At 72.1% G+C, this 163,599-nt stretch carries 151 protein-coding genes and 2 pseudogenes; 79 read left to right on the top strand and 74 right to left on the bottom strand.

Features of this window, described 5'->3' with window-relative positions; all coding sequences use genetic code 11:
• Positions 1–93: 93 nt before the first annotated feature.
• On the bottom strand, positions 94–423 hold the full coding sequence (locus tag ACIBI9_RS50005; RefSeq protein WP_397234041.1) for a hypothetical protein: 330 nt from the start codon (positions 421–423) through the stop codon (positions 94–96).
• Positions 424–1,155: 732 nt separating this feature from the next.
• Here ACIBI9_RS50005 and ACIBI9_RS50000 point away from each other — a divergent pair.
• A complete protein-coding gene (locus ACIBI9_RS50000; RefSeq protein ID WP_397234039.1) occupies positions 1,156–3,315 on the top strand; it encodes a tetratricopeptide repeat protein in 2,160 nt (719 codons plus the stop codon).
• Positions 3,316–3,452: 137 nt separating this feature from the next.
• On the opposite strand, the gene ACIBI9_RS49995 is transcribed toward ACIBI9_RS50000, so the two are convergent.
• Both ACIBI9_RS49995 and ACIBI9_RS49990 read right to left on the bottom strand, forming a co-directional pair.
• Positions 3,453–3,923 (bottom strand): S26 family signal peptidase, encoded by a 471-nt coding sequence (locus ACIBI9_RS49995; RefSeq protein ID WP_397234037.1) that lies wholly within the window; start codon positions 3,921–3,923, stop codon positions 3,453–3,455.
• Positions 3,905–4,096 (bottom strand): hypothetical protein, encoded by a 192-nt coding sequence (locus ACIBI9_RS49990; RefSeq protein WP_397234035.1) that lies wholly within the window; start codon positions 4,094–4,096, stop codon positions 3,905–3,907. The genes ACIBI9_RS49995 and ACIBI9_RS49990 overlap by 19 nt, the downstream gene beginning before the upstream one ends.
• A 210-nt stretch (positions 4,097–4,306) precedes the next feature.
• Here ACIBI9_RS49990 and ACIBI9_RS49985 point away from each other — a divergent pair, with 210 nt between their 5' ends.
• On the top strand, positions 4,307–6,106 hold the full coding sequence (locus ACIBI9_RS49985; protein ID WP_397234033.1) for an ABC transporter ATP-binding protein: 1,800 nt from the start codon (positions 4,307–4,309) through the stop codon (positions 6,104–6,106).
• On the opposite strand, the gene ACIBI9_RS49980 is transcribed toward ACIBI9_RS49985, so the two are convergent.
• From ACIBI9_RS49980 to ACIBI9_RS49965, 4 genes are all read right to left on the bottom strand, one after another.
• On the bottom strand, positions 6,093–6,377 hold the full coding sequence (locus ACIBI9_RS49980; protein WP_397234029.1) for a hypothetical protein: 285 nt from the start codon (positions 6,375–6,377) through the stop codon (positions 6,093–6,095). The two genes, ACIBI9_RS49985 and ACIBI9_RS49980, sit on opposite strands and share 14 nt — an antisense overlap.
• A gap of 187 nt (positions 6,378–6,564) precedes the next feature.
• Positions 6,565–7,761, bottom strand: a complete 1,197-nt coding sequence (locus tag ACIBI9_RS49975) for a M24 family metallopeptidase (protein ID WP_397234027.1) — start codon at positions 7,759–7,761, stop codon at positions 6,565–6,567.
• Positions 7,762–7,809: 48 nt separating this feature from the next.
• Positions 7,810–9,384, bottom strand: coding sequence for a penicillin-binding transpeptidase domain-containing protein (locus ACIBI9_RS49970; RefSeq protein ID WP_397234024.1), 1,575 nt, complete (start codon positions 9,382–9,384; stop codon positions 7,810–7,812).
• 57 nt (positions 9,385–9,441) lie between these two features.
• Positions 9,442–10,053: a lysophospholipid acyltransferase family protein gene (locus tag ACIBI9_RS49965; RefSeq protein ID WP_397234046.1), complete on the bottom strand. Its 612-nt coding sequence runs from the start codon at positions 10,051–10,053 to the stop codon at positions 9,442–9,444.
• 804 nt (positions 10,054–10,857) lie between these two features.
• On the opposite strand from ACIBI9_RS49965, the gene ACIBI9_RS49960 reads away from it, so the two are divergent.
• Positions 10,858–12,537 (top strand): TROVE domain-containing protein, encoded by a 1,680-nt coding sequence (locus ACIBI9_RS49960; protein WP_397234021.1) that lies wholly within the window; start codon positions 10,858–10,860, stop codon positions 12,535–12,537.
• Positions 12,538–12,567: 30 nt separating this feature from the next.
• Here ACIBI9_RS49960 and ACIBI9_RS49955 read toward each other — a convergent pair whose 3' ends face one another.
• Genes ACIBI9_RS49955 through ACIBI9_RS49945 form a run of 3 tightly spaced genes read right to left on the bottom strand, consistent with a single transcriptional unit; the run spans position 12,568 to position 15,035 of the window.
• Positions 12,568–13,164, bottom strand: a complete 597-nt coding sequence (locus ACIBI9_RS49955; RefSeq protein WP_394496719.1) for an NUDIX hydrolase — start codon at positions 13,162–13,164, stop codon at positions 12,568–12,570.
• 48 nt (positions 13,165–13,212) lie between these two features.
• A complete protein-coding gene (locus ACIBI9_RS49950) occupies positions 13,213–14,385 on the bottom strand; it encodes a sensor histidine kinase (protein WP_397234019.1) in 1,173 nt (390 codons plus the stop codon).
• The gene (locus ACIBI9_RS49945) at positions 14,382–15,035 is read right to left on the bottom strand and encodes a response regulator transcription factor (RefSeq protein ID WP_397234017.1); all 654 of its coding nucleotides are present in this window, start codon (positions 15,033–15,035) and stop codon (positions 14,382–14,384) included. The genes ACIBI9_RS49950 and ACIBI9_RS49945 overlap by 4 nt, the downstream gene beginning before the upstream one ends.
• Before the next feature lie 152 nt (positions 15,036–15,187).
• Here ACIBI9_RS49945 and ACIBI9_RS49940 point away from each other — a divergent pair, with 152 nt between their 5' ends.
• From ACIBI9_RS49940 to ACIBI9_RS49925, 4 genes are read left to right on the top strand one after another with little or no spacing between them, the layout of a single operon-like run.
• A complete protein-coding gene (locus ACIBI9_RS49940; RefSeq protein WP_397234015.1) occupies positions 15,188–15,724 on the top strand; it encodes a hypothetical protein in 537 nt (178 codons plus the stop codon).
• Positions 15,721–16,779 (top strand): efflux RND transporter periplasmic adaptor subunit, encoded by a 1,059-nt coding sequence (locus tag ACIBI9_RS49935; RefSeq protein WP_397234013.1) that lies wholly within the window; start codon positions 15,721–15,723, stop codon positions 16,777–16,779. Before ACIBI9_RS49940 ends, ACIBI9_RS49935 begins: the two co-directional genes overlap by 4 nt.
• On the top strand, positions 16,776–17,498 hold the full coding sequence (locus ACIBI9_RS49930; protein ID WP_397234011.1) for an ABC transporter ATP-binding protein: 723 nt from the start codon (positions 16,776–16,778) through the stop codon (positions 17,496–17,498). The genes ACIBI9_RS49935 and ACIBI9_RS49930 overlap by 4 nt, the downstream gene beginning before the upstream one ends.
• The gene (locus ACIBI9_RS49925; RefSeq protein WP_397234008.1) at positions 17,495–18,709 is read left to right on the top strand and encodes an ABC transporter permease; all 1,215 of its coding nucleotides are present in this window, start codon (positions 17,495–17,497) and stop codon (positions 18,707–18,709) included. Before ACIBI9_RS49930 ends, ACIBI9_RS49925 begins: the two co-directional genes overlap by 4 nt.
• A gap of 7 nt (positions 18,710–18,716) precedes the next feature.
• Here ACIBI9_RS49925 and ACIBI9_RS49920 read toward each other — a convergent pair whose 3' ends face one another.
• From ACIBI9_RS49920 to ACIBI9_RS49905, 4 genes are all read right to left on the bottom strand, one after another.
• Entirely contained in the window at positions 18,717–19,577 is an 861-nt protein-coding gene (locus ACIBI9_RS49920) for an alpha/beta fold hydrolase (RefSeq protein WP_397234006.1), read from the bottom strand.
• Positions 19,578–19,749: 172 nt separating this feature from the next.
• The gene (locus tag ACIBI9_RS49915) at positions 19,750–20,397 is read right to left on the bottom strand and encodes a PadR family transcriptional regulator (RefSeq protein WP_397234003.1); all 648 of its coding nucleotides are present in this window, start codon (positions 20,395–20,397) and stop codon (positions 19,750–19,752) included.
• A 439-nt stretch (positions 20,398–20,836) separates the two neighbouring features.
• The gene (locus ACIBI9_RS49910; RefSeq protein ID WP_397234001.1) at positions 20,837–21,142 is read right to left on the bottom strand and encodes a hypothetical protein; all 306 of its coding nucleotides are present in this window, start codon (positions 21,140–21,142) and stop codon (positions 20,837–20,839) included.
• Positions 21,143–21,220: 78 nt separating this feature from the next.
• Positions 21,221–23,212: a HelD family protein gene (locus ACIBI9_RS49905; RefSeq protein ID WP_397233999.1), complete on the bottom strand. Its 1,992-nt coding sequence runs from the start codon at positions 23,210–23,212 to the stop codon at positions 21,221–21,223.
• 66 nt (positions 23,213–23,278) lie between these two features.
• On the opposite strand from ACIBI9_RS49905, the gene ACIBI9_RS49900 reads away from it, so the two are divergent.
• The 3 genes from ACIBI9_RS49900 (at position 23,279) to ACIBI9_RS49890 (ending at position 26,526) form a co-directional block, all read left to right on the top strand.
• Entirely contained in the window at positions 23,279–23,902 is a 624-nt protein-coding gene (locus ACIBI9_RS49900) for a TetR family transcriptional regulator (RefSeq protein ID WP_397233996.1), read from the top strand.
• A 234-nt stretch (positions 23,903–24,136) separates the two neighbouring features.
• The gene (locus ACIBI9_RS49895; RefSeq protein ID WP_397234043.1) at positions 24,137–25,759 is read left to right on the top strand and encodes a SulP family inorganic anion transporter; all 1,623 of its coding nucleotides are present in this window, start codon (positions 24,137–24,139) and stop codon (positions 25,757–25,759) included.
• A 209-nt stretch (positions 25,760–25,968) separates the two neighbouring features.
• Complete coding sequence (locus tag ACIBI9_RS49890) at positions 25,969–26,526, top strand: hypothetical protein (protein WP_397233993.1); 558 nt, start codon at positions 25,969–25,971, stop codon at positions 26,524–26,526.
• Positions 26,527–26,532: 6 nt separating this feature from the next.
• Here ACIBI9_RS49890 and ACIBI9_RS49885 read toward each other — a convergent pair whose 3' ends face one another.
• Positions 26,533–28,188 carry an acetolactate synthase large subunit gene (locus ACIBI9_RS49885; protein ID WP_397233991.1) on the bottom strand — a complete coding sequence of 552 codons (1,656 nt, stop codon included), beginning with the start codon at positions 28,186–28,188 and terminating at the stop codon, positions 26,533–26,535.
• A 140-nt stretch (positions 28,189–28,328) separates the two neighbouring features.
• On the opposite strand from ACIBI9_RS49885, the gene ACIBI9_RS49880 reads away from it, so the two are divergent.
• Positions 28,329–29,045 (top strand): BTAD domain-containing putative transcriptional regulator, encoded by a 717-nt coding sequence (locus ACIBI9_RS49880; RefSeq protein WP_397233989.1) that lies wholly within the window; start codon positions 28,329–28,331, stop codon positions 29,043–29,045.
• A gap of 89 nt (positions 29,046–29,134) precedes the next feature.
• Positions 29,135–29,449: a hypothetical protein gene (locus tag ACIBI9_RS49875; protein WP_397233987.1), complete on the top strand. Its 315-nt coding sequence runs from the start codon at positions 29,135–29,137 to the stop codon at positions 29,447–29,449.
• Between the two features lie 59 nt (positions 29,450–29,508).
• Here the strand turns inward: ACIBI9_RS49875 and ACIBI9_RS49870 are convergent, their stop codons facing one another.
• On the bottom strand, positions 29,509–30,687 hold the full coding sequence (locus ACIBI9_RS49870; RefSeq protein ID WP_397233985.1) for a cysteine desulfurase-like protein: 1,179 nt from the start codon (positions 30,685–30,687) through the stop codon (positions 29,509–29,511).
• Positions 30,688–30,696: 9 nt separating this feature from the next.
• Between ACIBI9_RS49870 and ACIBI9_RS49865 the strand changes: the two genes are divergently transcribed.
• The 5 genes and pseudogenes from ACIBI9_RS49865 (at position 30,697) to ACIBI9_RS49845 (ending at position 35,594) form a co-directional block, all read left to right on the top strand.
• Complete coding sequence (locus ACIBI9_RS49865) at positions 30,697–31,743, top strand: winged helix DNA-binding domain-containing protein (RefSeq protein ID WP_397233983.1); 1,047 nt, start codon at positions 30,697–30,699, stop codon at positions 31,741–31,743.
• 25 nt (positions 31,744–31,768) lie between these two features.
• Complete coding sequence (locus ACIBI9_RS49860) at positions 31,769–33,199, top strand: wax ester/triacylglycerol synthase family O-acyltransferase (protein ID WP_397233981.1); 1,431 nt, start codon at positions 31,769–31,771, stop codon at positions 33,197–33,199.
• 73 nt (positions 33,200–33,272) lie between these two features.
• Complete coding sequence (locus ACIBI9_RS49855) at positions 33,273–33,593, top strand: hypothetical protein (protein WP_397233979.1); 321 nt, start codon at positions 33,273–33,275, stop codon at positions 33,591–33,593.
• A 203-nt stretch (positions 33,594–33,796) separates the two neighbouring features.
• A pseudogene (locus ACIBI9_RS49850) lies at positions 33,797–34,747 on the top strand (RNA polymerase sigma factor); the annotation flags it as partial.
• An 88-nt stretch (positions 34,748–34,835) separates the two neighbouring features.
• Positions 34,836–35,594: a class I SAM-dependent methyltransferase gene (locus ACIBI9_RS49845; RefSeq protein ID WP_397233976.1), complete on the top strand. Its 759-nt coding sequence runs from the start codon at positions 34,836–34,838 to the stop codon at positions 35,592–35,594.
• Here ACIBI9_RS49845 and ACIBI9_RS49840 read toward each other — a convergent pair.
• Positions 35,591–36,331, bottom strand: a complete 741-nt coding sequence (locus tag ACIBI9_RS49840; protein WP_397233974.1) for an alpha/beta fold hydrolase — start codon at positions 36,329–36,331, stop codon at positions 35,591–35,593. The genes ACIBI9_RS49845 and ACIBI9_RS49840 overlap by 4 nt on opposite strands.
• 65 nt (positions 36,332–36,396) lie before the next feature.
• Between ACIBI9_RS49840 and add the strand changes: the two genes are divergently transcribed.
• Complete coding sequence (gene add, locus ACIBI9_RS49835) at positions 36,397–37,350, top strand: adenosine deaminase (RefSeq protein ID WP_397233972.1); 954 nt, start codon at positions 36,397–36,399, stop codon at positions 37,348–37,350.
• Between the two features lie 102 nt (positions 37,351–37,452).
• The gene (locus ACIBI9_RS49830; protein WP_397233970.1) at positions 37,453–37,710 is read left to right on the top strand and encodes a hypothetical protein; all 258 of its coding nucleotides are present in this window, start codon (positions 37,453–37,455) and stop codon (positions 37,708–37,710) included.
• On the opposite strand, the gene ACIBI9_RS49825 is transcribed toward ACIBI9_RS49830, so the two are convergent.
• Positions 37,707–38,159 (bottom strand): NUDIX hydrolase, encoded by a 453-nt coding sequence (locus ACIBI9_RS49825; protein ID WP_397233968.1) that lies wholly within the window; start codon positions 38,157–38,159, stop codon positions 37,707–37,709. The two genes, ACIBI9_RS49830 and ACIBI9_RS49825, sit on opposite strands and share 4 nt — an antisense overlap.
• On the bottom strand, positions 38,156–39,166 hold the full coding sequence (locus ACIBI9_RS49820; protein ID WP_397233966.1) for a LacI family DNA-binding transcriptional regulator: 1,011 nt from the start codon (positions 39,164–39,166) through the stop codon (positions 38,156–38,158). The genes ACIBI9_RS49825 and ACIBI9_RS49820 overlap by 4 nt, the downstream gene beginning before the upstream one ends.
• 247 nt (positions 39,167–39,413) lie before the next feature.
• Here ACIBI9_RS49820 and ACIBI9_RS49815 point away from each other — a divergent pair, with 247 nt between their 5' ends.
• From ACIBI9_RS49815 to ACIBI9_RS49800, 4 genes are all read left to right on the top strand, one after another.
• A complete protein-coding gene (locus ACIBI9_RS49815; protein ID WP_397233964.1) occupies positions 39,414–40,352 on the top strand; it encodes a PmoA family protein in 939 nt (312 codons plus the stop codon).
• Between the two features lies 1 nt (position 40,353).
• A complete protein-coding gene (locus ACIBI9_RS49810; protein WP_397233962.1) occupies positions 40,354–42,375 on the top strand; it encodes a beta-galactosidase in 2,022 nt (673 codons plus the stop codon).
• Positions 42,376–42,697: 322 nt separating this feature from the next.
• Positions 42,698–43,249 (top strand): hypothetical protein, encoded by a 552-nt coding sequence (locus ACIBI9_RS49805; protein WP_397233960.1) that lies wholly within the window; start codon positions 42,698–42,700, stop codon positions 43,247–43,249.
• 94 nt (positions 43,250–43,343) lie between these two features.
• Positions 43,344–44,252 (top strand): hypothetical protein, encoded by a 909-nt coding sequence (locus tag ACIBI9_RS49800; RefSeq protein ID WP_397233958.1) that lies wholly within the window; start codon positions 43,344–43,346, stop codon positions 44,250–44,252.
• 7 nt (positions 44,253–44,259) lie between these two features.
• On the opposite strand, the gene ACIBI9_RS49795 is transcribed toward ACIBI9_RS49800, so the two are convergent.
• The 5 genes from ACIBI9_RS49795 to ACIBI9_RS49775 form a co-directional block, all read right to left on the bottom strand.
• A complete protein-coding gene (locus ACIBI9_RS49795) occupies positions 44,260–44,553 on the bottom strand; it encodes a hypothetical protein (protein WP_397233956.1) in 294 nt (97 codons plus the stop codon).
• Between the two features lie 114 nt (positions 44,554–44,667).
• Positions 44,668–45,138: a ribonuclease E activity regulator RraA gene (gene rraA, locus ACIBI9_RS49790; protein ID WP_397233954.1), complete on the bottom strand. Its 471-nt coding sequence runs from the start codon at positions 45,136–45,138 to the stop codon at positions 44,668–44,670.
• 13 nt (positions 45,139–45,151) lie between these two features.
• The gene (locus ACIBI9_RS49785; protein WP_397233952.1) at positions 45,152–46,309 is read right to left on the bottom strand and encodes an MFS transporter; all 1,158 of its coding nucleotides are present in this window, start codon (positions 46,307–46,309) and stop codon (positions 45,152–45,154) included.
• A complete protein-coding gene (locus ACIBI9_RS49780; RefSeq protein ID WP_397233950.1) occupies positions 46,302–46,994 on the bottom strand; it encodes a GntR family transcriptional regulator in 693 nt (230 codons plus the stop codon). The genes ACIBI9_RS49785 and ACIBI9_RS49780 overlap by 8 nt, the downstream gene beginning before the upstream one ends.
• Positions 46,995–47,242: 248 nt before the next feature.
• Positions 47,243–47,434: a hypothetical protein gene (locus tag ACIBI9_RS49775; protein ID WP_397233948.1), complete on the bottom strand. Its 192-nt coding sequence runs from the start codon at positions 47,432–47,434 to the stop codon at positions 47,243–47,245.
• A gap of 152 nt (positions 47,435–47,586) precedes the next feature.
• Here ACIBI9_RS49775 and ACIBI9_RS49770 point away from each other — a divergent pair, with 152 nt between their 5' ends.
• Positions 47,587–50,394, top strand: a complete 2,808-nt coding sequence (locus tag ACIBI9_RS49770; RefSeq protein WP_397233946.1) for an ATP-binding protein — start codon at positions 47,587–47,589, stop codon at positions 50,392–50,394.
• Positions 50,395–50,427: 33 nt separating this feature from the next.
• On the opposite strand, the gene ACIBI9_RS49765 is transcribed toward ACIBI9_RS49770, so the two are convergent.
• From ACIBI9_RS49765 to ACIBI9_RS49750, 4 genes are read right to left on the bottom strand one after another with little or no spacing between them, the layout of a single operon-like run.
• Positions 50,428–50,682: a hypothetical protein gene (locus ACIBI9_RS49765; protein ID WP_397233944.1), complete on the bottom strand. Its 255-nt coding sequence runs from the start codon at positions 50,680–50,682 to the stop codon at positions 50,428–50,430.
• A 23-nt stretch (positions 50,683–50,705) separates the two neighbouring features.
• Positions 50,706–50,924, bottom strand: a complete 219-nt coding sequence (locus tag ACIBI9_RS49760) for a hypothetical protein (protein WP_397233942.1) — start codon at positions 50,922–50,924, stop codon at positions 50,706–50,708.
• 30 nt (positions 50,925–50,954) lie between these two features.
• Positions 50,955–53,117: a peptidase domain-containing ABC transporter gene (locus tag ACIBI9_RS49755; RefSeq protein ID WP_397233940.1), complete on the bottom strand. Its 2,163-nt coding sequence runs from the start codon at positions 53,115–53,117 to the stop codon at positions 50,955–50,957.
• Between the two features lie 36 nt (positions 53,118–53,153).
• Positions 53,154–56,417: a type 2 lanthipeptide synthetase LanM family protein gene (locus ACIBI9_RS49750; protein WP_397233938.1), complete on the bottom strand. Its 3,264-nt coding sequence runs from the start codon at positions 56,415–56,417 to the stop codon at positions 53,154–53,156.
• Positions 56,418–56,661: 244 nt separating this feature from the next.
• On the opposite strand from ACIBI9_RS49750, the gene ACIBI9_RS49745 reads away from it, so the two are divergent.
• Both ACIBI9_RS49745 and ACIBI9_RS49740 read left to right on the top strand, forming a co-directional pair.
• A complete protein-coding gene (locus ACIBI9_RS49745; protein ID WP_397233936.1) occupies positions 56,662–56,841 on the top strand; it encodes a hypothetical protein in 180 nt (59 codons plus the stop codon).
• A gap of 142 nt (positions 56,842–56,983) precedes the next feature.
• Entirely contained in the window at positions 56,984–58,966 is a 1,983-nt protein-coding gene (locus ACIBI9_RS49740) for a hypothetical protein (protein WP_397233934.1), read from the top strand.
• A 106-nt stretch (positions 58,967–59,072) separates the two neighbouring features.
• On the opposite strand, the gene ACIBI9_RS49735 is transcribed toward ACIBI9_RS49740, so the two are convergent.
• Positions 59,073–59,528 carry a MarR family winged helix-turn-helix transcriptional regulator gene (locus tag ACIBI9_RS49735; RefSeq protein ID WP_397233932.1) on the bottom strand — a complete coding sequence of 152 codons (456 nt, stop codon included), beginning with the start codon at positions 59,526–59,528 and terminating at the stop codon, positions 59,073–59,075.
• A gap of 111 nt (positions 59,529–59,639) precedes the next feature.
• On the opposite strand from ACIBI9_RS49735, the gene ACIBI9_RS49730 reads away from it, so the two are divergent.
• Entirely contained in the window at positions 59,640–60,494 is an 855-nt protein-coding gene (locus ACIBI9_RS49730) for an NAD(P)H-binding protein (RefSeq protein ID WP_397233930.1), read from the top strand.
• A gap of 87 nt (positions 60,495–60,581) precedes the next feature.
• On the opposite strand, the gene ACIBI9_RS49725 is transcribed toward ACIBI9_RS49730, so the two are convergent.
• Positions 60,582–60,971 (bottom strand): VOC family protein, encoded by a 390-nt coding sequence (locus ACIBI9_RS49725; RefSeq protein ID WP_397233928.1) that lies wholly within the window; start codon positions 60,969–60,971, stop codon positions 60,582–60,584.
• Positions 60,968–61,255: an ArsR/SmtB family transcription factor gene (locus ACIBI9_RS49720; protein WP_397233926.1), complete on the bottom strand. Its 288-nt coding sequence runs from the start codon at positions 61,253–61,255 to the stop codon at positions 60,968–60,970. The genes ACIBI9_RS49725 and ACIBI9_RS49720 overlap by 4 nt, the downstream gene beginning before the upstream one ends.
• 175 nt (positions 61,256–61,430) lie before the next feature.
• Between ACIBI9_RS49720 and ACIBI9_RS49715 the strand changes: the two genes are divergently transcribed.
• From ACIBI9_RS49715 to ACIBI9_RS49705, 3 genes are all read left to right on the top strand, one after another.
• The gene (locus ACIBI9_RS49715) at positions 61,431–62,069 is read left to right on the top strand and encodes a hypothetical protein (RefSeq protein ID WP_397233924.1); all 639 of its coding nucleotides are present in this window, start codon (positions 61,431–61,433) and stop codon (positions 62,067–62,069) included.
• Entirely contained in the window at positions 62,066–63,046 is a 981-nt protein-coding gene (locus ACIBI9_RS49710) for a nucleotidyl transferase AbiEii/AbiGii toxin family protein (RefSeq protein WP_397233922.1), read from the top strand. The genes ACIBI9_RS49715 and ACIBI9_RS49710 overlap by 4 nt, the downstream gene beginning before the upstream one ends.
• Before the next feature lie 159 nt (positions 63,047–63,205).
• Positions 63,206–63,391, top strand: coding sequence for a hypothetical protein (locus ACIBI9_RS49705; protein ID WP_397233920.1), 186 nt, complete (start codon positions 63,206–63,208; stop codon positions 63,389–63,391).
• Between the two features lie 25 nt (positions 63,392–63,416).
• Here the strand turns inward: ACIBI9_RS49705 and ACIBI9_RS49700 are convergent, their stop codons facing one another.
• The 3 genes from ACIBI9_RS49700 to ACIBI9_RS49690 all read right to left on the bottom strand — a co-directional run bounded on the left by ACIBI9_RS49700 (position 63,417) and on the right by ACIBI9_RS49690 (position 66,227).
• A complete protein-coding gene (locus ACIBI9_RS49700; RefSeq protein WP_397233918.1) occupies positions 63,417–64,352 on the bottom strand; it encodes a TIGR04222 domain-containing membrane protein in 936 nt (311 codons plus the stop codon).
• A 231-nt stretch (positions 64,353–64,583) separates the two neighbouring features.
• Positions 64,584–65,564 carry a hypothetical protein gene (locus ACIBI9_RS49695; RefSeq protein ID WP_397233916.1) on the bottom strand — a complete coding sequence of 327 codons (981 nt, stop codon included), beginning with the start codon at positions 65,562–65,564 and terminating at the stop codon, positions 64,584–64,586.
• Positions 65,565–65,846: 282 nt separating this feature from the next.
• The gene (locus ACIBI9_RS49690; protein ID WP_397233914.1) at positions 65,847–66,227 is read right to left on the bottom strand and encodes a peptidase inhibitor family I36 protein; all 381 of its coding nucleotides are present in this window, start codon (positions 66,225–66,227) and stop codon (positions 65,847–65,849) included.
• A 346-nt stretch (positions 66,228–66,573) separates the two neighbouring features.
• Between ACIBI9_RS49690 and ACIBI9_RS49685 the strand changes: the two genes are divergently transcribed.
• The 6 genes from ACIBI9_RS49685 to ACIBI9_RS49660 all read left to right on the top strand — a co-directional run bounded on the left by ACIBI9_RS49685 (position 66,574) and on the right by ACIBI9_RS49660 (position 72,161).
• Complete coding sequence (locus ACIBI9_RS49685; protein WP_397233912.1) at positions 66,574–67,494, top strand: DUF6282 family protein; 921 nt, start codon at positions 66,574–66,576, stop codon at positions 67,492–67,494.
• Between the two features lie 62 nt (positions 67,495–67,556).
• Entirely contained in the window at positions 67,557–68,402 is an 846-nt protein-coding gene (locus tag ACIBI9_RS49680; protein ID WP_397233910.1) for an ABC transporter ATP-binding protein, read from the top strand.
• Positions 68,399–69,214 carry an ABC transporter permease gene (locus tag ACIBI9_RS49675; RefSeq protein ID WP_397233908.1) on the top strand — a complete coding sequence of 272 codons (816 nt, stop codon included), beginning with the start codon at positions 68,399–68,401 and terminating at the stop codon, positions 69,212–69,214. The genes ACIBI9_RS49680 and ACIBI9_RS49675 overlap by 4 nt, the downstream gene beginning before the upstream one ends.
• Positions 69,211–70,224 (top strand): ABC transporter substrate-binding protein, encoded by a 1,014-nt coding sequence (locus tag ACIBI9_RS49670; protein WP_397233906.1) that lies wholly within the window; start codon positions 69,211–69,213, stop codon positions 70,222–70,224. Before ACIBI9_RS49675 ends, ACIBI9_RS49670 begins: the two co-directional genes overlap by 4 nt.
• A gap of 120 nt (positions 70,225–70,344) precedes the next feature.
• Positions 70,345–71,820 (top strand): hypothetical protein, encoded by a 1,476-nt coding sequence (locus ACIBI9_RS49665; RefSeq protein ID WP_397233904.1) that lies wholly within the window; start codon positions 70,345–70,347, stop codon positions 71,818–71,820.
• Positions 71,821–71,876: 56 nt separating this feature from the next.
• Entirely contained in the window at positions 71,877–72,161 is a 285-nt protein-coding gene (locus tag ACIBI9_RS49660) for a protealysin inhibitor emfourin (protein ID WP_397233902.1), read from the top strand.
• On the opposite strand, the gene ACIBI9_RS49655 is transcribed toward ACIBI9_RS49660, so the two are convergent.
• A complete protein-coding gene (locus ACIBI9_RS49655; RefSeq protein WP_397233900.1) occupies positions 72,089–74,431 on the bottom strand; it encodes an ATP-binding protein in 2,343 nt (780 codons plus the stop codon). The two genes, ACIBI9_RS49660 and ACIBI9_RS49655, sit on opposite strands and share 73 nt — an antisense overlap.
• 141 nt (positions 74,432–74,572) lie before the next feature.
• Between ACIBI9_RS49655 and ACIBI9_RS49650 the strand changes: the two genes are divergently transcribed.
• The 3 genes from ACIBI9_RS49650 to ACIBI9_RS49640 are packed head-to-tail and all read left to right on the top strand — an operon-like array spanning position 74,573 to position 78,000.
• On the top strand, positions 74,573–75,565 hold the full coding sequence (locus tag ACIBI9_RS49650; RefSeq protein WP_397233898.1) for an NAD(P)-dependent alcohol dehydrogenase: 993 nt from the start codon (positions 74,573–74,575) through the stop codon (positions 75,563–75,565).
• Positions 75,566–75,598: 33 nt separating this feature from the next.
• Positions 75,599–76,198 carry a TetR/AcrR family transcriptional regulator gene (locus ACIBI9_RS49645; protein WP_397233896.1) on the top strand — a complete coding sequence of 200 codons (600 nt, stop codon included), beginning with the start codon at positions 75,599–75,601 and terminating at the stop codon, positions 76,196–76,198.
• Positions 76,195–78,000 (top strand): alpha/beta fold hydrolase, encoded by a 1,806-nt coding sequence (locus tag ACIBI9_RS49640; RefSeq protein WP_397233895.1) that lies wholly within the window; start codon positions 76,195–76,197, stop codon positions 77,998–78,000. The genes ACIBI9_RS49645 and ACIBI9_RS49640 overlap by 4 nt, the downstream gene beginning before the upstream one ends.
• Positions 78,001–78,078: 78 nt before the next feature.
• Here ACIBI9_RS49640 and ACIBI9_RS49635 read toward each other — a convergent pair whose 3' ends face one another.
• From ACIBI9_RS49635 to ACIBI9_RS49615, 5 genes are all read right to left on the bottom strand, one after another.
• A complete protein-coding gene (locus tag ACIBI9_RS49635) occupies positions 78,079–80,040 on the bottom strand; it encodes a hypothetical protein (RefSeq protein WP_397233893.1) in 1,962 nt (653 codons plus the stop codon).
• Positions 80,037–83,636, bottom strand: a complete 3,600-nt coding sequence (locus ACIBI9_RS49630) for a DUF5682 family protein (protein WP_397233891.1) — start codon at positions 83,634–83,636, stop codon at positions 80,037–80,039. Before ACIBI9_RS49630 ends, ACIBI9_RS49635 begins: the two co-directional genes overlap by 4 nt.
• Positions 83,633–84,763 (bottom strand): AAA family ATPase, encoded by a 1,131-nt coding sequence (locus tag ACIBI9_RS49625; protein ID WP_397233890.1) that lies wholly within the window; start codon positions 84,761–84,763, stop codon positions 83,633–83,635. The genes ACIBI9_RS49630 and ACIBI9_RS49625 overlap by 4 nt, the downstream gene beginning before the upstream one ends.
• A 72-nt stretch (positions 84,764–84,835) precedes the next feature.
• A complete protein-coding gene (locus ACIBI9_RS49620; protein WP_397233888.1) occupies positions 84,836–89,686 on the bottom strand; it encodes a DNA-binding protein in 4,851 nt (1,616 codons plus the stop codon).
• Positions 89,683–90,495, bottom strand: coding sequence for a DUF4132 domain-containing protein (locus ACIBI9_RS49615; RefSeq protein WP_397233886.1), 813 nt, complete (start codon positions 90,493–90,495; stop codon positions 89,683–89,685). The genes ACIBI9_RS49620 and ACIBI9_RS49615 overlap by 4 nt, the downstream gene beginning before the upstream one ends.
• Positions 90,496–90,734: 239 nt before the next feature.
• Here ACIBI9_RS49615 and ACIBI9_RS49610 point away from each other — a divergent pair, with 239 nt between their 5' ends.
• Positions 90,735–91,568: an NAD(P)H-binding protein gene (locus ACIBI9_RS49610; RefSeq protein WP_397233884.1), complete on the top strand. Its 834-nt coding sequence runs from the start codon at positions 90,735–90,737 to the stop codon at positions 91,566–91,568.
• On the opposite strand, the gene ACIBI9_RS49605 is transcribed toward ACIBI9_RS49610, so the two are convergent.
• The 4 genes from ACIBI9_RS49605 to ACIBI9_RS49590 are packed head-to-tail and all read right to left on the bottom strand — an operon-like array spanning position 91,565 to position 95,736.
• The gene (locus ACIBI9_RS49605; RefSeq protein WP_397233882.1) at positions 91,565–93,256 is read right to left on the bottom strand and encodes a thiamine pyrophosphate-binding protein; all 1,692 of its coding nucleotides are present in this window, start codon (positions 93,254–93,256) and stop codon (positions 91,565–91,567) included. The genes ACIBI9_RS49610 and ACIBI9_RS49605 overlap by 4 nt on opposite strands.
• A gap of 16 nt (positions 93,257–93,272) precedes the next feature.
• A complete protein-coding gene (locus ACIBI9_RS49600) occupies positions 93,273–94,034 on the bottom strand; it encodes an amino acid ABC transporter ATP-binding protein (RefSeq protein WP_397233880.1) in 762 nt (253 codons plus the stop codon).
• On the bottom strand, positions 94,031–94,849 hold the full coding sequence (locus ACIBI9_RS49595; RefSeq protein WP_397233878.1) for an amino acid ABC transporter permease: 819 nt from the start codon (positions 94,847–94,849) through the stop codon (positions 94,031–94,033). Before ACIBI9_RS49595 ends, ACIBI9_RS49600 begins: the two co-directional genes overlap by 4 nt.
• Positions 94,846–95,736, bottom strand: a complete 891-nt coding sequence (locus tag ACIBI9_RS49590; RefSeq protein WP_397233876.1) for an ABC transporter substrate-binding protein — start codon at positions 95,734–95,736, stop codon at positions 94,846–94,848. The genes ACIBI9_RS49595 and ACIBI9_RS49590 overlap by 4 nt, the downstream gene beginning before the upstream one ends.
• A gap of 106 nt (positions 95,737–95,842) precedes the next feature.
• Here ACIBI9_RS49590 and ACIBI9_RS49585 point away from each other — a divergent pair, with 106 nt between their 5' ends.
• A complete protein-coding gene (locus tag ACIBI9_RS49585) occupies positions 95,843–97,297 on the top strand; it encodes a PucR family transcriptional regulator (protein WP_397233874.1) in 1,455 nt (484 codons plus the stop codon).
• Positions 97,298–97,522: 225 nt separating this feature from the next.
• Here the strand turns inward: ACIBI9_RS49585 and ACIBI9_RS49580 are convergent, their stop codons facing one another.
• The gene (locus ACIBI9_RS49580; RefSeq protein ID WP_397233872.1) at positions 97,523–98,995 is read right to left on the bottom strand and encodes an SDR family oxidoreductase; all 1,473 of its coding nucleotides are present in this window, start codon (positions 98,993–98,995) and stop codon (positions 97,523–97,525) included.
• A 253-nt stretch (positions 98,996–99,248) separates the two neighbouring features.
• Between ACIBI9_RS49580 and ACIBI9_RS49575 the strand changes: the two genes are divergently transcribed.
• Positions 99,249–99,431, top strand: a complete 183-nt coding sequence (locus ACIBI9_RS49575; protein ID WP_397233870.1) for a hypothetical protein — start codon at positions 99,249–99,251, stop codon at positions 99,429–99,431.
• 31 nt (positions 99,432–99,462) lie between these two features.
• Here the strand turns inward: ACIBI9_RS49575 and ACIBI9_RS49570 are convergent, their stop codons facing one another.
• Positions 99,463–99,663: a ferredoxin gene (locus ACIBI9_RS49570; protein WP_397233868.1), complete on the bottom strand. Its 201-nt coding sequence runs from the start codon at positions 99,661–99,663 to the stop codon at positions 99,463–99,465.
• 13 nt (positions 99,664–99,676) lie between these two features.
• Positions 99,677–100,891: a cytochrome P450 gene (locus tag ACIBI9_RS49565; protein WP_397233866.1), complete on the bottom strand. Its 1,215-nt coding sequence runs from the start codon at positions 100,889–100,891 to the stop codon at positions 99,677–99,679.
• A gap of 200 nt (positions 100,892–101,091) precedes the next feature.
• Here ACIBI9_RS49565 and ACIBI9_RS49560 point away from each other — a divergent pair, with 200 nt between their 5' ends.
• The gene (locus ACIBI9_RS49560; protein WP_397233864.1) at positions 101,092–101,640 is read left to right on the top strand and encodes a TetR family transcriptional regulator; all 549 of its coding nucleotides are present in this window, start codon (positions 101,092–101,094) and stop codon (positions 101,638–101,640) included.
• A gap of 27 nt (positions 101,641–101,667) precedes the next feature.
• Here ACIBI9_RS49560 and ACIBI9_RS49555 read toward each other — a convergent pair whose 3' ends face one another.
• The 3 genes from ACIBI9_RS49555 to ACIBI9_RS49545 form a co-directional block, all read right to left on the bottom strand.
• Positions 101,668–102,834 (bottom strand): NAD-dependent formate dehydrogenase, encoded by a 1,167-nt coding sequence (locus ACIBI9_RS49555; RefSeq protein WP_397233862.1) that lies wholly within the window; start codon positions 102,832–102,834, stop codon positions 101,668–101,670.
• Between the two features lie 94 nt (positions 102,835–102,928).
• On the bottom strand, positions 102,929–103,885 hold the full coding sequence (locus ACIBI9_RS49550) for a LysR substrate-binding domain-containing protein (protein ID WP_397233860.1): 957 nt from the start codon (positions 103,883–103,885) through the stop codon (positions 102,929–102,931).
• Between the two features lie 62 nt (positions 103,886–103,947).
• The gene (locus tag ACIBI9_RS49545) at positions 103,948–104,514 is read right to left on the bottom strand and encodes a TetR/AcrR family transcriptional regulator (RefSeq protein ID WP_397233858.1); all 567 of its coding nucleotides are present in this window, start codon (positions 104,512–104,514) and stop codon (positions 103,948–103,950) included.
• A 103-nt stretch (positions 104,515–104,617) separates the two neighbouring features.
• Here ACIBI9_RS49545 and ACIBI9_RS49540 point away from each other — a divergent pair, with 103 nt between their 5' ends.
• Positions 104,618–105,472 (top strand): nuclear transport factor 2 family protein, encoded by an 855-nt coding sequence (locus ACIBI9_RS49540; protein ID WP_397233856.1) that lies wholly within the window; start codon positions 104,618–104,620, stop codon positions 105,470–105,472.
• Between the two features lie 9 nt (positions 105,473–105,481).
• Here the strand turns inward: ACIBI9_RS49540 and ACIBI9_RS49535 are convergent, their stop codons facing one another.
• The 4 genes from ACIBI9_RS49535 to ACIBI9_RS49520 all read right to left on the bottom strand — a co-directional run bounded on the left by ACIBI9_RS49535 (position 105,482) and on the right by ACIBI9_RS49520 (position 108,621).
• Complete coding sequence (locus tag ACIBI9_RS49535) at positions 105,482–106,297, bottom strand: alpha/beta fold hydrolase (RefSeq protein WP_397233854.1); 816 nt, start codon at positions 106,295–106,297, stop codon at positions 105,482–105,484.
• A gap of 108 nt (positions 106,298–106,405) precedes the next feature.
• Complete coding sequence (locus ACIBI9_RS49530) at positions 106,406–106,888, bottom strand: NUDIX domain-containing protein (protein WP_397233852.1); 483 nt, start codon at positions 106,886–106,888, stop codon at positions 106,406–106,408.
• Positions 106,889–107,189: 301 nt separating this feature from the next.
• The gene (locus ACIBI9_RS49525) at positions 107,190–107,729 is read right to left on the bottom strand and encodes a GNAT family N-acetyltransferase (protein WP_397233850.1); all 540 of its coding nucleotides are present in this window, start codon (positions 107,727–107,729) and stop codon (positions 107,190–107,192) included.
• Between the two features lie 31 nt (positions 107,730–107,760).
• A complete protein-coding gene (locus ACIBI9_RS49520) occupies positions 107,761–108,621 on the bottom strand; it encodes a class I SAM-dependent methyltransferase (protein ID WP_397233849.1) in 861 nt (286 codons plus the stop codon).
• Positions 108,622–109,698: 1,077 nt separating this feature from the next.
• Here ACIBI9_RS49520 and ACIBI9_RS49515 point away from each other — a divergent pair.
• The 3 genes from ACIBI9_RS49515 to ACIBI9_RS49505 all read left to right on the top strand — a co-directional run bounded on the left by ACIBI9_RS49515 (position 109,699) and on the right by ACIBI9_RS49505 (position 113,642).
• Entirely contained in the window at positions 109,699–110,184 is a 486-nt protein-coding gene (locus ACIBI9_RS49515) for a fasciclin domain-containing protein (protein ID WP_397233848.1), read from the top strand.
• A 391-nt stretch (positions 110,185–110,575) separates the two neighbouring features.
• The gene (locus tag ACIBI9_RS49510) at positions 110,576–111,820 is read left to right on the top strand and encodes an FAD-dependent monooxygenase (protein ID WP_397233846.1); all 1,245 of its coding nucleotides are present in this window, start codon (positions 110,576–110,578) and stop codon (positions 111,818–111,820) included.
• Entirely contained in the window at positions 111,813–113,642 is a 1,830-nt protein-coding gene (locus ACIBI9_RS49505) for a hypothetical protein (protein ID WP_397233844.1), read from the top strand. Before ACIBI9_RS49510 ends, ACIBI9_RS49505 begins: the two co-directional genes overlap by 8 nt.
• 79 nt (positions 113,643–113,721) lie before the next feature.
• On the opposite strand, the gene ACIBI9_RS49500 is transcribed toward ACIBI9_RS49505, so the two are convergent.
• On the bottom strand, positions 113,722–114,300 hold the full coding sequence (locus tag ACIBI9_RS49500; protein WP_397233842.1) for a TetR family transcriptional regulator: 579 nt from the start codon (positions 114,298–114,300) through the stop codon (positions 113,722–113,724).
• Positions 114,301–114,414: 114 nt separating this feature from the next.
• Between ACIBI9_RS49500 and ACIBI9_RS49495 the strand changes: the two genes are divergently transcribed.
• Complete coding sequence (locus ACIBI9_RS49495; protein WP_397233840.1) at positions 114,415–115,383, top strand: VOC family protein; 969 nt, start codon at positions 114,415–114,417, stop codon at positions 115,381–115,383.
• Positions 115,384–115,452: 69 nt separating this feature from the next.
• Here the strand turns inward: ACIBI9_RS49495 and ACIBI9_RS49490 are convergent, their stop codons facing one another.
• The gene (locus tag ACIBI9_RS49490; RefSeq protein ID WP_397233838.1) at positions 115,453–115,935 is read right to left on the bottom strand and encodes a MarR family winged helix-turn-helix transcriptional regulator; all 483 of its coding nucleotides are present in this window, start codon (positions 115,933–115,935) and stop codon (positions 115,453–115,455) included.
• Positions 115,936–116,004: 69 nt separating this feature from the next.
• Here ACIBI9_RS49490 and ACIBI9_RS49485 point away from each other — a divergent pair, with 69 nt between their 5' ends.
• Entirely contained in the window at positions 116,005–117,198 is a 1,194-nt protein-coding gene (locus ACIBI9_RS49485; protein ID WP_397233836.1) for an MFS transporter, read from the top strand.
• A 187-nt stretch (positions 117,199–117,385) separates the two neighbouring features.
• Here the strand turns inward: ACIBI9_RS49485 and ACIBI9_RS49480 are convergent.
• Positions 117,386–117,469: pseudogene (locus ACIBI9_RS49480) on the bottom strand (hypothetical protein); the annotation flags it as partial.
• Between the two features lie 114 nt (positions 117,470–117,583).
• On the opposite strand from ACIBI9_RS49480, the gene ACIBI9_RS49475 reads away from it, so the two are divergent.
• Complete coding sequence (locus ACIBI9_RS49475; protein ID WP_397233834.1) at positions 117,584–117,916, top strand: hypothetical protein; 333 nt, start codon at positions 117,584–117,586, stop codon at positions 117,914–117,916.
• A 365-nt stretch (positions 117,917–118,281) separates the two neighbouring features.
• Positions 118,282–118,755, top strand: a complete 474-nt coding sequence (locus ACIBI9_RS49470) for an SDR family oxidoreductase (protein ID WP_397233832.1) — start codon at positions 118,282–118,284, stop codon at positions 118,753–118,755.
• Between the two features lie 12 nt (positions 118,756–118,767).
• On the opposite strand, the gene ACIBI9_RS49465 is transcribed toward ACIBI9_RS49470, so the two are convergent.
• A complete protein-coding gene (locus ACIBI9_RS49465; RefSeq protein ID WP_397233830.1) occupies positions 118,768–119,391 on the bottom strand; it encodes a LysE family translocator in 624 nt (207 codons plus the stop codon).
• Positions 119,392–119,472: 81 nt separating this feature from the next.
• Here ACIBI9_RS49465 and ACIBI9_RS49460 point away from each other — a divergent pair, with 81 nt between their 5' ends.
• The 7 genes from ACIBI9_RS49460 (at position 119,473) to ACIBI9_RS49430 (ending at position 126,964) form a co-directional block, all read left to right on the top strand.
• A complete protein-coding gene (locus tag ACIBI9_RS49460; RefSeq protein WP_397233828.1) occupies positions 119,473–120,801 on the top strand; it encodes a PLP-dependent aminotransferase family protein in 1,329 nt (442 codons plus the stop codon).
• 136 nt (positions 120,802–120,937) lie between these two features.
• Complete coding sequence (locus tag ACIBI9_RS49455; protein ID WP_397233826.1) at positions 120,938–121,447, top strand: PadR family transcriptional regulator; 510 nt, start codon at positions 120,938–120,940, stop codon at positions 121,445–121,447.
• A complete protein-coding gene (locus ACIBI9_RS49450) occupies positions 121,444–122,136 on the top strand; it encodes an ABC transporter ATP-binding protein (RefSeq protein ID WP_397233824.1) in 693 nt (230 codons plus the stop codon). Before ACIBI9_RS49455 ends, ACIBI9_RS49450 begins: the two co-directional genes overlap by 4 nt.
• Positions 122,133–124,655, top strand: coding sequence for an FtsX-like permease family protein (locus ACIBI9_RS49445; RefSeq protein ID WP_397233822.1), 2,523 nt, complete (start codon positions 122,133–122,135; stop codon positions 124,653–124,655). The genes ACIBI9_RS49450 and ACIBI9_RS49445 overlap by 4 nt, the downstream gene beginning before the upstream one ends.
• 171 nt (positions 124,656–124,826) lie before the next feature.
• Entirely contained in the window at positions 124,827–125,279 is a 453-nt protein-coding gene (locus ACIBI9_RS49440) for an Lrp/AsnC family transcriptional regulator (protein ID WP_397233820.1), read from the top strand.
• A gap of 165 nt (positions 125,280–125,444) precedes the next feature.
• Entirely contained in the window at positions 125,445–125,717 is a 273-nt protein-coding gene (locus ACIBI9_RS49435; protein ID WP_397233818.1) for a hypothetical protein, read from the top strand.
• Positions 125,718–125,788: 71 nt separating this feature from the next.
• Complete coding sequence (locus ACIBI9_RS49430; protein ID WP_397233816.1) at positions 125,789–126,964, top strand: pyridoxal phosphate-dependent aminotransferase; 1,176 nt, start codon at positions 125,789–125,791, stop codon at positions 126,962–126,964.
• 110 nt (positions 126,965–127,074) lie between these two features.
• Here the strand turns inward: ACIBI9_RS49430 and ACIBI9_RS49425 are convergent, their stop codons facing one another.
• Both ACIBI9_RS49425 and ACIBI9_RS49420 read right to left on the bottom strand, forming a co-directional pair.
• Positions 127,075–127,443: a barstar family protein gene (locus ACIBI9_RS49425; RefSeq protein ID WP_397233813.1), complete on the bottom strand. Its 369-nt coding sequence runs from the start codon at positions 127,441–127,443 to the stop codon at positions 127,075–127,077.
• A gap of 12 nt (positions 127,444–127,455) precedes the next feature.
• Positions 127,456–127,869: a ribonuclease domain-containing protein gene (locus ACIBI9_RS49420; RefSeq protein ID WP_397233811.1), complete on the bottom strand. Its 414-nt coding sequence runs from the start codon at positions 127,867–127,869 to the stop codon at positions 127,456–127,458.
• A 166-nt stretch (positions 127,870–128,035) separates the two neighbouring features.
• Here ACIBI9_RS49420 and ACIBI9_RS49415 point away from each other — a divergent pair, with 166 nt between their 5' ends.
• Entirely contained in the window at positions 128,036–128,443 is a 408-nt protein-coding gene (locus ACIBI9_RS49415) for a cupin domain-containing protein (protein WP_397233809.1), read from the top strand.
• A 5-nt stretch (positions 128,444–128,448) separates the two neighbouring features.
• Here the strand turns inward: ACIBI9_RS49415 and ACIBI9_RS49410 are convergent, their stop codons facing one another.
• The 6 genes from ACIBI9_RS49410 to ACIBI9_RS49385 form a co-directional block, all read right to left on the bottom strand.
• Positions 128,449–129,453, bottom strand: coding sequence for an ABC transporter permease (locus tag ACIBI9_RS49410; RefSeq protein WP_397233807.1), 1,005 nt, complete (start codon positions 129,451–129,453; stop codon positions 128,449–128,451).
• A 135-nt stretch (positions 129,454–129,588) separates the two neighbouring features.
• Positions 129,589–130,533: a hypothetical protein gene (locus tag ACIBI9_RS49405; RefSeq protein WP_397233805.1), complete on the bottom strand. Its 945-nt coding sequence runs from the start codon at positions 130,531–130,533 to the stop codon at positions 129,589–129,591.
• On the bottom strand, positions 130,530–132,956 hold the full coding sequence (locus tag ACIBI9_RS49400) for an AAA family ATPase (protein ID WP_397233802.1): 2,427 nt from the start codon (positions 132,954–132,956) through the stop codon (positions 130,530–130,532). The genes ACIBI9_RS49405 and ACIBI9_RS49400 overlap by 4 nt, the downstream gene beginning before the upstream one ends.
• Positions 132,956–134,095 carry an exonuclease SbcCD subunit D gene (locus tag ACIBI9_RS49395; RefSeq protein ID WP_397233800.1) on the bottom strand — a complete coding sequence of 380 codons (1,140 nt, stop codon included), beginning with the start codon at positions 134,093–134,095 and terminating at the stop codon, positions 132,956–132,958. The genes ACIBI9_RS49400 and ACIBI9_RS49395 overlap by 1 nt, the downstream gene beginning before the upstream one ends.
• Before the next feature lie 14 nt (positions 134,096–134,109).
• On the bottom strand, positions 134,110–135,849 hold the full coding sequence (locus ACIBI9_RS49390) for an ATP-binding protein (RefSeq protein WP_397233798.1): 1,740 nt from the start codon (positions 135,847–135,849) through the stop codon (positions 134,110–134,112).
• A gap of 119 nt (positions 135,850–135,968) precedes the next feature.
• Positions 135,969–136,184 (bottom strand): hypothetical protein, encoded by a 216-nt coding sequence (locus ACIBI9_RS49385; RefSeq protein WP_397233796.1) that lies wholly within the window; start codon positions 136,182–136,184, stop codon positions 135,969–135,971.
• Positions 136,185–136,307: 123 nt separating this feature from the next.
• On the opposite strand from ACIBI9_RS49385, the gene ACIBI9_RS49380 reads away from it, so the two are divergent.
• From ACIBI9_RS49380 to ACIBI9_RS49335, 10 genes are read left to right on the top strand one after another with little or no spacing between them, the layout of a single operon-like run.
• A complete protein-coding gene (locus ACIBI9_RS49380) occupies positions 136,308–137,075 on the top strand; it encodes a GntR family transcriptional regulator (protein WP_397233794.1) in 768 nt (255 codons plus the stop codon).
• A gap of 22 nt (positions 137,076–137,097) precedes the next feature.
• Entirely contained in the window at positions 137,098–138,384 is a 1,287-nt protein-coding gene (locus ACIBI9_RS49375; protein WP_397233792.1) for an ABC transporter substrate-binding protein, read from the top strand.
• Positions 138,381–139,298, top strand: a complete 918-nt coding sequence (locus ACIBI9_RS49370) for a carbohydrate ABC transporter permease (RefSeq protein ID WP_397233790.1) — start codon at positions 138,381–138,383, stop codon at positions 139,296–139,298. Before ACIBI9_RS49375 ends, ACIBI9_RS49370 begins: the two co-directional genes overlap by 4 nt.
• Complete coding sequence (locus ACIBI9_RS49365; RefSeq protein ID WP_397233788.1) at positions 139,295–140,095, top strand: carbohydrate ABC transporter permease; 801 nt, start codon at positions 139,295–139,297, stop codon at positions 140,093–140,095. Before ACIBI9_RS49370 ends, ACIBI9_RS49365 begins: the two co-directional genes overlap by 4 nt.
• Positions 140,092–142,107 carry a GH36-type glycosyl hydrolase domain-containing protein gene (locus ACIBI9_RS49360; RefSeq protein WP_397233786.1) on the top strand — a complete coding sequence of 672 codons (2,016 nt, stop codon included), beginning with the start codon at positions 140,092–140,094 and terminating at the stop codon, positions 142,105–142,107. The genes ACIBI9_RS49365 and ACIBI9_RS49360 overlap by 4 nt, the downstream gene beginning before the upstream one ends.
• Positions 142,104–142,982: an ROK family protein gene (locus tag ACIBI9_RS49355; protein ID WP_397233784.1), complete on the top strand. Its 879-nt coding sequence runs from the start codon at positions 142,104–142,106 to the stop codon at positions 142,980–142,982. Before ACIBI9_RS49360 ends, ACIBI9_RS49355 begins: the two co-directional genes overlap by 4 nt.
• The gene (locus tag ACIBI9_RS49350; RefSeq protein ID WP_397233781.1) at positions 142,979–143,743 is read left to right on the top strand and encodes a sugar isomerase domain-containing protein; all 765 of its coding nucleotides are present in this window, start codon (positions 142,979–142,981) and stop codon (positions 143,741–143,743) included. The genes ACIBI9_RS49355 and ACIBI9_RS49350 overlap by 4 nt, the downstream gene beginning before the upstream one ends.
• Positions 143,740–144,432 carry an SDR family NAD(P)-dependent oxidoreductase gene (locus tag ACIBI9_RS49345; protein WP_397233779.1) on the top strand — a complete coding sequence of 231 codons (693 nt, stop codon included), beginning with the start codon at positions 143,740–143,742 and terminating at the stop codon, positions 144,430–144,432. Before ACIBI9_RS49350 ends, ACIBI9_RS49345 begins: the two co-directional genes overlap by 4 nt.
• On the top strand, positions 144,429–145,652 hold the full coding sequence (locus ACIBI9_RS49340) for an FAD-dependent oxidoreductase (protein WP_397233777.1): 1,224 nt from the start codon (positions 144,429–144,431) through the stop codon (positions 145,650–145,652). The genes ACIBI9_RS49345 and ACIBI9_RS49340 overlap by 4 nt, the downstream gene beginning before the upstream one ends.
• Positions 145,649–146,599, top strand: coding sequence for a phosphotriesterase (locus ACIBI9_RS49335; protein ID WP_397233775.1), 951 nt, complete (start codon positions 145,649–145,651; stop codon positions 146,597–146,599). Before ACIBI9_RS49340 ends, ACIBI9_RS49335 begins: the two co-directional genes overlap by 4 nt.
• Positions 146,600–146,642: 43 nt before the next feature.
• On the opposite strand, the gene ACIBI9_RS49330 is transcribed toward ACIBI9_RS49335, so the two are convergent.
• On the bottom strand, positions 146,643–147,656 hold the full coding sequence (locus tag ACIBI9_RS49330; RefSeq protein WP_397233773.1) for a HEAT repeat domain-containing protein: 1,014 nt from the start codon (positions 147,654–147,656) through the stop codon (positions 146,643–146,645).
• A 46-nt stretch (positions 147,657–147,702) separates the two neighbouring features.
• The gene (locus ACIBI9_RS49325) at positions 147,703–148,530 is read right to left on the bottom strand and encodes an alpha/beta hydrolase family protein (RefSeq protein WP_397233771.1); all 828 of its coding nucleotides are present in this window, start codon (positions 148,528–148,530) and stop codon (positions 147,703–147,705) included.
• A gap of 76 nt (positions 148,531–148,606) precedes the next feature.
• Between ACIBI9_RS49325 and ACIBI9_RS49320 the strand changes: the two genes are divergently transcribed.
• Together ACIBI9_RS49320 and ACIBI9_RS49315 are read left to right on the top strand one after the other, a co-directional pair.
• Entirely contained in the window at positions 148,607–149,923 is a 1,317-nt protein-coding gene (locus tag ACIBI9_RS49320) for a M28 family peptidase (RefSeq protein ID WP_397233769.1), read from the top strand.
• Positions 149,924–149,989: 66 nt separating this feature from the next.
• Positions 149,990–150,865, top strand: coding sequence for a dioxygenase (locus tag ACIBI9_RS49315; protein WP_397233767.1), 876 nt, complete (start codon positions 149,990–149,992; stop codon positions 150,863–150,865).
• Between the two features lies 1 nt (position 150,866).
• On the opposite strand, the gene ACIBI9_RS49310 is transcribed toward ACIBI9_RS49315, so the two are convergent.
• Together ACIBI9_RS49310 and ACIBI9_RS49305 are read right to left on the bottom strand one after the other, a co-directional pair.
• Positions 150,867–152,096 (bottom strand): epoxide hydrolase family protein, encoded by a 1,230-nt coding sequence (locus tag ACIBI9_RS49310; protein WP_397233765.1) that lies wholly within the window; start codon positions 152,094–152,096, stop codon positions 150,867–150,869.
• 52 nt (positions 152,097–152,148) lie between these two features.
• Positions 152,149–153,249 (bottom strand): hypothetical protein, encoded by a 1,101-nt coding sequence (locus tag ACIBI9_RS49305; RefSeq protein WP_397233763.1) that lies wholly within the window; start codon positions 153,247–153,249, stop codon positions 152,149–152,151.
• 77 nt (positions 153,250–153,326) lie between these two features.
• Between ACIBI9_RS49305 and ACIBI9_RS49300 the strand changes: the two genes are divergently transcribed.
• Positions 153,327–153,674, top strand: coding sequence for a response regulator transcription factor (locus tag ACIBI9_RS49300; RefSeq protein WP_397233761.1), 348 nt, complete (start codon positions 153,327–153,329; stop codon positions 153,672–153,674).
• Here the strand turns inward: ACIBI9_RS49300 and ACIBI9_RS49295 are convergent.
• Both ACIBI9_RS49295 and ACIBI9_RS49290 read right to left on the bottom strand, forming a co-directional pair.
• Positions 153,651–154,142, bottom strand: coding sequence for a GNAT family N-acetyltransferase (locus tag ACIBI9_RS49295; protein ID WP_397233759.1), 492 nt, complete (start codon positions 154,140–154,142; stop codon positions 153,651–153,653). The two genes, ACIBI9_RS49300 and ACIBI9_RS49295, sit on opposite strands and share 24 nt — an antisense overlap.
• 49 nt (positions 154,143–154,191) lie before the next feature.
• A complete protein-coding gene (locus tag ACIBI9_RS49290) occupies positions 154,192–154,353 on the bottom strand; it encodes a hypothetical protein (RefSeq protein WP_397233757.1) in 162 nt (53 codons plus the stop codon).
• 154 nt (positions 154,354–154,507) lie between these two features.
• On the opposite strand from ACIBI9_RS49290, the gene ACIBI9_RS49285 reads away from it, so the two are divergent.
• From ACIBI9_RS49285 to ACIBI9_RS49265, 5 genes are all read left to right on the top strand, one after another.
• On the top strand, positions 154,508–155,521 hold the full coding sequence (locus ACIBI9_RS49285) for a LacI family DNA-binding transcriptional regulator (RefSeq protein ID WP_397233755.1): 1,014 nt from the start codon (positions 154,508–154,510) through the stop codon (positions 155,519–155,521).
• A gap of 77 nt (positions 155,522–155,598) precedes the next feature.
• Positions 155,599–157,530: a DUF2264 domain-containing protein gene (locus tag ACIBI9_RS49280; protein WP_397233753.1), complete on the top strand. Its 1,932-nt coding sequence runs from the start codon at positions 155,599–155,601 to the stop codon at positions 157,528–157,530.
• A 227-nt stretch (positions 157,531–157,757) separates the two neighbouring features.
• Positions 157,758–158,231, top strand: coding sequence for a MarR family winged helix-turn-helix transcriptional regulator (locus ACIBI9_RS49275; protein WP_397233751.1), 474 nt, complete (start codon positions 157,758–157,760; stop codon positions 158,229–158,231).
• Positions 158,232–158,316: 85 nt separating this feature from the next.
• On the top strand, positions 158,317–159,414 hold the full coding sequence (locus tag ACIBI9_RS49270; RefSeq protein WP_397233749.1) for an NAD(P)/FAD-dependent oxidoreductase: 1,098 nt from the start codon (positions 158,317–158,319) through the stop codon (positions 159,412–159,414).
• 54 nt (positions 159,415–159,468) lie between these two features.
• Positions 159,469–160,377, top strand: coding sequence for an LLM class flavin-dependent oxidoreductase (locus ACIBI9_RS49265; protein WP_397233747.1), 909 nt, complete (start codon positions 159,469–159,471; stop codon positions 160,375–160,377).
• Here the strand turns inward: ACIBI9_RS49265 and ACIBI9_RS49260 are convergent.
• A complete protein-coding gene (locus ACIBI9_RS49260; protein WP_397233745.1) occupies positions 160,364–160,873 on the bottom strand; it encodes a hypothetical protein in 510 nt (169 codons plus the stop codon). The two genes, ACIBI9_RS49265 and ACIBI9_RS49260, sit on opposite strands and share 14 nt — an antisense overlap.
• 236 nt (positions 160,874–161,109) lie before the next feature.
• Here ACIBI9_RS49260 and ACIBI9_RS49255 point away from each other — a divergent pair, with 236 nt between their 5' ends.
• Complete coding sequence (locus tag ACIBI9_RS49255) at positions 161,110–161,232, top strand: hypothetical protein (protein ID WP_397233743.1); 123 nt, start codon at positions 161,110–161,112, stop codon at positions 161,230–161,232.
• 165 nt (positions 161,233–161,397) lie between these two features.
• Here ACIBI9_RS49255 and ACIBI9_RS49250 read toward each other — a convergent pair whose 3' ends face one another.
• Positions 161,398–162,003 (bottom strand): TetR/AcrR family transcriptional regulator, encoded by a 606-nt coding sequence (locus ACIBI9_RS49250; protein ID WP_397233740.1) that lies wholly within the window; start codon positions 162,001–162,003, stop codon positions 161,398–161,400.
• 88 nt (positions 162,004–162,091) lie between these two features.
• Between ACIBI9_RS49250 and ACIBI9_RS49245 the strand changes: the two genes are divergently transcribed.
• Positions 162,092–163,333: an aspartyl protease family protein gene (locus tag ACIBI9_RS49245; protein ID WP_397233738.1), complete on the top strand. Its 1,242-nt coding sequence runs from the start codon at positions 162,092–162,094 to the stop codon at positions 163,331–163,333.
• The last annotated feature ends 266 nt before the right edge of the window (positions 163,334–163,599 follow it).

The raw sequence follows: 163,599 nt of genomic DNA, 5'->3' as shown, positions 1-163,599 counted from the left end.
TACTGTCTCCAGAACCGCAAGTTGTTCGACGAGAACACGGCTTTCCCCACCGACCTCACCGCCGCCGCTTGACACGTTAGGCGCCTGAGGTGTCTAACGTGCCTTGACGACCTTCAAACGGCTGACCAGCTGGATCGCTTGACTACCCCCAGACAAGTGTTCCGTTACCTCGTCGGCGGCGGCGCCTCCACGCCCATCGGGCGCGCCCTGGCCCGTAAAATCTTCCACGGCCAAAAAGGCGAACTCCGGCAGAAATATAAAGAAGGCCAGGAGGATTAACCTGGCGCGTTGAAATTTATGATCAACGTCTGCACTCTGTGGAACATGGTCTATACGGCTCGTGCTCCGGAAGAAATGCGCGCCGAGGATAAGAGGATCTCTGCCGCCGACATCGCCCGACTCCCACCTCTGGGCTTTGAGCATTTCAAAAATGCTGGGCCGCTACAGTTTCTCCCTGCCGGAGCTGGTCCGCGACGGGCAGCTGCGGCCGTGCCCCCGCCCGCCGTTGCTCTCGGACTGACGGCCCCGGCCAGCAGCCGGCGCGCCTGCTCGTGCGAGATCCCGGCACTCGTGCCGATCTTGCGCAGGCCCCATCCCTCGCCTCGCGCGGCTGCCATCGCCGCGAACAGCGCTGCGCCGGTCACTTCTCCCAGCATCGTGCGCAGCTCCGATGGCCGGCGCAGCCGTATCACAGGCGCCAAGTCAGCGATCCCCCGGCAAAACGATCAACATCAGCGCGCAGGAACGCCACATCCTCAAACTCCGCCAGCGGGTGCGACTGGCCTGGTCAGGCCGAGAGTGTCAACAGCTGTGACACTACGCCCGGCTCGCCGTTCCACTCCTACCGGCAGGCATTACTGGGCTGGCTACGGGAGTGCGGTCGGTCGGGGCGTGAGGTGCCAGGGCGGCTTGTTCACACGTCAGCGCGTGAGATCAAGCTCCCGGTTCTCCCGCGACCGGTTCTCCCGCGACCGACCCTCACGCGACCGACCCTCCCGCGACCGGCCCTCCCACGACCGGCGCTCGTGTGACCGGCCCTCCCGCGACCAGCGCTCGCGTGATCGGCCCGCGACAAGGGGATGGCGGCGTGTGACACTCGTCGAGTACGGCCATGCGATTCATCACAGAAACCGTTCCCGCGCAGAGAGGGCTGAGATGCCGCGCTGGCTCAAGGTCGTGATCGCGGCGACGCTGCCGTCGACGGCCGGGGTTCTGGCCTGGTGGATCTGTGTGGCGCGCGGGCTCGGGCTGGACAGCACGAGCATCGTCGTGGGGCTGGTCGTCCTGCTCCCCGGAACGCCGCTCGCCATCTGGGCCGGGCAGACGGAGCCGGGCACCGGCTCGCCGCCTGCTTCGAAGCGGGACCTGCGCACGGTCGGTGACGTGCCGCGCGAGCCGAAGGCCTTCCAGCCGCGTTCGGATCTGAGTGAACGCATCGACAAGCTGTTCTCCACGCGCCGCACGGCGGCGGTGTGTGCGCTGGTCGGCGGGCGCGGGGTGGGCAAGACCCACCTGGCGGCGGCCTATGCCCGGCGTTGCATCGAGCGTGGTATCCCGGTGGCGTGGCTGCACGCCGAGACCGTCGACCAGCTTCACGCTTCGGTGGACCAACTGGCCACCGAAGCCGGGTTGCGCAGCGACGCGGACGACCCGGCGACCGTGGCCCGCAAGGTCAGAGCCTGGCTTCAGGAGCGGCGCGAGCCGTATCTGGTCGTGTTCGACAACGCGACGGAGCCCGATCTGCTCGCGCCGCTGCTCCCCTCGCACGGCCGGGCGCGCGTGCTGATCACCACCAATGATCATTCGTTCGAACGGCTCGCCACGATGGTTGCGGTGGAGCAGTTCACGGAGGGCGAGGCGGTGAGGTACCTCCGCACGCGGGTGGGCGCGGACGACGGCGGCTTCCGGTCGCTCGCCGAGGAACTGGATCGCTTGCCGCTCGCCCTGGGCATCGCCGCCGCGGCTCTGGTCGGGCCGCCACGCCTGTCCTGCGAGTCCTATCTGGGGCGGCTGCATGCCACCCCCATCGAGGTGCTGCTCGCGCGGCCGCGCGGTGAGCCGTACCCCACCGGAGTCGCGCAGGCGATCATGCTGTCGGTCGGGCAGACCGGCCCAGAGGCCGCGCGCCTGCTCGGCGAGCTGTCCGTGCTGTCGACGTCCGGCGTCGGGTTCGAGCTGCTCGGCCCGGAGGCGGAACCGGCGCTGGCCGAGCTGGGCGCCCGATCGCTGGTCACTTTCAGCCGGAGCGACACGACCGCGTTCGTCCACCGCCTCGTCCGGCGTGCGGTACGCGATCAGGCCGGACGTGACCGCACCCTGGCCGAGCTGATCGAGACAGCCGGGCAACGGCTGTGCGTGGCGGTCGAGGACGTCTCCGACCAGGACACCTGGCGGAAGTTCCCCACGATCATGGCGGTGGCCGAGCACGCGGCGGCCTTGTGGGAGGCCGTGGAGCAGGTGCCCGACGACGAGTTCGCGTACATGCGCGCGGCGGCCGAGCTCGTGCTGCGTGTCCGCCACGTCGTGGTCTCCCGCCTGGTCTATCTCAACGACGGGCTCCGTGCCCTCCCGGTCGCCGAAGCCGTCGTCAGGGGACGCGAGAGACTTCTGGGAGCCGAGCATCCGGACACCCTCAAGGCCCTGCACTCGCTGGCGCACGCCTTCGAGTACGCCGGCCAGGCGATGAAGGCCGCCGCCCTCTACCAGCGCGTCGCGGCCGATCGCTCCCGCGTCCTGGGCGACGATCATCCGGACACGTTGTGGTCACGCGCGTCGGTGGCCTTCTCGTACACGATGGGAGGCAGGGCGCCCGAGGCGGTGCCGATGATCGATCAGGTGGTGGCCGACCAGGAGAAGGCGCTCGAACCCGGCCATCCCACTCTGCTCGCGGCGCGCTATTTCCAGGCCTACACCAACGTCGAGGGCGGCCGGCCCGAGCGCGGCATCGAGCTGTTCCGGCGACTGATAGCCGATCACGAGCGGATCTTCGATCACGACTATCCCGATACCTGGGTCACCAAAGGACAGCTCGCGCGCGCCTACAAGGTGGCGGGCAGGGCCGATGAAGCCGTTCAGCTGTACGAGCACGTCGCCGGGCAACAGACGCGGCTGCTGGGCGCCGACCATCCCGACACGCTGATCACCCGGCATGGCCTGGCCATGGCGTACGAGGCAGTGGGACGGACCGCCGACGCGCTCGCCGAGTACGAATGGGTCGTGAACCGGTTCGAGGCCGTCATGGGGCCCGAGCAGACGCTGACCAAGACCGCCAGGGACGATCTGGAGCGCGCGCGCCGGAGTCTCCGGCAGAGGTGATCAGTGGGAGTGGGCCGCACGCGCCCTGTTCCGGCCGGGTGGACGCATCGCCCTTGCCACCCAGCCCCGCAATCCCGGCGCCACAGCCGAAATCATTGCCGGGGCCGCCAGGAGCGACAGGGCACCCCAGGCTGGGTTCACCCCCCATTCGAACGGAAACCCTCAGCCTTGACCGCCGGGCGCAGCTTTCGGACCACCACTCCGAGCAGCGCCTCGCCGTCGAAGTAGCCCATGTGCCGAGAGTCGAAACGAGCGGCACGGTTGTCGCTGAGCAGAACCAGGCGACCGGGCGGCACGGTCCGATGGTCCGCCGGGAGGGCGGGAAACCGATCGCGGGGCCCGGAGTCGCCGGGGACGGCCGCCACGCGCTTCACCAGCCACGGCGGATTGCCAGGGAGCCGGGGCGGCGGCATGGGAACGACCACGATCATGCCGGGGACGACCCGTCTCAGCGGTGTCCGGCGTACCAGGACGCGGTCGCCGTCGTGCAGCGTCGGCGTCATGCTGAGCCCGCTGACGTGCACGATGGCGTACCGCCGTGTCAGGACCGCCGCCGCCACGAGCAGCGAGGCCGGCACGAGGCCGGCCGTCAGCAATAGCCGATCCACACGCAGTTGATGTAATTGCAGTAACAGTTCAGCTGGCAGTTGTAGAGGCGTCTGGTGGAAAGGACGCAGACTTCGTGGAACTCGTTGCCGGTGCAGTCGCAGGCGCCGGCCTTGGCGCGGGGCACCACCCGCTCGAGGAGCCGGTCTGCCAAAGCGGTCAGAGCAGCGGTCATCGCAGCCTCCATCGGCGATCGCCGTAATTGCGTCTCGGGTCTCGAAAGAATGGCGCGGGAAAGGTTTTCGAGACTGATTCCTGAACGACGGTAACAATCTCGGCTTTCCTGGTTCTGTCGTGGAAATAGCGCCGCCCGCGCGCTCGACGATGGAAGCGCGACAGGCCGACGACATCGCCATGGCGCAATATGCGTCACGTGGAGGCACGCATGATGATCCGGTCCGCGCTGATGGGCGGGCGGCTGGTCTGGAAATCGGCGCCCGCGCTGTTGTGGGCTTACCTGGCGGTGACGCTGCTCGCGGGCGTCGTCCCGATCGTGGTGGCCTGGCTGACCAAGCTGGCTCTGGACCGGATCGTTTCCCCAGGGCCGCCGCTGGTGCTGCTCGGGCTGGCCGCCGGGCTGGCGGTCGCCGGGTTGTTCACCTCGGTCAGCCTGCAGAGCAGCCAATACCTGCGCGCGGAGGCCGGTCGCCGCAGCACGCTCGTCGCCACGGACGAGCTGTTCGCCGCGATGGAGCGGCTTGACGGGCTGGCCCGGTTCGAGGATCCGGCGTTCCTGGACCGGTTGAGGTTCGCGCAGGAGAGCGTGCGGAGCTTGCAGTTCATGGCCGACTCGTGTTTCGGGCTGGTACGTGGCGCGATCACCCTGGTGGGGTTCGTCGGCTCCCTGGCGGTGATCAGCCCGCCTTTCACGGGGATCGTGGTGGTCGCGGCGATCCCGGCACTGTGGGTGCAGTTGCGGCTGTCACGAAAGCGGGTCGGCGTGATGTGGCGGATCGGCCCGGTGGAACGGCGGGAGATGTTCTACGGCCAGCTCCTGTCCACGGTGAACGCCGCCAAGGAGATCCGGCTGCTCGGCCTCGGCCCTTTCCTGCGCGGACGCATGATCAAGGAGCTCCGCACGGCCAACGACGCCAGGCGCCGGCTGGAGCGCCGCGAGCTCCTGTACCAGTCCGGGCTCTCGCTGCTGGCGGCGGCGATCTCCGGAGGCGGGCTGATCTGGGCCGTGACCAGCGCAGGACGAGGCCTGCTGAGCGTGGGCGATGTGTCGATGTTCACCGCGGCGGCCGCCGGCGTGCAGGGCGCGATCGCCGGCCTGGTCACCACGGCCGTGGCCGCGCACCATCAGCTGCTGATGTTCGGCCACTACGTGGAGGTGGTCGAAGCGGCCCCGGACCTGCCGCCGCCCGCGCGGGCCGTCCCGCTGCCGGACCTGCGCCGCGGCATCGAATTCAAGGACGTGTGGTTCCGCTACGGCCCCGACCATCCCTGGGTGCTGCGCGGGGTGAACCTGTTCATCCCGTACGGCGAGGCGGTCGCCCTCGTCGGCCGCAACGGCAGCGGCAAGAGCACGATGGTCAAGCTGCTGTGCCGGTTCTACGATCCCACAAAGGGCGCGATCCTGTGGGACGGCGTCGATCTGCGCGACGTCGAGGTCGGCCGGCTCCGCGAGCGCATCGGGGCGGTGTTCCAGGACTTCATGTCGTACGACCTCAGCGCCGCTGACAACATCGCGGTCGGCGACCTCGCGGCACTCGGCGACCGGCGGCGCATCGAGACGGCCGGTCGGCACGCGGGCGTACACGAGCTGATCGCCGCCCTGCCCCGCGGCTACGACACGCTGCTGACCCGGATGTTCCGCCAGGACCCGGAGCAGGACGACTCCGGGAGCGGGGTGCCGCTCTCCGGCGGGCAATGGCAGCGACTGGCCCTGGCCAGGGCGTTCCTGCGACGGGAACGCGACCTGATGATCCTCGATGAGCCGAGCGCCGGGCTGGACGCGGAGGCGGAGCACGAGATCCATACGCGCCTGCGCGAGATCCGGGCGGGCAGGACCGGGATCCTGATCTCCCACCGCCTCGGCGCGGTGCGCGACGCCGGCCTCATCGCGGTCCTCGAGGACGGGGTGATCGTCGAGCAGGGCGGGCACGAGGAGCTGCTCGGCGCGGACGGCACCTACGCCCAGCTGTTCACCCTTCAGGCGACCGGATACGTCACGACCGCGTGACCCGCAGCCGGTCCAGGTGATAGTCGACCGCCGCCACGACGGCCTCGGGCGAATAATGGCCGATCAGGGCCGGATGCACCATTCCCTGCGCGAAAGCGAACAGGACGCTCGCGGCGTCCTGGTCGTCACCGCCCACCGGCACCTGGTTGAACGCGATCTGCCGCACCGCCCGCACGTGCTCGGGATGGGCGGCGATGAACGCGATGTTCGCCCTGATGAACGCCTCCAGCCGGGCGCGCGCCCCGGGGGCGGCGTCGAGCGCGGGGCGCATGAAGGCGGCCGCGTCCTCGACGACCTGGCGGACGACGGCCTCGAACAGCTGGTCCTTGCTGGAGAAGTGGTAGGAGATCAGCCGTTTGCTGCTGAGCCCGGCCTGCTCGCAGATGAAGCCGATCTCTTGCCCCGCCAGGGCGACGAGCCGGACGACGGCCAGAATTTACACAGCCGTATAACTCAGCTCAAGTGTCGAGGGTGATGACTTCGGGGCCGGAGTCGGTGACGATGACGTCCTCCTCATGGCTGGCACCCCCCACGGAATGCATCGCGATCCTGCGCTCCAGCGCCAGGCACATCCCGGCCTCGATCAGGCCGTCCGCGTCCGGCCCGCCCTCCGTGATCCACGGCGGCTCCAGCGACAGGCCGAGCCCGTGGCCCCAGAGGCCGTCCGTCTCCGACCAGGGCAGTCCGTGATGGACGGCGAACGACGACCGTTCGAACACCTCCTGGCACCGCCGCGCCACCTGGCCGAAGCGCCGGCCGGGCCGCAGCAGCTCGATCCCGGCCAGGACGCTCTCCCGCACCGCCTCCAGCAGCCGCCGCTGCTCCGTGGTCGGCTCGCCGCCGACGACCCACGTACGGGCCAGGTCGAACAGGTAGCCGCGCACGGAGCCGTACAGGTCGATCCTGATCAGGTCGCCCTCGGCCAGCCGCCGGTCGGCGGAGTAGGGCGTCGGGCCCGAGGCGGCGAACGTGTAGGACTCGGCGCCGGAGGAGATGCCCATGCCGGAGTAGGCGCCGCCCGCCCGGACGATCTCGGCGATCGCGGCCGTCGCCACGTCGGCCTCGGTGGCGCCCGGCACGGCGGCGTCGCGGGCGGCGGACACCGCGCGCACCCCGAGCGCCCCCGCGGCGCGCAGCAGGTCAAGCTCGGCGGGGCTCTTGATCCGGCGCGCCTCCCAGGCCAGGTCGTCGGCGCACACCAGCTCGTGCCCCGGCAGCACCGAACGCAGCCGGCACCACCACGGCGCGGCCATCGCCTCGTAGCCGATCAACGCGACCCGGCCCGGCCGGATCGACTCCCTGATCTCCTCGGCCAGGGCGTCCACGAGATCGGGCGTCACATGGACCCGCGCCGCGGGCCGGGGCTCCTGGAGGTCCCGGGAGTTGGTCAGCAGGACGGCGGTGGGCTCGCCGAGAGGAGGGTCGTCCACGGGCAGGACCACGGCCGCGTGGCCCCGCGCCCGCCAGTGGCCGGGGAAGTCGGGGATGAACGGCTGGTGCTGGTAGAAGCCCGTGAGGTAGTAGACGTCGGCGTAATGGTCCTGCGCCGAACCGCCTCTCGACCAGGCCACCACCCCGCGGAACCCCGCCCGCGCGGCCAGCCGCCCCATGGACGCCTGCCGCGCCGCGTACTCCTTGCCACCGATCCCCAGCACAACCGACTTCTGCCCAGGTCAGAGGCCGGTTCACCTCGCCGCGGTCGTTCAGAGCCCCTTGAGGAACGCCGCCGCCACCGGGGCCGCGACCTTGCCGCCCGCGCCGCCGCCCTCCACGACCACCGCGAAGGCCACGTCACCCTTGAAGCCCATGAACCAGGCGTGGGTGTCGAGGTCGTCGCCGGTGCCGAACTCGGCCGTGCCGGTCTTGCCGTGAGTGCCGGCGGGCAGGCCGGCCGCCTTGGCCGTGCCCTTGGACACCACGGCCGCCATCATCGAGTGCAGCTGCTCCTTGACCCCGTCGGGCAGCGGGCGCTCGGCGGCCTTCTGCTTCAACGAGGGCACCAGCGTCGGCGGCCGCCACGTGCCGTCCGCGATGGCGGCGGCCACCGAGGCCATCGTCAGCGGGCTGGCGGTGATCCTGGCCTGCCCGAACGCCTCCGCGGCCAGCTCGGCGTCGGACTGGGCCCGGGGGAAGCTGGCCTTGGTGGCCGGGACGCCGATGTTCAGGGGCTGGTTGAAGCCCACGTCCTCGGCCGTCTTCAGCAGCTTGTCGGCGCCCAGCTTCTGCTCGGCCAGCGGCGCGAACGTCGTGTTGCACGAGTGGGCGAACGAGTCGAGGAACGACAGCGACCCGAACGCCTCCTTGTCGGAGTTGCGGACCTTCAGCCCGCCGATGGTCGCGTACATCGGGCACGTCACTGTGTCCGACGGCGACATCCCGGCCGCCAGCAGGCCGATCGCCGTGACCGCCTTGAACGTCGAGCCGGGCGGGTAGCGGCCGTCCAGCGCCCGGTTGAAGCCGCCCTGGTTGTTGACCACGGCCAGGATCTCGCCCGAGGACGGCTTGATCGCCACCATCGACGTGGGCTTCTTCATGTCCTTGACCGCGCCCACCGCCGCGGCCTGCGCGCGCGGGTCGAGCGTGGTCTGGACGGGCTCGCCGTCGCTGCCCTCGATGGTCTCCAGCGTCTTGCCGCCGAGCTGGATCTCGGTGGCGGGCGTGCCCGCCAGCCGCTTCTGGAACGTCTCCTGCAGCCCGCCGCGCCCGATCGCCTGGCCGACCTTGTAGGAGGAGCCCAGCTTGGCCACGTCCTTCTTGGCGGCCTTGTCGAGGTAGCCGACGAGCTGCTGCACCGACCCGCCGACCGTGCCCGTGTCGATCCGGTCTCCCTGGGCGTCGGTGATCCCGGCGCGGTCGGGCCAGCGCGTCTTGAGCTTGAACTCCGCCCCGGCGGTCATCGACGGGTACAGGGCGGTGGGCTTCCAGTCGACCTTCCAGGTGCGGTCGGCCACCATGAGGTCGATCTGGCCCTGGTAGGACCACTTGCCGATGTTCTTGAGGGTCAGGGTGGCGGTGTAGGGGGCACGGGCCCGGTCGCCGGTCTCGGTGATCTTGCCGAGCTTGATGTCCGTCGACTCGACGGCGAGTGCGCTGCGTTGCTGGTCGTACGCGTTGAGCTGCTGTGGTTTGGCCAGCTCCGCCCCCATGGCGGCCCAGTTGCCGGCCTGCCAGGCGGTGGTGAAGCGCTGCGCCGTCTCGGCGGGCGTCCCCCTGGTGTGCAGCAGGTAGTACGCGCCACCTGCCGCGGCCCCCACCGCGAGCACGGTGGCGCCGGACACGATCGCGATGGTACGACCACGCGCCACGCTAAATCCCCCTGATCCTCGACGACATTGTCACGACACGCCGTTGGCCGCCTTGTAGCTGGCGGCGTAGGTCGGCACGTATTCCTGCCCGGACAGCTTCTGGATGGCCGCCATGATCTCGTCGGTCACCCGCCGCCGGTCGCGGGCCTTGGTGTGGTCGCCCTCGAACCGCATGGGCTCGCCGATGGCGATCCCGATCCGCGCGGGCCTGGGCACCTTGGAGCCGACCGGCAGCACCTTCTCGGTGCCGCTGAGCGCCACGGGCAGCACCGGGGCGCCCGTCTTGAGCGTCAGCCAGGCCACGCCGACCTTGCCGCGGTAGAGGCGGCCGTCCGGGGAGCGGGTGCCCTCCGGGTGGATGCCGAACAGCTCGCCGCGCTCCAGCAGGTCCGCGGCGGAGTCGAGCATGGTCTGGGCGGCGTGCGCGCTCTCCCTGTCGATCGGCAGGCTGCCGCCGAGCCGCATGAAGAAGCCGGAGACCGGGTTGCCGTCGAAGTACTCGTTCTTGGCGGTGAAGGTCACGTGCCGCGGAAGGAGAGCGGGCAGCAGGAACGAGTCCAGGATCGACAGGTGGTTGGCGGCCAGGATCGCGGGCCCGCTCCTGGGCACGTGCACCGCGCCCGAGATGTGCGGCCGGCACATCGCGTGCGTGAGCGGCGCGGCGGCGAACTTGACCACTTCGTACAGCAACGAGCTCTCCTGATCATCGGGCCGGTCGGCCACCCCACCATAAAGCAGGCGCCCCGCCGGTGGGCGGGACGCCTGGAAAAGTCGTTGAGGCCGATGTGGCGGTCGCCTCCTCGGCGAGATGCACAACACGGCTCCAGCCGAACGGTATTCCGTGAAGGCGGTAATTTGCGGCCCGGGGGACACAGACCACATCGGCAACTTGAGTTAAGCACACGGTCCGGGCATGGGGGTAATCGTGCCCCCCACATGGGCGACACGTGACCTGCGCTCGGCGATCTTCGACCGCCCCGGAGGCCGGTTCGCCCCGGTCACTCACGGTGACCTCGGGCTCGCCCGCACTCGACGCGATCGGGAAAATGATTTGAGGTCCCATTGGCATTCCGGGTTGAATTCACAACGTCAGTGAGACTCGGTGAGGGCACGGGTCGAAGTCCGTCGGTTACCACTTTTAATGGGGATGTCGCAGGTTCGAGTCCTGCCCGGGGCCAACGCTCCGGTAGCTCAGTCGGCAGAGCACCAACGCCGGTGGACGCCCCCATATCCGTGCCCTCTCCGAGCCTCGGGGGCGGGTCGAAGCAGGCCGGTTATCGCTTTGGGTGCCGGAAGCGCGGGGTTCGATTCCCCGCCGCGCGGGTGCGCCCGCGCGTCGCGTAGTGGCAGCGCGCCGTAAAAGACCGGTCGGCATTTCCACATCCGCCCCCTTTTTTTCTGCATATCCGCCGTTCGGGCGGGTCGAGACGTACGAGGTGAAAAACCATGCCGGGAAACCGTGACCCCCTCGCCGGCGTTACCGCGTTCGCCACGCCGCAGACCCGGCGGCTGCCCGGCCGCGCCGACCAGGTGCGCAACGCGGCGGGCGGCTTCGTCTTCGAGAAGGACCTGTGGCAGCGCGTCGAGGACTTCCTGATCCTCGGCACCACGGGCGGCACCTACTACGTGTCGCAGGAGCAGCTGACCGCCGGCAACGCCGCCGCGCTGTTCGAGGCCATCGCCGAGGACGGCCCGCGCGTCGTCGAGCTGCTCACCGCCATCTCGACCGCGCGGCCGCCGCGCGCTCCCAAGCAGCGCCCGGCGCTGTTCGCGCTGGCCGCCGCCTACGCCCGCGGCGACGCGGCCACCCGGCAGGCCGCCAAGCTCGCCCTGCCCAAGGTGGCCCGCACGACCGACCACCTCGCCTCCTTCTTCGGCTACTGCAAGAACCTCGGCGGCAAGCCGACCGCCCGCGGCACCGCGCCGGTCACCGGCCGGTCGCTGCGCACGGCGCTCGCCTCCTGGTTCTCCACCGGCAGCGCCGACGACGTCGCGTTCAAGGTGTGCAAGGCCCGCCAGCGCAGGACGCCGCAGGGCGAGACGTTCGACCTGCGCGACGTGCTGCGCATCGCCCACCCCAAGGCGGACGGCCCGCAGCGGGCGCGGCTGTTCGGCTGGATCGCCGGCAACGTCTCCGACGAGCAGGCGCGCGAGGCGCTGGAGTCGGTGGACCGGTTCCTGACCGCCAAGGCCGTCACCACGGCCCGCGAGGCGATCCAGGTGGTGACCGAGCGCAAGGTGCCGTGGGAGTTCCTGCCGGACGCCGTGCTGAGGGATCCGAAGGTGTGGGACGCGCTGGTCGACACGATCGGCATGACCGCGCTGCTGCGCAACCTGGCCCGCATGACCCGGATCGGCACGCTCACCCCCAAGGGCGGGGCCACTCGGCGCGCGGTCGCCCGGCTCACCGACCGCGACGCGCTGCTGCGGGCGCGCATCCACCCGATGGACGCGTTCCTGGCGCTGCGCGTGTACGGCTCGGGCCGTGCCCAGCCGAACCCGCGCGCCGACGCGCACACGTGGGCGCCGGTCCCGGCGATCCGGGACGCGCTGGAGGAGACGTACGAGCTGGCGTTCGGCGCCGTCGAGCCCACGGGCCGGCGGCTGCTGGTCGCGGTGGACTCCTCCGGGTCGATGTCGGGCGGCTGGCACGGCGGCGACGTCGTGGTCGGCGGTTCGACGATCGGCTCGCCGTACGAGGTGGGCTGCGCGATGGCCGTCATGCTGGCCCGCATCGAGAAGGGGAACGTGCACGTCATCGACGTCGACACCAGCGTCCACGCCTCGAAGGTGACCCCGCGCACCAACCTGCGCGAGATCGGCTCCTGGCGGCCGTTCGGCGGCGGCACGGACCTGTCGCTGCCGTTCCGCTGGGCGCGCCGGCAGCGGATGGCGGTGGACGGCATCGTGGTGTTCACCGACAACGAGACGTGGGCGGGGCGCGCCCACCCGTCGCAGGAGCTCGACGCCTACCGGCGCACCGTGGCCGCGGACGCGCGCGTGGTCGTCGCGGCGATGACCGCCGTGGGCTACTCGATCGGCGACCCCGGCGACGAGGGCGTGCTGAACGTGGCGGGGTTGGACGCGTCGTTGCCGCTGATCGTCAACGGGTTCGTCCGCGCGTAGGACGCGTCGGACCTGACCGGGAGCGCCCGGTCAGGTCCTCGTCCAGCGCGGCTGCTTCACGTCGAAGACCCGCTGCTCGCGGCCGCGCAGCGCCACCTCGGCGAACTGCCACAGGATCGCCCCCGTCGGCGCGTGCACCACGATGGACGGCCCCAGCGGCATCTGCAGCAGCTTCCCGCGCCAGCGCGGCACCCCCGGCGCCAGGAACCACTCCAGCGGCACGTCGTGCACCGAGGCCACCTCGCGCGGGTCGGCCACCGGCTGCTGGACGCCGCCGAACGCCACCACCGGCGTGATCACGAAGCCGGAGTCGGTGACGAAGTCGTCGAGCATCCCGGCGACCTCGACCCCGGTGACGCCCGTCTCCTCGGCCAGCTCGCGCAGCGCCGCGTCCACGGTGCGTTCGCCGTCGTCCAGGCGCCCGCCGGGCAGCGCCCACTGGCCCGGGTTGCGCCCGCGGGCGGCCCGCTTGATCAGGATCGTGTACGGGACCCGCTCGGCGTCCTCCAGGACGCACACGGTGACGGCGGCCCTGCGCACCCCGCCGGTGGGCGGGACCTGCCGGCGGTCGAAGGCGGCCAAGTGGGACCGGATCTGCTCCTGCAGTACGTCGATTGGCGACAGCACACTTCAAGGATGTCACGGGGGCCCGGACGGGGACGCTCGGGCCGGGTCTCACGACAGGCCGTACGGCAGCCGCACGGTGACGCTCAGCCCGCCTTCCGGCCGTGCGACCGCGGTGACCTGGCCGCCGTGCGCGCGCACGATGGCCCGTACGATCGACAGCCCCAGCCCCGCGCCCTTGAACGAGCGCACCCGGTCGCCGTGGAGCCGGCTGAACGGCTCGAACAGGTCGTCCACCTCGTACGGCGGCACCGCCGGCCCGGTGTTGCGCACCGTGACCACCGCGTCGCCGCCCTGCCGCCGCAGCGCGAGCCAGATCTCGCCGTCGCGCACGTTGTGCTTGATCGCGTTCTCCAGCAGGTTGAACAGGCACCGCTCCAGGAACAGCGGATCCCCCTCTACCAGCACCGGACGCAGATCCTGGTGCAGCGTGACGGGCCGCTTGCGCGACTGCAGGTCGATCTGCTCCAGCGCGGTGCGCACCACCTGCTCCAGGTCCACCGGCTTGCGCACGGTGAGCTCCTGCTCCGACTGCGCGAGCAGCAGCAGGCCCTCGATGAGCCGCTCGTAGCGGGCGTTCGTGCCGAGCAGCGCCCTGGCCAGCGCTTTGAGGTCCTCCGACGCGGCCGGCTCCTCCAGCGACACCTCCAGCACCGTACGGTTGATCGCCAGCGGCGTGCGCAGCTCGTGCGAGGCGTTGGCGATGAAGCGCCGCTGCGCGTCGAACACCCGGTGCAGCCGTTCCAGCATCGCGTCGAACGTGTCCGCCAGCCGCTTGACCTCGTCGGGCGGGCCCCGCAGCCCGATGCGTTCGTGCAGGGTGCTCTCCGACAGCCGCTGCGCCGCCTCGGTCACCTGGTCGAGCGGGCGCAGCGCCCGGTCGGCCACCACGTAGCCGAGCACGAGCGCGACCACGCCGACCACGATCATCACGAGCATGGACGAGCGCACCATCTCGCTGAGCACGTTGCCGGCCCGGTTCTCGATGTCGCCCTGGAACACGACGTCCTGGGCCATCGGGCGCGTCGCGACGATGTCCGCGGGCGGGTCCTGGAGTTTCCTGAACCCGGTGATGAACTGCTGGTTCAGCGCCTGGCCGGTGGTGAGGTAGGTGAGCCAGAGCAGGATCGACCCGGCCACGAAGAACAGGCCGCCGTACAGCAGCGTGAGCCGCAGCCGCAGCCGCCTGCTGCTCCACCACGACCGACCCCGGTCGACGATCAAAGCCGGTACCCCTTGCCGGGCACGTTCAGGATCGCCGACGGCACGCCGAGCTTCTTGCGCAACGACGTGATCGTGACCCGCAGCGCGCCCGTGCCCGAGTCGGCGTGCTCGTCCCAGACGCTCCTGCGCAGCTCGCCGGAGGTGACCAGCTCGCCGTCCGCGCCGAGCAGCACGCGCAGCACGTCGAACTCCTTGCGGTTCAGCGACACCGGCCGCCCGTCCCTGGTGACCGTGCGGCGGGACGGGTCGAGCGCGATGCCGCCGCGTTCGAGCGGGGGCGCCGCGGAGCGGGGCGAGCGCCGGGCCAGCGCCCGGACCCGGGCCACCAGCTCGGCGAACGCGAACGGCTTGACCAGGTAGTCGTCCGCGCCCAGCGACAGCCCGTCGATCTTGTCGCGGATCTGCCCCGCCGCGGTCAGCATGAGCACCCGGCCGCCCCCGCCGCCCTCGCGCAGTTGGCGGCACACGTCGTCGCCGTGCACCTCGGGCAGGTCCCGGTCGAGCACCACCACGTCGTAGTCCACGAACGCGGCCCGCTCCAGGGCGTCCTGCCCGTCGTAGGCCACGTCCACGGCGATCGCGTGCAGCCGGAGCCCGCGCGCGACCGCGTCCGCCAGCCGTTCCTCGTCCTCGACGACAAGCACCCGCATCGCCGGCCCCTTTCCTCTGGCACCCGAGCGTGACGGATCACGTGTTAGGGCCGGATAAGCGCGCCGGTCGGGCTTATCCGGTTCTAGCACCCCATGGGCTGGAGTGAGCCCGCGCCCCGGGCGAAGGACCCGGGCGCGGAGGAGCGAACGTCATGAACGTACGGCTGTTGCTGGTCGCCGTCCCCCTCACGCTGGCGCTGGCCGCGTGCGGCGGCACGGCGCCAAAGGACGACGGCGTGGCCAGCGCCGACGGCGGCACCTCGTCCGCCCGACCCACGGCCTCCCCGTCGGCGTCGATGGACCCGGAGGAGGCCCAGCTGAAGTTCGCGCAGTGCATGCGCGAGCACGGCATCGACGTGCCCGACCCGCAGAACGGACAGATCCGGGTAGAGGTCCCCAAGGGCGTGAGCCGCGACAAGATGGACAAGGCCCAGAAGGCCTGCCAGCCGATCATGGACGCCGTCGTCCGCGACCACGCGCCCAGTCAGCAGGACTACGACCAGATGGTCAAGTTCGCGCAGTGCATGCGCCGGCAGGGCGTCGACGTGCCCGACCCCAAGCCCGGCGAGGGCCTGCGCATCGAGCTCAGGAACGGCTCGAAGCAGAAGATCGAGGCCGCGCACAAGGCCTGCGAGCAGTACGCACCCGGCGACGGCAAGGACAAGAGGACCTCAGGGGAAGCGCCATGAGGAAGGGGATCCTGCTGAGCGGCGGCACCGTCCTGGCCGTCGCCGCTACGTGGACCGCGGTGGCCGTCATGAACGACGGCGTTCCCGGCGCCGCCACGCCCGCCAAGCTCCCGGTGCCCGCCACCGCGGACATCACCCGGCAGGACCTGGTGGAGACCAAGACCGTGGACGGCGCCCTCACCTACGCGGGGGAGCGGCAGATCGCCTCGGGCGCCTCCGGCACCGTGACGTGGGTGGCCGCCCAGGGCGCGGTGGTCCGCCGCGGCCGCCCGCTGCTCAAGGTGGACCGCAGGCCGCTCGTGCTCATGTACGGCAGGCTGCCGCTGTACCGGACCCTGCAGCGCGGCGTGTCCGACGGGCCGGACGTCGAGCAGTTGGAGCGCAACCTCAAGGCGCTCGGGTACGGCGACTACCTCACCGTGGACGACCACTTCAGCTACGCCACCGAGCAGGCGGTCAAGGACTGGCAGGACGACAGGGGACTGCAGGAGAGCGGGCGGGTGGACGCGGCCCAGGTCGTGTTCCAGCCCGCCGCCGTACGCGTGACCGACGCCAAGGCCGAGGTCGGCGCCAGGACCGCGCCGGGACAGCAGGCGCTCACGGTGAGCGGCATCCGCCGCCTGGTGCACGTGGACCTGGACACCGGCGACCAGTCGCTGGCCCGCAAGGGCGCCAAGGTCAACGTGACGCTCCCCGGCGGCGAGCGGGCCGGCGGCCGGATCACCTCGGTCGGGACGGTCGCGGAGTCCTCCGGGTCAGAACGGGACGCGACCACCACCATCGACGTGGACATCACCCTCGCCAAGCCGCCGAGGACGAAGCTGGACCAGGCGCCGGTCGAGGTGGAGATGGCCAGCGCGCGGCACGCGAACGTGCTGGCGGTGCCGGTCGAGGCGCTGCTGGCGCTGCGCGAGGGCGGCTTCGGGGTCGAGGTGGTGGAGGGTGCGGCGAGCCGGATCGTGGCGGTCGAGACCGGGGCGTTCGGTGGCGGGCTGGTCGAGATCAAGGGCGAGGGGCTGGCCGAGGGCATGAAGGTCGGGGTGCCGGTCCAGTGAACGGCCACCACATCGTCGAGCTGCGCGCTGTGACCAAGACGTACGCCGGGGACGTGCACGCCCTGCGCGGCGTGGACCTGACCATCGCCCGGGGCGACCTGCTGGCCATCGTCGGCCCGTCGGGATCGGGCAAGTCCACCATGCTCCACATGATCGGCACCCTCGACCGTCCCACCTCCGGCACCGTGCTCGTCGCCGGCCACGACGTCGCGACCCTGTCGGACCGGGAACTGTCCGGGCTGCGCTCGCGCACCCTGGGGTTCGTCTTCCAGCAGTTCCACCTCTCGCCCGGCGTCAGCGCGCTCGACAACGTGGCCGACGGCCTGCTCTACACCGGCACCGGCCGCCGCGTCCGCCGCGAACGAGCCGCCGCCGCGCTGGAACGGGTCGGGCTCGGCCACCGGCTCCGGCACCGGCCGTCGGAGCTGTCCGGCGGCGAGCAGCAGCGGGTGGCCGTCGCCCGGGCCGTGGCGGGCGACCCGCCGCTGCTCCTGGCCGACGAGCCGACGGGCAACCTGGACTCCCACGCGGGCGCCGACGTGCTGGCCGTCCTGGCGGACCTGCACGAGGCCGGCACCACCGTCGCCGTCATCACCCACGACGCCGAGATCGCCGGCTGGTGCTCCCGCCAGGTACGCCTGCGCGACGGGCTCGTCGTCGACGGCCACGAGCACGACCACCTGAGCCCCGTCGAGCTGCTGAGAGGAGCCGGGCGTTGACCGACCACCACCACCGGGCCGGGGCACGGCTCGCGCCCGGCCGGCTCAGCCCCGGGGACGTGCTCCGCGTCGGGGCCGCCGGGCTGCGCGCCCGGCCGACGAGGGTGATCCTGTCGGCCCTCGGCATCGCCATCGGCATCGCGACGATGATCGCCGTGATCGGGATCTCGTCCTCCTCCCGCGAGCAGCTCCTGCGCCAGCTCGACAAGCTCGGCACCAACCTCCTCACGGTGGCCCCGGGGCAGACCATGTTCGGGGAGGAGGCCAAGCTGCCGACCGGCGCGCTGGCCATGGTCCAGCGCATCCGCCCGGTCCGGACGGCCGCGGCCACCGGCGGCGTGGAGGCGACCGTACGCCGCAACAACCACATCCCCGACTCCGTCACCGGCGGCATCGCCGTCCAGGCGGCCAGCACCACTCTGCTGACCACCCTGGAGGGCTCGGTGGCCAAGGGGACCTGGCTCAACGACGCCACCGCCCGGCAGCCGGCCGTCGTGCTGGGCGCGCAGGCCGCCGAACGGCTCGGCCTGGCCAGGACCGGCGTACAGGTGTGGATGGGCGGCCGCTGGTTCACGGTCGTCGGGATCCTCGGGCCGATGCCGCTGGCACCGGAGATCGAACGCTCGGCCCTGGTCGGCTTCCCCGCGGCGCGGGAACTGCTGGGCTTCGACGGCTACCCCACCACCATCTACGAGCGCTCCTCGGACGAGGCCGTGGAGTCGGTGCGGCAGGTGCTGCCCCGCACCGTCAACCCCGAGAACCCGGAGGAGGTCACCGTCAGCAGGCCGTCGGACGCCCTGGCCGCCAAGGCGGCCGCCGCGGGCGCCTTCACCAACCTGCTGCTCGGGCTCGGCGCGGTGGCCCTGCTCGTGGGCGGGGTCGGGGTGGCCAACACCATGGTCATCTCCGTGCTGGAGCGGCGCAAGGAGATCGGCCTGCGCCGCTCGCTCGGGGCCACCCGCGGTCAGGTACGCATCCAGTTCCTCGCGGAGTCGTTGCTGCTGTCCGCCCTGGGCGGGGTGGTGGGCGCGGTCCTGGGCGCCCTGGCGACCACGGGTTACGCCCTGTCGCGGGGCTGGCCGCCGGTGGTCCCGCCGTGGGCGCTGGGCGGGGCGGTCGGGGCGACCCTCCTGATCGGGACGCTCGCGGGGCTCTACCCCGCCATGCGGGCCGCCCGCCTGTCGCCCACGGTCGCCCTGGCCACCACCTGAGGGCCTGCTATGAGAGGAAACCTCGGATCTCGGCCGCGACCTGCTCGGGGCGTCCGCGCTGGTCGGCGTTGCAGGTGGCGCTGTGGTCGAGGCCCCGCAGGTCCACGCGCCGGGCATGGGGCAGGACGCGCTCCAGCCCGGTGAGCACGGACTTCAGGTGGGCGGGGCTGCGGGTGCCGCCGAGCAGGAGCACCTCCGCCCCGATCGACCGGTAGACGTCCAGGGTGCCGGCCGTCTCCGCCACCACCTGCCCGTCGTAGTGCAGCGTGGGGGCCAGCTCCCGGAACGTCGGCTCCCCGTCGACCGCCGCCTTGTCCTGACTTTTCAGCATCATGGTCGTGAGCAGTTCCAGGACCGCCCGCGGCATGACGTTGAAGATCGGCGGCCCCAGCCGCGCCGCCCTCATCCCGGTGACCAGCGCCGCCGGGATCCGGCCGGCCGCGAGCTCCCGGTCGAAGCGCTCCAGCCAGCCGGCCGGGTAGAAGCCGCCGAGGTCCAGCGGCGGCTCGAAGATGACGGCCTTGCGCAGGTCGGGCCGCACGAGCGCGGTGCGCAGCGTGACGATGGCGCCCGAGCTCACGCCGACGACGCGGTCCGCCCCGGTCGCGGTGAGCAGCGCGTCGAGGTCCTCGACCTCGCGGTCGAGGCGGTAGTCCGGGCCGTACGGGCCGCTGCGGCCCCGGCCGCGGCGGTCGGGCACGTAGCACGTGAACTCGTCGGCGAGGGCCTGGGCCAGCTCGATGTTGCTGTGGCCGGTCTGCATGACTCCGTGCAGGAGCACCAGCCCGGGGCCGCGGCCGAGCCGGCGGTAGCTGATCGTGGTGCCGTCCTTCGACGTCACGGCGTCGAGAGTGGTCGTGGTCATCATGGCTCCCCATGGTTCGGTCCGCGAAGGGGAGCCCGGCTATTGTTGCGAGTGCCATCTCGTGTCCGGGGTCCCGCTTCGCGGGCATTTCGGTACGAAGATCTCCCGGCGGCGGTGTTCCCGCACCGCCGCCGGTCCTGCGATCGGCCACCGGCCTCTTCGCCGGTCGCCGGGGTCAATCCGCCGCGCTGCCCCTCTCCGCGATGTCCGCCACCTCGGGGGGCAGGTCGCCGGTCCGGTGGAAGGCCCGCCATCCGTCCAGGCCGGGGAACGTGCCGGAGGTCAGCTCGGCCAGCAGCGCGCGTACCCAGCCCGCCTCGGCCTCCCGCATCGCCAGCGCGTACTCGGACTCGAGCAGGAACAACCTGGGCACCTCCTCCAGATCCCGCTCCAGCGCCCGGCGCGCGTCCTGGAGCTGCTGCTCCAGGAGCTCCAGGCGCTGCCGCAGCAGCGGCACCACCTCGTCCGGACCGAGCCCGGCCAGCACCGACAACCCCGCCTCGAACGCCGACGGCTCCCGCACGGGCGTGGACAGCAGCTCGCGCGTCCAGTCGTCGGCCTCCTCCCGGCCGGCCTCGGTGACGCGGTAAACGGTCCGCTCGGGGCGGGCGCCCTGCCTGCCGCTCTCCACGGCCTCGATCAGGCCGTGCTTCTCCAGGTTGCGGACGACGGTGTAGAGGGATCCCCACTTGATCGGCATGTCCTGGTCCTTGCCGCGCGCCCGTAGCACGGAGGCCATCTCGTACGGGTGCATCGGCCGCTGCCCGGCCACCGTCAGCACGGCCAGGGCCAGCAGGTTCCCGACCCTGCGCCGCTTCGCCATCCCGCTCATCTCCTCGTGGACGAATACTCGTCTACGAGCATACGTGCGCGAGTATCTGTCGCGCAATGGCGAACTTGCGCTTACGAGCGGGCGGCAAGGGGGCGGCCCGCTGCGCGACGCGCGTCCTGATCGGAGGCGGCGTCGGGCGCCGACCCCGGCACTTGGGCGGCTCGGCGAGTGGCACGTCCTGGGATCGGAGGCGTCCGCGCGTGGGGCGTCGGACCCGGTGTCTCGCCGGTGCGGCGCGTCGAGAGGCGGCCCGCTGCGCGCCGCGTGTCCTGCGATCGGGGGCGGCGTCGGGCGCTTCGGCGGGTCCGGAGGGTGGCTCGCCGGCGCAGGCGGTGCCTGTGGGGGCCTGGGAGCGGCGGGGGAAGGAGGGAGAGCGGCGCCGCCCCGGGAGGGGGTCACGCCGGACGGGTGACGCCCGGGGCGGCTCGGGTCAGGACATGCTGCTCACGAGGATCACGCCGAGGGCGATGCCGATGATCATCCCCACGCCGGCGGCGACGGCGGCCCACTTGCCCAGCGGCTCGCCCCGCGTGTGGCCGACGATGCCCAGCACGATGCCGGCCAGGCCGAACAGGATCGGGATGAACAGCACGGCCACCACCGCGCAGACGAACCCGATGATCGACAGGACCTGATTGCTCGGCGGCTGCTTGTAAGGAGGCTGCGGATACGGGGGCGGCTGCGACCACTGGGTGTTCGGATCGTCGCTTTGGGGCGGATCCTGCGAAGAGGTCACTTGCGGGCTCCTCTCGAGACGTGAACAACATCACACACCGAAGGGGCCAGTCCTGTCGAGCCGAACGAACCAGGACATCTACCGATTTCGCGCTGCTTCTACGGGTTGAGAAAGCTGGGGCGGCAGGGGCCTGGCGTGCACGACGTCCAGCCGGGAGACGGCCCGGGTGAGGGCGACGTACAGGCGGTTCAGGCCGCGCCGCTCGGCTTCGGCGACGGCGGCGGGCTCGGCCAGGATCACGTGGTCGTACTCCAGTCCCTTGGCCAGCGAGGCGGGCAGCACGGTGAGGCGCCCGTCCACGTCCATGCCCTCGTCCCGGAGCGCGGACGTGAGCGCCTCGACGTCGGCGTCCGCCGCGATCACCCCGATCGACCCCTCGAACGCCATCGCCTCGCGTGCCGCCTCCACCACGCCCTTCTCCAGCCCGGCGACGCGGGTGACGCGCAGGCGGCCGTCGGAGCGGTACGAGCGGGTCGCGGGGACCTGCGTGCCGAGCGCCGCCAGGAGCGTGTTGGCCAGCTCCACCACGGCCGCCGGGACCCTGAAGCCGGTGGTCAGGGCGATGACCTGGCCGTCCGGCTTGCCCAGCAGCGCCATGCGCTCCGGCCAGGAGGAGGCCGCCCACGGCGTGGTGCCCTGGGCCAGGTCGCCGAGCACGGTGAGCGAGCCGTGCTCGCTGCGCCTGGCCACGGCCCTGCACTCCATGGGGGACAGATCCTGGGCCTCGTCCACGATGACGTGGCCGTAGCCGCGCGGGCGCTCGATGAGGGCGGCGATCTCGTCGAGCAGGACGAGGTCGGCCGCCGTCCACCTGGCGCTCTTGACGCTGCGGGGCGGCCTGGCCCAGGTGATCGCCTCCCATTCGGCCTCCGTCAGCGCGCCGTCCCGCGTGCCCGCCGCCGGGCCGCGCAGGACCTCGTACAGGACCTCCTCGGGCCTGGCGGCGGGCCAGACGGCGTCCAGGGAGGGGGTGACCGCGCGGGCGATCTTGCGGGTCCACGCCGCGCCGGCCGTCTGGCCGCGCGCCTCGGCCTGGCGCTGGATCGCCGCGACCATCCGGGCCCGCACCCGCTCGCGGCCCACCCCGTACGGCAGGGACTCGCGGCGCGTGCCGTCCACGATGCGGCGCAGCTCGTCCTCGGGCACCCGCCACCGGTACGAGCCGTCCGCCACCGCCACCGGCTCGACCGGCTTCGCGATCCGCCGGTACAGCGCCCCGCGCAGCACCTCGGCCATCCGTACGTCGTGCTTGACCAGCGCGGCGGCCTCGCTGTCGGTGGCGGTGACGGGAATGGAGGCCAGCAGGCGCTCCAGGGTGGTCTGCTCGACGTCCACCTCGCCGAGCGCGGGCAGCACGGCCGAGATGTAGCCGAGGAAGGCCCGGTTCGGGCCGAGGACGAGCACGCCGGAGCGTTCGAGCCGCTGCCGGTGCGCGTACAGCAGGTACGCGGCCCGGTGCAGGCCGACCGCCGTCTTGCCGGTGCCGGGCGCGCCCTGGACGCAGATCGAGGTGTCCAGCTCGGCCCGTACGAGGTCGTCCTGCTCGGGCTGGATGGTGGCGACGATGTCGCGCATGGGGCCGACGCGCGGGCGCTCGATCTCGGCGGCCAGGATGCGGGACTCGCCTTCCTCGCCCTGTTCGAGGCGTTCGTCCTCGAAGCTCGTCAGCGTCGTGCCCGACCAGCCGAAGCGGCGGCGTACCGCGACGCCCTGGGGGTCGCGGGCGCCGGCCCGGTAGAAGGCCCGCGAGACCGGCGCGCGCCAGTCGATCACCACGGGCGGGCCGCCGTGCTCGCCGGTGATGTGCCGCCGGCCGATGTGGTACGCGCGCCCGCGATGCTCGGCCGAGCCCTGGCCGAAGTCCAGGCGGCCGAAGAACGGCGGGCCCTCGGGTTCCTCGCTCAGCTCCTTGGCCAGGCTCTTGAGGTGACGCCCCAGCCGCTCGGCGCTGTAGCGGTCGCCGGCCACGGTCTCTCCGATGATCACGTTGTCGCGCGCGCCTTCGAGCATCCTGCGCAGTCCGGCCTTGCAGCGTTCGACGTACTGCCTCTCGTCGTCGAGCGTGCCCATCGCGTCCCCCAAAATGTTAACTCGGTTAAGAACTTGACCAGGTTAACACTTTGGTAGGCTGTGGTCATGACGGGACTACGGGAGATCCAGCGGCAGCGGGTCCACGAGGCCATCTCGACGGCGGCCATCGCGCTCTTCCTGGAGCGCGGCTTCGACGAGGTGCCCGTGACGGAGATCGCGGCGGCGGCGGGGGTGTCGAAGCCGACGCTGTTCAAGTACTTTCCGACCAAGGAAGACCTCGTGCTGCACCGGATCGCCGACCACCAGGGCGAGGCCGCCCGCGTCGTACGGGGGCGGGAGCCGGGGGAGCGGCCGCTGGAGGCGCTGCGCCACCACTTCCTCGACGGGCTCGCCCGGCGCGACCCGGTCACCGGGCTCAACGACCATCCGGAGGTGGTGGCGTACCACCGGATGGTGTTCTCGACGCCGAGCCTGGCGGCGCGGCTGTTCCAGCACATGTCGCAGGACGAGCAGGCCCTGGCCGAGGCGCTCGCGGAGATCACCGACGAGCTGACCGCCGGGCTGGTCGCCGGGCAGGTGCTGGCCACGCAGCGGGTGCTCGCCCGGCGCAACTGGGCGATGCTGGCCGAGGGCCGCCCGATGGCGGAGGTCGAGCGGGAGGCGATCACGGCGACCGAGCGGGCGTTCTCGTTGCTGCCCGTGTTCACGCCTCGCGAACAGCCCGTTTAGGCAGGTGGCAAGGGGTGTACTTGATACGGTGAGCCTCTTGACCAATTGCAAAAATATGCAATTTGGTGCATTGCGGGGCGCGCTTTACTCGTAAGGAGTGATGGTGACAGGACCCTTCACGCACCAAGACGGTTACATTTCCGATCCGAAAGGTAACAGCTCGTGACCGGCGGGCTGACCTTGGCCTGGGGGCGGCTGCGTGCCGTGCTGCCGCAACGCGAGTCGCTGGCCGCCATGTGCCGCCGCCCCCGCCAGGACCTGCTCGCCGGGCTCACGGTGGCGGTCGTCGCGCTGCCGCTGGCGCTCGGATTCGGCGTCTCCTCCGGGCTGGGCGCCGCGTCCGGGCTGGCCACGGCCGTCGTCGCCGGAGCGCTGGCGGCCCTGCTCGGCGGCTCCGACCTGCAGGTCTCGGGCACGAGCGGCGCCATGACGGTGATGCTCATGCCCATCGTCGACGCCCACGGCCCCACCGGCGTGCTCACGGTCGGCGTGCTGGCCGGGCTGCTGCTGGTCGCGCTGGCGCTGACCGGCGCCGGGCGCTACATGGCCGTGGTCCCCGCTCCGGTCGTGGCGGGCTTCACCGTCGGCATCGCCTGCGTGATCGGCCTGCAACAGGTGCCCCAGGCGCTCGGCGTCCCGCCCGAAAACAGCCATAAGGTCGCGATCGTGGCCTGGCACGCCGTCCTCGACTTCCTCGCCCACCCGCACTGGTGGGCCACGTCCGTGGCCGTGGCCGTGGCCGCGGTGGTGCTGGTGGCCGCACGCGTACGGCCGAGCCTGCCGTTCGCGCTGCCCGCCGTGGCCATCGCCACCGTCGCCGCCGAGACGGCCGCGCTGCCGCTGGCCAGGATCGGCGACCTGCCCGCCGGGCTGCCCGCGCCGTCGCTCGGGTTCCTGGATCCGGGCGCGCTGCCGTCCCTGATCGCCCCGGCCGTCGCGGTGGCCGCCCTGGCCGCGCTGGAGTCGCTGCTGTCAGCCAACGTCGCCGACAGCATGACCACCGGACGTCGCCACGACCCCGACAGGGAGCTGTTCGGACAGGGCGTGGCCAACCTCGTCACCCCGCTGTTCGGCGGCATGCCCGGCACGGGCGCCATCGTCCGCACCGCCGTCAACGTCCGCTCCGGCGCCCAGTCCCGGCTGGCGGCGCTGGCCCACGCGGGCATCCTGGCCGCGATCGTCTACTCCGCCGCCGGGCTCGTCGCCCGGATCCCGCTCGCCGCGCTGGCGGGGGTCCTGCTGGCCACGTCGGTGCGCATGGTGGACACCGACGCCGTCAAGGCCATGTTCAGGTCCACCCGGGCCGACGCCGTGGTCCTGGTGCTGACCGCCGTCGCCACCCTGACCCTCAACACGGTGGCGGCCGTCATCCTGGGCCTGGTGGTGGCGGGGGCGCTGGCCCTGCGCGCCATGGCGCGCAACGCCCGCCTCGACGCCGAGCCGCTCCGCCACGACCTGCAGCCCCATCACACCGAGGACGAGCACGCGCTGCTCGCCGAGCACATCGTCACCTACCGCCTGGCCGGGCCGCTGTTCTTCGCCGCGGCCCACCGCCTCCTGATGGAGCTGTCGGAGGTGACGGACGTGTCCGTGGTGGTGCTGCGCATGTCCCGCGTCACCACCATCGACGCCAGCGGCGCGCTCGTCCTGGGCGACGCGATCGAGCGGCTCGAGGGGCGGGGCATCATGGTGTACGTCTCGGGCATCCCGGACGGCCACCACCAGCCGCTGGAGGCGCTCGGGGTGCTCGCCCGGCTGGACGAGGCGGGGCAGGTGTTCGCCACCACCGACGAGGCCATCGCGGCCGCCCGCGACCACCTCCACCACACGGGCGTCCTCCCCCACCTGGCCGGCTGACCCCTCCCGCCTCCCCCACCCACCGGGGGAGGCACCTCACCCCACGGGAGAGGGGCCCAGGGTACGGGCCGTGCGTGCAGCGCCGAAGGGATGCCCGCCCTTCCCCTCCGAAGGTGGGGCGCCATGGATGAGGACCGGTTCACCAAGATTTCGGACCTGGAGCGCGCGAGACCTGTACCCCCCGTCGACCCACCGGCGACACTCGGCTCATGACACGGACTTCCGAACCTCCCCGCGCGCTGCCCGCCGTCGCGCATCGCTGGCCCACCCTGCTCGGGCTGGGCTTCGCCGCCCTCACCCTCCTGGACTTCGAGGACGGCCGGAGCTTGGGGTTCGTGGTCTTCCTGGCAGCGCTCATCTACCTCGGTACGGCGGTGCTCGGCAAGCCCGGCACCGTCTGGGCCCTGTTCATCATCAGCACCGTGGCGTGGGTGGTGCTGGACCAGCTCGGGATCGATCCCTGGCCCGCCCTGATCGGCGGTGCCATCTCCCTCATCGTCCTCGGCCTGGTGGGCGGGCTGTTACGCCGGCCGTTGCTGACGGCGGCGCAGGTCCCGGCCATGCTGGTATTCGGCGGGGCGGCATTGCTGGCGCTGACCCTGTCGCCCCAGGCCGGTGGCTTCCTGGTCGCGGCGGCGCTGATCGCCCACGCCGTGCAGGACCTGCTCGTCTGGCGGGCCAAGCAGGTCGTCGCGCGGTCGATGGCGGAGTTCTGCATGGTCCTCGACTTCCTGCTCGGCGCGGGCATCGTCGTGGTGAGCCTGTGAACCCGCTCAGAAGGGACCGGTGAGCTCCCCGAGCTTGTCGGTCAGCTCCAGGTTCGCCGAATAGTCGACCGGCACCGCGATCACCGACACCACGTCGTCCGCCAGCGCCTTGCGCAGCGTCGGCAGCAGTTCGTCCGCGTGGCTGATCCGGTAGCCGCGCGCCCCGAAGCTTTCGGCGTACTTGACGAAGTCGGGGTTGCCGAACGTGACGTTGGAGTCGCGCCCCAGCTCCAGGTCCATCTTCCACTCGATCAGCCCGTACGCGCCGTCCTCCCACACCAGCACCACGAACGGGATCCGCTCGCGCACGGCGGTCTCCAGCTCCTGCGAGTTCATCAGGAACGCCCCGTCACCCGTCGCCGCCAGCACCCGGCGGCGGGGGAAGGCCAGCTTGGCCGCCAGCGCCCCCGGCACCGAGAAGCCCATGGACGACAGCCCGTTGGAGACCAGCATCGTGTTCGGCTCGTACGTCGGATACATGCGGGCCATCCACATCTTCACCGCCCCCGTGTCCGCCAGCACGATGTCCTCGCGCCCCATCGCCGCGCGGACGTCGGCCACGATCCGGCGCGGCGACAGCGGGAACCCGTCCTCCGAACGCCCCTGCTCCAGCTCCTCCCGCACCATGCGGCGGATCCTCTCGCCGGTGCCGTTGATCTCGAAGCGCCGGTGCACGGCGTCTCCCAGCGCGTGCAGCGATCGCGAGATGTCCCCCTGGACGCCGACCGCCACCGGATAGTGGTCGTCCACCTCGGCCGGGAACTGGTGAATGTGGATGATCTTCTTGTCGCGATGCGGGTTGATCTTGACAGGGTCGAACTCCTGCAGCTCGTACCCCACGCTGATCAGCACGTCCGCCTCGTCGAACCCGAAGTTCACGTAGTCGTGCCGCATGAACCCCACCGCGCCCAGCGCGTGCCGGTGGTCGTCGGGGAAGACGCCCTTGCCGTTGAACGTGGTCGCCACCGGCAGCCCGAGCCGCTCCGAGAAGCGGATCAGCGCCTGCGAGGCGCCCGCGCGCGTGGCCCCGTGCCCGGCCAGCACGATCGGCCGGCGCGCGGTGGCCAGCACGTCGGCCGCGCGGGCGATCTGCGCGGGGGAGGGGTCTTGAGGACGTACCACGTTGACGGGGAGCGGCCGCAGGTCGTCGGGCACCGGCGCCGACTCGACGTCCTCGGGGATCGCGAGGTAGACGGCGCCGGGACGCTCGGTCTGGGCGGTCTTGAACGCCTTGCGGATCATCTCGGGCAGCGCCTGCGGCGACGGCGCGAGCTCCGACCACTTGGTGATCGGCCTGAACAGCGACACCAGGTCCACCACCTGGTGCGACTCCTTGTAGATGCGGTCGAGCCCGACCTGTGCGCTGATCGCCACCACCGGGGTGCTGTTGGTGGTGGCGTCGGCCACGCCGAGCTGCAGGTTGATCGCGCCGGGGCCGAGCGTGGCCGAGGCCACTCCCGCCCTGCCGGTCAGCCTGCCGTAGATCTCGGCCATGAACGCCGCGCCCTGCTCGTGCCGTACGAGGACGTAGCGGATGGAGGAGTCCTGGAGCGCGTCGACGAAGTGGATGTTCTCCTCGCCGGGGATGCCGAAGACGTACTCGACGCCTTCCGCCTCCAGCGCCTGCACGATGAGCCGGGCCGCGTCGGCCTGCGTGGACATGGGACACGCCTTCTTTCTTGAGCGACTTCGTCCGTGCAAGCGCCGTAAGGCCGCCGTTCATTCCGGTGTCCCGGGCCCGCGAGCGGGTATTTAACCAGCGGCTCCCCGGACTGATCTCGCACCAGGAGGGGACCGGGGGCATGGTGGAGCGACCTTTCCGTCTCGCGCTTCTGGGCGGTTTCCGGCTGCTGGCCGGCGACGAGCAGCTCACCGTCTCCAACGGCTCCGAGCGGCTGCTCGCGTACATCGCCATCAGCCGCAGGACGGTCCACAGGAACGTGATGGCGACCACCCTCTGGCCCGACGCGCCGGAGCGGCGCGCGCACGCCAACCTGCGTTCCGCGCTGAAACGCCTCGACGAGGTCGGGCGGGCGCTGCTGCACGTCGGGACGACCGAGATCGGGCTGTCCCCGGACACCGGCGTCGACTTCGACGACGCCCGGGCGCTGGCGCAGCGCCTCATCGACCCCACGGTCCAGGCCGAGGAGGCCGTGGTCTGCGCGGGGTCCGTCGAGACGCTGGCCAACGGCCTGCTGCCCGGCTGGTACGAGGAATGGGTGCTGGCCGCCGCGGACGAATGGCACCACCTGAGGCTGCACGCCCTGGAGGCCCTGTCGGCGATCTTCGTCAGGCAGCGGCGGTTCGCCGAGGCCGTGACGGCCGCGAGCGTGGCCGCGCACGCGGACCCGCTGCGGGAGAGCGCGTGCGCCGCGCTCATCGAGGCCCATCTCGCTGAGGGCAATCAGGCCGAGGCGATCCGCCATTTCCGGGTCCACGCGGAGAGTCTGCGGGCCGAGCTCGGCATTGAGCCGACCGCCAGATTGCAGGAGCTGGTCGCCAGCCTGCGCAGCCGCTGAGCGATCCCGGTCACGCTCCGGTCACGCCGACATCACGGCGCGGTGACACGACCCCCTCCACGCTGGTGGTGACAGAAGGGAGACCGGCAATGCGCATCAAGAAAAGCCTGATACTGGCTGGTCCAGCGCTTCTCACCGCTGTCACTCTCAGCCCCCTGGTCGCCTCGCCGGCCCAGGCGCTCGCGGAAACCTCCGCGGCGAGCGCGCAGACGAGCACCCACGTCGCGATCGCGCCGCCCAAGAAGAAGAAGAAGGCCACCTACAACAGGGGCCACATGGCCGGTTACGCCGACGGCCGCGACGACTGCAAGAAGAAGCAGCCCTACACCCTGAGGTACTCCGGTGGCGGCCCCTACCAGAGAGGGTTCGCCGACGGTTACAACTCGGGCTACCACAGCTGCTAGCGCCCTCGGCCACTGAGCTGGACCCCACCCGCGCCCGCGGGGTGGGGTCCACCCCTTTTTCAGCCCAGGCGGGCCACCCCGTCGAGCAGGCGGTCCACGTCGGAGCGGTCGTTGTAGTGGACCAGGCCCGCGCGCACCGCCCCGCCCGAGTCGCGGATGCCGAGCGCGCCGGTCAGCTCCCAGGCGTAGTTGTGGCCGTTCCAGACGTTCACGCCGAGCCCGGCCAGGTGCTCGGCCACCTGGCGCGGGGTGTGCCCGGCCACGTTGAAGTAGGCGGTGGCGGTGCGTCTGGCCGGCTTGCCGTACACCGTGACGTGCGGCATCGTCTCCAGCCCCTCGATCAGCACCGCGAACAGCGCCAGCTCGTGCTCCTCCGCCGCGGTCATCGAGGCCAGCAGGCGCTCGCGGCGGGTGCCCGTGCCCGGGACCATGGCGGCCAGGTGGTCCACGGCCGCCGTCACCCCGGCCAGGTCGGCGAAGGCCGCCGTACCGGTCTCGAACCGCTGCGGCACCGTGTCGGGGGAGGAGGCCAGCTTGTCCGGCCGCAGCGTCTCCAGCAGCGCCGGGTCGGCCACGACCGCGCCGATGTGCGGGCCCGACCACTTGTACGCGCTCGTGGCGTAGAAGTCGGCTCCCAGGGCGCGCATGTCCACCGGGCCGTGCGGGGTGGCGTGCACGCCGTCCACGTACACGAGCGCGCCCGCCCGGTGCGCCAGCTCGGCGATGGCGGCCACGTCGGGACGGGTGCCGAGGATGTTGCTGGCCGCCGTCACCGAGACCAGCCTGGTGCGCTCGCCGATCAGGTCCGCGTACTGCTCCACCGGCAGCTCCCCGGTGACCGGGTCCACCTCGGCCCAGCGCACGGTGGCGCCGATCTGGGTCCAGGGCCGGACGTTCGCGTCGTGGTCCAGCCTGGAGACCACGACCTCGTCGCCCGGCCCCGCGATCGCCCTGGCCAGGCGGTAGGTCAGCGTGGTCATGTTCGGGCCGAGCACCACGCCGTCCGGGTGGCCGCCGACGAGGTCCGCCACGGCGGCGCGGCAGTCCGCCACGATGGCGCCGGAGCGGTCGCTGGCGGGGAAGGCGCCGCCGACGTTGCCGATCCCGGTCCGGTAGGCGGAGGAGACGGCGTCTATCACCGGCTGCGGGGTCTGGGTGCCGGCCGCGCCGTCGAGGTAGGCGAAGCCGTCTTCCAGCGCGGGATAGGCGGAACGTACCAATTCAATAGGGAAAGGCATGATAGGTAAATGCTCACCCTCAGAGACCTCAACCGGGCCACTTTGGCCCGTCAGCACCTTCTCGCCCGGCACGAGGGTGACGTGGCCGACGTCGTGCACCGGCTGGTCGGCCTGCAGGCGCAGGAGCCGCGGCCGCCGTACCTGGGGGTGTGGTCCCGGCTGGCGGGGTTCGCGCGGGACGACCTGCACGCGGCGCTGCACGCCCGCACGCTGGTGCGGGCCACCATGTGGCGAGCCACGCTGCACCTGGTGACCGCGGCGGACTTCGCCGCGTTCCGCCCGGTGGTGCGGCCCGTGCTGGCCGCCGCCGCGCGCCGCTTCGACGATGTCGACTTCGACGCGGTCGTGGCCGCCGCCGACCGGCTGCTGGCCGCGGGGCCCATGACCTTCAACGAGCTGCGGCCCAGGCTGCAGGAGGAGTTCCCCGGCGCGTACGACCGGGCGCTCGGATACGCCGTACGCATGCTCACCCCGTTGATCATGGTGCCGACGGAGGACCGGTGGAGCTTCCCGCGCGAGTCCGCGTTCGCGCTGCCCGGCATCGCCCTGGAGCCCGCCGGCGTGGAGACGCTGATCGAGCGCTACCTCTCCGCGTTCGGCCCGGCGACCCCCGCCGACGTGCAGACCTGGTCAGGGCTGGGCGGCCTCAAGCGCGTCATGTCCGGAATGGAGATGGAAAGGCTCTCGGACTTCACGGGAAGGGAGCTGTACGACCTGCCGGGCGCGCCGCGGCCGGGCGGCGACGTGCCCGCCCCCGTGCGGTTCCTGCCCGACTTCGACACCCTGGTCCTGGGCCACGCTGACCGCACCCGCGTGCTGGCCGACGAGTTCAAGGGCCGGGTCGCCACCAAGAACCTCCGGGTGAGGGCGGTCTACCTGGTGGACGGCTTCGCGGCCGGGACATGGCAGATCAAGCGCACCGCGAAGAAGGCCACGCTGCTCATCAGCCCGTTCACCTCGACCTCTCTCGACACGCTGGAGGAGGAGGGGCTGCGGCTCCTGGCCTTCGCCGAGCCCGACGCGGTGCCGTCCCTTGAAGTGACCGACGGAGTCTGATTGGTTCAGGGCGGAGGTGTCACCTATGGCCCAGTTGACCGCCCTGGACGCGCAGTTTCTCCATTTCGAGACCGCGACGAACATCGCCAACATCGCCGGCCTGGCCATCCTCGACGGCGACCTCAACCGCGCCGACCTCCAGGCCCTGCTCGAGCGGCGGCTGCCGTACGTGCCCGCGCTGCGGCGCAAGCTGGCCCCCGTGCCGTTCGGGCTGGATCACCCGTACTGGATGCAGGAGGACGATCTCGACCTCGACTACCACGTACGCGAGATCGGCCTGCCGCCGCCGGGCGACGACCGGCAGCTCGCCGACCAGGTCTCGCGGCTGCACGCCCGGCGGCTGGACCGCAGCCGGCCGCTGTGGGAGATCTACCTGATCCACGGGCTGCCCGGCGGGCGGATGGGTCTCTACACCAAGATCCACCACGCGGCCGTGGACGGGATCGGCGGCGCCGACGTGCTGGCCGCTCTCCTGGACCTCAGCCCGACGCCCGCGCCGCCGCCCGCCGAAGAGCCCTCACGGGACGCCCCGCCTCCCGGGGCCGCGGAGATGGTGGCGCGCGGGCTGGCCCGGCTGGCCGGTAACCCCGCGCTCGCCCTGCGCTTCGCCGCCAGGGCCGTCCCGCACCTGGACGAGATCCCCGTCGTGTCCTGGATCCCGGGCAGCCAGGTCGTCTCCTCGCTCGCCCGGCGGCTGGCCGGGGCCGGGCAGGCTCCCGAACTGCCGGCGCTGCCCGCGCCGAGGACGCCGTTCAGCGGTCCCGTGTCGGCGCACCGGCGCTTCGCGTTCGTGTCGCTGCCGCTGGAGGAGATCAAGCGGGTGCGCAAGGCGTTCGGGGTCACCGTCAACGACGTGGTCATGGCGGTGTGCGCGGGCGCGCTGCGTACGTGGCTGGCCGGGCACGGCGGCGTCCCGCACCAGCCGCTGGTGGCGGGGGTGCCGTTCTCTCTGCGCGCGGCCGGGGTGGAGGGCCCCGGCAACCAGGTGGCGATCATGACGGCGCCGCTGGCCGTGCACGTCGAGGATCCCGTCGCCCGGCTGCACCACGTGCGGCACGCCATGCAGCGGATCAAGGACCGGTTCTCGCTGGCGCCCGCGCGCTGGCTGCGCGAGTTCAGCGAGTCGATGCCGGCCGCGCTCATGGGGCTGGCCGCCCGCTCGGCCTTCTCGCTGGTCGGGCAGACCGCGCCGCCGATCAACGTGGCCGTCTCCAACGTGCCCGGCCCGCAGTTCCCCCTGTACGTGTGCGGGGCGCGGCTGCTGACCCACTACCCGGTGTCGGTGATCACGGACGTGAGCGGCGGCGTGAACATCACCGCCTTCTCCTACGACGGCTCCCTCGACATCGGGGTCGTCACCGACAGGAAGATGGTGCCGGACGCCTGGGAACTGGCCGCCGACCTGCGGGCGGCCCTCGACGACCTGCTCCACGCGGAAGCGACCCTGCCGCACTAGCTCCCGGCCTTTCTCGTCTCAGGAACTGTCGGTGGCATGTGGCATCTTGAGACGGCGAGGAAGGGAGCAGCGCATGTCGACCACCCGGGAGCTCTACGACGATCTGGTCACCGAGCAGCTCGTGCGCCCCGAGGTGAGCCTGGGGCGGATGTTCCACTCCGAGGGCCTCAAGGTCAACGGCAAGGTGTTCGCGTTCTTCTCCAAGGACCAGCGGGTCGTGCTCAAGCTCCCCGCCGCGCGGGCGGCCGAGCTGGTGAGCGAGGGCACGGCCGATGAGATGGTCATGGCGGCCCGGCGGATGCGGGAGTGGGTGGCCCTGCGCACGCCGGACGAGGAGGTCTGGCGCGGCCTGCTGACGGAGGCCGCCACATACGTGGAGTCCCTGACGCGCTGACACGCCCGCCGGACGGTCGGCTGGGGCCACTGACGGTCACAGTTGGGTAGCTTGGAAGGAGGGGACCTGCCAGGTCTCCCGTCTTCGCCGTTCCCTCAGACCCGAGGTGCCGATGGTTCCAGCCCCCACGTCGTAGGTCCCCGCGTTTCAAGCGTCGTGTGTCCAAAGCGAGCGAGGAGTGTGTTTTGTCCGAAGCAGCAGAGGTTCTCGAACTCGACGACAACGTCGCCGACGGTGGCGCGGCCGTCGGCGCCGACTCGGTCAAGGCTTATCTGAAGGAGATCGGCCGCGTGCCGCTGCTCACCGCCGAGCAGGAGATCGACCTGGCCAAGCGCATCGAGGCCGGGCTGTTCGCGCAGGAGCGGCTCGAGACCGAGCCGTGCATGGCCGCCGAGCTGCGCGCCGATCTGGAGTGGATCGCCGAGGACGGCGAGGTCGCCAAGCGGCGCATGCTGGAGGCCAATCTGCGGCTGGTCGTCTCCATCGCCAAGCGCTACACCGGCCGCGGCATGCTCTTCCTCGACCTGATCCAGGAGGGCAACCTGGGCCTGATCCGGACGATCGAGAAGTTCGACTACCGGCTGGGCTACAAGTTCTCCACGTATGCCACGTGGTGGATCAAGCAGGCCATCACCCGGGCCATGGCCGACCAGGCCCGGACGATCCGCATCCCCGTGCACATGGTCGAGCTGATCAACAAGGTCGCGCGGATGGAGCGCCGCCTGCAGACCGACCTCGGCCGCGAGCCCACGCCCGAGGAGCTGGCCAAGGAGTGCGAGCTCGACGTCGACCGCGTCGTCGAGGTCCAGGGATACGGCCGCGAGCCGATCTCCCTGAGCACGCCGCTGGGCGAGGAGGGCGACAGCGAGTTCGGCGACCTCATCGAGGACACCGAGGCCGTCTCCCCGGCCGACGCGGTCTCGTTCACGCTGCTCCAGCAGCAGCTGCACGCCCTGCTCGACCAGCTCTCAGAGCGCGAGGCGGGCGTGATCAGCATGCGTTACGGCCTCAACGACGGCAAGCCGATGACCCTCGACGAGATCGGCCGCATCTACGGCGTCACCCGCGAGCGCATCCGGCAGATCGAGGCCAAGACGATGTCCAAGCTCCGCCATCCGTCCCGATCCCTGGCGCTGCGCGACTACCTGAGCTGACCCGTGACTGAAAGGCTGCGCAAACGGAGACCCAAGACTGTCGCCACGGACCTGTGAGGGGCATGCGGGCTGTCCTAGATTCCCAGGCGTGAAACGCGCCCGAACGAGCCTCGTCCACCAACTCACGTACGCGCTCAAGAACCCGGACCGGATCGTGCCGCACCTGCGGCGGCTGACCCGCGACACCTGGCTCCGGCTGCGCTCGCCCGACCACATCGCCTACTACCGGGCCGTCATGAAGTCCGACACCGCGCGGGACCCCGAGGGCGCGGTCGGCTCGCACACGCACAGACGGTGGCTGGCGCTGGGGCGCATGCAGTTCGACTACCTGGTCGAGCACGGGCTCAAGCCGGAATGCCGGATGCTGGAGATCGGGTGCGGCAACCTGCGCGCCGGACGGCTGTTCATCGACTACCTGCACACCGGAAACTACTACGGCGTCGACATCTCGCCCGACATCCTCATGGCGGCCCAGGACACGATCGTCGAGCACGGGCTCAACCACAAGCTGCCCCACCTCACGCCCGTCCGCGACCTGCGCTTCGCCTTCCTGCCCGGCGAGCACTTCGACGTCGTCCACGCGCACAGCGTGTTCTCGCACTCGCCGCTGCACGTTATCGAGGAGTGCTTCGCCCACGTGGGGCGGGTCATGAAACCGGCCGCCTGGTTCGACTTCACCTTCGACCGCACCGAGGGCAAGGAGCACCAGGTGCTGCGGGAGGACTTCTACTACCGCACCGAGACGCTGGTGGCGCTGGCCGCCAAGTACGGGCTGCGGGCCACGTTCATGGACGACTGGGAGCGCGGGCCGCACAAGCAGTCGAAGATCCGCATCACCAAGGGTTAACGGGCCGCCTCCCAGAACTCCTCCAGCCTGGCCGCGCCGCTCGCCGGATCCTGGAGCAGCCACCAGTGGCCGAGCCCCGGCAGCTCGGCCACGGTGGCGCCCGCCCTCGCCGCGCTCTCCTCCGCCACGCTCCGCACCAGGAACGCGTCGCCCTCGGGAACGATCACCAGACCCGGCCTGGGGATGTCCGCGAACGCGGGCGACCACTCCTCTCCCACGCGCACGGCCGACCGGTAGAGGGCCAGGATGCTGTCGGCCATGACCTGGTCGACGGCGGCCGCGATCTCCAGGGCGTGCTCGAACGGCACGCCGAAGCCCTCGAACCCCTTGGCCCGCTCCTCCAGGGGCGTGGCCAGCAGCTGCTCGAAGAACTCCTCGCCGGCTCCGGGCGTCTGCCACAGCCTGGCCAGGTCGTGCCACTCGAAGCTGGGATGGCCGAGGCCGGCGGCGTCCGAGGCCCACGTACGCACGAGGTCGGGACGGGTGCTGACCAGGCGCACCACCAGGCCGCCGCCCCAGTCGTGGCCGACCAGGTCGATCTCGTCGCCCGCCATCTCCTCCAGCTCACCGGCCAGCCACGCCACGTACTCCTCCTTCGTGGCGGAGAACCCGTCCGGCCGGGGGCAGCCGAAGCCGGGCATCCGGAGCGCCCGCACGTCCTGGCGGCTCAGGGCCGCGCGGAGTGGGTCCCAGACGGCGGACGTCTCAGGGACGCCGTGAACCAGCACAAGGGTCATTCCCCGACCGTACGCCGCGAATATCCGGCTGCATACGATCTGAGCCCTCCTTTAATGTGTCAGGAGTGAGAGACGTACGGGCGCTGCCCAAGGCCCACCTGCATGTTCACCTGGAGAGCACCGTACGGCCCGGGACCGTGCGCGACCTGGGCGGGAGGCCCGAGCGCAGCGAGCTGTTCGCGAGCTTCAGGGAGTTCGGCGACGAGCGGGCGCGGGTGCGGGACCTGCTGCGCACGCCCGAGCACTTCCGGCGGATCGCGGTGGAGTTCTGCGAGGACGAGGCCGCCCAGGGCACCCGCTACGTCGAGGTGACCTTCACCGCCGCCTCCCACGGGGAGCGGGTGGGGGAGCCGGAGATGCCGCTGGAGGCGGTGCTCGAAGGGCTGGACGAGGGCTCGTCCAGGTACGGGATCGAGTACAACGTGCTGCTCGACCACTCCAGGCGGCGGCCGGTGGAGCGGCTGTGGCGCACGTTCAAGCTGGCCGGCCGCTACGACCGGGTGATCGGCCTGGGGCTGGCCGGCGACGAGAGCCACCCGCTGGCGCCGTTCGCGGAGGTGTTCGACGCGGCCAGGGACGCGGGGCTGCACCTGGTGCACCACGCGGGTGAGGCCGCCGGGGCCGCCAGCATCCGCGAGGCGCTCTCCCTGGGGCACGCCGAGCGCCTCGGACACGGCATCCGGGTGCTGGACGACGCCGACCTGGTGGCCGAGGTGCGCGATCGCGGGATCCCGCTGGAGGTCTGCCCCACTTCCAACGTCATGCTCGGGCTCGTCCCCTCCCTGCCCGAGCACCCGCTGCCCCGGCTGAGGGAGGCGGGGCTGGCGGTCACGATCAACACGGACGGGGAGACGGCCCTGGCCGACGAGTACGCCCGGCTGCGGGAGGTGTTCGGGTACGGCGACGCGGACCTGGCGGACCTGGCCCGGGCCTCGATCGACGCGTCGTTCGCGCCCCAGCCCGTCAAGGCGCGGCTCCACGCGGAGGTGGACGCCTGGCTGGCCGCCGAGTGCGGCTGACCGCCCGCCTGTGCGGGTGAGAAGCTGTGAGGCATGGACTTATCGAAGGCCGGCACTCCGTCCGTGGCTTAGCGGCTGCCCGAGCGGGTGGTCGTCGCGGGGGTGGCCGGAGCGATTCTGCCGTTCCTGCATTTCGGGTGGGCGCTGCTCGCGACCGCGCTGGCGGACCCCTCCCAATGCGGGCACTTCGGGTGCATCGGGCCGTTCGTCGAGGCGTGGGAGGTGGGGCGCTGGCTCGTGCCGGTGCTGGCCTACCCGTTCGCCGCCCTGGTGACCGCGCCGGGCGCCTCCCGGCGGCAGCGCGGCCTGGGCGTGGCGCTGTTCCTCGTGTTCTGCGGCGCCCTCGTCCTGTCCGGTTAGGCCAGCCGCCCGTCGCGGGGCCGTACGCGGTGGAGCTCCAGGCCGATGTCCACCACCTCGGACCGCTCGAGGCCGGCCACCTCGCCGAGGGGCACCCAGGCGGCCCGGTCCGTGCTGCCGCCGACCTCGTGGCGGAGGGTGCCACCGGTGACGCGGCCCTCGTAGACGATGCGCAGGCCGTGGAAGTCCGCCTCGCGGCCCTCGCCCCGGGGGTAGCGGCAGTGCAGGGTGCTCATGCCCAGCAGGGTCTCGATCGCCACCGTGTAGCCGGTCTCCTCCTCCACCTCGCGGATCGCGGCGTCCACCGGGTCCTCGGCGTGCTCGATGCCGCCGCCCGGGAGCGTCCAGTGCCGCTCGCCGGAGGGGTCGACCCAGCGCGCGAGGAGGATCCGGCCGTCGTCGACGCAGATCGCGTACGCGGCCACGCGCAGCTCCCTGGTGACGATCACGAGGCGGGAGCGGTGGTGCTGCTGCGGACGACGAGGCTGGTGGCAAGCTCTATGCGCGTCCCGACCGGGCCCCTCGGATGAGTCAGCTCCTCCGAGATGAGGCGGACCGCCTCGTTGGCCATGTCGTCGAGCGGCTGGCGGACCGTGGTGAGCGGCGGCGACATCATCTCGCACCAGGTGGAGTCGTCGAAGCCGACCACGGACAGCTGGCTTGGCACCCGGATCCCGCGCTCGGTGGCCGCCTGGTAGACGCCGGCCGCCTGCATGTCGGAGCCGGCGAAGATGGCCGTGGGCCGGTCGGGGCGGTCGAGGAGGTCGGCCCCGAACTCCCTGCCGCCGGAGATCAGGAAGTCGCCGTAACGGGTCAGCCCGGGATCGGGGTCGATCCCGAACGTACGGTGCGCCGCCAGGTAACCCTCGTACCGGTCGAGCGTGCACTGCGTGTCGAGCGGCCCGCCGATGAAGCCGATCCTGGTGTGCCCCAGCTCCAGCAGGTGGGTCGTGGCCATGACGCCCCCCGACCAGTTGGTGGCGCCGACGGTGGAGATGCGCGGGTCGCGCTTGCCCACCGGGTCGAGCAGCACCAGCGGCACGTGCAGGAGCTCCTCGATGGCCGAGATCTCCTCCTGGTTGGCCCGCGACAGCACCAGCACGATGCCGTCGGTGCTGCGCTTGCGCACGATCCCGATCCAGCGCCGCAGGTCGAAGTCGGCCCGTGCGGACGAGGTCACCACGAGCGAGAATCCCCACCGCGCGGCCGCCTGCTCCGCGCCCCTGATGAGCACCTGGGCCCACGGGGAGCCGAGCCCGTCTATGAGCAGGTCGACGAGACCGGCCCGGGGAGTGCTCGGCGGGCGCGGGGCCTCGTATCCGAAGGCTCTGACCGCTTCGAGCACCTTGTCTCTGGTGGCGGTGGAGACGTGCTTCTTCCCGCTCAGGACCTTGGAGACCGTCGGCACGGACACTCCGGCAGCGGCGGCGACGTCCGCCAACGTTGCTCGAGCCACAGGACCTCCGAGTTGCAACTTTCGGAAAAACCTCAAAGTCGCAGGTTGCCCGCTGACCTGGAGCAGACTGCTACCCCATCGGCGCTGTTGACATCGCTGCAGGCCCGAGCCTACCGTAACCCTTCGGCAATGTCACGGTTATTTTTCGGAAAGTGTGCCAGAAACTTTCCGGCGGCGAGGGGTGTATGAACCGGGTCGAGGAACTGCTCGCGGACATGTCGCTCGACGAGCCAGAGAAGGGCGCCTGATGACCGAGCCGACCAGGAGCCTGCGCCTCACCGACGAGCGCGGCCGCGGCCTGACGCTCACCTACGACGGGGTGGACCTGTTCCGGTACGTCTACGGCCCGTGGGACCGGCAGTTGGAGTCCCCACGCCCGTACTTCCACCCGCTGCGCACCCTGTCAGGGCGCCTCGTGTCGCTCTACCGTCCCTGGGACCACGTCTGGCACAAGGGCATCGCCTGGTCACTGCCCAACGTCGGCGCCCAGAACTTCTGGGGCGGCGTCACGTACGTGCGCGGGCGCGGCTACGTGCAGGAGGACAACAACGGCGCCATCGTCCACACCGGCTTCGACGCGATCGACGCCGGCGAGGACCGCGTCACCGTACGCGAGTCGCTGACCTGGGTGGCCAGCACCGGCGAGCCGTGGTTCACCGAGCGCCGGACCTTCGGCGCGCTCGTCGGGGGCGACGGCTGGACGCTGGCCTACGCCACCGAGTTCACCAACGTCTCCGGCGCCACCGTCCCGATCGGCAGCCCCACGACCGAGGGGCGGCCCAACGCCGGGTACGGCGGGCTGTTCTGGCGCGGGCCCCGGTCGTTCAGCGACGGGCGCGTCTACATGGAGGGGCGCCAGGGCGGCGACGAGCTGATGGGCGAGCGCGGCCGGTGGCTCGCCTACGCCGGCGACCACGACGAGGACGACGCGGCCTCCACGCTCGTGTTCGTGGACGACTCCGGCGCCGAGCAGGTCCAGTGGTTCGTGCGCAGCGGGATGTACGCCTGCGTCTGCCCCGCCCCGTTCTTCGACGTCGTACGCCCCGTGGAGCCTGGGGCGTCGCTGGCCTTCCGGTACGCGGTCACCTTCGCCGACGGCGACACCGGCCCGGACGGCGCGGCCCGCGTGGCCGCGGCGACCGCCGGGATCACGTCGAGGATCCTCCCATCCCTACAGGAGCAGTGAAATGTCTCGCTTGGACGCTTTCAGGAACCGTATCGGGGGCTTCGCCTACGGTGGCGACTACAACCCGGAGCAATGGGACCCCGCCGTGTGGCGGGAGGACGTCCAGCTCATGCGTGAGGCCGGCGTCAACATCGTCTCCCTCGGCGTCTTCGCGTGGGCGTCCCTGGAGCCGGAGCCGGGCAAGTACGAGTTCGGCTGGCTGGACGAGATCATGGACCTCCTCCACGAGAACGGCATCAGCGTCAACCTGGCGACCCCGACGGCGGCCCCGCCCGTCTGGCTCACCCACCTGCACCCCGAGGTGTTCCCGGTCATGGCCGACGGGGAGCGGTTCGGGTTCGGCAACCGGCTGCACTACGACCCGTCGTCGCCCATCTACCGCGAGTACGCGGCGAACATCACCACCAAGCTCGCCGAGCGCTACTCCTTCCACCCGGCGCTGGCGATGTGGCACATCTCCAACGAGTACGGGCCCACGGCGTACAACGAGGCCGCCTCGGTCAACTTCCGGCGCTGGCTGCAGCGCCGCTACGGCGACCTGGAGACCCTGAACGAGGCGTGGTACACCCGCTTCTGGAGCCAGAGCTACACCGACTGGGACCAGGTCGAGGTGCCGCACATCCCGCGCACCTGGATGAACCCGGCCCGCCGGCTCGACTTCAAGCGCTTCACCTCCGACGCCCTCCTCGAGTGCTACATCGCCGAACGGGACATCGTCCGCTCCTTCCGCGACGACATCCCGGTCCTGACGAACTTCATGCGCTTCTTCAAGCACGCCGACTACTGGAAGTGGGCGCCCGAGGAGGACGCGGTCGCGCTCGACATCTACCCCAACCCCGCCGACGCCGACTCGCACGTGTCGGCGGCCTTCCAGTACGACCTGTTCCGCTCGCTCAAGGGCGGGCAGCCGTGGCTGCTCATGGAGCAGGCGGCCAGCGCGGTCAGCCAGTGGCAGCTCAACATCGTCAAGGAGCCCGGCCGGATGCGGCTCGGCTCGCTGCAGGCGGTGTCGCGGGCGGCGGACTCGGTGATGTTCTTCCAGTGGCGGGCGAGCCGCGGGGGGCAGGAGCGCTTCCACTCGGCGATGCTGCCGCACTCCGGGCCGGACTCGCGCACGTTCAGGGAGATCGTGGACCTGGGACGGGAGATGAAGCTGCTCGCTCCCGTGGCGGGGACGACCTCGCGGGCCGAGATCGCGATCCTGTTCGACTGGGACGGCTGGTGGGGGCTGGAGGAGACCGCGGGGCTGCCGCGCCAGGACCTCAGCTACCCGGACACGGTCATGCGGCACTACACGCCGCTGTGGTCGAACGACTACCCGGTGGACGTCGTGTCCGCGTCGTCCTCGCTGGACGGGTACAAGGTGCTGGTGGTGCCGAACGCGTACCTGATCGGGGACGAGGGCGTGCGGCGGATCACCGAGTTCGCCGAGAACGGCGGGACGGTCGTCATGTCGTTCTTCTCCGGCGTGGTCGACGAGTGCAACCGGGTACGGCCGGACGGCTACCCGGGCGCGTTCCGGCAGCTCATCGGGGCCAAGGTGGACGAGTACTGGCCGGCGCGGCCGCACGAGGTCTTCTCCGTGGAGTTCGCCGACGGCCGTCGGGCGACCTCCACGTGGTGGCGTGACGACCTGCACCTGGAGACCGGCACGGCCCTGGCCACCTACGGCGACGGCCTGCTGGCCGGCCGGGCCGCCGTGGTGGAGAACCGCTTCGGCGCCGGGCGCGTGGTTTACTTCGCCACCCTCCTGGAACAGGCGGCCTTCGACGCCGAACTGCTCGCGGCCGTGTCGGCGGCGGGCGTCCGGTCGCCGTTCCCGCAGGCGCCCGCCCACGTGGAGTGCGCCGTACGGGGGGACGAGGAGCACGAATACGTGTTCCTGCTCAACCACAGCGGCGAGCTGAGCGCGTCCGTCCCGTTCGAGGGGGAGGGGACGGACCTGCTCACCGGGCAGGCGGTGTCGGGCCCGGTCGAGCTGGCCCCGCTGGGGGCGGCGGTGATCCGGCGCGCCCGCGCGTAATCCCGATGTATGCCCCGGCGGACCCGCTGCCCGCCGGGGCTTTGACTTAAGGCTTAACCCCGAACGTAGATCTATGTCCGTTTCATGGGGTTATGTTTGCCTTTGTCCGTTTTGAGGGGTAGCTTGGTAGTCGTTACCGGCGAGTGACCTGGACCTTACCAACGTGGAAGGTACCACTCGACCGGAATCCCTCTGGTTGGATTCACGCTCCACGTACCGCCTCTACGGCGCCATGCCCGGCTACGTGAGTCAAGAGCGTACTGCCCTGTCGCCTAACAAAGGACTCCGCCTACTCATGTCTGCTCGCCTGCACTCTATCGCCATGCTCACCGCCTCCGTGCTGACCGCCATGGCCGTCGGCTCGCCCGCGGCGCACGCTGACGCCGAGGCCGGCAGCACGATCACCCAGAAGGCCGTGCTCCAGGGCTCGACCACCGCGTCGTACTTCTGGGACGACTCCTCCGGCCGCGCGGGTGACACCGGTCTGCCCGCCGCCGGCAAGCCCATGCAGAAGGGTCTGGCCGCCAGCCCGAGCTGGCCGCTCATGACCGAGGGCTACGTCATCTACAAGGGCAAGAAGCTCCCCTTCTTCGTCGGTGACCGCGGTCCCGGCAACCCCTCCAACAGCGGTGTCATGCTCGACCTGGACGCCAAGACGTTCGCCGAGCTGACCGGCGGCACGTTCAACCCCGACACCCTGGCCGTGGACGGCGTCGGCGGCGCCGGCCACATCAAGATCGAATACGTCGTGACCAAGTGGGGCGGCGGCGTCGGCAAGAAGAACTACCCGGTCGCCTACTCCACCGGCGCCTGGGCCGAGAAGGACACCAGCCCGGCCGTCCAGCCGGTGTCGGTGAAGCTCCCCGCGAACTGAGCTCCCCTTCCCCCCAAGGGCACCCCTGACCAGGGGTGCCCTTTTCGCGTGCCGGTATCGTTTGCGAACGATCTACCGCCCGTGGAAGGACCAGATGAGCTCCCGGCCGCTTTACCGCGACCCCGTGCACGACGGTGCCACCGACCCCACCCTGATCTGGAACCGGGCCGAGCGCGCCTGGTGGCTCGTCTACACCAGCCGCCGCGCGAGCGCCCCGGAGCTGGGGGACGTGAGCTGGGTGCACGGCACCGACCTCGGCGTCGCGTCATCGGCGGACGGGGGCGCGACCTGGCTCTACCGGGGGACGATCGAGGGTCTCGACACCGAGTGGGGGCGGCACACGTACTGGGCGCCGGAGATCGTCGACGACGGCGAGACGTACCACATGTACGTCAGCGTCATCCGCGGCGTCCCCGAGGCGTGGCCGGGGCACGAACGCCACATCCGCCACTACACCAGCCCCGACCTCGTCCGGTGGACGTTCCGCTCCACCCTCGGCCTGTCCTCCCCGTACGTGATCGACGCCTGCGTGGCCGCGCTGCCCGGCGGCGGCCACCGGCTCTGGTACAAGGACGAGGCCGACGGCTCGCACACCTGGGCCGCCGACAGCGCGGACCTGCACCATTGGCAGGTCCGCGGCCCCGCCGTGACGCTCTCCGCGCACGAGGGGCCGAACGTGTTCACGCTCGGCGGCCGGCACTGGATGATCGTCGACGAGTGGCGCGGCCAGCGCGTGCTGGTCTCGGACGACCTCGACGTCTGGGAGCCGCGGGGCCTCATCCTCGACCTTCCGGGCACGCGCCCGGAAGACGACGGGTTCGGCCACCACGCGGACGTCGTGGTGACGGGGGAGGAGGAGGCGGTGATCTTCTACTTCACCCACCCGGGCGGTGGCCGCCGCTCGTCGGTCCAGGCCGCCCGGCTGCGGGTGCGGGACGGCGAGCTGACCTGCGACCGCGACGAGCCCCTCACCGGCCCCCTCCTGCCCGTCGAGGGCCCCTGACCTCGCCTCACCTGCGGCGTTCCCACCGGTACGACCAGAAGAGCCCCAGTACGGCGATCGCGCACAACGCGACGGTGAGGATCTTCGAAGCCGCGATGGCCGCCAGGCAGAGCGCCCCCATCGACGTGCCGGCCGCTATGCCGGACCTGCGGTTCGGGGCCTCGGAGTGGCGCTCGGGGCGCCGCACCGGCGGCGGGGGGAGCGGCTCCCACAACTGGCCGCAGCCGGAGCACCTCCACGGCCGGGCATCCCCACCGTGGACGGCAGGAGCGACGCACCGGTGCGTGACCACCTTGCTCACGGACGTCTCCTGCGGCGGTACTCGTCGATGGCGGCCGCCGTCTCCGCGTCCAAGGTCATGAGGGCAAGGCTCGGCCATGGCGGCCGGCCGGCGCAAGGTCCGCCGACCGATCGATCAGCGGAGCGTGACGAGGATCCCGTCGTCGTCGCTGAACAGCTCGGCGCCCGGACGGAAGGTGGCGCCGCCGAAGGTGACGGGGACGTCGCGCTCGCCGCCGCCCTCCTTGGCGCTCTTGCGGGGGTTGGAGCCGAGGGCCTTGACGCCCAGGTCGAGCTCGCGCAGGGCGGCGACGTCGCGGACCGCGCCGTGGATGACCACGCCGGCCCAGCCGTTGGCGACCGCCATGCCCGCGATGACGTCGCCCATGAGAGCGGTGTGCAGGGAGCCGCCGCCGTCCACCACCAGGACGCGGCCCTCGCCGGGCTCGGACAGGACGGACTTGAGCAGGACATTGTCCTGGTGGCACCGGACCGTGACGACGGTGCCGCTGAAGGAGCGCCGGCCGCCGTACTGGCGGAGCTGCAGGTCGCAGGAGCCGAGCTGGTCGCCGCGCTCGTCGTACAGGTCTGCGGTGGCAACGGTCATGGTGGAACCCTTCCTATGGATCGACGGGAAGCCGCCGGGCGGCCACGCCGGCCCAGCCGAGGCTGAGCGCGGTGACGAGGAGCACGCCGCCGGCGCCGAGCCCGGCGGCCACGAGCCCGGCCGCGCCGGGGATGAACAACTGGCCGGTACGGTTGCCGACCAGGCGCAGGGACATGGCCCGGCCGCGCATCCCGGCGGGGGCGGACTCGGCCAGCCACGACATGGTCAGCGGCTGTCCCACCCCCAGCCCGAACCCTGCGACCAGCAGCAGCGCGGCCAGCGCCCACAGCGGCATGGACACGGGCGTGAGCAGCATGGCGACGGCCGCGGCGAGGGTGCTGCCGACCAGCAGCCTGCGCCGGCCGACGAGGCGGGCGAGGTGGCCGAGGAAGAAGCGCGAGGCCATGGAGGCGACGCCGCGAACGGTCAGCAGCAGGCCCACGGCGCTCGCGGTCAGGCCGTGCTCGGTGCCGAGCGCGGGCAGGTACGCCAGCGTGATGTCGACCGCGGACAGCACCACGCAACTGGTCAGCAGGGCGTGCGCGAGGCCGGGCAGGCGCAGCAGCGAGCGCAGGTCCCCGCTCTCGGCCCGGGTCCGGGCGGCCGGACCGCTCCGCGGGAGCAGCACGGACAGCGCGAGGAGGAGCACGCCGAGGCCGCACGACCAGGCGAAGATGCGTCCGGTGTCGGGGATGGAGCCGTCGCCGCCGAGCAGGCTGATCATGAGCGGGCCGGCGGCCTGGCCGAGGGACGCGGCGAAGGTGTAGTGGCCGAACGCGGTGTCGTGGCGGCCGTGCTCGGTGGTGTTGGCGACCAGGGCCTGCTGGGCGATCACGCTGCCCAGGTGGCCGGTGCCGAGCAGGATCCCGGCCGCGACCAGGCCGGGGACAGTGTGGCCGAACGCGGTGAACGCGACGGCGGAGGCGGTGAGCAGGAGCGCGCCCGCCACGGCCATGCGGCGCTCGCCGTACCGGTCGGCGGCGTGGCCGGCGGGCAGGGCCAGCAGCAGCGGCGCGATGGCGAAGCTGGCGCCGAGCACCCCGAGCCAGGCCGTGGGCACGTCGAGCTCGATCGCGCGGTACGACATGGTGGGACGCAGCACGAAGGTGATCACCTGGGTGCCGGTGGAGTGGGCGAGCAGGACCGCGTGCCGATGCCAGGCGTCAGGCATCTACCTCGTCCTGCTGGTGCTTGCGCAGGCGCCAGGCGGCCTGGGCGCCCAGGCTGGTGTCGATGTGCTCGCGCATGACGGTCGCGGCCGACTCCGCGTCGCCCGCGATCACGTACTCCAGCAGGGCCTCGTGCTCGGCGGCCTTGCGATCGCGGGCCGCCTGGCCGCGCTCCACCTCCAGGGCGAGGCGGCGGTAGCGGTCGGCCTTGTCCCACAGGCTGTCCAGGGTCTGGATGAGCAGGTCGTTGTGGGAGGCGGAGTAGAGGGCGGCGTGGAACTTGCGGTGGGCGACGAGCTGCTCGTAGGCGGGGTTGCCGGGCAGGGGTTCGAGGCCCTTGTGGGCGGCGCGCATGGCGGCGATGTCGGCCTTGGTACGGCGTTCTGCGGCCAGCGCGACGGCGAGGGGGTCGAGGGAGCGGCGTAGTTCGAGCAGGTCGCGGGCCTCCTCGGCGGCCAGCGGCGCGACGCGGGCGTCGCGGTGGGCGTCCAGCTCGACCAGCCCCTCGCTCTTGAGCCGGCGCAGCGCCTCGCGCAGGGGAGTGGTGCTGATGCCGATGTCGCGGGCCAGCTGGGCCTGGGCGATGACGGAGCCGGGGGCCAGCTGGCCGGAAAGGATCAGCTCCTTGACGCGCAGGTAGGCGTAGTCCGCCTTCGTCGTGTAGAGCTCGGCCGCCGATTCGCCCATCACTGTCCTGTCTCGTCGCTGACGGTTATAACCTACACCGTCAGCCACTCTTGTAAGCGAATACCCCCTTTGATGCTCTGGTCCTGCGCGTTATAGGTTATGCGGCCGGCTTCGCGCGTTACGACCCCATGGCCGATGACTCCGCGACGATCGACGCCGCCCGGCGGCGGCCGGGTCGGAGAAACTCATCCGCCAGCTGGACGCGTCGCTCCGGTGATCCCCGACGCCGCAGGCGGGAACAGGGAGCGTCAGTAGGTGCAGCCGAAGAACAGCGTGGGGTTGCAGCCGGGCAGGGTGCAGATGATGAACGTGGTCCCCAGCGTGGGCATCTCCTGCGTGCCGCCGTGGTCGGGGATCACGATCTCGCCCGCGGGATGGGGGACGCCGGCCTCGCGGTGGTAGGGGTCTTTCCAGGATCGGGTGAGGTCGTCGTAGGACATGAGAGCACGATGCGCCGGGCGGGGACGCCCGCGGCATCCGTCATGTTCCGGAACCGGAAACATCGGGGAAACCACGTAATCCTTGACGGGACGGCTGAGTGGGATAGAGATGGGGATGAGATCGACGATCTTCCTGGCGGGGAGGTTATGACGTGCTGGTGACCCGGCGCCCGTTGACAGGCCGTTCCGCCGAGCTCGATCACCTGGTGAGGCTGCTGGACAAGCCGCACGGGACGACGTTCGTGCTGATGACCGGGGACCCGGGGATCGGCAAGAGCCGCCTGCTGACGGCGGTCGCCGAGCTGGCGCGGGAGCGAGGGCTACCGGCGATGGCGGGGCGGGCCACCGAGTTCGAGCGCAGCGCGCCGTTCGGGATCCTGTTCGACGCCCTCGCCGACGGCGATCGTCACCTTCAGCTGGCCCCCGACCTGGAACGGATCCGCGCGCTGCTGTCCGCGGAGGCCGGCGCGCACGCCGGGGGAGCGGCCCGGGGGCTGGCGGCGCTGGACCGGCACCGGCTGTTCCGGGAGTCGCACCGCCTCGTGGAGCGCATCTCGGAGCGGGACGGCCTGGTCGTGCTGCTGGACGACGTGCAGTGGGCCGACGACGCCTCCGTCGAGGCCCTCGACTACTTCATCCGGCATCCGCCCGACAGGCGCGTGGTCGTCCTGCTCGCGGCGCGCACCGGCGGGCTGCCGGCCGGGCTGACGCGCTCGCTGGCCTCGGCCTCCGTGGTGGCACTGCCCCTCGGCCCGCTGTCGGCGGGCGACGCGGAGGCGCTGCTGGGTGAGGAGATGTCCGCGCCCCGACGGCGCCGCTTGTACGAGCGCAGCGGCGGCAATCCGCTGTTCCTGGAGATCCTGGCCGCGCTGCCGGACGGCGACGACCCCGCCGAGGCCGCGAGCCCCGTCGCGGTCAACGCCCTGGACCGGCTGATCGCCGCCGAGCTGACGGGCCTTGACCAGGTGCAGGGGCTGGTGGCGCGGGCCGCGGCGGTGGTGGGCGACGAGCTGGACGCGACGCTGGTGGCGGCGGTGTCGGAGCTGGACCTGGCCACGGTGGTGCCCGCCCTGGACGACCTCGTACGCCGGAACGTCCTGTCCTCCGGCCCCCGGACCCTGGGCTTCCGGCATCCGCTGGTGCGGGCGGCGGCGTACCGGATGGCGGGGCCCGCCTGGCGGATGGCGGCGCACCGGCGCGCGGCCGAGTACCTGCGCTCGCACGGCGCGCCGGCCGTCCGCTGTGCGGTGCACATGGAGCACGCGGTCGTGATCGGCGACGTGGACGGGGCCGAGCTGCTGGCCGAGGGGGCGAACGCGGTGGCCGCGACCGCCCCGGCGACGGCGGCGCGCTGGTTCCGCGCCGCCCTGCGGGCCCTGCCGGACGACGCGCCCGGCGGGCGGCGTGCCGGCCTGCTGCTGTCACTGGCGGCGGCACTGGGCGTGTCCGGGCAGCTGACGGAGAGCCGTACGCTGCTGCGCGAGGTCATCCAGGCGGGCGGCGACCACCGCGACCAGGCGGTGGAGCTGATGTCCATGATGGAGCGCTCGCTGGGCCGCTTCGAGGAGGCCCGGGCGATCCTGACCGCCGAGCTGCGCCACCTGGAGCAGGCCCCGGGCGGCGACTCCGGCGGGCGGTGCGCGCTGCTGGTGGAGCTGGCGGCCAACGACCTGCTGGACGGCCGCTGGGACGAGGGCCGGGAGAACGCCTCGCTCGCGCTCGGGCTGGCGGGAGCGCACACCCGGCGGGGGTTGCCGGCCACGGCCGTGACACTGCTGGCGGTCGCGGCGCTCTACCGGTGCGACTTCGGGGAGGCGTACCGGCATCTCGACCGCGCGGACGCGCTGGTCAGCGGGCTGACCGACCGCGAGCTGTGTGACGATCTCGGGCTCGTGGCCGCGCTGGCGTGGGGCGAGTTCCTGGCCGACCGCAACGCCGACGCGCTGCGGCACCTGGCCCGCGGGCTGCGGGTGGCCCGCGACCACGGACGCAACCACGTGGTGCCGCTGCTGTACGCCGCCCGCGCCACCGTCCACGCCCGGCTGGGGGACGTCGACCGGGCGCTGGGCGACGCCGAGGAGGCCGAGGAGATCGCGCGGCATCTGGGCAGCGCGGAGATGCTGGCGTTCGTCCAGGTCACGAAGTCGCGCCCGCTGCTGTGGCTGAGCGGCCCGGACGCGGCGATGCCGCTGATCGAGCCGGCGCGGCGGGGGCGGGTGCTGCGCTCGGCCTGGTGGCGGACCATCTCGGACCAGGCGGTGTCGGAGGTGCTGTTCTCGGTCGGCGAGACGGAGTCGTGCGGGCGGCTGCTGGCGGCGCGGGTGCCCGCCGACCCGGCCGGTCTCGGCCCTGGCGTGGTCGGCAGTTACGCCCTGCGCTCGGAAGTGGAGGTGACCCGGGGCGATCTCGCGGCCGGCAGGGAGTGGTACGAGCGCGCGGCCCGCGTCGTGGAGCTCGGCGCCCCGCCCGTGCAGTCGGGTTTCCTGGCGCGGGCCCGTGCCGTCCTCGCCCTCGCGCAGGGGCGGCAGGACGAGGCGGAGGAGGCGGCGCGCGAGTCCGTGGACCGGTTCGCGGCCGCCGGTCTGCCCATCGGGGAGGCATTCGGGCGGATGCTGCTGGCCGGTGTGCTGCGGCGCGACGACGACTCGCGGATCGCCAAGCAGCAGCTCGGGCAGGCCAAGGAGCTGTTCCTGTCGTGCGGCGCGCCGTGGCTGGCGGCCCAGGTGGGCGTCGAGCAGCGCCGGATGGCCGCCGGCCTGGCCCACCGGCCCGGCGCCGGGAGCTCGTTGTCGGAGCGGGAGCGCGAGATCGCCGAGCTGGTCGCGTACGGCATGACGAACCGGGAGATCGGCGAGCGGCTGTTCCTCAGCCCCAGGACGGTGGAGACGCACCTGGCCAGCGTGTTCAGGAAGCTCGGGGTGAAGACCCGAGCCGCCCTGGCGCACCGGCTCGCCGAGTGACCGGCCGCTGGCGCGCGGCCGGTCACCGGTCTGTCAGAGCAGGGTCACGAACTGGCACATGGGGATGGGGTACAGCGCGCTGATCGCGCAGCGCAGCTCGGAGGTGTAACCGCCGCAGCAGCCGATGGTGGACAGGTGCTGGGTGCCGTTCGCCGGCTCCTGCTCCACGCCGCCCGCCAGCCGCGCGGTCTCCAGGTCGAGGTCGCCGGCGGGGTGCGGCAGGCCGACGCCGTACGCGGCCCGGTTGATGGGGTCCTTCCAGGAACGGATCAGGTCGTCGTTCGTCATGGTTCGCTCTCCTCTGTCCGTGGTCAGCAGCAGCCGAGGCTGGAGAAGCGGCAGGTCCCGACCCACATGGAGCGGTCGCAGGTCTGCCAGCAGCTGAAGAAGTTGGTGTAGTCGTCGAAGCCGGGCAGCTCCTTCTCGCCGCCGCTCAGGGCGCCCAGGTTGATCTCTCCCGCGGGGTGGGCCTCGTCGCGTCCGCGGAGCTCGGGGGTTTTCCAGGATCTGATCTGGTCGTCGGCCGACATTTCTGTCTCCTTCCATGAAGAGGGGTTATTTCAGGCGCTCAGCGGATCGGGCACCGGCGGAGCGCCGAACAGGTCGCGGTAGGGGCCTGGGCTGCTCACCAGCCTTTCGTGGGTTCCGCGGCCGACGATGCGGCCCTGGTCGATGACGAGGACTTCGTGGGCGTCGCGGATCGCGCTCAGCCGGTGCGAGACGACGATCCGGGTGACCCGCAGCTCAGACAGGGCGGCGTCGACCCGGCGCTCGGTTTCGGGGTCGAGGTGGCTGGTGGCCTCGTCGAGGATGAGCAGGCGCGGCCGGTGCACGATGGCCCTGGCGAGCGCGACCCGCTGCCGCTGCCCGGCCGAGAGCGCGGCGCCGCCCTCGCCGACGTTGGTGTCGTACCCCATGGGCAGGCGTTCGACGTCGTGATGCAGCCCCGCGACGAGCGCGGCGGTCACCACGTCGTCGTCCGTGGCGTCGGGGCTGCCGAGCGTGATGTTGTCCCGGATCGAGCCGCTGAACAGCGACAGCTCCTGCAGCACGGCGCCGCATCCGCGCCGCAGCGCCGCCACGTCCAGCTCCTGGACGGGTACGCCGTCGTGCCGGATCTCGCCCGTCTCCGGCCGCAGCAGCCCGAGCACGAGCAGGGCGAGCGTGCTCTTGCCCGACCCGGTACGCCCGACGACGCCGAGCTTCGCCCCCGCGGGCACCTCGAACGACATCTCCCTCAGCACGGGCGGCGAGTCGGGCGCGTACCGGAAGGCGACGCCCTCGGCCCGGATCGCGACCGGCCGTCCGGCGGGCAGCAACCGGGCGCCGCTCGGCTCGGGGGCGGCGTCGAGCACGTCGTAGATGCGCTCGAACTGCCCGCGCAGCATGGAGAACAGCTGCACCGCCCCCACGAACGCCTGCAACGGCGCCAGCACCGACATCGCCAGAGCGTTCACCGCCAGCATGGTGCCCAGCGACATGCGGCCGCCGAGCACCAGCCACGCGCCGCACCACAGCAGCGCCAGCGGCGCGAACACGGCCACCGCCCCCTGCGCCGCCTCGAACCAGGAGCTGACGCGGGCCCGCCGCACCATGGCCGTCTGGTACGCGCCGAACAGCTCCCGCCAGCGGACCTGCGCCCGCGGCTCCACGCCGTTGGCCTTGAGCGGCAGCATCGCCTGCAACGTCTCGACCAGGTAGCTCTGCTCGCCCGCGCGGGCGCCCAGCTCGGCCTGGGACAGGGTCCGCAACCGCCGGTACGAGGCAACCATCAGCCCCGCCTGCCCGGCCGCCAGCGCGCCGACCATGAGCGCGTACCAGGGGACGAGGACGACCAGCGCGATCCCGTACGCGGACAGCAGGAGCATGTCGAGCGCGAGCGTGACGGACTGCTGCGTGACCGCCTCCCTGGTGGTGGCGATGCTGCCGACGCGCAGGAGCAGGTCACCCCGGCTGCGCTGGAGGAAGAAGCCGATCGGCAGCCGCAGCAGGTGGCCGACGAAACGGCCGGTCAGCTGCTCGTCGGCGCGGGCCCGGAGGGCGAGCAGGAGGCGGGCGCGCAGGAAGGTGAGCGAGCCGTGCAGCGCCGCCGTGCCGAACACGGCCCAGCCGAGCACCGGCAGCAGGTCGCCGCGTCCGGCCGGGACCAGCTCGTCCACCACGGACTTGGTGGCGAGCGGCAGCGCCAGCGCCAGCAGCTGGATGGCCGCCGCCAGCGCCAGCACCCCGGCCACGCGGCGCCGGCCGCCCGGCACCGCCGCGAAGTCGCGCAGGTAGCGGACCGGCGTCCAGCGCCACGGCGACGCGCGCCTCCTGACGAACCCGGGGCCGGGCGCGCACCGGATCACCACGCCGCCGTAACGCTGCGCGAACTCCTCCGGCGGCATGGTCCGGCGGCCGTTGCCGGGGTCGACGATCCGCACGCCGCGCCTGCCCAGCCCTTCGACGATCACGAAGTGGTGGGCGGAGAAGTAGGCGATGAACGGCGTCCGCGGCGGCTCGCCGAGCGGATCCGCCACGCGTTCCGCCGTGGCCGTCAGCCCGTGCTCGCGGGCCGCCGCGACCAGCCGGACGACGGACACGCCGTCCCTGCCCGGGCCCAGGAGGTCGCGGCACTCGGCCACCGAGGTGTGCCTGCCGTGGTGGCTCAGCAGCATGGCCAGGACGGCGGCCCCGCACTCGCTGGTGGCCAGTTGCAGGCGGATGGGGACGCGGCGCCGCATCACGGCAGCCCCTTTCTTTCGCGGGTACGTGGCGCTTCAGGCGGTCGGCGGGGCCAGGAGCAGGACGGACGGCACCTCGGCGGGGACGGCCAGCCGCAGGAGACCGTGTCCGATCCCCGCCAGACCGGACATCAGACCCGGCGTCGTCACGCCGCCCGGGGTGCCGCAGCGCGGGTCGTCGGCGACCTGGGCGAGCAGGACGCCGGTCCGCAGGCGCAGGGTGTCCGTCAGGTCGTGCCTGCCCGCGGCGACGGCGTGGATGAGGAGTTCCAGGTTCCCGGCCTCGCCGTGGCACAGGCTGTGGCCGACGATGCCGGGCGGGCTGCTCAGGTACGAGCGCAGCGCCACGTCCAGGTCGGCGGCGAGGTCACCGGCCGCTTCGGTGCTCAGGCCGGGACGGCGGTGGAGGAGATCGGCCCGAGCCAGGCCGATGCCGGGTGCGCCGTGGCACCACCCCTGCATGGACGGGGGCAGGCCGGAGGGGTTCGCCGAGGCGTCGGGCAGGTCCCGGAAGTCGGGCCAGTTGCCGATGCGGGCGTCGAAGCGGGAACGCTCATAGGCGAAGGCGGCCAGGCCGGTCTCCGCGTACCGTGCCTCGCCGGTCCGGGCGGCGAAGCGGAGCAGCGCCCAGCCGATCCCCGCGGTCCCGTGGGAGAACCCGGTCAAGGGCGCCGAGGCGGGGATGTGGCCGTGCCACGCCACCCCGCTGTCCTGCGGCCGTGCCGTCTCGACGAGCCGGTCGGCGCAGGCGCGGGCCACGTCCAGCGCGTTCGGCAGCCCGGTCGCCTCGTGGACGGCGAGCATCGCGGCCAGGCATCCGGCCGCGCCGCTCACGATGTCGAGTCCCTCGTCCGCGGCGGCGCCGGTCATCGCGGCGATCAGGGGTTCGACGTGGCCGAGCAGGTCGGGCTCGCCGAGGTCGCGGGCCAGGTGCGTCAGCGCGTACGCCAGCCCGACGGCGCTGTTGAACGGTCCGCACGCGAACGTCGCGGTACCCCCGGCGATGCTGTCGACGAAGGCGGGGACCCAGGACAGGGCCCGCATGGCGAGGTCGGCGTGCCGGTGCTCGCCGGTGATCCTGGCGAGCTGGCCGAGGAAGAGGGCGACGCCGGGGGTGCCGCCGTACAGGTCGCTCTTCAGCGTGCCGACCGTCCAGCGGGTCTCGCCCACGAGCTCCATGCCGAGCCAGTTGGCGGCGGAGGCGTCGCGGTGGGCGCGTTCGGCGAGTTCGTCCCCGATCGCCGCGGCCATGGCCACGAGCCGGTCCGCGAGCACGTCCGCCGGCGCGGTGGGGCCGGCGGGAGCCGCCGGGACGGTGGAGGTCCAGATGCGGTCGCGGTCGCGGCGGCTGGCCAGGGAAGCGCGGATGATCCACTGCTGCTCGGCCAGATCCCGGGGTCCCATGGCCCGGATCCTGGCGGCGGCGTCCGAGGAGGGCACGCCCGTGAGCGCGCCGGCCAGCGGCTCGTCCCGGCTGGTCCACAGGTCGGGCGTGCCGGGGCGGCCGGCGAAGAGGGGGATGTCGCCGTTCCAGACGTCGGCGAGCTCGGCGGGGACCAGGCGGCGGCGGACAGGGTCGTCGGCGCAGGCGGCCCACAGCGCGTCGAGCACGTGGTCGCGGTCCAGGGCGTCGCGCATGACGTCCGGGTGGGTCGACTCCAGCAGCAGGGTGCCGTACAGCTGCGTGGGCCTCATCACCACGCGGACCTCGTCGCCCTGGAAGGCCGCCAGGATGCCGCCGGGCGAGAGCAACTCGTCGCGGTGGGCGGCGATGACCTCGTACGCGCCGGTGAAACCCGCCAGGAAGTCCTCGACGTGGTCGGCCGGATCGGCGACGGCGTCACCGACGCCCGGGCGGTTGCTGCTGCCGGGGAAGGCCGCCCGCTCCCGGATCAGCCGCATCTCATCGGTCCCCGGGGCGGCCCAGCCCGCCGACTCGAACGGCAGCGTGCTGCCCGCGTCCCCGCCCATGCCTCCCATGTCGAGGGCGCCGCCGTCCTTGCTCCACACGACGGCCGGCAGCAGCCCCACCCGGGCGACCGAGGTGTCCAACGCGCGCACGGCCGGGTCGTCGTCCGTACGCCCGCGGCCGCCGCCCCTGGGGATCGCCGGGTGGAACAGCGCCTCCAGGTCGACCAGCACCGGCTGGTCCCCGGCGGCGATGAGGTTCTCGAAGTGGAAGTCCACGCCGTCGAGCGCGTACAGCAGGGCCAGCAGGGCGCCCTGCCGCCGGTAGAAGGCACGTACGCCGGCCTCGTCCGCGCACGGCCCGTGCTCGGCGTACTCCACCCAGCCGTGGCCCGGCCGTTCCAGCACGGTCAGCGCGCGCAGGCCGAGGCCGGGCATACGGTCGTCGAGCCAGCCGAGCGCCCGGTTGAAGTGCGTGTGCACGGCCAGCGACCGCGGCTTGTACACCACCCGCGCCCCGCTCTCGAACCGCAGCAGCCCGACCGACCGCCCGCCCCGGTGGCCGTCGCCCACGCCCATGACCACCTCTGCCAGGCGCCCCGGCTCTTTCCCGCCGAACAGCTCCGCCACGATCGCGGACCGGTCGGCGGCCAACCGCCGCAGCAGCTCCAGGTGGGCCTCCACGGCGTGGTCGGCGCATTGGGCCATCAGCCGCGCCAGCACGACGTACTCGGACAGCAGCCCTGCCAGCCCCTCCCGGGTGGCCAGCCGCGCCGTGAAGGACCGGAAACGCTCCTCGGCGCTGTCCCCGTGCAGCTCACCGCGGACCCGGGCCACGTTCAGCTCCAGGACGAGGACGCGCGAGGCGAGCGAGACGAGCTGCCTGCCGAGCTGGTCCGCGAACCCGCGCCGCAGAGCCGTCACCTCCCAGAGCCCGTCCGGCGCACCGGACGTCACCCGGTCGACGGCGTTCCGGACGAACGGCGCGACGATCCGCCCGAACCCCGCGTCCCACGTGAACGTCGCCTCGTCCGACTCCGGCGGCGCGGCCTGGACGGAGGCCGCCACGAGCGCGGCTTCGACGGTGTCCGCCCAGGCAGGCCGGGACGCGCGCGCCGCCAGCTCCTCGGGCGGCTCCGCCAGCAGCGCGAGCAGCATGCCCGCGTCGATGCCCAGGTCGGCGAGCCTGGCCTCGAACCGGCCGTCCTCGTCCATGCGGTGGGCGGCCCGCCAGCGCGCAAGCCGCCGCTCGGCCAGGCCGTCCTCGCGGGGAGCGGGCCGGGTGGTGAGCGCCAGCCGCTCGGCGAGCGTGAGCGCCCCGGCCCACCAGTACGGCGCCGGTCCCGCGTCCGTGTCTGTACGTTGTGCTGCCGTCGCGGCGATGTGTGACAAAGGTGGCATCCTCGCTGCTCGCGGGGACCACGCGCTCCGGCGGGCCCCTGGCCGTTGGCTGCCAGCAGGATGCGACCGCATCCGGCCGCCGCGGCATCCGGTGAACACCGTGAGCCGCCTGCCCCCGTCGCCCGCGGGATCAGTGAAACCACTGAGGCGCCGGATTTACGGGTCCGCGGCCGTTCTTGTAGGGGCCGATCTTGCCGAGAATGGGCGCCGGAGCCGACCCGACTGAGGAGGACTCATGAACGACAACGACAAGACCGGCATCCGGGGACTGCGGCGCATCGTCGTGGGCGCGGTGGCGCTGGCCGCCTGCGCCATGCTCGCGATCGCGGGACCCGCCGCGGCTGACAGCGACGGCGGATTCGGCGGTTTCGGCGGCGGCAGCGGCGGCGGAGGCGGCGCGACCGGCAGCTGGTGACCCGCCCTCGGCAGAGTGACTGACCGCGCTGTGGCGATCGGCCGGACCGATCGCCACAGCGCGGGCGCCGGGGCGGTTGCGAAGTCGGTGATGACCTTGGAACATCTCCTTACCGACGCGTGCGACGTTCCGGGAGTGCCCTGTGATCATCGATGATCTCTCCGAGCCGGAACTCGTTCTCTGGGAGGCGTTTCCCGCAGCGCGTCCCGTAGATCTTCCCGGCGTCTCCATCCGGGCTGAGATCATCGCGAAGCTGCTGCTCGGCGCCCTGGAACGCCTTCCGGGGCAGACGCCCGGCCTGCAGTTGTCGGGGGCCCGGATCACCGGCCGGCTGGACCTGTCCCACGCCGAGATCCAACACCCTCTGATCTTGACCGAATGCGAGTTCGAGGAAGCGCCCGTCCTCACCGGAGCCCGCACCGGCCTGGTCGACCTCGCGGCTTCCCGGTTACCCGGGCTGCGGGCCGCGGATGCCGTGATCGGTGGCGGCCTGCGCCTGGAAGGGTGCCTGGTGGACGGCCCGATCCAGCTGGGTGGGGGGCACGTGTCCGGGACGCTGGACCTCAGCGATATGGAGATCCACGCAGATCCGGCCGTCCAGGCCGACGGCCTGACCGTCAACCGGGATCTTCTGTGCGCGAACGCCGTCATCGACGGTGAGATACGTGTCGCGGGCGCCAGGATCGGCGGGACGATGACGCTCGACGGCACGCGGGTCGGGCGATCAGGCGGCTCCGGCCTCACCGCTGAGGGGATCGTCGTCGACGGCGGGCTGTTGTGCCGTCACGGCTTCGTCTCGTACGCCGAGCTGAGCGTGCAGGACGCCCGGGTGGGACGCCGATGCGTGTTCAGCGGAGCCCGGCTGTCCAACCCCGGCGGCGTCGCCCTCAACGCGGAGAGGCTCACCGTCGAGGGCGCGCTGCTCATCGACGAGGGCTTCGCCGCCGAAGGCGAAGTCCTCCTGCGCGGAGCCCAGGTGGCCGGTGCGCTGGCGTTCAGTCGGGCGACTCTGGCCAATCCGGGAGGACGCGCGCTGAACGCACCGCTGATGGAGCTCGGCAGCGGACTGCGGGCCACACCGGGCTTCGTGGCGACCGGAGAGGTCTTCCTGGACTCGACGCAGGTCCGCGGATCGCTCAACATCGACGGCGGCAGGCTCTCCAACCCGGGCGCGACGGTGCTCTCACTGCGGCGGCTCGGGGTCACCGGCAGGCTCAGCTGCAGCGAGGGCTTCAGCGCCGATGGCGAGATCGTGCTCATCAACGCCAAGGTCGAGGGCAACGTGGAGTTTCACGGCGCCACCCTCAACAATCCCGGGGGGCGGGTTCTGTCCCTGTGGCAGGTGACCGCGGGCAGTGACGTCGACTGCTGCGAAGGCTTCACGGCGACGGGAGCCCTCTCGATCAGGAACTCCCGGATCGCCACCACGCTGTGCTTCGCCGAGACCACCGTTGACGGCGACCTCCTCCTGCGTGGCGTCGAAGCGGCTTCGCTGAAGACTGGGCCGGAAACCCAGCTGCTGCGCACCGTCGACCTTCGCCACACCCGGGTCGGCCTGCTCGACGACGTTCCTGACCGGTGGCCTGCTCAACTCCTGATGAACGGCTTCACCTACGACAGCCTGGAGGTGCCTCTGCCTGTCCGGGAGCGTCTCGACTGGCTGGCCAAGGAGCCCTACCAGCCCCAGCCGTACGAGCAGTTGGCCGCCGTCTACCGCAGGAGCGGTCACGACGAGGCCGCTCGGGACGTGCTGCTGGCCAAACAGCGTCGCCGCCGGACGGGGCAACGGCTCGGGGCGCGGCTCTGGGGTTACCTGCAGGACTGGACCGTCGGGTACGGCTACCGCCCGTTTCGTGCGGCGCTCTGGCTCGCGGGCCTTCTCCTCATAGGCACGGTCGCCTTCGCCATCCAGCAGCCGCCGGCCTTCAAACCAGGCGAGGCACCCCCCTTCAACGCCTTCCTCTACACCCTGGACCTGCTCCTTCCGATCATCAGCTTCGGACAGGAGACCGCCTTCGGGCCGCGCGGCCCGCAACAGTGGCTCGCCGCCGCGTTGATCGCCGCGGGGTGGATCCTCACGACGACCATCCTGGCCGGCCTCACTCGCGTACTGTCCCGCCAATAACCCCGGCCGGCAGCGTTCACCTCGGCCCACCGCCGTTCCGCGTGCTCACCCGCCTAAGGAGCGGCGCGGTCGACGTCCCGCCTGTTCTCGCCGCGCCGGCCCGGAGTCAGGTGGTGGCCGAGTTGCGGTGGTTGACCGCGGCGTCCAGCAGGGCGTTCGCCGAGTGGTGGATCTTCCTCAGTGCGCTGAGGAGGTGTTCGCGCTCGGTCTCGGTGAGGTCGGCGGTGACCTTCTCCTCCAGCAACCGCCGTTCCTTCTCGATGGGTGCCTGCAGGGCGCGTCCGGCGTCGGTGAGCCACAGCCGTACCAGACGGTTGTCGCGGTCGTCGCGGCGTCGGGTGAGCAGGCCCGCGGCGGCCATCCGGGTGGCCGCCTTGACCACGTTGGGGGTGGTGACGTTCAGCGCGGCGGCGACCTCGCCCGGGGTGCGGCCGTCCTGTTGCCACAGCACCGCGAGCAGGTGATCTTGTCCCAGGTGCAGCCCGTGGCGCCGCACCGCCGCCTCGGCCGCCGCCCGCAGCGCCTTCGACGCCTTGCTGTGCACGTCCAGGAATTCAGGCACGTCGAGGACCTCCGGTGATGTCGCGAGCGTGGCAGGGCGCGATTGACAGCAGATCGTGTACCGGTTAACGTTCCCTTCGATCGTTAACCGGTACACGATTTGGGGGTTCTCATGATACTGGTCACCGGTGCCACCGGGAACGTGGGCCGCGAGCTCGTCCGCGAGCTGCACGAGACCGGCGTGCCGTTCCGCATCCTGGTGCGCGACCCGGCCCGCGCCGCCGCATTGCCCGAGCGGGCCGAACGGGTCGTGGCGGACCTGAACGACCCGGTGACCCTGCCGCCCGCCTTCGCCGGAGTCGACCGGCTGTTCCTGCTCACCCCCGGTATCGGCCTCGACCACACCCGGCACGCCGTCGCCGCAGCCCGGTCCGCCGGGGTGCGCCACATCGTGCACCTGTCCTCGTTCAACGTGCTCGGCGACCCCATGCCCGCCATGGGCCGCTGGCACCACGAACGCGAGCAGGCCATCCGAGCCTCCGGCATCCCGGCCACGTTCCTGCGGCCCGGCGGCTACATGACCAACGCCTTCGACTGGCTGCCCACCATCCGCGAGGCGGGTCATGTCCTGGATCCGGTCGGCCCCGGCCGGTACGCGCCGATCGACCCCGCCGACATTGCCGCCGTCGCCACCCTGGCTCTGACCGCAGACGGCCACCAGGGCCAGGAGTACGTGCTCACCGGCGAGGAACTGTTCACCATCGCCGAACAGGTCAAGATCCTCGCTGCGGCGGCCGGCCGGGAGATCGCGATCCGGGCGGTGACCACGGCGGAGGAGGCTGTCGCCTCCCGATTCCCCAACGGGGCACCCCCGGCGCTGGCCGAGGCCATCATCGAGGGCTTTCACCTCATGCGTGCCGACACCGCCGGATTCCGTACCGACACCGTGGAGCGCCTGCTTGAGCGCAGGCCCCGCACCTTTGCCGCCTGGTGCGCCCGCAACGCCGACGCCTTCCGGACCACCTGATCCGCGCCCGCCTCTGTCGCTGTTCGCAGAGGTGGCGTCCATGCCTGCGGCAGGTGGACCTTGTTAGATGATCTTGGCCAGGTACAACTAGGCCAGGGTCACCATCTGGATCAGGTTCCCGCAGGTGTCGTCGAAGACCGCCGTGGTCACCGGCCCTGCCTCCAACGGCTCCTGCGTGAACGTCACTCCCAGCCCGCGCAGCCGCTCGTACTCCGCCTGCACGTCCGGGACCTGGAACGAGGCGGCCGGAATGCCGTCGGCGACCAGCGCCTTCTTGTACGGCCCGACCGCGGGGTGCCGGTCCGGCTCCAGCAGCAGCTCCGTGCCCTCGGGGTCCTCCGGTGAGACGACCGTCAGCCACTGGGCCCCGCCGCCCAGCGGGATGGCGTGCTTCTTGATGAAGCCGAGCACGTCGGTGTAGAAGGCGAGGGCCTTCTGCTGGTCGTCCACGAACACGCTGGTGACGTAGATCTTCATGGTGTCTGTCCTTTCCTGTTGATCGGCCACCGTTCGAAGATGGCGGCCAGGGGAGTGGTGTCGAGGTGGTGGAACTTGTACCGCCCCTGCTTGAGCGTGGTGATCAGCCCGGCCTCCTCCAGCACCGCCAGATGCTGGGACACGGCCTGGCGGGTCAGGCTCAGCTGATGTCGACTCGTCAGGCGGACGCAGATCTCGAACAGGGTCTGGCCGTCGCGTTCGGTCAGTTCGTCGAGAATCGTCCGCCGGGTGGGGTCGGCGAGGGCCTTGAAGACGTCGCCCATGTGGCGATGATAGGCAAGCCGCGACTTGCCTGTCAACGCGCGCCTGGGCACGGCCGACGCCCCCGCCCTGGGACACAACCGCACCTTCCTGGTCCACCCCAGCCTGGTCGGCGAGCAGGTACACGCCGAGAAAACCGGTCGAAGCGGGCGCCACCCGATGGAACGATGTGCGGTCATGGGGAAACGATCGCCGTCCGACCTGGAGTTCGCGGGTGTCTTCGACATCCATGTGACCGTCGCGGCCGGCACCGCATTCGAGCGCCTGGCGCCCTGGGCTGCTCGCCACGGCGGAAAGCTCACCCACATCGTGCTCGCCCGCGGCGAGGTCCCTTCCCAGCCCATGCTCACCTTCACCGGCCGCGGCACCCTGACCAGTCAGCGGGCCGCCGCCGCGGTCAGCGTGGACCGGCTGCGCGAAGAGGGTTTCGACGTCGTCCGGGTCAAGATCGAGGCCGCGCCGTGGAACGACGACGTCCCCGCGACCGCGGAGGCGGCCGCGGAGCTGGCCGCGTGCTATTTCGAGCACCATGCCAAGGTGGCGCTGCGCGACGACCCGGCGGCCCTGGCCACGATCGCCGATCGCCATTCGGCGCACGTGTCGCGGAACGCCAGGCGGCTGCGTGGCGACGGCTCCCACGAGCGGTTCGTGACGCAACGCTGCAGGAATGTCGGCCTGCCCGAGGCGCGGCGGCGGTTCGACGCACTTCTGGCGGAGCTCGGCTCGACCGGCTTCGCGGTGCTCGAAGCCGAACAGGAATTCGTGGTGCACGACGACAACCCCGGCATCGACAACGGCTGGATCGAGGAACGATGACGTCGCGACGGAACCAGAAGAAGCAGCCCGTGTCCGACCGGTACGACATGCCGGCGCAGGAATCACCTGACACTCCGGTGACGTACCTGCCTCTCACCCGCGGCGACGGCGTTCGCCAGCCGCGGATCTTCGATCCGGCGCTGAAGCAGTTCACCTACGCCTTCCGTGCCGGAGAGCCGTCCTTCGAGGACGAGGAGACCGGGCGGCGCTGGCGGCGGGCGCGACGGGAGGCGATCGACCACCTGGTCGGCATCGTCGCGGACTCACCCTGGTCCGAGAACCTCGTGCTGCGCGGCAGCCTGCTGCTGGAGGCGTGGATCGGTGCGGAGGCCCGGGATCCGGGTGACCTCGACTGGGTGGTGGTGCCGCACGGCATCGAACTCGAGAGCTCGTTCACGGCTGAGATGTTCAAGGGGCTCATCGGCGCCGTGGCGGAGGGTCCGGATGCGTCCGGCACGGTGACCGTCGCAGCCACCGGCATCCGCGTCGATGACATCTGGACCTACGATCGCACTCCTGGGCAGCGCCTGGTGTTCACCTGGCACGCCGCGGGCCTGCCGTCAGGGACGGTTCAGCTCGACTTCGTCTTCAACGAGCGGCTGCCGGTCCCGCCTGTCACGGCGCTGATCCCGCGGGCGGGCGGCGGCGAGCCGACCCTCGTCCAGGCCGTCACTCCCGAGCTGTCGCTGGCCTGGAAGATCCTGTGGCTGGCCTCCGACATCTGGGCGCAGGGCAAGGACCTCTACGACGCCGTACTGCTGGCCGAACGCGTCACGCTGCCCGATGAGCTGCTCCGGCAGGTTCTGCGGGAGGCGCTGGGTGAGCGGGAGGCGGCGGAGTTCGATGTGGACGCGATTCGGCGCTGGGAAGTGGACTGGGATGAGTTCCAGGTCGAGTATCCGCAGGTCCAGGGCCAGGCGCACGCCTGGAAGAGGCGGCTGGCGCACGCGCTGACCCCGACCTTCGTCAGGCGGTGACGACGTCCTCGGGCACGGACGCCGACATCAGCAAGCCGAGCACCTCCACCGGCTGACCGACCTCGATCGCGACCGCATCAGGTCTCAACCGGACCGTTCCCTTCTGTAAGTGCCCGCCGCGATTGGTGCCGCCCAAGCCTGTAAGTCAGGATGGCCCGCATGCCTACCGTGCCCGAAGATCACGTTGAGCCCGCACATCCGTCCCGAGTCAACGACTATGACACTCTCGCCGGGGCGTACACGGCCGAAAACGAGGCCGGCATCATGAACGCCTATTGCGAGCGGCCCGCCATCCTCGCGCTCGCCGGGGAGGTCGCGGGCGTCGCCAGCACCTCTCCCAGGTAAGGAGCTACCAGCTGGCCCGGATATGTCAGCTCCCTCCGCCCCCGCAACCGCCGCCACCGCAGCCGGACCCGCCGCCGCAACCCGAGGAGCCGCTGCCGCAGCTCGACCCGCTGTGGGTCGATCCGCCGCAACTGCCGTAATAGGCGCCACTGCTGCTGCTACTGCCAGACGTCGAGCGCGGTCTGCGTCGAGGCGCGCGCCGTGGGACGTAGGTGTCCAGCGCCCTGCTCAGGTCCGAGTCACGCAGTGCCCAATGGCCATGGAGCGCGATGTACACCGGCCCGTTTCCCGAGCCCGCGGGGTGCGCTTTCCGGACCCGGCCCAGCTCCGCCGCGCCGTCGGCCGTGAGCCTGCCCCGCCTGGACTTCCTGTCACCGGCGAGCATGCTCACCGCGCCGATCCCGGTGGCCACCAGGACGAGTACGGCGAGCAGCGGAAACAGCGTCGGGCCTGCGGTGAGTGCAACCGCCCCTACGATGACCCCTGCGACCGCCAGGACGGAGATCACCCACAGCCCGCGAGCCAGCCGCGTGAGCCGGGTGAGGCGGGCGTCGGCCAGGATCAGGCCCAGCTCGGCGACACGGTGCTCCAGTTCCCTCATGGCCGGGCCACCGCTCACGGCCCGGCTCACCAGGAACCTTGACGGACCGTCGTTCGCCGCGACGGCGGTCAGAGTCTCCCGCTCGATGGGGCTGTCCGTGGCGGATGCCTTGGAGACGGTGTAGAAGCGCGGTCCCCGTGACACGCGCAGCTCTCCGTTTTCGGCCAGAAGTGTGATGGCCGTGTCGACCACTTTCTCGGATCCGCCCGCCAGATAGGCGAGCTCGTAATGGTCGAGGTCGCGAGCGCGGGACCCGGCTGCGGCCGCCCGGGTGGCGGCGTGCTCGCGTTTGATCGCGAAGGCGACGGTGACGACGATCGCCGCCAGGGCCACCGAGAGAATCAGCAGGACAAGGTCCATTAAGGCCTCCCTCCGTGCAGCCGATCAGGCTGGTTACCTGAGAGACGCGTAAGGAGGTGGTGGAGGTTTCGTTCTGCTCATTTAGATTCCCGGCAATTCAACTACTGCTGCCGTAGTTCGAGTTGAGGTCCGCTCATGCTTACGGCCGATGAGCCGCTCACATTTGCCGAATGCGAGGTACTCCAACCCGGCCCTCCTGCGCCGCTGGGCATAGAAGGCCGAACGGGTCCGTCAGTTCTTCCGGGTCTGGAGGCGGGCTGCTTTCTCTGCCTCTCTTTGCGTTGCCAGCGCTTCCTCGCGATCGGCTGGATCTTCGGTCAGATCGGCTCGGATCTCCAAGGCGGTGCTGAGGTTGGATAAGTATTTGTCCCGGTCCGGATGGTCGGGCGGAGCAGCCTGGACCGCCTGCCGGAAGACGGCGATGGCCTCGTCGAGGTCCGACTGCGTCTCGGTCTCGTCGTGTACGAACCGCATCAGCAACGCGACAGCGAGCCTGCCGAGCACCGTCAACCGGTCGGGAGAATCCTCGGGGATGACCCGCAGCGCCTCCCGCCACACGTCGATGATCTCCGAGACGTCCGAGGGCGCCTCCGTCTGGTTGATCCGCATCAGCAGGGTCTCACCGAGGTAGGTGAGATAGCCGGCCCGGTCGGGATCGTCGGCGGCGGCCGCCTCCACGGCCTGCCGGATGGCGCTGATCGCCTCGTCCAGGTCCGCCATGTCCAGGGTCGTCCCGTACCGCAGCAGGAGCGCGACACGCAGGTTGGCCAGGACCAAGGCCCGCTCCGCATATTCGTCGGAGGTGACGCTCTCGAGGCGCCGCCACGCGTCGACGACTTTGTCGGCGGGAGGGGGTTTCCGAGCCTGGGCGGATTGCCGCAGCAAATCGATGGCGAGGTCAATCGATATGGGGACGATGTCGCGCATGACTCCCGGCGGTAACGGCTTGTCGCCGTGGATCAGGCAGCGGGCGAACAACCGGAACGCGACGTCTCGATCACCACGGCCTTTCGGGCCAAGGGCGCCGAAGCGGTGCCACATGAACTGCGCCAAGATGAAGAGGGACTCGACGTCAGGCCGTTCGTCCCGTAAGGAGCCGACCAGGCGGCGGGCGTGCTCCTCCATCTCCGGGTCCAGGACGAGCGAATAGTCCCGCTCGGTGACGACGCGTTCCACGGCGCCCGCCAGTAGATCGCGCGCATTCGTCCTCACTACGTCCATCCTCCAGCCGACGCGGGTAACAGCAACCCTAATCGCCGCTCAATGGCGACGGCTTATGGCGTTGTCGGACGGCAGGTTGACGACAGCGATACGGCTACTCAACGGTCCCCGCCGTCCCGCGCATTTTCGAGGGATTTCCAAGGCGCATCGGCGATGGTGGATCGGTGAAGACGGCGTGCTGGACGTGCCTGCGGTGGGACGGCGGTGCCGAGTCGCGGGCCCCTTCGCGCCGCGTGCGCCCGGGGCCCGCCGGGTCCGACTCGGCTCAGGGCGTCAGCAGCGGGGCGCCACGGCGTCGATCTTGCCGCCGAAGTCGTCCTTGTAGACCCTGCGGTAGTCGCCGTCCCGGACGACGCGCGTCTCCTTGCGGTCGGGGACGTGGATCCAGTTGATGAAACATCCGTCGGCGTGCGCGGTGAAGGAGCCCACGTTGTCGTGCAGCGCCGGTGGGACGTCCACGTAGCCGTTGCCAGGGTTCCAGCACCACGACGCGCCGGTGTAGTCCCGCCCGCTCCACAGGCAGATGTCGCCGGCCCGGGCCGACGAGGAGACGGGCGGAGCCGCCGCCGTGGCGGGAGCGGCGCAAGCCAGGATGGCGAGGGCGACGGTGCCGGTGACCGATGCGATGCGCATGCCGCGTGTCGTCGACTTCATTACGGTTTCTCCTTGTGTCGGTGCAGCCCGGAAGGCTTCCCAAGCAGCTCCATCACAGGGTGTAACAGATCCGATACGCAGCGCGTCTACCTGGCGGATACAAGATCCGGACTCGTGGTCGGCAAGAAGTGGCGGTCGCGTCATAGCGGGAGATCGGACGCCGTACCAGCGCGCGATTTTCGCCACAAAATTGTTAACAATCCCACGCGCTCGGCCTAGGCGTGATGACATTCCGTGCCAAGTTCGTGCCGTGATCAAGGTGTTGCGAAGCAAGCTCTTGACGGTTGTCGCCGATATTGTAAACAATCTGTTTCCCAAGATGACCGACGACATTGGGGGACCACGTATGGCGGACCATCCCAAGCCCTCCGCCCGAGCTCGTGAGCTCGTCGCGGGCGCCTATGACATCCACATCCACGTGGCACCCGATGTGATGCGCAGGCGGATAGACGACCTCACCCTGGCGGGGCGCTTCGCGGAGGTGGGGCTGGCCGGGTTCGTGCTCAAGTCGCACTACGTCCCCACGACGGAGCGCGCCGCGGTGGTGCGGGCGGCGGTGCCCGGGTTCGGCGCGGTCGGTGCGATCACCTTGAACGCGTCCGTGGGCGGCATGAACCCCGTCGCCGTCGAGATCGCCGCCCGCGGCGGCGCGCAGGTCGTGTGGCTGCCCACCGTCGACAGCGCCAACCAGCGAGCCTGTACGGCCACCGACCCCGAGGGGGCCACGCCGCCCATGTGGGCCCGGTTGCAGGCCGAGCTGCGGGAGGCGGGGATGGCGGCCGATCCGGTGGACGTCGTGGGACCCGGGGGTGCGGTGCTGGAACGGACCCGGCAGGTGCTGCGGTTGATCGCCGGGCACGACATGACGCTCGCCACCGGCCACCTCAGCGCGGACGAGATCGACGCCGTGGTCGACGCGGCCGCGGAGGAGGGCGTCCGCCGGATCGTGATCACCCATCCGGAGTTCACCTCCCAGCGGGTCGCGATCGACCGGCAGCGAGCGCTCGCGGCCAAGGGCGCCCTGCTCGAACGCTGCTTCACCACGCCGCACTCCGGCAAGGTCTCCTGGGAGAGGTGGTTCGAGCACATCAGCGCCGTGGGCCCCGAGCACTCGGTGCTCTCCAGCGACCTTGGCCAGCCGTTCAACCCGCCCGTGGAGGACGGTCTCGCCCTGCTGGCCGACCGGCTGCTCGCCGAGGGCTTCACCGAGAAGGAGATCCGGACCATGGCCGTCGACAACTCCCGGCGACTGGCGGGCGCGGAATGAGCGGCCCGGTCGGCGGGGGAGGAGCGAGCGGCCCGATCGGCGGGTCCGGAAGGAGCGGTCCGGTGGTCAAGGCGGGTGGAGCGAGCGGTCCGGTGGTCAAGGCGGGTGGAGCGAGCGGTCCGGTGGTCAAGGCGGGTGGAGCGAGCGGTCCGGTGATCAAGGTGAGCGGGCTCGCCAAGCAGTTCGTCAAGGGCGACGTCGGCATCGTGGCCCTGCGGGACTTCGACCTGGAGATCGCGGAGGGCAGCTTCGTCAGCGTGCTCGGCCGCAGCGGCTGCGGCAAGTCGACGATGCTCAACCTGATGGCCGGTCTCACCACGCCGACCGCGGGCTCGGTCGCCTACCGGGGAGAGCCGGTCTCCGGCCCGCGTACACAGCTGGGCTACCTCACCCAGTCCGACACGCTCATGCCGTGGCGGGACGTCCACCGCAACGTCGAGCTCCCCCTGGAGATCGGCGGCGTGCCCGCGCGGCTGCGCAGGGAACGCGCGGCCGAGCTGATCAGGAAGGTCGGCCTGGAGGGGTTCGAGCGGCACTACCCGCGCGAGCTGTCCGGCGGGATGCGACGCCGGGTCAGCCTGGCCAGGATGCTGGCGGGCGATCCCGAGACGCTGCTGATGGACGAGCCGTTCGGCGCGCTCGACGCCCAACTGCGCGGCGACCTGCAGGCGGAGCTGCTACGGCTGTGGGAGGAGAGCGGGCAGACGGTGGTGTTCGTGACCCATGACATCGAGGAGGCGCTGTTGCTCGGCGACAGGGTCGTCGTGCTCGGCCGGGTCGGCCGCATCGTGCTCGACCGGCCGATCGACCTGCCCAGACCCAGGGACGCCGACGAGCTGCGCGTGGACCCGGACTTCGTCGCCCTGCACCGCGAGCTGACCGGGGCCCTGCGGGAGGGAGCGCGATGACCGCCGTCCACACCGTGAACCTCGACCGGAGCTGGTGGAGCAGGCACGGCGGCACCGTGACCGTGTGGTCGCTGCGGACGCTGCTGGTGGCGGCGCTGCTGGTCGTGTGGGAGCTGGCCGCCGACCGGTGGTTCGACATCACCTTCACCAGCAGGCCGAGCGACATCTGGACCCGTCTCGTCCAATGGCACCAGGACGGGACGCTGTGGTCCAACACCTGGATCACCGTCCAGGAGATCGTGTACGGCTTCGTGGTCGGCGCGGTCGCCGGCGCGGTGACCGGCTTCCTGCTCGCCTCGGCGCCCGCCGTCTACCGGGTGCTCGATCCGTTCTTCATGGCCCTGTACGCGATCCCCAAGGTCGCGCTGGCTCCGCTGTTCATCGTCTGGTTCGGCATCGGCATGCACATGAAGGTGCTGCTGGCCGCCGCGACGGTGTTCTTCCTCGTCTTCCTCAACACGGCCGCCGGCGTGCGCGAGGTGGACCGCGGCCTGATCGACGCCGTGCGCCTGATGGGCGGCGGCCGGAGAGAGATCATGATCAAGGTGGTCGTGCCGTCGTCCATGACCGGGCTGCTCACCGGGCTCAAGGTGGCCATCCCGTACGCCCTCATCGGAGCCGTGATCGGTGAGCTGGTGGCCTCCAACCGCGGGCTCGGCTATCTGATCAACGACGCGGCCGCGCAGTTCGACACCGCGGGGGTGTTCGCCACGCTGGCGGTCCTGAGCGTGATCGCGGCCCTGCTCAACCTCGTCGTCGGGCTGCTCGACCGCCGGGCCGGCCGCTGGAAGCCGATGGGGGCCGACCGGTGAGGCGCGCCGTCCTGCCGATCCTGGCCGCCCTCGTCCTGGCCGTGACCGGGTGCGCGCAACGCAGCTCGACGACGCCGCCCGGCGTGCTGAACGTCGGCCAGATCAGCAACTCGATCGCGTTCTTCCCGCTTTTCGTGGCCGAACAGAAGGGGTATTTCACGCAGGCCGGGGTCAAGCTCGGTGAGCGGCCGAGGCTCGGCACCGGCGCCAAGGTCGCGGCAGCGCTCAAGTCGGGCAGCATCGACCTGGGCGCGGGCGTGCTGACCGACGCACTCAACCTCGCCAGGATCGACGACAAGGGCCGGCTGGTGGCCAACCTGGTGGACCGCTACTACGTCGACGTGGTGGTCGGCTCCTCCTTCGCCGGCGCCGCCGCCACCGACCCGCTCGACCAGCGCATCCGCGCCCTGCGCGGCAAGAAGATCGGCATCACCGGGCCGGGCAGCGGGACCGAGGCGCTGGTCACGTACCTGTTCGCCAAGGTCGGCATGGACTCCGCCACCGACTGCGAGCTGGTCAACCTCGGCAGCACCGCCGCCTCGGCGCTCGGCGCGCTCAAGGCCGGACGGGTGGACGCCCTCGCCTTCTTCCAGCCGATCGCCCAGCAGGCGGCCGCCGCCGGCATCGGCACCCGCTACATCTCGCCCGCCGCCGGTGACGTGCCCGGCCTGGAACGGACCGCGCACGGCGTCGTGTTCACCACCCAGCGCATCATCGACAAGAAGCCCAAGGAGGTGGCCGCCTTCCAGGCCGCGCTCGAACGCGCCCAGCGCTTCATCCACCAGGCCGACCCCGCCGAGATCACGCGGTTGCTGACCGTCTATCTCAAGGGCATCGACCCGAAGGCGCTGACCGAGCTGCCGGGTCTCATGCGTACGGAGATACCGGAGAGCATCGGCTTCACGCGGGCCTCCTTCGACACGGCCATCGCCTTCCACCGCGCGACCGGCCTGGTCAAGCATCTCCCCACGTACGAGAAGATCGTGCCACCCGCGCTGTGGACGCCCTAGCAGGTTGTCCGGTCGAACCTTTGATTTCCCATGTGCACGCGATTATCTAAGCCCGGGCACGACTCGATAAGCGCGTCCCAAATTTGTCGCCGCGCCCGAGCTACGGGGAGTGAATATCAGATGATCATTCAGGAAGTCAGGGAGAAGAGCGTCCCTGAGGGCCGCCCGGTCACCGGAACGGCCGTGGCCGAGACGACGAAGCAGCTGCTCCAGCCACCCTTCACGATGGAACCGACGCCCGTTCAGCGGGCGGCCCCTGCCCCGGCCCCTGTCCCCATTCCGATCCCGCCGATCGTCGGGCCCCGGATTCTCATCTACAAGCAGGATCCCACCGTCGCCGAACTGGGCGTCAGGCCGATCTTCATCCCCAGGCCGGTGCTCAACGGGCCCGCCGACGCCCGGATCACCACCCAGCTGCCCGGCACCACGCCCGTGGCGCGCAGCGTCAACGGCGACTTCATCTTCGTCCCCAACTCGCCGGAGTTCGACTGCTCGCACACGTACGCGGTCGTCCGGGAGACCCTGACGATGTACGAGCGCCACAACGGCGGCACGCCCATCCCGTTCGCGTGGAACACCGGCGGGAACCTCGACCGGCTCACCGTCTTCCCGCGCGCCGCGGTCGGCGCCAACGCCTTCTACAGCAGGACGGCCAAGGCGCTGAAGTTCCTCTTCTTCACCCCGACCGGCACCACGCAGCAGGTCTTCACCTGCCGCTCGCTGGACATCGTCGCGCACGAGGCCGGTCACGCGATCCTCGACGGGCTCAAGCCGGGCTGGCTCGGCGCGGGGAACCCGCCGCAGACCGGCGGCCTGCACGAGTCGTTCGGCGACCTGACCGCCGTGTTCCTGACGCTGGCGCAGCCGGACCAGGCCGAGGCGCTCGTCGCGCTCACCAAGGCCAACCTGCACGCCAAGTCGTTCCTGTCGGCAATGGCCGAGCAGTTCGGGCAGGCGCTCGGCCGGCCGTTCGGCCTGCGCAACGCCGACAACGACCTCAAGCTGAGCGAGGTCAGCAACGAGGTGCACGCGATCTCGCAGGTGTTCACCGGCGGCATCTACGACGTGCTCGCCGACATCTACGCGTTCGAACGCGTCAGGCAGGGCGCGCTCAAGAGCCCCACCGTGATCCTCATGGAGGTCTCGAGCAAGCTGTGCAAGCTGCTGTTCCAGGCGATCGTGAAGGCGCCCGCGACCAAGGCCACCTACACGGACGTCGTCAACCAGATGCTGCAGATCTCGGCCGCTCAGGGCGATCCCAACATCTACCGGACCTTCATCCGCAACCGGTTCGCCTTCCGCGAGGTGGTGACGTCGCCCACGCCGTTCTCCGAGATGCTCTCCGGCGAGATGGACTTCAGCAACGCCGACTACACCGGCGACGGCAAGGCCGCGAAGGACATCACCAACGTCAAGCCCGCCGACGCGTCGTCGGCCAGCCTGCGCGCCGTGCAGGACCGCTCGGCCTGCTGCGGCACCATGCAGCTGCCGGAGTTCCAGGTGATCGACACCGAGAAGCTGACGACCAAGGGCGAGCTGCACGACGACGACATCCTCGCCTCGGAACTGAACGCACTGAAGAAGGCGTTCAAGTAACCACGAGCCCGGCGAACACCTCGCCGTATCGTGCGGTACGGCAGGGGGAGTCAGACATGCGTGTGAAGATCGAGAGAACCGGCGGCTTCGCCGGCATCAAGGAGGCCGTCGCCGAGTACGACACCGACGACCTGCCCGAGCAAGAAGCCGCCAAAGTGTACGAGGCGCTGTCCGCGATCGACGCCGCCACGGCCGAGGGCGAGTCCGGGGAGGTGGGCGCCGACCTGATGAACTACCGGATCACCGTCGGAAACGGCGCGGGACGGGTCTACACGGTGTCCGACGACCCTTCGTCGAAGGTGGCGGACCCGCTGGCCGTATTGCTGCGCCCGTCCGCCTGACCGGACGCCGCCATCCAGGCCGCGATCTGCGCCCGCGAGTTGAAGCCGAGCTTGTTCAGGATGTTGCGGACGTGGCTGTCGACGGTGTGCTCGGAGATGAACAGGCGGGCCGCGATCCGCTTGTTGCTCAGCCCGTCGGCGACGAGCCGGGCGACCTCCGCCTCCCGCTTCCCGAGCGGCCCCGCGTCGGCGGCGGGGACGCTCCGGGCGGTGGGAGCCGGCTCGCCGAGCGCCAGCCTGACCGCGGCGTCGCGGCTCAGGTGCCCGCCGGACTCGTACTCGGCCTTGAATCCGGGCACGCCGAGCGCCGCCGTCGCCGTCTCCTCGGCGCGGGTGACCAGCCGGGTGAGGAACGGCTGGATGCTCACGCCGGCGCCCGCGCGCACGGTCTCCGCCGCTCCGAGCAGCCGCGCGGCGAGCCGCGCCCGGCCGGAGCCCGCCGCGTGGCAGCCCAGGGCGTCGAGCAGGCAGTACTGCGCCACCCGGTCATCGATCCGGTGAGCGAGCCGCAACGCCTCCGTGAACAGCGGCTTCGACTCGTCGAGCTCGCCGGCCATCAGCATGGCGGAGCCGAGGTTCAGCAGCATCATGCCGAGGCTGTAGAGGTCGCCGGCCTCCCGGCTGAGCCGCACGCCCTGTGACGCCGCGGCTCTGACGGCGTCGAGATCGCCGTCGGACAGGCCGTTCAGCGCTCGGGACTGCAGCGTCATGAGCGTGGCCGGCAGGTCGTCGAGGTCCGCCGCGAGGTCGTGGGCCTCCTCGGACAGGCGCCTGGTGGAGGTGTGGTCGCCCGCCATGTTCGCGGCGATCGCGGCGAGGGAGAGCGACTGCGACAGCAGGCCGGGCAGGTCCGCCTCCCGCGCGGCCGTCACCGCCCGTTCGAGCGCCGGGCGGGCGGCGGCCGGATCCGACTGCAGCACGGCCAGGAACCCGCGCATGTAGTACCCCCGCGCCCGCGTCCGCGGGTCGCCGAGGCCGGAGGCGAGCAGCCCGTCGAGCCATCGGACGCCCTCACTCGTGGCCCGCGTCATCCAGTACCAGCCGAGGAAGTAGACGAGGTCGACACCTTCCCGGGCCGGGCAGCGCCTGAGGACCGACCGGATGTTGTCGATCTCCAGGTCCATCCACGCGAGCCACTCGACGAGCCGGAACCGGGCCTCGGCCGCGGACCGGCGGCACCTCGACCGGTAGTAGCCGGAGCAGCGCCGTTCGACGGCCTCCTCCTCGCCGGCCGCGCGCAGCCTGAGCCCGGCGTACTCGCGCATCGTCTCGTGCAGCCGGTAGCACGCCAGGCTCCCGGCGTCCTCCTTCATCACCAGGGACTTGTCGACGAGCGACGACAGCAGGTCCAGCGCCAGCTCCGCCGGCACGCCGTCCCACGCGCAGACCGACTCGACGTCTTCCAGGGCGAACCTGCCGGAGAACACGGACAGGCGCCTCAGCAGCGCCTGCTCGCCCGCCGACAGCAGGTCGTGGCTCCAGTCGATGGCGGTACGCAGCGTCTGATGGCGGGGGAGCGCGGCCCGTACCCCTCCCGTGAGCAGGCCGAACCGGTCGGACAGCCGATCGAGGATCTGCTCGGCTGACAGGACCCGCGTCCTGACGGCCGCCAGCTCGATCGCCAGCGGCAGGCCGTCGAGCCGGCGGCACAGCTCGGTCACGGCCGCCTGGTTGGCGGCGGTCAGCTCGAAGGCGCCCGAACCGGCCGCGGCCCGTTCCACGAAGAGCGCGACCGCCTCGTTCTGCCGGACCCGCTCCAGAGGCCCGGCCGCGGGCAGCTGGAGAGGCGGTACGGGGACCACGTGCTCGCCCGGCGCCGACAGCGGCTCCCTGCTGGTCGCCAGCACGCGTACGCCCGGTGCGGCCTTCATGATCTCGGTCACGAGCCGGGCGGCGGCTTCGAGCAGGTGCTCGCAGTTGTCCAGCACGATCAGCAGCCGCTTGTCGCGCAGGTGGGCGAGCAGCCGGGCCAGGGGCGCGGTCGCCGCCTGGTCGCGCAGGTCCAGGGTCGCCAGCACGGCGTCGCCGACCCGCGCCGGATCCCGGACCTCCGCCAGCTCGACCAGCCACGCGCCGCCGGGGAACCCGCGTCCGAGGTCGGCCGCCATCCGGACCGCGAGGCGGGTCTTGCCGACCCCGCCCGGCCCGACGAGGCTGACCAGCCGGGCCTCGGTGAGCTTCTTCCTGACTTCTGCCAGCTCGTGGCGGCGGCCGATGAAGCTGGTCGCATCGGCCGGCAAGTTGCCCGAGCGGCGCGGCGGTCTGGCCATCGTTGACCTGGACACTAGCCTGCCGGCCGATCAATTGGCCCCTCAATCACGAATTCTCGTGATATCGGCGCTCCGGGATGGCTTCCTACGCTGACGAGACCACGCGGCGCGTCCTGCCGGCGACTTCTCCGAGGGGGCACCATGAAGGCAATTCGCTGTGACCGGTACGGCCCGCCCGACGTCCTCGAACTCCGCGACATCGATCTGCCCGCCGTGGGCGACGACGACGTCCTGGTCAGCGTGAAGGCGGCCTCCGTCAACCCGCTCGACGTCCACGTCATGAGGGGCACGCCGTACGTAGTCCGGTCGCAGACCGGCCTGTCCCGGCCCAAACCCATCGGCCTGGGCAGCGACATGGCGGGGCGCGTCGAGGCGGTGGGCCGGAACGTCACCAGGTTCCGGCCGGGGGACGAGGTGTTCGGCGGCCGGGGCATGGCGCCGATCGCGCGCAGCGCGGGGTTCGCCGAGTACGCGAGCTTCCACCAGGACGGGATGCTCCAGAAGAAGCCGGCCAACCTGACCTTCGAGGAGGCGGCCGCCATGCCGGTGGCCGGGATCAGCGCGCTGCAGGCGCTGCGCGACAAGGCGCGCGTCCGGCCCGGGCACCGGGTGCTCGTCAACGGCGCCGGGGGAGGCGTGGGCACGTTCGCGGTCCAGCTCGCCAAGGCGTACGGGGCCGAGGTCACCGGCGTGTGCGGCACCGGGAACGTGGAGATGGTCCGCTCGATCGGCGCCGACCACGTCGTGGACTACACCCGGGACGACGTCACCCGGGGCGGGCGGCGCTACGACGTGATGATCGACATGGCCGGCAACCACCCGCTGTCCGCGATCAGGCGGGTGCTGGCCCCGAAGGGCGTGCTCGTGGCCGTCGGGGGGCCGCTCAAGGGGCTGTGGGTCGCGCCCCTCATCGGCCCGCTCAAGCTGCTGGCGCTCTCGCTGGTCGGGAGCCGGCGGCTGTCGCCCATGGTGGCGCGCGCGAGGGGCGAGGATCTCGCCGTGCTGCGGGAGCTCGCGGAGGCGGGGAAGCTCACGCCGGTCATCGACCGTACGTATCCGCTCAAAGAGCTGCCCGAAGCCGTCCGCTACCTCGAGAAGGGCCACGCCCGGGGGAAGGTCGTCATCACGATGTAGCCATAAATAGGTAGACCGGTCTATTATTTCAGCATGATTGGCACCAAAGGCGCCCAGACCAGCGCGCGGCTGGTCGAGTCGATGCTCGAACTGATCCAGGCCCGCGGCTACAGCGGCACGGGCCTCAACACCGTGGTGGAGCACGCCCGCGCCCCCAAGGGGTCGCTGTACTTCCACTTCCCCGAGGGCAAGGAGGCGCTCGGGGAGAAGGCCGTCGAGCTCGCGGCCGAGCGGTTCCGCGCCCTCGTGGTCGAGTCGGCGCTGGAGCCGGGGAGCCCGGGCGACGCGGTCCGCCGCGTGATCGACGTGCTGGGCGGGATGCTCACGGACAGCGACTTCCAGCTGGGCTGCCCGGTCTCGGTGGTCACGCTGGAGATGGGCGCCCAGAGCGAGCGGCTTCGGGACGCCTGCGCGAACGCCTTCGGCTCCTGGATCGACCCCATGGCCGAATACCTCGCCGCTCAGGGGCACTCGGCCTCCACCGCCCGTACGCTGGCGACGGCCGTGGTCAGCACGGTCGAGGGGGCGATGATCCTTTCGCGCGCGCAACGGTCGACGGAGCCGCTGCGCTGTGCCGCCGACGTCATCGCCGCGATCCTGGACCACCCTCTGACGGGGGAGCTGCCGTCATGAGCCGGCACGCTCTGGTGTTCGGGGCGACGGGTCTCATCGGCCGCCACCTGATCCTCGCGCTCGGCCAGGCCGGCGTACGGGTGAGCACGGCCAACCGGAGCCCCGAGTCGTACCGGCGGCTCGTTGCCTGGCTGGAGGAGCACGGGCACGGCGAGGCCCCGGCCGATCTGCGGGTCGACTTCGAGACGCCGTCGCTGATCGACGGCGACGCGGCGGACGTCACCGAGATCTACAACTGCGCCGGCGCCTACCGGTTCGGGATGCCGGCGGACGAGGCCCGCCGCGCCAACGTCGACAGCGTCCGCGCCATCGTCGAGTTCGCGGCGGGGCTGCCCCGTTTGCGCCGCCTCGTGCACGTCTCCGGGTACCGGGTGGGCGGGCAGGATCCGCAGCCCTGGAGCGACGAGCGGCGGCGGGAGACGTACGAGGCGCTGGGAGCGTACGAGGCGTCCAAGGTCGAGGCGGACGCCGTGCTCCAGGCCGCAGCGGACCGGCTCGGCGTCCCCTGGTCCGTCGTCAACCCGTCCAGCGTGATCGGTGACAGCGTCACCGGCGAGTCGGACCAGCAACTGGGCCTCGCGTCGAGCGTGAAGGAGATCTGGCAGGGCGCCATGGCGGCACTGCCGGGGGACGCCAAGACGTTCGTGCCCGTGGTCACGGTCGACCATCTCGCCCGGTTCATGACCCTGCTCCCGCTGGACGAGGCGGCCGCGCGGAGCGCGTACTGGGTGCTCGACGACGACACGCCCGCGTTGCCCGATCTGCTCACCCGCGTCGCGGAGCACTACCAGGTCAGGGCGCCGCGTGCGCGGATCCCGGTGCCCCTGCTGAGGCGCCTGCCCCGGTGGCTCACCAAGGCCGACCCGGAGACCCTGACGTTCCTCTCGAACGACCGCTACCCCACGGGACCGGCGGACGCCTTCGCCGCCCGGCACGGCCTCGCCATGCCGGACGTCACCATGTCCGTCCTGCGCTGGGCCGACCACCTGGCGGCCCACCGGTTCGGAGCCGCCCCTGCCGGCCGGCGGCGGTTCACCGTGGCCGGCGGGGTTCGCACCTTCGAACTCGGCGAGCCGGACGCGCCCACCGTGGTGCTGCCGGGCCTGCCGGTGAACGCCGACACCTGGGGCCCGGCCGCCGCGGCGCTGGGCCACGCTCGCGTCGTGGACCTGCCCGGGCTGGGGCTGAGCGCGGGACGGCCCGGGGACTGGCCGCGCTGGCTGACGGCGCTCGTGGATGAGACCGGCGCCCGTCACCTGGTGGGTCACTCGGTGGGGGCGGCGGCCGCCCTGGAGGCCGCCCTCGCCCGTCCCGATCTGGTGGACCGGCTCACGTTCGTGTCGCCGTTCTTCCTCCAGCCGCGCGCCGGTCTCGCCGCGCGGTGGGTCTGGCTCAGCCGGTGGTATCTGGGCCGGGTACGGCCTGAGGCGCTGGCGGAGCGGCTCACCGGGGACGTGGCGTACGCGAAGGCGCTGGAGTCCAGCGTCGCGGACCTGCGCCGCGGCCACGTCGCCGCCGACGTCGCCCGGCTCCTGGCCGACGTCGGCCGGGAGGACCGGCATGCGGAGCTCCGGGCCAAGCTGCGGCGGTACCACGGGAGCGTGCACGTCATCGTGGGAGCCGACGACCCGCTCACCGCCGAGGGCCGCATGCTGCTGGACACGCTGCCACAGGCTACGGTGACGGTCATCCCCGGGGCGCGTCACCATCCCCAGCTGACACACCCGGACGAACTCGCCCATGCCATCCGGATCCCCTCGGCGAAGGTACGGGAGCCCAGCCCTCCCGTCGTTCCGTCGTAGGGGTACGGCGGGGGCGGCCGCCGCGGGGGCCTCCAGGAGGGCACCTGCGGAGGCCGTCCCCGCAGTCGGTCGTGTCGGTCAGAGGAGGTCGGCGGGCTGCCAGGAAGAGTGGATCATGGCCCGTTCCGTGGCGGCGAGGTGGGTGGCGGCGGCCACCCACGCCCACGCGTACCGGTCAGGCCCCGTATCCGTCAACCGCCCGAACACGTCACGGCTCCGGCGATCCGCCTCGGCGGCCAGCCCCGTGACCAGGTCGGCGGCGGTCTGGAACCCGGCGTTGCGCAGCTGGGCGTACGACTCGCCGTTGCGGGCCGACTCGGCCACCGCCCGCCTCCCGCCGGACACGGCCAGCTCGACCAGCCTGCGTACCCGCCAGAGCGGCGCCCCGGCCACCGGGTCCACCTCGTCGCCGTCCGGGGGCGGCGGGCAGGCGTCCTGGGGCGGGAGGTGGGCTCCCTGGAGACGGTCGTACCCGAGGTCGGCGTGCCCCTGCCATTCGGGGGGCAGGCGCAGCGTCGCCTCGGTGCCCGGGACCGGGCCGACCGCCAGCGGGAGCAGCGTGGCCACCCGGTCCGGCTCCACCCGGCCCACCACCCGTACGAGCAGGCCCGGACGGGAGGCGAGGCGCCGCAGGTTGTCGACGTGGGCCAGCTCGGGATGGTGGCCGGCGGGGACGAGCCGGATCAACGGACCGTAACCGCGCACGTCACCCGCGGAATCGGGAAGCAGCGCGCGGGCCAGTACGTGGTCGCCCGCCGCGCCGACGATGACCAGGTCGCAGCCGACCGGTTCGCGGGCCTGTTCCGCCGTGTCCGACTCGCTCCAGGCGTGACCGGAGAGCCGGGCCCCCGCAGCCTCCGCCAGGGGCCGGGCGAACAGGGTCGCCATCGGCCCCTCCGTCCACGGCATGCCGGAGACGGGGGTGGCTCGCACGCCCTTGCCCGCCCCGAGACGCCCGTCCGGGGAGACGGTGGCACCGACGATCAGCAGTCCGGCGCGGGAGAGCTGGGAGTGGTTCAGCATGGCGGGGCCGATGGCGACTGGCGCCGTGGCGGCCCCGCGGGCGCGGGCCGATCCGCCCGGCTTGACGTCGGCCACCGAATACCAGCGGCCGTCCTCCGCGACCACGTGCGTCACCACGCCGCCGTACCCGGTGGCGCTGATCACCGGCTCCCTGAACACCCCGTACACCTTCAGGCTCCCGCCCGGCTGGTAGTTGCGCCGTACGGTGCCGACCAGCGCCGGGTCGGGGTCCGCCCCGGCCAGCCGGCCGGCGGTGAGCAGCAGCTCGCGCAGAGCGGAGACCAGGTCGGCGAGGCGGTGGCCGTCGTGGCGGGCACGGGCGGCGCGCAGCCCCCGCACCACCCGCAGCGCGGCGGCCTCCGCCCCCGGCAACCCCGCCAGGCGGGCGGTGTGCGCGGCCCTCAGCAACTCGGCCTGGGGCACCGCGCCGGCGGCGGGCACCCCGGCGGACAGCACGGCCGCGGCGGCGGCCCACAGCCCGGTCGCGGCCGCGACCTGCGCCGCCGTGGGCCCCACCGCCTCGGGCGCTGCGACGGACTCAGCCCCCTCGGGTCCACTGTCAGGTGTGCCGCTGCTTTCCAGCTCGGCGGCTGTCTGCGCTCCCTCAGGTGCGGGTTCGGCGTCGGAGGGCTCGCGGGGGGTGGCCTCCTCCTCGGCGGGGAGCGCGTCCCCGATCGGGCAGGCGCTCAGTACGGCCGCACAATGCAGGCAGCGCGGCGCCAGCAGGCAACTGCACGACGCCTGGTCACCGTCGGAGATCACACCGGACGGCCCCGGCGAGAGCGTGACGACCGCGTCCTCGCCGCAGGTGATCTGGACGCCCTCGCCGCCGGCCGTGACGGGCAGGGCGGCGTACTGTTCGATCGCCGCGTCCAGCTTCTTGCGCAGCCGCGAGGTCAGGTTCTCGACGGCGGCGGCGACCACCTCCGGCGTCACCAGCGGCAGCGGACCGCCGGGGGAGCCGGTCGGGGCCGTCTCCGGAACGGCTTCGGGAGTGGTTGATGTGGAGGGGTTCACCGGTGTTCTCCGCGGAGGCGGTCGCCCACCCATCGGGCGAGGGCGAGCGGGCTGAGCGCGGCCACGGGCATCCCGGCCGCGACGAGTTGCTGGGCGACGGGGATCGAGTAGCGGGGTACGCCGTCGTCGTCCAAGGCGGCGCATCCCAGCAGGTGCACGCCGGAGCCGGCCAGCGCGCGCACCTCGGCGAGCAGGCCGCCGATCGGGTAGCCCTCCTCGAAGTCGCTGACCACCACCACAAGCGTTCGGCTCGGGACCGTGACCAGCGTGCGGGCCTGGGCGAGCCCGGCGGCGATGTGCGTGCCGCCGCCGACCCGTACCTCCAGCAGGAGGGACAGGGGATCGCTGACCTGGTCGGTCAGGTCGATCACCTGCGTGGAGAACGACAGGAAGTGCGTCGACAGCGTCGGCACCCCTGCCAGCACGGCGGCCGTCAGCGCCGACCAGACCACCGACGCCTCCATCGAGCCGGACACGTCCACCACCAGGATCAGCCGCCAGTCGGCCTCCCGGCGGGAACGCGTGCTGAACACCGGCCGTTCCGGCACCACCACGAGCCGCCCGTCGTCCAGGCGGCGCGTGTACGGCAGATTGGCGCGCAGGGTGCGCGGCAGGTCCAGCCTGCCGCCGGGGCGGCGGGTCGGGCGCGGCGTGGCGACCCCGGTCATGGCGGGCCGCAGGCGGGTGGCGAGCTCGCGGGTCAGCTCGTCCACCAGGCGGCGTACGAGCGGGCGCAGCTTGGCCACCTGCTGCTCGGGCAGGCCGCCTGCCAGGGACAGCACGGACGTCAGCAGCTCCACGGACGGCCGGACGGAGGCGGGGTCGAGTTCGGTCAGCACGTCGTGGCGTCCGGCGTCGGCGGCGCGGGCCAGGACCTCCTCGCGCACCTCGGTGCCGAACAGCGCCTCCAGCTCCTCCGACCACTCGCGTGCCGTGGGGAACGGCGCCTCCCGGCCGCCCCCGTCGCCCGGAGCGGGCTCGAAGCCGTTGGCGCCTTCGCCGCGGCCCGACCCGTACAGCTCGTCCAGGGCGCGGGCGTACGAGCGGGCGCCTGGGGGCAGCTGCTCGGACTCCCGGCCCAGCAGCAACCGCCACCGGTCCGCGGGCCGCAGCCTGCGCCGGATGTCGGTCACGGGGACGGCGACCACCTCCGGCTCCACGGACTCCTCCGAGGTCCCGGCCTGCGGTTCATCCGCCGGTGCCGTGGTGCTCTCGATGGGGACGGGGATGGGGAGCCGGAGCGCTCGCAGGGCGTCCAGCCCGGCCGCGTCGGCGGCGGTCCAGAGGGCGAGCAGCGACGGCGGAGCGTGCAGAGCCACGTCGAGCCGGTCGCCGAGGCGTTCGGACACGACCCCCAGCAGCCGGCTGCGTCCGGCCGGGCTGAGCGTGTCGAACCCGCCGCGCAACGCCGGCAGCCGGTCCAGGAACTCCTTGTCCGTGAGCCCGTCCACCCGGTTCATGAGCGGGTCGAGCGCCGCGGGGGCCGACTGGAGCAGCGGACCGGCGGCCGTGAGCACGCCGGTCAGCAGCCGGCTCAGCCGCAGGCGGCCGTCGGGGCCGGTGGCGGTGTCGATCCAGCCGGCCGCCCGGTCTCCGAGCGAGTCCGGGCCGTCCAGGTCCAGCAGCACGCGGGCGGCCAGGGCCGCGCCCTGCATGAGGGGCGAGGCCGTACGCGCGAGCACCGCCAGGGCGTCGTCCATCCGCAGGCCCAGGCGCTCCTCGCCGGCCCGGGAGGCGAGGGCGACCAGGGCGACCGCGTCCTCCGGTTGATCGCTGCCCGCCAGCCCCGGCAGGGCGCGTACCGCCGCCTCCAGGAGGGTGCCGGACAGCTCGGCGGCGTGCTCGCGGCCCTCCGGCGTGGTGCCGGGCAGGTGCCGGCGGCGCAGGGCCTCCATCAGGTCGAGGGCCTGGAGCAGCTCGGCGAGGGTGGCGGTGGCGGGCAGCGTGACGGCGGCGTCGGCGAGGCGGTCGGCCACCAGGTCGGGCAGGTCGCAGCCGGCGGCGGTCCGCAGGCCGTCGAGGATGAGGGCACAGGTCGGGCCGCCGTCCGCCGACTGACGGCGGTACGTCTCGCGCAGCGTCCCGGCCGCGGCCTGGGCGAGGGTCACGCCGCGTACGCCCGCCAGGTCCAGCAGGGCCGGGACCGCCGGGGTCCAGGACAGCCGCCACCTGGTGGTGAGCGCCGCTCCGTCGCCCGTGCCCATCACCTCGATCGGCTCGCCGTAGTTGACGCCGCAGGCGAGCAGGCGCTGCAGGGCGACCTCGCGGCGGGCGTCGAGATCGGAGCGGAGCGGATCGAGGCGTACCTCCCGAGGCTCCGGGTTGTCGGGACACGGGAGGCGCAGGGCGGCGAGATCGGCCTCCACGGCGGGCCCGAGCCCGGAACGCGGCGTGCCGGGCGCGGTCCTGCCCCGCTCGGTGCCGACGAACACGGTGTCCAGCGCCCGCGCCAGGGCCCGTCCCCGGCCGAGCGGCTCGCCCTGGCCGAGCACGGTCGTCACCGCCTCCAGCAGCTCGCCGCGCCCGGGGGCGGGCAGCCCGCGCAGGCCGGCCAGGTCGCAGGAGAGCCGCAGCGCCTCGACGGCCTCGCCGGTGCCCGCGGTGTGCCCGGCCGAGCGAAGCTCCCGGCACAGGTCCGTGATGGCGCGCGCGGCGCCGTCCCGGACCTTCCCGGGATCGCCGCCGGCCGCGAACACCGCCTGCTGCCAGCGCGGGTCCCGGATGCCGGCCGGGTAGCCGGACCGGGAGTCGAGCAGGTCGAACGCGTACGGCACGAGCGAGGTCACGGGCACCGGCCCGGCCCCGTCAGCCGACCCACCGGCGGGTCCGGGGATCTCGTCGGAGGGCGTTCCCACGGCAGGGCCGGTGCTCTCGTCGGAGGGCCGGGGCAGGGCGGGGGCGTGGAAGGCGCCGATCACCGCCGCGACCCGACGCCCACCGGCCGCGGCGGTCGCGATGACGCGGCGCATGTGGGCCTCGCGGGCCAGGTCCATCGCGGGCACGCCGCCCGCGGCCTCCGCGTCGCGGCGCAGGGCCCAGCCGACGCCGAGGGCGGCGCGACGGACGGCCTCGGGCTCGCAGCCGGGGGCGAGGACCTCGACGGCGCGGTCCCACATGTCGTCGCCCTCGCGCCCGCTGCCGGCCCTGGCCAGCCCCTCGGCGAACGAGACACTCGGTGAATCCTCGGTGGGGGGAGCCTGCGCGGTGGCGTGCCAGCCGCGGTCGGCCAGCGGCAGGTCGCAGCAGATCACCTCCGCCCCGCGCTTCCACGCCCACCGGATGGCCACCAGCTCGGGCGAGAAGTCGGCGAACGGGTAGAACCCGAGCCCGCCGTCACCCCGCGCCCCCGCGAGCGCCACCGGGGCGTGCGTCCCCGGGTCGGCCAGGTGCACGAGCCAGGGCTGGAAGTCCGCCGGCAGCTCGACGCAGACCACCTCTGGGTCGGCGGCGTCCAGCAGCGCGGGCAGCACCACGGCCAGGGCGGGGCTGTGGTGCCGCACCCCCAGCAGGTACGGCCGCGACGAGGCCGCCAGCGCGGCGACCGCCTCCCGGGGATCCACGTCCGGCACGGGCGGATTGAGGTTCTGAGCGGTCAACGGAGGTTCTCCCGCAGGTCCCACAGGCGGCGCCACATCGCCGACCCGTCCTCCGCGCGCCTGCGCACCGGCCCGTCCCAGTAGCCCAGCAGCCGCCCGTGATCGGCGGGGTCGTCCTTGCGCACGACCCCCAGCAGGTGGCCGGGCACCAGGTCCAGCACGTCGCCGGTGGGCAGGTACGCCGCCGCCACCCCCAGCGAGGCCGCCACCTGCACGGCCTCGGCCGTGGACATGACGGTGCCGGGGCGTTCGACGTCCCAGCCCTCGGCGGAGCGGCCGGAGCGCAGGTCGCGGAAGACGGTGACCAGCGCGTCGAGCACGGCGTCGTCCACCCCGAAGGCCGCGCCGGCGCGCTCGACGACGGCCGTGGCCTGGCGGCGCACCAGGGAGACCTCGGCGTCGGCGTCGGAGATGGGGCCGACGGTCTCGAAGTTGAAGCGCCGCTTGAGCGCCGCCGACATCTCCGAGACGCCGCGGTCGCGCAGGTTGGCCGTGGCGATGACGGTGAACCCGGATGCGGCCGCGACCTGCGCGTCCTCGGTCCCGGCCAGCTCGGGCACGCTGACCCGCCGGTCGGACAGGATCGACACGAGCGCGTCCTGGACCTCGGGCAGGCAGCGGGTGATCTCCTCCACCCGTGCGACGCGGCCGGAGCGCATGGCGGTGAGCACGGGCGAGTCGACGAGCGCCGTCCGGCTGGGGCCCTGGGCGAGGAGCAGGGCGTAGTTCCAGCCGTAGCGGAAGGCGTCCTCGGTCGTGCCGGCGGTGCCCTGGACGGTGAGCGCGCTGGTGCCGCACACGGCGGCGGCCAGCAGCTCCGAGAGCATCGACTTGGCGGTGCCGGGCTCGCCGACCAGGAGCAGTCCGCGCTCGCCGGCGAGGGTGACGACGCAGCGTTCGACGAGGGCGCGTTCGCCGACGAACTTGGGCGCGATCTTCATCCGGCCGTCCAGCTTCTCGTTGCCGCTGCCGCAGATGAAGGTGACGACCGCGCGCGGGGTCAGCGCCCAGCCGGGCGGGCGGGGGCCGGAGTCGTGGGCGGCGAGGAAGGCGAGTTCGGCGGCGTGGCGCTCCTCGGCGGGCAGCACCTGCCGGGCCGAGGGGGCGCGATCTTCGGTCAAGGTCATGGAAGAGAAGTCCTCTGAGTCATTGGTGGATGAACGGGCGCGCCCCGGGGAAGGGGCGCGTCCCGAGAAGGGTCAGCGGCGGCGTCCGCGCTTCACCTTCAGCTCCTCGAAGCGCGGCGCGTCCCCGTCCCGCACCCGTCCCCAGGCCCTGGCGTACAGGTCGGCGGCGGGTTCGGCGGGCACGAGCGGCGCCCCGGACGGCCCCGACACGTCGAACAGCGGCAGCTTCCACTGCTCCAGCGGCAGCCGCGGCGCGCTCTGCGCCGTCCACCCGCCGGGCAGGAACAGCGACCGCCCCGCCCGCTCGCGGGTGGCCCGCACGACCAGGTCGGTGTCGGCCAGCTCGGCGTGGGCCGACTTGAGCCGGGCGGGCTTCCAACCGGTCCACCGGGCCGCGTTGCGGTCGGTCGGGTCGGGCATGGCCAGCAGCATCAGGTACGCCGTCGCGGCGTCCTCGCCCAGCCCGAACTCCTTGGCCACCTCGATGACCAGATGGGGCACGGACCGGCCGGGATCCTGCGGCCACCACGTGCCGTCGGCCCCGCGTTCCCCGGCGAGCGGGTCCCCGGGGTCGGACAGCAGGGCCTCGAAGCGCGGGCCGCGGACGGTCGCCAGCGCGTCCATGACCGGGAACGGCTCCTCCGACCCGATGAGGGCCCGCAGGTAGGGGTCGTCACCGGCCTCGTCCAGGAGCGACATGCGGACGGCGGGCGCGGGCCGGTCGTCGTGGGTGGCCATGACGACGGCGCCGTACCTTTCGTACCCCTCGCCGGTCTCGGTGGGCGTGCCGGCCGCCTTGCGGAAGGCGGGCAGGTCGACGTACCGGCCGAGGTCGAGCAGGAAACCGGGGGCGGCCAGCCGGGCGCGTATGGCGGCCAGCGCGCCGGGCAGCGCGGCCCTGATCGGGTCGCCCGCGGGCAGCCGGTGCGCGAGCCAGCGCGACATGACGATGGTCGTGTAGAGGGTGTCGGCCGTGAAGCCGGTGGCGTTCTCGTCGGCGGGCCTGGCGCGGTCGCCCCGGATGGCCCAGGCCAGGTCGCGGCCCAGCTCCGGCTCGCCGGCCGGGTCGATGAGGGCGCGCAGCGCGCGGCCGGTGTCCCAGCCGGTCCTGACCGTGCGGGACGCCTCGCCGAGCAGCCATTCGGGCACGGCCGTCTGGGGGCCGATCTTGTCGTTCCAGACGGCCGCCGCGGTGGCGACGTCGGGGCCGTCGCTCCAGAGCCGGGCGGGCTCCCGGGGCAGCAGCGCGGCGACGACCGCCCGCCGGATCCCGGCGTCGACCTTTTTCAGTTCGTTGCGGGCGATGGCGGCGTCGGCCACCTTCACGCCGATCGCGGTGCGGGTCTCCTTGGTGAGGAAGGAGTGCTCGTACGCGTCGACGGAGGGCAGGCCCGCCACGACCAGCCGGGCCATCGTCAGGGAGACGCCGGTGAGCCGGGAGAACTCCTCGGCCGCCTCCGGCCGCCAGGGCGCGGGCCCGCGCTCGGCCAGCTCGGCGCGGAACGCCTCCAGCCACCCCTGCGGCCGGTCCACGCCGACCGGGTCGGAGGAGCTCAGCGTGTACGGCTGGGGCGCCTCGAACCGCCCGGACGGGTCGTGGAACAGCGCCCGCCACCGGGTCCCGGAGTCTTCGGGCGAGTCGTGGCTGATGAACACCAGGAACGCGCCGCCCTCCAGCGGCAGGACCCCGAGCCAGTTGCCGTCGCGCCACTCGCCGTCGGGCTTCTCCAGACACCGCTTGGGCAGGTGGGCGGTGACGCGGCGCCACCGCGACGGGTCGGCCGCCACGGGCAGCCCGGCCTCGGCCAGGGCGTGAAGCAGCCGCTCCGACGTGACGCGGTGCTCCTCCGCGATGGTCGCCGATCCGGTGCGGTAGGCCACCGCGGCCAGGTGGTCGAGCATCGGCTCCCAGTCCAGGCTGGAGTACGGCAGCTCCGGCCGGTCGAGGTGGAGGTGGCCCACCCCGGCCGGAGCCTCGTCCGCCAGCGCCTGGATCCTCCGGATCTGCTGGAAGGCCCCGTCGACTTCGTGGCGCCAGTAGTAGGAGGTGGAGACGTCCAGCCCGCTGAGCGCCTGGGCCAGGTCGTGGTCCGTGGGGCCCACGGGGGCCTGCTCGCGGTGTCCGCCGGACAGGGCCTCGGTGAGCCTGGCGGCGACGGCGTCCAGCGCGGCCTGCTGCGCGCCGGCGAACCGCACGATCCCGGCGATCCCCGCCACCAGCCCGTCGTGGCTGACCTGGGGCAGCAGCTCCCGGATCCGCGCCGGCAGGTCCTCCTCGCGGGCCGCGGCCAGCAGCCGCGAAGCGGTCTCCGGGGCGAGCTCGCGCAGGGCGGCCGACCCCTCGGGGTCCCTCGGCCGCAGGTGGTGCCAGTAGCGCAGCGGCGGGAGGATGATCGTGCCCTCGCCGAACGTGCCGGGCGCGGCGTCGGTCCTGGCGGTGGCGACGCACACGCCGTCGGCGTCGACCAGTTCGACCCGGTAGCTCCCCTTGAGGACGGCCACGGGCCGGTCGGTGCCGGGGAAGGTCAGGATGCGCGCCGGGTTGCCGTCGCCGGGCGGGAGGGTGATCGCGCGGCCGGACAGGTCCTCGCCGCGCAGCGAACCGTCGGGCAGCCGTGTCACCCGCCAGCCGAGCAGCCCGCCCACGGGCACGCTCCCCGGGGTCGCCTCCTCGGACGGGGCGGGCAGCAGCCAGCCCCCGTGCAACGTCGTGCCCGCGGGGATGTCGGTGAGGAAGGCGGGCATGCTCTTCCTGCCGTGCTCCCCGCTCCCCGGATCGTACTCGTGCCAGCCGAGGGTGTCGCGGTCGGACCCGTCCCAGGTCCACACCCAGTAGGAGGTGCCGTCGGTGATCACGGACCGTTCGAGGGGGACGTTGGTGTCGCCGGGGTGCAGCACGCCGAGCCCGGTGGTGCGGCCGCCGCCGGGCAGCGCCAGGGTGACCGGGTCGTCGCCGCGGTACCAGTCCATGCGCGTGCCCCGGGTGCTGCCGCTCTGGCTCTCGACGGCGTGGACGCGATCGGCGGAGGTGTGCCAGTAGCCGCGGAAGGCGTTGTCGGCGGCGCGGGACTGCCAGTAGACGAGCAGGTCGCCGTCGACGTAGTGGTAGCCGATGTCGCCCCACGTGTCGTTGGGCGGGACGCGCAGGTCGTGGGTGAGCACGGTGCCCTCCCGCCCCAGCACGCGGACCTGCCGGGAGCCCGCCGCGATCAGGTACGGCCAGGCGTCGGCGACCACGATGTCGTCGACGTCCTTCCTCGGCACGAGGGTCGCGGCGGCCTCCTCCCAGGCCGGCCAGCCCAGCTCGTCGAAGATCCCGGTCCGCAGCGTACGGGCGAGCACGGGGGAGACGTCGGCCGAGGCGGCCCGGCGTACCTCGTCCTCGGCCAGGACCAGGGCCTCGCCCGGCAGCCAGGACAGCCGCCGCAGCGCGTCGGGCAGCTCGGGCAGCCCGGCGGACGAGGACCGCGCGCAGACCTTGCGCACCCACTCGGCCAGCATCGGCCGGCCGCCGTCGGAGGCGGCCAGCAGGCGGACGGCGCGCAGCCCGTCGGAGTCGCCGGTGAACGAATCCGCCGCGCGCTGGAAGGCCGGCGTGAACCGGCCGTCGGCGGCCAGCGCGGCCAGGTCGCGCTGCCCCTCGCCCTGCGCCCAGTGCTCCAGCCGCAGGTAGTCGCCCTCGCCGGGGTCGGCCACGGGCAGGCCGAGCGCGAGGAACAGGTCGAGCAGATCGACGTCGTACGGGTCCGTCAGCCTGGTCGCGGTGTCGGCGAGCTCGGCGCGCAGCCGGTCGGCGGCCCGTTCGACGAGCGAGTAGAGGACCGGCAGCCGCGGCGGCAGGCCCCAGGTGGCGTTGCGGGTGGTCAGGAACCGCCGCAGCCAGCCCGACGCGCCGTCCTCCGGCGCCTGGCCCGCGACGAGCTCGTCGACGGCGCCGGCCGCCTCGAGGATGTCCAGCCACACACCGGGCAGGTCGTTGTCGTGGCCCTGCGGCATGACGGCGAGCAGCGCCGCGCGCACCTCGGGCTCGCGCCCGCCCAGCGCCCCGATCGCCGCGCGGTGGGCCTTCCACCAGCCGGTGGCGGCGCGCAGGGTGGCGGGCAGGGCGAGCAGCTCGCGCAGGTACGCCTGCTCGGTCGCGTCGGCGTCCACGCCGGCCGCCCTGGCCAGGCGGCGCAGGTCGTTGGCCATCTGGGCAGAGGGGGGCATCCCGCCCGCCGTGCGCCGCACGCACAGCTGGGAGAAGCGGCGCAGCGCCTCGTCGGCGGACACCCGGCCGGCCAGCTCCTTGGCGTAACCGGACAGCACTTTGACCGGCAGCGCCCCCGCCAGCGCGAACTCCAGGAACACCGAGTCGAGCCGGTCCTCGTCGATCGCCAGCCCGTGCTCGGCCTCCGCCTTGCGCGCGCTGGAGAACATCTGGGCGGCGTAGGTGGCGTTCTCCACGCCGGTGAACACCCGTCCGGCCTGCTCGTAGAACGTGGGCAGGAAGTGCGGCACGGACGCGCCGAGCCGGCGGGCCAGCTCGTGGTAGCCGTCGAGCGCGTTCTTGGGCTTGGACTTGGCCTGCCGGGCGATCCGCTCCAGCTCCGGCACGACGGCGAGGGCGTGCTGCCCGTCGCCGGGGTGGTGCACCAGCACCCACTCGGGGAAGCCGAGCGAACGGCGTAACCCGAGCCCGACCACCGCGGGCTCCCCGTCGGGCTCCAGGCCCAGGAACCCGGCCGCCAGGTCCTCGGCCGCCCCCAGCTCGCCCGCGACCAGGCGGACGACCACGCGGTCGTCGAGCGCTGGGTGACGGTAGCGGCGGGCGGTCATCGGCACGGCGCCCTCGCCCGTGCTCTCGGTGTCCGGCGGCAGGATCGCCCCGGCCTTCAGCAGCTCGTCGCTGTGTTTGATTGGTCGCTCGCTTCGCTCGCTCATGCGTCCTTGCCCTCCTCGACCTTGCGCCCCGCGTACAGCGCCGCGGCCATCCGCATCCCCTCCGACCAGGCCACCGGGCCGACCTCGCGCAGCGGCAGCGTCCTGCCGTCGAGGTCCTGCCAGGTCAGGCCACCCGTGGTCACCTCGTCGTCCCAGTACGGCTCGCCGATCCAGACGCTCGCCTCGGTGATGGCCCCGGCGTCGCGGACCCGGCAGGTGGCGTAGCCGCCGGTGACCCGGTAGCCGAGCGTGGTGGCCCGCGCGGCCAGGCCGAAGCGGGAGTCGTACGTGCCGCCGGAGAACTCCGTCACGGTCGTCGCCTTGCCGTCCAGGTCGGCGGGCTTGCGCCAGGTGGCGCGGTGGATCTGCTCGACCTTCTGGACCACGCCCAGCTCGGCCGCGAACTCCCGCAGGTCGTCGAGGTCGGGCAGCAGCACCGGGTGGGGCAGCGTCACCGTGCGCGGCGACAGCCGTACGGTCTCGCCGTCGAGGTTGACCACCCGCAGCTCGCCCGTCTCGGTGGCGTCGCGCAGGAAGCCCACCTCGTCGGGGTCGTCGCCGACCACGGCCAGGTCGCGCAGCGCCGACTGCCACGCCTCGTCCGGCCACACCCGGGCCAGCAGCCCGGTCGGCACGGGCAGTGACGACACCATCCACAGGTCCGCCTGCGCCACGCACGAGGCGGCGTGGCGGTCGAGCCACTCGGCGAACCGGCGCAGCCGGTCCACCTCAGGGTGATCACGCAGCGCCTTCGGCAGCGATTTCAGCTGCCGTCCCGCCGACCGGCCGGAGGTGGCTCGCGCCGCCACCCGGCCCTCTATCAGGGCAACCTCGTACCCTTCGCCTGCTGCCAGCCAACCCAAGGGGTCCCCGCCTTCCAGAAGCCCGAATCCGGGCATGAAATGTCGAATGAGCAGGGGTTTCCGTGCCCCTGCCGCTGTTGTTGCGCCGAACCTAGCGGCACTGACCGACAAATGCGCGGATCTCGCGAATTATCGGGCGCGCGGCCTTGCCGCGGCCGCGATGGGACTCCCGATAGTCTGGCGGCATGATCTTAGTGACCGGCGCCACCGGCAACGTCGGCTCCGAACTCGTCGCCGCGCTGGCCTCCGCCGGCCGGCCGGTCCGGGCGCTCGTCCGCGACCCGCGGCGCGCCCTCCCGGCCGGCGCCGAGCCCGTGACCGGTGACCTCAACCAGCCGGAGAGCCTGGCCGCGGCGCTCGACGGCGTCCAGGGGCTGTACCTCATGCCGGGCTATGCGAACTTGCCCGGACTGCTGGCGCGCGCCCGCGACGCCGGCGTGCGGCACGTGGTGCTCCTGTCCGGCGGTTCGGCCGCGCTGGAGGACCTCGGGAACGCCGTCTCCCGCTACATGACGCTCTCGGAGCGGGCCGTGCGCGAGTCGGGCCTGGCCTGGACGTTCCTGCGGCCCAGGTCGTTCATGTCCAACGCGCTGCGCTGGCTACCGCAGCTCGAGGCCGGCGACGTGGTGCGGGTGCCGTTCGCCGACGTGCCGGTCGCGGCCGTCGATCCGTACGACATCGCGGCCGTCGCGGCCCGCGCGCTGCTGGGCGGCGAGCACGAGGGCCGGATCCACGAGCTGACCGGCTCCCGCGCGCTGCTGCCCGCCGACCAGGTCGCCGTTCTCGCCCGGGTGCTGGGCCGAGACCTGCGGTGCGAAGGGCTGACGAACAGCCAGGCGCGGGCCGAGATGGAAGCGGACATGCCGGTCGAGTACGTCGACGCCTTCTTCCAGTTCTTCGTGGACGGCACGCTCGACGAGGCGACGGTCCACCCGACCGTGGAGGACGTGCTCGGACGGCCGCCGCGCACGTTCGAGCAGTGGGCTCAGGACCACGCGGACGCCTTCCGCAAGAGCTAGCTCGTCAGGTGGGTGGGGGCGAACATGCGCAGGGTCGCGGGCAGCACGACGACGCCCGGCCCCGGCGTCCGCAGCGCCCGCGCGAGGTCGCTCTCCAGGTCCTCCGGAGTGGTGCGCCAGGCGGGCACGCCGAAGGACGCCGCGAGGGCGGCGAAGTCCGGCCTCGCGAGCTCGGTCCCCGTGGCGGCGCCGAACGCGTCCGTCATGTACTCGCGCAGGATGCCGTAGCCGCCGTCGTCCACGATCAGCCAGGTCACGTCGAGCCGGTGCTGGTGCAGCGTGGCCAGCTCGGCCAGGCCGTACATCGCCCCACCGTCGCCGCTGACGGCCAGCACCGGCCCGCCGGTGGCGGCGGCCGCGCCGAGCGCGGCGGGCAGCGCGTAGCCGAGCCCGCCCGCGCCCTGCGCCGACTCCATCGGGCGTGGCCAGGCGGACCAGGCCCAGTACGCCAGGATCGTCATGTCCCAGAAGCTCAGGGCCTGCTCCGGTAGCGCGCGGTCGATGGCCGCGAGCACCGACCGTTCGAGCGCGAGGTCCTGCGCGTCCAGCCGGGCCGCGACGCGCGCGAGCACGTCGCGGACAGCCGACCGTGACGCCGATCGGGCCCCCGGCTGTGCCACCGATCGGGCCCCCGGCTGTGTCACCGACTGGGGCGCCGCCCCGTCGCGGCCGGTACGCACGCCCTTCACGGCCCGCGCCAGCTCCTCCAGCGCCAGGCGGGCGTCCGCGTGGACGGCCAGCCCCGGATGGTTGGACTCGAGCTTGCCGAGATCGGCCTCGATCTGCACGACCTGGCCCCTCGGTCGCATCGTGTGGTAGTTGCTGGACAGTTCCCCCAGCCCCGACCCGACGACCAGTAGCACGTCGGCCTCCTCCAGGAACGCCGTCAGGTGCCGGTCCTCCAGCCACGACTGGAGCGACAGCGGGTGCTCCCAGGGAAAGGCGCCCTTCGCACCGAACGTGGTGGCGACCGGCGCGTCCAGCTCCTGGGCCAGCTCCAGCAGGGCCGCCTGGGCGCCGGCGCGCACCACCCCGCCGCCGGCCAGGATCACCGGGTTGGCCGCGCGCGCCAGCAGGTCCGCCGCCGCTGTGACGAGCTCGGCCCGCGGGGCGAGCGGTCTCGGCGCCACCCGGAGCTCGCTCACCGCCGGGATGCCGGTCTCGGCGAGCAGCACGTCCTGCGGGATCTCCACCAGGACCGGGCCCGCGGGCGCGGTCAGCGCGATCTCCCACGCCTCGGCCAGCGCCGGCGCGATCTGCCCGGCCGTCCGCACCACGTGCACCGACTTCACGACGTCCCTGAAGGAGGCGGCCTGGTCCGGCAGCTCGTGCAGGTAGCCCTTGCGCCGCCCGCCCAGCCCGTCCGCCGGGATCTGGCTGCTGACGGCCAGCACCGGTACGGAGGCCGCGCGGGACTCCATGAGCGCGGGGAGGGTGCCCAGCGCGCCCGGGCCGGTGGAGACGAGGAAGGGCGTGACCGAGCCGGTCGCGCGGGCGTGGCCGTCGGCGGCGAACGCGACGCTCAGCTCGGTACGGCACCCCACGTAGCGCAGGTCCGAGCGGCGCAGCGCGTCGAACAGGCCGAGCGCGTGCTGCCCCGGCTCGCCGAAGACCGTGGTGGCGCCGAGCGCGGCCAGCGACTCGACGACCAGGTCGCCGCCCGTCCGCACGACTTGTCCCCCTGACATGGTCGGATCCTCTCGTCTACAGGACCTTGGCCAGGAAGGCCCGGGTCCGCTCGTGCCGGGGCCGGGCGATCAGCTCGGCGGCCGGTCCCGCCTCGACGACCAGCCCGTCGTCCATGAAGACGACGTGGTCGGCCACCTCGCGGGCGAACCCGATCTCGTGCGTCACCACGACCATCGTCATGCCCGCTCCGGCCAGGTCCTTCATCACGTCGAGGACCTCGCCGACGAGCTCGGGGTCGAGCGCGCTGGTCGGCTCGTCGAACAGCATCAGCTTCGGCTTCATGGCCAGGGCCCGGGCGATCGCGACGCGCTGCTGCTGGCCGCCGGACAGCTGGGCGGGGTGGTGACCGGCCCGCTCCTCCAGGCCGACCCGCCGCAGCAGGTCGAGCGCCTCCCGCCGGACGGCCTCGCGGGGCCGTCCGAGCACGTGCGTGGGCGCCTCCATGACGTTCTCCAGCGCGGTGCGGTGCGGGAAGAGGTTGAAGCGCTGGAACACCATGCCGATGTCCCGCCGCTGGTCGGCCACCTCGCGCGGGCGCATCTCGTACTTCTTCCCGCCCGAGCGGCGGTAGCCGACCAGGTGGCCGTCGACCCAGATCTCCCCGGCGTCGAGCCGCTCGAGGTGGTTGACGCAGCGCAGGAACGTCGACTTGCCCGAGCCCGACGGGCCGAGCAGGCACACCACCTGGCCGGCGTGGACCGTCAGGTCGATGCCCTTGAGCACCTCGACCTTCCCGAAGCTCTTGCGCACGCCCCTCGCGACGAGCAGTTCGTTCACGATCGGCCTCCGAACCGTCGTTCGAGCCGTGACTGGGCCAAGGTCAGCAGCGTGGTCAGGACGAGGTACCAGAGGCTGGCGACGATCAGCAGCGGGATCTGCTGGAAGTTGCGCCCGTAGATCAGCTGGGCGCTGGTCAGCAGGTCAGGCAGGCCGATGACCAGCACGAGGGAGGTGAGCTTGAGCATCGAGATCGTCTCGTTGGCGGTCGGCGGCACGATCACCCGGGCCGCCTGGGGCAGGATGACGCGCCGGTAGACCAGCGCGGGCCGCATGCCCAGCGCCTCGGCCGCCTCCCGCTGCCCGTGGTCGACCGAGCCGATGCCCGCCCTGACGATCTCGGCCATGTACGCCGCCTCGTTCAGCCCGAGGCCGAGGATGGCCGCGGTGAACGGGGTGATCAGCGCGTTGACCGGCGCGGAGAAGAACTCGGGGCCGAAGGGGACGCCGAGGCTGATCCGCGGCATCACGGCGCCCAGGAAGAACCAGAACAGCAGTTGGACCAGGATGGGCGTGCCGCGGAAGAGCCAGACGTAGCCGGCGGCGACCCAGCGCAGCAGCGGATTGTCCGACAGCCGCATGATCGCCAGCGCGGTGCCGAGCACGGCGCCCGCCAGCATGGCCAGCGCCGTCAGCTCGACCGTGAGCAGCAGCCCGCGCATGATCGACCGCTCGAAGAGGTAGCCGGCCACCAGGTCGAGCCGGAGCGCCGGGGTGGTCAGCACGAAGTTGACCGCCATCGCGGCCAGCACCGCGAGCACCGCGGCGGCCACCCACCGGCCGGGCCGCCGCAGCGGCACTATGGGCTCAGTCATGAGCCCGCGTTGATCGCGGCGTCCTTGAACGCCTGCGCCTGCAGGTTCCACTTGGCCAGGAGCTGGTCGTAGGTCCCGTTCGCGATGACCTTCTTCAGCGCGGCCTGAACGGCGTCACGCAACTGCGGCTTGCTCTTCGGGACCGGGATGCCGACGGGCAGCGGGTCGATCGCGCTCACCGCGACCTCGAACTGCTGCGGAGCCTGCTTCACGCTGTAGGCCAGGGTCAGGTCGAGCGCGGCGACCATGTCGGCCCGCTTGGACTGCAGGGCCTGCACGGCGCTCGCCTGGTCGGGGAAGGGGACCTTCTCCACGGCCGGTTTGCCGGCCCCGGCGCACTTCTTCGTGACGTCGTCCACGAGCAGGTCGCCGGTCGCGGCCTTCTCGACCGCGACCTTCTTGCCGCACATGTCGAGGGTCTCCTTGACGCCCTGCGGGTTGCCCTTGGACACCATGAGCGCCGACCCGGACTTGAGGTAGTCGACGAAGTCCACCTGCTGCTGGCGTTCCTTCTTGTCGAGCATGCTGGTCAGGCCGAGGTCGTAGCGGCCCGCGTTGAGGCCGCCGATGATGCCGTCGAAGCTGACGTTCTCGAAGGCGAACTCCACGCCCAGCACCTCGCCGAGCGCCTTGCCCAGGTCGGCGTCGAACCCGAGCACGGTCTTGTTGTCGGTGTCGAAGAACTCCATGGGCGGGAAGGAGACGCCGGAGGCCACCCGTACCTTGCCGGCCTGCCGGATGTCGGCCGGGAGCAGCTTGGCGACCGCCTCGTCCTTGGCGCCCGCCGCGATCTCGGTCTTGGGCGCCGCCGTGGTGGTCTCCTCGGGCGCGGCGCATCCGGTGAGGGTCAATCCGGTGAGCAAAGTGATGGCGAGTGCTCTTCTCATGTGATGCCGTGCCTTCCCGAACAGGGGCGAATGACTACAGAGTGTGGATGCCGCACCCCCAACCTTCAATCGGGGCAGCACTGAAGGCCCGCCATATCCTTTGTGGGTGACCACAAAGGTGTCCGTGGAGGACCTGCTGCGCTCTCCCGCTCTCCAGCTGCGGCTCCTGGCCGGTGAGGCCGGGCTGGGGCGGTCGGTGTCGTGGGCGCACGTCAGCGAGCTCGACGACCCCACGCCCTGGCTGCTCGGCGCGGAGGTCATCATGACGACGGGGATCGCGATCCCGCGCCAGGCCGCCAAGCAGCGCGCCTACCTGGAACGGCTCGACGACGCGGGCGTGTCGGCGCTCGCTCTGTCGGCGCAGCTGCACGTGCCGCCGCTGCACGACGCGTTCATCCAGGCCGCCGAGGAGCGGGGGATGCCGGTACTGGAGGTGCCGCTGGCCGTGCCGTTCATCGCGATCGCCCAGGAGGTGGCCGCGGCCGTGCAGGAGGACGCCAGGCAGCGTCTCGGCGCGCAGCTGCAGGTGTTCGGGGCGCTGCGCTGGCTGGCGGCCGAGGACCTCGACAGCGCGACGCTGTTCAAGCGGCTGGAGCGGCTGTCCGGCTACGAGGTCTATCTGTGCACCCCGCAGGGGCGGCCGCTGCTGCCGGGGGTGCCGGTGCCCGACGTCGCGGTGCTGCCTTCCGAGCCGGAGGCGCCGCCCACCATTCCGGGCGGGTTCGTCCTGCCCGTCCCTGCGCCGGGAGGTCCGGCGGGCTTCCTCGTCGCCTTCGAGCGCCAGGGAGCCAGGCCCGCCGGGCTGGCCGTGGTGCAGCACATCGCCACGGTGGCCGCCCTGCAGGTGGCCATGGCCCGCAACGAGCGCGAGACGCTGCGCCGCCAGGGCGCCGAGACCCTGTCCGAGCTGCTCCAGGACGTCCTCGATCCGGCCGCGGCGCGGCGGCGCCTGGTCAGGCTGGGCATCCCCGTGGACGCGGAGCTGGCCCTCCTCGTGATCAGGAACGCGCCCGACGAGGCCATCCACCGGGCGCTCGACGACGAGCCGCACCTGATGCTCCGCCGGGGCGACGACCGCTACGTGCTCGGCTCGCCCGCTCTCGGCCCGGCGATCGCCGCGCTGCCGGGGGTCGCGGCGGGCATGAGCAGGCCGTTCCCGCCCGGGGAGTCCATGCAGATCCCCAAGCGGGAGGCGGTGTGGGCGGCCTCCACGGCGTCCGAGTCGGGGCGCGCGCTGATCCACTACGGCGACGACACCACCGGCCGGTGGCTGCCCGACGACCCGTGGGCGCTCACCGCGCTGGTCGAGAACGTGCTCGGCAAGGCGCTCGCCTACGACTCCGCGCACGGGTCCCAGCTCCTGACGTCCGTGCGGACCTGGATGGAGCGCGACCGGCGCACCGAGGACGCCGCGGGCGCGCTGCACATCCATCCCAACACCCTGGCCTACCGCCTGCGCAGGTTCTCCGAGCTGACGGGCCGCGACCTGACGTCCACCGCCGCGTTCGCCGAGGTCTGGCTGGCGCTGCGGGCGGGCCGCCAGCTCGGTCTCATGGACTGACGCCGTGACAGCGCCGTGTCAGCGGGGGATCGGCGGCGGCGGGCATCGTCATGCGCACGCCAGAGGTACGGCGCGGCAAGCCGGAGGCCTCGGCGTCCCCGGACGAGAAAGGACGCACATGAGCGGCACTGGTCCGTCACCACATGGGCGCCGAGCCGGCCGAGGGCTACCGCCTCAAGCCGACCCCGCTCGACATGGACCTCATCTCCGGGTTCTTCGGGTGAGCTACCCGGACATGACCCGCTGGCGGGCCCATGCCGCGGCCGCCACGTTGACGAGCATGCGCCCGAAGACCAGGCCGTGGAAGGGGGAGATCGCCCACCAGTAGAGGTGGCCGAGCAGGCCGCGCGGGTGGAAGATCGCCCGCTGACGGTAGTAGGTGCGGCCGTCGGAATTGGAGACGCCGAGCTCCAGCCAGGCCAGGCCAGGCAGCCGCATCTCGGCGCGCAGGCGCAGCAGGCGGCCGGGCAGCACCTCCTCCACCCGCCAGAAGTCGACGGCGTCCCCCACCCGCAGCCGGTGCTCGTCACGCCGCCCGCGGCGCAGTCCCACACCGCCGAACAGCCTGTCCAGCAGGCCACGCAGGCGCCACGCCACCGGCAGGGAGTACCAGCCGTTACGCCCGCCGATGCCCTCGATCACCTGCCACAACGCCTCCGGGCCCGCGGCCACCCGGATGACACGGCAGTCGGTGTACAGGCTGCCGCCCGCCCAGTCGGGGTCGGTGGGCAGCGGATCGCTCGGGGCGCCCGGCGTGGAGGCCGACGACCAGCGGGTGGCCACGTCGGCCTCCTTGATCTTCTTGAGGGCCAGCGACACGGCCTCGCTGAAACCGATCAGCCCTTCCTCGGGGTCGGGCACGTACCGGACGATGTCGTGCTCGCCGCAGACCGCCTCGTTGCGCAGCGACTCGACCAGCGGCCGCGCGATCCCCGAGGGGACCGGGGTGACCAGGCCCACCCACAGGCTCGACAACCTCGGGGTGAGCACCCACACCGGAATGATCAACCGGTGGGGCAGGCCGGCCGCGGACGCGTACCCCTGCATCATGTCGCCATAGGTCAGCACGTCCGGGCCGCCGATGTCGAACCCGCGGTTGACCTCGCCGGGCACCTCTGCCCAGGCGGTGAGATACCGCAGCACGTCCCGTACGGCGATGGGCTGCGTACGGCTCCGCACCCAGCGAGGCGTCGTCATGACCGGCAGCCGTTCGGAGAGGTGGCGCAGCATCTCGAAGGACGCCGAACCCGAGCCGATGATCACCGCGGCGCGCAGCACCACCGCGGGCACGCCCGACCCGAGGAAGATCTCACCCACCTCGGCCCTGGACCGCAGATGCGGCGAGAGCCGCTCGCCCGGGACCAGCCCGCCGAGGTAGACGATGCGGCTCACCCCGGCCTCCTCGGCCGCCGCCGCGAAGGTCCGGGCCGCCCTGCGGTCGATCTCGGCGAACTGCCCTGACCCGCCCATCGCGTGGATCAGGTAGTAGGCCACGTCGACGCCGTCCAGGGCCGCTCGTGTCCGTCCGTGATCGGTGGCGTCGGCCGCGGCCACCTCCGTCCGCGCCACCCACGGCAGATCCCGCAGCCTGCCGGGCGAGCGCGCCATGCAGCGGACCTCATGCCCGGCCGCGAGCAGCTCGGGGACCAACCGGCCGCCGATGTAGCCGGTGGCCCCGGTGACCAGGCAACGCGCCATCTCCGTGCCCTCCACTGCCGGTGACCCTCTTATGCCCGTTCCATCCGGCGTCGCGGCGAATCGGAAATCTGCGCAAAGATGGCTTTGCCGTGGACCGCCCGGCCTATGCCCCGCGCGTCGCCTGCGGCGTGGCTTCGCCGGCCGCAGCCGGGAGGGGCGGGCGCGGACCGCGCGCACGTCCCTCGTGGCGCACCGGGGTCTCCTGGTACGGGACCCGTTTGAGCAGCCCCTCGGCCACCGGCCGGTTGAGCCGTTGCCGCCGACTGGGCCGCCGACCGGGCCGGAGCGCGCGTGGAAGAAGACCGCGTGCATCCTGTGCGAGTGCAACTGCGGGCTGGAGGTGCAGACCGACGGCAGGCGCCTGCTCAGGATCCGCGGAGACAAGGACCACCCGTCCTCGGCGGGCTACACCTGCGAGAAGCCGAAACCCCTCTGACCGCGCCCGCCCGGGCGGGCGCGGTCAGGACTCAGGCGTCCTCGTCCACCTGGATGGCGGCCGCCGGGCAGACGGCGGCGGCCTCACGTACGGCGGCGTGCTGGTCCGCGGCGGGCTCGGCCTCCAGGAGGATGACGATGCCGTCGTCCTCGTTCTGGTCGAACACGTCCGGCGCGATCAGCACGCACTGGCCCGCGCCGCAGCACTTGGCCTCGTCCACGATGATCTTCATCTGAGCCTCCTCCTCACCAGCGGACCGGGACCTGGCGCAGGCCGCCGACCACGAGGCCCTCCACCCGGTGCAGCTCCTCCACCGGCACGGCCAGCTCCAGGGTGGGCAGCTTGCGCAGCAGCACCTCCAGGACGACCTGCAGCTCGGTGCGGGCCAGGGACTGGCCGAGGCAGGAGTGGGAGCCGGAGCCGAAGGCCAGGTGCGGGTTCGGGCTGCGGGTCAGGTCCATCTCGGCGGCCGCGTCGAAGGCGCTCTCGTCGCGGTTGGCGGCGGCCATGCTGCAGATCACGGTCGTGCCGCGGGGCAGCACCGTGCCGCTGACCTCGGTCTCCTCCTTCAGGTAGCGGGGCAGGCCGAAGCCGGAGTTGGCGTCGAAGCGCAGCGACTCCTCCACCGCCGTGCGCACCAGCGAGGGGTCGGCCAGCAGCCGCTCCCAGCGGGTGCGGTCGGACAGCAGCATCCCCACCATCTTGCCGATCATGTTGGCGGTGGTCTCGTGGCCGGCCACGAGCAGCCCCATCCCGGTGGCCAGCAGCTCGACGTCCGTCAGGCCCTCACCTTCGGCGGCGCTCGCCTCGATCAGCTCGCTGAGCAGGTCGTCGCCCGGCGTCACCCGCTTGGCGGCCACGTGCTCGGACATGTACTGGATGAACTCGGCCAGCGAGGCGTCGGTCTCCGCCTGGGTGAACTTGGTCAGGTTGAGCAGGCTGTCCGACCAGTGGGCGAAGCGGTCCCGGTCGGACGCGGGCACGCCGAGCAGGTCGCAGATCACGTACACCGGCAGCGGGAAGCCCAGGGACGCCTTGAGATCGCCGGGGGCGCCGCGCTCGACCATGTCGTCGATGAGCTGCTCGGCCATCTGCGCCATGGCGGGCCGCAGGGCGGCCATGCGCTTGGCGGTGAAGTACTTGCCGACCAGGCGCCGCCACCGCTGGTGCGGCTCGCCGCTGTCCGGGATGACCGACGCCATCTCGCTGCTGAACAGCCCGCCGTCGTCGTTGGCCGACAGCCGGGCCGCGTCGGGCGCGTTCAGCAGGCGGGTGAAGCGCGGGTCGGCCAGCACCTGCTTGACGTCCTCATACCGGGTGAGCAGCGTGGCCTCGTCGCCGCTGGGCAGCGTGACCCGCGCGACCGGGCACTTCCCCCGCAGCTCCGCCCACTCGGCGGGCGGCTCCAGCGCCGCCTCGCTCGGGATCGGATAGCTCAGGACCTGCTCGCTCTGCGTCATGCGGTATCTCCTCAAAAGGGTACGGAAACAGCGACGTCGCGCTCTGGCGATGCGAGTCCAGGCCGTGGGGGTGACATGCGGCAGCAACCGGACTGCATCGTCCGGTTGCAACCGTAGCCCCGCCCCCGGCGTGTGTCGAGGGGTGGGGTCGATTACGACCGGAATACCGGACGACATCGTCCGGTTGCTACCGTACTGCTATGGCCAACACGCGTCGACCCAACAGAGGCCCCAGCGCCGCCGCCGAGAACCGCGCGGCGCTGATCGCGGCGGCCCGCGAGCTGTTCGCCACCGACGGCTTCGACGCGCCGCTCACCTCGATCGCGCGGGCCGCCGGCGTCGGTCAGGGCAGCCTCTACCGGCACTTCCCCGACCGCGTCAGCCTCGCGCTGGCCGTGTTCGACGACGGCATCAGGGCGCTGGAGGAGCTGGCCACCGACCCGGCCGCCACGCTCGACGACGTGCTGGCGCTGACGACCGAGCAGGCCATCGCCTCGACGGCGTTCATCGCGATGGTCAGCGCCACGGATCCGCGCATCATGCGCCTGCGCTACCAGGTGGAGGCGCTGCTGGAGGGCCCGCTGGCGAGGGCGCGGGAGGCCGGCCGCGTACGCGAGCACGTCACCGCCGAGGACCTGGTGACGGCCCTGGGCATGATCGCGGGGCTGCTCGCCAAGATACCGGCCGAACTCCGGCGCGAGACCGCCGACCGCGCGTGGCTGCTGCTCCGCAAGGGCCTGGAGCCCTGATCGATCCGGCGCTCCCGGCTGCTCGCCTCAGGCTCGCGTCCGGGTCGTGTAGGAGTGGGCGCCGGCTCCGGCCAGGGCGCCGCCCTCGACGATCAGGTACTCCTCGCGGATCGGCGTGCCGTCCAGCCACGATTCGAGGATCTCGCGGGTGCCGGCCGCGTAGCGGGCCTGGGCCGACAGGGACGAGCCGGAGATGTGCGGGGTCATGCCGTGGTGCGGCATGGTCCGCCACGGGTGGTCGGCGGGCGCGGGCTGGGGATACCAGACGTCGCCCGCGTACCCGGCGAGCTGCCCGCTCTCCAGCGCCCGCACGATCGCGTCGCGGTCGGCGATCTTGGCCCGCGCGGTGTTGATCAGGTACGTGCCCCGCTTCATCGAGCCGATCAGCTCGTCACCGAACAGCCCCTCGGTCTGCGGGTGGAGCGGCGCGTTGACGGTCACCACGTCGCAGTGGGGCACCATGGCGGCGGCGTCGGGGTGGAAGGTGAGCCCGAGCTCCTCCTCGACCTCGCGCGGCAGGCGGTGCTTGTCGGTGTAGTGCAGGTGCACGTCGAACGGCTTGAGCCGGCGCAGCACGGCCAGCCCGATGCGGCCAGCGGCGACGGTGCCGATGTGCATGCCCTCGACGTCGTAGGAGCGGGCGACGCAGTCGGCGATGTTCCAGCCGCCGTCCAGAACCGTCCGGTGGGACGGCAGGTAGTTGCGCACCAGGGACAGGATCATCATCACGACGTGCTCGGCGACGCTGATGCTGTTGCAGTAGGTGACCTCGGCGACCGTGACGCCGCGGGCGATGGCGGCGTCGAGGTCGACGTGGTCGGAGCCGATCCCGGCGGTGATCGCCAGCTTGAGCTTGGGCGCGCGGGCGATGCGCTCGGCCGTCAGGTACGCGGGCCAGAACGGCTGGGAGATCACCACGTCGGCGTCGGCGAGCTCGCGGTCGAAGGCGGAGCCGTCGCCGTCCTTGTCGGAGGTGACGACCAGCGTGTGGCCGCGCTCCTCCAGGAATCGGCGCAGGCCCAGCTCGCCGGAGACGCTGCCGAGCAGGTGGCCGGGGGTGAAGTCGATCGCTTTGGGGCTGGGCAGCGTCTGGCCGCCCGGGTAGCCGGTCAGCGCGGGCAGGCCGTCCCGCGCGTAGGTGGTCGGGTATCCGTCGATCGGGTCGTCGTACAGCACGCACAGCACCTTGGCCATGATCTCGGCTCCTCGTCGGTCGGGGTGATCTCACTGTCTGCCGACGTATATCCGCAGGTCAAAGCGTTTGTGTCTATCGGGCGATAGAGGACGCCTATGCCAGGTGGTCTCGGGCCAGCCGGTCGAACACCTCGCGCAGGTCGAGGTCGCGGGCGATGTCGAGCAGCGCCCGCGCCATCACCGACTCCGGGCCCGTACCGGGCAGCACGAGCCCCACGCGCGGCTCCCGGGCGGGCCGCTCCAGCCGGACGACCCGCATGCCCTCGGGCACCCCGAACATGTGCAGCCACGCGTGCGCGATCACGCTGGACCACCGGTGGGTCGCGACGTGCGCGAACAGGGCCGATACGGTGTCGGTCTCGATCGCGGGCACGGCCACCGCCCCGGCCTGCCGGAAGTTGGCGTCCAGGATGCGCCGGTTGCGCATCTCGGGGGCCAGCAGGGCCAGCGGCAGCGCGGCCACCTCCGCCCAGCGCGCCACCCGGCGCCCGGCCAGCTCGCCGTCGGAGGGCGTCAGCAGCAGGTAGCGCTCCTCGTAGAGGGGATGCACCTCGCCGAACTCCTCCTCGTCGTCGAGGTACGTCATCGCCATGTCGATCTCGAACTCGGCCAGCCGCCGCGTGATCTCCCGCGACGACAGCGAGGTCAGCAGCACCCGTACGTGTGGGTAGCGCTCGCAGAACGGCGTGGTCAGCAGGGAGGCGGCGGTCAGCGCGGTCGGGATCGCGCCCATCCGCAACGTGCCCGACAGCCCTTCGCGCATCTTCGACAGGTCCTGGCGCAGGGCGTCCGCGTCGGCGAGGATCCGGTGCGCCCACAGCAGCACCCGCTCGCCCTCCGGGGTCAGCCCGGCGAAGCGCTGCCCGCGCCGGACGAGGGGCACGTCCAGCTCGCGTTCGAGCTTGCGGATGGCCGCCGACAGCGACGGCTGGGAGACGTGACAGGCCGCGGCGGCGCGGGCGAAATGCCGCTCCCGGGCCAGGGCCACCAGATACTCCAACTGGCGCAACAGCACGCCACAGGATGCCCCGCCCGCACGCGCCGCGTCCATCCCCTCCCGCCGCCCTGACCCGGCCGCGCGCCGCGCCTCCACCACCGGGCGCAGGCGCGCGGTCAGGGGCGGGGGAGCAGGGCGTCCAGCAGGAGCTCGGCCAGCCGGCCGGCGGGGCGGTCGCTGTCGCGGGCGTGGCGCTCCATGGCGAGCGCCCCCGACAGCAGGGCCCGCAGGTCGGAGACGTCGACGTCGGCGCGGACGGCGCCGGCGTGCTGGGCGGCGCCGAGCAGGGAGCCGAAGGCCTCCCACACGTCGCGCTGTACGCCGTCGGAAGGCTGGACCGGCGATCCGGCGGCCTCCAGGGCGTCGCACAGCGCCTTGTTGAGCATCGCCTGATCGATCACCCGGCCCAGGAACGCGAAGAACTCCTTACCGGGCCGCTCGGCCGCCGAGAGCGCGCGGGCCTCCTCGGCGAACTGCCCGATCCGGTCATGGATCACGGCCTCGAACAGCGCCTCCTTCGAGGGGAAGTGCCGGTAGATCGTGCCGGCGCCGACGCCCGCCCGCCGGGCGATCTCGTCCAGCGGGACCGCCATGCCCTCGGCCGAGAACGCGGCCTCGGCGGCCTCCAGCACACGGGCGCGGTTGCGGCGGGCATCGGCGCGCAGCGGCCTGTCCGGCGTCATCGAAAGCTCCTTTCTAGACAAGCGGGGCGCGCGTTCCGTATCGTCCAGACCTGAAACGGGGCGTGCGTTCCGATTCTATTCCGTTCTCTCCGAGGGGATCACCATGTCCGAGAGCCTTCAGGCGGTCGTCGAGCATCTGCGCCAGGCCCTGGCGAGCAGGGACGCCGACGCCTTCACCGACGTGTTCGCCGGCGACGCCGTCTATGAGCTGCGGTTCGGCATGCCGGGGCGGCCGCGCCGGTTCGAAGGCGTACAGGTCATCCGTGAGCACATGAAACAGGGCGCCTCCGGCGGGATCGCGCGGCTGCTGAGCTTCGACGACGTCCACGCCACCGTCTACGAGACCACCGACCCGGAGGTGGTCGTCGTGGAGTTCGAGCCGGAGGGGAGCGCCGGCGGGGCTCCGTTCCGGTTCGCCTCCTCTCTCGGGGTGATCCGCGTCCGCGACGGCGCCGTGATCTCCTACCTCGACTACCCCAACGCCGTGGGCGCCGCCGAGGCCGTCGGCATGCTGCCCGAGCAGGCGGCCATGCTCGCGCCCGCACGCCCCGGGAGCGCCAAGGAGGTCGCCGCGCGGCTGATCGAGGTCTCGGCGGCCGGCGACCACGAGGCGATGCTCGCCCTGTACGCGCCGGACGTGGTCATCGAGATCCCGTTCGCCCCGCCGGGCGTGCCCACGCGCTCGGTCGGCCGCGACCTCCTGCGCGCCCGGGTCGAGGCGGTTAAGGGGTTGTGGCGATTCGAGCGCGCGGACGGGGTCAACCTGCTGGAGACCGCGGACCCGGACGTGGTGGTGGCGGAGTTCACCCTGCACGGGGCCGTCACGGCCACCGGCAGGCCGTTCGCCTCCACGTACGTCATGATCGTGACGGTGCGGGACGGGCTCATCGTGCACTCGCGCGACTACGGCAACCCCATGGTCTCGGCCGAGCTGATGCGCGAGGTGGCCGGCGCGTGAGAGCTCCGCTCAGGGGGCGGTGAGCGCCTCGATCAGCTGTTTGGCGAACTCCTCGGGGGCGTCGGTGAAACTGTGCCCGCCAGGGAACTCGACCAGCCCGAGCCCGAGCCGCTCCGCCAGCACCGCGGCGGGCCGGTACGGCAGATGCCCCCTGCTCTCGCGCCCGGCGGCCAGCACCAGCCGGTCGGCGACGCGGCCGAGCGCGTCCAGGTCGGGGACATAGGACGTGAACTGCCGCAACTCATGCTCCATCATGATCGGAGCGTTGTTCATCAGCCGGGTCATCATCTCGGCGGCCCGGGGCGGCAGCGAGGCCGGGTCCGGCAATGGCCGGAGGGTGCCGCCGATGCCCTCCATGAACCGGGCGGACGCGGCCGCGAGCCCCTGCTCGCGGAAGAGCTGGTGAACTTCCTCGACGAAGGCCAGCTGCGCGGGGGCGTCGGGGAGGACGGCGAAGCACGGCGGCTCGTGGGCGACCAGGCGGCGCACCCGCTCAGGGTGCCGGACGAGCAGGTCGAGGCCGACGATGGCGCCGCTGCTGCCGCCGAAGACGTAGGCGGGCAGGTCGGGGGTGACGGCGTCGAGCAGCTGGCGGGCGTCCTCGCTCTGCACCTCCACCCGCTGGTCCACGGCCGGGCCGTCAAGCCGGCTGCGCGAGTAGCCGCGTGGGTCGAGGGCGATGAGGGTGAAGTGCTCGGCGAGCGGGCCGGCCAGCACGTCGAAGACAGCCGCGTCACCGCCGCCGCCCGGCAGCAGCAGGAGCGCGGGTCCGCCGCCGCTGACCTCGTAGTAAAGCTCGGCGCCTGGTACGTCCAGCGTGGCCATGATGATCCCCTTTCGGTCATTCCTAGGAATGCTAGCCTATTTCCTAGGAGTCCTAGGTAAGCGGGCGTGCGAAACCCGACCACGGGCGTCTGGACGTACCGAGGGGAGCTACTGAGGGGTGAAGGGGAGGTAGACGGTGCGGGCGTCCTTGCGCGCCTGCCGTGCCGCCGGGATGCGGGCGGTGGTGGTGGCCGGGAGCAGCCGGGCCGCCTCGTCCCAGGGGAAGAAGCCGAAGTCGTCAAGCTCTGAAACCTGCAGGACGATCTGGCCCGGGTCCGTGACGGTGCCGCCGTCGAACACGAAATTGACCATGCTCTGCGGCCTGTCGCCCATCGGCAGCACCCAGTCGACCACCAGGAGTCCGGTCACCGCCACGCGCAGCCCGAGCTCCTCGTCGACCTCGCGGACGGCGCACTCGTGGGGGAGCTCGTCGGCCTCCATGATGCCGCCGGGGATCGCCCAGTAGGGCCGGTAGTTGGGCTTGACCATGAGGACCCGGTCCTCGGCATCGGTGAGCAGCACGCACGCAGAGGCGTAGAACGCCGGAAGTGTCGCATACCACTCCGCCGGCTCCAGGAACGACTTGCTCATCCGTCCACGCTACCCGTTGCGCCCCCGAGATCCCGGTAGCGCCGGGCCGTCTCTCAGCGCGCCGGCCCGGATGCCACGCCGGCCGCGCGCTGGGGGGCGCCCCCGCCCCGATCAGGATCGCGGTGGGCGTAGCCGGCGATCGCGAGCCCTGAGCCCACCCGGGCGACCGACAAGCCGACGCCGCGCACCAGGGAGACGTGCCCATCGCGGCGAACCCGCCGTTGCCGATGCTGTTGACGAGCGTGGCGACAGCCGGCGAGACGTAACGCGCGTGTCGACTACGGCTGCGCCGACGTGGAGGTCATGCGGGGTCCGGCTGGTCGAGCATGCGGACCATGTGCAGCTTGACGATGGACCGTCCGCCGACGATGACCGCCCGCGGCTCGCGGCCCCACGCCTCGAACCCGCATGAGCGGTAGAGCCGCTCGGCGGGCAAGTTGCCTTCCGACACGGTCAGACCGACCTGGGCCAGCCCGTCGACGGCCGCGGCGATCTCCAGGACCCGCTGGACCAGGACCTTGCCGATGCCACGGCCGGTGGCATGCGCGGAGACCGCCATGCCGAACAGCGTCGCCTTGTGGCGTTCCTGCCGGCGCACGGGTACGGACAGGCCGGCGATGCCGACGAGGCGGCCCGCGTCGTAGGCGCCCACCACCGCGTCGTCCGGCCGCCCGGCGGTGGCCAGCCGCTCGATCGTCGCGGACAGCGGCTTGGCGCTCTCCTCCTCGTAACTGGAGGTGAACGCCGTGGGGGCGGCCCGCAACGCCTCCAGGCGAAAGGCCCGGTACTCCGCGGCGTCGTCGACGCCGAGTTTGCGTACGGTCACGCTCTCGCGCCCCATGCCCGGTCTCCTCCCGCGGCTTTCTGGGCGATCAGGCGAGGCGGACACGGGTGCACCGGGTGATGTAGGGAAGGCTGATCTCCTCGCGACCTTTGAGATCGGGATGCGAATCCAGGAGCCTGTCCACGTCGGCCAGCAGCAGCGCCCTGTCCGCCTCCGGCAGCGTGATCACGTAGCTGCGGGAGGCGACCATGTCCAGGAGCTCGGCGCGGGTCATCACATGACTCCAGCGAATCTCCATGTGCTCGGGCCGGCCGAACGGCTCGCCGATGGACGGTCTTGTGTCGATCGTGGACCGGGAGTGCCGGCGAAGAATGCCATCCAGATCCGCCACCCACGGCTCGGCGAGATCTCGGACATTCCACACCAGTGACAGGGTTCCGCCCGGCACGAGAACGCGCGCGACCTCCGGCACGGCCAGAGCGGGGTCCACCCAGTGCCAGGTCTGCGCGACGACGACCGCGTCGACGCTGCCGTCCTCCAGCGGGATGCGTTCGGCGCGCCCCTCGCGTACCTCCGCCTTGCGGAGCGCCACGCACAACCGCCGGCGCATCTGCTCGGACGGTTCGACCGCGACCACCTTCAGCCCGGCCTCGACAAGGAGCCGGGTGTACTGTCCCGTGCCCGCGCCCAGATCGAGCACGCGCCGGGCCCGACGCGGCACCAGCCACTCGACCGAGGACAGCGGGTATCCGGGTCGCCCCCGATGATAGGCACCCGCGGCGGTGTCGAACGAGCTCGCCTGCACCTGGCGTGACCAGCGCCGGGTGGCGCCCTGCCGCGTCATGCCGCACGCCCGGCCTATCTCCTCCCAGCTCACCTGCCCGCTGCGCCGCAGCTCGCCGATGATCTCCGTCCTGCGCCACTCCAGAGCCGAGATGGTCTCCGTCAATCGCGCAAGAGCGGCCAGCCCGCCACCACTGGCTACTTCGTCCGCGGTACTTCGTGCGTCAGCACCGAATTGCTCCGAATCCACGCGAGGCAACATATGTTGCCCTGGATTCAAGTGTCAACATGTGTTGCGTCGATGTGGCTGCTGCGCGACGTTCCGCCAAGAGCAGCCATGTCTACGTCAACTCCGCCCTGATCGCGCTGGACGACTTCCATACCCGCCGGAGCCAGGCAAGGCCGACGTCGCCCCCCAAGAACGCGCCCGCATCCGCCGACTGCGCGCCGTCGAGGCATCCCTGTCCCCATGCGACCGGTGCATCGCGCTGGTCCCTCCTGTAGCGAGGTCGTCGGCCTCGACGTGGACGACCTCCTGCTCTCAGCCCGCAAGGACAGGCTGCGCCTGCATCCACCCCGAGTGCCGCCACGAACTGAAGCTCGAACGCCCCCAGTCGGACCCACACCGGCGACAATCGAGCCCTGCTCCTCAATGCCAAGGGCGGATGGCTGACCGCCCGCGCGCCCGGCGGCATCATCGCCGCCATCCCGCAGACGGCCGGTCTGAACGATGTCACCGCGGCGCACGTTTTGCGCCACACCTTCGCTCCTCGTCCTTGACGCCGAGATCCTGGGCCATGCCCGCCTGTATCTCTGCTTCACCCGCTTCTTAAAGGGGCGCAAGGCCTGCCGGCCAGGGTCTGGCGAGTTCGAAACCTCTGTGGAGATATGGCGGGCAAAAGTTATGGTGTACGGCTTTTGTGGCATTTTGGGCGAAATGTAACTCCCGTGTTCTCAATGGCTGCCCACACTGGAGAGGCAGCCGGGGTGCGAGCCCGGGGCTGCGTTCGAGCCGTGGCAGGTTCGCCCGCCGCGGCACACCGAACTCGGGGGGATCACAGTGAAACGAGTGCTTCTCGCGGCGGCGTTGGCGCTGGCCGCCGGTGCCACTGGTACCGCCGGCGCAGCTGTCCACACACGTACGCCGGTGCCGTCGCCGGAGGAAACAACCATGCCGGAGACGTCGCCCTCTCCTCCGGAGATGTCGCCGACTTCGCCAGAGATGTCGCCCTCTCCTCCGGAGATGTCGCCCTCGCCGACCGCCACCGTCAGCCCGTCCGGACCCGGCTGCTCCGCGATCGAGGGCAACCTGGCCGAGGTCTCGGACCAGCCGGTCGGCACCGCCCTCTCCCAGCTCTCCGAACTCTCCAAGCTGTCGGAGGCGGTGAAGAAGGCCGGGCTCGAGGAGAAGCTGGACTCCGCCACGGACATCACGCTCTTCGCGCCGGACAACAAGGCGTTCGACGCGATCCCGAAGGAAGCCCAGGACAAGCTGATGGCCAACAAGGAAGCGCTGACCAAGCTGCTGTCCTACCACGTGGTGACCGGTAAGAAGGCGCCGTCCGACCTGGTCGAGGGCGCCACGCTCAAGACCATGCAGGGCGGATCCCTGACCGTGAAGGGCTCCGGAGACAACCTGACCATCAACGACGCCAAGATCGTCTGCGGCGGCGTGATGACGAGCAACGCCACCGTCTACATCGTCGACAAGATCCTGCTGCCCCACTGACAGGACCTGACCCATCAGGGAGCGCGGTCACCGGCCGCGCTCCCCGCCGGCTCCCACCCAAGCCCACAGAGCCCTTCCCCACACCCACCCCAGACGCTCCCCGTCCCGCGCACTCCCATCTCCGTCCACGCCCATCTCCCCGGACCTCCGCCTACCTCCGCTCACCTCCGGACGACGCCGACACCGCGTACACCCCCGTTCCCCACGGCTCCTGGCCGGCCGCGCGACGGCGCAGGAGGCGCGGCACGCGGTCGCGCCGGGGGTGCCGCGTGGGCTGCCGATACGTGTACGGCCCCGGGCGGTGGGCCATCGAGGCGGTTGAGCGATCGCTTAAATCGGTCTATGGTCGGGTTAAGCAGTCGCTCAAAAGTGGATGTCGGGGGTGCGAGTCGTGCCTGCTGCGGTAGTGGTCGGCGGGGGAATCGGAGGGCTGGCGGCGGCGATCGCGCTGCACCGGATCGGGTGGCAGGTGACCGTGATGGAGCGGGCCGGCGAGTTCGGCGAGATCGGGGCGGGGCTGGCGCTCTGGCCGAACGCCACGCGCGCCCTCGCCGAATTGGGTCTGGCCGAGCAGGTGCGGGCGATCGCCGGGGTGGAGACCGTGGGCGGGGTGCGGGACCGGGCCGGGCGATGGCTGTCCAGGACGGACAACGCAGACGTCGCGCGGCGGCACGGCTGGCCGCTGCTCATGGTGCACCGGGCCGAGCTGGTACGGCTCCTCGTGGCCGCACTGCCGGCGGACGTACTGCGGCCAGGCAGCGAGGTGCGGGCCGTCCGGGCGTACTGCGACGAGGCGGTGGTCGAGTATCAGGACGTGCGGGCTCGGGCGGATGGCGAGGGGGTGGTGGTCGAGTATCGCGGCGGGCAGGTGCGGGCGGATCTGGTGGTGGGGGCCGATGGGATCCGCAGCCGGGTGCGGGGGCAGGGGTGGCCGGAGGCGCGGGCGCCCCGGTATGCCGGGTGTACGGCGTGGCGGATGGTGACCGAGCCGCTGGGCGGGCGAGGTGCCGAAGGGGCGCTGTTCTGGGGGCGGGGGGAGCGCTTCGGGTTCGCCGCGCTGCCCGGCGGGCGGTTCTACTGCTTCGCGGCGGCCCGCGCGCCCGAAGGCGGTGAGGAGGACGCGTACGCCGGGCTCATGCGCAGGTTCGGCGGCTGGCCCGATCCCGTGCCCGAGATGCTGGAGGCCGTGCCCGAGGACGCCGTGCTCCGGCACGACGTGTACACGACGCCGCCGCTGGCCACGTACGTACGGGGGAGGGTGGTGCTGCTGGGGGACGCGGCGCACGCGATGGACCCGACGCTGGGGCAGGGGGCGGGCACGGCGTTGGAGGACGCGGTCACGCTGGCCGCCTGCCTGCGTTCGGATCCGGACGTGGACGTGGCGCTCGCGCGGTACGACCGGGTGCGGCGGCCCCGTACCCAGGCGATCGTGCGCCGCTCGGCCCGGCTGGGGGCGGCGTCCCTGATGGCGTGGCGGCCGGCGGCGTGGTCACGGAACCTCGCCGCCCGCCTGGTGCCGCCCGGCCTGCTGCTGCGGTCGATGGATCCCGTCCTCGGATGGACGCCGCCTGAGCCGGCGGAACGGGGCCCCGAAGCGGTGCCCGGGCTCGGTGGAAGGCCGGGGAGCGATGCCTGACTGGACGTACCAGCCGCTGCGGGGGATCGCGGGGGCGCTGCTGGGCGTACGGCGGTCGCGGCGGGTGGCACTGCGCACGCTGGCCTGGACGGGATCGCTGCCCGGCGGCGGGCGGGCGGTCGCGCGGCTGCTCGGGCACCGGCACCCGCCCGCGCACCTGTCGGGCACCGTGGGCGGGGTGGAGGTGCGCAGCCGGCTGGGTGCGGCGGTGCCGCCCGAGGTGGCCCGGGACGCCGTACGCGCGCTGCCGCCGCTCGGCGCGGGGCTCATCCTGGTGGAGCCGGTCGCGCTCGCGGACGTGCCGCTGGTACGGGAGGCAGCAGCGGGCAGGCGGGTACCGCTGCTGGTCCGTACGGGGGACCCGGCCGTGACCGCTGCCCTGGCAGCACACGTGGACGCGATCCTCCCGGCGGACGACGAGAAGCAGCACCGGTTGGAACACGACGTGACGCAGACCCTCCCAGCGCACGTCCCGGAGGGTCACACGAAGGAGCCGCGGCTGGAGCACGACCCGCAGCAGCGCGGGCCTGCGCAAGGGGCGGAAGGAGAAAGCGGGCACGAGCACGACGCGGAGCAGGACAGATCCGTGCACGAGGTGGGGGAGGGTTGGCATAAGCGCGGCGGGGAGGGGCTTCGGTCGTGGCGTGGCGCGGAGGAGGGCGGGCCCGTGCATGACCTGGGGGAGGGTGGGTGCGGGCGTGGCGCGGTGGTGTGCCGACCGGCGCGTGGCGGGGACATCGTGCAGCCCGCTTCCCCGTCCGTCGGAGCGGCGGCCCGTATTCTTGCCGACCCCACCAAAATCGTGCTAGCCACGCCGGCGCTGCTGATCGAGGCGGGCCCCGGGTGGTTCGGGCGGGTGATGGAGGCGGCGACCCCCACCGCGCCCGTCACGTCCCTGCTGGCCACGGGTCGCGACCCCCGCCGGTGGCCCGCCTGGTGGTGGGGGCTGGTGACCGGCGCCGTCATCGCGGTCGCCGGGCTCGTGGCCGCGGCGGTCGCGCTCGGGCCGGTGCTGCTCTGGTACGACCGCGCCTTCCTCGACATGGACCAGGAGGCGTTACACGCCGTCAACCACCACCTGGTCCACTTCCTGCGGCACGACCGGATCACGCTGGCGGGCACCATGGTGGCCGTCGGCGTCCTCTACATCGGACTCACCACCGGGGGCATGCGCCGCGGATGGCCGTGGGCGCGCGAGGCGTACCTGGTCTCCGGGGCGATCGGGTTCGCCGCCGTGCCCTATCTCTTCACCCACGGGTACGTGGAGCCGCTGCACACGGCGCTGGCCGTCGTGCTCCTGCCCATGTTCCTGGCCGCGGCCCGGCGGCCCCGGGAGCGACCGCGATGGACGTCCCGTCCGGACGGACCCGAACGCGAACGCCGCCGGGCGCTCACCGGCCAGCTCCTCATGGTGATCACCGGGATCGGACTGTTCGTCGGCGGCGTGGCCGTGTCGGCCGTCGGCCTCGGCGGCGTCTTCGTCCCGAGCGACCTGGAGTACCTGGGAACCGGGCCGGACACGTTGCGGGCGGCCGGGACGCGGCTGCTGCCGTTCATCGCGCACGACAGGGCCGGGTTCGGCGGGACGCTGCTGGGCGCCGCGGCGGCGATCACCCTGCTGAGCGCCTGGGGATGGCGGCGCGGTGAGTCGTGGGTGTGGTGGACGTTGACGCTCGCGGCCGTCGCCGGGTTCGTGCCCGCCGTCGTCACCCACCTCGTCATCGGGTACGTCGACCTGTGGCACCTCGCGCCGGTCCTGTTCGGGATGGCCCTCACCGCGACCGCACTGACGCTCTCCCGCCCGTACCTGTGCTGCGCATAGGCCGCGGCGGAAAAGAGCACGGCGGACGGCGGATGGCGGATGGCAAGCTTCTCGGATCCACGGGGCTCGAGTGGCTGGCCTACAGGCTCAGGCCGGCCTCCAGGTGCGCCAACGCCGTGTCGATCTCGGCGGGCCCGTCCATGTGCGCGTTCTGTGCCCATTGGAGCCAGACCATGGCCACGACCCCGAAGACCGCGCCGACGGCGTTTCGGATCCGCGGGTCGTCCGAACCGCATCCGGCCTTCTCCGCCACCGCCTCGCACACCTCACGGATCGCATCGGGACTCCTGCGCAGGTTGGCGACCAGCAGCTCAGGCACGGTGGCTGCGAACACCTCCCGCGCGTGCCCCGCGGCGATCTCTTCGGCGGTCAGGGCGGCGAACGCCGTGCGGAACGCGCCGCGCAGCACGGTGACCGGTGCGCCCGGTGGCTGAGTGGCCAGAGCCTCGACGAGAGGCGGGAAACGATCGAGCGTGACCAGATGCTCCTTCGTCGGAAAGTAGCGGAAGAAGGTGGCGGGAGAGATCTCTGCGGCCTCGGCGATCTGCTCGACGGTGGTGGCGTTGTAGCCGCGCTCGCGGAAGAGCCGGAACGCTTCGCGCAGGATCGCCTCCCTGGTCCTGGCCTTCTTGCGTTCGCGCAGCCCACCGTCACTCATGCGTCGAACTTTACCCTGCCCACAAATGATGGTTTACTCTCAATCGAAAGTGCTATCTCAAATTCCTCCTTCTCGGAGCCGCGTGCACACGTACGACAATGGAGGTGGTCCGTCATGGGCGAAGACATCAACGGCCTGCATCATGTGGGCCACATCGTGCTGGACATGGACCAGGCGATGGAGCGGTATCGCCGGCTGGGCTTCACGGTCCCCGCCCCCGCCTATCCCGTTCTTCCCCGTGTGGCGGGAGGCCCTGTCGAGCCGTTCGGGGTGTCCAACACCCACGTGTACTTTCCCGGCGACTTCGTCGAGTTGGTGGCCGTCATCGACGAGACCGGCCGCGTGCCGGGCGGAGCCCGCCCGATGCCACTGCAGGTGCCCGACGACAAGCTGCCAGGGCTGGTGGCCGCCCTCGACGCCACCGCCGCGAACATCGCGTCCTTTCTCCAGCGTTTCCAGGGTCTCCACATCATGATCGCCAACACGCCGGACATTGACAGCGTCGCCGCGCGGCTGACAGCCGGGGGCGTCGGCCACGGCGGCGTGCACGCCGTCCAGCGGCCCGTGGAGACCAGCGCAGGGACCAGGATGGAGCCCGCTCGCTACCTTGAGATCTCCGATCCCGATCTGCCCGCGGGGCGCGTGCCGGAAGGCAGGATCGGGTTCGCCGAGAACGCGCCCGTCGAAGCGTCCCAGGACCAGCGGCACACCGGCCATCCCAATGGCGCAACCGGTCTGGTCGAATGCGTGCTGTGCGTCGCCGACTCGGCGTTGCCCGAGCTGGAGCAGCGCTACGGTACTTACTTCGGCCAGGCGCGGGCCCTGGGCCCAGGCGCGGCGCGCTTCGACCGGGTAGACGTCACCGTCGTGTCCGCGTCGGCGCTCGCCGATCTGCTGCCCGGTGAGCGTCCGGCGGCGCTGCCGGCGTTCGTCGCCTACACGGTGTCGGTACGCGACATCGCCGTCACCCGGCGGCTCCTGCGCGCCAACGACATCCCGGTCACCCGGACCGGTCCCGGAGAGATGTTCGTGCCCGCCTCCGCTGCTCTGGGCGCCGCGATCATCTTTCGCCAGGACGACTGAGACAACTTCCGCACGACGACCTGCTCACAGGTCGGGCCATTGCCGCCACCTCTGAGCTGACCGTCGGCGTCAGCGGTTTGACTCCACGTTCTCCAGGAGGCGTTTGAGCAGCCCGTCCAGCGTCTCCTGCTCCTGCGCGTCCAGCACGTAGACCATCTCCGCCTCCACCTCCGCCCGGATCCGCATGGCCTCAAGCCATAGTTCGTGGCCTTTGTCGGTCAGCTCCACGTCCACCCGCCGCCGGTCCTCCGCGCTACGCAGCCGCCGTACCAGCCCGGACTTCTCCAGCGTGTCCAGCCGCCCGGTCATCCCGGCGGGCGAGAGCATCAGCTCGGACGCCAGCTCGGACGGCGTCGCGGCCCCGCCATGGGCGACCAGCCGGTGCAGCGTCTCGAACTCGAAGTCCTGCATCCCCACCTGCGCCAGCGCCGCCTCCTTCGTCTGGCGCAGGTGCTTGACGAGGAACTGCATTCGCGTCACGACCGCCTCGACCCGCTCGTCGTACGGCGCCTTGCCCCGCCACCGGGCGAGATGACGATCCACTGAATCCACAGAGAACGACGATACGCCAGCGAGTATTTTGTTGACGAAATATTAGCTGGCGAAATACTGTGGCGGACCATGAGACTGCTGATCGGCCGGGCCATCTCCGCCCTGGCCACCGCGTTGATCCCGACCACGATCACCCTCGCCGTGCTGCGCGCCACGAATGACGCCGGGGCCGTCGGCACGGTGCTGGCATGTGAGGCGATTCCGTTGCTGGTGTTCCTGCCGGTGGGCGGGGTGGTGGCCGACAGGGTCAGGCCCGAGCGATTGGCGCTGGTCACCGACCTGGTGCGCGGCCTGACGCAGGCCGCCATCGCGATCGAGCTGCTGACCGGTGCCGCCAGTGTGCCTCGCCTGGCCGTGCTGGCCGTGCTGGCGGGAGTCGCGGTCGCGTTCGGGCTGCCGGCGGTGCCGAGGCTGGTGGCGGCCGCGGTGCCGGGGCCGGAGCGGCTACGCGTGAACGCCCGGCTCGGCGTCGCAACCAGCCTGGCCGCCGTCCTGGCTCCCGCCCTGGCGGGCGGCGTGGTGCTGCTGGCCGGTCCCGGCTGGGCCGCGCTGCTCACGGCCGCGCTGTTCGCCTGCTCGGCGCTCACCCTGGGCGGAGTACGTACGGCCAAGCGCTCCAGCGCCCAGAACGCCACGTTCCTCAACGACCTGAGAGAGGGGTGGGGCGAGGTACGGCGGCGGCCGTGGTTCCTGGCGGCGGTCCTGGCCCACGGCGTGTGGCACTTCATGGCCGGGCTGTTCCTCACGCTGGGCCCGCTGGCGGCGGTCAAGGAGCTGGGCGGTGAGGCCAGTTGGGTGCTGATCGTGCAGTCGGGCACGGTGGGGCTGGTCGCGGGGGTGTTCGCGGCGCCGAGGCTGCCCATCCGGCGGCCGCTGGTGGCCGTGCAGGTGGGCGCGGCGCTGTACGTGCTGCCGATGGCGGCCCTGGCGCTGCCGGTGAGCGCATGGATGATCGCGGGGGCGTATTTCGTGGCGATGTTCGGACTCGGCGTGCTCAGCCCGCTGTGGGAGACTGTGGTCGCCGAGGAGATCCCCGAGGCGGCGCTGGGCCGGGTGCGGTCGTTCGACCAGCTCATCTCGTTCGCGACGCGGCCGTTCGGGCTGGCCATGGCGGCGCCGCTGGCCGGGCTGGCCGGTGCGCGGGGGCTGCTGCTGACCGGCGCCATAATCGTCGCGGTCGCGAACCTGGCCGCGATCGCCACCTTCCCCCGCCGCCGCGGCCAGGCGGCCACCCCAGAACATCCGAAGCGGGTAGCCACGTGACCGTCCTCATGAGGGATGACGGAGTTGCTCTTGTCCGATCGGGCGAACCCCGCCGTCGCTGGATGTCGACCCCGACGGGGGAGATCGTGGTCCGCAGGCCGTCCTCGGGCACGTGCCAGCGGCCGGGGAAGGCCTCGCGCAGCGCCCGGATCGCGACGGTCGCCTGGGCGGTGGCCAGTCGCAGGCCCAGGCAGACGTGGATGCCCGTGCCGAAGGACAGGTGCGGGTTGGGGTCGCGCGTGGCGTCGAACGCGTCGGGGGCGGCAAACACCAGCGGGTCCCGGTTCGCACGGCGGATCGAGGCCACCACCCGCGCCCCGGGTCAGGCACAGGACCGCGATCGAGCAGTTCGCTCTCGTCGAGCGCCGCCGCCAGAGCCGGGATCATGCCGCCCCTCGGCTCGGCGACCACCTCGCGGATGCAGGTGCGTAGTTCGGCCAGGTCCTGGTGGAAGCGCGCCTGCCGTACGGGATCCTCGGCGTTGGCGCCGGCGAACTCGGAGATCGTGATCGTCCAGCGGACGAAGTCGCCCCTGCGTTCTGGTGAGATGCCGAGCAACCCCGCGAGCGTGGCGACCGTCAGCGGCGAAGCGAACCCGTCCACCACCTCACCGGAGCCCTCGGCCAGCAGTTTCCTGGAGGTCCCGGCGATGGAGGGCTCCAGGGCCGACACCGCGCGGGGAGTGAAGACCCTGGCCACCAGGCGGCGTAGCTCGTGATGGCGGGGCGGATCCAGCGACGGCAGGCTGCGTAATACGGGATTGTCGTGGTGAGGTGCCGGATGTGCGCCGTGGGTCAGCTCATCGGAGGAGAAGGCGCCGTGGTCGCTGAGGATCCTGCGGACATCAGCGTGCCGGGAGACCACCCACGCCTCGAACCGCTCATCGAACTGGACCGGGCCGGGCGCGGGTGGATGGGCGAAGATGCGTTCCTTGACGGACATGCACTCCACCCTGAGCGCACGGCCTGGCAAACCGCTGCCACATCGCTGGTGGCACCCCGGCGAGCTGTCAGTGCGGATCAGTTGCTCGAGAGCTCCCGGTCGTAGGCGTCCTACCGCTCCGACGCGACGGCGGCCGCGTCGGTGGTGAGGCAGATCGAGGTGGCCGGGGGCACGGCGCGGGCCGTGCGGGAGGTCAGCGGCGAGCTCGCCGCCGTCTACCACGTCACGCGCCGGGTCCTCGCTCTCATGGAGGAGCAGGGCAGCGGCGGCCGGATCGTGTACGTCTCCAGCCTCAGCGCCGGCCTGACCCGTCCCGGGGCGATCGCGCACGCCACAGCCAAGGCCGCGCTCGATGCCTTCGCCCGGCACGTCGCCATGGAGGCGGGCCCCGGGGGGACTGCGGTGAACGTCGTGGCGCCCGGCGCCGTGCGCACCGAAGGGACCGCGGCGATGCGCACTCCCGAGGTGGAGGAGGCGCTGGCGCGGCGTTCCGTCCTCGGAAGGATGCTCGAACCCGAGGACGTGGCTGCCGTGATCGGCTCGCTCGTGGATGGCGGGTTCGGCGCGGTGACCGGTGCGCACATCCCGGTGGACGCCGGTCACCGCGTGCTGTGATGAACGGGAGCCTCAAGTCACGGCCAGCGTGACGGCCAGAACGGCGAGCAGCGAGCCCATGGTGAGGCGTTGCGTACGCAGCCAGGAGGGACGGGCGGACAGGAAACCGGCGATGCCACCGGCGGCCAGCACGATCGAGAGGTTGACCAGGAGCGCGACCGCGATCTGGATGCAGCCGAGAACGATGCCCTGGAGCAGGACGTCCCCCTGATTGAGGTCGATGAACTGCGGGATGATCGAGACGTACAGAATCGCGATCTTCGGGTTGAGCAGGTTGGTCATCAGGCCCATCGTGAAGAGCCGCCGCGGGGAGTCGGGCGGCACCCGCCCCACCGCGAAGACGGAGACGCCGCCCGGCTTGAGCGTCTTCCAGGCCAGCCACAGCAGATACGCGGCTCCTGCGAGCCTGATGGCGGTCAACAGCTCGGGGACCGCGGAGAACACCACCGCCAGTCCGAGGTTCGCTCCCACCAGGTAGACGAGGAAGCCCGCCGCGACCCCGGCCAGGGAGATGATCCCGGCCAGCCGTCCCTGGCTGGTGCTCCTGGAGACGAGATACATCATGTTCGGCCCCGGCGACAGCACCATTCCGAGCGCCACGGAGACCACGCCGAGCACCGCACTCTGTTCAATCACAGTCTCGAAGCTATCGACGAGGCAATCTCGGTGCAATATTAAAAATTGAACTCGGAGCAATTTTGTGTTTGGATGTGCAGAGTGGAGGACTACAGGCAGGTCGCCGATTCCATCGCCGCCGAGATCGAGGCCGGAAGCCTGCGCCCCGGCGACCGGCTGCCGCCGCAGCGGGTCTTCGCGCGCCGGCACGGCATCGCCAACTCCACCGCCGCTCGCGTCTACCAAGAGCTCACCCGCCGCGGTCTGACCGTCGGAGAGGTCGGCCGCGGCACCTTCGTACGGGCGGCGACTCCGCAGCCGGGACCGGCACTGGCCGAGCCCGCGGCCGGCAGGATCGACCTCGAGCTCAACTACCCCGTCGTACCCGAGCAGTCAAAGCTGCTCGCCGACGGCATCGGCCCGTTGCTGCGGCCCGACGTACTGGAGTCGGCGATGCGGCCGGTCGGCGCGGCGGGCACCCCGCGGGCGCGCGCCGTCGTCGCCGACCTGCTGGCACGGGGAGAATGGCGGCCTGATCCGGATCGGCTGCTGTTCGCGGGAAACGGCCGCCAGGCGATCGCGGCCGCCATCGCGACGATCGTCCCTCCCGGTGGGCGGCTCGGTGTGGAAGAGCTCACCTACCCCGTGGTCAAGGGAATCGCGGCCCGCCTCGGCGTCACGCTCGTTCCGCTGCGAGTGGACGCGGCCGGCCTCGATCCGGCGGCTGTCGCGACCGCCGCCCCGCTCAAGGCCGTCTACCTGCAACCGACGTTGCACAACCCGCTGTCGCTCAGCATGCCCCTGGAGCGAAGGGCCGAGCTCGCGGAGGTGCTCGCGCGCCTGGACGTGCCCGCGATCGAAGACTCGATCTGGTCCTTCCTCCGCGACGACCTGCCGCCCCTGGCAGCCTTCGCCCCCGAGCGGACGATCCTCGTCGACAGCCTGTCCAAGCGGCTCGCGCCCGGCCTGTCGCTCGGCTTCGCCGTCATGCCCGGCCCAGCCGTCGCGGGCGTGGCGGCGGCGCTGCGCTCCGGCGGATGGACGCCGATGCGGTTCGCGCTGGAGGCGGCCACCCGGTGGCTGACCGACGACACCGCGCGGTCGATCGCCCAGGCCAAACGGCAGGACGCCGCCATGCGCCAGACGCTCGCCGCCCGTTACCTCGACGGGTTCGCGATACGCAGCGACCCGTGCTCCTACTACTGCTGGTGGGAGCTCCCGCCGCCGTGGCGGGCCGACACGTTCGTGGCAGCCGCCGCCAGGCACGGCATCGCCGTCACCCCCGGGGCCGCCTTCGCCGTCAGCCGCACCAACGCCCCGAACGCCGTCCGCCTCGGCCTTGCCTCGCCCTCCGTTCACGTGCTGACCCACGCGCTGGCCGTCCTCGTCGATCTCGCCCGCTCCACCCCGGACGACCTCCTCGCGGAGTGACGGGGCTCCAGCAGTCGCCTCTCGCCGCAGGTGTGGTGATGTCGCGCTGTCGTTGAGTCCGGCCTCATAGCGGCGGAATGCTGAATATGGCGGAATCGCTTGAGCGGTGCATACTCAATATGCATACTTGGTATCCATGTCGATCAGGCACGGCCTGCTGGCTCTGCTCAGCAGGGGGCCTCGGCACGGCTACCAGTTGCGGTTGGAGTTCGAGGCGTCGACCGGGGCGACCTGGCCCCTCAACATCGGCCAGGTCTACACGACGCTGTCCCGAATGGAGCGCGACGGCCTGGTCGAGCCGGGCGAGTCGGACGAGCAGGGCCGGGTCGTCTACACGCTCACCGCGGCCGGCCGGGCGGAGCTGGCGCGATGGTTCAGCACCCCCATCGTCCAGTCCGACCGGCCGCGGGACGAGCTGGTCATCAAGCTGGCCATGGCCGTCGAGGCCAAGGAGGTGGACGTCGCCGAGGTCATCCGCCGGCAGCGTACGGCGACCATGCGCGCCCTCCAGCAGCTGACCAGGGCCAAGCGAGCTGCGACGGGAGGCGCGGCTCAGCGGTTGGTGCTCGATTCGATGATTTTCCGGGCCGAGGCCGAGCAGCGGTGGCTGGACCACTGCGAGGCCGTTCTCAAGGAGGAAAAATGACGGTTGTACGGCTGGCTGAGGTGGCCAGAGTCCATGGCGAAGGGGCGACAGCCGTACACGCTCTCAAGGGCGTGAGCCTGGAGGTCGACGCGGGGGAGCTGGTCGCGGTCATGGGGCCGTCCGGGTCCGGCAAGTCGACCCTGCTCAACCTCGCGGGCGGGTTGGAGCGGCCCACATCCGGGACGGTGCACGTCGACGAGCAGGACCTGGCCGCCGTACGCGACCTGGCGGCATTACGGCGCCGCAGCGTCGGCTACGTTTTCCAGGACCTCAATCTGATCCCGTCGCTGACGGCGGCGGAGAACGTGATGCTGCCGCGCGAGCTCGACGGCGTGCGCCCACGCCTCGCCCGCGAGCAGGCCATGGTTGTGCTGGCGGAGGTCGGGGTGGAGGACCTGGCCGACCGCTTCCCCGACGAGCTGTCCGGTGGCCAGCGCCAGCGGGTGGCGATCGCCCGCGCTCTGGTCGGCGAGCGGCGCCTGCTGCTGGCGGACGAGCCGACCGGTGCGCTCGACACCCGCACCGGCGATGAGATCCTGCAGGTCTTACGCGCCCGCTGCGACGTGGGTGCGGCGGTCCTACTCGTCACCCACGAGCCGCGCTACGCCGCCTGGGCCGATCGTGTGGTGTTCCTCCGTGACGGGATGATCGCGGATTCCACGGACGGGTCGCTGGTGAGCGCCCGATGAGCGCCGTTCTTGTCGCGCTGCGCATCGCCCGCCGCAACGCGTGGCGCTCCCGAGGGCGAAGCGCGCTCATCATGGTGATGATCGGCTTACCCGTGCTGGTGATCACGACGGTTCTCACCCTCATCGAGACCATGAACGTCAACCCGCAAGAGGGGCTGGTGGCCGAGCTCGGCGCGGCCGACGCCCGCCTCGTGCAGGCGCCCGAGGGTACGGTGCTCCGCCAGGAACCGAACGGGACGAGCTGGAACTCGGGCGGCGACGAACCGGCCGTGGCCAGGCGCGGCGCCGCCGAAGTAGGGGCGCTGCTCGGACCGGGCACCCGGTTGATCCCCCTCGATGCCGGTGTGCTCCAACTGGGCACCGAGCGGGTCGAAGCGCTGAAGACCGACCTGCGCGATCCCCTCACCAAGGGGATGCTGACGCTGAGCGAGGGCAGGTTCCCCTCGGCCGCCCGCGAGGTCGTGGTGACCTCCGCGTTCGGCCGGCGGCCCGGCGATCTCCTGCGGCCGTCCGGCGCGGCGCCGCTGACGGTGGTGGGCGTGGTCGAGCACCCGTACCGGCCCTCTCTTCGACAGGTCGTGGGTCCCGATCTCCCGCTGGCGTCGGTGGATGAGTTCTGGTCTCCGGGTGAGCACGGCGCCGGATGGCTCGCCGACACCGCCGAGCCCGTGTCCTGGACCGGCGTGACCACGCTGAACAGCGCCGGTCTGTACGTCACCTCGCGCGCCATGATGACGGACCCTCGCTCTTGGGCTCGGGCCTCGGCCTTCGACGTCCAGTACATGGTCGGGATCGGCGCCATGGTGATCATGGTGGTGCTGGAGACCGTGCTGCTGGCCGGACCCGCCTTCGCGGTCGGGCTCAGGAGGCGGCGCCGGGAACTGGCCGAGATCGCGGCTCAGGGCGGCTCGGCCGGGCACCTGCGGACGATCGTGGTGGCCGACGGCCTGGTGCTCGGCGGCGCCGCCACCCTCGTGGCGACGGTGCTGGGCATCGCGGCCGGAACGCTCGGCGCCCATGCCGTGGCGCGCTGGGGAGCGGGAGCCGGAGCGCGCTGGGGTCCGACGGTCGGCCCGCCGGACGTGCCGTGGCCGCCGGTTCTGGCCGTCGCCGCGCTGGGCCTGATCACCGGGATCGTGGCAGCGCTGGTGCCCGCCGTACAGGCGGCTCGGCAGAACAGCGCGACGGTGCTGGCCGGCCGGGCGCCCGCGGTGGCCGACCGGCCGGGATGGCCGCTGGCGGGGGCTGTGCTGGTGGTGGCCGGACTCGGGGCGACCGTGGTGGCGCGGCGCCAGCCGGGCTCGGTGTGGGTGCTCGCCTCCGCGGTGCTGGTCCTGCTCGGGCTGGTGGTGTTGACGCCCTGGCTGGTCCGCCGCACGGGGCGACTGGCCGCGCGGCTGCGGCTCCCGCTGCGGATGTCCGTACGTGACGCGGTCCGTCACCGATCCCGTACGGCGAGCGCCGTGGCGGCCGTCATGGCGGTTACGGCCACAGTCGTGGCGGTGGGCATCGGCACCTACAGCGAGTACATGGACCGGCGCAACGCCTACACCTCGGCCCGCCCGGCCGGCATGCTGGCGATCTGGGCCGGCAACATCGGCGACGCGGCCTGGACCAGGCTCCGCGCCGAAGCCGCCCGCCAACTGCCGGGCGTGCCGCTGGCCGCCGGCTATCAAGCGAAGGACACCCAGGGCCACCGCTACGCGTTGCGGTACACGGTGCGATGGAACGGCACACGCACGCGTCGCACGGCCGCCATCGGAGACCAGACCCTGCTCAGGCTCCTGCAGGGGCGCCAGGATCCGCAGGCGGCCGCGGCGCTGGCCAGCGGCAAGGCCGTGGTGTTCGACGCGGCCGCGGTGCGGAACGGCAAGCTCGCACTGCGGGCGAGCTCCACGTCCGGCCCCGCGCGCAAGCTGGAAGTGCCAGCGGTGCTGGCCACACCCGCCGACGAGTACCAGGGCGGCGCCCTGCTGCCGCGTGCCCTGGTGGAGCAGGCCGGTTTCGCGACGGCGGAGCGCCAGCTCTACGCCATGTACCGGCCGTCAGCGAACTCGACGCTGGGGCGCGATCTGGCCAAGGTGACCCCGCGCGTCACGGTCGCCTCGGAGGAGGGCTATCGCAACGTGCCCGACCCCAGCCTGTGGGGCTGGCTCGGCGGCGCTCTCGTCCTCGTCGTCGGCGGCACGCTGGCCGCCACCCGCCTGGCAGCCGCCGACATGCGGCCCGAGCAGGCGACGATGGTGGCCTTGGGGGCCCCGTCCAGGACGTTGCGGGCGGTCGTGGCCGGCCAGGCCCTCTACATCTCCGGGCTCGGCGCGCTGGTGGGGCTGGTCGCGGGAACGGTGACGGGCCTGGCGGTGACCCGGCCGATGACGACGTACGGCGCCGGAGATCCCGCCACGATCGCCATACCGTGGCTGTTTCTCGTCGCCGTGGTGGTGGGGCTGCCCGTTCTGGCGACTGCGGCGGCGCTGATCACCCGGACCAGGCTGCCCCTCGCCCGCCGGCTCCTCTGACGCCGAGCTTGGCCAGGATGTTTCCCCTGGTCAACGCGATGCGCTCACCTCAACGGAATCCGTGCTCAGGACCGCCGTGAGGAGTACACCGGCGCGGGCGCCCGCCCGCGTCGGCCGGGCGTCCTTCCCGATTTTCCCCCGGCGAGGCCGTTGCGGGGGAGAACCTTCCCCATGGACGACGTAGACCGGAGAATCCTTGCCGAACTCCAGCAGGACGGGCGGCTCACCATCACCGAACTCGCCGAGCGAGTCCGCCTCAGCGTCTCGCCTTGCCACCGCCGCCTGCGGGCCCTGGAACACTCCGGCGCGATCAGCGGTTATCGGGCCCATCTCGACGCCCACGCCTTGGGCTTGACGTTCGAGGCCCTCGTCTTCGTCACCATGCGTGCGGCGGATCGCGACACCGTCGACGCCTTCGAACAGGCGGTCGCCGCCATCCCTCACGTCCTGCAGGCCCAACGGCTCTTCGGCGATCCCGACTACCTGCTGCGGGTCATCGCTCGCGACCTGCCTGCCTTCCAGGAGGTCTACGACGACCGTCTCGCCACCCTCCCCGGCGTCCAGCGCCTCAGCTCAACCCTCGTCATGAAGAGCGTCGTCGAGAACCGGCCCCTGCCCCTGTGAGCCGGACAGCCCTCCTGCTGCCGTTCGGCAAGAATTTTCCGAGCAAGGGCGTTCTCGCCCAAGATAGTCCCCCAACCGCTACGGACAAGAGGGAAAGTTAGGAACACTTTCGCGCAGAACATGCCTAAGCTTCCCCCGTGACAGGGAAAGCTGTCTCTGCTGATCGTGCACGCCCTGCTCGGACCGGCGGTGGAGCCGTCCCTGTGGATCTTCATCGTCTTCTACGGCCTGGACTGGGTGGCCACCGTCCCGCCCACCGTCGCGCTGTGCCGGGAGCACTTCGGCCCGCAACGTGCCACCGCCGTCTTCGGCTGGGTCTTCGCCGCCTGGCGGCCTGGATCACTGCGGCGGCGCTGTGCTTCGTGGCTGCCGCCAGCCTGTTCCTGCTGCCGGCCGCGCGACCGGGGGCGCAGCGCACGTGACACGCTTTCCACCTGATTGTCTGTTCGAGGAGAGCCATGGAAGACGACATGAGCCCACGCGCGAGCGAGCAAGCCGAAGGTCGTGGCGTGAGGATTTCGCAACGTGCGCGGGCTGTCGCCCCGTTCTTCGCGATGGAGTTCGGCAAGCATGCCGCAATGCTGGAGTCCGAGGGGCATCACGTCATCAAGCTCAGCATCGGTGAACCGGACTTCGGCGCGCCCCCGGCCGTCCTGGACGCGTTGAGTGACGTCATGGGTGGGAGGCCGATGCCCTACACGGCGGCACTCGGGCTGCCCGAGTTGAGGCAGGCGATCGCGCGCTTCTACCAGGACGAGCACGACGTGGAGGTCGATCCTTCCCGGGTCGTCGTGACCGCGGGAGCCTCGGCCGCCCTGGTGCTGGCCACCGCGGCACTCGTCGACACGGGCGACGAGGTGCTGATCGGGGACCCGTCGTATCCGTGCAACCGGCAGATCGTCGAAAGCTTCGGCGCCCGCGTCACGCTGATCCCCGCCACCGCCGGGACCCGCTTTCAGCTGGACGCGGCATCGGTGAAGTCGAGCTGGACGGACAGGACGCGCGGGATCATGGTCGCCACCCCGTCGAACCCGACGGGCACCTCCGTTCCGGCCGACGAGCTGGCAGCGATCTGCGAACTCGCACGCGAGCGGGACGCCTGGCGCATGGTCGATGAGATCTACCTCAACCTGAGCGACCACGACGACCAGGGCCGGCCACCCCGCAGCGTCCTGTCGTTCGACCCCGACGCCATCGTCATCAACAGCTTCTCCAAGTACTTCGGCATGACCGGCTGGAGACTCGGATGGTGCGTCGTCCCGGAGCTCCTCGTGCCGGCGATGGAGCGCCTGGCCCAGAACTACTTCCTCTGCGCCTCCGCTCCCGCGCAGCATGCCGCGCTGGCCTGCTTCACACCCGAGTCCCTCGAGGTCTGCGAGGCACGCCGCGTCGAGTTCGCCGAGCGGCGGGCGCTCGTCCTCGATGGCCTGGCGCGCATCGGGCTGCCGGTTCCCGTCCCGCCCGACGGCGCGTTCTACGTCTACTTCGACGTCAGCCGCACGGGGCTGACCTCCTGGCAGTTCTGCGAGCGAGCGCTGCACGAGGCACACGTCGCCCTCACCCCGGGTCGAGATTTCGGCGTCCACACTGCCGGGACACACGTGCGGCTCTCGTACGCGGCGTCAATGGATGATCTTCGCGAAGGGATCACCCGGCTCGGGAGGTTCATGGGCACCCTTCGGTGAACAGCGCGGCGGCTTGCCGTCGAGTCGAAGGCCGAACGGCACTCAGGCCGCGGCTCTGTCACCGCGTCCGCGCCCGCCGCGCTCAAGGAGTCGCCGGCCGGGCGGATGGCTCAGCTCAGGGCGGCGGCGGTCCGCTCCCGGAGCCGGGCCTCATGGGCGGGGTCGGTGCTCAGGGTGACGGTCAGCCCGGCTTCGGCGGCGTCGGAGAGGACCGCCAGCAGCGTGGCGAACTGCTCGGGAGGCTCGTCGCCGAGCAGTTCCTCGGCGTTCGCCACGAACAGGGCGACGGCGCCGGTGTCGCGCAGCGAGTCGGTGAGCGCGTCCCAGTTGCGGCCGAAGTAGGCGGGAAGGCGCAGAACCCGCGCCACCTCCTCGAAGAAGGCGGCACGGGTCCGGCAGGACCGCCCGTCCACCACCGCCGGCTCCGGACCGGTGGACACCGTGAGCCAGGGAGGCAGCGGACGTTCGGCGGAGGTCATGGGCGTGCGTCCCTAGAGGCGGTAGAAGTCGGTGTAGTGGTTGGGCGAGAACCACACCACGCCGGTGCTGCGGTTCACGACGATCCGGTACGCGTCACGCGCGGCCCCGCGCGCCCGGGAGTAGACGTCGTACTCATAGTAGGTGGCGCCGCTGGGCAACTGGCCCTCGCGGTTGTAGAAGCGCCCGCCGGTGTAGTTGTAGCGGCCGTCCGGCCAGGAGTACCAGCCGCTGGAGGTGGGGTAGCCCGTGGAAGCCCAGATCGAGCTGGCCGAGCGCGCGTCGGCGCACCGCGAGATGGTGCAGGAGTTGTAGACCGAGGCGTTGGCGGGGGTGATGCCGACCAGGCCGATGAGGGACACGAAGGCGGTGACGGCGATGGTGAGCCTGACCGCCCAGGAACGTCCGGAGCGTTGCGGGGTGTGCACGAAGCCTCCTCGTGGGGGGTGCGACGGACACCGCAATGATCCCCGCAGAATGGGGCAAATAACGACAAAGATCACTAAAGGAAAGGTGAACACTCGGGATTGGCCCAATCGGCCGGGCCACAAATGGCCCATCTCGTAGGGCCGAATGGGCCATAGCGTGCTGGGCATGCAGAGTTCTTCGCAATCCAACACCGTCCTGACCCTCCTTCAGGAACAGCACCCCACGGTCCCCGAGGGGGCCTGCGCGATGACCGCCCTGATCGAGCTGCCGCCGGGGGACCCGGGCACCCCGCCGCACCGCCACGCCGGCCCGGTCTTCGGCTACATGCTCGAAGGAGAAATGATCTTCGAGCTCGAGGGCGAGTCCGAGCGGGTCGTCCGCGCGGGCGAGGCCTTCTGGGAGCCGGGTGGTGACGTCATCCACTACCAGGCGGCCAACAACCTCCACGACACGTGGAGCCGTTTCGTCGTCGTGATGCTGTGCGCCCCGGGCGAGCCGATGCTCACGCTGGTCGGCGAGGAGGAGCTCGAACGCCGCCGCGACCGCCGCGCCCCGCGCGGCTCGACGAGCTGAAACGCTCACCCGGGGGTGTCGGTGCGGCCGCCGGGGTGGTGTCCGCGCCAGATCAGGAAGACGACGCAGGACACCAGCGACCACGCCCCCAGCACCAGGAACGGCGCCAGGCTCTGGTGGCCGCGGAAGTAGACGGCGGTGTGCTGGGCGTTGACCGACGCTCCCGGGGGCAGCCAGCGGCCGATGACGCCGAGCGGTGACGGCAGCAGCGGCCACGACACCGCACCGCCGGAGGAGGGGTTGCCCAGCAGCACCATCAGCCCCCAGGTGGGAAGCATCGCCCAGCGCCCGAGGAAGGTGTTGAACATGGTGAACACCATCCCCGTCGTGAACATGGTCAACGCCAGGATCGACCACGACTCCAGGACCGGCAGTTTCAGCGCGCCCAGCAGCCAGTCCACGACCGCGACGATGGCGAACGCCCCGAGCCCGGCGAAGGCGGCGGTGAAGGCGATCCGCTCGCCGGGATTGAGCTGTTTGGCGTTGGCGCTGAGCTGGGCCGCCCCGGTGAACCCGATGATCACGGCGGCGAGCGTGATGTAGAAGATCGCCAGGCCGCGCGGGTCGGCTCGCTGGAGCGGCTTGACGTCCCGCACCGTGAGGCGCACCCCCACCCGGGCGGCGACGTGCGGGGCCTGTTCGACGAGCAGCAGCGCCACCGACGCGCCCGAGGCGCTCGAGACGTCCATCTCGACGTCGTCCCCGCGCGCCACGAATATGGCGAAGACCCGCTGCTCCTCGATGGCGCGCAGGGCCTCGGCGTACGTCGGCTGGAAGCGCAGGACGAGCGAGGACTCCAGGGACTTCTCCAGGCCGGTGACGAAGGCCCGCCCGCGTATGGTCTCGGCGCTGACGCCCACGACCGCCACGGGCATGTGGTGCGGCGTCGGGGAGGCCATGGCGTACGTGTACGACCCGGCGAACAGCCCCGCCCCAGCCGAGAGGATCAGCGCCAGGACGGACGCGGGAAAGTACGGCGATTCCTTGAAGGCCGCCCACCAGTCACCCATGCGCCCACGCTAGGCAGGCGCCCGCCGGTCAGGGCCGCTGACATTCGCTCCCTGACGCCTCGCGAAGCCTTTCGTGACGGGCCCGTTCCCCGAGCGCCGGACGCCGTCGTGGGCAGCACGTGGTGGAGCAGGCGGCTAACCGGACGCCGCCGTGCGGAGCGCGCGGTAGAGCAGGCGGCTGTCGCCGAGGTGGTGGCGCAGGAGCTTCTCCAGGCCGCCGATCGGGACCAGGTTCTGCGGCGCGCGCGGGTCCTTGTAGTCGACTCCGGCCAGCGGCGGCAGGGCGAGGGTGACCGCGTCGGCCAGCCGTACGACCTGGGCCGGGTCCAGGTCGGCGCTGGCCTCGCAGCGCGCCACGCCCGCCCACGGGGCGGACGACTGGACGGGGAGCCGCAGGTACCAGGCGTGCCGCCGCCAGCTCGTGCCCATCAGGAACACGGGCGTGCGCTGGCCGGGCGCGAGCGCGGCGACCACCGCGGACTGCGGCGGCGGCAGGTAGGCGGTGTGGTGGGTCTTGATGTAGCCGATCGTGCGCGGCAGGTGCGTACGCCCCCGCAGCGGCCCGTCCACCAGCAGCAGGTCGTCGCTGCGGTTGCGGTGCCGCACCGCCAGGTCCACCTCCAGCTGGGTGACCAGCCGCTGCAACGCCAGGGACAGCTCCTCGAAGCTCGCGTCGGCGGCCTTGCTGGGCTCGTACGTGGCGTGCGTGGTCTTGACCTCGGGCGTGTGCGGCGAGGCGGAGATCAGCGACCGGTTGACCTGGATCTCCGCCAGGTCGGCGCCGTCCGGGCCGCAGCGGACGATGCCGGCCGCGTACGACGCCGCGATGCCCGGGACGGGCATGGGCGCGTCGGGGTCGTGGACCCACACGCGGGCGTCGATCCTGCGGACCCCGTCGGCCACCAGCAGCGTCCCGGGAGGGGAGGCGTCGGGCCCGGGGGTGACGGGTTTCCAGTCGGCGGCCGGCCGCTCGATGTCGATGACCAGCTCGGCGCTGGTGGCGCCCATCTCGGAGAGGTTCTCGACGGCGAGGGCGGCGGCGTAGCCGGGGTCCCACGGGTCGACGGTGAATCCCGTCATGGAGCGATGGCCGCCTTCCGCACGTGGGAGCCCTTGCCGTCGCGTCTGACCTCGAAGCGCACCGGTACGCGCTCGGCCAGCGCGGGCACGTGGGTGACGACGCCGATCAGGCGGTCCTGGCCGGCGGCCAGGCGTTCGAGGGTGGAGGCCACGGTGTCGAGCGTGGCCGGGTCGAGCGTGCCGAACCCCTCGTCCAGGAAGATCGAGTCGAGGCCCCGGGCGACGGCGCCGGACAGCGCCAGGGCCAGGGCGAGCGCGGCCTGGAAGGTCTCGCCGCCGGACAGGGTGCGGGCGCTGCGCCGCAGGCCGGCCTCGCCGTAGTCGATGACCTCGATGTCGCCGGTCTTGTCGCCGAGGGCCAGCTCGTACTGGCCGTCGGACAGCTCGCGCAGCGTGTCGGAGGCCGAGGCGACCAGCACGGCCAGGGCCTCGGCGCACAGCCAGCGTTCGAAGGCGTTGGCCCGCAGGCGCAGGGCGAGCTCGTGGGCGACCTTGGCCTCGTGCTCCTTCTGGGAGACCTGGAGCTCGAGGTCGGCGGCGCGCTTGCGCTCCTCCTTGAGGCGTTCGAGGGCGCTGTCGGCGCGGGCGACGGTCCCGGCGACGGCGGCGCCGAGCTGGTCGGGCGAGGCGTCGCGCGGGGCGACCACGCCGTGCTGGGCCAGCCGCTCGGTCAGCCGGCGGCGGTCGGCGGCGAGCCGGGCGCCGGCCTGGGCGAGCTGCTCCTCGCGCTCGGCCAGCTCGGCGCGGGCGGCCTGCGCGGCCCGGTCCCGCCAGCCGAGCAGCTCGGTCCACGCCTGGTGCAGGTCGCGCCGGTCGAGCAGCGGCGGCGGGTCCTCCTGCCGGCCGGAGACGAGCAGCCGGTCGCGGGCGGCCTCCAGCTCCCGCCAGGCGCTCTCGGCCTGCCGCTCGGTGCGCTCGGCGCCGGCCCGCGCCTCGTCCAGCTTCCCGCGGGCGGCGCGCAGCGCCCTGCGTGCCTGGGTGGCCAGCTCGTCGGCCTTGGCGATCGCGGCCAGCCGGCCTTCGAGCTCGGCCCGGTCGCCGGGGGCGGGCAGCGCGGTCAGGTCGGACTCCAGCCGCGCGGCCTGCGCGGTGAGCATCGACGCCGAGGTCTCGGCCCTGGCGTGGGCGGCCCTGGCGCGCTCGGCCCGTTCGCGGGTGCCCGCGAGGACGCGGTCGGCGGCGCGGATGTCGGCGGGCGGCTCGTGCCGGGGCAGCTCGGAGACAGGGTGCCGGCAGACCGGGCACGGCTCGCCCACGGCCAGCCGCGGGATCAGGTGGGCGGCGGCGTGGGCGTCGCGCAGCCGTTCGCGCTGGGTCTCGGCGGCGGCCAGCGCCTCTTCGGCCGCTTCCCGCGCGCCGGCCAGGTCCTTCAGCGACGCGGCGGCCGTCGCGGCCTCGGCGCGGGCGCGGGCGGCGTCGGCGGCCAGGCGCTCGCGGGCGTCCAGCGCGGCCAGCGCCGCCCGTGGCGCGCCCCGGTCGCCCAGTGCGGCCAGCGCCTCGTACGCCTCGTGGTCGTCGGCCTCCAGCGTGGCCACCTCGCCGGTCAGCGCCTCGACCGCCTCGGCGGCGGCGCGGCGGGCCGAGGCCAGCGTGGGCACGGCGGCGGGCATGCGCAGCGACGACAGCATCGACCGGCGCTCGGCCATGGCGGCCAGCTCCTGCTCGGCCCGGCGGATGTCGGCCTCGCGGGCCCGCAGCAGGTCGAGGTCGGCGCCGATGGTCTCGGCCAGCCGCCGCAGCGCCTCCAGCCGCTCCGCCAGCTCCCGCTCGGCCTCCGCGGTCGCGCCGGACAGCTTGGTGAGCTGGTCGCGGGCGAAGGAGGCGGCCTGCTTGGCGGCCTCCTCCTCGCGGGCGGCGCTCTGCCTGATGCGCTCGTAGACGTCGGCGTCGAGCAGCTGCACCAGCAGGTCCTGCCGCTCGCGCGGCGCCGCGTGCAGGAACTCCGCGAAGCGCCCCTGCGGCAGCACCACGCACTGGGTGAAGAACCGGTACTCCAGCCCGGTCACCCGCTGCGCCTCCGGGGTGACGTTCTCGCCCTCGGCGAGCGGCTTGACCACCGCGTCGAACGCCTGCGCCAGCGGCGCGGCCGGGTCGAGCTCGTCGAGCCTGGCCTCCTTGGTGCGCACCGCGCCCTTGGCGTCGCGCACCATCGACCGGGCCACGCCGAAGCGCCGCCCGTTGCTGTCGAACACCATCGCCACCTTGCCGGCCGCGACGGACGGGGCCAGGGCGTGGGCGATGGAGTTTTCCCTGCCCCAGCGGGGCACCGTGCCGTACAGGGCGAAGCAGATCGCGTCGATGATCGTGCTCTTGCCGGCGCCGGTCGGGCCCACGAGCGCGAAGTATTCAGTATCGGAGAAGTCGACGGTCACCGGCTCGCGGAAGCTGCCGAAGTGGTCCAGGTGCAGCAGGAGAGGTCGCATCAGCCGGTCACCTCGTCGTAGAGCCGGTCGAACAGCGTGGCCACCTGCTCGTCGTGGCGGCCGGTGGCGGTCAGGTATTCGCGGAACAGCTCGCGCGGGCTGCGCTCGGCCGAGCCGGTGCGGCGCGTGGCGGGCACCGGCCGGAACCGTTCGTCCAGGACCACGTCCACGGCGCCGTTCAGCAGGCCGCGCACGTCGTCGGCGAGGCCCACCCGGGGTTTCTCCTCAACGATCACCTTGAGCCAGTCGTCGCCGGGCTCGATGGCCTCCAGCTGCTCCAGCGTGCCGCGCACGGTGCGCAGCCGCCGCGCCGAGGTGAACGCCAGCTCCCGCACCACGGCGGGCTTCCCGGGCGTGACCTCGACCAGCAGCGCGCCCGGGGTGTTGCCCTCCTCGCCGAAGTCGACGGCCAGCGGCGAGCCGCTGTACCAGATCGGGCACGGGCCGGGGATCTGCTGGCGGCGGTGCAGGTGGCCGAGGGCGGCGTACTGGGTGGCGGTCGGGAACGCGGTCGGCTCGAAGTAGTAGGAGAAGATCGACTGCGCCTCCCGCTCGCCGCCGCCGAACGCCCCGCCGGGCAGGGTGCCGTGGGTGGTGACCAGGTTGACGGTGTCGGCGTGGAAGCCGGCGGTGAGCGCGCCGATCAGCTCGCCGATGCGGGCGGCGTAGTCGCGGTTGTGGTCGGCGGCGGTGCCGGTGAGGACCTCGGCGGCGCGTACGACGTAGCGGTGCGACAGGAACGGCAGCACCGCCAGCCGCACCGGCTCGCCCGAGCGCGCGGTGAAGGCCAGCGTGCCGCCCGCGTCCGGGCGCCGGAACGAGCCGATGACGTGCAGGCCCAGCTTGCCCAGCACCGGCCGGTAGACCTCCAGCAGCTGCGGGTTGTCGTGGTTGCCGGCCAGCACCACCACGTCCCTGCCGTCGCCGCGCAGCGCCATCAGCGCGTTGAGCACCAGCGACTGGGCCTCGGGCGTGGGCGCCGAGGTGTCGAACAGGTCGCCGGCCACGATGACGGCGTCGACGTCGTGGGCGCGGGCGGCGGCGACCAGCTCGCGCAGCACGTCGCGGTGCTCGTCGAAGCGGGGGCGGCCCTTGAGCACCTTGCCCACGTGCCAGTCCGCGGTGTGCAGGATCTTCACGAAACCACCTGTGGTCAGAAGGGCGGGATGTCGTCTTCGACGCCGGGCAGGCCCTGGAACGGATCGGCCGAGACCTTCGCCGGCTCGGTCGCGGCCTCGGCCGGCCGGGTCGCCCAGGCCGGGAAGGGGAACGCGACGGCCAGCGGGACCGGGATCTCCGGCTGGGCGACGAACATGGTGCCGGGCTTGGCGATCGTGGCGCGCTCCCTGACGGCCGAGGGCAGCCAGCCGTACTCCGATCGGGCGGCCTCGGCCGGGTCGAGGCGGCCGGCGACACGGACGGCGCTGTTGGAGACGATGCGCCGCTCCACCTCCGAGGCGGTCTGCTGGGCGCCGATGAGGATGACGCCCAGTGAGCGGCCCCGCTCGGCCACGTCGAGCAGGATCTCCTTGATCGGGGAGTCGCCCTCGCGCGGGGCGTACTTGTTGAGCTCGTCCAGCACCACGAACAGCAGCGGCCGGGCCGTGCCCGAGGACTCCTTGCGGTGGAACTCGCCGCGCAGCACCACGCCCACCACGAACCGCTGTGCCCGCTCCGGCAGGTTGTGCAGGTCCACGATCGACACCTGCGCGTCGGAGGTGCGGACCGAGTGGTTGCGGTAGAACGGCAGGTCGCCCCGGACGATCGGGGACAGCGGCCGCACGGCGCTGCGGAGCCTGCGCAGGAAGGCGTTGACGGTGCCGAGCGGCGTCTGCGCGCCGGTCCACTCGCCGCGCGTGCCCTCGTCCTGGAGCTGGTCGGACAGCAGTTCGACGAGGTCGGTGAACGTACGGCAGGACGTGCCCCGCACCATGATCGCGCCGCCGTCGCCCACCGGCTCGGCCCACGACTTCAGCCGGGCGGCGACCTGGCCGACCAGCAGGGAGTAGCCGGCCCGCTCGTCGTCGGAGTCGGCGAACACGAAGCGCAGCAGCTCCTCCTGGCAGAACTCGACCAGCGTCCAGTAGAAGGAGCTCACCCCCTGCGTGCGCGCGGAGACGTGCGGCACGCCGTTGGGGTCGTTGGGCCGGGGCGGGGCGAAGACGTGGACGCTGCCGAACGCCTTGGCGGGCAGCCCCAGCCGGGCGTAGACGCCTCTGGCGCGCTCGTCGAGCCGCAGGTTGTCGTGGTCGAGGAAGAGCAGGTCCTCGCCCTTGACGGAGAAGATCAGCGCCTTGGTGTTGGCCGCCTCCCCCTCCAGCACGCCCGAATTGAAGATCGAGTAGAGCAGGAAGGTCGCGAAGGAGGTCTTGGTGGCCACGCCGGAGACGCCGGAGATCGACACGTGGGCGCCGCGGGTGCCGTCGAGGAAGTCGAAGTTGACGTACAGGGGCTGGCCGTCGCGGCCCATGCCCAGGGGGATCCGGCGGTCCATCACGTCGAAGTAGAGGGCCTGGTCGCGGTCGCCCGAGCCGGCCAGGAAGACCTTGGAGCCGGGCAGCGGCGGCACGAACACCTCCGGCTCGACCCGCGTCACCCGCACCTCCGCCACCTCGACCACGGCGGCCGGCAGCGCGCCGTCGGCGATCAGGAAGACGTCGGAGTCGTACGCGGCGCCCTCGTGCCTGGCCTCGACGGTCGTCACCACGCCCGCCACGAGCACGGGACCGTGGCCGGGCACCTCGCGCCTGGTCACCACCACGTCGTCGAGCTGGACGACCTTGCCCGGCTCCAGGCCGACCCAGAACGACAGCGGCGAGGCCGCCTGGGTGCCGAGCACCCGCCCGACGGCCTCACCCGCCGTGGGTGCCGCTGTGTCCGCCGCTGTGGTCACCTGATGGTTTACCGCCCCGTTGACCGTCACTCATCCCTCCGCCCCCACGAAACGCCCTTCTAAGGGAGCGTAGTGGCCCCGAGGTGTGCGTCCGGCTCATTTCGCGCCCGGCGAGGGGCCTATCGCGAGCCGTCGGCCCCCGAGCTCAGAGCCATCGCCGCCGCCTGCGCGAGAGCCGCGTGGACCTGGGCCTCGGCCACGAGCTGGCGATGGATGCGCTCGGCGGTGCCGATGTCCAAGGGGCTGCTCACCTGCGTGGCGCGCACCTCCTGCGCGGCGCCGAGCAGCCCTGCGGCCGCGTCGGCATGCTCGCGATAACGCTCGAACTCACTCACGGTGACGTTTCCTTCGCGTAGGGGGACAGTCGCCAAGCTTACGCCCCCGCGGAATCACATGGTTGACACTCGTCCGGTGAGCCGAAAAGATACGGTCGTCCGTACAACTGAGGCGGAGACGTCATGACCGACTGGGAACGCAGGCTGGCGCTCGACCCGTCAGCCGCGGTGCCGCTCTACTACCAGCTGCGCGAGCGTCTGCGGGCGGTGATCCGCGACTGCGAGCCCGACACGATGATCCCCGCGGAGAAGGACCTGATGGTCTACGCGGGTGTGAGCAGGGCGACGGCCCGGCGGGCGATCGGCGACCTGGTCCAGGAAGGGCTGCTGGTGGCCAGGCAGGGGAGCGGCACCTACACCGCGCCGCAGGCCGTGGCCCCCGAGCTGGGATCGCGGCCGGTCGGGTTCACCGAGACGATGGCGCGGCTGGGCCGCAAGCCCGCGACGCAGGTGCTCAAGGCCCACCTCCAGCAGGCCGGGTCCGACGCCGCCGCCGCGCTCGGCCTGCGGGAGGACCAGGAGATCGTCTTCGTCGAGCGGCTGCGCCTGCTCGACGGCGTGCCCTGCATGCTGGAGAGCGCCCACCTGCCCGTCGAGCTGGTCCCCGGCATCCTCGACGAGGACCTGACCGGCTCCCTCTACGACCTGCTGCGCACCAAGTACGGCCTCACCCCCGCGAGCGGCCGGGAGACGATCGGCGCGGTCAACGCCGACTACCGGCTCGCCGAGCTGCTGCGCGTGCCCATGGCCGCGGCCCTGCTGGCCACCGCCCGCAGCACGTGCACCGAGAGCGGGATCGCCCTCGAATACACCATCCGTCACGCCCGCGGCGATCTCACCGTGTTCTCCGTGGAGCTCAACGACCCCAACAACGCTCTCATGGGCCAGTAACCCCCATACCGGGAGGTCGAGCATGACCAGGTTGACCCGCCGTGCCCTGCTCAGAACCGCCACCCTCGCGACGGCGTCCGGCCTGCTCGCCGCCTGCGGCTCGGAACCGGCCGCCACGGTCCCCGCCGACGGGGTGCCGCGCGGAAAACTCTCCGTCTGGCTGCACCAGACCAAGGCGTACGACAAGGTCTTCAACCCGCTGCTGCGCAGCTACATGCAGGAGTTCGGCGGCGTCGACATCACCCCCTTGTACGTGCCGGTCGACAAGCTCGACGCCAAGCTGCTGACCGCGTTCGCCGGCGACGTCCCGCCCGACCTGGTCAAGATCGGCGGCTGGACGATCCCGGGCCACGCGCGCAAGGGCCGGCTCGCCCCGATCATCCCCAAGGCCATGGGCGTGGCCGACGAGAAGGCGCTGGTCCAGGCGTACGACGAGCACGCGATCGGCTCGCTGTCGTACGAGGGCAAGCTGTACGGCGTCCCCATCGACTACACGATCTGCTACCTCTACTACCGCAAGGACAGGTTCGCCGAAGCCGGTCTCGACCCGGACAAGCCGCCCACCACCTGGGAGGAGGTCGCCGAATACAGCAAGCGGCTGACCTCGGCCGACGGCAAGAAGGTGGGCCTGCAGTGGATCCTGGGCAGCCAGCAGTGGACGCTGATGCAGCTGCTCGCCCTGGTCAAGGGCAAGGGCGGCACGATACTCAGCCCCGACGCCACCAAGGCCACGCTCGCCTCGGACGCCGGGGTCGAGGCGCTGCGCTACTACGGCAGCCTGGGCAACCCCAAGCTGTCGAACCCGCTGTCCGGGTTCGGGCTGTTCGCCACCGGTGAGGCGGCCATGCTGGTGTCCGGGCTGTTCGCGATGGACCTGTTCCCGACGCTGAACCCCAAGCTGACCTTCGGCAAGGGCTTCGACATCGCGCCGATGCCCCGCTGGGAGTCGGGCCGGCCGGTCGCGCCCGCCTACACCTGGGGCTGGGCGGTCGCCCAGAAGTCCAAGCTCCAGTACACCGCCTGGCACTTCATCGACTACCTCCAGCGCGAGGACGTCGCCGCCAGGCAGCTCAAGGACGCCAGCCTGCTCACCCCGGTCATGGGCTGGGAGAAGCTGCCCGGGGCCGACCAGAAGGCCATCGACATCATGGCCGCCGCCGCCCCGCACGCCGACTTCGGCCCGCAGACGCCCGTCTGGAACGAGATGGCCAAGGCGCTCACCGACGCCGGAGACGCGGTGGCGTTCGGCAAGAAGACGCCCGAGCAGGCCGCGGCCGACTTCGACCAGGCGATGCGGATCGCCCTATGACGCTGTCGCTGGGGATCGCACCCCGCGTCGCGCGGGTCTCGGGCAAGGGGCAGCGCTGGGCGGAGGCGCGCACCGGCGCCCTGCTGTCCCTCCCCGCCGCCCTGTACTTCCTGGTCTTCTGGGTCGTGCCGTTCGTGTCGGCGGTCTACCTCAGCTTCACCAGCTACGACCTCGCCGGCGCCCCCGAGTGGACGGGCCTGGACAACTACCGCAGGATGCTGGACGACCCCGGTTTCTGGAACTCGGCCAGGGTCACCGCCGTCTACACCGCCGGCTCCGTGGTGCCCTCGATCGTGCTCGGCCTGGCGATCGCCGTGCCGCTGAGCAAGCCGGGCCGCTACAACGCCTTCCTGCGCGGCCTGATCATGATCCCGGCGGCGATGCCGCTGGTGGCCACCTCGCTGACCTGGTCGGTGATCTTCGCCGAGGACGGCCTGGCGAACGCCCTGATCGGGCTGGCCGGCGCGGAACCGAAGCCGTGGCTGACCGACGAGGGCCTGGCGCTCTGGGCGCTGGTGATCATGACGACGTGGAAGCACCTGGGCCTGTTCGTGATCATCCTGACCGCGGGCCTCCAGGGGCTGCCGCTGAGCGTCTTCGAGGCCGCCGGGCTCGACGGGGCGGGGCCGGTGCGGATCTTCTTCCGCATCACGCTGCCGCTGCTGCGCCGCACGCTGCTGTTCGTGCTGGTCATCGCGGTGGTCGGGGCGATGCAGTCGTTCGTGCCGGCCTTCCTGCTGACCAAGGGCGGCCCGGCGGGCGCGACCGAGGTGCTGCCGCTCTACATGTGGGCGACCGGCTTCACGTTCGAGCGCATGGGCTACGCGTCGGCCATCGCGATGGTGCTGCTCGCGGCCATGCTGGCGCTGTCGGTCGCGCAGTTCCGCGTGCTGCGGGGAGGCGATGACGGGTGAAGGTCTTACGCGGGACCGTCCTGACGCTGGTCGTGGCCGTCATGCTGCTGCCGGTGTACGCGATGTTCGCGGTCTCCTCGGCCTCGGACGCGAGCGACCTGGGCGGGCTGTCGTTCGACGCCTCCCAGCTGGGCGCGCACGTGGCGCAGCTGTTCGGCCAGGGCGGCTTCCCGCTCTACCTGCGCAACAGCCTGATCCTCTCGCTCGGCATCGCGGTCCTCGAGGTGATCCTCTCCGCCGCCGCCGGGTACGCGCTCGCGCAGCTCCGCTTCCCCGGCAGCCGCGCGCTGTTCGCGGTGATCGTGGGGACGCTGTCGCTGTCGCCGATCGTGGTGCTCGTGCCGATGTACCTCATCGTCAAGGCGCTGGGCTGGATCGACACCTTCCAGGGCATGATCGTGCCGTTCATGATGAGCGCGTTCGGGGTGTTCCTGGTCCGCCAGTTCGCCCTGGCGCTGCCGCGCGAGCTGCTGCTGTCCGCGCGGGTGGACGGGGCGAGCGAGCTGCGCATCTTCGCCCGCATCGGCGTGCCCCTGCTGCGGCCCGCGCTGCTGACGCTCTTCCTGCTGCAGTTCCTCGCGCAGTGGGACAACCTGCTCTGGCCGCTCATCGTGGCCAACAACCCGGGGCTGTGGCCGTTGCCGGTGGGGCTGTCGCAGCTCCAGACCGAGTACGACTTCAGCATCGGCCTGGTCAGCACCGCCGCGCTGATCACGGCGGTGCCGCCGCTGGCACTGATGTTCCTGCTGCAGCGCTACTACGTCGCCGGGCTGACCCTGGGAGGGGTGCGCAAATGAGCTCGTACGGGGAGTGGACGACGGCGTACGGGCTGCCCGCGTTCGCGTACACGCTGGACCAGGAGCGGGACCCGCGCGCCGAGTGGGACCCCGTGCTGGACCCGCCCACGCGGCGGCACTTCGCGCACGTGGGCAACCGGCGGATCACGCTGGTGTCGGACAACTACGGGCTGAGCGACCTGTTCGACGAGCACACCGGCCTGCTGTGGCTCACCCGGGGGACCGGCGTGACCCGCATCGGCGAGCTTTCCACCGATATTTCGGGATCTGAGCGGATCTTCGGGCCGACCTTCGCCGTCGTCCGGGTGACCGACGAGCGGGTGGCGCTGGAACGCGCGGTCCTCTGCCCGGAGGGCGAGCAGCCGTGGGTGCTGATCCGGCTGCGGGTGCGCAACCTGCTCGACGCGCCGGTACGGCTGGAGCTGACCGAGGAGTGGGCGGCCAGGGCGGCCCGGGTCGAGCTCATCACCGGCGCAGCCGACGCCGACGACCCCGGCCTGGAACTGGAGGTGATCGGCGGAGCCAGGACGCGGTCCGGGCGGCTCGTGCTCCCGCTGGAGCTGGCGGCGGGCGAGGAGCGGGTGCTGGACCTCCGCTACGGCCTGCTGGGCGACGCCGCGCCGACGCCTGCCTCCGGTTCGGCGCCCGGTTCCACCTCCCGGACCGCGACGTTCGAGGGGAGCCTGGAGGCCCTGCGCGCCCGGCTGCCGCGCGCGTCCGCCGCGCGGGCGCCCGAGGCCGAGCGGGAGATCCCCTGGCACGCCGCTCTGCTCACCGGCGCGGCCTGCGCCGACGGCGTGCTCGGCGGCCACACCCTCGACCAGGGATCCTGCTACTCCTTCCGGCACGGCTTCAACGGCGCCGCCCGCGACCCGCTCCAGCACGCGCTCCCGCTCGTCTACGTCGAGCCCGACCTGGCGCTGTCCGTGCTGCGCAACACGTGCGCGTGGGGCGGACCCGACGGAGACCTGCCCTATGCGCTCGGACCGGACAAGCGGCCCTGGACCGACCTGTTCCGCCCGTCGGACCAGAACCTGTGGGCCCTGTGGCTGGCCGCCGAGTACCTGAGCGCGACGGGCGACGAGGCCGCCTTCCACGCGGACGTGCCGTACCACCCGGTTCACGGGGCCCCAGAGGTGCCGCTGCGGGAGAACCTGCGCAGGCAGTTCAGGTTCTTCGCCGACGTGGTCGGACGGGGCGAGCACGGGCACGTCCGCATCCTCAACGCCGACTGGAACGACATGGCCATCACCGAGAGCGGCGTGCCCCGCGAGGTGATGATCGCCCAGGGCGAGTCCGTCCTGAACTCCGCCATGGCCGCCTGGGTCCTGCCGCGCTACGCGACGCTGGCCGAGCGCCTCGGCGACGACGCGACCGCCGCCGAGGCCCGCAAGCTGGGCGAGGAGCTGCGCGACCTGGTCGCGGGGGAGTGGAACGGGCGCTGGTACCGCCGCGCGTACGGCCCGGGAGCGGTCGTCGGCGACGGCGATCTGTGGCTGGAGGTGCAGCCCTGGGCCATTTTGTGCGGTGCCGCCCCTCCTGAGCGGGCCGTGGAGCTGCTGCGCACGATCGAGCGCACTTCCGCCGCCGGTTCCCCTTTGGGCGCCCGGCTGCGCTGGCCCGCCCGCGACGCCTACGGCCCCGGCGGGGTCGGCACGATCTGGTACGCGATCAACATGACCCTTGTCTGGGCCGCCGCCGAGCACCTCCCCGATCTGGCCTGGGACTGGTGGCGGCGGATGACGCTGGCCGCGCACACGGCCGCCTACCCGGACGTCTGGGAGGGCACGCTGTCGGGCCCCGACGCCTACCTGGCCCCCGAGACCGGCCGCCCCGGACGCACCTGGGACCTGGCCGAGGTCGGCGTGGCCATGCAGGCGTACCCGGTGGCCAATCTGCACAGCCACTCCCAGCCGCTGCTGGCCTACCTGCGGCTGCTCGGCGTCGAGCCCTTCCGGCGGCCGCGCGGCGGGGCCCGCTTCGCCTCCCGGGCGCTGGAGGTCGGTCCGTGACCGCACTCGGGATCGACGTCGGCGGCACGTACACCAAATGGGTGACGCTGGAAGGCGACGCGGTCTCCGGCTCGGGCACCGTCCCCACGCCGCCCGGCCCCGAGGAGACGGTGAAGCTCGCGGCCTCGCTGGCCCCGCACGCCGAGTCCATCGGGATCGGGCTCCCCGGCCACGTGGACCGCGACACCGGGACCGCCCTGTTCGTCCCGAATCCGCCGGGTGACTGGGACGGCTACCCCGTGGGGGCCCAGCTGCGCGCGCTGACCGGGCTCCCCGTCCGCGTCGTCAACGACGCCCGCGCGTTCGCGCGCGCCGAGCTGGAGCTGGGCGCCGCCCGCGGGCTGGCCGACGTGCTGTTCGCCGTGCTCGGCACCGGCGTGGGCGGGGCCGTGGCGCTGGCCGGGGCCGTCCTCGTCGGGCCGCGCGACAACCTCGGCGAGATCGGCCACGTCACGGTCTCCCCCTGGGGGCCGGTCTGCTGCTGCGGCAACCGGGGCTGCGTGGAGACGTTCGCCGGCGGGCCGGGCATCGTGCGGGCCTTCGGCTCAAGCCGGATGAATGCCGTCGCGGCCCAGGTCACCGCGGCGGAGGTCGCCGAGGCGGCCAGGGCCGGGGACGAGCGCGCGGCCCGGGCGTTCGACCAGGCCGGATGGGCGCTCGGCGTGGCGCTGGGCGACGCGGCGGCGTTCTTCGGCGTCGGCTCGGCGGTCGTTGGGGGCGGCGTCTCCGGCGCGCTCGACCTCATGCGATCCACCCTGCACACCGAACTCGCGCGCAGACGACCGCTGATCGGAGAGGTCACGGTGCTGCCCGCCGTACTCGGCCCGATGGCGGGGGCCATCGGCGCCGCACTCTACGGGAGGAGATCTGGATGAAGTGGATAAGCCGCGCCATGGAGCTGCTCGGCGAGATCGAACGGACACAGGAGGACGCTCTTGCCCAAGCCGCTCGCATCGCCTCTGAGGCGATCCTCGGCGGAGGAGTGGTGCACACGTTCGGAACCGGACATTCGCGGATGGGTGTGGAGGAGATGTTCCCCCGCTACGGCTCCTATCCCGGCTTCCACCCCATCGTCGACCTGTCCACGACCTTCTACACCCAGGTGGCCGGCTCGAACGGGATGCGGCAGGCCATGTTCATCGAACGCGTCGAAGGGCTGGCCGAGGCCATCCTGGCCAACTTCGAGCTGCGGCCGAGCGACGCGGCCATCGTCTTCAGCGTCAGCGGGCTGAACGCCGTGCCCATCGAGATGGCCATGGGCCTGCGCAAGGCGGGCCTGTCCGTCGTGGCCGTGACCTCGATGAACGAGACCATGGCCGTCGAGCCCGGACACCCCAGCGGCACCCGGCTGGCCGACCACGCCGACGTGGTGATCGACCTGCGCACCCCGGTCGGCGACGCGCTGTGCCAGGTCGAAGGGCTGGCCGAGCCGGTCGGCCCCGGCAGCACGCTGGCGGCCGTCTCCGTGGTCAACGAGATCAAGGTCCGCACGGCCGAGCTGCTGGTCGCGGGCGGCTGGACGCCGCCGGTCATCTCCAGCGCCAAGCTCGTCGGCGGCCCCCGCTCCGACGAGCTGTTCGAGGCCGCCTACCTCGAACACGCCCGCCGCGCCGCCGCCGTGCTCAGGAAGCCATGAGCGCCGTCCTGGTGGCGGGCTCGGACGGCGGCATCGGCCGCGCCTGCCTGGAGGCGGTCGAGGCGTCCGGCGCGAGCGCGTACGGCGTGGACCTGGCCGACGGCATCGACATCACCGAGCCCGGCGGGGTCGAGAAGGCGCTGGCCCAGGCCACGGCCCGGCACGGGCGGCTGGCCGGCGTCGTGCACGCGGTCGGCATGTCCGGCCGCAGGCTCGGCGACGGCGGCGTGGCCGAGTGCACCGACGAGGCCTGGCACGAGGTGCACCGGGTCAACCACGAGTCGGTGTTCCGGCTGCTGCGCGCGGCGATCCCCGCGCTGCCCGAGGGCGGGTCGATCGTGGTGATCGGCTCGGCGCTCGGCACGTCGATCGACGACGACTTCCGCACCGTGGCCTACGCCTCGGCCAAGGGCGCGCTGATCCCGCTGATCAGGACCGCCGCGCGCGAGGCCGCGCCGCGCGGGGTGCGGGTCAACCTGGTCTCGGCCGGCCTCGTGGCCACGCCGATGAGCGTCCGCGCCCGCACGTCCGCCGCCGTCAAGGCCAGGATGCCCGCGCTGATGCCCCTCGGCGCGAGCCCCTGCCGGCCGGAGGAGGTCGCGCAGGCCGTGCTGTGGCTGCTCTCGCCCTCCTCGGGGCGGACCACGGGCGCGGTCATTCCCGTCGACGGAGGGTGGCATCTGCGGTGAACGTCCTGTGGGAAGGCGACGTGGTCGTCGCCGGCGGCGGCAGCGCCGGGTGCGCGGCGGCCGTGGCGGCGGCCCGCGCCGGCGCGTCGTGCCTGCTGGTGGAGCCGGCGGGCTTCCTCGGCGGCACCGGCGTCGCCGTGCTCGACACGTTCTACGGCTTCTACGCCCCCGGCCCGGTCTCGCGGCGGGTCGTCGGCGGGATCGGCTGGGAGGTGTGCGAACGGCTCTTCTCCGCCGGTGCCGCCTTCGAGCGGCCCAACACGTACGGGGCCGGCACCGGCGTCACGTACGAGCCGGAGGAGCTCAAGCTGGTCTGGGACGAGCTCACCTCCGGCGCCGGTGTGCTGCTGCACGCGCGGGTGTGCGCTTACGTGCCCGGGGTCGGGGTCGAGGTGGAGACCGTGGCCGGCCGGTTCCTGGTCAAGGCACCGGTGGTCGTGGACGCGACGGGCGACGGCGAGGTGGCCTGGCGGGCCGGGGCCACGCTGGAGCGGCCGAGCATGCGCTCCCAGCCGATGACGGCCACGTTCCGGCTGGGCGGGGTGGATCTTTCGGCCACCAGCACGGCCGAGCTGCACGCGCTGATGGCCGACGCCGATCTGCCCAGGCGCGAGGGTTCCGTGCACAGGACCGTCAACGACGGGATCGTGCACACCAACCTGACCAGAGTGAGCGGGCTCGACCCGACCGACCCGTTCGAGCTGTCGCGCGCCGAACGCGAGGGACGTGCGCAGGTGCGGGAGTACGTCCGCTTCCTGCGGGCCAAGGTGCCCGGGTACGAGTCGGCGGTGCTGCTGAGCACGTCCGTACGGATCGGGGTGCGGGAGTCGCGGCGGCTCGTAGGGCGATATGTCCTGACTTCTGATGACGTGTTGGCCGGGAGGGATTTTCCCGACACGATCGCCCGGTGCGGCGCCCCCATCGAGGACCACGCCGCCGGGGCGGCCACCCGGTGGGAGTACGTGCACGACTACGGGACCTACGGGATCCCGTACCGGTGCCTGCTGCCGGTCGAGGTCGACGGGCTGATCGTCGCGGGGCGGTGCCTGTCGGCCACGCACGACGCGCACGCCTCGGCCCGGTCGATGGGGCAGTGCATGGCGATGGGACAGGCGGCCGGGACGGCGGCGGCGCTGGCCGTACAGGCCGGGGTGGAGCCCGCGGCGGTGGACGTGGAGCTGCTGCGCGTCCGGCTGCGCGAGGAAGGAGTGCTCCTGTGACGGTTCGCACGGTGCTGGGGGATGTCGAGGAGATCGGCGTCACCTATGCGCATGAGCACTTTTTCATGACCGGTGACTGGCCCGTCCGCAACGAGCCCGACTACCGGCTCGACTCCCTGGACGCGGCCGTCGCCGAGGTGACGGCGGCCCGGCGGCTCGGGCTGTCCGCGGTGGTCGAGATGACGCCGCTCGGGTTCGGCCGCAGCCCGTCGCTGATGAAGGCGCTGGCCGAGCGGACCGGGCTGCACGTGATCGCGGTGACCGGCTTCCACAAGAGCACCTATTACAGCGACGCCCACTGGCTGCACCGCTACTCGCCCGAGGAGATCGCCGAGCTGCTGGTGGCCGAGATCGAGCTCGGCATGGACGAGTACGGCCTGGTCGGGCCGCTGGTGCGGCGGTCGCCGGCGCGGGCGGGGGCCATCAAGATCGCGACCTCGTACCACGCGTTCGGGCGCGGGGTGGAGCGGCTGGTCGGCGCGGTGGCCGCGGCCGCGCTGCGCACCGGCGTGCCGGTCGTCACCCACTGCGACAAGGGCACGATGGGGCACGAGCTGCTGGACGCGCTGTCGGCCCACGGCGTGGAGGCCGATCGGGTGGTGCTCGGGCACATCGACCACAATCCCGACGCCGGATATCTGGCGTCATTGGCGGAGAGGGGGGCCTACCTGGCCTTCGACCGCCCCGGTCGGATCAAGTACGGGCCCGACAGCGAGATCGTCGCGCTCGTCGCCGAGCTGGCCGGGCGCGGGCTGGGGCATCGGCTGCTGTTCGGCATGGACCTGGCGCGGCGGTCGTACTGGCCGGGGCTGGGCGGCGGGCCGGGGCTGACGTACCTGCTGGAGCGGTTCGTGCCGCGGCTGGAGGCGGAAGGGCTCGGCGAGGCGGCCAAGGCCGCGCTGATCGCCAACCCGCGCGCCGCCTTCGCGCTGCGGCCGGGCCGTTAGGCGCGCGCGGCGGCGATCCTGCTACCTGGGACGACTCGCGGGCTCAGGCGGCCGCGCCCGGGGATCCGGTCTGTGGGAGCCCCTCGGCGACGAGTTCGGCGGCGCGCACCGGGTCACCGCTCACCCGGTCGCGCAGCCGCTCGATCGACCAGTGGTATTTGTCCCCGCATGCCGCCAGGGTGAGTCCCGGCTCGCAGATCTCGCCGTACACGCCGAAGTCGAGCTCGGGCATGCGGGCGTGCAGGGCCTCGGCCAGGCCGGCGGCGAAGGCGTCGCGCGCCGCACGCGAGGCCGGATCGCACTCGCCCAGCGCCGCGGCGATGCCCTCGTCCTCCTCGAAGTCCTCCAGGTACGGCACCAGCGCCGGATCCCCGAGGCAGGCGATCGCCGTCAGCGTGTTGGGGCTGAAGCCGCCGTCGTCCAGGAGGCGAGCGGCATGCGGCACGACGCGGCGATCACGACGGCGGGCCAGCCCCGCGATCGCCTCCTCGCGTGCCTCGGTGTCCTGATCGCCGACCCGAGCCCACAGCGCCTCCCGGATCGCCGAGCCGTCCGCCTGGCACTGGGTCCCCAGGGCGAACGTCGCCCAGTCCCGCACCTCGTCCTCGGGGTCGGCGGTCAGCCGGATCAGCGCCTCGATCACCGCGTCGTCGTCCTCGCACCCCAGCGGCAGCGACCACGCGACGTAGAAGCGAACGTCCTCGTCGGCGTGCTCGGCCAGGCGTAGCAGCTCGGGTACGGCCCGCTCGTCGCCCGTGCAGCCCAGCGTCCGCGCGATCGAGGCGTGGACCGCGGGCTCGGTCTCGGTCGCGATCAGCTCCAGGACCGCGAGCAGCACACGCTCCCGCACGGACTCCTCGACCTGCGCCACGTTGCCCAGCAGGTCGCAGCCGATCTTGCGCTCGGCCGGATCGGGAGACCGCACCAGAGCGAAACCCCGCTCGGCCGCGGTCTCCCGATCCTCCGTGGCCTTGCCCACCAGTTCCCACGCCTGGTCGTAGTCGCCCGGACAGGTGGCGTTCCTGATCAGCTCGACCGCTTCGGCGATGACGTCCATGGGACGCATGGTCGCGCGGCGCGCGCCGCGCGGCCATCCGTTTTTCTCAAGGTAGGTTCTTCTCGACCTGGTTCTGCCAGTTGGCGTTGGTGTTGATCTCGGGCGAGGCGCCGGCGAAGGCGCCGCGCGCGTACGTGTCGCCCTGGAGCTGGTACATCAGCCACGCTGTCACGTAGCCGAGGAAGCCGCCGCCCGTGCCCTGGATCGTGTTGTGGCCGGCGCCCTTGAGCAGCGCCTTCGCCGCCGCGCCCGGGACCTGGTCGTAGTACGCCTGCAGCGCCGAGTTGGGGGAGATGATCGTGTCGCCGGTCCCGCTGACGAACAGCACGGGGCAGGTCAGCTGGTCCACGTGGAACGCGTCGCCCGCGCTCACCCAGATGGGGGCGGGCAGCGCGATGGGGACGACGGTGTCGATGAGGCCGCCGGACTTGGTGGCGGTGTTCACCGAACCGCCCGCGCCCTGGGAGTGGCCGACCGCGCCGACCCTGGTCACGTCGAGCTTGCCGTAGAAGACGCTGGAGCTGTCGGTGTTCCGGTCGATCAGATACTGGGCCGCGGCGATCATCTCGGACCCGGTGCCCGTCGTGGTGTCGGTGGAGGCGACCACGGCGAACCCCCAGGAGGCCAGCTGGTTGAGCAGCCCCGGGTACTGCGTGGGCACCGCGTTGGTCCCGTTGCCCCAGGTGATGATCGGGTGCTTGAAGCCGCCCGCCCCGAGGTCGGCCGGGTAGTAGAGCTTGTATCCGGGCGCGTCGGCGGTCGTGACCGTCCACGGGCCCGCGACCTTGTAGTGCGCCTCGATGGTGTCCGCGGCCTGGGCGGGGCTGGCCAGGAGCCCGAGTACGAGCGCGACGGCGGCCACGACGAACTTCATACAGCCTCCACAATTTGTACGGATGACCGAAACTCTCGCTTCACAAGTGGGTCGTGTCAATGGTTGGATCGTGGCCATGGAGCACGTGCCTTCCGCGGCGGAGATGCTGGGCTGGATCGAGACCGTCGTGGGGCAGGGCGTCCGCCGCCCCGGCTACCCGGCGGACGCGTGGACCGAGCGGTGGCTGGCGGAGCGCCTGTCGGAGTTCGGCCTGGAGGTCACGCTCGAACCGGTCGAGGTGCCGCGCTGGCAGCCGGGCGCCGGGCTGCTGCGCCTCGACGACGGCACCTCGTGGACCGGCATGCCGCTGCCCCACACCGCGCCGACCGGCGGCCTGCGAGGGCGGATCGCGCGGCTCGCCGACGCCCGGCCGGGCGACATCGTCGTGGACGAGGTGACCTTCGGCGAGCTGCCGCAGTCGTACGTCAAGACGCTCGCCACCTCGGCGTACGACCCCGAGGGCGTCTTCGACACCCTCGTCCAGACGATCCCGTTCGGCCCGCGGATGATGGAGGTCGTCGAGCCCGCCCTGGCCGCCGGGGCCGCGGGCTTCATCGGCGCGCTGACCGGCGTCCCCTGGGAGACCCGCGACTACTACGTGCCGTACGATGCGGTCGAGCGCCCCATCCCAGCGCTGTGGCTGTCCGGGACGGACGCCCGCCGGCTCCTGGCCCGCCTCCCGTGCGAGGGGGAGCTGATCGCCGAGTCCGCCACCGACACCGTGATCACCCACAACGTGGTCGCCACCCTCCCCGGCAGTTCGCCCCACACGGTCATCGTCGCCTCGCACCACGACGCCCCATGGGCCTCGGCCGTCGAGGACGCCTCTGGCCTGGCCCTCGTCCTGGCCGCCGCCCGCCACTGGGCCCGCGTCCCGGCCGAGGAGCGCCCGCACAACCTGACGTTCCTCCTCACCTCCGGGCACATGGCCCACGCGGCGGGCACCCGCGCCTTCATCGACCGCCACCGGCCGGAGCTGGCCGGCGTGGTGCTCGAACTGCACCTGGAGCACGCCGCGCTCCGCTGCGAGGCGGTGGACGGCACGCTCGTGCCGACCGCCGAGCCCGAGGTCAGATGGTGGTTCACGACGCGTGCCCCCCAGCTGGAGGAACTGGTCGCCGCGACGCTGGAGGCGGAGGACCTGCGGCGCTCGTTCGTCCTGCCCCCGGACGTGTTCTCGCCGATGCCGCCGACGGACGGCGCGTTCTTCCACCCCGAGGGCGTGCCGCTGGTGCACTTCCTGTCGGCGCCGATGTACCTGTTCGACTCGGCCGACACGATCGACAAGATCGACGTGGCGGGGCTGGAGCCGCTGGCCCGCGCGGCCGTCCGGATCGTGGCGGGCACCGCCGGGTGGACTCCCGCGGACCTTCGCGCCCCCGGATCCGGGTAGCGGCGCCCCGCTGACCATGGTCATGCTGGGGGGACAACGCCCCAACGCCGCCAGGACGTGATCACGATGTCACAGACTCCCGTTCGGTTCTCCGAAGAGCGTTCCGAGGACGTCGTCGCGGCGTCGTTCGCCGGCGCCCATGACGCGCGGCTGCGGCAGGTCCTCACCAGCCTCGTCCGCCACCTGCACGCCTTCGCCAAGGACGTCGAGCTCACCCAGGCCGAGCTCGACGCGGCCGTCGGCTTCCTCACCAGGACCGGGCAGACCTGCGACGACACCCGCCAGGAGTTCGTCCTGCTGTCCGACGTGCTCGGCCTGTCGATGCTCGTCGACACCATGGCCAACCGGGCGCCCGCCGGGGCCACGGACTCCACCGTCCTGGGGCCGTTCCACATGGTCGACTCCCCGCCGCGGCGGCTCGGGGATCTGATCTCCCTGGTGCCCGGCGGCGAGCCGACGCTCGTCACCGGGCAGGTGCTCTCCGCCGGCGGCCACCCCCTCGCCGGCGCGGTCGTGGACGTCTGGCAGGCCGACGAGAAGGGCTTCTACGACGTCCAGCGGGACGACGTCCCGACCGGGCACCTGCGCGGCCTGTTCACCTGCGACGACCAGGGGCGTTTCGCGTTCCGCACGATCCTTCCGGCCCCGTACCCGATCCCCGACGACGGGCCGGTCGGGCAGCTCCTGGCGGCGTCGGGCCGCCACCCCTACCGGCCCGCGCACATCCACTTCATCGCCGGCGCCGACGGCCACGCTCCGCTCACCACGCACGTGTTCGTCTCCGAGTCCCCTTACCTCGACTCGGACGCGGTGTTCGGCGTCAAGGACAGCCTGGTGCTGGACTTCGTCCGCGCCGAGGACGCGGAACTGGCGGCGGCGTACGGCATGCCCGTCCCGTTCCGCCACGCCCACGTGGAGCTCCGGCTGCGCGAGAGCCGGTGACCTACCGGCGGCCGCGGAACGTGCGCCGCAGGTCGTCGACCCACTCCCCGGGGATCTCCCACGGGATGAAGTGGCCGCCGTGGTCGTGGACGGTCAGGTTGACGTGGTTGTACCAGGCAGCGCGGTCGCTGCCGAGGAAGTGGCGGACGCGCTGGTCGGTGGTGACGCCGGGCGGGTTTTCGTAGCCCACGAACGTGATGCCGGTGGGGGCCTCGATGGGCGGCTGCCGGTCGTGGGAGGGGGTCCAGGGGTAGCGGTTGTTGTTGGCATAGGTGCGTATCGAGGTGCCGATCGAGTTGCTCACCCAGAAGATCATGGCGTGGGTGAGCAGGTCGTCCTTGGTGAAGACCGACTCCAGGTCGCCGCCGTGGTCGCTCCAGCTGATCCAGCGCTCCAGGATCCAGGCGAGCATTCCGGCGGGCGAGTCGGTCAGGCCGTAGGCGAGCGTGCTCGGAGCCAGGACGTGGGCGGCGAGGTGGACGGCGAAGCGCCTGTCGAGGGCGACGATCCGGGCGTGGACGTCGGCGGGCAGGCCGTCGGGGATGGGCTGCCCGCCGCTGAGGTCCCAGGCCCGGTCTCCGTTGAAGAACGTGAGCTTCTGCCCGGAGCCGATGTGGATGCCGTGCAGCTCGGCGGCGTATTTGTGCCCGAGCTGGCCCGTGACCAGGGCTCCGACGTCGCAGCCCGCGGCGGCGTACTTCTCGTGGCCGAGAACCCGGGTCATGAGGGTGTGCCAGAGGTCGGCGACCTTCCAGAAGTTCATGTCCGGGTGGTCCGGCAGCGGCGTGGAGAAGCCGAAGCCGGGGAACGAGGGGACGATGACGTCGAAGGCCTCGGCCGGGTCGCCGCCGTGCGCGCCGGGGTCGGCCAGCGGGTCGATGACCTTGGACCAGTGCCAGAACGTCCACGGCCAGCCGTGGGTGAGGATCAGCGGCGTCGGGCACGGGCCCACGCCGGGCTTGCGCATGAAGTGCACGGGGACGCCGTCGACCGCGACGCGGTAGTGCTCGTAGGCGTTGATCGCGGCCTCGGCCTTGCGCCAGTCGTAGCGGGTGTGCCAGTAGTCGACGAGCTCCCGCAGGTAGGCCCGGTTGACGCCGTAGTGCCAGTCGTCGTTGCCCGCGTCGTCCGGCCAGCGGGTCAGCTCCAGGCGCCGCCGGAGATCGGCGAGCACGTCGTCGGACACGTGGATCGGCTCCGGCTCCAGCGGGCTCCGGGCTTCGTCGCTCATCGTCGTCTCCTGCGCAGCTGTCATCGACGGCAAAAATATATCAGAGATTTATTTAAGTTCGTGATGTATCTGGTGGGAGGGCGAGGCCGAGGTCGGCGATGAAGCGGGCCAGGCCGACGCGCTTGCGGAACAGCTCGTGCAGGTCGTCGGTGACCGGCTCGCCGAGGCGTTCAACGGGGATCGCGGTGAAGGCGCTGCGCAGGACCAGCGTGGTGACGTACCCGGCCGCGGCCTGGCCGGCGGGCACGCCCTCCTCGGCCAGGCCCCGCTGGTACGCGGCCAGGATCGCCCGATGGATCACGGGCAGCTCGCCGGGCTCGGTCAGGCCGTCGTGGGCCAGGCCCACGAGCAGCTGGCCGAGGTCGAAGCCGATCGGCACCGGGTCCTGCCAGCCCCAGTCGATGGCCACGAACCGGCCGGGGTCGTCGGCGGGCACCAGGAGGTTCTGCGGCCCGGCGTCGCCGTGCGCCATGGTGTGCGGCAGGCGGTCCGCGGCCGCGAGCAGCGCGGGGATGCGGCGGGCCAGGGTGTCCAGGTCCATCTGCAGGAGCGGGTCGGCGTGCGCGGCGACGAGCGGGTGCCGCCAGAGGGCGGGGTCGCGCAGGATGGGCAGCGCGTGTTGCGTGACCAGCTGGCCGACGTAGGTCCGCAGCGCCGTACGGGGGCGGGAGTCGTCGGCCGGACGCAGCCCGGCGAGCCGGCCCAGCGCGCGGGCCGCGGCGGCGTACCTGGTCAGGTCCCACTCCCCGGGGGCGGCGCGGACGTCCTCCAGCCACAGGTCGAGGCGCTCGTCGCCGAGGTCGTCGATCAGGAAGAGGCGGGGCAGCCGCAGGCCGGGCGGGAGCGGCAGACCGGAGGTGTACACCTCGGCCTCGGTCCGCCACGGGAACCCGGCGACGAACTCCGTTCGGGCGGGCTCGGGGATCACGCCGATGTTCACCCAGTGCCGGGCGGAATGGAGGGATTTGACGAAGAAGGACCAGGCGCGGCCGCACGTGGTCGTGCCGCTGACCCGGCGCAGGCCGCCGGTGGACGGGGTCCCGGACGTGTGGTCGATCGGTTCCACTCGGATGGACTCCACCTCGGCGCCCTCATTGTCCAGATATTTCCGGACAAGAGGGGTGAGGTGGGTGCGGGATGGGATCGGGGTCATGGGCAGAACCCTGTCCCGCCCCGCGAGGTCCCGCATAGAGCATGGCCTACTCAAATGTTCGCCCGTACCATCCCTCTGTGCGTCATCTGTGGCCCTTGCGCGCGGCGGAGGCCGCTGCCCAGTCCGCGGCCGCGTACCGGCGGCACGGGCTGCCGCGACGGCAGCGGGCCGCCGAGACCCGCGCGTGGCGGCTGGCCCGCCGCTGCGAAGGCGCCCGCACCCCGGCGCTGACCGGCCTGGCAATGCCGCAACTGACCGCCAGGCAGCGGCAGATCGCCCAGCTGGCCGCCTCGGGCCTGAGCAACCAGGACATCGCCGACCGGCTGGTGCTCTCCCGCCGGACGGTCGCGAACACGCTGGTGCAGGTCTACGAGCGGACCGGACTGAACAGCCGGGCCGAGCTAGCCGACATCCTCTTCACCTGACCGGGACAGCCGGCCGGTCGAGCCGGATCCGGCAGGCGGGCTGACGTAGTGGTGGAGCAGCGCCGGCTCACCGGCCGCGTTGAGCCAGCGGGCGCGGCTGCTGCCGACCCTGCGCCAGCCGGACCGTTCGTAGAACGCGATGGCGGCCTTGCCCTCGGAGGAGACCTCCAGCTTGAGAGGGGTCTCGACTGCGGCGCGCACGGTGTCGAGGAGCCGCGTGGCCAGGCCGCGCCCGCGGGCGGCGAAGGTGACGAACAGGCGGGTGACCTCCATGTCCCGGGTGAGCGCCACGTGGCCGAGCACCGCCTCCCCCTCGACCGCTATCCACGCCCTGACCAGGCCGTCCGGCGTCAGCCAGCCGGCCGGGTCGCGTGGCCAGTCCACGGGGTAGCGGTCGCCGGCCTGGACCTCGGCGAGGGCCTTCGTGCAGGCGTCCAGGTCATCGGGGGTTCTGTCGCGGATCTCCACACGGGCCAGCCTATGAGGGCCGGCGTCCAGGCAGCGGGCGGGCCGCCGGTCACGAGGGGATGACCGGCAGCAGGAGGCGGCTCGGGCGCGGGGCGTCGTGGAAGACGGTCTGCCGGGCCGGACGCAGGTCCTCCTGCCCCGCCTTGAGCACCTGGCCGGTCGAGCCGAGCGGGAAGCGGAAGAGCGCCGGCTCGCCGGGGGTGAGCGGCACCTTGATCAGGTTCGGGAACGGGATCTCGGGGAAGGGCGCCTGACCCGTGGTCGTGGGATATCGTTAAACCGCTTTAACCGCGGGGATGGGGGGATGGATGCCGCGCCGGGCCGTTCCTGAGGATGGTCAGCCTCGTCCCTCGACGATCCGGGACGTGGCCAAGCACGCCGGTGTGTCGGTGGCGACCGTGTCGCGGATCCTGTCGGGCTCGTACCCGAGCGCTCCCGCCACGCGGAGCAAGGTGATGCGGGCGGTCCGGGAGCTCGACTACGTGGCCAACGCGCACGCGCGGGGGCTGGCGGGGGCGCGGCCGAAGAGCGTGGCGATCGTGGTGAACTCGGTGGTGTCGCCGCATTACGCGCATGTGGCGCAGGGGGTGCAGGACCAGGCGGTGCGCGAGGGCCGGCTGTGCATCGTGGGCACCACGGGCGGGGACGCCGAGCGGGAGCTGGCCATGGTGCGGCTGCTGCGGGAGGAGCACGCCGAGGCGGTGATCCTGGTCGGCAACATGCCGATCGACGACGCCTACCGGGAGCGCATGGCGGACTACGCGCGGGCGCTGGCGGTGGCGGGGTCGCAGCTGGTGTTGTGCGGGCGTCCGGCGCTGGGGGAGGAGGTGCCGGCCATCGTGGTGGAGTACGACAACACCGGCGGCGCCCATGCCATCACCAGCCATCTGCTCTCGGCCGGTCACCGGCGGATCCTGTTCCTGGGGCGGCGGGCCGGTTACACGACGCCGGAGAGCCGGATCGCGGGCTACCGGTCGGCGCTGGCCGCGCACCGGGTGGCGCATGACCCCGGGCTTGAGGTGGACAGCGTGGTGATGGACCGGCGCGACGGCTACCGCATGATGCGGGAGCGGCTGGACGCGGGGCCGCGTGACTTCACCGCGGTCTTCGCCGGGAACGACCTGCTGGCGGCCGGGGCCCGGGCGGCGCTGCGGGAGCGCGGCCTGCGGGTGCCGGACGACGTGTCGCTGGTCGGCTTCGACGACCTTCCCCCGGCCGACGACATCGATCTGACCACCGTGCACGTGCCGCACGAGGAGCTGGGCCGTACCGCTGTGCGGCTGGCTCTGGACACCGACGCGGCCGGGACGAGCCGGCACGTGATGCTCGGCACCCACATCATCGTCCGCGACTCCGTCCGCCCTCTCCTGCACGTCTGAGGCGAAGTTAAACCGTTTACACTCGTGTGCCGCACCGCCCAGAGATCGGCCCAGGTGGATGCCGTAGTATCCGGTTCATGTCCTCCCCCCTGCGCCTCCCGCCCGCCGACCCGCGCCTGTCCGACTTCACCGGCTGGACCCGCGCCCACTGGGAGAGCGTGGCGGACCACCTGCTCGACTCCGTGGTGCCGTACGCCACGGACAGCTCCGCCCAATATCGCCTGCCCGGGCGGGCGAGCCGGTCGGGCACCGTCAGCGACGGGCTGGAGGGGTTCGCCCGCACGTTCCTGCTCGCGGCCTTCCGCATCGCCGGGGCGGGCGGCGAGGTGCCGCCCGCCCTGCTGGAGCGCTACGCCGCGGGGCTGGTGGCCGGCACCGACCCCGCGCACCCGTACGCCTGGCCGCCCCTGACGGACATGTCGCAGCCGCTCGTGGAGGCCGCCTCCATCGCGCTCGCGCTGCACGAGACCCGGCCCTGGCTGTACGACCGGCTCTCACCGGCGCAGCAGGAACGGGTGGTCGCCTGGCTGGCCGGGTTCGTCGGGCGGCGCACGCCGGACAACAACTGGGTGCTGTTCCAGGTCGTCGTGGAGCAGTTCCTCGCCGAGGTGGGCGGGCCGCACGACCCCGGCGAGATCGCCGGCGGGCTGGAGCGGATCGAGGACTGGTACGTCGGCGACGGCTGGTACTCCGACGGCAAGGGCAAGAACTTCGACTACTACTCCGGCTGGGCGATGCACCTGTATCCGTCGCTGTGGGCGCGGATGGCCGGCGACACCGCCCGCGGGCGGCTCTACGCGGATCGCCTGCGCCTGTTCCTGGAGCACTACCAGCACCTGTTCGCGGCCGACGGCGGGCCGGTGCACCAGGGGCGGTCGCTGATCTACCGGTTCGCGACGGTCACGCCGCTCTGGCTGGGCGCGCTGACCGGCGCCTCGCCCCTGCCGCCGGGGCGGACCAGGCGGATCGCGAGCGGCGTGCTGCGCCACTTCGTCGAACGCGGCGCCCCCGACGAGCGCGGCCTGCTCACCTGCGGCTGGTACGACCCCTTCCCGCCCGGCACCCAGGACTACTCCGGCCCAGCCTCGCCGTACTGGGCCAGCAAGGCCTTCCTCGGCCTGCTGCTGCCGCCCGAGCACCCGGCCTGGACGGACGCCGAGGCGGCCGCGCCCGTCGATCTCGCCGACCAGGTCGTGGCGATGCCCCCGCCGGGCTGGCTGCTGCACGCCACCCGCGAGGACGGCGTCGTCCGGCTGGTCAACCACGGCAGCGACCGCGACCGCGTCCAGGACCCCGCGGGAGCGCCGGACCCGCACTACCTGAGGCTCGCCTACACCAGCCACACCGGTCCCGACATCGGCGAGCAGGCGGTCGACGGGCAACTCGCCGTCGTCTCACCCCAGGGGACTACCTCCCGGAGGCGCCGCATCGAACCCCTCGCCGTGGGCGAGCGCTTCGCCGCCTCGGCGTACCAGGACGGCCCCGTCCGCGTGGTGACCGCCTCCGTGGTCGACGGCGCGGCCGAGATCCGGATCCACCAGGTCACGGCCCCTGCCGGACACCAGGTACGCGACGGCGGCCACGCCCTGGCCGATCAGCAGCCGCCCGAGAGCCGGTCCGAGGATGCCTGGGCGCTGGCCCGGCGCGCCGATGGCCTGACCAGCGTGATGCGTGGCCTGCACGGCTACACGGGGGCGGGCCTGGCGAGCGCGCACGGCGTGAACGCCTTCGGGGCGCACTCCGCCACGCCGTACCTGACCGGCGACGCTCATCCGGGCGGGACCGCCGTGTACGTCAGCCTGGTCCTGCTTACGGCGGCCGGACAGGAGCCGCTCGCGCCGCAGGTGCGCGTGAACGGGGACGAGGTCACCCTGCGGCCGGCCGCCGGGGATCCGATCACGGTCCGCCTCGGCGCCGTCTCCGAGGTCGTCGAAGGGCGTACCGCGACGTCATCCGCCGTCGGGGGCGTCGACAGGATCGCCCGCCTCACCTCGGATGACCAGGAGTAGACACCGCCGACCTGGGGCCGTTCGCCGCCAAGCCGACCTCGGTCAGCGGCGGGCAGCAGGAGGCGGCGATCGAGGCGTGGACGTCGGCTGACGGCACGACCACCGCGGGGGTCTGGGAGTGGACGCCCGGCACGTTCACCGCCGTGCGCGACGGCCACCACGTGCAGTGACCCGACGGGGTAGTTCGTCCTACGAATTGTAAGGCCTTTGAATGTTACCCTGAACGCGTGGAAAAGCATGATGATGATGGCCGGCTCGGGGTGGTGGCCGCGCTGGTGCGGTCGACGTTCCTGGTGAACGCCGTGTACGCCGAGTCCGCCAGGGAATATGGCCTCACCTCGCAACAGGGGCAGTTGTTGTGCGTGCTGATGGCGCAGCCGTACGGCATGAGCGAGCTGGGCGCGACGCTGGGGCTGGCCAAGTCCAGCCTCACCGGCCTGGTGGACCGCACCGAGCGCAACGGCCTGGTCCAGCGCAGGCCCGACCCGCACGACTCGCGCGCGCTGCGGATCGCGCTGACCAGGAAGGGTTCCGAGCTCGCGGCGGAGTTCTACACCGAGACCTGCAGGCGGATCGAGACCTTGACGACGGGCCTCCCCGACGCCGACCGCGACACCCTCGCCGGCCTGCTTGGCCGGGTCGTGCAGGACAACAAGGTGCCCGTGGTCTTCCTGGAGCCCGGTGAGGGAGCCCACACTTAAGCCGCCCCGGGTTGCAGTTCGTGTAGCGAACTAATATGGTTCGTAGCACGAACTCAACCTTTTTTGTTGATCGGGGCGTCCAATCATGAGTCGTAAAGTAGTGGTGGTCGGCGGCGGTTACGGCGGTTCGGCGCTCGCCAAGGCGCTGGACGCCGAGGCGGAGGTCGAGGTCGTCCTCGTCGATCCCCGTGACGCGTTCTTCAACACGGCCGGGTCGCTGCGGGCGGTGACCCAGCCGGACTGGGGGAGCAACATGTTCTTCCCCTACAGCGGGTTCCTGACCCGGGGCACGGTGATCCACGACCGTGCGGTTTCCGTGGATCCCGGCGGTGTCACCCTGGCCTCGGGGCAGCGGGTCGAGGCCGACTATCTGGTCCTGGCCACCGGCTCCAGCTACACCTACCCGGCCAAGCCCGTCGCCGACTCCACCGAGCAGGTCCTGGACGACCTCCGCGGGACCCACAAGGAGCTGGCCGGTGCCGGACGGGTGCTGATCCTTGGAGCCGGCCCGGTCGGTCTGGAGCTGGCCGGGGAGATCAAGGAGGTCTGGGCGCACAAGCACGTGACCGTCGTCGACCCGGCCGAGCAGCTGATGCCCGCGTTCGAGCCGCAGCTGCGCCAGGACCTCCACCGCCAGCTCGACGAGCTCGGCATCCACCTGCGGCTGGGCACAGAGCTGACCGCGCCGCCGGCGACCGGGGCCGGCCAGGCCGAAACCTTCACCGTCACCACCGCCGGCGGGGAGGAGATCACCGCCGACATCTGGTTCCGCGCCTACGGCGTGCGCGTCAACAGCGACTACCTCGCCGACGGCCGGCTCACCACCCGCACCCCGCAGGGGCAGGTGCAGGTCACCGAGACGCTCAACGTCCGCGGGTACGACCACGTCTACGCGATCGGCGACATCACCGACATCCCCGAGGCCAAGATGGCCGGGTACGCGATGCAGCACGCCGAGGTGGTCGCGGGCAACATCATCGCCCAGCTGCGCGGCGAGCGGCCCACGGCCGCCTACCGGCCCTTGCCCCACCCCATGATCCTGCTCCCGCTCGGACCGCGCGGGGGCGTCGGCCAGCTGCCCAGCCCCGACGGCCCGGCCGTCGTCCCGGCTGAGACGGTGTCGGCGTACAAGGGCGCCGACCTGTTCACCGGCCGCTTCACCGAACAGTTCGGCTCCGCCTGAGGGAGTCGCGCGCCCGAGGCGTGATCATGAAATTCGAAAAGGAAAGGCAGAACCTTGTCCGGACATGACGTCGTCTTCGGCTTCGGCGCGCACAGCAGCGTCGACGAGGCGCCGGAGCTGCTGCGCATGGCCCAGCAGGCCGATCGCGAGGGGCTCGACCTCCTGTCGCTGTCGGACCACCCCTACATCGGCAGGCGCCTGGACGCGTATGCCGCCCTCGGCTTCATCCTGGGGAGTACGCGGAACATCGCCGGCCTCGTCAACGTCACCAACCTGCCGACCCGCCCCGCTCCCATGCTGGCCAGGACCGTCACGTCGCTGTCGGCGCTGTCGCAGGGCCGCGTCGTGCTGGGCATGGGCGCGGGCGGGCTGTGGGACCGGATCGCCGACATGGGCGTGCCCCGGCTGTCGCCCGGCGCCGCCGTGGACGCCTTCGAGGAGGCGATCGTCCTGGTCAAGAAGCTGTCGGGTGGCGGCCCGCCGGTCACCTACCAGGGCCGCCACTACCAGGTGCACCAGATCGAGCCCGCTCCCGTGGCCGCGCCCCCGGTGTGGACGGGATCGAACGGCGCGAAATCCCTGGCCGCCACCGGCCGGGTGGCTGACGGCTGGCTCCCCGGCCACGCGGCGGACTGGCTCAGCGAGCGCTACCGGACCTCGCGGCCGATCATCGACGAGGCGGCGGCGGCCGTGGGCCGGGATCCACGCGAGATCCGTACGATCTACAACTTCCCGGGCCGCATCACCGGCCGGCCGCTGCCCGCCACCCGTGACGGCGACGGCCGCTGGATCGGCGGCTCCGTCGACCAGTGGGTCGAGGAACTGACCGGGGCCGTGCTGGAGCACGACGCGTCGGGCTTCATCCTCTTCGCGGCCGGTCACGGCGCTGTCGACCTCGTCACCCTCGGCCGCTGGGCCGGGGAGATCGTCCCGGCCGTGCGCGAGGCGATCAAGGCCTCTTGAGGCGGCGCGTCAGCCGTACGCCCGGGAAGAACGTGAGGGCGTAACCCGCGAAGAGCAGGTCCACGACGAAGAACGCCCCCAGGGCCCAGAGGTCATGGCTTCCCGGGGCGTAGACCTTGCCGCCGTCGTGGCCCGTGTACAGGGCCGGAGCCTGGTCACCGGCCGACAGCTCGTCCTCGCCGGGGCCGTGGATCCAGGCGTCGGCGACCCGCAGGCCGCCGTCGTCCGAGCGGAACGATCCCTCCCACGAGCAGATGCCGTGTTCGGAGCATTCGAGATGTTCGGCGGTGAACGTCCCCGCCGTGCCCTCGCCGCGCGCCGCCCGGATCTCCGGCGCCACGGCGAGCACGGCGAAGTACGCGCACACCACGGCCAGCGCCAGCATGCCGAGGCCGTAGAGCTCGACGATCCCGAGCCGGAGCCCGCCCCCACGGGCCTCCGCCTTCGCCCTGCGCGGCTTCTCGGCTAAGCCGCCGGGCCCCCGTCCGTTCCGCAACGCCCACCTCCCGGTCGGGTGTGTGCTTCCCCTCCAGCATGCACCCGCCGGGAGGGCTTCGCGGCGCCGGCCCTTCCCCTCACGAGCGGTCCAGGGCTCGGGCGGACGACGGGAGACTCAGCCGAGCAGCTCCGAGACGGTGACGAAGCGGTACCCGTCGCCGCGCAGGGTGGAGATGAGCTGTCCGATGGCCGCGCGGGTGTTCGCACCGCTCGCGTACCAGGGGATGGAGCAGGATGATCGAGCCCGGCCTGGCCTGCGCGCGGACCTCGGTCACGATCTCGGCGGGGACCGGGGTGCGGCCCGAGTCGGGCTCGACGTCCCACATGACGGTGTGCCGGTCGTGGTCGGCGAGATAGAGGGGGAGTGCCAGCAGCTTCTTGCCCCGTCCCCGAAGGCGGACGCGTCGGCGGACAGGTAGGAGCCATCGCGGAGGTGGTTAGACCATCGGTGGGGACAGTCTGATCAGCGCCGCAGGGGAGGGCCGGGGCGCATCCCCGTCATGGGACTCCGCCCCGTGTGGGTCACGCTTTGGGCGTGGCAAGGAGACGGAGGACGGTCGCGAACAGCTCGGGCGGACAACGCTCCGGGGTTACCAGGGTGAGCAGGCGCATGCCGAGGTCGAGAGACTTCAGAATGGCATCGGCCTGCTCGTACGGCAGATCGCCCAGTCCGCTGCCAGGGACCGCCAGCGGGTGGCGACTCGGGACTTCGGCAGGCGCGAACACCATGGCGACGAGCTGCTCACGCAGGACCGGATCACGGGTGGCATGGATCATGAGCTCGATGGTCATCTGGGCGAACGTGTCCTGATCGCCCGAGCGAACCTGCTCGGCCCAATGGTCCGCGAACTCCTCTACCAGTTCGGCCGCGTCCCGCCCGCTGTGGAGCATGCGATCCGCCTGGGCCCGCGCCTCCTGTCCGAGACGGTGCCGCATGACCGCCAGCAGCAGGTCCTCCTTGCCGTCGAAGTTGGAATAGACGGCACCCTTCGTGAGGCCGGCCGAGGCGGCGACCTCGTCCAGGGAGGCGCCGTGGATCCCACGTTCCGCGAACACCTTCTCCGCGGCCTGGAGCAACTTGAGCCGGTTTCGCTCGCGCTGCTCCTGCCGGGTGAGCCGTTCCGTCACGCGCCGCCCCCTTCCTGCTGTTGACATCCCACAGCGTACATGGATACTGGTCGGTATCTGAATACCGATCAGTATTTGAGAGGCAGTGATGACCACACGCCGAACACTCCTGAAGTCCGCCGCCGTTGCGGGAGGACTCGCGCTCTCCCCAACCCCCGCGTCGGCAGCGACATCACGGCGGAAAATCCTGGAAACGGCCGATCGGCTGTTCACCTCGGGCGACTTCACCGCCGCGGACAGGCTCTACCGGAAAGTGCTCACCAGCGATCCCGACCACGTGCACGCACTTGCCCAGCACGCCTACCTCACGCTCCTGGCCAACCGGCAGCCCACGGCGATCCGTCTGCTGAAGCAGGTGCTGCGGCTCGAACCTGGACATACCCGCTCCTTGAGTAACCTGGCCAACGCGCTGTGGCGCGCTGACCGCTTCGCCGAGCTGGCCGAGATCCTTCCCTCAGTGAAGAAGGACGGCCCCACGGCGACGGTGGAGCAACTGAGGAACCTCGCCGGGCGCAAGCCCTACGACGTGGCCGGTCCCAAGATCGTCAAGATCCCGTTCGCAGCGACGGATCCGCTGCCGATGATCGAGGCGTCGCTGAACGGCGCCCCACCCGAGCTGTTCTTCCTCGACACCGGCGCGCTGTTCGCACTCAACGACGACTACGCCGACGAGCTCGGCATCCCCACCTACGGCTACACCACCGGCAAGACGGTATACGGCGAACACAAGGCGTACCAGGGACGCGTGGGCCGCCTCGCCTTCGACGGCGGCCTGCGCATCGACAACCTCCCGGTTCACACCATCCCGGACGCCATTCGCCTCACCGCCCCCGACGGCAGGGTCACCCGGGGCGCGATCGGCACGAGCGTCCTGGCACGGTTCCTGTCCACCATCGACTACCCGGACCAGGCGCTCATCCTGCGCCGGAACAAGCACACGTCCATACGGGCACGGCACAGCACATCCATGTGGTTCCTTGGCGACCACTACCTGCTCTCCCACGGCACCGTGAACCACCTGGACCGGATGGTGTTCTTCATCGACACCGGAGGCGGTGACATCGGCTTCACCGCTCCCCTCTCCACCTTCGCCGCCGCCGGGATCGAGATCCCGGCCGGCGAGGGGCTCCATCCAGTGACGGTGCCCCGGCTTGCGCTGGGCTCGGCCGTCCGCCACGACGTGTCCGGCCTGGCCGGGGCGTTCCCGGAGTGGTTCGAGAGCGACTTCGGCTTCCGTATCGGAGGACTGCCCACGCATCAGTTCTTCCAGCCGTACGCGCTCACCTTCGACTTCGTCCGCATGCGGATCCTCATGGATCCGACAGCCTGACATTCTGCGCCGCACAGAAGGCACGAGGCGGCTTACCGTCATGGTCACGACGTAGGCGACCGCGAACCGGAGGTTTTCCAACCTGCCGGCGCTGCCAGAGCCGGGCGTCGGCAATCGTTATCTTGGGTAGTCAAGCGAAATAGCTGGTCAGGCGCTTGAAGGTCTGTCGGGCACGTCAGACACCTCAGGCGCCTAACGTGTCAAGCGGCGGCGGTGAGGTCGGTGGGGAAAGCCGTGTTCTCGTCGAACAACTTGCGGTTCTGGAG

This window comes from Nonomuraea sp. NPDC050451, from assembly GCF_044458585.1.
The sequence above is the reverse complement of the archived record's forward strand: the minus strand, read 5'-3'. Positions and strand labels throughout refer to the sequence as shown.

Bases quoted from the DNA above. Each gene is read 5' to 3' on its own strand.
- ACIBI9_RS49320 (WP_397233769.1), top strand. From the start codon at position 148,607: ATGGAGCACGTGCCTTCCGCGGCGGAGATGCTGGGCTGGATCGAGACC.
- ACIBI9_RS49305 (WP_397233763.1), bottom strand. From the start codon at position 153,249: ATGACCCCGATCCCATCCCGCACCCACCTCACCCCTCTTGTCCGGAAA.
- ACIBI9_RS49705 (WP_397233920.1), top strand. From the start codon at position 63,206: ATGCCTACCGTGCCCGAAGATCACGTTGAGCCCGCACATCCGTCCCGA.
- ACIBI9_RS49415 (WP_397233809.1), top strand. From the start codon at position 128,036: ATGCAGAGTTCTTCGCAATCCAACACCGTCCTGACCCTCCTTCAGGAA.
- ACIBI9_RS49675 (WP_397233908.1), top strand. From the start codon at position 68,399: ATGACCGCCGTCCACACCGTGAACCTCGACCGGAGCTGGTGGAGCAGG.
- ACIBI9_RS49380 (WP_397233794.1), top strand. From the start codon at position 136,308: ATGACCGACTGGGAACGCAGGCTGGCGCTCGACCCGTCAGCCGCGGTG.
- ACIBI9_RS49245 (WP_397233738.1), top strand. From the start codon at position 162,092: ATGACCACACGCCGAACACTCCTGAAGTCCGCCGCCGTTGCGGGAGGA.
- ACIBI9_RS49330 (WP_397233773.1), bottom strand. From the start codon at position 147,656: ATGGACGTCATCGCCGAAGCGGTCGAGCTGATCAGGAACGCCACCTGT.
- ACIBI9_RS49885 (WP_397233991.1), bottom strand. From the start codon at position 28,188: ATGTCCACGCAGGCCGACGCGGCCCGGCTCATCGTGCAGGCGCTGGAG.
- ACIBI9_RS49840 (WP_397233974.1), bottom strand. From the start codon at position 36,331: ATGACCCTTGTGCTGGTTCACGGCGTCCCTGAGACGTCCGCCGTCTGG.
- ACIBI9_RS49865 (WP_397233983.1), top strand. From the start codon at position 30,697: ATGCTCACCCTCAGAGACCTCAACCGGGCCACTTTGGCCCGTCAGCAC.
- ACIBI9_RS49690 (WP_397233914.1), bottom strand. From the start codon at position 66,227: ATGAAGTCGACGACACGCGGCATGCGCATCGCATCGGTCACCGGCACC.
- ACIBI9_RS49565 (WP_397233866.1), bottom strand. From the start codon at position 100,891: ATGACGCAGAGCGAGCAGGTCCTGAGCTATCCGATCCCGAGCGAGGCG.
- ACIBI9_RS49980 (WP_397234029.1), bottom strand. From the start codon at position 6,377: ATGCGCCCCGCGCTCGACGCCGCCCCCGGGGCGCGCGCCCGGCTGGAG.
- ACIBI9_RS49280 (WP_397233753.1), top strand. From the start codon at position 155,599: ATGTCCTCCCCCCTGCGCCTCCCGCCCGCCGACCCGCGCCTGTCCGAC.
- ACIBI9_RS49370 (WP_397233790.1), top strand. From the start codon at position 138,381: ATGACGCTGTCGCTGGGGATCGCACCCCGCGTCGCGCGGGTCTCGGGC.
- ACIBI9_RS49870 (WP_397233985.1), bottom strand. From the start codon at position 30,687: ATGCCTTTCCCTATTGAATTGGTACGTTCCGCCTATCCCGCGCTGGAA.
- ACIBI9_RS49855 (WP_397233979.1), top strand. From the start codon at position 33,273: ATGTCGACCACCCGGGAGCTCTACGACGATCTGGTCACCGAGCAGCTC.
- ACIBI9_RS49555 (WP_397233862.1), bottom strand. From the start codon at position 102,834: ATGGCCAAGGTGCTGTGCGTGCTGTACGACGACCCGATCGACGGATAC.
- ACIBI9_RS49745 (WP_397233936.1), top strand. From the start codon at position 56,662: ATGAACGACAACGACAAGACCGGCATCCGGGGACTGCGGCGCATCGTC.
- ACIBI9_RS49375 (WP_397233792.1), top strand. From the start codon at position 137,098: ATGACCAGGTTGACCCGCCGTGCCCTGCTCAGAACCGCCACCCTCGCG.
- ACIBI9_RS49425 (WP_397233813.1), bottom strand. From the start codon at position 127,443: ATGACCTCCGCCGAACGTCCGCTGCCTCCCTGGCTCACGGTGTCCACC.
- ACIBI9_RS49990 (WP_397234035.1), bottom strand. From the start codon at position 4,096: ATGACCGCTGCTCTGACCGCTTTGGCAGACCGGCTCCTCGAGCGGGTG.
- ACIBI9_RS49325 (WP_397233771.1), bottom strand. From the start codon at position 148,530: ATGAAGTTCGTCGTGGCCGCCGTCGCGCTCGTACTCGGGCTCCTGGCC.
- ACIBI9_RS49455 (WP_397233826.1), top strand. From the start codon at position 120,938: ATGTCGATCAGGCACGGCCTGCTGGCTCTGCTCAGCAGGGGGCCTCGG.
- ACIBI9_RS49595 (WP_397233878.1), bottom strand. From the start codon at position 94,849: ATGACTGAGCCCATAGTGCCGCTGCGGCGGCCCGGCCGGTGGGTGGCC.
- ACIBI9_RS49535 (WP_397233854.1), bottom strand. From the start codon at position 106,297: ATGGCCACGCTGGACGTACCAGGCGCCGAGCTTTACTACGAGGTCAGC.
- ACIBI9_RS49625 (WP_397233890.1), bottom strand. From the start codon at position 84,763: ATGACCTTGACCGAAGATCGCGCCCCCTCGGCCCGGCAGGTGCTGCCC.
- ACIBI9_RS49440 (WP_397233820.1), top strand. From the start codon at position 124,827: ATGGACGACGTAGACCGGAGAATCCTTGCCGAACTCCAGCAGGACGGG.
- ACIBI9_RS49875 (WP_397233987.1), top strand. From the start codon at position 29,135: ATGCGCATCAAGAAAAGCCTGATACTGGCTGGTCCAGCGCTTCTCACC.
- ACIBI9_RS49485 (WP_397233836.1), top strand. From the start codon at position 116,005: ATGAGACTGCTGATCGGCCGGGCCATCTCCGCCCTGGCCACCGCGTTG.
- ACIBI9_RS49660 (WP_397233902.1), top strand. From the start codon at position 71,877: ATGCGTGTGAAGATCGAGAGAACCGGCGGCTTCGCCGGCATCAAGGAG.
- ACIBI9_RS49895 (WP_397234043.1), top strand. From the start codon at position 24,137: ATGTGCCGCCGCCCCCGCCAGGACCTGCTCGCCGGGCTCACGGTGGCG.
- ACIBI9_RS49610 (WP_397233884.1), top strand. From the start codon at position 90,735: ATGATCTTAGTGACCGGCGCCACCGGCAACGTCGGCTCCGAACTCGTC.
- ACIBI9_RS49580 (WP_397233872.1), bottom strand. From the start codon at position 98,995: ATGGCGCGTTGCCTGGTCACCGGGGCCACCGGCTACATCGGCGGCCGG.
- ACIBI9_RS49500 (WP_397233842.1), bottom strand. From the start codon at position 114,300: ATGAGTGACGGTGGGCTGCGCGAACGCAAGAAGGCCAGGACCAGGGAG.
- ACIBI9_RS49760 (WP_397233942.1), bottom strand. From the start codon at position 50,924: ATGTCGGCCGACGACCAGATCAGATCCTGGAAAACCCCCGAGCTCCGC.
- ACIBI9_RS49310 (WP_397233765.1), bottom strand. From the start codon at position 152,096: ATGAGCGACGAAGCCCGGAGCCCGCTGGAGCCGGAGCCGATCCACGTG.
- ACIBI9_RS49495 (WP_397233840.1), top strand. From the start codon at position 114,415: ATGGGCGAAGACATCAACGGCCTGCATCATGTGGGCCACATCGTGCTG.
- ACIBI9_RS49605 (WP_397233882.1), bottom strand. From the start codon at position 93,256: ATGTCAGGGGGACAAGTCGTGCGGACGGGCGGCGACCTGGTCGTCGAG.
- ACIBI9_RS49530 (WP_397233852.1), bottom strand. From the start codon at position 106,888: ATGAGCAAGTCGTTCCTGGAGCCGGCGGAGTGGTATGCGACACTTCCG.
- ACIBI9_RS49345 (WP_397233779.1), top strand. From the start codon at position 143,740: ATGAGCGCCGTCCTGGTGGCGGGCTCGGACGGCGGCATCGGCCGCGCC.
- ACIBI9_RS49810 (WP_397233962.1), top strand. From the start codon at position 40,354: ATGTCTCGCTTGGACGCTTTCAGGAACCGTATCGGGGGCTTCGCCTAC.
- ACIBI9_RS49800 (WP_397233958.1), top strand. From the start codon at position 43,344: ATGAGCTCCCGGCCGCTTTACCGCGACCCCGTGCACGACGGTGCCACC.
- ACIBI9_RS49785 (WP_397233952.1), bottom strand. From the start codon at position 46,309: ATGCCTGACGCCTGGCATCGGCACGCGGTCCTGCTCGCCCACTCCACC.
- ACIBI9_RS49715 (WP_397233924.1), top strand. From the start codon at position 61,431: ATGGGGAAACGATCGCCGTCCGACCTGGAGTTCGCGGGTGTCTTCGAC.
- rraA (WP_397233954.1), bottom strand. From the start codon at position 45,138: ATGACCGTTGCCACCGCAGACCTGTACGACGAGCGCGGCGACCAGCTC.
- ACIBI9_RS49915 (WP_397234003.1), bottom strand. From the start codon at position 20,397: ATGGCGAAGCGGCGCAGGGTCGGGAACCTGCTGGCCCTGGCCGTGCTG.
- ACIBI9_RS49700 (WP_397233918.1), bottom strand. From the start codon at position 64,352: ATGGACCTTGTCCTGCTGATTCTCTCGGTGGCCCTGGCGGCGATCGTC.
- ACIBI9_RS50000 (WP_397234039.1), top strand. From the start codon at position 1,156: ATGCCGCGCTGGCTCAAGGTCGTGATCGCGGCGACGCTGCCGTCGACG.
- ACIBI9_RS49645 (WP_397233896.1), top strand. From the start codon at position 75,599: ATGATTGGCACCAAAGGCGCCCAGACCAGCGCGCGGCTGGTCGAGTCG.
- ACIBI9_RS49505 (WP_397233844.1), top strand. From the start codon at position 111,813: ATGCCTGACTGGACGTACCAGCCGCTGCGGGGGATCGCGGGGGCGCTG.
- ACIBI9_RS49315 (WP_397233767.1), top strand. From the start codon at position 149,990: ATGTCACAGACTCCCGTTCGGTTCTCCGAAGAGCGTTCCGAGGACGTC.
- ACIBI9_RS49890 (WP_397233993.1), top strand. From the start codon at position 25,969: ATGACACGGACTTCCGAACCTCCCCGCGCGCTGCCCGCCGTCGCGCAT.
- ACIBI9_RS49445 (WP_397233822.1), top strand. From the start codon at position 122,133: ATGAGCGCCGTTCTTGTCGCGCTGCGCATCGCCCGCCGCAACGCGTGG.
- ACIBI9_RS49545 (WP_397233858.1), bottom strand. From the start codon at position 104,514: ATGACGCCGGACAGGCCGCTGCGCGCCGATGCCCGCCGCAACCGCGCC.
- ACIBI9_RS49400 (WP_397233802.1), bottom strand. From the start codon at position 132,956: ATGCGACCTCTCCTGCTGCACCTGGACCACTTCGGCAGCTTCCGCGAG.
- ACIBI9_RS49960 (WP_397234021.1), top strand. From the start codon at position 10,858: ATGCCGGGAAACCGTGACCCCCTCGCCGGCGTTACCGCGTTCGCCACG.
- ACIBI9_RS49920 (WP_397234006.1), bottom strand. From the start codon at position 19,577: ATGATGACCACGACCACTCTCGACGCCGTGACGTCGAAGGACGGCACC.
- ACIBI9_RS49815 (WP_397233964.1), top strand. From the start codon at position 39,414: ATGACCGAGCCGACCAGGAGCCTGCGCCTCACCGACGAGCGCGGCCGC.
- ACIBI9_RS49410 (WP_397233807.1), bottom strand. From the start codon at position 129,453: ATGGGTGACTGGTGGGCGGCCTTCAAGGAATCGCCGTACTTTCCCGCG.
- ACIBI9_RS49350 (WP_397233781.1), top strand. From the start codon at position 142,979: ATGAAGTGGATAAGCCGCGCCATGGAGCTGCTCGGCGAGATCGAACGG.
- ACIBI9_RS49450 (WP_397233824.1), top strand. From the start codon at position 121,444: ATGACGGTTGTACGGCTGGCTGAGGTGGCCAGAGTCCATGGCGAAGGG.
- ACIBI9_RS49640 (WP_397233895.1), top strand. From the start codon at position 76,195: ATGAGCCGGCACGCTCTGGTGTTCGGGGCGACGGGTCTCATCGGCCGC.
- ACIBI9_RS49255 (WP_397233743.1), top strand. From the start codon at position 161,110: ATGATCGAGCCCGGCCTGGCCTGCGCGCGGACCTCGGTCACGATCTCG.
- ACIBI9_RS49525 (WP_397233850.1), bottom strand. From the start codon at position 107,729: ATGGGGCGCGAGAGCGTGACCGTACGCAAACTCGGCGTCGACGACGCC.
- ACIBI9_RS49780 (WP_397233950.1), bottom strand. From the start codon at position 46,994: ATGGGCGAATCGGCGGCCGAGCTCTACACGACGAAGGCGGACTACGCC.
- ACIBI9_RS49570 (WP_397233868.1), bottom strand. From the start codon at position 99,663: ATGAAGATCATCGTGGACGAGGCCAAGTGCTGCGGCGCGGGCCAGTGC.
- ACIBI9_RS49590 (WP_397233876.1), bottom strand. From the start codon at position 95,736: ATGAGAAGAGCACTCGCCATCACTTTGCTCACCGGATTGACCCTCACC.
- ACIBI9_RS49475 (WP_397233834.1), top strand. From the start codon at position 117,584: ATGCCGCCCCTCGGCTCGGCGACCACCTCGCGGATGCAGGTGCGTAGT.
- ACIBI9_RS49550 (WP_397233860.1), bottom strand. From the start codon at position 103,885: ATGGACGCGGCGCGTGCGGGCGGGGCATCCTGTGGCGTGCTGTTGCGC.
- ACIBI9_RS49755 (WP_397233940.1), bottom strand. From the start codon at position 53,117: ATGCGGCGCCGCGTCCCCATCCGCCTGCAACTGGCCACCAGCGAGTGC.
- ACIBI9_RS49270 (WP_397233749.1), top strand. From the start codon at position 158,317: ATGAGTCGTAAAGTAGTGGTGGTCGGCGGCGGTTACGGCGGTTCGGCG.
- ACIBI9_RS49405 (WP_397233805.1), bottom strand. From the start codon at position 130,533: ATGACGGGATTCACCGTCGACCCGTGGGACCCCGGCTACGCCGCCGCC.
- ACIBI9_RS49720 (WP_397233926.1), bottom strand. From the start codon at position 61,255: ATGGGCGACGTCTTCAAGGCCCTCGCCGACCCCACCCGGCGGACGATT.
- ACIBI9_RS49730 (WP_397233930.1), top strand. From the start codon at position 59,640: ATGATACTGGTCACCGGTGCCACCGGGAACGTGGGCCGCGAGCTCGTC.
- ACIBI9_RS49725 (WP_397233928.1), bottom strand. From the start codon at position 60,971: ATGAAGATCTACGTCACCAGCGTGTTCGTGGACGACCAGCAGAAGGCC.
- ACIBI9_RS49940 (WP_397234015.1), top strand. From the start codon at position 15,188: ATGAACGTACGGCTGTTGCTGGTCGCCGTCCCCCTCACGCTGGCGCTG.
- ACIBI9_RS49880 (WP_397233989.1), top strand. From the start codon at position 28,329: ATGGTGGAGCGACCTTTCCGTCTCGCGCTTCTGGGCGGTTTCCGGCTG.
- ACIBI9_RS49655 (WP_397233900.1), bottom strand. From the start codon at position 74,431: ATGGCCAGACCGCCGCGCCGCTCGGGCAACTTGCCGGCCGATGCGACC.
- ACIBI9_RS49860 (WP_397233981.1), top strand. From the start codon at position 31,769: ATGGCCCAGTTGACCGCCCTGGACGCGCAGTTTCTCCATTTCGAGACC.
- ACIBI9_RS49650 (WP_397233898.1), top strand. From the start codon at position 74,573: ATGAAGGCAATTCGCTGTGACCGGTACGGCCCGCCCGACGTCCTCGAA.
- ACIBI9_RS49965 (WP_397234046.1), bottom strand. From the start codon at position 10,053: ATGTGCCGGCCGCACATCTCGGGCGCGGTGCACGTGCCCAGGAGCGGG.
- ACIBI9_RS49710 (WP_397233922.1), top strand. From the start codon at position 62,066: ATGACGTCGCGACGGAACCAGAAGAAGCAGCCCGTGTCCGACCGGTAC.
- ACIBI9_RS49620 (WP_397233888.1), bottom strand. From the start codon at position 89,686: ATGAGCGAGCGAAGCGAGCGACCAATCAAACACAGCGACGAGCTGCTG.
- ACIBI9_RS49560 (WP_397233864.1), top strand. From the start codon at position 101,092: ATGGCCAACACGCGTCGACCCAACAGAGGCCCCAGCGCCGCCGCCGAG.
- ACIBI9_RS49685 (WP_397233912.1), top strand. From the start codon at position 66,574: ATGGCGGACCATCCCAAGCCCTCCGCCCGAGCTCGTGAGCTCGTCGCG.
- ACIBI9_RS49935 (WP_397234013.1), top strand. From the start codon at position 15,721: ATGAGGAAGGGGATCCTGCTGAGCGGCGGCACCGTCCTGGCCGTCGCC.
- ACIBI9_RS49775 (WP_397233948.1), bottom strand. From the start codon at position 47,434: ATGTCCTACGACGACCTCACCCGATCCTGGAAAGACCCCTACCACCGC.
- ACIBI9_RS49905 (WP_397233999.1), bottom strand. From the start codon at position 23,212: ATGGGCACGCTCGACGACGAGAGGCAGTACGTCGAACGCTGCAAGGCC.
- ACIBI9_RS49765 (WP_397233944.1), bottom strand. From the start codon at position 50,682: ATGACGAACGACGACCTGATCCGTTCCTGGAAGGACCCCATCAACCGG.
- ACIBI9_RS49945 (WP_397234017.1), bottom strand. From the start codon at position 15,035: ATGCGGGTGCTTGTCGTCGAGGACGAGGAACGGCTGGCGGACGCGGTC.
- ACIBI9_RS50005 (WP_397234041.1), bottom strand. From the start codon at position 423: ATGCTCAAAGCCCAGAGGTGGGAGTCGGGCGATGTCGGCGGCAGAGAT.
- ACIBI9_RS49665 (WP_397233904.1), top strand. From the start codon at position 70,345: ATGATCATTCAGGAAGTCAGGGAGAAGAGCGTCCCTGAGGGCCGCCCG.
- ACIBI9_RS49900 (WP_397233996.1), top strand. From the start codon at position 23,279: ATGACGGGACTACGGGAGATCCAGCGGCAGCGGGTCCACGAGGCCATC.
- ACIBI9_RS49515 (WP_397233848.1), top strand. From the start codon at position 109,699: ATGTCGCCCTCGCCGACCGCCACCGTCAGCCCGTCCGGACCCGGCTGC.
- ACIBI9_RS49360 (WP_397233786.1), top strand. From the start codon at position 140,092: ATGAGCTCGTACGGGGAGTGGACGACGGCGTACGGGCTGCCCGCGTTC.
- ACIBI9_RS49805 (WP_397233960.1), top strand. From the start codon at position 42,698: ATGCTCACCGCCTCCGTGCTGACCGCCATGGCCGTCGGCTCGCCCGCG.
- ACIBI9_RS49540 (WP_397233856.1), top strand. From the start codon at position 104,618: ATGTCCGAGAGCCTTCAGGCGGTCGTCGAGCATCTGCGCCAGGCCCTG.
- ACIBI9_RS49985 (WP_397234033.1), top strand. From the start codon at position 4,307: ATGATGATCCGGTCCGCGCTGATGGGCGGGCGGCTGGTCTGGAAATCG.